Source organism: Flavobacteriales bacterium (genome assembly GCA_016713875.1).
GTDB lineage: Bacteria > Bacteroidota > Bacteroidia > Flavobacteriales_F > PHOS-HE28 > PHOS-HE28.
On sequence record JADJOI010000003.1, the window covers coordinates 2632403 to 2863088 of the forward strand.

At 64.9% G+C, this 230686-nt stretch carries 178 protein-coding genes, 2 tRNA genes, 6 pseudogenes and 1 riboswitch (2 of these 187 cut by a window edge); of the genes and pseudogenes, 86 read left to right on the forward strand and 100 right to left on the reverse strand.

The window, feature by feature from the left end:
* Positions 1 to 87: the beginning of a type III pantothenate kinase gene (locus IPJ87_12685; GenBank protein ID MBK7942710.1), read on the reverse strand. 714 nt of this gene lie to the left of the window's left edge; 87 of the gene's 801 nt are visible here — the first part of the coding sequence; the start codon lies at positions 85 to 87; its stop codon lies off the left edge, out of view.
* Positions 88 to 146: 59 nt separating this feature from the next.
* Between IPJ87_12685 and IPJ87_12690 the strand changes: the two genes are divergently transcribed.
* A tRNA-Phe gene (locus tag IPJ87_12690) sits at positions 147 to 222 on the forward strand.
* A 34-nt stretch (positions 223 to 256) separates the two neighbouring features.
* Here IPJ87_12690 and IPJ87_12695 read toward each other — a convergent pair.
* Positions 257 to 850 (reverse strand): HD domain-containing protein, encoded by a 594-nt coding sequence (locus IPJ87_12695; GenBank protein ID MBK7942711.1) that lies wholly within the window; start codon positions 848 to 850, stop codon positions 257 to 259.
* Positions 851 to 898: 48 nt separating this feature from the next.
* Here IPJ87_12695 and IPJ87_12700 point away from each other — a divergent pair, with 48 nt between their 5' ends.
* A complete protein-coding gene (locus tag IPJ87_12700; GenBank protein ID MBK7942712.1) occupies positions 899 to 1849 on the forward strand; it encodes a HAMP domain-containing histidine kinase in 951 nt (316 codons plus the stop codon).
* Positions 1849 to 3381, forward strand: a complete 1533-nt coding sequence (locus IPJ87_12705; protein MBK7942713.1) for a 2,3-bisphosphoglycerate-independent phosphoglycerate mutase — start codon at positions 1849 to 1851, stop codon at positions 3379 to 3381. Before IPJ87_12700 ends, IPJ87_12705 begins: the two co-directional genes overlap by 1 nt.
* Before the next feature lie 10 nt (positions 3382 to 3391).
* Here the strand turns inward: IPJ87_12705 and IPJ87_12710 are convergent, their stop codons facing one another.
* Positions 3392 to 4486 carry a T9SS type A sorting domain-containing protein gene (locus IPJ87_12710; protein ID MBK7942714.1) on the reverse strand — a complete coding sequence of 365 codons (1095 nt, stop codon included), beginning with the start codon at positions 4484 to 4486 and terminating at the stop codon, positions 3392 to 3394.
* A gap of 278 nt (positions 4487 to 4764) precedes the next feature.
* Positions 4765 to 7458 carry a T9SS type A sorting domain-containing protein gene (locus tag IPJ87_12715; GenBank protein MBK7942715.1) on the reverse strand — a complete coding sequence of 898 codons (2694 nt, stop codon included), beginning with the start codon at positions 7456 to 7458 and terminating at the stop codon, positions 4765 to 4767.
* A gap of 75 nt (positions 7459 to 7533) precedes the next feature.
* Here IPJ87_12715 and IPJ87_12720 point away from each other — a divergent pair, with 75 nt between their 5' ends.
* Positions 7534 to 7710: a hypothetical protein gene (locus tag IPJ87_12720; protein MBK7942716.1), complete on the forward strand. Its 177-nt coding sequence runs from the start codon at positions 7534 to 7536 to the stop codon at positions 7708 to 7710.
* Here the strand turns inward: IPJ87_12720 and IPJ87_12725 are convergent.
* The 3 genes from IPJ87_12725 to IPJ87_12735 form a co-directional block, all read right to left on the reverse strand.
* Complete coding sequence (locus tag IPJ87_12725; protein ID MBK7942717.1) at positions 7707 to 9935, reverse strand: choice-of-anchor L domain-containing protein; 2229 nt, start codon at positions 9933 to 9935, stop codon at positions 7707 to 7709. The two genes, IPJ87_12720 and IPJ87_12725, sit on opposite strands and share 4 nt — an antisense overlap.
* A gap of 1 nt (position 9936) precedes the next feature.
* Complete coding sequence (locus tag IPJ87_12730) at positions 9937 to 12603, reverse strand: choice-of-anchor L domain-containing protein (protein ID MBK7942718.1); 2667 nt, start codon at positions 12601 to 12603, stop codon at positions 9937 to 9939.
* A 108-nt stretch (positions 12604 to 12711) separates the two neighbouring features.
* The gene (locus tag IPJ87_12735) at positions 12712 to 15549 is read right to left on the reverse strand and encodes a choice-of-anchor L domain-containing protein (GenBank protein ID MBK7942719.1); all 2838 of its coding nucleotides are present in this window, start codon (positions 15547 to 15549) and stop codon (positions 12712 to 12714) included.
* A gap of 168 nt (positions 15550 to 15717) precedes the next feature.
* Between IPJ87_12735 and IPJ87_12740 the strand changes: the two genes are divergently transcribed.
* From IPJ87_12740 to IPJ87_12760, 5 genes are all read left to right on the forward strand, one after another.
* The gene (locus tag IPJ87_12740) at positions 15718 to 17097 is read left to right on the forward strand and encodes a dipeptidase (protein MBK7942720.1); all 1380 of its coding nucleotides are present in this window, start codon (positions 15718 to 15720) and stop codon (positions 17095 to 17097) included.
* 29 nt (positions 17098 to 17126) lie between these two features.
* Complete coding sequence (locus tag IPJ87_12745; GenBank protein ID MBK7942721.1) at positions 17127 to 17576, forward strand: LEA type 2 family protein; 450 nt, start codon at positions 17127 to 17129, stop codon at positions 17574 to 17576.
* Positions 17577 to 17750: 174 nt separating this feature from the next.
* Positions 17751 to 19781: a thioredoxin domain-containing protein gene (locus IPJ87_12750; protein MBK7942722.1), complete on the forward strand. Its 2031-nt coding sequence runs from the start codon at positions 17751 to 17753 to the stop codon at positions 19779 to 19781.
* A complete protein-coding gene (locus IPJ87_12755; protein ID MBK7942723.1) occupies positions 19778 to 20674 on the forward strand; it encodes a hypothetical protein in 897 nt (298 codons plus the stop codon). The genes IPJ87_12750 and IPJ87_12755 overlap by 4 nt, the downstream gene beginning before the upstream one ends.
* Complete coding sequence (locus tag IPJ87_12760; GenBank protein ID MBK7942724.1) at positions 20671 to 21186, forward strand: hypothetical protein; 516 nt, start codon at positions 20671 to 20673, stop codon at positions 21184 to 21186. Before IPJ87_12755 ends, IPJ87_12760 begins: the two co-directional genes overlap by 4 nt.
* Positions 21187 to 21191: 5 nt before the next feature.
* Here the strand turns inward: IPJ87_12760 and tsaB are convergent, their stop codons facing one another.
* The 23 genes and pseudogenes from tsaB to IPJ87_12875 form a co-directional block, all read right to left on the reverse strand.
* Positions 21192 to 21875: a tRNA (adenosine(37)-N6)-threonylcarbamoyltransferase complex dimerization subunit type 1 TsaB gene (tsaB, locus tag IPJ87_12765; protein MBK7942725.1), complete on the reverse strand. Its 684-nt coding sequence runs from the start codon at positions 21873 to 21875 to the stop codon at positions 21192 to 21194.
* Between the two features lie 3 nt (positions 21876 to 21878).
* Positions 21879 to 22163 carry a TolC family protein gene (locus IPJ87_12770; GenBank protein ID MBK7942726.1) on the reverse strand — a complete coding sequence of 95 codons (285 nt, stop codon included), beginning with the start codon at positions 22161 to 22163 and terminating at the stop codon, positions 21879 to 21881.
* Complete coding sequence (locus IPJ87_12775; protein MBK7942727.1) at positions 22160 to 23293, reverse strand: TolC family protein; 1134 nt, start codon at positions 23291 to 23293, stop codon at positions 22160 to 22162. The genes IPJ87_12770 and IPJ87_12775 overlap by 4 nt, the downstream gene beginning before the upstream one ends.
* Before the next feature lie 114 nt (positions 23294 to 23407).
* The gene (locus IPJ87_12780; protein ID MBK7942728.1) at positions 23408 to 24637 is read right to left on the reverse strand and encodes an OmpA family protein; all 1230 of its coding nucleotides are present in this window, start codon (positions 24635 to 24637) and stop codon (positions 23408 to 23410) included.
* Between the two features lie 33 nt (positions 24638 to 24670).
* A pseudogene (gene metH / locus IPJ87_12785) lies at positions 24671 to 27350 on the reverse strand (methionine synthase).
* 191 nt (positions 27351 to 27541) lie between these two features.
* Complete coding sequence (locus IPJ87_12790) at positions 27542 to 27934, reverse strand: GxxExxY protein (GenBank protein MBK7942729.1); 393 nt, start codon at positions 27932 to 27934, stop codon at positions 27542 to 27544.
* 43 nt (positions 27935 to 27977) lie between these two features.
* Entirely contained in the window at positions 27978 to 29012 is a 1035-nt protein-coding gene (locus IPJ87_12795; GenBank protein ID MBK7942730.1) for a homocysteine S-methyltransferase family protein, read from the reverse strand.
* A gap of 112 nt (positions 29013 to 29124) precedes the next feature.
* A riboswitch (SAM riboswitch) is annotated at positions 29125 to 29241 on the reverse strand.
* A 36-nt stretch (positions 29242 to 29277) separates the two neighbouring features.
* Positions 29278 to 31360 (reverse strand): annotated as a pseudogene (locus IPJ87_12800) (S9 family peptidase).
* Positions 31361 to 31421: 61 nt separating this feature from the next.
* The gene (locus IPJ87_12805; protein MBK7942731.1) at positions 31422 to 31676 is read right to left on the reverse strand and encodes a hypothetical protein; all 255 of its coding nucleotides are present in this window, start codon (positions 31674 to 31676) and stop codon (positions 31422 to 31424) included.
* Between the two features lie 27 nt (positions 31677 to 31703).
* Complete coding sequence (locus tag IPJ87_12810) at positions 31704 to 32261, reverse strand: DUF420 domain-containing protein (protein ID MBK7942732.1); 558 nt, start codon at positions 32259 to 32261, stop codon at positions 31704 to 31706.
* A gap of 30 nt (positions 32262 to 32291) precedes the next feature.
* Positions 32292 to 32996 carry an SCO family protein gene (locus IPJ87_12815; protein ID MBK7942733.1) on the reverse strand — a complete coding sequence of 235 codons (705 nt, stop codon included), beginning with the start codon at positions 32994 to 32996 and terminating at the stop codon, positions 32292 to 32294.
* Positions 32997 to 33004: 8 nt separating this feature from the next.
* Entirely contained in the window at positions 33005 to 33376 is a 372-nt protein-coding gene (locus IPJ87_12820; GenBank protein ID MBK7942734.1) for a cytochrome C oxidase subunit IV family protein, read from the reverse strand.
* Between the two features lie 18 nt (positions 33377 to 33394).
* Positions 33395 to 34264 (reverse strand): cytochrome c oxidase subunit 3, encoded by an 870-nt coding sequence (locus IPJ87_12825; GenBank protein ID MBK7942735.1) that lies wholly within the window; start codon positions 34262 to 34264, stop codon positions 33395 to 33397.
* Between the two features lie 25 nt (positions 34265 to 34289).
* Positions 34290 to 35018: a cytochrome c oxidase subunit 3 gene (locus IPJ87_12830; protein MBK7942736.1), complete on the reverse strand. Its 729-nt coding sequence runs from the start codon at positions 35016 to 35018 to the stop codon at positions 34290 to 34292.
* Entirely contained in the window at positions 35015 to 36130 is a 1116-nt protein-coding gene (cyoE, locus tag IPJ87_12835; protein ID MBK7942737.1) for a protoheme IX farnesyltransferase, read from the reverse strand. Before cyoE ends, IPJ87_12830 begins: the two co-directional genes overlap by 4 nt.
* A gap of 1428 nt (positions 36131 to 37558) precedes the next feature.
* Positions 37559 to 38677 (reverse strand): undecaprenyl/decaprenyl-phosphate alpha-N-acetylglucosaminyl 1-phosphate transferase, encoded by a 1119-nt coding sequence (locus IPJ87_12840; protein MBK7942738.1) that lies wholly within the window; start codon positions 38675 to 38677, stop codon positions 37559 to 37561.
* Between the two features lie 6 nt (positions 38678 to 38683).
* On the reverse strand, positions 38684 to 40228 hold the full coding sequence (locus IPJ87_12845; GenBank protein ID MBK7942739.1) for a hypothetical protein: 1545 nt from the start codon (positions 40226 to 40228) through the stop codon (positions 38684 to 38686).
* A gap of 77 nt (positions 40229 to 40305) precedes the next feature.
* Positions 40306 to 41784: a DNRLRE domain-containing protein gene (locus tag IPJ87_12850; GenBank protein MBK7942740.1), complete on the reverse strand. Its 1479-nt coding sequence runs from the start codon at positions 41782 to 41784 to the stop codon at positions 40306 to 40308.
* 87 nt (positions 41785 to 41871) lie between these two features.
* Positions 41872 to 42810: a GDP-L-fucose synthase gene (locus IPJ87_12855; protein MBK7942741.1), complete on the reverse strand. Its 939-nt coding sequence runs from the start codon at positions 42808 to 42810 to the stop codon at positions 41872 to 41874.
* Positions 42811 to 42899: 89 nt separating this feature from the next.
* Positions 42900 to 44021, reverse strand: a complete 1122-nt coding sequence (gene gmd / locus IPJ87_12860; protein ID MBK7942742.1) for a GDP-mannose 4,6-dehydratase — start codon at positions 44019 to 44021, stop codon at positions 42900 to 42902.
* A 40-nt stretch (positions 44022 to 44061) separates the two neighbouring features.
* A complete protein-coding gene (gene cysQ / locus IPJ87_12865; GenBank protein ID MBK7942743.1) occupies positions 44062 to 44898 on the reverse strand; it encodes a 3'(2'),5'-bisphosphate nucleotidase CysQ in 837 nt (278 codons plus the stop codon).
* A gap of 82 nt (positions 44899 to 44980) precedes the next feature.
* The gene (locus tag IPJ87_12870) at positions 44981 to 46279 is read right to left on the reverse strand and encodes an amidohydrolase family protein (GenBank protein MBK7942744.1); all 1299 of its coding nucleotides are present in this window, start codon (positions 46277 to 46279) and stop codon (positions 44981 to 44983) included.
* A complete protein-coding gene (locus IPJ87_12875; GenBank protein ID MBK7942745.1) occupies positions 46276 to 49341 on the reverse strand; it encodes an amidohydrolase family protein in 3066 nt (1021 codons plus the stop codon). Before IPJ87_12875 ends, IPJ87_12870 begins: the two co-directional genes overlap by 4 nt.
* A gap of 71 nt (positions 49342 to 49412) precedes the next feature.
* Here IPJ87_12875 and IPJ87_12880 point away from each other — a divergent pair, with 71 nt between their 5' ends.
* The 5 genes from IPJ87_12880 (at position 49413) to IPJ87_12900 (ending at position 53772) form a co-directional block, all read left to right on the forward strand.
* Positions 49413 to 49853, forward strand: a complete 441-nt coding sequence (locus IPJ87_12880; GenBank protein ID MBK7942746.1) for a cytochrome B — start codon at positions 49413 to 49415, stop codon at positions 49851 to 49853.
* 2 nt (positions 49854 to 49855) lie between these two features.
* Positions 49856 to 50200, forward strand: a complete 345-nt coding sequence (locus IPJ87_12885) for a c-type cytochrome (protein ID MBK7942747.1) — start codon at positions 49856 to 49858, stop codon at positions 50198 to 50200.
* Positions 50197 to 51429, forward strand: a complete 1233-nt coding sequence (gene hflX / locus IPJ87_12890) for a GTPase HflX (protein MBK7942748.1) — start codon at positions 50197 to 50199, stop codon at positions 51427 to 51429. The genes IPJ87_12885 and hflX overlap by 4 nt, the downstream gene beginning before the upstream one ends.
* Before the next feature lie 61 nt (positions 51430 to 51490).
* Positions 51491 to 52441: a penicillin-binding protein gene (locus IPJ87_12895; GenBank protein MBK7942749.1), complete on the forward strand. Its 951-nt coding sequence runs from the start codon at positions 51491 to 51493 to the stop codon at positions 52439 to 52441.
* Positions 52438 to 53772 (forward strand): hypothetical protein, encoded by a 1335-nt coding sequence (locus IPJ87_12900; GenBank protein ID MBK7942750.1) that lies wholly within the window; start codon positions 52438 to 52440, stop codon positions 53770 to 53772. The genes IPJ87_12895 and IPJ87_12900 overlap by 4 nt, the downstream gene beginning before the upstream one ends.
* Here IPJ87_12900 and IPJ87_12905 read toward each other — a convergent pair whose 3' ends face one another.
* Complete coding sequence (locus IPJ87_12905) at positions 53773 to 57051, reverse strand: glycoside hydrolase (protein MBK7942751.1); 3279 nt, start codon at positions 57049 to 57051, stop codon at positions 53773 to 53775. It lies immediately after the preceding gene.
* Positions 57052 to 57104: 53 nt separating this feature from the next.
* On the reverse strand, positions 57105 to 58742 hold the full coding sequence (locus IPJ87_12910; protein MBK7942752.1) for a hypothetical protein: 1638 nt from the start codon (positions 58740 to 58742) through the stop codon (positions 57105 to 57107).
* A 194-nt stretch (positions 58743 to 58936) separates the two neighbouring features.
* Between IPJ87_12910 and IPJ87_12915 the strand changes: the two genes are divergently transcribed.
* Genes IPJ87_12915 through IPJ87_12935 form a run of 5 tightly spaced genes read left to right on the forward strand, consistent with a single transcriptional unit; the run spans position 58937 to position 63204 of the window.
* Positions 58937 to 60874: a hypothetical protein gene (locus IPJ87_12915; protein ID MBK7942753.1), complete on the forward strand. Its 1938-nt coding sequence runs from the start codon at positions 58937 to 58939 to the stop codon at positions 60872 to 60874.
* Positions 60871 to 61719 carry an MOSC domain-containing protein gene (locus IPJ87_12920; GenBank protein ID MBK7942754.1) on the forward strand — a complete coding sequence of 283 codons (849 nt, stop codon included), beginning with the start codon at positions 60871 to 60873 and terminating at the stop codon, positions 61717 to 61719. The genes IPJ87_12915 and IPJ87_12920 overlap by 4 nt, the downstream gene beginning before the upstream one ends.
* Complete coding sequence (locus IPJ87_12925) at positions 61716 to 62504, forward strand: queuosine precursor transporter (GenBank protein ID MBK7942755.1); 789 nt, start codon at positions 61716 to 61718, stop codon at positions 62502 to 62504. The genes IPJ87_12920 and IPJ87_12925 overlap by 4 nt, the downstream gene beginning before the upstream one ends.
* The gene (locus tag IPJ87_12930) at positions 62501 to 63028 is read left to right on the forward strand and encodes a GNAT family N-acetyltransferase (protein ID MBK7942756.1); all 528 of its coding nucleotides are present in this window, start codon (positions 62501 to 62503) and stop codon (positions 63026 to 63028) included. Before IPJ87_12925 ends, IPJ87_12930 begins: the two co-directional genes overlap by 4 nt.
* Positions 63025 to 63204, forward strand: a complete 180-nt coding sequence (locus IPJ87_12935) for a hypothetical protein (GenBank protein ID MBK7942757.1) — start codon at positions 63025 to 63027, stop codon at positions 63202 to 63204. The genes IPJ87_12930 and IPJ87_12935 overlap by 4 nt, the downstream gene beginning before the upstream one ends.
* Here IPJ87_12935 and IPJ87_12940 read toward each other — a convergent pair.
* Positions 63201 to 64178 (reverse strand): cytochrome C, encoded by a 978-nt coding sequence (locus tag IPJ87_12940; protein MBK7942758.1) that lies wholly within the window; start codon positions 64176 to 64178, stop codon positions 63201 to 63203. The genes IPJ87_12935 and IPJ87_12940 overlap by 4 nt on opposite strands.
* A gap of 105 nt (positions 64179 to 64283) precedes the next feature.
* On the opposite strand from IPJ87_12940, the gene IPJ87_12945 reads away from it, so the two are divergent.
* Positions 64284 to 65978 carry an NAD(P)H-dependent oxidoreductase subunit E gene (locus tag IPJ87_12945; GenBank protein MBK7942759.1) on the forward strand — a complete coding sequence of 565 codons (1695 nt, stop codon included), beginning with the start codon at positions 64284 to 64286 and terminating at the stop codon, positions 65976 to 65978.
* A gap of 873 nt (positions 65979 to 66851) precedes the next feature.
* Here IPJ87_12945 and IPJ87_12950 read toward each other — a convergent pair.
* On the reverse strand, positions 66852 to 67316 hold the full coding sequence (locus IPJ87_12950) for a DUF998 domain-containing protein (GenBank protein ID MBK7942760.1): 465 nt from the start codon (positions 67314 to 67316) through the stop codon (positions 66852 to 66854).
* Positions 67317 to 67787: 471 nt separating this feature from the next.
* Here IPJ87_12950 and IPJ87_12955 point away from each other — a divergent pair, with 471 nt between their 5' ends.
* On the forward strand, positions 67788 to 68042 hold the full coding sequence (locus IPJ87_12955) for a hypothetical protein (GenBank protein ID MBK7942761.1): 255 nt from the start codon (positions 67788 to 67790) through the stop codon (positions 68040 to 68042).
* 215 nt (positions 68043 to 68257) lie between these two features.
* On the opposite strand, the gene IPJ87_12960 is transcribed toward IPJ87_12955, so the two are convergent.
* Together IPJ87_12960 and IPJ87_12965 are read right to left on the reverse strand one after the other, a co-directional pair.
* Positions 68258 to 68683: a winged helix-turn-helix transcriptional regulator gene (locus IPJ87_12960; protein MBK7942762.1), complete on the reverse strand. Its 426-nt coding sequence runs from the start codon at positions 68681 to 68683 to the stop codon at positions 68258 to 68260.
* A gap of 250 nt (positions 68684 to 68933) precedes the next feature.
* A pseudogene (locus tag IPJ87_12965) lies at positions 68934 to 69155 on the reverse strand (thioredoxin family protein).
* Between the two features lie 171 nt (positions 69156 to 69326).
* On the opposite strand from IPJ87_12965, the gene IPJ87_12970 reads away from it, so the two are divergent.
* Positions 69327 to 69590, forward strand: a complete 264-nt coding sequence (locus IPJ87_12970) for a DUF2024 family protein (GenBank protein MBK7942763.1) — start codon at positions 69327 to 69329, stop codon at positions 69588 to 69590.
* Between the two features lie 163 nt (positions 69591 to 69753).
* Here IPJ87_12970 and IPJ87_12975 read toward each other — a convergent pair whose 3' ends face one another.
* From IPJ87_12975 to IPJ87_12995, 5 genes are all read right to left on the reverse strand, one after another.
* Positions 69754 to 70140: a VOC family protein gene (locus IPJ87_12975; GenBank protein ID MBK7942764.1), complete on the reverse strand. Its 387-nt coding sequence runs from the start codon at positions 70138 to 70140 to the stop codon at positions 69754 to 69756.
* A 22-nt stretch (positions 70141 to 70162) separates the two neighbouring features.
* Positions 70163 to 70564 carry a hypothetical protein gene (locus IPJ87_12980; protein ID MBK7942765.1) on the reverse strand — a complete coding sequence of 134 codons (402 nt, stop codon included), beginning with the start codon at positions 70562 to 70564 and terminating at the stop codon, positions 70163 to 70165.
* 43 nt (positions 70565 to 70607) lie between these two features.
* Positions 70608 to 71081 carry an SRPBCC domain-containing protein gene (locus IPJ87_12985; protein MBK7942766.1) on the reverse strand — a complete coding sequence of 158 codons (474 nt, stop codon included), beginning with the start codon at positions 71079 to 71081 and terminating at the stop codon, positions 70608 to 70610.
* Positions 71082 to 71188: 107 nt separating this feature from the next.
* Entirely contained in the window at positions 71189 to 71989 is an 801-nt protein-coding gene (locus IPJ87_12990) for an RNA polymerase sigma factor (GenBank protein ID MBK7942767.1), read from the reverse strand.
* Between the two features lie 179 nt (positions 71990 to 72168).
* Positions 72169 to 72717, reverse strand: a complete 549-nt coding sequence (locus IPJ87_12995) for a cupin domain-containing protein (protein MBK7942768.1) — start codon at positions 72715 to 72717, stop codon at positions 72169 to 72171.
* Between the two features lie 162 nt (positions 72718 to 72879).
* Between IPJ87_12995 and fdhF the strand changes: the two genes are divergently transcribed.
* From fdhF to IPJ87_13055, 12 genes and pseudogenes are all read left to right on the forward strand, one after another.
* Positions 72880 to 75777, forward strand: coding sequence for a formate dehydrogenase subunit alpha (gene fdhF / locus IPJ87_13000; protein ID MBK7942769.1), 2898 nt, complete (start codon positions 72880 to 72882; stop codon positions 75775 to 75777).
* Positions 75778 to 75941: 164 nt separating this feature from the next.
* Positions 75942 to 76226, forward strand: coding sequence for a hypothetical protein (locus IPJ87_13005; protein ID MBK7942770.1), 285 nt, complete (start codon positions 75942 to 75944; stop codon positions 76224 to 76226).
* Positions 76223 to 76405 carry a hypothetical protein gene (locus tag IPJ87_13010; protein ID MBK7942771.1) on the forward strand — a complete coding sequence of 61 codons (183 nt, stop codon included), beginning with the start codon at positions 76223 to 76225 and terminating at the stop codon, positions 76403 to 76405. Before IPJ87_13005 ends, IPJ87_13010 begins: the two co-directional genes overlap by 4 nt.
* The gene (locus IPJ87_13015; GenBank protein MBK7942772.1) at positions 76402 to 76650 is read left to right on the forward strand and encodes a hypothetical protein; all 249 of its coding nucleotides are present in this window, start codon (positions 76402 to 76404) and stop codon (positions 76648 to 76650) included. Before IPJ87_13010 ends, IPJ87_13015 begins: the two co-directional genes overlap by 4 nt.
* A gap of 97 nt (positions 76651 to 76747) precedes the next feature.
* Positions 76748 to 77686, forward strand: a complete 939-nt coding sequence (locus tag IPJ87_13020) for a leucine-rich repeat domain-containing protein (protein MBK7942773.1) — start codon at positions 76748 to 76750, stop codon at positions 77684 to 77686.
* A 401-nt stretch (positions 77687 to 78087) separates the two neighbouring features.
* Entirely contained in the window at positions 78088 to 79221 is a 1134-nt protein-coding gene (locus tag IPJ87_13025; GenBank protein ID MBK7942774.1) for an ATP-binding protein, read from the forward strand.
* A 327-nt stretch (positions 79222 to 79548) separates the two neighbouring features.
* Positions 79549 to 80382: a KilA-N domain-containing protein gene (locus IPJ87_13030; protein MBK7942775.1), complete on the forward strand. Its 834-nt coding sequence runs from the start codon at positions 79549 to 79551 to the stop codon at positions 80380 to 80382.
* An 18-nt stretch (positions 80383 to 80400) separates the two neighbouring features.
* Entirely contained in the window at positions 80401 to 80580 is a 180-nt protein-coding gene (locus tag IPJ87_13035; protein MBK7942776.1) for a hypothetical protein, read from the forward strand.
* 146 nt (positions 80581 to 80726) lie between these two features.
* A complete protein-coding gene (locus tag IPJ87_13040; protein ID MBK7942777.1) occupies positions 80727 to 82457 on the forward strand; it encodes a hypothetical protein in 1731 nt (576 codons plus the stop codon).
* 32 nt (positions 82458 to 82489) lie between these two features.
* Positions 82490 to 82630: a hypothetical protein gene (locus tag IPJ87_13045; protein ID MBK7942778.1), complete on the forward strand. Its 141-nt coding sequence runs from the start codon at positions 82490 to 82492 to the stop codon at positions 82628 to 82630.
* A gap of 51 nt (positions 82631 to 82681) precedes the next feature.
* Positions 82682 to 83715, forward strand: a pseudogene (locus IPJ87_13050) (IS630 family transposase).
* Positions 83716 to 83966: 251 nt separating this feature from the next.
* Positions 83967 to 84185 (forward strand): hypothetical protein, encoded by a 219-nt coding sequence (locus tag IPJ87_13055; GenBank protein MBK7942779.1) that lies wholly within the window; start codon positions 83967 to 83969, stop codon positions 84183 to 84185.
* A 40-nt stretch (positions 84186 to 84225) separates the two neighbouring features.
* On the opposite strand, the gene IPJ87_13060 is transcribed toward IPJ87_13055, so the two are convergent.
* The 9 genes from IPJ87_13060 to IPJ87_13100 all read right to left on the reverse strand — a co-directional run bounded on the left by IPJ87_13060 (position 84226) and on the right by IPJ87_13100 (position 96260).
* Positions 84226 to 84639 (reverse strand): very short patch repair endonuclease, encoded by a 414-nt coding sequence (locus IPJ87_13060; protein MBK7942780.1) that lies wholly within the window; start codon positions 84637 to 84639, stop codon positions 84226 to 84228.
* The gene (locus IPJ87_13065) at positions 84640 to 85647 is read right to left on the reverse strand and encodes a PD-(D/E)XK motif protein (protein ID MBK7942781.1); all 1008 of its coding nucleotides are present in this window, start codon (positions 85645 to 85647) and stop codon (positions 84640 to 84642) included.
* Positions 85629 to 88289: a Z1 domain-containing protein gene (locus tag IPJ87_13070; GenBank protein ID MBK7942782.1), complete on the reverse strand. Its 2661-nt coding sequence runs from the start codon at positions 88287 to 88289 to the stop codon at positions 85629 to 85631. Before IPJ87_13070 ends, IPJ87_13065 begins: the two co-directional genes overlap by 19 nt.
* A 3-nt stretch (positions 88290 to 88292) precedes the next feature.
* A complete protein-coding gene (locus IPJ87_13075; protein MBK7942783.1) occupies positions 88293 to 89534 on the reverse strand; it encodes an ATP-binding protein in 1242 nt (413 codons plus the stop codon).
* A 111-nt stretch (positions 89535 to 89645) separates the two neighbouring features.
* Complete coding sequence (gene dcm / locus IPJ87_13080) at positions 89646 to 90896, reverse strand: DNA (cytosine-5-)-methyltransferase (protein ID MBK7942784.1); 1251 nt, start codon at positions 90894 to 90896, stop codon at positions 89646 to 89648.
* A gap of 103 nt (positions 90897 to 90999) precedes the next feature.
* A complete protein-coding gene (locus IPJ87_13085) occupies positions 91000 to 91422 on the reverse strand; it encodes a hypothetical protein (protein MBK7942785.1) in 423 nt (140 codons plus the stop codon).
* A gap of 382 nt (positions 91423 to 91804) precedes the next feature.
* Positions 91805 to 93577, reverse strand: coding sequence for a T9SS type A sorting domain-containing protein (locus IPJ87_13090; protein ID MBK7942786.1), 1773 nt, complete (start codon positions 93575 to 93577; stop codon positions 91805 to 91807).
* Positions 93578 to 93867: 290 nt separating this feature from the next.
* Positions 93868 to 94572: a type II site-specific deoxyribonuclease gene (locus tag IPJ87_13095; protein MBK7942787.1), complete on the reverse strand. Its 705-nt coding sequence runs from the start codon at positions 94570 to 94572 to the stop codon at positions 93868 to 93870.
* Positions 94572 to 96260, reverse strand: a complete 1689-nt coding sequence (locus IPJ87_13100; GenBank protein MBK7942788.1) for an Eco57I restriction-modification methylase domain-containing protein — start codon at positions 96258 to 96260, stop codon at positions 94572 to 94574. Before IPJ87_13100 ends, IPJ87_13095 begins: the two co-directional genes overlap by 1 nt.
* Positions 96261 to 96581: 321 nt before the next feature.
* Here IPJ87_13100 and IPJ87_13105 point away from each other — a divergent pair, with 321 nt between their 5' ends.
* Complete coding sequence (locus tag IPJ87_13105; protein ID MBK7942789.1) at positions 96582 to 98306, forward strand: T9SS type A sorting domain-containing protein; 1725 nt, start codon at positions 96582 to 96584, stop codon at positions 98304 to 98306.
* A 128-nt stretch (positions 98307 to 98434) separates the two neighbouring features.
* Here IPJ87_13105 and IPJ87_13110 read toward each other — a convergent pair whose 3' ends face one another.
* The gene (locus IPJ87_13110; protein ID MBK7942790.1) at positions 98435 to 99400 is read right to left on the reverse strand and encodes a T9SS type A sorting domain-containing protein; all 966 of its coding nucleotides are present in this window, start codon (positions 99398 to 99400) and stop codon (positions 98435 to 98437) included.
* Positions 99401 to 99723: 323 nt separating this feature from the next.
* Here IPJ87_13110 and IPJ87_13115 point away from each other — a divergent pair, with 323 nt between their 5' ends.
* The gene (locus tag IPJ87_13115) at positions 99724 to 100101 is read left to right on the forward strand and encodes a hypothetical protein (protein ID MBK7942791.1); all 378 of its coding nucleotides are present in this window, start codon (positions 99724 to 99726) and stop codon (positions 100099 to 100101) included.
* Positions 100102 to 100513: 412 nt separating this feature from the next.
* Here the strand turns inward: IPJ87_13115 and IPJ87_13120 are convergent, their stop codons facing one another.
* Genes IPJ87_13120 through IPJ87_13135 form a run of 4 tightly spaced genes read right to left on the reverse strand, consistent with a single transcriptional unit; the run spans position 100514 to position 104147 of the window.
* Positions 100514 to 101104, reverse strand: a complete 591-nt coding sequence (locus IPJ87_13120; protein ID MBK7942792.1) for a GrpB family protein — start codon at positions 101102 to 101104, stop codon at positions 100514 to 100516.
* Positions 101101 to 101922, reverse strand: coding sequence for a formate dehydrogenase accessory sulfurtransferase FdhD (gene fdhD, locus IPJ87_13125; GenBank protein MBK7942793.1), 822 nt, complete (start codon positions 101920 to 101922; stop codon positions 101101 to 101103). Before fdhD ends, IPJ87_13120 begins: the two co-directional genes overlap by 4 nt.
* 21 nt (positions 101923 to 101943) lie before the next feature.
* Positions 101944 to 102522, reverse strand: a complete 579-nt coding sequence (locus IPJ87_13130; GenBank protein ID MBK7942794.1) for a DNA-3-methyladenine glycosylase I — start codon at positions 102520 to 102522, stop codon at positions 101944 to 101946.
* 47 nt (positions 102523 to 102569) lie between these two features.
* Complete coding sequence (locus IPJ87_13135) at positions 102570 to 104147, reverse strand: hypothetical protein (GenBank protein MBK7942795.1); 1578 nt, start codon at positions 104145 to 104147, stop codon at positions 102570 to 102572.
* A gap of 46 nt (positions 104148 to 104193) precedes the next feature.
* Here IPJ87_13135 and IPJ87_13140 point away from each other — a divergent pair, with 46 nt between their 5' ends.
* A complete protein-coding gene (locus tag IPJ87_13140; GenBank protein ID MBK7942796.1) occupies positions 104194 to 104370 on the forward strand; it encodes a hypothetical protein in 177 nt (58 codons plus the stop codon).
* A 187-nt stretch (positions 104371 to 104557) separates the two neighbouring features.
* On the opposite strand, the gene IPJ87_13145 is transcribed toward IPJ87_13140, so the two are convergent.
* Positions 104558 to 104884 carry a hypothetical protein gene (locus tag IPJ87_13145; GenBank protein ID MBK7942797.1) on the reverse strand — a complete coding sequence of 109 codons (327 nt, stop codon included), beginning with the start codon at positions 104882 to 104884 and terminating at the stop codon, positions 104558 to 104560.
* A gap of 79 nt (positions 104885 to 104963) precedes the next feature.
* Positions 104964 to 105125 (reverse strand): response regulator transcription factor, encoded by a 162-nt coding sequence (locus tag IPJ87_13150; GenBank protein MBK7942798.1) that lies wholly within the window; start codon positions 105123 to 105125, stop codon positions 104964 to 104966.
* Positions 105126 to 105143: 18 nt separating this feature from the next.
* Between IPJ87_13150 and IPJ87_13155 the strand changes: the two genes are divergently transcribed.
* Positions 105144 to 105593, forward strand: coding sequence for a hypothetical protein (locus tag IPJ87_13155; protein ID MBK7942799.1), 450 nt, complete (start codon positions 105144 to 105146; stop codon positions 105591 to 105593).
* Positions 105594 to 106708: 1115 nt separating this feature from the next.
* Here the strand turns inward: IPJ87_13155 and IPJ87_13160 are convergent.
* The 10 genes and pseudogenes from IPJ87_13160 to IPJ87_13205 all read right to left on the reverse strand — a co-directional run bounded on the left by IPJ87_13160 (position 106709) and on the right by IPJ87_13205 (position 116703).
* Positions 106709 to 107598 (reverse strand): annotated as a pseudogene (locus tag IPJ87_13160) (bifunctional molybdenum cofactor biosynthesis protein MoaC/MoaB).
* A gap of 15 nt (positions 107599 to 107613) precedes the next feature.
* The gene (locus tag IPJ87_13165) at positions 107614 to 108102 is read right to left on the reverse strand and encodes a molybdenum cofactor biosynthesis protein MoaE (protein ID MBK7942800.1); all 489 of its coding nucleotides are present in this window, start codon (positions 108100 to 108102) and stop codon (positions 107614 to 107616) included.
* 123 nt (positions 108103 to 108225) lie between these two features.
* Positions 108226 to 108444, reverse strand: a complete 219-nt coding sequence (locus IPJ87_13170; protein ID MBK7942801.1) for a MoaD/ThiS family protein — start codon at positions 108442 to 108444, stop codon at positions 108226 to 108228.
* Positions 108445 to 108454: 10 nt separating this feature from the next.
* Positions 108455 to 109021 carry a molybdenum cofactor guanylyltransferase gene (locus tag IPJ87_13175; protein MBK7942802.1) on the reverse strand — a complete coding sequence of 189 codons (567 nt, stop codon included), beginning with the start codon at positions 109019 to 109021 and terminating at the stop codon, positions 108455 to 108457.
* Complete coding sequence (locus IPJ87_13180; GenBank protein ID MBK7942803.1) at positions 109018 to 110193, reverse strand: molybdopterin molybdotransferase MoeA; 1176 nt, start codon at positions 110191 to 110193, stop codon at positions 109018 to 109020. Before IPJ87_13180 ends, IPJ87_13175 begins: the two co-directional genes overlap by 4 nt.
* The gene (locus tag IPJ87_13185) at positions 110190 to 110915 is read right to left on the reverse strand and encodes a sulfite exporter TauE/SafE family protein (protein MBK7942804.1); all 726 of its coding nucleotides are present in this window, start codon (positions 110913 to 110915) and stop codon (positions 110190 to 110192) included. The genes IPJ87_13180 and IPJ87_13185 overlap by 4 nt, the downstream gene beginning before the upstream one ends.
* Positions 110912 to 111580 (reverse strand): ThiF family adenylyltransferase, encoded by a 669-nt coding sequence (locus tag IPJ87_13190; protein ID MBK7942805.1) that lies wholly within the window; start codon positions 111578 to 111580, stop codon positions 110912 to 110914. The genes IPJ87_13185 and IPJ87_13190 overlap by 4 nt, the downstream gene beginning before the upstream one ends.
* A gap of 86 nt (positions 111581 to 111666) precedes the next feature.
* Positions 111667 to 114480 carry a VCBS repeat-containing protein gene (locus IPJ87_13195; protein ID MBK7942806.1) on the reverse strand — a complete coding sequence of 938 codons (2814 nt, stop codon included), beginning with the start codon at positions 114478 to 114480 and terminating at the stop codon, positions 111667 to 111669.
* A gap of 55 nt (positions 114481 to 114535) precedes the next feature.
* Positions 114536 to 115693: a bifunctional 3-deoxy-7-phosphoheptulonate synthase/chorismate mutase type II gene (locus IPJ87_13200; GenBank protein MBK7942807.1), complete on the reverse strand. Its 1158-nt coding sequence runs from the start codon at positions 115691 to 115693 to the stop codon at positions 114536 to 114538.
* A gap of 59 nt (positions 115694 to 115752) precedes the next feature.
* Complete coding sequence (locus tag IPJ87_13205; protein MBK7942808.1) at positions 115753 to 116703, reverse strand: OmpA family protein; 951 nt, start codon at positions 116701 to 116703, stop codon at positions 115753 to 115755.
* Between the two features lie 98 nt (positions 116704 to 116801).
* On the opposite strand from IPJ87_13205, the gene IPJ87_13210 reads away from it, so the two are divergent.
* Positions 116802 to 117545: a hypothetical protein gene (locus IPJ87_13210; GenBank protein ID MBK7942809.1), complete on the forward strand. Its 744-nt coding sequence runs from the start codon at positions 116802 to 116804 to the stop codon at positions 117543 to 117545.
* Here IPJ87_13210 and IPJ87_13215 read toward each other — a convergent pair.
* Positions 117535 to 119235, reverse strand: coding sequence for an ABC transporter substrate-binding protein (locus IPJ87_13215; GenBank protein ID MBK7942810.1), 1701 nt, complete (start codon positions 119233 to 119235; stop codon positions 117535 to 117537). The two genes, IPJ87_13210 and IPJ87_13215, sit on opposite strands and share 11 nt — an antisense overlap.
* 104 nt (positions 119236 to 119339) lie before the next feature.
* Here IPJ87_13215 and IPJ87_13220 point away from each other — a divergent pair, with 104 nt between their 5' ends.
* Positions 119340 to 122885, forward strand: coding sequence for a hypothetical protein (locus IPJ87_13220; protein ID MBK7942811.1), 3546 nt, complete (start codon positions 119340 to 119342; stop codon positions 122883 to 122885).
* A gap of 14 nt (positions 122886 to 122899) precedes the next feature.
* On the opposite strand, the gene IPJ87_13225 is transcribed toward IPJ87_13220, so the two are convergent.
* The gene (locus IPJ87_13225) at positions 122900 to 123814 is read right to left on the reverse strand and encodes a hypothetical protein (GenBank protein ID MBK7942812.1); all 915 of its coding nucleotides are present in this window, start codon (positions 123812 to 123814) and stop codon (positions 122900 to 122902) included.
* 86 nt (positions 123815 to 123900) lie between these two features.
* On the opposite strand from IPJ87_13225, the gene IPJ87_13230 reads away from it, so the two are divergent.
* Positions 123901 to 124611 (forward strand): ComF family protein, encoded by a 711-nt coding sequence (locus IPJ87_13230; GenBank protein ID MBK7942813.1) that lies wholly within the window; start codon positions 123901 to 123903, stop codon positions 124609 to 124611.
* Positions 124612 to 124616: 5 nt separating this feature from the next.
* Here the strand turns inward: IPJ87_13230 and IPJ87_13235 are convergent, their stop codons facing one another.
* On the reverse strand, positions 124617 to 125573 hold the full coding sequence (locus tag IPJ87_13235; protein MBK7942814.1) for a hypothetical protein: 957 nt from the start codon (positions 125571 to 125573) through the stop codon (positions 124617 to 124619).
* A 447-nt stretch (positions 125574 to 126020) separates the two neighbouring features.
* Positions 126021 to 128111 carry a glycoside hydrolase family 16 protein gene (locus tag IPJ87_13240; GenBank protein MBK7942815.1) on the reverse strand — a complete coding sequence of 697 codons (2091 nt, stop codon included), beginning with the start codon at positions 128109 to 128111 and terminating at the stop codon, positions 126021 to 126023.
* A gap of 61 nt (positions 128112 to 128172) precedes the next feature.
* Between IPJ87_13240 and IPJ87_13245 the strand changes: the two genes are divergently transcribed.
* From IPJ87_13245 to IPJ87_13265, 5 genes are all read left to right on the forward strand, one after another.
* Entirely contained in the window at positions 128173 to 128679 is a 507-nt protein-coding gene (locus IPJ87_13245) for a ComF family protein (protein MBK7942816.1), read from the forward strand.
* Positions 128680 to 128729: 50 nt separating this feature from the next.
* On the forward strand, positions 128730 to 129218 hold the full coding sequence (locus tag IPJ87_13250; GenBank protein ID MBK7942817.1) for a GAF domain-containing protein: 489 nt from the start codon (positions 128730 to 128732) through the stop codon (positions 129216 to 129218).
* A complete protein-coding gene (locus tag IPJ87_13255; protein MBK7942818.1) occupies positions 129215 to 130795 on the forward strand; it encodes an Ig-like domain-containing protein in 1581 nt (526 codons plus the stop codon). The genes IPJ87_13250 and IPJ87_13255 overlap by 4 nt, the downstream gene beginning before the upstream one ends.
* A 338-nt stretch (positions 130796 to 131133) precedes the next feature.
* Positions 131134 to 135738: a gliding motility-associated C-terminal domain-containing protein gene (locus IPJ87_13260; GenBank protein MBK7942819.1), complete on the forward strand. Its 4605-nt coding sequence runs from the start codon at positions 131134 to 131136 to the stop codon at positions 135736 to 135738.
* Positions 135739 to 135857: 119 nt separating this feature from the next.
* Positions 135858 to 140861, forward strand: a complete 5004-nt coding sequence (locus IPJ87_13265; GenBank protein MBK7942820.1) for a gliding motility-associated C-terminal domain-containing protein — start codon at positions 135858 to 135860, stop codon at positions 140859 to 140861.
* Positions 140862 to 140865: 4 nt separating this feature from the next.
* Here IPJ87_13265 and IPJ87_13270 read toward each other — a convergent pair whose 3' ends face one another.
* Positions 140866 to 141645 carry an amidohydrolase gene (locus IPJ87_13270; GenBank protein MBK7942821.1) on the reverse strand — a complete coding sequence of 260 codons (780 nt, stop codon included), beginning with the start codon at positions 141643 to 141645 and terminating at the stop codon, positions 140866 to 140868.
* The gene (locus IPJ87_13275) at positions 141633 to 142775 is read right to left on the reverse strand and encodes a pyridoxal phosphate-dependent aminotransferase (protein MBK7942822.1); all 1143 of its coding nucleotides are present in this window, start codon (positions 142773 to 142775) and stop codon (positions 141633 to 141635) included. Before IPJ87_13275 ends, IPJ87_13270 begins: the two co-directional genes overlap by 13 nt.
* A gap of 66 nt (positions 142776 to 142841) precedes the next feature.
* Between IPJ87_13275 and IPJ87_13280 the strand changes: the two genes are divergently transcribed.
* The 3 genes from IPJ87_13280 (at position 142842) to IPJ87_13290 (ending at position 144214) form a co-directional block, all read left to right on the forward strand.
* Positions 142842 to 143120, forward strand: coding sequence for a hypothetical protein (locus tag IPJ87_13280; GenBank protein MBK7942823.1), 279 nt, complete (start codon positions 142842 to 142844; stop codon positions 143118 to 143120).
* Complete coding sequence (locus tag IPJ87_13285; protein ID MBK7942824.1) at positions 143117 to 143533, forward strand: type II toxin-antitoxin system VapC family toxin; 417 nt, start codon at positions 143117 to 143119, stop codon at positions 143531 to 143533. Before IPJ87_13280 ends, IPJ87_13285 begins: the two co-directional genes overlap by 4 nt.
* 261 nt (positions 143534 to 143794) lie before the next feature.
* A complete protein-coding gene (locus IPJ87_13290; protein ID MBK7942825.1) occupies positions 143795 to 144214 on the forward strand; it encodes a hypothetical protein in 420 nt (139 codons plus the stop codon).
* A 56-nt stretch (positions 144215 to 144270) separates the two neighbouring features.
* Here IPJ87_13290 and IPJ87_13295 read toward each other — a convergent pair whose 3' ends face one another.
* The 4 genes and pseudogenes from IPJ87_13295 to IPJ87_13310 all read right to left on the reverse strand — a co-directional run bounded on the left by IPJ87_13295 (position 144271) and on the right by IPJ87_13310 (position 148243).
* Positions 144271 to 145020 (reverse strand): succinate dehydrogenase/fumarate reductase iron-sulfur subunit, encoded by a 750-nt coding sequence (locus tag IPJ87_13295; GenBank protein MBK7942826.1) that lies wholly within the window; start codon positions 145018 to 145020, stop codon positions 144271 to 144273.
* An 8-nt stretch (positions 145021 to 145028) separates the two neighbouring features.
* Positions 145029 to 147032, reverse strand: coding sequence for a fumarate reductase/succinate dehydrogenase flavoprotein subunit (locus IPJ87_13300; protein ID MBK7942827.1), 2004 nt, complete (start codon positions 147030 to 147032; stop codon positions 145029 to 145031).
* A gap of 27 nt (positions 147033 to 147059) precedes the next feature.
* Complete coding sequence (locus IPJ87_13305) at positions 147060 to 147737, reverse strand: succinate dehydrogenase cytochrome b subunit (GenBank protein MBK7942828.1); 678 nt, start codon at positions 147735 to 147737, stop codon at positions 147060 to 147062.
* Between the two features lie 84 nt (positions 147738 to 147821).
* Positions 147822 to 148243: pseudogene (locus tag IPJ87_13310) on the reverse strand (DUF1801 domain-containing protein).
* A 173-nt stretch (positions 148244 to 148416) separates the two neighbouring features.
* On the opposite strand from IPJ87_13310, the gene IPJ87_13315 reads away from it, so the two are divergent.
* The 4 genes from IPJ87_13315 (at position 148417) to IPJ87_13330 (ending at position 152252) form a co-directional block, all read left to right on the forward strand.
* Positions 148417 to 149583 (forward strand): Fic family protein, encoded by a 1167-nt coding sequence (locus IPJ87_13315; protein MBK7942829.1) that lies wholly within the window; start codon positions 148417 to 148419, stop codon positions 149581 to 149583.
* 106 nt (positions 149584 to 149689) lie between these two features.
* Positions 149690 to 150268: a hypothetical protein gene (locus IPJ87_13320; protein ID MBK7942830.1), complete on the forward strand. Its 579-nt coding sequence runs from the start codon at positions 149690 to 149692 to the stop codon at positions 150266 to 150268.
* A gap of 110 nt (positions 150269 to 150378) precedes the next feature.
* Positions 150379 to 150729: a hypothetical protein gene (locus IPJ87_13325; GenBank protein MBK7942831.1), complete on the forward strand. Its 351-nt coding sequence runs from the start codon at positions 150379 to 150381 to the stop codon at positions 150727 to 150729.
* Positions 150730 to 150947: 218 nt separating this feature from the next.
* On the forward strand, positions 150948 to 152252 hold the full coding sequence (locus IPJ87_13330; protein MBK7942832.1) for an aminopeptidase P family protein: 1305 nt from the start codon (positions 150948 to 150950) through the stop codon (positions 152250 to 152252).
* A 152-nt stretch (positions 152253 to 152404) separates the two neighbouring features.
* Here IPJ87_13330 and IPJ87_13335 read toward each other — a convergent pair whose 3' ends face one another.
* Entirely contained in the window at positions 152405 to 154192 is a 1788-nt protein-coding gene (locus IPJ87_13335) for a T9SS type A sorting domain-containing protein (GenBank protein MBK7942833.1), read from the reverse strand.
* Between the two features lie 288 nt (positions 154193 to 154480).
* Here IPJ87_13335 and IPJ87_13340 point away from each other — a divergent pair, with 288 nt between their 5' ends.
* A complete protein-coding gene (locus IPJ87_13340) occupies positions 154481 to 154813 on the forward strand; it encodes a hypothetical protein (protein MBK7942834.1) in 333 nt (110 codons plus the stop codon).
* A 65-nt stretch (positions 154814 to 154878) separates the two neighbouring features.
* On the opposite strand, the gene IPJ87_13345 is transcribed toward IPJ87_13340, so the two are convergent.
* Both IPJ87_13345 and IPJ87_13350 read right to left on the reverse strand, forming a co-directional pair.
* On the reverse strand, positions 154879 to 155055 hold the full coding sequence (locus tag IPJ87_13345; GenBank protein MBK7942835.1) for a hypothetical protein: 177 nt from the start codon (positions 155053 to 155055) through the stop codon (positions 154879 to 154881).
* Positions 155055 to 155318: a hypothetical protein gene (locus IPJ87_13350; protein ID MBK7942836.1), complete on the reverse strand. Its 264-nt coding sequence runs from the start codon at positions 155316 to 155318 to the stop codon at positions 155055 to 155057. Before IPJ87_13350 ends, IPJ87_13345 begins: the two co-directional genes overlap by 1 nt.
* A 315-nt stretch (positions 155319 to 155633) precedes the next feature.
* Between IPJ87_13350 and IPJ87_13355 the strand changes: the two genes are divergently transcribed.
* The 6 genes from IPJ87_13355 to IPJ87_13380 all read left to right on the forward strand — a co-directional run bounded on the left by IPJ87_13355 (position 155634) and on the right by IPJ87_13380 (position 164043).
* A complete protein-coding gene (locus tag IPJ87_13355; GenBank protein MBK7942837.1) occupies positions 155634 to 156407 on the forward strand; it encodes a response regulator transcription factor in 774 nt (257 codons plus the stop codon).
* A 110-nt stretch (positions 156408 to 156517) separates the two neighbouring features.
* Entirely contained in the window at positions 156518 to 157270 is a 753-nt protein-coding gene (locus tag IPJ87_13360) for a response regulator transcription factor (GenBank protein MBK7942838.1), read from the forward strand.
* On the forward strand, positions 157270 to 160302 hold the full coding sequence (locus IPJ87_13365; protein ID MBK7942839.1) for a histidine kinase: 3033 nt from the start codon (positions 157270 to 157272) through the stop codon (positions 160300 to 160302). Before IPJ87_13360 ends, IPJ87_13365 begins: the two co-directional genes overlap by 1 nt.
* A complete protein-coding gene (locus IPJ87_13370) occupies positions 160302 to 160613 on the forward strand; it encodes a hypothetical protein (protein MBK7942840.1) in 312 nt (103 codons plus the stop codon). The genes IPJ87_13365 and IPJ87_13370 overlap by 1 nt, the downstream gene beginning before the upstream one ends.
* A 157-nt stretch (positions 160614 to 160770) precedes the next feature.
* The gene (locus IPJ87_13375; GenBank protein MBK7942841.1) at positions 160771 to 162330 is read left to right on the forward strand and encodes a hypothetical protein; all 1560 of its coding nucleotides are present in this window, start codon (positions 160771 to 160773) and stop codon (positions 162328 to 162330) included.
* A 120-nt stretch (positions 162331 to 162450) separates the two neighbouring features.
* Complete coding sequence (locus IPJ87_13380) at positions 162451 to 164043, forward strand: T9SS type A sorting domain-containing protein (protein MBK7942842.1); 1593 nt, start codon at positions 162451 to 162453, stop codon at positions 164041 to 164043.
* A gap of 1 nt (position 164044) precedes the next feature.
* Here IPJ87_13380 and thiL read toward each other — a convergent pair whose 3' ends face one another.
* Positions 164045 to 165088, reverse strand: a complete 1044-nt coding sequence (gene thiL / locus IPJ87_13385; protein ID MBK7942843.1) for a thiamine-phosphate kinase — start codon at positions 165086 to 165088, stop codon at positions 164045 to 164047.
* A gap of 139 nt (positions 165089 to 165227) precedes the next feature.
* On the opposite strand from thiL, the gene IPJ87_13390 reads away from it, so the two are divergent.
* From IPJ87_13390 to IPJ87_13455, 14 genes are all read left to right on the forward strand, one after another.
* Entirely contained in the window at positions 165228 to 165554 is a 327-nt protein-coding gene (locus tag IPJ87_13390; protein MBK7942844.1) for an iron-sulfur cluster assembly accessory protein, read from the forward strand.
* 121 nt (positions 165555 to 165675) lie between these two features.
* Positions 165676 to 167124, forward strand: coding sequence for a Fe-S cluster assembly protein SufB (gene sufB / locus IPJ87_13395; GenBank protein MBK7942845.1), 1449 nt, complete (start codon positions 165676 to 165678; stop codon positions 167122 to 167124).
* A 274-nt stretch (positions 167125 to 167398) separates the two neighbouring features.
* On the forward strand, positions 167399 to 168466 hold the full coding sequence (locus IPJ87_13400) for a hypothetical protein (GenBank protein MBK7942846.1): 1068 nt from the start codon (positions 167399 to 167401) through the stop codon (positions 168464 to 168466).
* 10 nt (positions 168467 to 168476) lie between these two features.
* Positions 168477 to 174707, forward strand: a complete 6231-nt coding sequence (locus IPJ87_13405) for a hypothetical protein (protein MBK7942847.1) — start codon at positions 168477 to 168479, stop codon at positions 174705 to 174707.
* A gap of 14 nt (positions 174708 to 174721) precedes the next feature.
* Positions 174722 to 176233, forward strand: a complete 1512-nt coding sequence (locus tag IPJ87_13410) for a T9SS type A sorting domain-containing protein (GenBank protein ID MBK7942848.1) — start codon at positions 174722 to 174724, stop codon at positions 176231 to 176233.
* An 11-nt stretch (positions 176234 to 176244) separates the two neighbouring features.
* Positions 176245 to 176523 (forward strand): hypothetical protein, encoded by a 279-nt coding sequence (locus IPJ87_13415; protein ID MBK7942849.1) that lies wholly within the window; start codon positions 176245 to 176247, stop codon positions 176521 to 176523.
* A 171-nt stretch (positions 176524 to 176694) separates the two neighbouring features.
* On the forward strand, positions 176695 to 177441 hold the full coding sequence (gene sufC / locus IPJ87_13420) for a Fe-S cluster assembly ATPase SufC (GenBank protein MBK7942850.1): 747 nt from the start codon (positions 176695 to 176697) through the stop codon (positions 177439 to 177441).
* Positions 177441 to 178709 (forward strand): Fe-S cluster assembly protein SufD, encoded by a 1269-nt coding sequence (gene sufD / locus IPJ87_13425; GenBank protein MBK7942851.1) that lies wholly within the window; start codon positions 177441 to 177443, stop codon positions 178707 to 178709. The genes sufC and sufD overlap by 1 nt, the downstream gene beginning before the upstream one ends.
* A 101-nt stretch (positions 178710 to 178810) precedes the next feature.
* The gene (locus IPJ87_13430; GenBank protein MBK7942852.1) at positions 178811 to 180085 is read left to right on the forward strand and encodes a cysteine desulfurase; all 1275 of its coding nucleotides are present in this window, start codon (positions 178811 to 178813) and stop codon (positions 180083 to 180085) included.
* Between the two features lie 143 nt (positions 180086 to 180228).
* Positions 180229 to 180477, forward strand: a complete 249-nt coding sequence (locus IPJ87_13435) for a hypothetical protein (GenBank protein MBK7942853.1) — start codon at positions 180229 to 180231, stop codon at positions 180475 to 180477.
* 5 nt (positions 180478 to 180482) lie between these two features.
* Positions 180483 to 180905 (forward strand): SufE family protein, encoded by a 423-nt coding sequence (locus IPJ87_13440; GenBank protein MBK7942854.1) that lies wholly within the window; start codon positions 180483 to 180485, stop codon positions 180903 to 180905.
* Positions 180902 to 181222 (forward strand): SUF system Fe-S cluster assembly protein, encoded by a 321-nt coding sequence (locus IPJ87_13445; GenBank protein MBK7942855.1) that lies wholly within the window; start codon positions 180902 to 180904, stop codon positions 181220 to 181222. The genes IPJ87_13440 and IPJ87_13445 overlap by 4 nt, the downstream gene beginning before the upstream one ends.
* A gap of 183 nt (positions 181223 to 181405) precedes the next feature.
* Entirely contained in the window at positions 181406 to 181918 is a 513-nt protein-coding gene (locus IPJ87_13450; GenBank protein MBK7942856.1) for a DUF2480 family protein, read from the forward strand.
* A 16-nt stretch (positions 181919 to 181934) separates the two neighbouring features.
* The gene (locus IPJ87_13455) at positions 181935 to 184106 is read left to right on the forward strand and encodes a hypothetical protein (protein ID MBK7942857.1); all 2172 of its coding nucleotides are present in this window, start codon (positions 181935 to 181937) and stop codon (positions 184104 to 184106) included.
* Positions 184107 to 184109: 3 nt separating this feature from the next.
* Here IPJ87_13455 and IPJ87_13460 read toward each other — a convergent pair whose 3' ends face one another.
* The gene (locus IPJ87_13460; GenBank protein MBK7942858.1) at positions 184110 to 186011 is read right to left on the reverse strand and encodes an amidophosphoribosyltransferase; all 1902 of its coding nucleotides are present in this window, start codon (positions 186009 to 186011) and stop codon (positions 184110 to 184112) included.
* A gap of 141 nt (positions 186012 to 186152) precedes the next feature.
* Between IPJ87_13460 and IPJ87_13465 the strand changes: the two genes are divergently transcribed.
* Positions 186153 to 190013, forward strand: coding sequence for a gliding motility-associated C-terminal domain-containing protein (locus IPJ87_13465; protein MBK7942859.1), 3861 nt, complete (start codon positions 186153 to 186155; stop codon positions 190011 to 190013).
* Here the strand turns inward: IPJ87_13465 and IPJ87_13470 are convergent.
* Genes IPJ87_13470 through IPJ87_13495 form a run of 6 tightly spaced genes read right to left on the reverse strand, consistent with a single transcriptional unit; the run spans position 190010 to position 197398 of the window.
* Positions 190010 to 191023 (reverse strand): amidohydrolase, encoded by a 1014-nt coding sequence (locus tag IPJ87_13470; protein ID MBK7942860.1) that lies wholly within the window; start codon positions 191021 to 191023, stop codon positions 190010 to 190012. The two genes, IPJ87_13465 and IPJ87_13470, sit on opposite strands and share 4 nt — an antisense overlap.
* An 11-nt stretch (positions 191024 to 191034) precedes the next feature.
* Positions 191035 to 191565, reverse strand: a complete 531-nt coding sequence (locus tag IPJ87_13475; protein MBK7942861.1) for a 3-hydroxyanthranilate 3,4-dioxygenase — start codon at positions 191563 to 191565, stop codon at positions 191035 to 191037.
* A gap of 52 nt (positions 191566 to 191617) precedes the next feature.
* The gene (locus IPJ87_13480; GenBank protein ID MBK7942862.1) at positions 191618 to 192178 is read right to left on the reverse strand and encodes a carboxypeptidase regulatory-like domain-containing protein; all 561 of its coding nucleotides are present in this window, start codon (positions 192176 to 192178) and stop codon (positions 191618 to 191620) included.
* Positions 192179 to 192220: 42 nt separating this feature from the next.
* On the reverse strand, positions 192221 to 193276 hold the full coding sequence (locus IPJ87_13485) for a hypothetical protein (protein ID MBK7942863.1): 1056 nt from the start codon (positions 193274 to 193276) through the stop codon (positions 192221 to 192223).
* 45 nt (positions 193277 to 193321) lie between these two features.
* The gene (locus IPJ87_13490; GenBank protein ID MBK7942864.1) at positions 193322 to 195313 is read right to left on the reverse strand and encodes a T9SS type A sorting domain-containing protein; all 1992 of its coding nucleotides are present in this window, start codon (positions 195311 to 195313) and stop codon (positions 193322 to 193324) included.
* An 18-nt stretch (positions 195314 to 195331) separates the two neighbouring features.
* Positions 195332 to 197398 carry a T9SS type A sorting domain-containing protein gene (locus IPJ87_13495; protein ID MBK7942865.1) on the reverse strand — a complete coding sequence of 689 codons (2067 nt, stop codon included), beginning with the start codon at positions 197396 to 197398 and terminating at the stop codon, positions 195332 to 195334.
* Positions 197399 to 197551: 153 nt separating this feature from the next.
* Between IPJ87_13495 and IPJ87_13500 the strand changes: the two genes are divergently transcribed.
* Complete coding sequence (locus IPJ87_13500) at positions 197552 to 198331, forward strand: SDR family oxidoreductase (protein ID MBK7942866.1); 780 nt, start codon at positions 197552 to 197554, stop codon at positions 198329 to 198331.
* On the opposite strand, the gene IPJ87_13505 is transcribed toward IPJ87_13500, so the two are convergent.
* Positions 198332 to 199051 (reverse strand): response regulator transcription factor, encoded by a 720-nt coding sequence (locus IPJ87_13505; protein MBK7942867.1) that lies wholly within the window; start codon positions 199049 to 199051, stop codon positions 198332 to 198334.
* The gene (locus tag IPJ87_13510; protein MBK7942868.1) at positions 199014 to 200405 is read right to left on the reverse strand and encodes a HAMP domain-containing histidine kinase; all 1392 of its coding nucleotides are present in this window, start codon (positions 200403 to 200405) and stop codon (positions 199014 to 199016) included. Before IPJ87_13510 ends, IPJ87_13505 begins: the two co-directional genes overlap by 38 nt.
* Before the next feature lie 126 nt (positions 200406 to 200531).
* Here IPJ87_13510 and IPJ87_13515 point away from each other — a divergent pair, with 126 nt between their 5' ends.
* Both IPJ87_13515 and IPJ87_13520 read left to right on the forward strand, forming a co-directional pair.
* A complete protein-coding gene (locus tag IPJ87_13515; GenBank protein ID MBK7942869.1) occupies positions 200532 to 200747 on the forward strand; it encodes a hypothetical protein in 216 nt (71 codons plus the stop codon).
* A 107-nt stretch (positions 200748 to 200854) separates the two neighbouring features.
* Complete coding sequence (locus IPJ87_13520; GenBank protein MBK7942870.1) at positions 200855 to 202297, forward strand: aldehyde dehydrogenase; 1443 nt, start codon at positions 200855 to 200857, stop codon at positions 202295 to 202297.
* Here the strand turns inward: IPJ87_13520 and IPJ87_13525 are convergent.
* Together IPJ87_13525 and IPJ87_13530 are read right to left on the reverse strand one after the other, a co-directional pair.
* Positions 202263 to 202430, reverse strand: a complete 168-nt coding sequence (locus IPJ87_13525) for a hypothetical protein (protein MBK7942871.1) — start codon at positions 202428 to 202430, stop codon at positions 202263 to 202265. The genes IPJ87_13520 and IPJ87_13525 overlap by 35 nt on opposite strands.
* Before the next feature lie 69 nt (positions 202431 to 202499).
* Positions 202500 to 203531, reverse strand: a complete 1032-nt coding sequence (locus IPJ87_13530; GenBank protein ID MBK7942872.1) for a hypothetical protein — start codon at positions 203529 to 203531, stop codon at positions 202500 to 202502.
* 67 nt (positions 203532 to 203598) lie between these two features.
* Between IPJ87_13530 and ppk1 the strand changes: the two genes are divergently transcribed.
* Positions 203599 to 206289, forward strand: a complete 2691-nt coding sequence (gene ppk1 / locus IPJ87_13535; protein ID MBK7942873.1) for a polyphosphate kinase 1 — start codon at positions 203599 to 203601, stop codon at positions 206287 to 206289.
* A 4-nt stretch (positions 206290 to 206293) separates the two neighbouring features.
* On the opposite strand, the gene IPJ87_13540 is transcribed toward ppk1, so the two are convergent.
* Complete coding sequence (locus tag IPJ87_13540; GenBank protein ID MBK7942874.1) at positions 206294 to 207118, reverse strand: universal stress protein; 825 nt, start codon at positions 207116 to 207118, stop codon at positions 206294 to 206296.
* Positions 207119 to 208525: 1407 nt separating this feature from the next.
* Positions 208526 to 208599: transfer RNA gene (locus tag IPJ87_13545), tRNA-Ala, on the reverse strand.
* 72 nt (positions 208600 to 208671) lie between these two features.
* Between IPJ87_13545 and IPJ87_13550 the strand changes: the two genes are divergently transcribed.
* Positions 208672 to 209556, forward strand: coding sequence for a fructosamine kinase family protein (locus IPJ87_13550; protein ID MBK7942875.1), 885 nt, complete (start codon positions 208672 to 208674; stop codon positions 209554 to 209556).
* Positions 209557 to 209810: 254 nt separating this feature from the next.
* Positions 209811 to 212780, forward strand: coding sequence for a hypothetical protein (locus IPJ87_13555; protein ID MBK7942876.1), 2970 nt, complete (start codon positions 209811 to 209813; stop codon positions 212778 to 212780).
* A gap of 291 nt (positions 212781 to 213071) precedes the next feature.
* Here the strand turns inward: IPJ87_13555 and IPJ87_13560 are convergent, their stop codons facing one another.
* Positions 213072 to 215024, reverse strand: coding sequence for a PQQ-binding-like beta-propeller repeat protein (locus tag IPJ87_13560; protein ID MBK7942877.1), 1953 nt, complete (start codon positions 215022 to 215024; stop codon positions 213072 to 213074).
* A 938-nt stretch (positions 215025 to 215962) separates the two neighbouring features.
* Positions 215963 to 218158, reverse strand: a complete 2196-nt coding sequence (locus IPJ87_13565; protein ID MBK7942878.1) for a histidine kinase — start codon at positions 218156 to 218158, stop codon at positions 215963 to 215965.
* An 88-nt stretch (positions 218159 to 218246) separates the two neighbouring features.
* On the opposite strand from IPJ87_13565, the gene IPJ87_13570 reads away from it, so the two are divergent.
* The 5 genes from IPJ87_13570 to IPJ87_13590 all read left to right on the forward strand — a co-directional run bounded on the left by IPJ87_13570 (position 218247) and on the right by IPJ87_13590 (position 226101).
* A complete protein-coding gene (locus tag IPJ87_13570) occupies positions 218247 to 219350 on the forward strand; it encodes a hypothetical protein (protein MBK7942879.1) in 1104 nt (367 codons plus the stop codon).
* Entirely contained in the window at positions 219347 to 220120 is a 774-nt protein-coding gene (locus tag IPJ87_13575; GenBank protein ID MBK7942880.1) for a hypothetical protein, read from the forward strand. The genes IPJ87_13570 and IPJ87_13575 overlap by 4 nt, the downstream gene beginning before the upstream one ends.
* A complete protein-coding gene (locus IPJ87_13580; protein MBK7942881.1) occupies positions 220104 to 222953 on the forward strand; it encodes a tetratricopeptide repeat protein in 2850 nt (949 codons plus the stop codon). The genes IPJ87_13575 and IPJ87_13580 overlap by 17 nt, the downstream gene beginning before the upstream one ends.
* Complete coding sequence (locus IPJ87_13585; GenBank protein MBK7942882.1) at positions 222940 to 223566, forward strand: Crp/Fnr family transcriptional regulator; 627 nt, start codon at positions 222940 to 222942, stop codon at positions 223564 to 223566. Before IPJ87_13580 ends, IPJ87_13585 begins: the two co-directional genes overlap by 14 nt.
* Before the next feature lie 123 nt (positions 223567 to 223689).
* A complete protein-coding gene (locus IPJ87_13590; GenBank protein MBK7942883.1) occupies positions 223690 to 226101 on the forward strand; it encodes a TonB-dependent receptor in 2412 nt (803 codons plus the stop codon).
* Positions 226102 to 226165: 64 nt separating this feature from the next.
* Here the strand turns inward: IPJ87_13590 and IPJ87_13595 are convergent, their stop codons facing one another.
* From IPJ87_13595 to IPJ87_13610, 4 genes are all read right to left on the reverse strand, one after another.
* Complete coding sequence (locus tag IPJ87_13595; protein ID MBK7942884.1) at positions 226166 to 226681, reverse strand: hypothetical protein; 516 nt, start codon at positions 226679 to 226681, stop codon at positions 226166 to 226168.
* A 175-nt stretch (positions 226682 to 226856) separates the two neighbouring features.
* A complete protein-coding gene (locus IPJ87_13600; GenBank protein MBK7942885.1) occupies positions 226857 to 227555 on the reverse strand; it encodes a response regulator transcription factor in 699 nt (232 codons plus the stop codon).
* A gap of 3 nt (positions 227556 to 227558) precedes the next feature.
* The gene (locus IPJ87_13605; GenBank protein ID MBK7942886.1) at positions 227559 to 229376 is read right to left on the reverse strand and encodes an ATP-binding protein; all 1818 of its coding nucleotides are present in this window, start codon (positions 229374 to 229376) and stop codon (positions 227559 to 227561) included.
* Positions 229377 to 230686: the 3' portion of a hypothetical protein gene (locus IPJ87_13610; protein MBK7942887.1), read on the reverse strand. It continues 871 nt past the right edge of the window; 1310 of the gene's 2181 nt are visible here — the last part of the coding sequence; the start codon falls outside the window, past its right edge; the stop codon is at positions 229377 to 229379.

A 230686-nucleotide genomic window follows, 5' to 3' on the forward strand; every position in this document is an offset into this window, starting at 1 on the left:
CCGGTCCCCGTGGAACAGGGCGAGCTTCACCCGCGAATTGCCGATGTCGACCACGAGGTCGATGGTGGGTTGGTCCGTGGATCCCATCCTGCTATCTTTGCCGCCCTTGTCCGCCGACCTACAGGCGGAATGCGGACGAAACATAGGGTGCCTTAGCTCAGCTGGTAGAGCAACGGACTGAAAATCCGTGTGTCCCCAGTTCGATTCTGGGAGGCACCACCACCCGGAGGCCGGTCGCAGGACCGGCCTTCGGCGTTCAAGCGGGGTCGTGCGCGGCCAGCCAGCGCCGTAGGGCGGTCAGGTGCTCGGCCTTCAGCGGCTCGCGGTCGCGTTGATTGGTGGCCGTGAAGAAGCGGTGCTCTTCCAGAAAGCGCACCTGGATGCGGTTCCATTCGATCTCGGTGGAGAGCACACCGTAGGCGCGCAGTTCGGCGAAGAGCAACGAGCCGATGCGCTCGAAATCCGAGCGGCCCAGGTAATCCAGGTCCGCGTCGCACAAGATGCGGGACAGGTTATTTTCCGGCCGGTGCAGGATCCGCGTGGCCTGGATCATGGTGCACACGCGCTCCACCTGCACGGTGTCGTAGCCGAATCCGGGCAGGGCGCGGCGTGCGATGGCACAACTGCCGTCCTCGTGCTGAAGGTCCTGCTCGGTGAAGCCCGCATCATGGTACAGAGCGGCCGTCTTCAGCAGCTGCAGGTCCTCCCCTTCCACGCCTTCCTGAGCGGCGATGTCGATCACCGCGGCGTACACATCGAGCGTGTGCTCCAGGCTGTGGTACGTGCGCCGGTCGGGAAGCTCCTCGCGGAGCTTCAGCAGGATGTAGGCTTTGGCGGCCTGGGTATCCATGCGGATGCGGCCAAGATAACGCGCCCTCCGCACCAGTACCTTGGTCCCATGTTCCCGCGAGGCCAACGCCGCACCCTGCTGCTCTTCGGCATCCTGGCGGTGTACATCGTGCTTCAATCGCTGTGGTGGGCCTACCTGCTGGTGCGCAAGGACCAGGAGATGCAGGGCCTGATCGACGCGTTCCACCTGGCCACGGACACCGACAGCGGGCGCGCCGACCGCACCTTCCGCATGGTGGTGGGCGAGGGCGTGGTGTTCCTGGCCCTGCTGATCGCCGCGCTGGTGCTCACCTACCGCGCCATCCGGCGCGACCTGCAGCTGGCCCGCGCCCAGCGCAACTTCCTGCTGGCCGTCACCCACGAGCTGCGCACCCCCATCGCCGGGGCCAAGTTGAACGTGCAGACCCTGCAGCGCCGCACCCTGTCGCCCGAGCAGCGCGAGGCCCTCGCCGCACGCGCCGTCGGCGACCTGGACCGGCTGGCGGCGCTCACCGACAAGGTGCTGTTGGCGGCGCGGGCCGAGGAGACCGACCTGCCCCTGGAGGTGGGCCCGGTGGACGCCGCGGAAGTGCTGCGCCAGGCGGTGGACCAGGCGCGCGGCACCGCCCTCGCCGCGCACACCGTGGAGCTCGACGCCCCGGCGACCCTTACCGTGCAGGCGGAGAACCTGGCCCTGCGGTCGGTGCTGGACAACCTGCTGGAGAACGCCGGCAAGTACACCCCGCCGGGCAGCACGGTGCGCGTGAGCCTGCAGCGGCGCAGCGACGGCGCCGTGCTGGAAGTGGCCGACGAGGGTCCCGGCGTGCCGGAGGAGGAGCGTGAACGCATCTTCCAGCGCCTCTACCGCGGGGGCGACGAGTCCACGCGGCGCACCCAGGGCACCGGCCTCGGCCTCTACATCGCGCGGCGGCTCATGCGGCGCATGGGCGGCACGCTCACGGTCCGCAACGCCCCGCAAGGGGGGGCTATCTTCGCGGCCTCCTTCCCCACCGCCTCCTGATGCCCGCAACCCGCAAGGTCGCCCTGGTCGTGCTCGACGGCTGGGGCATCGGCGCCGGCGACCGCACCGACGCCATCGCCCAGGCCCGCACGCCCCGCTTCCACGAGCTGCTCGCCCACCACCCGCACGCCACCCTGCGCACAGACGGCGAGCATGTGGGCCTGCCCGCCGGCCAGATGGGCAACAGCGAGGTGGGCCACCTCAACATCGGCGCGGGCCGCGTGGTGTACCAGGACCTGCTGCGGGTGGACAAGGCGGTGGAGGACGGCACACTGGCGCAGAACGCCGTGCTGCAGGAGGCCTTCCGCGCCGCGCTGCGGCCCGGGGCCCGGCTGCACTTCATCGGGCTGCTCAGCAAGGGCGGGGTGCACAGCCACCAGGACCACTTGCGCGCGCTCTGCCACGCGGCGGTGCAGGCCGGCGTGCCCGAGGTGTTCGTGCACGCCTTCACCGACGGGCGCGATGCGGACCCGAAGAGCGGCCTGGGCTACCTGCGCGACTTCCTGGCCGGCGTGCAGGGCCTGCCGGTGCACATCGCCTCGGTGGTGGGCCGCTACTACGCCATGGACCGCGACAAGCGCTGGGAACGTGTGAAGCGCGCCTACGACCTGCTGGTGCGCGGCGAGGGCGCGGTGGTGACCGAAGCCGCCGAAGCCTATGCGCGCAGCTACGCCGAAGGCATCACCGACGAGTTCATCGCGCCGCATGCGGTCGCGGGTCCCGACGGGAAACCGCTCGCCACCATCCGCCCCGGCGACGTGGTGATCTGCTTCAACTTCCGCACCGACCGCTGCCGCGAGATCACGCAGGCCCTCACCCAGCAGGCCTTCCCCGAGCAGGGCATGTCGCCGCTGGCCCTGCACTACGTCACGCTCACCGAGTACGACCCCACCTACCGCGACGTGCACGTGGTGCTGGGCAAGGACGAACTGCCCATGACGCTGGGCGAGGCCGTGAGCGCGGCAGGGCTGCGGCAGCTGCGCGCGGCGGAAACGGAGAAGTACCCGCACGTCACCTTCTTCTTCAGCGGAGGACGCGAAGCGCCCTATCCCGGTGAGGAGCGCATCCTGGTGGCCAGCCCCAAGGTGGCCACCTACGACCTGCAGCCCGAGATGAGCGCGCCGGAGCTGGCCGAACGCGTAGCGCAAGCGCTCACGCCCGATGGTCCGGACCTGGTGATCCTCAACTTCGCCAACCCCGACATGGTGGGCCACACGGGCGTGTTCAGCGCGGTGGTGAAGGCGGTGGAGACCACCGACAGCTGCCTGGGCCGCGTGGTGGACGCCGGCCGCGCCGCGGGCTACGGCTTCGTCATCATCGCCGACCACGGCAACGCGGACAAGGCGCTCAACGCCGATGGATCGCCCAACACGGCGCACAGCACCAACCCCGTTCCGGTGGTGGTGGTGGACGACCGGCGCTGGACCGTGCGCGACGGCATCCTGGCCGATGTGGCGCCCACGCTCCTGCAGCTCATGGGCGTGGCCCGGCCGCCGCAGATGACCGGCCGCTCGCTGGTGGAGGCCGGGTGAGGGCCCGCGTTCAGTGCTTGATGAAGCGTGCGGAGCCCCGGCGGCCGTGCTGGTCCTCCACCCGCACCAGGTAACAGCCCGCCGGCCACGCGGCCACCTCCAGCGTCACCGCGCTCCCGGCCCTTGGCGCTTGGCGATGCACCACTTGCCCAAGCGCATCCTGCACCTCTACCGTATAGAGGTTCCCTCCTGTTGACGAGGCCACTTGCACGCGTTCCGCCGCCGGGTTCGGGTGCACCGAGACCCGTACCGGCGAACCGGCTTCCGGAAGACCCGTGCTCACCTGCACGCAGGTGTCCGGCTCCACCGTGTCCAGGTCCAGGTAACCGATGAACTCGTAGGGCAGCTGCGGGTTCTGCGGGGGCAGGATCAGGTACAGGTCGTCCTGGAAGAAGGCCATGTCCCCATGGTCCGAGTACATGTGGCCCCCCAAGGCGCACAGCTGCTGCCCATCATACCGCAGCACCCCGTACAAGGTGGTGTCCCCCACGAAGTGGTACACCCCGCTGATGTACAGCGCGCCCCCGTGCACCTGGATGTCCGATACGCTGCCCTCGAAGTCCACCTGCGGGAAGAACGGATGCCACGCCGTGCCATCCCACACCTGCACGTGATCGCTGTACACATCGGGGTCCGTCCCGTTCAGGAAGAAGCCGCCCGCGTACAGGGAGTCCCCGTAGCCGCAGAGGGTGGACACGAAGTTGCCGCCCACGCCACCGGCCAGGCCCTCCCACTGGTCCACCCCGTCGAAGGACACGATCTTGCGGCTGCCCAGCACCTGGAACACCCCGCCGAAGTAGATGCGGTCCTTCCACAGGGCGGCACCGTACACCGAGGCCGGCAGCGTCCAGGGCGCGTTCGGCAGGGGGCGCAGCGAATCCATGCGCCACTCCCGCACCCCGGGCATGTACTGCCCGTTCACCGTGCTGGCCGTCCCACCCACGAACAGCCGGTCGTTCACCGGCAGGATCGAGAGCGGGCCGTCCACCTCGCCCATGCCGTGCCACTGCCCATTGGCCAGGTATACACCATCGCCCCAGGCCTCCACCCATTGATAGCCCCCGCAATAGGGGCCCAAAAAAAGCGTGTCGTGGAACCAGGCCATCGTGGGTACAGGGCATCCGGTCGACTCCAACGGCAATCCATCACCTCCGCCAAGTCCGGCGATGGACCAGTCTGCGCCATCCCAAGTGGCCAGACCCCGCGCCGGCAAACTGTCTTGACCACAATAGCGGAACGAACCGGCCACGACCAAATCAGTAGAATCGGTTGTCAGTGTAAAGGAACGCGCGAACCAGTTCAAACCTCCATCCAAGGTTATCCACTGCCCTTTACATGGCAAACACAAGAGCAACGACACAAGGCCGACCGCTCGCGGCTTGTTCATTGCTTTACGAATCGAGCCAGCGTAACGCGACCGTTCTTGTCCGCTGCGCGCACCACGTACACACCGGTGGAGAGCCGGGAGACATCGAGCTGGGCACTTCCGTGGGTGCGTGTGGCCTCGGTCCAGCACCGCCTTCCGCCCACATCGAACACCTCAACAGACTCCAGGTCCATGCCACTGGAGAGCCGGATGGTCATGGTCGTCGTGGCCGGGTTCGGCACGATGAGCAAGGGGTTCGAAGAGGACGCGAGAGCTCCATCCGCCACACCCACGGTAAGGTCGTACCGGACCTGCGCCAGGAAACCATCCCGGGTCGAGCCGCTCAGGTCCGGAACGTCATTGAGGTAAGGAGTGTGACCAGCGATCGTCGGCTCGTACAGTGGAAAAACACCAGAGGTGTTGCCGGTCGCACCGGCCACATACACACGGCCATCGAATGCGTCCACGTCGCCCACGATGTCCAGCCCGAAGCCACCGAAATAGCTTGCATGGTACACAGACCCATCCGCATCGAACTGGATCAGGTAGGTGTCGGGGTTGCCATTGACGCCCGGGGTTCCGTCCGCATGCAGGCCTTGAAAGTACCCTCCGCCATCGTTGGCTTGCACAAGCAAATTCTGTAGTCCATTGTGTGTGTTCGTGTTCATGTACACCATCGGACCAAGCGTACTCCAGGTGATGGCCGAGTTCATCCACAAATGACCGGATCCGCCATCCCAATGACTGCCACCGATGTACGAGGACCAAAGCAGATCCGTACCCGGGCTGAATTTGGCCACAAAGCCATCGACATTGTTCCCATAGTTCGGCTGGAAGAACGCAGGAAAACCTGGATCGCATTTCGGGAACCAATTCTCATTGTTCCATGTGCACGGTTGGGAATTGTACGTATGGCTTTCCGTGTATCCTGTCACATAGATGTTCCCCGCGTCATCCACCACCACATCCGTCACCTGGTCGCTGAACTGCCCACCAAAAAATGTGGACCAGAACAAACTCCGATCGGACAGGTCAAAGCCCATGATGAAGCCATCGTTGTACGGACCCTGGTTCTGTCCCGCACCGTTCAATCGATCTTGGAACCAGCCTCCCGCATCGCAGAGCTGAAAATGCGTATTACCACCCTCGCAGTTATTCACAAGTGGGTCGGGATCAAAAGGAGATTGGGTCTCCCCCACCACATAAAGCCGGTTGTTCAATGGATCCACCTCACAACCCCAGACCCACTCATCGCCGGGCCCACCGATGGCGGTACACCACACAAGGTCGGCCTGCGCGCTGAACATGGCAACGAGGCCCGTGTGGTACATCGGTCCATTTTCAGGTCCGCCCCAGAAGAAGAACGCAGGACCACCAATGGTGCCTTCGTAATCAATGCCTTGATAGGAATGTCCAACCACATACGCGTTCCCATTGGAATCAAAGTCCACGTCATTGAGCCATGCTGGCATTCCATTGGAGAACTTGGTCGCATACTCCACAGAACCCGTTGATGCTTCTAGATATGAGACGAAGGCCATCCCCGTACTCTGATAACAGTTGGGATTGGCTTGTAGCGGAACGTTCGGGAAGGAAGAAGGCAAAAGTCCGGCACCAACGAGAGCAATTCTATTGTTGACTTCATCCCAAGAGACTCCCGTCGCACGATCATCCGTCGTACCTCCGATGTAAGTCATCCACGTCCCGGCGACCTCGACCTCATAGTACTGATTGAACCGGCCGACTACTGCATCGTAATCTCCGGCTGGGGTTTGAAAGACACCGTTGCCAACAGGCAGACCGGAAGTTGACTTTGAATACCCGCAGAAATAGAGGTTCCCGCTATCATCATGGTCCAAGCCTGTCACGGCATCATCATGGCTTCCGGACAAAAAGGTACCCCATTCAGGCAGGGCGCCTGGAGTTCCTCCTCCCCCACCGGCCAGGGGATTGAACGGCGTGATCACGAAGATCAGCGGAAGCTGCGCGTTGTACGCCCCGACGGTCACAGAGACCTGCGTGGAGCCTTCGACATGGGCATACTCCGGGATCCACGACACCACGCTCGGCGCCCCTCCGATCATCTGATAAGCCACCGCCTGGTTCAACTTCAGATACCGTTGTCCGAAGTGGATGCGCAGGAACCCATCCACATCCACGTCCAAACTATCCTGACCCTCGAACATCAAGAGGATATCCTGCGGATCACCCCCGGGTTTCACCACGAAGAGGAATTTGGGCCCCCAGCGGTTGCTCAGGATATGGTAGTCGATCTTCTTCCAGACCTCTTCATACACCACGCGCTTGCCTCCTCCCACGCCCGTGATCCCCGTCGGAGTGAACTCCTCGTAGAAATTGTAGTGGCCCGTGATCGTGTCCAACACCACCGGAAGTGGATCGCCCACCTCTTCACCGATGCACGTCATGTCCACACGAACGATCGTATCGAGCCCGACGCCTGATGTATCGGCATAGCGCATGGTCCATACGGTCCGGCTTCCGCGCTGCGCATAGAGCGTTGGATTCGTGCCTACGCTATGGAAGACCGTCTCGTCGCTGAAGTCACCGTTCAGATCATGGACCTGTCCGTTATTCCGCAAGTAGGTCCATTTGGCCGCATAGGATTCTCCGAACAGTTCCTCTGGAACATAGACCTGCGCTTGGCCGAACGTGGTCACCAAGGACACGATGTACGCCAACCACTGCTTCATCGCGTTAATGTTTAGGGATGATCCAATAACGAAGTAAAGTCGATCCGACCGGATTTCAAAGCATGCGAACCTGGTATGTACCGAAGGCGCTGCCCCCCCAGCACCAACCACGTTCCGGTAGTGGTGGTGGACGACCGGCGCTGGACCGTGCGCGACGGCATCCTGGCCGATGTGGCGCCCACGCTCCTGCAGCTCATGGGCGTGGCGCAGCCGCCGCAGATGACCGGCCGCTCGCTGGTGGAGGCGGTCTAGTTGTTCAGGATGGTGAGGTGCCCGGTGAAGGGGCCTTCGCCACCTTCCACCACCACTTCGTAGAAATAGGTGCCATCGGGCACGTTGCGCCCATCCCAGGTGTTGCGGTAGTTGTTGGCCTCGAAGACCACCTGACCCCAGCGGTTGAAGATCCGCACCGTGTTCTGCCGGCTTTGGATGCCCTCGATCTCGAAGCGGTCGTTCTGGCCGTCGCCGTTGGGGCTGAAGACGTTGGGGATGAAGATCTCGCAGTCCACCTCCACATCCAGCGCGAGCGTCGCGGTCTGTCCACAGGCATCGGTGGCGGTCACCGGATAGGTGCCATCCACATCGCCCGGCACCCACACGGTGGTGCCCACGGTGCCATCGGCCCACAGCAGGGTGATGGTACCCGTTCCACCGGAGGCCGCGACCACCAGCACCAGGCTGTCCGTGCATTCGGCCAGCACGTCGTCGCCCAGCAGGCTCAAGGGTTGCGGGTCTGTGATGGTGAAGGACACGCTCGCGGTCACCGTCTGCCCGCAGGCGTTGGTGTACGTGGCGGTGATGGTGGCGGTCTCCGTGCCATCGGCCACCCCATCGTTCAGCGCGTTCAGCGGCAGGTCGAGCTGGTTGGTGCCGTTGGGGATGATGATGGACGCGGGCACGGTGCTGTGGTCGGTGCCGTTCGTGGCCGCGCCGCTCTGGACCAACTGCACGGTGAGGTCGCCGGTGCTGCCCTGCGGGCGCGTCACACGCACCACCGTGGAATCGCAGCCCTCCACCAGGTCGTCGGGGCCTACGATGCTCAACCCGATGGGCGGCGGAGGAGTGAGCGTGATGGTGGCGAAGGCGGTGTCCGGAGCCAGGCCGCAGGTGTCCGTGGCGATCACCGTGATGTCCTGCGTGCCCAGCGCGGTGACGGTGATGGTGGCGCTCGTATCCCCGGTGCTCCACAACAGGTCGTGGAAGCCGAAGCCCCCGGTGACCGTGGCCGTCAGGTCCACGGTCTCGCCGCAGGCCACGGTGGCGCCGCTGGTGGTCACCTGCAGTTCGGGCACGCTCTGGATGAAAAAGGTGTAGGTGACCTCGATCGGCTGGCCATTGCACCCACCGGGCACCAGCAGGGTGATCTCGATGGTCTCATCGCCATCGCCATCCACGGGCACATTGAGCACGAAGGGGATGCTGCCCTGTCCACCGGCGAAGAGCAGCGTGTCGGGCAGCGCGGGGAAGTAGTCCACGCCGGGCGTGGAGGTGCCGCCGTAGCTCAGGTACACCGTATCGGGCTGGCTGATGTCGCCCACCCGCACGAAGTTGAGGGTGACCGGGAAGCAGCTCTCGAAGACGACATCGCCGAACACGCCGGGGCCAGGCTGCAGTGCGGGGATGAAGGGGTTGCTGCTGAAGCTGCCGCCCTCCAGGAACACGCCGCTGTCCAGGGCCGAGTCGAAGGCATCGGCGATGGCGAGCTTGATGTGGTAGGTCTGCCCGCATTGCACGAGGGCCCGTGCGGTGAGCACCACGGTGAAGCCGTCGTACTGCACGGTGAGGCCGCCGGCGTTGTCGAAGTAGAAGCCGCTGTTGCTCTGCCAGTTCGGGTCCACCGCCGCGCAGTTGGACGGGTCGCCGAAGGTCCCGGCCGAGCCGTTGTTCACCGTGTTGATGCCGATGGGCACGGAGGTTCCGGGGACCAGCGCGATGTTCTCGGCGTTGTTGCTGAAGGGCCCGTTGATGCCCGGTCCGCTGAGGAAGAAGCCGAACACATCGTTGAAGGTGGAGCACACGTACTCGTTGTACTCCTCACTGCCGAACACGAAGCGGAACTTCAGGGAATCGCCGGCCGGCACGAAGTCGAACTCCAGCACGGCCTTGTCGTTCACGTTCTGCTGGGAGATGGTCTCCAGGTCGATGTCACCGGTGAAATCCGGTGAGGCCGGGCCCAGGGTGAGGCCATCGTTGTTGTTGGGACCGACCACCTCGGGGACGCTGCCGCTGCACATCACCAGGCCCTGGGCGATGTTCACGTTGGAGTTGGTGCCGTCGAAGCTGCCGATCTGGTCGTTGATCACGTTGCCCGGCTGCCCGTTGAAGGTCACGTTGCTCACGGTGATGCCGCCGCCCAGCAGCACGTTCTGCACCAACTGCTCCGGCGTCTGGGTGTTGTCCACGGTGATCTGCGCCGCCGCCACGGCGGGCAGCAGCAGGGTGGCCAGCAGCAGGCCACGATCGGTTCCTCGCCTCATGTCAGTTCTCCTGGATGGTGCCGCGGATGAGGGTCACGTGACCGTACCCTTCCTGCGGCGGCATGTAATGGCCCTCAGCCTTGTACTTGTACACGTAGACGCCGGTGGGCGCCATGTTGCCGTTCACCTTGCCGTCCCACACCGGCTCTTCGTCCGATGAGGCGAAGATCTGCTCGCCCCAGCGGTCGAAGATGGTCATCTCGTAGGTGGACACCATGTGGCTCACCGGTCCGAAGACCTCGTTGATGCCATCCCCGTCCGGCGTGAACGCGTTGGGGAAGTGGATCTGGGCCGGCGGGATGATGTACACGGAATCGGTGGCGCGGCATCCATTGGCCGTCACGATCTCCAAGTGCACCCAGTGGTCCTCCATGTCGTTGTAGCTGTGCGACACCTCCTGCGTGCTGGCCTTGGTGCCGTCGCCGAGGTTCCAGAAGTAGTAGATGGGTTCGGGATAGGTGGCGGCGTCGAACTGCCAGTCATCGATGCCCTCGTTGGTCACCACGATGTCGGCCAGGGTGGGCTCCACCTCGATCTCCACCTGGGCGCTGTTGAACAGCCCACATTCCTCGTACACGTTCACCACGTAGGTGGTGGCGCTCAGCGGGGTCACCATCACCTCAGGGTCGGTGTGGGCCAGCAGCGGCCACTCGATGCGGTAGATGCCGGATCCACCGGTGATCTGGGCGCTGAGCAGCAGGCTATCGCCGTAGCAGATCACCTGGTCCTCGGTGAGGTCGATCAACAAGGGCTCGGGGTGCGGGATGTAGGTGGCCACCACGGCACTGCCGGTGTAGCCGCACTGGTCGCTGGCCGTGAAGGTGTACACCGCATCCGTGGGCACCGGCACGTCCGTGCTCGTCCCTGTGGCGATCACCGTTCCGTTCGCGTCCTCCCAGATGTAGGTGTATACGCCATTGCCACCGGTGACCGAGGCGATGGAGATGGTGGTGGTGTCGCCCACACAGATCACGGTGGGATCACCGTTGGTGACGATCTCGATCGGTGGCAGCGGCGCCGTCGTGGTGAGCACGCTGTCCTGCGCGATCGACCCGCATCCGTCGGTGACGGTGGCTACGTAGTAGGTGGGTGGTCCGGCGTCCACGTTCACCGTGGCGGTGGAGCCGATCACCGTGGTGCCGGTGGTCCATTCGTAGCTGAAGTTGCCATCACCACCGGCGACGTTCAGCACGCTCAGGTCCGCATCGCCCAGGCAGGGGATCGCGGTGTCCGGGGTCAGCGTCAGGACCATGGGGGCGTACACCGGCACATCCACGGTGATGTCCACGGTGGCCGGCACGATGCTGCATGTGTCGCTGACGGTGAAGGTGTAGGTGGTCGTCACCCCGGGCGAAACGGAGATCGTCGGGGTGGTCTCGCCGGTGCTCCAGCTGTATTGGTAGTTGCCGGACCCTCCGGAGACCACCGGTGCCAGCAGCTCGGTGAGGTTGCAATCGCTCTGGATGTTGCTGGCCTGCACATCCAGCGGTGGTGGCGAATCGATGTAGAAGTGGAACTCGGTCTGGATCTGGATCCCGGCGCACTGGATCAGCTGCTGGATCTGGATGATGATGGATTCGAGGCCGTCGGCGTCCTGCGGGATGGTGAGCAGGAAGGTGATGGCCGTGTCGCCGGGGTAGTAGATGAGCTGGCTGGGGAAGGGCGGGCTGTAGTCCACGCCCGGCGTGGCCGTGCCCAGGATGGCAAGGTTCACCGTGTCCGTGGCGGAACTGTCGCCCATGCGATAGAACGTGAAGTCGACCAGCCCGCAGCCTTCCAGCATGGTGCTGTCGTTCACCAGCACGCCGCTCACCAGGTCCGGGATCACCTGGCCGGTGCTCACGAAACTGCCCGCCTCCAGGAACACCCCGCTGTCGAAGGCGGTGTCGCCCCCGTCAGCGATCGCGATCTTGATGTGGTAGGTCTGGCCGCAGACGACCTCGGCACGGGCGGTCAGCACCACGGTCATGCCGTCGTACTGCACGGTGGTGCCGTTGGCGTTGGAGCTGTAGTAGATGTTGTTGTTCATCCAGTTCGGGTCCAGCGCGGCACAGTTGGAAGCGATGCCATTGGTGCCCACGGTGCCGTTGTTCACGGTGTTGATCGACACCGGTACCTGGGTGCCCGGTACCAAGGCGATGTTGATGGCGTTGTTGGTGAAGGGTCCGGTGATCCCGGGCCCGCTGAGGAAGAAGCCGAAAACATCATTCACGGTCCCACAGACATACTCATCGTACTCCTCGGAGCCGAAGACGTAGTTGAACTTGAGCGAATCGCCAGTGGGGATGAAGTCGAACTCCAGGATGGCGGCGTCGTGTGTGGGCACCCCGCTCAATTGGTCCAGGTCGGGGTCGTTGAACCCGAAGTTGCCTCCACCGGCCGAGCCGCTTCCGATGTTGTTGGGGCCGATGGCGAAGGTGACGTCACCCGAACCCATGATCATGCCGGCGGCCAGGCCCACATTGGAGGAGGTGCCATCGAACTCGCCCGCCTGCGGATGCACCGTGTTGGCCGGCAGGCCATTGAAGGTGAAGTTGCTGGCCGTCACTCCACCGCCCAGGAGCACGTTCTGCACCAGCTGGGCCGGGGTCTGGGTGTTGGTGACCACCAACTGGGCGGCGGTGCCCAAGGGAAGCAGGGCGCACAGAGCGAGAAGGAAGCGGTTCATCGGGGCCATGGCGGGTGGAAAAAGCCTTGAAAAATAAGCCTTGACGACCACATGACTGCCCAGGGACCCGATCCGTTGCCCGAAGGGCATCCGGAAGACGGCGAGGGATCACTCCGAGGCGATGTCCTGGCCGAGCAGGGTCACCGACCCGATGCCCTTGGTGGCCGGGAAGCGCTGGCCCTTGGCTTGGTACTGGTATACGTAAACCCCTGTGGGACAAGGCTGTCCGTTAGCAAATCGGCCATCCCAGGTGCGGCCGAGCTCCTCGGTGGTGAAGACCACGGCCCCCCAGCGGTCGAAGATGGTGTAGGTCACCTCGGTGAGGCCGTAGCCCATCGGGCCCCAAGCGTCGTTGATGCCGTCCCCGTCCGGGGTGAAGGCGTTGGGGAAGAAGAGCTGCGCGGAAGGCTGCATGAACACCGAGTCCACATCCGTGCACCCGGCGGGCGTGGTGGCCGTCACCGTGGCCCAGTACTGGTCGCCGTCGGCGAAGGTGTTCTCCACGGTGGCCCCGAAGGCCTGGGCACCCGTGCTGAAGGTCCAATGGAAGGACTCGGCACCGGGCAGGCACTGGGCCGTGAAGCGGAACTCATCCCCGCCCAGCTCGCTCACGGTGATGTCCACCACGGGGATCTCCACCACCACGGTCACGGCCCCGGAAACGCTGGCCCCGCAGGCATCGGTCACCGTCACCGTCAGCGTGGTGTCGCCTTGGGGGAACACGGTCACCGCAGCGGTGCTGTCGCCCGAGGGCTGCCACAGGAAGGTGTAGTCCCCTCCGCCGCCCGATCCACCGGCGGTCACCGTGGCGCTGCCACCTTCGCAGGCCACGGCCGTGGTGGGCAGCAGCAGCTCCAGGGGCATCGGGGCGTCCACCACCAAGGTGGCGCTGGTCTGTTGGCCACAGTTGTCGGCGACTTCCAAGGTATAGGTGGCATCGCCGGTCACCGGCACGGTGAGGCTTGACCCGGAGCCGATGGTGTTCCCGGCATCATCGGTCCAGGTGTACGTGTACTGACCATCGCCTCCGGTCACCCCGGGGGTCAGGGTCGCCGCATCGCCTAGGCAGGGAACCGTGTAGGGGCCACCGGGGGCGATCGTCAGCGTGGGCATGTTCGGCGGGCTCACCTGCACGGTGGCCGAGCCCGAGCCGCCGCAGGCATCCTGCACGGTGACCACATAGGCCCCGGGCGAACCGGTCGGCACGTTCAGGCTGGTGCCGTTGCCCTGGTTGGTGCCGTTCAGGGTCCAGGCGTAGGTGTACGGACCCACCCCGCCGGCCACGTTCAGCACCTCCAGCAGCACGCTGCCCTGGCAGGGGAGCTCCACATCCGGCGAGGCGGTGACGGCCAGCACGGCCGGGGGCAGCACCGTCACCGTGATGGTGCCTTGCTGAACACCCGCGCAGTTGTCGTTCACGGTCACCGTGTAGGTGCCCGGGGCGGTGGCGTCCACCGGGATGGTGGTGCCCGTGCCCACCGGGTTGCCGTTCAGGGTCCAGCTGTAGGTGAAGGGAGGCGTTCCACCCGCGACGTTCAGCACGCTGAGGTCGGCGGTGCCCTGGCAGTCGAGTGTCACGTCCGGGCTCAAGGTCAGGGTCATGGGCGGGCTGAAGGGGGCTCCGACCACCACGTCTTCCTGCACGCTGCCGCCACAGTTGTCATCCACCGTCAGCACGTAGGTGCCTGGGGCCGTGTTGGGCACGGTGATGGATGTGCCGTTGCCCACGGGCGCTCCGTTGAGCGTCCATTCGTAGGTGAAGGGCGCCGTGCCGCCGGTAAGGCTCAGCACCTCCAGGTCCACCGAGCCGCTGCAGGGTAGGTTCAGGTCCGGGGTCACGGTCAGGTTCATCGGCGGGCTCACCGGCGCGCCTACCACCACCGGCTCCTGTACCACCGCGCCACAGCCGTCGGTCACGGTGGCCACGTAGGTGCCCTGCTGGCCGGGGCCCACGGTGATGGTCTGGTTGGTGCTCACCAGGTTGCCGTTCAGGAACCACTCGTAGGTGTAGGGAGGCGTGCCGCCGTTGACGTTCAGGATGCTGATGTCCACCGAGCCGCTGCATGGGAGGTTCACGTCGGGCGAGGTGTTCACCACGGGCTGGGCGCTGGCAAAGCTGCCGCCCTCCAGGAACACGGCCGAGTCGTACAGGTCGTCACCACCGTCGCCGATGGCCAGCTTGATGTGGTAGGTCTGTCCGCACTGCACCTGGGCACTGGCGGTCAACACGGAGGTCATCCCATCGTAGGTGATGGTGTTGCCGAGGAAATTATCCACGTAGTAGGCGCTGTTGGCCACCCAGTTGGGGTCGGCGGCGGCGCAGTTGAACGGGTCGCATCCGTTCAAGGGATCTCCTGCCGCACCTCCGTTGAGCGTGTTGATCGTCACCGGCACGCTCGTCCCTGGGATCTGGGCCAGATTGACCGCGTTGTTCGAGTAGGGGCCGTTGATGCCCGGGCCGCTGAGGAAGAAGCCGAAGGCGTCGTTGACCAACGCGCACACATACTCAGGATACTCCTCCGAGGCGAACACGAAGCGGAACTCGATGGCGTTGCCGGTGGGCACGAAGTCGAATTCCAGCACGGTGGCATCGCTGATGAGGACTCCGGAAAGCAGGGCCAGATCGGGGTCGGTGCCCGTGAACAGGCCGGCGCTGGCGAAGGTCATGTCGCCCATGCCAGGGGCGTCGTTCACGTTGCCCGTGGCCAGGATGATGCCTGAGGCCAGGCCCAGGTTGGTGCCGTTGGCGGTGAAGGCGCCGCAGCCGGGCTGTCCGCCGGGTGCGCCGAACATGCCATTGTATTGCACGTTGCTGGCCACCACGCCACCGCCCAGCAGATTGCTCTGCACCAGGTTCTGGGGGGTGGGGGTGTTGTTGATCAGCAGCTGGGCGCCGAGGGGCAACGTGGCCAGGCCGATCAGGACGGAGAGGAGGGCGCGGGTCATGGCGTGGGGGTCGTTCGTGGGGCGAAACAAGCGCCGGTCCGGGGGTGAGGGCAGCGGGGCCGAGCAAGTGGCGGGGGTGATCGCGCAGGCGGCGGGCGGCTATCTTGCGGGCCCATTTCCACTGCGAAGGTCCGTAAGGTCCGTTCGTGGGTCAAATACCGAAATGTCGTGAAGGATCTCCTCACCTACGTCGATGCCAACCAGGACCGCTACCTGGCCGAGCTCATGGACCTGCTGCGCATTCCCAGCGTCAGCGCCGACCCCAAGTACAAGGCCGATGTGCAGCGCTGCGCCGAGGCCGTGAAGCAACGCTTGGTGGAGGCCGGGGTCGACCGTGTGGAGGTGTGCCCCACGGCCGGCCATCCCATCGTGTATGGCGAGAAGATCGCGGACCCCGCCAAGCCCACCGTGCTGGTATACGGTCACTACGACGTGCAGCCGCCCGACCCACTGGACCTGTGGACCTCACCGCCCTTCGATCCGGTGATCAAGGACGGGGTCATCTACGCCCGTGGAAGTGCCGACGACAAGGGACAGTTCTACATGCATGTGAAGGCAGTGGAAGCCATGCTGCGCCATGGTGGCCTGCCCTGCAACGTGAAGTTCATGATCGAAGGCGAGGAGGAGGTGGGCAGTGATAACCTCGGCCTCTTCGCGAAGGCCAACAAAGAGCGACTGAAGGCCGATGTGGTGCTCATCAGCGACACGGCCATGATCGCCAAAGATGTGCCCAGCATCAACACCGGCCTGCGCGGGCTCAGCTACCTGGAGGTGGAGGTCACCGGGCCGAACCGCGACCTGCACAGCGGGGTATACGGCGGGGCGGTGGCCAACCCCATCAATGCGCTCTGTGAGATGATCGCCAGCCTGCACGACGCCGACCGGCGCATCACGATCCCGGGCTTCTACGACGCGGTGCGTGAGCTGAGCGCTGCCGAGCGCAAGGCCCTGGCCGAGGCCCCGTTCGATGAGCAGGCATACAAGAAGGACCTGGCCATTGATGCGGTGCGCGGTGAGAAGGGGTACAGCACCGAGGAGCGCAGCAGCATCCGCCCCACGCTCGATGTCAACGGCATCTGGGGCGGCTACATCGGCGAGGGCGCCAAGACGGTGCTGCCGTCCAAGGCCTTCGCCAAGATCAGCATGCGCCTGGTGCCCGACCAGAAGAGCGAAGCGATCACCCGCCTGTTCCAGGAGCACTTCACGCGCATCGCGCCGCCGGGCGTGAAGGTGGTGGTGCGCCCGCACCACGGTGGGGAGGCGGTGGTGACGCCCATCGACTCGGTGGCCTACCGCGCCGCCAGCAAGGCCATGGAGGAGGCGTTCGGCAAGACCCCGATCCCCACGCGCGGCGGCGGCAGCATCCCCATCGTGGCGCTGTTCGAGGCCGAACTGGGCTTGAAGACCGTGCTCTTCGGCTTCGGGCTCGACTCGGACAACATCCATAGCCCGGACGAGCACTACGGCGTGTTCAACTACATGATGGGCATCCGCACGATCCCCCGCTTCTTCCACCACTACGCCGCCCTGATGAACGGCCGCGCGTGAGCCCGGCACGATCGTTGTCGGCCCGGGGCATGGTCCGCTGGAGCGCTGTGCCGATGCTGATGGGCATGTCCTCGCTGACCGGGTGCACCACGTACCGGGAGGTGACGGTGGACGGCGTCGAGAACGTCCGGTTGGCGGGCATGGACGCCCAGGGAATGGCGGTGCGGGTGGAGGTGCGGGTCACGAACCCCAACCGCTATCGCATCCACGTGCACGACCCCGAGCTCGACCTGTACCTGAACGAGACCCGCATCGGCACGGCCGTGCTGGACACGCCCCTGACCGTTCCCGCACGAAGCACCTCCACGCTACGCATCCCCCTGCATGCGCGGGTGGACGGCGGTCCGCTGCTGGTGATGGGGCTGGGCATGCTGCTGGGCGACCGGCCGGTGCTCAGGGCCGAGGGCACCGTGGGCGCCCGGGCCGGCCTGGTGCGGAAGCGCTTCCCGATCAGGCTGGAGGCCCCGCTCCAACGATGAGGCACCGATCCGCACGGCAGGCTGTGGACGAGGTGCGCGGCGGGCGGCGCCCGGGCGCCCCTGCACCGGCCTTACTTTGAACCCATGACGCACCAGCTTCTCATCCCCTGCTGCGCGGCCCTGCTTCTGTCCGCCGGAGGGTGCGGAAGCGGTGGCACCGACGACCCCGGATCCATGAACGACAGCACCGCACATCGCCACACGAACCGCCTGATCCACGAGTCGAGCCCCTACCTGCTGCAGCACGCGCACAACCCGGTCGACTGGTACCCCTGGGGGCAGGAGGCCTTCGATTCGGCGCGCGCACAGAACAAGCTCGTGCTGATCAGCGTGGGCTACAGCAGCTGCCACTGGTGCCACGTGATGGAGCGCGAGAGCTTCGAGAACGACAGCATCGCCGACCTGATGAACGAGCGTTTCATCTGCATCAAGGTGGACCGCGAGGAGCGCCCCGATGTGGACCAGGTGTACATGGGTGCCGTGCAGCTGATGACCGGACGGGGCGGCTGGCCACTGAACTGCTTCGCGCTGCCCGATGGGCGACCGGTGTACGGGGGCACCTACTTCGCCCCGACGCAGTGGCGCCAGCTGCTGCAGGACCTGGGCACCACCTGGGCGCAGGAGCCCGACCGGGTGCGCAGCTACGCCGACCGCCTCCAGCAGGGCATCGCCGAGCTCGACCTCGTGGTGCTCAATGAGGACCCGGCGCCGTTCTCCCGCAAGGAGCTCGACCGCTTCGTGGAGGTGTGGGAGAAGCAGTTCGACAACGAGCATGGCGGGCCCGACCGTGCGCCGAAGTTCCCCATGCCGAACAACTACCACTTCCTGCTGCAACAGGCGTGGTTGACCAACGACCCCGCGTTGAAGGCCCACGTGAAGCTCACGCTGGACCGCATGGCACGCGGGGGCCTCTTCGACCAGGTGGGCGGCGGCTTCGCACGCTACAGCACCGACGTGCTCTGGAAGGTGCCGCACTTCGAAAAGATGCTGTACGACAATGCGCAGCTCGTGAGCCTCTACTGCCAGGCGTGGAGGGCCTATGGCGATCCGGAGCACCGCCGCGTGGTGGAGCGGACGCTGGCGTTCCTGGAGCGTGAGATGCGTTCCCCGGAAGGGGCCTGCTACAGCGCGCTCGACGCCGACAGCGAGGGCGAGGAGGGCCGCTTCTACGTGTGGACCGACGAGGAGCTGCGCACCGCCCTCGGCGCCGACCACGAGCTGGCCGTGAAGCTCTACGCCGTGGGCGGGGACGGGCTCTGGGAGCACGGCCGCAACATCCTGCTGCGACCGGTGGACGACAGCACCTTCGCGCAGCGCAACGGCATCGATCCCGCAACACTGCGCACACGCATCGATGCGATCAACGCGCGGCTGCTCGAGGTGCGTGCCCGCCGTGAACGGCCCGGGCTCGACGACAAGGCGCTGGTGAGCTGGAACGCGCTCACCGTGCAGGCCTATGCCGATGCCTACGAAGCGTTCGGCACCCCGGCCTACCTGGAGCAGGCGAAGCGCACCATGGCCCTGCTGCTCGGCCCATGCCGTCGCGCCGACGGCGGCCTGTGGCACAGCTACAAGAACGGCAAGGCCACCATCAACGGCTACCTGGAGGACTACTGCTTCACCATCGAGGCGCTGCTGGCGCTGTACGGCGTCACCTTCGACGAGGCGCATGTCCGCGAGGCGGAGAAGCTCGCGGAGTACGCCATCGCCCACTTCCACGACAGCACCAGCGCCATGTTCCACTTCACCAGCGACCTGGACCCGCCGCTGGTGGCGCGCCGCAAGGAGGTGAACGACAACGTGATCCCCGCCTCCAACAGCAGCATGGCCAAGGGGCTCTTCCTGCTCGGCCACCTGCTCGACCGCCCGCGCTACCTCGCCCTCAGCGAGCAGATGCTGCAGAACGTGAAGGGGCAGATGGACAGCTATCCGGGGGGATACAGCAATTGGGCCCTGCTGATGCAGGCGCACGTGTTCCCGTTCCACGAGATCGCCATCACCGGATCCGAGGCCGCGGCCCTGCGGCTCGGTTTCGGCCGGCACTATGTGCCGAACGCGGTCTTCCTGGGCACCACTGCCGGATCGGCGCTGCCCCTGCTGGAAGGCAAGCTGATGGACGGAACGTCCACCATTTACGTGTGCCAGAACAAGACCTGCCGGATGCCGGTGGGCACGGTGGAGGAGGCCCTGCGGCAGCTGCGATGAGGTGGCTCCGGTCCTTCGCGATCCTGCTGCCGATCACCACGGCGGCCCAGATGCTACGCGTGGTCCCTTCGGAGCGCGAGGCCGAGCATCCCTCCTGGGACCCGGCCTTCATCGCACGCAACGGCATCACGGCCATCACCGGGGTGCCTTCGGTGAAGCCGGACGGCAGGCCCATGCGCGAACTGCCCGAGCGACTGCTCCATCGGTTCGACGAGGAGGGAAGGCTGGCGTACAGCAACAGCACACGCGGTCGCCCGGGTAGCGGCCTCGACACCACCTCGGTGGCCTGGACCTACGATGCCGTCGGACGAGCCGTGGCCCAACTGCGCACGGACCTCGCCGGCCACTACCTGCTGGAGATCGCGCTGGACAGCCTCGGACGGCCCGTGAGCGAAACGTATGTGCGCGTGGCCAACACCGGACCCGACCGCTACCGGTTCCAGCCGGGCGAGCGCACGGTGATCAGCGATGAGCGGTACGCCTACCGCACCGAGAGCGACACCGCCTGGGTACGGGAGTACCGCAACAACCTCGGCCTGCCCTACCGCGAGCAACGCCACGCCTACGATCAATGGGGCTACCTGCGGAGCATCGAGGACCGCTACCTGGTGAGCGGTCGGCGTTCGCGCGTGAGCTTCCGCTACGACGAGAAGGGCCGGCTGGCGGAACGCATCGTGCGACCCGATCTTCGGGAGGCCCGCAGCACCATGGAGACCTACCGGTATGACCCCGCCGGGAACCTCACCACGCGGGAGGTGTACCACGATGACCGTCATGTGCGCCATGAGGAGTACCTGTACGAGGAGCACACGATGTTCCTGAAGGCGCGGCTCACCAAGGACATGGCCACCGGCCAGATCCATGTGGTCCGCTATCATACCGAACGAAGATGACACGGCACACCGCTTCCCTCCTGTTGGCGTTCACGTTGATGTTCGGTGCGGGAAGCGTTCGTGCGCAACAGGCGCTCGTGCGCTGGGCATACGGACCTCTGGCCCGTCCGGGTGATGCGGCCTTCGTGGTCGAGGGCGGCGCCATCCACACGGCGAGCGGCCCCTTCGGTACCCGCGGTCCATGCGTCTACCTCGTCGAGGGCGACCGGGTGTTCCGCAGCGCCGACGGCAACTGGTCGCGCGGCGATTGCGCCTACCGTCTGGACGGCCACGGGCTGGTGCATGCCTCGGGGCCGCTGTGCGCGCGGGGCACCTGTGCCCTGGTGGCCGATGGGCCCGCCGTGTTCCGCAGCGATGGCGCCTTCTGCAGCAAGGCGGAGGCGGCCTTCCGTATCGAGGGCAACGCGGTGTTCCTGGCGGACGGGGCCTTCGCACGCAAGGGCGACGCCATCCTGATCATCGAAGGGGAACTGAGCCCCGCTGCGCTGCTCGTGATCCTTGCCGCATTGTGACGCGCTCAGGTGCGCGGCTTCGTCACACCCGCCTCCTTGCCGTACAGCGGGACCAGGTAGGCCGGGTCATCCACAGCACCGGCACGGAGACGCTGCGCGGCCAGGCCCAGCACTGCGCGCGCCCACGGACGTACCCCGGGCACATGCACCACACCCGCCGTCGCGGCCCAAAACGCCGATGCTTTGTCCGCGCCGTCGCCGAAGACCAGCGCTGCTCCCAGGCCCGCCGCCCATTCGGCATCCAGCACGCGGGGCTCCGGCGCGGTCAGGGGCCGACCGTCCGAAGCGAAGGCCGCTGTGAACACCTCCATCCGCCGGGCGTCGATCATGGGGTGGCGCACCGCTTCGGTCTCCTGTGCGGTGCCCGTGGCATGAAGGGCGGCGGTCAACACCTCCAAGGTGCCCACACCGATGAGCGGGCAGCCCAGGGCATGGGCGTAGCCCTTGGCGGCACTGAGCCCGATGCGAAGACCGGTGTAACTGCCCGGCCCGATGCCCACGGCCACGGCATCCAACGCGGCGAAGCCCACCCCTGCTTCCTGCATCACCTCCTCCGCAAGAACATGCAGGCGTTCGGCATGAATGAATCCTTCGCCCTCCTCGTTGCGTTCGGCCAGCAGGGCACCGTCGCGGCCCAAGGCCACCGAGCACAGCCAGGTGGAGGTCTCGATGGCGAGCACCAGGGCCATGGCTCAGAGCGTGAGGGGCAGGCCCTGCAGGATGTCCAGGAGCTTCACGGCGAGCACGTAGGAGTACTTGGCGGTGATGCGGTCGGCGGTGGCGCGCTGCAGATCGTTGCGGGCGGTGTTCAGCTCGAGCGCGTTGGTAGCACCCTGCTCATAGCGCGCCTCGGCGAAGCGCAGGTTCTCCTCGGCGGCCTCCACGCTGCGTTGGGCGGCCTGGTACTGGGTGTAGGCCGCGCGCTGTGCCAGGATCGCGTCCTGCACGTCGCGGCGCCGGCGGTCGCGCACGTTCACCACCTCCAGCTCCGCCCGCTCCTGCTGGATGCGCGCCTGGCTGACGGCCAGCTCGGTGCGGCGGTTGTTGAAGATGGGCAGCGAAAGGGTGAGGCCGAGCGATTCGTTGAGGTTGTCGTCCAGCTGCTTGCCGAAGGGCCGCACCTGGGTCTCGAAGTCCACGTTGGGGATGAACACGGCCTCATTGCTCTCTGTGAAGCCGATCTGCTCCGGAGGGCCGACGATGGGGTCGCCAATGGCCTCGAAGTTGCGCCCGGAGTAACCGGTGCCGGCCGAGGCGTTGAACGAGAGCACCGGATAGCTGCCGGCCCGGGCGATGCCACGCCGCGCTCGGCGCTCGAGGCGCGCAGTTCCGCCTGTCGGTAGAGCGGGTCCTGGGCCAGGACCACGGCGAGCACGGTCTCCACATCGGCGGTGGGCTCGGCCACGCTCATCGCGGAGAGGGCCGGGCTGGTCACGGAGAACCCGCGCAATTCGTCCGAGGTGAGCTGCAGGGTCTGCGCCAGCTGGAGCAACGCCTGTTCGCGGCGGTTGCGCAGATCCACGAGCGTGAACTCCTGCTGGGCCTGCTGCGACCGGAGGTTGATCAGTTCGGACCGCGCGTTCCGCCCGGCATCGACCAGGGCCTGCATGCGCTCGGTCTGCTGGCTGGTGCTGGCCAGCTGGGCCTCGGCCGCCCGGATGCGCTCCTCGGCGCTCAGCACCTCGATGAACTGCTGCGCCACGGTGCTGCGCACATCGTTGCGCACGGCATCGCCCGCCTCCTGCGCCGCCTCCAGGTCGAGCCCGGCACGGCGCCGCTCGTTGTGCAACCGAAGCCCGTTGAACACGGTGAGATCGCTGCTCAGGAAGAAGTTGTTGGTGCGCACCCGGTCGGTGGCGAAGGTGTTGGTGAAGCGGTCGATCACCCGGCCGTAGTTGTATCCGTGGGTGGCCCCTCCGTTCAGGTCGGGAAAGAAGCTCCAGAACGACTGTTCCCGTGTGCGGTCGGCGAGCTCGGTGTCCAGCAGAGCGCCGCGCAGGGTGAGGTTCCGCTCCTCGGCACGCGCGACGCATTGCTCAAGGGTCCAAGCGGATTGGGCGTGCACCAAGTGCACGACCAGCAGAAGCAACGGGGCGATGGATCGCATGTCCGCCGCCCGGCTGCATCGGAACAGCGGGCGGTACGGACAAAAATACCCGGGGGTGACGGGGGAAGAGGGACGAACGGATGAACGGTGATGGACGGGGGCGAGCGGTGGGGCTCAGTTGCCCACCACCTTCACCTCCACGCGGCGATTGGCCTCGCTCTCCTCCTTGGTCTTCGGCTCGGGGAAGAGCATGCGCGAGTTGCCCAGGCCGACGTAGGTCACCCGTTCAGGCTCCACGTCGTTCACCATCAGGAAGTCGTAGATCGAACGGGCGCGTGCGGCACTGAGGTCGATGAACTCCTTCTTGTTCTTGAAGGTGGGGCCGTTCACATGGCCCTCCACCTCGATGCGCACCCGCGGGTTCTCCTGCAGGAAGCGCAACAGCAACAGCAGAGAGGCTTCCGACGACCGCAGCACCTTGTCCTCATTGCCTACGAAGCGGATGTCCTCCAGCACCACATGCTCGCCCGGGGCGATCGGCGTCAACTTCAGGTCCACGGTGAGCGTGGGCTCCATGCTGCCCTTCACCTTCACCGAGGTGAACATGTAGCCCTCGCGCACGCAGCCGATCTTCAGGTTGCGGTACATGTCCATCTCATAGCTGTACGTGCTGCGGCCCTTGGCCTCCACCACCTTGTCGAACACCATGCCGTCGATGGTGAGGTTCGCATCCACGGGCTTGCCGCTCCGCGCGTCGGTGACGTTGATGACCAGTTGCTGCTTCTGCGTGGTCGGCTCCTCGTCCACCGGCTTCGGGGGCGGATCGTAGTGGAAATGGATGGTGTAGCCGGCGAGCGGCCGGTCCTGATAGTCCACCACCAGGTAGAAGAGGTCGCCCTCCTTCACCTCGATGGCACGGCTGTAGCTGGCGCCCACCCCGGAACGCACGAAGTCGTCCGCAGCGTCCTTGCTCAGGCCGCAGCGGCTGCCAAGGGCGGGGTCGTTGCGGCTGATGTTCGACCGCACCGGCTGCACCACCCGGCTCGGGATCTTGTCGCAGATGCCCGGGATGGCGCCCTCGAAAAGCAGGAAATCGATGTCGTCCGCGGGGTTGTCCGGGATGATGTCGAAGGTGAGCGTGGTGGTCACCGGGCTCCGGAACTTGTACCACGTGCTGTGGTGCTCGCGCTCGAGCCACTGCAGGTGGTCCACCGGGTTCTCCTTGATCTCCAGCTTGTTGCCGAAGCCGCGCACGGCGTCGGGCTGATGGTACACCGAATCGGCGATGGGGATGGCCCCGGTGCAGTCCCCGTTCGCCTGCGTCAGGCGCGAGGCTTCCTGGCCCTGCAGCGCGATCGCGGCGAGGCCCCAGGACAACAGGAACAGGATGCGGATGGGTCGCACGGGACCTGCATACGCAGGGTGCCCCCCGAAGGTTCAATAGGCCAGGTTGCTCCCCAGCCACTTCTCCATCCACTCCACCGGCCGCCCCTTCCGCCGTGCCAGGTCCTCCACCTGGTCCCTGGCCACGCGCCCCACGCCGAAGTACCTGGCCTGCGGATGTGCGAAGTACCAGCCGCTCACCGCGGCCGCCGGGCTCATGGCCAGACTCTCAGTGAGGGTGATGCCCGTGTGCTTCGTGGCATCGAGCAGGCGGAAGAGCTCGGGCTTCTCGGTGTGGTCGGGGCAGGCGGGGTAACCCGGTGCCGGACGGATGCCTTGGTACTCCTCCTTGATCAACTGCTCATTGCTGAGGCGCACGGTCTCGTAGCCCCAGAGCTCCTGGCGCACCACCTCGTGCAGCTTCTCGGCGAAAGCCTCGGCCAGGCGGTCGGCCAAGGCCTTGAGCAGGATGGCGCTGTAGTCGTCGTGCGCGGCCTCGAAGCGCTTCACCCGTTCGTCCACCCCGTGGCCCGCGCTCACCGCGAAGCCGCCGAGGAAGTCGGGCGTGCCGGCCGGGGCGATGAAGTCGGCGAGGGCGAGGCAGGGCACGCCGGGCGCTTTCTTGCTCTGCTGGCGGAGCGTGTGCACCCGACCGATGGCCTTGGTGCGGGCGGGATCGCCGTAGAGGGTGATGTCGTCATGGTCGATGGTGTTGGCCGGCCAGATCGCTGCGACACCGTGCGCCTGGATCCACTGCTCCTTCACGATGCGGTCCAGCATGTTCTTCGCATCGTTGTATAGCTGTGTGGCCTGCTTGCCCACCACCTCGTCCTCGAGGATGCGCGGGAACTTGCCGGCCAGCTCCCAGGCCATGAAGAAGGGCGTCCAGTCGATGTAGGGCGCCAGCTCGGCCAGCGGGTAGTTGCGGTAGGTGAAGATGCCGGTGCTCTTCGGAACCACGGGAGGCTCAGCAGCGAAGTCGATGACGAACTTCTTGGCGCGCGCTTCTTCCAGCGGCACGTACTCCTTCTCGCGCTGACTGCCCTCGTATTGCGAGCGCACCTTGGCGTATTCGTCCTTTACTTCACTCTCGAAACGTGCGCGTTCGTTGTCGCTGAGCAGGTTGCTCACCACGGGCACACTGCGGCTGGCGTCGATCACGTGCACCACGGGCTTGCTGTAGTGCGGCGCGATCTTCACGGCGGTGTGCACACGACTGGTGGTGGCACCTCCGATCAGCAGCGGGGTCTCAAAACCTTCGCGCTCCATCTCCTTCGCCACGTGCACCATCTCGTCCAGCGAGGGCGTGATCAACCCGCTCAGGCCGATGATGTCCACCTTCATTTCGCAGGCGGTCTTCAGGATGGTGGCGCTCTGCACCATCACGCCGAGGTCGATCACCTGCCAGCCGTTGCAGGCCAGGATCACGCCCACGATGTTCTTGCCGATGTCGTGCACATCGCCCTTCACCGTGGCGAGCAGCACCTTCTTCGCGCCTTCCTTCTGCGTGCCGATCACCTGCGCGGCCTTCTTCTCCGCAAGGAACGGCTCGAGGTACGCCACGGCGCGTTTCATCACGCGGGCGCTCTTCACCACTTGGGGCAGGAACATCTTCCCGCTGCCGAAGAGGTCGCCCACCACGTTCATGCCGGCCATCAGAGGACTCTCGATCACCAGCACCGGGTCCACGTATTTCACGCGCGCTTCCTCGGTATCGGCTTCGATGAACTCGGTGACGCCATGCACCAGGGCGTGCTTCAAGCGTTCCTCCACGGAACCTTCGCGCCAGGCGGCCTGTGCAGCCACGGCTTCGGCTGAAGGCGCGCCCTTGAACTGCTCCGCGAAGGCCACCATGCGCTCGGTGGCATCGGGGCGACGCGCGAGCAACACATCCTCCACGTGCTCCAAGAGGTCCTTCGGGATGTCGTCGTACACACCGATCTGGCCGGCGTTCACGATGCCCATGTCGAGCCCCGCTTTGATCGCGTGATAAAGGAAGGCCGTGTGGATGGCCTCGCGGACGGGCTCGTTGCCACGGAAGCTGAAGCTCACGTTGCTCACGCCGCCGCTGGTGAGCGCACCGGGCAAGTTCTGCTTGATCCAGCGCACACCTTCGATGAAGTCGATGGCGTAACGATCATGCTCGGCCATGCCGGTGGCCACGGTGAGGATGTTCGCGTCGATGATGATGTCGTGCGGCGCAAAACCGGCCTTCTGCGTCAGCAGGTCGTAGCTGCGCTGCGCGATGGCGATGCGGCGCTCGTAGTTGTCGGCCTGGCCCTGCTCATCGAAGCACATCACCACGGTGGCGGCGCCCAGGCGACGGATGATCTTGGCCTGCCGCAGGAACTCCGCCTCCCCTTCCTTCAGGCTGATGCTGTTGGCGATGCCCTTGCCTTGTAGGCATTTCAGGCCCGCCTCCACCACACTGAACTTCGACGAGTCGATCATCACCGGCACACGCGCGATGTCGGGCTCGGCGGCGATGAGGTTGATGAACTTGCGCATGGCCTCCACGCCATCGATCATGCCCTCATCGAGGTTCACGTCGATGACTTGCGCCGTTCTCCACCTGCTGGCGGGCCACGCTCACGGCCTCGTCGTAGTTGCCGTTCTTGATCAGCTTGCGGAAGGCCGCACTGCCCGTGACGTTCGTGCGCTCGCCGATGTTGACGAAGTTGGAACCCGGGAAGATGCGGAGGGGCTCTAGGCCGGAGTAGGTGGGGATGCTCATTTCAATGCAGGTTCACCACAGAGGCACAGAGGGCACAGAGGAATGCAGAATCTCCGGTGCACGTTTCACCACAGAGACACAGAGAGCACGGAGGAATGCGATGGGAGAAAATGGAAACGGGCATGCGGGACCGGCGGAATAGCAGTCCTGCTTCTCTGTGTTCTCTGTGTCTCTGTGGTGAAGCATTCATGCTATTCTCCTTCGTCCAGATATCCGTTCATGACGCGCTCGAGCCCTTCAATGAGCTTGGTCGTATTGAAGTTGATGAGCAGGCCGAGCTTCTTGTTGGTCAGCTTCAAATACGTGAGCAGCTGGGCTGTATGGATGGGATGGAGCTCTTCAACAGCCTTGATCTCTACGATGACCCGATCTTCAACCAGCAGATCGATGCGCAAATCATTCGCCAGCCGCTCCCCACGATAAACTATGGGCACGGCGACCTGTTCTTGCACTCGCAGCCCCATGCTCTTCAGTTCGGCCAACAAGCAGACTTGATACACGCTTTCAAGAAGACCCGGCCCCAAAGCGCGATGCACGGCGATGGCCGCCTTGATGACGAGGCTCGATACTTCGTTATGCGTCATCCTCTGACTTCTCTGTGCCCTCTGTGCCTCTGTGGTGAAGCATTCATGCCAGCACCGGTGTTGCACGAGGCGCATGCTTCCCCGCCTCCTTCGCCAGCGCCGCGATATGCTCCGGCGTGGTCCCGCAGCACCCGCCCACCACGTTCACCCAGCCGTTGGCCATGAACTCCCCCACGAGGCGCGCGGTGACCTCGGGCGTTTCGCGGTACTCGCCCATCTGATCGGGCAGGCCGGCGTTGGGGTAGATGCTCACGCGGCAGGGGCTCTGCTCGGCGATCACCTCCGTGTAGGGCCGCATCTGGGCCGCGCCCAGCGCGCAGTTGAGGCCCATGCTGAAGAGCGGCACATGCTGCATGCTGATGAGGAAGGCCTCGATGGTCTGGCCGCTGAGGGTGCGCCCGCTGGCATCGGTGATGGTGACGCTGCACATGAGCGGCACGCGGGTGCCCCGCTCCTCGAACACCTCGTCGATGGCGTAGAAGGCGGCCTTGGCGTTGAGCGTGTCGAAGATGGTCTCCACCAGCAGGATGTCCACACCGCCGTCGAGCAGGGCCTCCACCTGCTCCTTGTAGGCGCTCACAAGCTGGTCGAAGGTGACGGCGCGGTAGCCGGGGTCGTTCACGTCGGGGCTGAGCGAGGCGGTCTTGTTCATGGGCCCGATGGCGCCGGCCACGAAGCGCGGCTTGCTCGGGTCCATCGCGGTGTACTTGGCACAGGCTTCCCTGGCCAAGCGTGCCGAAGCGAGGTTTATCTCGCGCGCCAAGTGGCTGCACTCGTGCTCGGCTTGCGCGATGCTGGTGGCGCTGAAGGTGTTCGTCTCCACAATGTCGGCGCCGGTCTCCAGGTATTGCTCGTGGATGGTGCGGATGGCATCGGGGCGCGAGAGCGAGAGCAGTTCGTTGTTGCCCTTGAGCAGGATCTTGTGGTCCTCCATGCCTTTGGGATGGAAGTCCTCCTCGGTGAGGCCGAGGCGTTGGATCATGGTGCCCATGGCCCCGTCGAGGACGAGGATGCGCTTGTCCGCCGCAGCCAGCAAGGCGGAGGCGGGTTCTTGGGCGAGTTGTTCGATCGTCTTCATGCGTTCAACATTTGCCTGCCATCGTCCGCATCGGGCCCCCGGCAGAAATGAAAAAACCCCACCCGGATCCACCGGATGAGGTCATTGCACGCGCGTGCAGCTACCTGTTCCCGGCTCATCTTTTCCCGCCTTGCGGCGGAACTGGATTTGGCACCTTCCTCCCGGTGGGACCAAGGAGGTGGTTGTCAAGGCTTCACAGGGCCAGTCCCTCTGCCTTTCTGGATAAGCGATGGAAAGAACGCGGGGCGAAGATAGTGTGTGGACCTTACCGCCCCCCACCGATGAGCTTCTCCAACCACCCGAACACCTCGGTATGCCACTGCATGGAGTTCTGCGGCTTCAGCACCCAGTGGTTCTCATCGGGGAAGCGCAGGTACTTGCTCTCAATGCCCTTGGCCTGGCAGGCGGTGAAGCTGCCGATGCCCTGGGTGAGCGGCACGCGGAAGTCCTTGTCGCCGTGGATGACGAGCATGGGCACGCGCCACTTCTCCGCATGGAGCAGCGGGTTGAAGGTCTCGTAGTTGGCGGGCTTGGTGAACACGCTGCCGCCGTTCTCCCAGTCGGTGAACCACAGCTCCTCGGTGCTGTAGCCCATGGCGCGCGTGTCGAAGATGCCGCAGTGCGACACCAGCGCCTTGAAGGGTTGGTTCCACACCCCGGCGATCCAGTTGATCATGAATCCGCCGTAGCTCGCACCCAGCGCCGCCACGTTGCCGCCATCGAGGAAGGGGTACTTGCCGAGCGCGAAGGCCAGGCCCTTCTGCAGGTCCTCCAGCGGACGGTCGCCCCAGTGCTCGTTGATCGCATCAGTGAAGGCCTGGCCGTAGCCGGTGCTGCCGTGGAAGTCGATCATCACCACCGCGAAGCCCTGCCCCGCGTAGGTCTGCGGGTTCCAGCGGTAGCTCCAGCCATCGCCGAAGCTGCCCTGTGGACCGCCGTGGATGAGGAAGGCCACGGGGTACTTGTTGCCTTCCGTGTAGTTCGTGGGCTTCAGCACGTAACCGTAGACCGTCTCGTTGTTCCAGCCGGGGAAGCTGAACTGCTCGTAGGCGCCGAAGGCCTTGTCCTTGAGCGAAGCGTTCACCTGCGTGAGCACCACAGCGCCCTGGTCGATGAACTTGGCCTTGGGCACGCTGGTGTAGAGCTGCGCCGGGCCGCTGAGCCCGCTCTTCTGGAACACGAAGCCCTTGGGCGTTTCCGCGAAGGCGTCGAGGTGGCCGTCGGTGCTCAGGGGCGTGACCGCGTTGGTGGTGATGTCGATGCGGAAGAGGCGATGCTTGCCGAGGTCATCAGCGGTGACGAGCAGGCTCTTGCCATCGCGGCTCCAGGCGAGGCCGCTGGCGCTCCGATCCCATGCGGCGGCCACATCGGTGACAGCGCCGGTGGCGATGTCCATCACCTTCAGTTGAAAGCGGTCGGCCTCGTAGCCTGGGCGCTTCATGGCCTTATAGGCGAGCTTGGTGCCATCGGGCGAGATCACCGGCTGCGCGTCCCAAGCGGGGTTGCCGGCGGTGAGGTTCTTCGGAGCGCCGCCGGTCACCGGCGCGCTGTAGAGGTCGAAGTTGGTGCTCCATGGCTCGGTCCTCCCGGCCGCGCGGGCACTGAAGTACACGGTGCGGCCGTCCTTGGCGATCACGAAGTCCTCACTGCCGCCGAAGGGCATGGTGGGGCAGTCGCCATCGAAGCCGGTCATGAGCGGCACGGGTTGAGCGTTGGGTTCCTTCAGGGACAGGTAGTAGAGGTGGTTGCGCGTGCCATCCTTCCACGTGTCCCAGTGGCGCATGAACACACGGTCGTACACGTGGCCGCTGGCCTTCACGCCCTCCTGGGCCTTCAGGCGTTCCTGCGTGCAGGCGATGGCGTCGTCGCAGTCCGGGTACACGGCCAACGCCACCACCAGACCGGAGCCATCGGGGGCCACGCGGTAGGCCTGCACGTCCAGGGGCAGCGCGGTGATCGGCTCGGCGGCCGCGCCCTTGGGCGTCGGCCTTCCACACCTGGGTGATGCCACCATCCCCGCGAGCGCTCAGAAAGTAGAACCCCGATCGGTCGCCCGACCACTGCACATCGCCGGCGCCGCCTTCACCCACAGGCACCTTCACCTCCGGCCTCTTCGGATCCCGCAGGTCCTTCATCCACAGCGCGCTCACCCCACGGTTCGCCTCCATGTCGGTGGCGCGTACGGAAAAGAGGGCGGCGCTGCCTTCCGGGTCCACGGCCAGCCCGCTGATGCGGTCGAGCATCAGCATATCGGCGTAGGTGAAGGGGGTCTTCTGCTGGGCGTGGGCGAGCAGTAGGGTGGCACTTGCGACAAGCGTGGCGCCGAGGCGGAGTGTGCGATACGTCATGGTCATGAACGAACGGGCGCCGATCGGGCGCCCCGCGAAGTTCGTCAGCCGGATGATCGGTTCACCCCTGCGCGGCGGCGAACTCCTTGAAGAAGCCCACGATGCGCTTGCGGAACAGCAGGAAGAGCAGCAGGTAGGGCACAGCCATCAGGTAGAGGATGCCCAGGTTGAGCCCCCGCCCCACCGACTGTTCGCCTCCGAAGGGCTGCTGCTGGCCTTCCACGGTGGCCTTGCACATGGCGCACCCCTGCGCCCACACCTCGGCGGGCAACAGCAGCAGCGCAAGCAACAGCACGGGCCAGGCGCGGCGGAGCATGGGGCAAAGGTAGGGGCTGCTCAAGCCTCAGTAATACGGGCTGATCATCAGGTACACCACCACGCCGGTGACGCTCACGTAGAACCACACGGGCCACACCCGCCTGGCGAGGCGGCGGTGCTCGGGGTACTGCGCCGACAGGGCGCGGTAGGAGGTGAACAGGATGAAGGGCAGGCTGATGCCGGCCAGCACGATATGGCTGAACAGGATCACGTAGTACAGCACCTTCACCGCACCGGTGCCCCCGAAGGCCGTGTCGCCGGCGAAGAGGTGGTGGATGATGTAGCTCACCAGGAAGAGGACGCTGAGGGCCATGGCGCCCATCATGGCCGCGCGGTGGGCGGCCCAGCGGCCGGCCTTGGCGGTGAAAAGGCCCGTCAGCAGCAGCACGCTCACCAGGCTGTTGAGCACGGCGTTGATGCGGGCGAACACGTGCACGTCGAGGCCCTCGGGCGCTGGTACTTGCACGCGGTTGAGCACCACCACGGCCGTGAAGACGATGGCCGAGAAGGCCCAGATGAGGCGTTTGGCGGGGCGCTCCTCCAGGCGGAGGCTGCGGGCGGGATGGGCTTCGCGGGGGGGCATGCGGGGTGAACGCTCAGCGGGAAGCGGGGTTCACGAGCCACGCTCGGCGGCCTCGCGCCGGCGCACCTTCTCCTCCTTCAGCAGCATCTTGATGTCGCCGGCCAGGCGCCCCACCTCGGCCGTTTTGGTGCCGTCGTAGTAGCCGCGGATGTGGCGGTCCTTATCCACCAGCACGAACATCTCCGAGTGCAGGAAGCCGTCGGGCGCCATCACGTCCTCGCGGGCGGCCAGGAAGTAGCCCTCGCTGCCCAGCAGGTACAGGTCCGCCTTGGGGCCGGTGAGGAACTTCCAGCGGGCGGTGTCGGCCTGGTGGCGGCGGGCGTAGGCGTTGAGCACCTCGGCCGTGTCGTTCTCCGGGTCCACCGTATGGCTCAGGAAGACCACGTCGTCGAAGGCGTCGTCGTCGAGCTTCAGTTGCAACTGCTGCATCTGGCGCGTCATGCGCGGGCAGATGGTGGTGCAGCGGGTGAAGAAGAAGTCGACCACCAGGATGCGGCCCTCCACGTCGCGGTCGCTGAAGGGACGGCCGAACTGGTCGGTGAAGGCGAAGGGCGGCACGGTGAAGTAGGTGGTGTCGCCGGGGGCGTTCACCTCCTTGGGGCCGTAGTAGGGCAGGAAGGCGTAGCGGTGCTTCGCCAGGCCCAGGGGCGGTGCGAAGAAGAGGAACAGGAGCAGGATGAAGAGCGGGATGCCGCCCAGGACGGCGATCTTCTTCCAGCGTGGCGCGGGGCGCATCCCTCGGCTCAGAGGAACTCCGTCCACAGGTGGTGGACGTAGTTCGACTCCCATATCGCGATCCAGAGGAGATACAGGATGAACAACGCGTAGGGCACCAGGATGATCGCGCGGATGTTGCGGCGCTCATCGCCCAAGTGCATGAAGACGGCCACGATGTAACCGGCCTTCACCAGGGTGAGCACCACGTACAGCAGCTTGATCATGTGCCAGGCCGAAGCATCGAACCACTCCTTCCAGTAGGCGCCCACCGCCACTTCGATGGTGGTGATCACGGCCAGCAGACCGGTCACCGCCCAGATCTTGCGTCGGATCCGACGGCCCTCCTCCTCACCGTGATGGGCGTCCAGGCTGTACTCGATGATGTCGTCGCGTTCCATGACGGCGGGTCCGGTTGATCAGAGGAGGTAGAAGAAGGTGAAGACGAACACCCACACCAGGTCCACGAAGTGCCAGTAGAGGCCGGCCTTCTCGACCATCTCGTAGTGGCCGCGGCGGTGGAACACCCCGCGCATCACCATCAGCAGCACGATGAGGTTGATGACCACGCCGCTGAAGACGTGGAAGCCGTGAAAGCCGGTGATGAAGAAGAAGAAGTTGGCATACTGCGGGGGGCCGTACTCGTTGCGGGTCATGTTGGCCCCATCGATGTAGGCCACGCGTTCGTTCCACAGGGCCAGGGCCTCGGCGCCCTCCACATGGGCGTGGTCGCCTTCGGCGGGCTTCAGATAGTGGCCGGGCATGGCCTTCACCAAGTGGAAGCCGGCGGCGTTGGCCGGGTCGTGCGTATCGTGGTCGTCGTTATGCACCCAGTACTTGCTGCCATCGGCCGCGGTGATGTAGCCGCCGCCGCCGTGGATGAAGTGGCTCCACTCCCACGCCTGGCTGCCCACGAAGAAGGCGCCGCCGATCACCGTCAGGAAGAGCCACTTGATGACGCCCTTCTTGTCCATGCGATGGCCGGCCTCCACGGCCAGCACCATGGTGACGGAGCTGAAGATGAGGATGGCCGTCATCAGGGCCACGTAGATCAGCGGGAAGTCGCCGTGGATGAAGGGCAGGGCGCGGAAGACCTCCTCGCCGATGGGCCAGCTGTCCGTGGTGGCGTGGCGGGCGAAGCCGTAAGCCACCAGCAGGCCGGAGAAGGTGAGGGCGTCGGACACCAGGAAGAACCACATCATCATCTTCCCGTAGCTGATGCTGAACGGGGAGCGCCCGCCGCCCCAGAGGACGTCGTTGCTCAGTGCCTTGGTCGCTTCTCCTGCCATGGGTTCCGTTTGTCCGGCCGCAAACCTAGTGAACGAAGGTCAAGAACAAAAAGAGGTAGACCCACAGCAGCCCCAGGAAGTGCCAGTACATGGTGCCGGCCCACAGGCCGGCGTGGTCGGCCCGGGTGTAGGCGCCGCGGGCGGCCAGCACCAGCATCACCACGAGGCTCACCAGACCCAGCGCCAGATGGGCCAGGTGGGCGGCGGTGAGGGCGTAGATGTAGGAGCTGGCCGTGTTCTTCTGCTCGTCCAGCTCGGCGTTCACGGGGCTGCGGCGCTGGGTGTCGTCAGGCCGGTAGAACTTGCCGTCCTCCAGCACGAGCGCCTGGCCCTGGTGGCGGATGGTCCATTCCTGGCCATAGGTGCCCGTGTTCTGCAGCACCTTGCCCACCACGAAGTTGCCCCGGTCCACCAGCTGGCCCCAGCCCTGGAACTGGCTGATGGCGAAGCCGATGCCGAAGGCCAGGGTGAAGGCGATGAGCAACGGCACGCCGGCCACCTCGCCGCGGCGCACGCGGGTGAGGGCCATCTGGATGAAGAGGCTGCTGACGGCGATGCACCCGGTGCTCACCAGGAAGGCGTCGGGCAGGCGGATGTCCACCCAGTAGCCGCCGCTCATGCTCACCACGTAGGCGCTGGTGAGCCCCGCGAAGAACATCACGATGGTGAAGAGCAGGAGCCAGGTGAGGAGCTTGCGGGCCTTGAGCTTGCGCGGAAGGTCCTCGATGGCCGGGGAGTAGGCGAAGGTGGTCATGAGCGGTCCAGCACGTAGGCGAGCTGCACCGCCGGGAGGTAGAGGAAGCTGGCGAACATCAGGCGCCGTGCATGGCGCGTGTCGCCGGTGCGGTAGAGCATCCAGGCGGGGACGAGCATCACCCCGCCGGCCAGAACGGCCACGGCCAGGGCCACGGTCCCCACCCGATCGAACACCCAGGGCAGCATACCGACAGGGATAACGAACAGGGTGTACAAAAGGATCAGGAAGGCACTGGAGCGGTCGCGCTCCCCGCTGGGCAGCAGGCGGAAGCCGGCGCGGGCGTAGTCCTCGTGCAGCACCCAGGCGATGGCCCAGAAGTGGGGGAACTGCCACATGAACTGGCCAGCGAAGAGCAGGCCCGGGGTGAGGCCGAACTGGCCGGTGGCGGCCACATGGCCCAGCATGGGCGGAAAGGCGCCGGGGAAGGCCCCGACGAACACGGCCCAGGGACTGAGGCGCTTCATCGGGGTGTAGAGGGCCACGTACAGGAAGAGGCTCAACAGCCCGAGTATCGCGGTGAGCACCCCGAAGACGGCCCACAACATCCACAGACCGGCGATGCCCGCCGCAGTGGCCAGCAGCAAGGCGGTGGTGATGCTCATGCTGCCGCGCACCAGGGGCCGCTCGGCCGTGCGGTGCATCAGCGCATCGGTGTTCAGCTCCCACACCTGGTTGAAGGCGTTGCTGGCGCCGGTGACCAGGGTGCCGGCGAGCAGCAGCACCAGCAGGCCGCCCAGATCGAGCGCACCGGCCGGGCTGCCCATCCAATAGCCGAGGCCGGCGGAGAAGACCACCAGGCTGGCCAAGCGCAACTTGAAGAGGGCGGCCGCATCGCGCAACAGACCCGCGGGGGCGGTGACGGCGGTGGCGGAGGAGCGCTGCACGGGGAGGTGGGGATGTTCCGGAGCGGCGCAAAGGTAGCCCTTCGCAGGGCTCGCCGGTTCAGGGCCGGCCGGTGCGCAGCTGCTGGTCGGTGTAACGGTCCCGGAAGGTGGCCGCCAGGCCCACGCGCACCCAGTGCTGCACCTGCGGGTCGCCCACCCCGGGCACCAAGGAGCGGAACACGTAGGCGGCCTCCAGTTGCAGCCCGGCCCGCTCGCTGAGGACATAGGCGCCGCGCAGTTCGTTGTGCAGCAGGTTCGCCTGCACGGGCGCCGCCAGGTAGAAGCCGTAGTTCTGCAGGCGGCCCTGGGCATCGCGCACCGGGCGGTCCTTCTCCGGGCGGTACAGGTCGCTGCCCCACGAGTAGAGGCCGGTGTCCAGGCCCATCACCGCGAAGCTGAGGTGCTCGCGCAGGCTCCAACGCCCGCGGCGCCAGTCCACGATGGCGAGCGACTCATGGAAGTTGCTGCCGTAGGGATGCGCCAGCGGTTGGTTGAAGTGGGCGTGGTTCTGTCGCGTGTCGCTGTGGGTGTACATGAAGGGCCGCACGTAGTTGAACTCCAGCCGCACATCGAGCCCCTTCACCTTGAACGCATCATAGGACATCCAGCCCAGCTGGAAGCCCTGCTTGTTGGCGAACCAGCCGTCGCCGCCACGCACCTCGCGCAGCAGGAACTCGTCCAGCACCAGCTGGCTGTAGAAGAGGCTCTGCCAGCCCACTTTGATGTGGAGGGCGAAGCCCAGGATGGCGTTGTCCGGCGAGCCCAGCCCGAACTCGATGGGGCGGTAGAAGATCACCGGGTTCCAGTAGTTGAAGTCGAAGCCGCGCGGGTAGTCGGGGTCGTTGTCCTGCCAGATCACCGCCTCGAAGAGCCCGAAGTTGATCCGCGGGGTCACGTTGTAGCTGAGGTAGTGCATGCTGGTGGCCTTGCGCTGGAAGCGCCGGGGCACACCGTCGGCGCCGCGGATGTCGTCCATCAGCGCGTAGAGGTTCACGTAGCGCACCTTCCAGAAGGTGGTGGCGATGCGCAGGTAGGGGTAGCTGGTGGCGTTGTCCGACAGCATCAGCGACCGGTGGCCCTCGCCCCAGAAGTTGCGGCCTCGCCCCACGGTGATGTTGAAGTAGGAGGAGGTGGTCCAGTTGAGGTGGGCGTTCCAATCGTAGTGGAGGTAGTTGGGTGCGGAGCCGTACGCATAGCCCTCGGAGGGCGCCACGCCGGAAGCCTGCACCAGCGTGTCGAGGTGGGCGGGGAAGCGCTCCATCCAGCCCATGCCGTCGGCGTGCAGGGTCAGGGAGGGGTGCAGGTCCACCTCGGCCCAGCCGCCGGCGCCCAGGCGGTAGGCCGGATCGGTGGTGCGGGCGCTGGAGAGGCCGCCGAGCAGGTCCACGAGCGGGGCGCCGCGGAAGCGGCCGCTGTCGCCCCGGGCCCAGCGGTCCAGGAAGGGCAGCGCGCCGGGGTGGGGCAGCGTGTCGGCCCCGGGCACGGCGGCGATGTCGGCGCGCAGGTAGGGCCGCACGGCGGTGTGGTGGCCGCGCTTCCAGCGGTGCAGCCCGGCGGCGTAGGGGGCCTCCAGGGTGCGGCTCAGCGGGAAGAGGCCCGGCTGGGCGTGCACAAGGCCGGCCCACAGCAGCAGGCCCAACAGCAGCAGCGGCCTCATGGGGTGGTGCGCTTCTGCGGCAGGGCGAAGGGCAGCAGCGCGAGCACCACGGCGGTACTGCCCAGCACCATCAGGCCCACGTTGGGGTGCCACTTGCGGGTGAGCAGGCTGAGCCCGATGATGATGAGGGCGTAGGCGTACAGGGCGAAGGTGGTGCGGCGGTGGCCCAGCCCCATGTCCATCAGGCGGTGGTGGATGTGGTTGCGGTCGGCGGCCAGGGGCGACACGCCGCGGGCGGTGCGCACGATGAAGATGCGCAGGGTGTCCACCAGCGGGTAGGCGATCACGGCCATGGTGAAGATGGGCGTGGGGATCTGCCGCAGGGCCAGCGGCAGGCGGCTGGTGTCGTGGTCCACCACTTTCATGGCCAGCACGGCGATGATGGCGCCGATGATCAGCGAGCCGCTGTCGCCCATGAAGATGCGCGCGGGGTGGAAGTTGAAGACCAGGAAGCCCACCAGCGCGCCGGCCAGCACGAAGGCCAGCAGGCTGAGGGCGACGTCGCCGGCCATGTACAGCCACACGCCGTAGACCGTGGCGGCGATGAGGCCGATGCCGCCCGCCAGGCCGTCCACCCCGTCGATCAGGTTGAAGGCGTTCACCAGCACCACGTAGGTGAAGAAGCTCAGCGCGATGCTCAGCGCCGTCGGCAGCTCGTACACACCGAACAGGCCGTGCATGTCGGTGATGCGGATGTCCGCCGTGATCACCAGGATGTAGCCCACGATCATGTGGCCCACCAGCTTCTTCACAGGGCTGAAGCCGATGATGTCGTCCTTGACGCCGATGAAGAAGAGCAGCACCATGGCGGCCAGCACGAACTTGAAGTCCTTGTAGGCCTGCCCCATGGCCAGGTAGAGGGCCTTGTAGCCCTCGCCGTCCTCACTGATGAGGGCCGCCTGGGGGAACCAGAGGGCGTAGGAGAAGATGACGGCGGCGAAGATGATGATGCCGCCGATGGTGGGCACGCTGCGGTGGTGCACCTTGCGGGCATCGCCGGGCTCGTCCACCAGGTGCTTCAGGCGGGCCACCTTGATCAGGCTGGGCATGGTGAAGAGCACCACGATGAAGGACGTCACCGCGCCGAGGATCAGGATATAGCCGTGCTCCTTCATCCGCGGTCAAAAGTCGTAATAGCGGTTGAACAGGGCCATGCGGAAGGCGGCGTAGAGGTAGCCGGTGTTCTGCTGGTCGGGCGCCGGGCTCAGGTCGCGCATCCAGTAGCCGATGGTGAACCGCATGTTGCTCATCTGGTTGATGAGGTAGCTGGCGTTCAGGTCCAGGTAGGTCAGCTGGCGCACGACCGGTCCCTCCACGACCTCCACGGGGGCGTCGGGCAGCAGCAGGTCGTTGCCGTAGTTGGCGCCCAGGCTGTCGGGCCCATTGGTGCGGTAGGTGGCCAGGTTCAGCTTGGCCTGCAGCAGCACCTTGCCACGGATGCGGTGGTCCAGGATCACGACGGCCTCGTCGAAGTTCGCGCCGTAGGGGTGCGCCAGGGGCTGCTGGGTGTGGGTGTGCGCCGTCAGGGCGTCGCGCTGCATGTACAGGAAGGGCTGCGCGCTGTTGTACTCGGCCTGCAGGTGCATGTCCAGGCCGAAGAGGTTGAACCAGCGGAAGCCGGCCTGCCAGCCGTAGCGCCCGGGCCTGTCAGTGACGCCCTGGCCGTACACGTAGAGCTTGTCGGTGAGCTTCACGCGCAGGTCCAGGCCCAGCACCTGCTTGTGGTCGCCGTCGAAGCCGTTCACCAGGGTGTTGACGCCGATCACGGGGTTCAGCACCAGCGCGTTGAAGGGCCGCACGCCGGCGCTGTCGATGCGCTTGAAGATGGAAGCCTCGAAGAGGCCCACGGTCACCCGGCCCAGGTCGAGGCTCAGGTGGGTGAAGGTGGCGCGCTTCCACAGGAAGAGGCTTTCGCTGCTCTCGCCGGTGGGCAGGCGCTTCAGCATGTTCAGCTGGGCGTAGATGGTGCTGTACTGCAGGCGGTCCTGCCAGCCCAGGTGGCTCAGCTTCAGAAAGGGATAGGTGGGGCTGGCGTCGCTCAGCAGCATGCTGCGGTAGCCGTGGCCCACCTGGTGGCGCCCCTGCCCCAGTTGCACGTTCAGCCAGCGGCGCGGCGTCCAGCTCACGTGGCCCATGGCCCAAGCGTAGTCGTAGGCGCGGCCGTTGAAGGGCTTCACGCGGCCCTGGCCGGGCACCACGCCCACTTCGCGCGTCCAGTTCCACAGGTATTGCGGATACAAGGCCTGGTTCTCGAAGAAGGCGGTCTGGAAGGAGAAGCGCGGGCCCAGGTCACCGGCGACCCAGAAGCCGCGGGTGTTCTGGTAGAAGCGGGTGGTGTCGGCGAAGCGGGTGTTGTCGCGGAAGTCCTGGCCGATCTGCAGGTCGAGCATCAGGTCGGCGTGCAGGCGCACGCCCTTTGGCCGCACCTGCAGCAGGTGGCGACGGAAGAGCACCTCGGTGAGCCAGTAGTAGCGGCGCGTGCTGTCCGCGCGGAAGCCCATCACGCCGGTGAGGTCGGCGCGGCTCTGGATCACGGGCTTCAGGCCGGTGTGGATGCGGGCGGTGCGGCAGGCCGCGTTGCGCTCCACGTCCAGGTAGATGTCGCGCTGCAGGGGGATGTCGTTCTGCTGCGCGGCGGCACCGCTGCAAGCCAGCCAAACGGACAAGGTCCACCAACGAACGGTACGGGTCAACATGGGCGAGCGGCCCGGCAAGATAACCGGCACCGCCCAGCCCGACGGCCTCAACGCGCGATCAGCAAGCGCTGCACGAGTCGCGCTCCGTCCGCGGTGGTCACCTGCACGAGGTAGGGCCCCGGAGGCAGGGCGCTCAGCTCCACGGTGGCCTGGCTGCGGGCCGGGCGTTGCACCAGGCACAAGCGCCCGGTGGCATCGAACAGCGCCAACCGATCGATCACGTCAGTGCCTGCATCCACGACGCACCGGTCGTTGGCCGGGTTCGGAGCAAGGTGCACTGGCGCAGGTCGGTGCTCCGCCGGCACTCCGGTCGGGAACGTGTGGCACACGCGAAGCCGCGGCCACCGGGTCTGGTCCGGGTGTTCGCTGGAGCAGAAGTTCAGGCTGCGGTAATGGGTCTCGTCCTGCTGGCGAAGAAGAAAGCCGAAGCTGTTCGCCGGGTCGTCGATCATGTCCTGCACGAGGGCGCTCACATCGATGTTCAGGTAGTTGAGCCAGGGATCCGAAGTGCCCGGCAGGGCCACCTGGTTCATGGTGGTCACCGTGGGCTGGATGTTCCACGTCACGGTGGCTTCGCTCCAGGGCGTGGTCACCCGCTGCAGCCAGGCATCGTTGGGTCCGCTCAGGTCCGAATGCTGGCCCAGGCCACCGGGCTGGTCCCACGCGTAGAGGTCAAGCCATGCGCCTGTGAGCACGGTCCCGGGCGGGATCTGGACACCGTTGAACCCGAAGAGCGCACGCACGTTGCCGGGGACCCCGTTGAAGGTCCACGCGCTCGCCGCCAACTGCGGGGTGAGCCCGTAGTTCACGTTCACCTCGGAGATCAGCCCATGCAGCAGCGCGTCCTGGATGTGGCCCACGTAGGTGATGCAGGTCTCCGTCAGCGTTTCCGGCAGGTAGGTCACCTCCAACTTCGGCCTGCGCAGGGGATCGGCGTGCTCGCTCGTGGCGAAGTTCAGGCGGCGGTAGTAGGTCTCGTCCTGCAGCCGGATCAAGAAGCCGTGGCTGTTGACCGGGTCATCCACCATGGTCTGCACAAGGGCGGTGACGTCGATGAGGAGATGGTCGTGCAGCGGGTCGGATGTGCCCGGAAGGGCGATCTGCCCGGCGGTGACGGACGCGGGCGCGGTGTTCCATGTGACCGTGGCCTCATCCCAGGGGGTGGTGATGCGGCGGATCCAGGCCTCGTTGGGGCCGCTGAGGTCCGAGTGTTGCCCGAAGCCGGCGGGCGAATCGTAGGCATACAGCGAGAGCCGTGCATCCAGCACCAGGGCGCCCTGCGGGATGGACGACAGGTCGAACCGGAGGGCGGCCCGGACCACGCCTGGCACCCCGAGGAAGGTCCACGCCATCGCCGGGACCTGATCCACCTGGCCCCAGTTGTTGTTCGCCTCCGTCACCAGGCCATGCAGGGCGGCGTCCTGCCCACTGGTCGCGTCGGGTTGCAGCACAAGGGTGATCTGCGCCTCGAGGGCTCCGGCCGACAGGATGGGTGCGAAGAGGAGCGCCAGGGAGCGCATGGGCACGGCTTTCCCACAAAGCTCGGCCACGTGGGCGGGAAAAGCAAAGCCCCGGCGGACCGGGGCCTTGAGGATGCGGATGGAGCGGACGGCTCACACCTTCGCCAGCTCGCTCTTGGCGAACTCGGCGTACACGGCGGTGATGCCCTCGCGCAGCCCGATGCGGTGCTTCCAGCCCAGGTTGTGCAGGCGGGTCACGTCCATCAGCTTGCGCGGCGTGCCGTCGGGCTTCTCGGTGTTCCACTTCAGCTCGCCGGTGTAGCCCACCACCTCCTTGATCATCTCGGCCAGCGCCTTGATCGTGAGGTCCTCGCCCGTGCCGATGTTGAGGAAGAGCTCCTCATCGTAGTTCTTCATCAGGAAATAGCACGCGTCGGCGAGGTCGTCCACGTGCAGGAACTCCCGCATGGGCGAACCGGTGCCCCACACCTCCACGCTCGGCGAGCGGGTCACCTTGGCGGTGTGGAACTTGCGGATGAGCGCGGGCAGCACGTGGCTGTTGTTGAGGTCGTAGTTGTCGTTGGGCCCGTAGAGGTTGGTGGGCATCGCGCTGATGTAGTTGCACCCGTACTGGCGGCGATAGCTCTCGGCCAGCTTGATGCCCGCGATCTTGGCGATGGCGTAGGGCTCGTTGGTCTGCTCGAGCAGGCCGGTGAGCAGGCTCTCCTCCTTCAACGGCTGGGGGGCCATCTTGGGGTAGATGCACGAGGAGCCCAGGAAGAGCAGCTTCTTCACCCCGTTCTCGTGCGCGGCGTGGATGATGTTGCTCTCGATCATCAGGTTCTCGTACAGGAACTGGGCGCGGTACACGTTGTTGGCGTGGATGCCCCCCACCTTGGCGGCGGCCAGGTACACGTACGCGGGCTTCTCCTGGGCGAAGAAGTCGCGCACGGCCTGCTGCTCCTTCAGGTCGAGCTCCTTGCTGGTGCGCACCACGATGCTGGCATGGCCCTCGGCCTGCAGCTTGCGCACGATGGCGCTGCCCACCATGCCGCGGTGGCCGGCCACGTAGACTTTGTCTTGCTTGTTCATGGTTCGTTGCGTGTTAGCGCGTTGACGTGTTCCGTGTTGACGCGGGTGCAACCCGCAACACGGAACACGTCAACACGCAACGGATCCGATCATTCCTGTTCGTGCAGGATCTTGTGGCCGCCCTTCTTCAGGTACACGTCGCGCTTGAAGAGCTCCACGTCGCTCGCCACCATCTCCTTCACCAGGGCCTTCAGGTCGTATTTGTGCTTCCAGCCGAGCACGCGCTTGGCCTTGGCGGGATCGCCTTCCAGGTGGTCCACCTCGGCCGGGCGGTAGTAGCGCGGGTCGATGGCCACGAGCACCTTGCCGGTCTTCTTGTCGATGCCCTGCTCCTTCACACCCTTTCCCTTCCAATCCAGCTTGATGCCCACTTCGGCGAAGGCCAGGTCGATGAAGTGGCGCACGGTGTAGGTCTTGCCGGTGGCCAGCACGTAATCGTCGGGCTTGTTGTGCTGAAGCATCAACCACATGCCTTCGACATAATCCTTGGCGTGGCCCCAGTCGCGCTTGGCGTCGAGGTTGCCGAGGTACAGGGTCTTCTGAAGGCCGAGCTTGATCTTGGCCACGGCACGGGTGATCTTGCGGGTCACGAAGGTCTCGCCGCGCAACGGGCTCTCGTGGTTGAAGAGGATGCCGTTGCACGCGAAGATGTTGTAGCTCTCGCGGTAGTTCTTGGTGATCCAGAAGCCGTAGAGCTTGGCCACGCCATAGGGGCTCTTCGGGTAGAAGGGCGTCTCCTCGTTCTGGGCACGGGGCAGCACGCCGCCGTACAGCTCGGAGGTGGAGGCCTGGTAGAATTTGGTCTTCTTCTCAAGGCCCAGGATGCGGATGGCCTCCAGGAAACGGAGCGTGCCGATGCCGTCGGCGTTGGCCGTGTACTCGGGCATCTCGAAGCTCACCGCCACATGGCTCATGGCGGCCAGGTTGTAGATCTCATCGGGCTGGATCTCCTTCACCAGGCGCAGGCAATTGACACTATCGGTGAGGTCGCCGTAGTGCAGGTGGAAGGGACGGCCCTTCTCGTGCATGTCGTGGTACAGGTGGTCGATGCGGTCGGTGTTGAAGAGCGAGCTGCGCCGCTTGACGCCGTGCACCTCGTAGCCCTTGTTCAACAGCAGTTCGCTCAGGTACGCGCCGTCCTGACCGGTGACACCGGTGATGAGGGCGACCTTCCTCTTCTTTCCGCTCGACTTCGTGCTTTTCTTGGCCATGGGGTCGGGGCGACGTTCGATCGCCCGTGGTTTTGGTTGTTCAGTGGACGATGAACCAGTTGTTCACCAGGGATTCCTTGTTGTAGCGCAGGGGGCCACCGGTGGTGATGTCGTCCACGGTGCGGCCGGCCTCGTGGGCGATGGCGTGACCGGCGGCGCTGTCCCACTCCATGGTGGGGGCGTAGCGCGGATAGGCGTCGGCGCTGCCTTCGGCCACCAGGGCGATCTTCAGCGCGCTGCCCATGCTGGTGAGGGCCACCTCGCCGTGCTGCGTGCGCATGCGGTCGATGTAGGCCTCGGTCTCGGGGCTCGCATGGCTGCGGCTGGCCACGATGGTGAAGGGGCGCTGGGGCATGGGCAGGGGCAGGCGCTCGGCCTGTGCGGCGAGTTCATACGGGGATGAGCTGCCGCGGGTTGCCGCCTGTTGCAACCGATGGGCGCCTCCGCCGGGCCAGGCGAAGTACAACAGGTCCTTCACCGGCACGTAGAGCACCCCGGCGATGGGCCGCGCGGCGCCCAGGCTGCCCGCCGGAAGCCCGTCGCGCTCCATGAGGGCGATGTTGACGGTGAACTCGCCGTTGCGCTTGATGAACTCCTTGGTGCCGTCGAGCGGGTCCACGAGCCAGTAGCGGTGCCAGCGCTGGCGCTCCTCCACGGGCAGCTCGCTCCCCTCCTCGCTGAGCACGGGCAGCGCCGTGGGGGCCAGCGCGGCCACGATGGAGCGGTGCGCGCGGCGGTCGGCCTCGGTGAGGGGCGAACGGTCGTCCTTGAGCTCCACGGCGATGGTGTCGGCGTACACCTCGAGGATCGCGCGGCCGGCCTCGAAGGCGGCGGCGATCGCCGGACCGAGCAGGTCACCGGGGGCCGTGTGCTGCATCGGGGGCCAAAGGTAGCCGCGCCCGAAGCGGGTGTTCCGCGGCGGCGGGCCCTTCCATCAACAGCGCGTGTGCACGACGGGCTCAGGGCCGCGTGATGCGCCTGCGGTACATCTCGTGGAGCTCCTCCTGCACATTGTCCAGGGTGATGGCGCGCCCATCGATGAAGGCGTGGCGCACGGCGTTGGTGCGCATGTCGAGCGCGTCACCGGCCGATAGGAAGAGGGTGGCGCTCTTGCCCACGGCGAGGCTGCCGTAGCGGGCATCGATGCCGAGCACCTGGGCGGCGGCGAGCGTGGCGCAGCGGACGGCCTCCTCGGGCGGAAGGCCGTGGGCGCGGGCGGTGCCGGCCACGAAGGGCAGGTTGCGCGCGCCCATGCGCTCCATGTCGCCGGTGTAGCTCAGGCAGAAGGGGACGCCGCGTTCGTGCAGCAGGGCGGGCAGGCGGAAGGGCAGGTCCACGTCGTCGTCGTTGCGCAGCGGCAGGCTGTGCAGGCGGCGCAGCACCACGGCCACGCGCTTGTCGCGCAGCAGGTCGGCCACGCGCCAGGCATCGTAGCCACCCACGAGCACGGTGCGCTTCACGCCCAAACGGTCGGCGAAGAGCACGGCCTCCTGGATGTCCTGCGCCTGCTCGGCCTGCACGAAGAGGGTGACCTCCCCGGTGAACAGACCGGCCAGCGCCTGGACGCGGACATCGGCGGGTGCGGCCTCGGGCCGGCGGGCGCGGGCGGCGGCCTCGGTGAAGAGCGTCTCCAGTTCGCGCAGGCGGCGTTGACGTTCCTCGGCCTTCTCGCGCACCACGGGTCCGGGCTCGGCCCACCAGCCGTGGCGGGTGAAGGCACCGGGCCAGTTGAGGTGCACCCCGTTGTCCTGGGCGATGAGGGCGTCGCGGCGGTCCCAGGCATCGAGCTGCACCACGCTGCTGCGCCCGCTGACCACACCGCCGCGCGGTACCACCTGGGCGATGAGCACGCCGTTGCGCCGCACGGTGGGGATGATGCGCGAGTCCACGTTGTAGGCGGTGGAGGCGCGCACCTCGGGGGTGAGGTCGCCGGCCTCATCCTCATCGATGGTGGCGTGCACCTGATCGATCTCGGCCAGGCCGAGCGTGGCATCGGGCAGGATGAAGCCCGGATAGAGATGGCCGCCCGCGGCATCGATCACCGTGTCGTAGCGCGCCGCCGGGGCCGTGGGCCCCACGTGATCGATCAGGCCGTTACGGAAGCCGACGAAGCCGCCGGCGATCAGCCGACCATCGCCGGTATGCACCTGTGCGTCGCGGATGAGCACGCTGCGGGCCTGGGGCGGAGCGGGTGCCGGCCGCTGGGCCTGGGCCAGGCAAGCGGCCAGGGCCGCGAAAAGGGTCGTCGCGGTCCTCATGGTTCCTCGCCGATGGTCTCACAATGCCAGTGCCCGTCCTTCCGGGGCGCCGGGCTCTCCGTGCGGGCCCCGAGGCGTTGCGCGGCGAGCACCTTGCCTGTCAACCGGTCGCGTTCGGCACGCAGGGCCGTGCGCAGCCGCTCGTCCCGCGCACGTTCGTACAGGGGACGGCCGTCCACCAGGGTCATCTCGGCGCGGGCGTCGATGCTCAGCGGGTGCGCGCTCCACAGCACGAGGTCGGCGTCCTTGCCGGGTTCCACGGAGCCCATGCGGTGGTCCAGCCGCAGCATGCGGGCGGGGTTGAACGTCACCATCTTCAGCGCCTCCTCCTCGGGCACACCGCCGTACTTCACGGCCTTGGCGGCCTCCTGGTTGAGGCGACGGCCCATCTCCGCATCGTCGCTGTTGATGCCGGTGAGCACGCCGGCCTGCCAGAGCAGCGCCGCGTTGTAGGGAATGGCCTCGTACACCTCCCACTTGTAGGCCCACCAGTCGCTGAAGGTGCTGGCGGCCACGCCATGCTCGCGCATGCGCGCGGCCATCTTGTAGCCCTCGAGGATGTGCGTGAAGGTGTTCACCGTGAAGCCGAGGCTGTCGGCCAGGTCCATCAGCATCTCGATCTCGCTCTGCACATAGCTGTGGCAGCTGATGAAGCGTTCGCCGCGGAGGATCTCGCCGAGGGCCTCCAGTTCCAGGTCGCGGCGCGGTGCGGCGACGGTCGTGTTCCTCTTCCGTCGGGACCCGGCCTTGGCGGTCGCGGCGGCGTGGGCATCATGCAGCACGCGGTGGTCGCGTGCGCGGAGGAAGGCATCGAGCATGAGCTGCTCCACGCCCATGCGGGTGCGCGGGTAGCGCTTGCCGTTGGGCGAGGTGCTCTGCTTGACGTTCTCACCCAGCGCGAACTTGATGAAACCCTGCGCCCTATCGATGGGGAACGCATCGGCCGGAAGGCCCCAACGCAGCTTCACCAGAGCGCTCTGGCCCCCGATGGGGTTGGCGGATCCGTGCAGCAGCTGCGCGGCGGTGACGCCCCCGGCGAGCTGGCGGTAGATGTCCACATCGTCCGCGTCGATCACGTCGGTCATGCGCACCTCGGCACTGATGGCCTGCCCCCCTTCGTTGACGCCGCGCCGGAGCGCGATGTGCGAGTGCTCGTCCACGATGCCCGGGGTGAGGTGCAGGCCTCTGGCGTCCACCTCGCGTACCACGGGCCGGCTTCGTCCGGTGAGGACGGTGTAGGGATCGAGGGCCGTGCCGACGGCGGCCACGCGGCCCTGATGCACCAGGACGTCCGCATTGCGCAGGACGCCCTGGGCCGTGTTGGTCCACACCGTGGCGCCCTTGAAGAGCAGGGTGACGGAGTCGGGCACCAGCGTATCGCCATAGGCGGAGAAGGGCGCCCATACGTCGCCGGGTGCGCTGGCGAGGAGGCTGTCAAGGGCCGACCGGCGGGCGGCGGGTTCCTTCACGGGCCCGGCATCGATGCGACGCACAGCGCTCCACGGGGCCCAGGTGTCGCCGGGGATCACCCCCTGGCCGTCCCAGATGGCGCCGTCGGCGTGCACGGTGCCGTTGAGGCGCACATCGCCTGCGCGGCCGATCGCCTTGGCATCGAAGCGCAGGCCGATGCGTTCGCCGGTGTGCGTGAGGTCGGTGGCGTACTTCACGGTGTCACCGGCGGCACCGCGCAACACCGCCTTGCGGTCGCGCCACCGCCCGCCGGAGACCTCCAGACGCAGGGTGCGGCCATCGATGTTGAGGTCGTAGGTGCCGCGCACATCGGCCAGGCCGCGGTCGGTGTGCACGAAGCGTTCACCGGCGACCCAGGTCTCCTGCACGCTATTGTCCTCGGCCAGCAGGTGGTCCGTGGTGATCAGCAGGTTGGCCAGAGCCCCCGTGGCGAGGACGCCCAGGCGGTCCTCCAGGCCGAGGTAGGCCGCGGGCACGGTGGTGCAGGCGGCGATGGCGGCGCTGCTGTCGAGGCCGCAGCGCACCAGGCGGCGCAGCGCGGGCCACCAGTCCTCCGGCTCCTTCAGCCCCTGGCGGGTGAAGGCGAAGCGCACCCCGGCCTCGTGCAGGATGCGGGGTCCGTGGGGCGCGAGCTCCCAGTGCTTGAGCCGGGCGATGGGCACCTCGGTGGCATCGTGCGGATCGCGGACATCGGGCGCATCGGGCTGCACCACGGGCAGGATGAGGTCGAGGCCGGCGGCGGCCACCTCGGGCCAGCGCGCGTACTCATCCCCTCCGCCCCTGACGATGGCGCGGAAGCCGTGCTCACGGCCGAGGGCGGCGATGCGCAGGACGTCGTCGCGATCGCGGGCCTCGAAGACCCAGGGCAGGCGTTGCTGCGCGGCGAGGGCCTCCAGTTCGGCATCGCGCAGGTCGGCGGCGCCCCCATCGGCGTACCACCGCGCATCCAGCAGGGTCTGGCGGAAGAGGGCGATGGAGCCGGTGAGCGAGGACGGGTAGGGATCGGTGGAGCTGCCCTTCTGGAAGGAGAAGTGGGCCGAAGCGTCGGTCACGAGCACATCGAGCTGCGGGGAGCGGCCTGCAGGGAGCACCACGGCGCCGGTGCCGCGCACGATGCCATCGGCCTGGTGCACCCACACGGCCGTGACGCCCTGCGCGCGAAGGCGGGCGGCCTGCTCGGCATCGGGCGCGTAGCGGGTGGCCGCGCGCTGGGTGGCCCGGACGGCCGGGTTCCAGTGGTGGGCTCCGGCGGGCGTGCGGGCGGGGGCCGGTGCCTCCTTGGGCATGCCGAGGTCGCCGTACGGCTCCACAAACCCGGGCCACACGTGCGCCCCGTGCAGGTCGTGCACCACGGCGTCCTTCGGCACGCTGACGCCCTGGCCCACGGCGGTGATGCGGTCGCCGCTCACCACCACGGTGGCATCGTACAGGGTCCGGCCCGGCGCGGGATGCACGGTGGCGTGGACGAAGGCGTGCACCGGCACGTTGCGGTCGTGCGGGCCGTTCACCGGGGCGGTCACCTGGGCCAGGACCGATCGGTGGCCGGCCAAGGCACCGAGCAGGCCGAAGGCAAGGAGCAGGAGGGACCGCATGGCCGGCGAAAATAGGGGCCGGGCGCCGCGGTCGCGGAGGCGGCTACATTTGCGGCCAGCAGAGCATCCGCATGGAAACGAACATCCTGGGCTTCTTCCACAGCCTGTTGCGCTACGGCGTACTGGCCTTCGTGGCCGCAGCGGGCCTCGCGGCGCTCAACGGTCTGTCGCGCGGACGGCCCATCCTGGTCTACGAACGCACGCTGGCGATGGTGGCCGTGGTGTTCTGCCACGTGCAGCTGCTGCTGGGCCTCATCCTCTACTTCATGCGGTTCAAGGCCTTCGGCATGATGCAGCCCGCGCACCAGCGCTTCTGGAAGATGGAGCACATCGGCACCATGGTGATCGCCATCGTGCTGGTGACGGTGGGGCGGGCGATGAGCAAGCGGGCCAAGGAGGAGCCGCGCAAACAGCGGCTGATCGCCATCTTCTTCCTGATCGCCCTGGTGCTGATGCTGTGGGCGACGCCCTGGCCGTTCAAGGAGGTGGGGCGCGATCTGGGCTGGCTATGAGGATGCGCCTTCTTCCCATGCCGGTGATCCTGCTGCTGGCCTGCACGGCGGGCGGTTCCACCGAGGATCCCGTGGCGGCCACCACGTTTCCGGATGGTACCCCGAACGGCACGGCCCTGTTCCAGATGCACTGCACGCTGTGCCACGGCAAGGACGGCCGGCTGGGGCTGAGCGGTGCGAAGGACCTCACCCTCTCGGTGCTCACGCGCGACGAGGTGACCACGGTGGTGGCGGGGGGCAAGGGCATGATGGTGGGGTACCGCAACGTGCTGAAGCCCGGTGAACTGGACGCCGTGGTGGACCATGTGATGGCGCTGCGTGCGGCCACCCCTTCGGCGCGGCCATGATCGAGACCACGCGGGCGAAGGCCGAGACCGCCGTGCTGGTGGGCCTGGTGACCGATGAGCAGGACGCCGACCGGGTGAAGGAATACCTCGACGAGCTGGAGTTCCTGGCCACCACGGCGGAGATCCGCACGGTGAAGCGCTTCACGCAGAAGCTGCACCGGCCCGACGGGCGCACCTACGTGGGCAGCGGCAAGCTGGCGGAAGTGAAGGCGTGGATCGAGGCGAACGATGCGCACAGCGTGATCTTCGATGATGAGCTGACCCCGGCGCAGCAGCGCAACCTCGAGAAGGAGCTCGGACGCCCGGTGCTCGACCGCCCGCGGTTGATCCTGGACATCTTCGCCTGGAGGGCCCGCACGGCGCACGCTCGCACGCAGGTGGAGCTGGCGCAGTACGAGTACATGCTGCCGCGCCTCACCAAGCTGTGGACCCACCTGGAGCGGCAGCGCGGCGGCACGGGGACACGTGGCGGGGCGGGCGAGAAGGAGATCGAGACCGACCGCCGGATCGTGCGCGACCGCATCGCGCTGCTGAAGGCCCAGCTGCGCGACATCGACCGGCAGAAGGCCACCCAGCGCGGCAACCGGGGCAAGCTGGTGCGCGTGGCCCTGGTGGGCTACACCAACGTGGGCAAGAGCACGTTGATGAACCTGCTGAGCAAGAGCGACGTCTTCGCCGAGGACAAGCTCTTCGCCACGCTGGACACCACGGTGCGCAAGGTGGTGCTCGGCAACCTGCCCTTCCTGCTGAGCGACACGGTGGGCTTCATCCGCAAGCTGCCGCACCAGCTGATCGAGAGCTTCAAGAGCACGCTGGACGAGACGCGCGAAGCCGACCTGCTGTTGCATGTGGTGGACGTGAGCCATCACGACTTCGAGCAGCAGTACGCCACGGTGAAGCAGACGCTGAACGAGATCGGCGCCGGCGACAAGCCGGTGATCGTGGTGCTGAACAAGATCGACGCGTACCGTCCGGCCCCGCACGATCCGGACGACCTGGCGCCCAAGCGCCGCGACCAGTTCTCGCTGGAGGAGCTGCAACGCACGTGGATGTCCAGCATGGACGGTGCGGAGTGCATCTTCATCAGCGCCGCGCGGCGGACGAACATCGATGCGCTGCGTCGACTGCTGTACGACCGGGTGAAGGCCCTGCACATCGCGCGCTATCCGTACGAGAGCGACCTGTTGTTCAAGGACGCCTACCTGGAGGGCCGCGTGGAGGAGGAGTGACCGGCAGGGCGGTGCCCGGGCGCATACGCCCCGGCGCGCCGCCCGCGTTGCACAAGGACCGATGGCGAGGAAGCGCGGCAAGGGAAAGCGGAAGGCGCCGGGGATCGGCGCGGTCCTCCTGCTGATCGCGCTGGCGGCGGTGGGCGGCCTCGTGCTGTTGGTCGCGCTGGTCTCCTTCAACGTGTTCGGCCGTCTGCCCAGCCAGGCCGAACTGGCAGCGATCGAGCACGAGGAGGCCACGCTGGTGTTCGCCGAGGACGGCACCCTGATCGGCAAGCTCTTCGCCGAGGACCGCACGAACATCCGGTACGAGGACCTGCCACAGCACCTGATCGATGCGCTGGTGAGCACGGAGGATTCACGCTTCTTCGAGCATCAGGGCGTGGACGGCACGAGCTACGTGCGCGTGTTCTTCCGCACCATATTGGGCGGCGACCGCAGCGGCGGCGGGGGCAGCACCATCAGCCAGCAGATCATCAAGAACCTGTACGGCCGCGAGCGGCATGGCCTGCTCACCGTGCCGGTGAACAAGATCAAGGAGGCGCTGGTGGCGCAGCGGTTGGAGCGCGTGTACGACAAGCGCGGCGTGCTGGTGCTCTACCTGAACAGCGTGCCCTTCGGCGAGAACCTCTACGGCATCGAGTCGGCCGCGCGGCGCTTCTTCGGCCGGTCGACGGCGCGGCTGGGCGTGGAGGAGGCCGCGGTGCTGGTGGGCATGCTGAAGGCGAACACGGCGTACAACCCGCGGCTGCATCCCGACCGGGCGCGCGAGCGCCGTAACACGGTGCTGTCCCTCATGGAGAAGCACGGGCACCTGGACGCCCGCGCGGCCGACAGCCTGCAGGCCCTGCCCCTGCGGCTGCGCTACACCGGCCTCGACGCGTACGATGTCTACGGCTACTTCGTGGCCCGCGTGGCCGAGGAGGCGGAGGCGCTGCTGCGCGAACAGGCGGCGCCCAAGCCCGCACGCGACCGGAAGAAGCGCAAGCAGGCCGCTCCCCGCCGGCGGTGATCCCCGACCTGCGCAAGGACGGCCTGCGCATCCACACCACGCTCGATCCGGAGCTCCAGCACCTGGCCGTGGAGGCGTCGCGGACGCACCTGGCCCGCATGCAGCCGAAGCTCGATGCGGAGCTCAAGGCGGCGAAGGCGCGCACGGCGTGGGAGCGCACCAAGGGGAAGAAGGCCGACCGCGCCTGGAAGGCCGATGCCACGGCACCTCGCGAGCTGTACGACCACAAGGGGGTGCGGGTGGACACCATCGGCCACCGCGACAGCCTTTGGCACTACCACCGGCTGCTGAACGCCGCGGTGCTGATGATGGAACCGGGTACGGGCAACGTGCGTGCCTGGGTCGGTGGCGGCCACCACCGCTACCTGCCCTACGACCTGGTGGAGGCGCGTCGCTCCATCGCCAGCGCGATCAAGCCGGTGATCTACGCCGCCGCGCTGGAGGCCGGCCACGCACCCTGCACATCCCTGAGCAACGCCCCGCGCACCTACGCGGCGTACGACGACTGGGCGCCGAGCAACTTCGATGGCGACACCACGGGCGGCGAGGTCGCGCTGTGGGCGGCGCTGGCACGCAGCATGAACCTGCCCACGGTGGACCTCTACTTCCGGCTGGACCAGGACTCGCTGCGCGACGTGGTGCGCGCGCTGGGCCTCCCGGGCGTGCAGGTGCAGCATCCGGCGGTGTGCCTGGGCGCATCGGACCTGAGCCTGCTGGACATGGTGCCGGCGTACGCGGCCTTCGCCGCGCGCGGCCAGCGGCCAGCGCCCCGGATGATCACGCGCATCACCGACGCGGACGGCAAGGTGCTGTATGAAGCGCCCCGGCCCCGCAGCCATCGGGCGCTCACCACCGGGACGGCCGATGCGATGAACGCCATGCTGCGCCGGGCGGTGGACCAGGGCACGGGCACGGCGCTGCGCACACGCCACGGTGTCGGCGGCGCGGTGGCCGGCAAGACGGGCACTTCACAGGACCAGCGCGATGCCTGGTTCTTCGGCTACACGCCCGGGCTGGTGGTGGGCACCTGGGTGGGTGCGCGCGACCCGGCCGTCCACTTCCGCGGAGCGCTCGGCACCGGTTCGCAACTGGCCCTCCCCATCGCCGGCCAGGTGTTCCATGGCATCGAGGCGAGCGCCGAGCTCCGCCGTCGATACATGCGTCCCTTCACCGCGCCGGACTCCGCGCTGTACAGGCTGGATTGCCCGGCCCGGCACGAGCCCGGCTGGCTCGAGCGGCTCTTCGAGGGCCCGGACGAGGATCCGACGGACACCAGCGAGCAGCCGGGCTTTCTGCAGCGCCTCTTCCGCGACCGCGAGGGCGACCGCTGATCAGGGCAGCTGCGCCACGCGCACCGCGGTGGGCACACTGCCGCCGATGTTCACCAGGATCGGGTCGCGGTCGTTCGTACCTCCGGCATACTTCACCACGCCGTCCATGTTCACGTCCTCGCGCAGGTAGCCCGGGATCGTGGCGGTGGGCACCGCACCGCCGATCGCGGCCAGGATGGGATCGCGGTCGTTGGCGGCACCCGCGTACTTCACCTGCCCGTTGAAGGTGACATCACCCGCCCACAGCGCCATGGTACCGCCAAGGTTCTTGCGCGCGTCAGTGCCGAAGGTGGCCGTGGCTGGGGCGGTGAGGTCGACGGCGAGCGGTGCGCCGCTCAGGGTGAAGGCCGATGTTGTCATCGCGCCGAGGTGATTGCGATGGCGCACGGCGATGCGGTAGTTGCCCGTGGCGGCGGTGAACGAGAGCGCCGACACGCCGTCCGCGGCCACCACATCCCCGTCGCGCTGGAGCAGGCCGCAGCGCGTGGCGATCACCGTGGCGGGCGTGGTGGCATCGCGCAGTTCCACCACCACCCAGTCCACCACCGCGTTGGCGCCGCTGGTCTGCAGCACGGTCGGTGTGGTGGTCTCCCCTCCCCCGCCGACATGCGCATAGCTCAGCGCCGTGTACGGTTCGGTGAGCGGAAGAAGCCCGGCGGCGCGCAGGTCATCGCGCATCAGTTGGCCGCCGGAGGACCAGGGTCCTTCGAGCACCACACGCAGGGCCAGCTGCACGGCGGGGCTGTTGGGGGTGAGGCGGAAGGTGCGCAGCTCCTGCGGCGCGAAGGCGGCGGTGAGCGTGCCGTTCACCGGTGGGGCGGTGCCCGTGTTCGTTTCGATGTGGGTGGCGGTCTGCGCCGCGCCGAGGCCCCAGGTGGAGGCGATGTCGGTGCTCTGCGCCGCGTTGCTCACATTCCACAGGCGGGCGATGATGCCGCTGGCGATGCCCTCCTCGGCGGGCTTCAAGGCCCACAGCAGCACATCGGGATCGCTGAAGGTGAAAGCGCCGAAGGTGGTGGCGGGGTACGATCCTCCGGTGCCGGTGCAGGGGCCCACCACGAAGGGGTTCTGGTGCTCCAGGGCGAAGCGCATGGCGGCGACCTGGTCGTAGGCGCCCTCATGCGGCCGCAGGCTGAAGCCGTAGTGGAAGAGCGTGTCGCCATGCTGGTCGGGGATGCCCGGGCCGCTGCCCTGGAAGTTGCCGCCCGCGGTGAAGCGCAGCTGGCTGCTGCCGCTGTCGAAGGTGCCGGTGGTGCTGTTGCCCAGCTTCATGAAGGCCGGGCCGCTGGTGCTCACCGTGAGGCCGTACGTCGCGTTGCTGATGTCGGCGAAGTGGCCGAGGGTGAGCTGGTCGTAGCGCGCGTTCTGTGTGGCGTAGTGGCCGCCCGCGCTGCTCGGCTTGGCGGTGAGGATGGCGCCCAGTTCCTCGTGCAGCACCGTGGCGTTCACGATCTGCACCCCGTAGGCCCAGTCGAGCGTGCTGCTGAAGTTGTCGGTGATGCGGTCCTCCACGTCCACCCGGTGCAGGTCCTTGTACAGGGTGACGCGCACATCGTGGCCCAGGGGGACGACCCCTTCGGTCTGCACCGTGGCGCTGATGGGGCCGTTGTTCACCAGGTACTTGATGCCGCCGGGGGCGGTGTAGGCGCCGAGGTCGTTCATGATGCGTCCGTTCACCGTGCCGGCGTAGCTGCGGTTGGCGAGCTTGTCGCGCAGGCTGGTGATCACCCCTTCGCCGCTCATGCTGATGCGGAAGCGGTCGCTCTCGAAGAGGTGGATGTCCAGCGTGGCCGTGTTGGGCACCACAGGCGGATCGCCCGGCTGCACGGTGTACACCTTGTAGCCCGCGGCGGGCACGTCGGTGGCCAGGATGCGCACGAAGGTGGCGCCGTCCTTCACGATCACCTGCGAGGGGATCACCGTGGCGGTGGTGCGGTCCACCACCTGCACGGGTTGCGGGCCGGCGTAGGGCAGATCGGCCACATCGGTGCGCAGGTGTCCCAGCGGGTTCACCACCACGAAGCGCAGTTCGCCCCCCGCATCGATCTGCGCGCCGAGGGAGGCGAGCGCGTTGGTGAGCAGCTGGGTGCCGTAGCCGGTGACCTGCGCCTCCAGCCCTCGCTGCCACAGGGCCCGGTCGTTGGCGGACACCACGCCGCCACCACCGAGGTTGTGCTCCCAGTAGAGGCTGATGGCGGTGTGGGCTTGTTCGCGCTGCGCGGCCATGTTCGACCACACGGCCGGATCGTGGCGGGCGGCCAATGTGGCCACGGCCTCGGCGCTCCGCAGACGCTCGATGCCGCGGCGCATGCGGCCGGTGACCTCCGCGATGCTCGCGCAGTCGAGGTCCCACTCGTTGCCGAAGCTCAACGACTGGCTGGGTAAGGTGCCGCCGTAGGTGGCCTCGATGTCCTGGAAGAAGTCCTTCATGTTGCTCACGTGGCACTGCGTGGTGGCGTTGCTGCGGGCCTGGGCCACGGTGGGGAAGCTGCTGTCGAGCGTGAGGGTGTTGTCCCATCCGCGGCCGAAGGCCCCGGCCACGGTGTAGGGGTAGTTGTGCGGGAAGGCCACGCTGTTGAGCTTGTCCAGGCATTGGTCCACGGCGGTGTTGGGCACGAAGGCCTCGGCATAGCCGCCCAGCCCCTGGTTGTAGGTGAGGCTGTACCACTTCATCAGCACGCTGGAGCCATCGAGGCCGGTGTAGCGGTAGAGCTCATGCTGGCGCTGGCCCAGACCGGTGACCTGCGTGGCACAGCCGCACACGCCTTTCCAGCTGTAGCGGGCGCCCATCCCGTTCCACAGCGAGGCCAGGCCCAGGGGCTGGGTCTGGTTCTCCATGCTGATGGCCATGGGGATGTCGATGCCGTACTGCCGTTGCAGGCGTCCCGCGTAGTAGCCGCTGCGGATCACGCCTTCAGTGGTGTTGCCGCCGTGGGTGCACACCAGGCCGTTCAGGGGCACGGTCATCTGGCCGCTTTGCAGCTGCGCGATCAGGCGGTCGAACTGCGCGGCCGGGCGGTTGCGCTTGTAGATCTCCACCCAGTACCAGCCGTCGCAGTTCCACTTGTTCCGATAGGGGGCGGGGTTGTTGGCGGTGGCGTCGTTGAGATCGAGGTAGTGGTCGATCATCTGCGGGATCCACTGCTCGTAGTCCGCCACGGTGCCGCTCCACAGGTAATCGGTGTGGTCGTCCGGGGCCAGGTAGATGCGGTTGGTCTGGGCGTCGGCGAGGACCGGGACGAACAGGACGGGCAGCAGAAAGCGGGCACGGCGCAGCATGGCGCGGGGGGTTGGTCCGGTCAAGTTACCGGATCGCCGGGACCTGTCGCGCCTCAGCGTCGGCGGTCCATGCCGGGCACCGAGGCCGGTGCGCGCTCCTGCTTCGCCGGCGGCGGCTCCTTCACCTGTGCGCCTTCACGGTACTCGATGGACCGGGTGACGCGGCCGTCGGTGTCGAGGAACTCCATGGTGCCGTGCAGGCGGCCCTGCACATAGCTCATGCGCTGCACCAGCCGGCCGCGGTGGTCGTACACCTCGCAGCGGCCATGCGGGTCGCCGTTCAGCAGCTCCTGCTCGCGCAGCTTCACCCCGGCATCATCGAAGTAGCTCCAGCGGCCGGTGGGCATGCCGTTCAGGTAGGTGCCCTCGCTGATGGGCAGACCGCCGGTGTTGTAGGCCACCCAGCGACCGCCCCGCTTGCCGGCCGCGTAGTAACCCTCTTCCTTCAGCTTGCCGTTCTCGTACCAGAACTTCCATGCGCCGTCCTTCAGGTCATCCTTCCAGCTGCCTTCATACTCCTGCTGACCGTCGGGGTACCAGCCTTTCCACAGGCCGCTGATGCGCCCGGCCGTGAAGCCGCCCTGGTCCTTCATCCGTCCGTTCTCGAACCAGCTCGTCCACTGGCCTTCGCTGAGCCCGTTCACGTAAGGGCCCTCTTGCAGCTTCTGTCCGCTCTCGTACCAGGTGGTCCACACGCCCTGCTTCACCCCGCCCACAAAGCCGCCCTTCTTCCAGAACTGGCCGCCCTCGTAGAAGTAGACCCAGTCCCCCTCCTCGCGGTCGTTGGCGTAGGTGCCGGTGCTGCTGAGCTGGCCGTTGGGATACCAGTACTTCCAGAGCCCCTGCCGCTGGTCCGCCGCGAAGCCGCCCTGCATGTCGGGCTGTCCGGTGGTGGTCGTCCACACCCAAAGGCTGTCCTTGAGCCCATCGCGGTAGTGCCCGGTGATGTGGGCCTGGCCGCTGCGGAACAGCAGTGTGAAGGGGCCGTGCAAGCGGCCCCGCTCGTAGTGCTCCTCCTTCTCCAGCTTGCCATCGCTGAAGGAGTAGGACCAGGCGCCGTGCTTCACGCCGCCGAGATAGGCGCCGATGGCCTTGGGGTTGCCGGCGGGATACTGCTCCCTGTAGCTGCCGCTGGGCACACCGCCCACGTAGCTCGTCTCCGTCTGCAGGGCGCCACTGGCATACCAGGTGCGCAGGGTGCCGGTGCCGTCCTTCACGGTGCGCTCGCCGGCCTTGTCCCAGGCATCGAGCAGCAGGCAGATGGTGTCGGCGCACTGTTCACGCATGTAGGGACGGCCGTCGGTGTACCAGTACTCCCAGAGGCCCTGTTTCCGTCCGCGTTGATAGGCGCCGCGCTCCATGAGGGTGCCGCTGCGGTAGTAGCTCTGCATCAGGCTGTCCTGTTCGCCGCGGCGGAACCAGCCGTCGTGCTGCACCTGAGCATTGTCGTAGAAGAGGCGCACATGCCCGTCGCGCTCGCCGCCCTTGAACTCGGCCTCCTCGAACAGCCGGCCCTGCGGGTCCCAGAAGCGCCACAGCCCCCACTCGCGCCCGTTGACGAACAGGCCTTCGCTGCGCTTCACGGTGCGGGTGCTGTCCCAGTGGTCCACGAAAGGTTGCACGGATTGGGCGCGGAGGGCACCGGAAGCCAGCAGGAGCAGGAGGAAGCAGTGGCGCAGGTGGACGGGCATGGCCTCAAAAGTACCCGGCGGCGCAGGCACCTTGGAGGAAGGAACGACGGATCATCCACGATCCGCATGGGGCGCGAACGGATCTCCGCCCCGCGGTGTTCCCCCGGCGGCCATGATGGGCCACCAAGGACCGCCTTGAGATGGATGACGGAGCACAGCGCCGAGGGACAAAGGACCCGGCTACCTTGCGGGCCATGAAGCACAAGCGGGGTCGGAGCCTCGTGGTCCTTGCCGGCCTGGCGGGGCTGGTGCTGCTGCTGGCGGGCTGGTCCACGGAGCTGGAGCCTCGCGGGCACCACAACCGGCTGGAGGGCCTGTTGTTCCGCTCGGCGGACACGGACCTGGTGGTGCTGTACAGCACCTACTTCGCCACGGCGGGCCGCTGCGCGGGCTGCCACGGCCACGATGTGAACGGGGTGGCCAGCGTGGACGGCAGCGGCCGCGATGTGAACGTGGCCGACGACTGGCGGAGCACCATGATGGCCAACAGCGCGCGCGATCCCTTCTTCCGCGCCAAGCTGGAGCACGAGGTGCTGGTGAACCCCGGCCACCAGGGGGCGATCGAGGGCAAGTGCCTGAGCTGCCATGCGCCGCTGGGCTTCCACGAGCAGCGCATGCTGGGCGGCGCGCCCTTCACCGCGGCCACGCTGGACACCAGCACGATCGGCCTGGACGGCGTGAGCTGTGCGGCCTGTCACCAACAGGACCCGGACAGTGCGGGCCGCTTCTTCAGCGGCGACCTGCGCTTCAGCATCGACACGGTGTACGGGCCTTATCAGGAGGACGAGATCAATCCGGCGATCATGGAGTTCTTCGTCGGCTTCCGGCCCACCTACGGGGAGCACATCGTGGACGGCCGCACCTGCGCGGGCTGCCACACGCTGATCACCGAGACGGCGGACCTGCAGGGCAACCTCACGGGCGACCGGTTCGTGGAGCAGGCCACCTGGCACGAGTGGCTCAACTCGGCTTACAATGGCACGGCCGCCAACTGCCGCAGCTGCCACCTGCCGCGCATCCAGGACAGCATCGTCCTGGCCTCGGACTACTCCTTCCTGCCGGGGCATACGCCCTTCGGCCTTCACCACCTGGCCGGCGGCAACGTGTACATGCTGGAGCTGATGAAGCAGCACCGCCAGCAACTGGGCATCCCGGCCACCGATGTACAGTTCGACAGCACCATCGCCCGCACGCTCGACAACCTGCGACACCGCTCGGTGGAGCTGGACGTGCAGCTTCAGGACCGCAACGCGGACACCGCCTGGATCGATGTGACGCTGCTGAACCTCACCGGTCACAAGTTCCCCAGCGGCTATCCGAGCCGGCGCGCCTTCGTGGAGGTCGACGTGCTGGACAGCGATGGCGACACGCTCTTCCACAGCGGGCGCTTCGACGCGGCCTGGGAGGTGGAGGGCCACGACGCCGACCTGGAACCGCACCACGATGTGATCCGCAGCGCGGACCAGGCGCAGATCTACGAGCTGGTGATGGGCGACGTGAACGACGATGTGACCACGGTGCTGGAGCGCGCCAAGAGCCCGCTGAAGGACAACCGCCTTGTGCCCGTGGGTTTCAGCACCACGCACCCGGTGTACGACACCACGCGCATCGCCGGCGTGCCGCCGACCGATGCGGACTTCAACCACGATGCCCTGGGCCTGGAGGGCAGCGGCTCGGACCGCGTGCACTATCACGTGCCGCTCGGCGGCTACGAGGGACCGATCCAGGTGCAGGTGCGGGTGTGGTACCAGCCCGTGCCGCCGCGGTGGAACGCCGAGATGTTCGCCTTCACCGGTGCACGCATCGACAGCTTCCGCACCATGGTGGACGCGATGGACGGCAGCCCCACGCTGGTGACGGCGGACAGCCTCTTCGTGGGCGCGCTCGGCATCGGGGAGCTCGATGGCCCGCCGATGCTCGTGCATCCCAACCCCGCGCCGGACGGCCGGGTGACGGTGATCGGCCGCGCCGAGGTGATGGAGGTGTACGATGCAGCGGGACACCGGGCCGCGGTGCAGGTGCAGCGACACGGCGACCGCAGCGTAGTGCAGCTGCCTTCGGCGCCGGGCACCTACCTTGTGGTGCTGCGCCACCACGGCGTCGACCGGGTGGAGCGCGTGGTGCGACCATGACCGCTCCCTTCCTCGCCTCGCTGCACTGCTATCCGGTGAAGTCGCTCGGGGGCTTCGCGATGCGGGAGGCCCGGCTCACCGACCGAGGGTTGCAGCATGACCGGCGCTGGATGCTGGTGGATGCCACCGGCCGCTTCCTCACCCAGCGCGAACTACCGTCCATGGCCTGCCTGCACACTGCACCGGCAGGGGAAGGCTTCGCGGTGACCGACCTCCGGAACGGGGAGCGGCTGATGCTGCCCTGGACCCTGGACGAAGGGCCCGACCCCTGGGTACAGATATGGGACGCGCGCGTACGCGCGCGCGAGGCACCATCGTCCTGGTCGGTGTGGTTCAGCGATCGGCTGGGGAGCGCCGTGCGCCTGGTGCACATGCCGGATGATGCGCAACGCCGGGTGGACGAGCGCTACGCCCAAGGCCTCACCTCCTTGAGCGACGGCTTCCCGTACATGATCCTCTCGCAGGCCTCCGTGGACGCGTTGAACGAACGAGGCACCGCATGGGCACACGAACACACGGGCACGTGGGCACCGGTTCCCATGGAGCGCTTCCGTCCGAACCTGGTGATCGGCGGCGGCACGGCGCACCAGGAGGATCGCTGGCGCGAGGTGCGGATCGGCGAGGTGCGGTTCACCCTGGTGAAGCCCTGCGCCCGCTGCATCATCATCACCACCGACCAGCGCACCGGCGAGCGCGGCAAGGAGCCGCTTCGCACGCTGGCCTCCTACCGCACGGTGGACAGCAAGGTGCACTTCGGCATGAACGCCGTCGCCGATGTGGAGGGCAACGTACGCTTGGGTGATGGCATCACCGTGTTGGCCGAAGCCTCGACGATCGTCCCATGATCCACTCCATCCTGGCCGACAAGGCCACGCGGCTTTACCTCTTCCTCGGCGGATCCTTCGTGGCCAACGCGCTCATCGCCGAGATGATCGGCGTGAAGCTCTTCCAGCTGGAGACATTGCTAGGCCTCACCAAGGCCGACTTCACGCTGCTCGGTCAGGCGCACCTGAGCTTCGTGCTGAGCGTGGGTGTGCTGCCGTGGCCCATCGTCTTCATCATGACCGACGTGGTGAACGACTACTATGGTGTGCGGGGCGTGCGCTTCCTCACGCTGCTCACCACGGGCCTCATCGCCTTCGCCTTCGGGGTGATGTACTTCGCCATCCGCATGCCCGCGGAGCAGGGCTGGTGGATCGGCAGCAGCGCAGCGCAGGGGGTGCCCGACATGCAGGCGGCCTTCACGGCCATCTTCGGGCAGGGCATGAACATCATCCTCGGCTCGCTGACCGCCTTCGTGGTGGGGCAGCTGGTGGACGCCTTCGTCTTCCGTCGCATCAAACGGATCACCGGCGACCGGCGGATCTGGCTGCGCGCCACCGGCAGCACGCTGGTGAGCCAGTTGGTGGACAGTGTGGTGGTGACCTACGTGGCGTTCTGGGTCCTCAAGGACATGAGCTTCCCGATGGCCACCGCGCTGGTGCTCACCGCGTACACCTATAAGCTCGTCGTAGCGGTGCTCAGTACGCCGCTGGTCTACCTCGTGCACGCCGGTGTCGAGCGTTATCTTGGCGCGGAGCGGGCGGTGGCGATGCGCGCGGCCGCGCTCCGCACGCACGAGGTCCCATGAGCGATTCGGTGATCATCGAGCCGGTGAGCAAGGCGGACGACGCCGGTTTCCACAGGCTTGTGAGCCGTGAGCAGGACCGGCTGCGCCCCTACTTCCCGGTGACGGTGGGCCGCTGCGCGGATGTGGGCGCCACGCGGCGCTACCTCAAGGAACTGGTGGCCTCAGCGAAGGAGGGCTCCTACTTCTGTTTCGTGCTTCGCGACTATGAGGGCTCCGATCCCATCGGCGCCATCTTCCTCAAGCAGTTCGACCGCATGGTGGGCCGCTGTGAGGTGGCCTACTTCATCGACGACGCGCACGGTGGACAGGGCTACGGCACCCTCGGGGTGATGTGGGCGGTGGACCACGCCTTCAGCCGGTTGGGCATGAGCAAGGTGGTGGCCCGCATCGCGCCGGACAACGTCGCCAGCATCCGGGTCGCCGAGCACTGCGGCTTCCAGCGCGAAGGCCTCCTTCGGCGCGAGTTCCGCACCGGAATGGGCGAGCTGGTGGACCTGCTCTACTACGGCAACCTGCGCCCATGACCCGCCGACGACCATCCCGGCGAACACCGGCCTCGGTGGACCGATCGACGAAACGCGCCGCGCAGAAGGCGGCCGGTGCCTTCGATGGTCGCTTTCGTCCGCGCGTGGTGCGCAGCCGGAAGACCTACTCGCGCAAGCCCAAGCACCGCGACCGCGGCATGGGCTCCGAACCTTAGGGCGCGGGAGTCCACTTCTCCACCCGGCCGGCCACGGGCGGGAGCGCGGCGAGGTGGTCGTAGATGGCCCCCAGGTCCTCCTCGGTCATGGTGGCGTACATCGTCCAGGGCATCACCGTCTGGAAGTCGCCGGGTGCGACCGTGGCAGGCGCGTAGGCCGAGTCCGCATATTGCTTGAAGCGGGCGATGAACATGGCCTTGTCCCACGCACCGATGCCGTCCGTGGGGTGCGGAGTGATGTTCGGCGAGCGCAGCACCGAGCCGTCGGGGAAGGCGAAGGTGAAGCCCCCGGCGAAGGGCTGGCCCACCCGCTCTCCCTTCACCGTGTTGGTGTGGCACTCGATGCAGGCGGCCGCGTTGGTGACGTACTCGCCGTACCGGGCACCGGTGGGCGCCGGCCGGTCCATCGGCTGTGCGGGCTGCGGCACCGTGCGCATGATCAGGTTCACCGGGAAGTCGATCGTGCTCTCCGGCCAGGGCGGCGTGCTCACCGGGTCGATGGACCGCAGGTAGGCGATGATGCTGTGTACATCCTCAGTGGCCAGCCGATTGTAGTTCGGGAAGGGCATCACGGGGAAGAACGGATGGCCGTCCTTGCTCACCCCGCTGGTGATGGCGCGGTACAGCTCACCGTCCGTCCAGTCCTTGAGGGCGAAGGGGGTGATGTTGCGGGCGAAGAACTCACCGGGGAACTGCATGGTGCGGTCGAACTTGTCTCCGCCCGCGCCCAGGGTGCCCGGCTTGGGCGGACCGGCGAAGAGGCTCCAATCGCGCTGGGCGTGGCAGTCCATGCACACGCAGACGCTGTTGGCCAGGTAGCGCCCCCGTTCGATGCGTTCGGGCGTCAGCTCCACCTTCAGGTCCGTGGGCGCGTCCACATCGGGCAGTGCCTTGGTGAGGTACAGGAGGCCTGCACCGACGACCACGGCCAGGAGCACGAGCAAAGCGCCGAGTATCTTGATGAGCCGTTTCATGGTGTCCTGGTTTGGTGGGGCGAATGTGGGAAAAGCGCATCCGTGACGCAACCCGATCGCCGCACCCGTTCATCGGACCTGCATCGCCTGCTACCTTCGGAGCGCATGTCCAAGAACATCTCCTCCCTCTCCGGCCGCGATGGCAGGGAACTCGATGACGCCCTCTGGGACCGGCTGCAGCAGGCCGCCGACCGCATGGGCACACCGTCCACCGAAGCGCTCACCGCCATTGCGGACGACTACCTGATCGGCGAAGCGGTCACCTATGGCACCAGCACCTTCTACGATTTCCTGAAGCCGGAGAACAAGGGCATCAAGGCCTACGTGTGCAACGGCAGCGCCTGCCTGGTGGCGGGCACGCAGGACAAGGTGCACCATGCACTGGAGCGGCACTTCAAGCCGGAGGAGATCGGGCACATGTGCTGCCTGGGGCGCTGCCATGAGAACAGCGCCTTCCACATCGGTGGTCGCAACTACAGCGGTGGCAGCATCGACCAGGTGGACGCCCTCGTGAAGGAGGTGCGGGACCATGCGCCGATGCAGGTGCCCGCCCATGGGGCACACCATGTGGGGACCACCATGGAGCGGCCGATCCTGACGGCGCCGATGCCGCCGCTGGCAACCTTCTACGCGCTGTGGGAGCGTGTGTTGAAGAGCGACCCGGCCGATGTGCTGCAGGAGATCAAGACCGCCGTGATCCGCGGCCGGGGCGGTGCGGGCTTCCCCATGGGGTTCAAGCTGGAGGCCTGCCGCAACGCGGGGGACAGCACCGGAAACGGCACGCCGCGCAAGTACATCGTGTGCAACGCCGACGAGGGCGATCCCGCCGCCTTCAGCGACCGCTACCTCTTGGAGCAGCGTCCGCACCTCGTGCTGCTGGGCATGATGATCGCCGGTCACTGTGTGGGCGCCGACACCGGCGTGCTGTACATCCGGGCCGAGTATCCCGAAGCCATCGCGGCGGTGAAGGCCGCGGTGCACGAGCTGGAGGCGAACGGATGGATCGGGACGGACATCAAGGGCAGCGGGCGCAGCTGGCGCTTCAAGGTGATCAAGGCCGCGGGTGCTTATGTGTGCGGGGAGGAGACGGCCCTGCTCAACAGCATCGAGGGCAAGCGCGGTGAGGTGCGCACGCGTCCGCCCTACCCGGCCCAGCAGGGCCTCTTCAACCGGCCCACGGTGGTGAACAACGTGGAGACGCTCGCCTGCGTGCCCTGGGTGGTGGAGCATGGCGGTGCGGCCTTCGCACGGCTCGGCACCGAAAAGAGCAACGGCAGCAAGCTCGTGTGCCTCGACAGCGGCTTCAACCGTCCGGGACTGTATGAAGTGGAGTGCGGCACCCCGCTGTCCCGTGTGGTGGATGAACTTGGCGGGGGCTTCGCACGCCCCACGAAGGCGCTGCACATCGGCGGTCCGCTGGGGGGCATCGTGCCCATGGAGAAGATCAGTGCCTTGTCCATCGACTTCGAGAGCTTCCAGAAGGAAGGCTTTCTCCTGGGACATGCGAGCGTGCTGAGCATCCCGTTGGACTTCCCGATGCTCGACTACCTGGAGCACCTCTTCGCCTTCACGGCGATGGAGAGCTGTGGCAAGTGCTTCCCCTGCCGCATCGGATCCACGCGAGGCAAGGAGCTCATCCAAGGCGTACGCGACGGGCGCCGGATCGACCGCGCGCTCTTCAACGACCTCATCGAGACCATGGAGATCGGTTCGCTGTGCGCGCTCGGTGGTGGGCTTCCGCTCGGTGTGCGCAACGCGCTCCAGTACTTCGCTGACGAGCTCCGCCCCGCCTTCACCTGATCGAGGGCAGCGCTGAGGTGAGCGCAGCTCCAATGCACGACGCGCCGCGATGCGGCGCGCCGGAAATGGCGAAGGGCCCGGAGACCGGGCCCTTCGAGCGTTCGGAGCTGAGCTCCTTACTTCTTCTTCGCGGCCTTCTTGGTGGCCTTCTTCGTGGCCTTCTTCGGAGCGGCCTTCTTGGTCGCCTTCTTCGTGGCCTTCTTCGTGGCCTTCTTTGCTGCCTTCTTTGCCATGACGGTTAAGGGTTTGAGACAAACGTATCACCTTGAACGGGTTCGTGCATCAATAGGTTGCGAACATGTACCAACCAAATGATGTTGATAACGGTGAACGTCGATCAGCGATCAGCACATCGCATCGGGATCATGCATGCATGCGCTCCTTCGTTGCGATCACGTGCACGCCTTGCTGCACGCGGCGTTCAGCACATCGCTCAGAAATCATCGAGGAACGCTCCGGTCATCGGCGAACACATCACGAGCATCATCATCAAGCCATGGTGATGTCGCGCGATCACGACCGTCACTACGATCGATGATCGATCCATCACGGCAGGAACCACCTCACAGCATGAGGTCATCGCTACGCGGAACTGACCCGGATCACGCATCCATGCACCGCCCTTGAGAACGGCCAGGCTAGCCCGAGCACGCGCATCGCATCAACCATCCATTCATGGACGATACCGTCGTACCGACCCAGGGCACAGGCCGCACGACGCGCAGCGCGCTCATCTTCCACCGAGGGCTCTCACCTCACGTCGGCGCGAGCTGCGCCCTCCCTTGGACGGTCCGGATGGACGGCTTACTCGCAGAAGGCGATGGGCGCAAAGAAGGATGAAGACGATGACCGCACCCTCCACGATCCGCTGGTTCAATCCCAGCAGTCCTCCAGCGGTGCGAAGAAGAGGATGGCCACGCCCATGAGCGCGACACAGCCACAGATGAGCGCGGTCCTCGACAGCGTCGCCCGATCAGGACGCTCCCGAGTCGCCATACCGATCAGCAACAGGGCCAGCGGCGTCAAGAGGTAGGTCAACGTTCCTGCTGCGAAGTGGAGCACATGGGACGGCGAAGGATCGACCTGCGCAGGATCGCATCCAAGGTCGCAGGGAAGGAACGCCACAGCCACGGTGCCCAACGCATAGAACAACCCGATGGCAGCGGATCTGATCCGGCCTGCAGGAGGCAGCCGCCATGCACCCGCCAGAGTGGATCCGAAGACCGTGAAGAATACACCGCCGGGAAGCACGCCTCCGAAGCGCAGCACATCGGACCAGGGTGTGCCGGAAGCGTACGTCTCGCTGATGAACTGCCGGAGATGGCTGTATCCCGGCAGAGACCACGCGCCAGTACCTGATCGACCAGGGTATCGGGCCGGAACGCATCACATGCAAGGGGTACGGCGAGCGCCAGCTGGTGAACCCCTGTGCGGATGGTGTGGAATGTTCCGAATTGGAACATCAGATGAACCGTCGTACGGAGTTCATCATCACCGATTGCAAGGATTGCATGAGCACGGTGAGGGCCGGGGGTAAGTGACCCCTCCGGCCCGAAAGGGCCAGTGCGGCCTATCCTGTGGTCCAAAGGACCGCATGGTTGATGTGTTCGCTTGTACCGGTACCCTGAGCCCCAGCGAGAAGGGCGGGCTCAAGGAGGCGGTACGGTGGAGCACAGCGCTGCCGATCACGCGACGCAATGCCTGAGCACGTGTGGATCCCGGCCCGCGATCGATCCAACTCATCCCAGTGTCTTTCCGGTGCAGGGCTCCTCACCGGCGAGAACGCGGTGCGGCACCGATGATCGCCGGATGAAGATCTCCCGTGCGTCGATCAAGGCGGTCGCAAGACTCGGGGCCATCTCGTTCGCCTGCCACAACCCTGAGCCCACCCCCGTTGAGCAAGCCTGGTTCGCTGGACGTGTGGAATATGCCTGCTCGTACAGCAGCGCCACCCTGAACACGGACTCACTGGCGTCGCGGAAGTGGCGCACCGGAGCGATGACCTTCAGCGGTTCCGACTACTGCAGCCGGTACATCGGGCCGCATACCTCCTCGTACTACTAGTTCGGTGCCAGGGGCCGTTGCGTCGCCTTCGAGCCGGGCGCCACGCCGTATTGCGAGGACTACACCTCCTCTACTGATCCCGTGATCCCGGTCGAGCGAGTACCCTCCACGGACACGGTCCGCGATCGGCCTGCGCGTTCGCATGGCCAAGATCCCTGTGTGTATAGGGTTGTCCGGCAAAGCGATGTCGGGCATCGCATGAGGCAGCTTGATCGCTAAGCGACCACTAACTCATGCTCCGGACAGTCCGTGCGCAGATCCTTGGTCGCCAGCGATATTTCCATCAGAGCGCAGCGATGGGTGTTGCGCCGATCACCGCGGTAGTGCGAGCATGTCCAGCACATGCGTTGCACATCGACAGAGCCATCGGTCAAGAGCTGTTGAAGAACGGTCATGAGCCCAAGGAGCAGGGCTTCCCTTTCGGGCTCGCGCATGACCGCGATGGAACGATCAAGACCGGCGGATGCGCTTATCGCCAGGTGGACCTTGCGGCCCTGAGCGGATAGGATGAGCGAATGGCTGCGGGCATCATGAGTTTCCGCACTTCGCTTCAGCAGTCCGCGATCCACCAGGGTTTTAACGCAAGCGCTCATCGTAGGTCGGCTCACCTGGAGGTCTTGTGCGAGTCGCGCCACGCCCATGCGCTCGCCACTATGCGCTGCCAAGTGACTGAGCACCTTGGCCTACAGCGGACTGGGATCGCCTTCGCCCGCCCGTTTCCAGCGGCCCGCCCGCGCCACTTCACCGATGCGTTCGAGCACCTGTGCGATGTGGCTGTCCAGTGGTGTCGGGCGGCGTTGGGCCATTGTTCAGTGTGTGAAAGTAGGGTACACAAGAAGACCCGGCTTGCTGACCGGGTCTTCCATTGCGTTGGTGCTGGCCGTAGCCCATTACATCGGCCATGCTCGCGCCGAAGTTGATGGGCAGCACATCGCTGCCGAGCTTCAAGGCGGGCACGCTCTTCACGCCTGCTGCCTCGGCGATGCGGTTGCGCTGCTGGCCCAAGTGGACGATCTCCACATCATAATTGGAGCGGTCAACGATCTCGGTGATCCGGTTCTCGGCGTTGACGCATACGGGGCATCCCGCGTGGTAGAAGACTGCTTTGTTCATGGTTGGATGGCGTTTGGTTGCCGGGGCATTTATTGTTTGGTATCCTAACCATATTCGCACCCGGAACGAATCGCATCGCCATGGCCCGGATCCCCACCCTTGCCCCTTCTCCTCTGCCTGTCGCTGACGGCGTACCCGCAGATTAAGATCTCCACACCAACCACCAACAAGATGGAAGTAGCCGTTTGGGACACCTATGTAATGAAGAAGGATGGCACCGTGATGCACTTCGACATCCTTGCACCCAGCAGCCAGCGCGACACCGCAGTGATCCACAACTACGGGCGTGAGTACCTGCGCACCAAAGGCCAGGAGGGCCAGGCGCTCACCACCAAGGAGTGCCGCTTCTGCCACGTGGAGTCCATGCGACCCAAGTGGGCCGAGCAGATCAAGAAGCAGGGCTACTTCATCATCGAGATGGAGGGGTGCGAGTGAGCGGGGCTAGCTGCTGTGCGCGGTCCGAGCTTCCCCGGACTACTTCGCCATGTCTACGGCAGGCAGGCCCGCATCTTGTTCCCCTTCGCCTGGTGTGTGACTTCCGACCGACCGCGCGCTTCCTTCAGCTGCAGCGAACCTGTGCCCACACGGGCACGTTCCGCTACAGCTGCATCCCCACGCTCCACCAGTTCCCCGCGTAATCCTTGAACGACGCGCGCCGATCCGGGTCGCCATCGCGCTGCTTGGGAGCTTCCACCGCTTCGCAACCGAGCGAAAGAGCTTTCGCGTAGGCGGCATCCACATCGGCCACGTACACATGCATCACGATCGGCACAGCAGGGAACTTCTCCGAAGCCTGGCCAAGCATGATCACCGTATCGTCGAGCATCACCTCGGCATGCATGATGGTACCATCGGGCATGTCGTAGCGGCGCAGCTCCTTCGCATCGAACAGCGCCTTCATCAGGTCGATGAACCGACCGGCCTGTGGAACGATGAAATAGGGTGAGGCGGAATTGTATCCGGCGGGTTTGAAGGGCTTGCTCATGGTGTTACGAAAGTAGGAGGGCTCACTTGTGCCGCATCCTGTTCCCCTTCGCCTCGTGCGTGAGCTCGCACAGGCCGAGCGCTTCCATCAGCGGCGGCAGGTACACACCGAAGCGTCCGCGCAGTCCTTTCTTCAAGCCGTACCAACCGCCCACAGGGTTCACCGGCGAACGGCCCCAGGCTTCCACGGTGCCCTCCTTCGCGGGCTTCTGCTCATCGGCGCCGCCAAGGTCCATCCAGTCCCCGTGCTTCCTCAGCATGGCGTGCAGGTCGCTGATGCACCGGATGTCATACAGCAGCACGGTCTTGCCGACGGTGCACACGAGGACCTCTTTGCCGTCCTTCTCCTCCACATGCATCGTGTACTCGGAGGTGTTCGGAGGCGTCTTCAGTTTCCAGGGGTTGTCCTTTGTTCGCTTTTCCATGTTCGTGCGGGTGGATGGTGAATGGTCGATGTTGACCGGGAGATCAGTTGCTCTTGCTCTGGATCAGTTCGGCCTCCTGCTTCAGGTCGGCCGCGAAGCGGTCGAAGCTATCGTCGAAGCTCGGGATGTACTTGGCGTATAACGGGAACATCAGACCACCGATGCGTTCGTGCATGGTGAAGGTCACCGTGCCGTCGCCGTTGTCCTTCAGCGTGAAGGTGCGCCGGCCCTTGCCATCGCCCCACACGAGCTTCCTCTCCGGCTCGAACTCCATCACCTTGAGCTTGAAGCTGCGTTTGGCATCGAGGGTGCTCTTCAGCATGATCCATTCGCCCAGGGCGATGGTGCCCTGGATGGAGGTGACCGTGCGGTTCCAACGCGGATGGTCAGTGGCGTTCGTGAGCAGCGCCCAGATGATGGCCTCGTCGGCCTTGATCACCGTGCTCACTGTGGTCTCGCGGTGGAAGGTCGTCTTCGTGGAGTGGGCGGTCTGTCCGATAGCGGGAGCGGTGGTCATGTGTGGGAGGGGGTTAAGAGGGGGTTCATGCCTCTTGGACGATCCAGGCGACAGGAACGATAGGACCCGGGTGAACGGAGATCAGAAGCCACCTTCCGCCAAGGGGTTCAGCTCCCCTCGGGGTACCCCTCCATCACCTTCCGATCGAACTCCAGATGATGCAACTGCAGCTCAGCCGCGGCTGAGGTGAACGGATCGAGCTCCTTCATCACCTTCATGCGCAGATCGAAGAGGTGCTCCTTGTCAGCCTTCTTCGCATCGCGCACCATCTGGATCTTCACGGCCTCTTCCTGCGCGTTCTGTTTCGGGTTGAAGATGCCATTGAGCTCCGTGCACTGGTGGCAGGCGCCTTCCTTGTTGATCAGCGCGCAACGCCGATCGAACACATCGATCATTTTGCCGCGGCCGCTGTGCAACCAGTACTTCACCATGGCCTCGGTGTTCTCCATGATGGCAGCGATCTCCTTCACGCTGAACCCGTGGACTTCCTTCAACATGACGGCCAATTGCTGTTCCAGCGGCAGCGATCGGCTCACGCAGGTGAAGCAGAGGGCGATGTGCTCGCGGATCTCGAACTGGGCCTGCGGCGAGGTCTTGTGGATCGTCATGGCCTCGCGGAAGAACTCGGGGTCGTTCAGGGCGGCCTCCTTGCAGATGTCGCCCACGTCCTCGGGCCATCGTTTCAAGGCACGCAGATGATCCCGCGCGATGTTCTGAGCGATGGCGAAGACCCAGGTCTTCACGCTGCTGTCGCCCCTGAAGCCCTCCAGGCTCCGCTGCGCCTTGATCCAGGTCTCCTGCACGATGTCCTCGGCGTCCTGCCTGCTCGCCGTCACCCGCAGGATGTAGGCCCTCAGCGCGCCACGGTTCCGCTCGAACTCGGCGGTGAGGGTGGCGATGTCCAGCATGCGGCCAAAGCTATCGGACCGGGTGCTATGCTCGTCCCTCGGAGACCCCGGGCAACGGTCCGCGGCCTACCGTCCTCGTCCTTCACCCTGGCCCCAACGCGTCCGCCAGGCTTCGGTGTGTCCGATGTTCGGAAGTAGCGATCCGAGACTCTCCGGAACGACCGTCCGGCGGACGTGCGTCAGCGCAGCCTCTCCGGCAGCGGCCACCGTTCGTGGGCGCCCGTGAGCCGCGCAATGAACGCGAATGTGCCAAACAGCGCATCCTGCAACCAGAAGGGCAGGCCTGCGAGGCGATACTCCCTTCGCATCTTCCACAAGGCATGGAAGACGGGCAGCAACGGGGCCTTCTTCCAATCGCCGCCGTTCTCCATCGCGTCCTCTCCCATCGACTGCAGCATCCACTCGATGTTCAGGGCGGGCTGGTACCAGAACTCGGCCTCCACCCGTTCGGTGCTGCTCGCATTGCGGAAGTTGTGCGCCTCACCCGCACGGACCACCGCACTTTCGCCGGGCCCCATGGTGACTTCCTTCTTACCGATGGTGACGATCAGCTTCCCGCTCAGCACCTTGAAGCCTTCGTCCTGGCCGATGTGGATGTGCGCACCGGGGCCTTTGTTGCCGGGACCAAGGCTCAAGGTAGCCTCGCTGCGTTGGCCGTTCGTTCGTTCGCGGGCATCGTTGAAGTGGATGCGCTCGCCGATGGCGTGGAGATCGATGGGGCGTTTCATATTCGGTGCGTTGCTGGCAGGCCGGTGTTGCGTGGCTTCTCCTTGAATTGACGGAACGAAGTCGACGAATCCCGGTCAGCCACAGTGACATTGAACGGGAAGAGGGCCGGCCGGGGTATCGGTCCGTGGCCTCACTATCTTCGTCCTTCACGTCTTTCCGCCATGAACCAGCCCCAGGCCAAGCACTCCGGCTCCCCCGCCCCCGTCGCCAAGACGCAGTCCGCCCCCGCCACCTCCAACAAGGCGGCCACGGAGGTGGATATCGCCTACATCGACGGTGTCGCCTACCCGATCCACAAGGGCGAGACGATGCTGGCCTTCCTCAAGCGGCACAAGGGGCCGAATCCGGTGCCCACGCTGTGCGATGCCCCCAACCTGGAGCCCTTCGGCAGCTGCCGCGTGTGTTCCGTGGAAGTGGCGCTACAGGAGGACGGCCCCAGCAAGGTGATGGCCAGCTGCCACACCCCCGTGGGCAAGGGCATGTACATCACGGTGAACAGCCCGCGCATGGAGCGGCTGCGCAAGAACATCGTGGAGCTGGTGCTCACCGACTACGACACCGAGCGGCTGAAGACGGAGGACCATGGGAAGAACGAGCTCTACAACGTCGTCCAGCAGATCGGTTTCGACATCGACAGCGTGCGCTACCCGAAGGGGAAGAACCACTTGGACACACCGCAGGACACGAGCCATCCCTATATGGTGAGCGACCTCAGCGCGTGCATCAGCTGCTACCGCTGCGTGCGTGCGTGCGATGAGGTGCAGGGCGAGTTCGTGCTCACCATGGCCGGCCGTGGTTTCGACAACCACATCGTGAAAGGCACCAACGAGAGCTTCAAAGACAGCGATTGCGTGAGCTGCGGCGCCTGTGCGCAGGCCTGCCCCACCAGCGCCATCACCGATGTGTTCCGCGCCAAGGAGACCAAAGCCGACAGCGTGGTGCGCACCGTGTGTACGTACTGCGGCGTGGGCTGCAACCTGGAGGTGAAGGTGACCCACCTACGCCAAGGCTCCGGCGGGCAAGAGGTCAAGAAAGTTGTGGCGGGCATCACCGCGCCGTACGATGCAGAGGCGAACCAAGGGCACACCTGCCTCAAAGGCCGCTATGCTTTCAAGTTCTACGACCACCCCGAGCGGCTCCGCTCACCGCTGATCAAGCGCAACGGTGTGTTCGAGGAAGTGAGCTGGGACGAGGCCTACGACTTCATCGTGGACGGTTTCATCCGGATCAGTGAGGAGTACGGCCCCGATGCGCTCGGCGGCGTGAGCAGCTCGCGCTGCCCCAACGAGGAGAACTACCTATTGCAGAAGTTCATCCGCGCGCAGATCGGCACCAACAACATCGACAGCTGCGCGCGGGTATGCCACAGCCCCACGGCCCTCGGCATGCAGAAGACCTTCGGCACCGGCGCGGCCACCAACAGCATCGATGACCTGCGCGACACGCACACCATCATGGTGATCGGGGCCAACCCCACCGATGCGCACCCTGTGACCGGCGCCAAGATCAAGCAGCAGATCATGAAGGGGAAGACCCTGGTCGTGATCGACCCGCGCCGCACCGAGCTGGCCCGTTATGCGCACTACCACCTGCAGCTGAAGCCCGGCACCAACGTGGCCCTGCTGAACATGTTCATGCATACCATCGCGAGCGAGGGACTGGTGAAGCAGGACTTCATCGACACGCGCACCGAGGGCTGGGACGATTTCAAGAAGGAGCTGCTCTCGGTGGACATCGCCGCCATGGAGCGTGAGACCGGCGTGGACCGCAAGCTCGTGCGTGAGGCCGCGATGGCTTACGCGAAGAGCCCCGCCGCCATGAGCTTCCACGGCCTGGGCGTCACCGAGCACTTCCAGGGCACCTTCACCGTGATGCAGATCGCCGACATCGCCATGATGACCGGCAACATCGGTCGCCGCGGCGTGGGCGTGAACCCGCTGCGCGGACAGAACAACGTGCAGGGCGCGGCCGACATGGGCTGCCAGCCGCACCAGGGCGCCGGCTACTTCGCGGTGGACGATCCGCAGTACGCGCAGCTCTACAACGAGTTCTACGGCACGGAGATCCCCAATGTGATCGGCAAGAAGATCCCGCAGATGTACGACGCCATGCTCGCCGGAACCATGAAAGCGTTCTGGGTGGTGGGCGAGGACATGGGCCAGACGGACCCCAACACGATGCACGTGCGCAAGGCCCTCGGCGAGCTGGAGCTCTTCGTGGTGCAGGAGCTCTTCATGACCGAGACCGCCAAGATGGCCCACGTAGTGCTACCCGGCGCCAGCTTCCTGGAGAAGAGCGGCACCTTCACCAACGGCGAGCGCCGCATCCAGCGCGTGAACGCTGTGGTGGACCCCATCGAGGGCACCAAGAGCGACGGCCAGATCACCTGCGACATCATGGAGCGCTATGCGCAGAAGACCGGCAAGCGCAGTGGCAACGCCAACACCGACTACCACCCCAAGTGGGTGCTGGAGGAGATCAGCCGCATCGTGCCCTTCTTCGCCGGGGTGAAGTGGGACGAGCTGGGCGAGAACGGCAAGCAATGGCCCGTGAAGCCCGACGGCACCGACACCAAGATCCTGCACACCGACAGCTTCAAGCGCGGGCTCGGCCACTTCTACTTCAACGCGTGGGAGAAGAGCCCCGAGGTGCGCACCAACGAGAAGGACTACCCCTACATCATCACCACCAACCGCGAGCTGGAGCACTACAACTGCGGCGCCATGACGCGGCGCACCGGCAACGGCGAGATCCTCACCGAGGACGTGCTGCTGATCAACCCCGCCGACGCCCAGCAGAACGGCATCGTCGATGGCGACATGGTCTGCGTGGAAAGCCCGCGCGGCAAGGTGGACATCAAGGCGCGCATCACCGACGAGGTGAAGCCCGGCATCCTCAGCAGCACCTTCCACTTCCCGGAGATCATGCTCAACATCATTACCTCCAGTGTGAGTGATAGCCTTGCCATGTGTCCTGAATACAAGGTGGTAACCTGTCGCATCCGCAAGGCGAAAAAGGCGCACTTGCGGAAGGCGGGGGAGGTGGTGCAGAAGGCTTGATCGATGCGCATCAACATCGATACCTCGGTATTCGGAGGTTGCTTCGAGAGAGAGTTCCAGGAGTGGTCTGTTGGATTGTTCGACCAGATCCGAGCGGGTCGGTACAAGGCGGTCACTCGAACATCAGCGAACACGAATTGAAGCTGGCGCCCGACCATGTACGCATGCTGCTCAAGGAGATGAAGCGGGAACAGCTTGAGCGGATCGACCTATCGGATGAGGCTGAGGCACTGGCTGCGGCGTACATCAAGGAGCGCATAGTCGGAAAGAGTTCGGAATTGGATACCCAGCATATTGCCATCGCGACCCTTGCCCAGGTGGACCTGCTGGTCAGCTGGAACTTCAAGCACATTGTGAACTACAACCGCATCAGGCTATACAACGCTGTAAATTTGAAGCTCGGCTACCGGATGCTCGAGATCCGCAGCCCAAGAGATCTTACGCCATGAAACCCGCGACCCCGAAAAAGGAGCGTTACGATGCCGTGAAGATGGTGCGCGAGATCCGCGAGGCCATGTACCGCGAACGCCATGACCCTGACTTCGATCCGGCCGAGTTCAAACGCATCAAGGCCAAGTGGACCAAGCTGCTCGAGGAACAACTGAAGGCGAAGAAGAAGGCGGCATGACTCAACCCTTCAATTCCGCCGACGCGCAACAGAATGGCATCCTCGACGGCGACATGGTCTGCGTCGAGAGTCCTAGAGGGAAGGTGGATATCAAGGCGCGCATCACCGACGAGGTGAAGCCTGCCGGCCGGCAGGCAGGCCCGGCATCCTCAGCAGCACCTTCCACTTCCCGGAGATCATGCTCAACATCATCACCCGCTCAACCATGCGTTGCTTCGCAGTTCATTGGTTTCGCTGCAGTGTGAGCGATTCACTGGCGATGTGTCCGGAGTACAAGGTGGTGACGTGTAGGATCAGGAAGGCAAGGAAGACGCATATGAGACAAGCGGGAAAAGTGACCATATGAAGACTGTGGCCCGGCTGTCACTTCTGTTCTTGGCCGGTTGGATGGTGGCCACTTCTACGACGGCTCAAACACAACAAGAGCCGCCCAAGTACGCTGGCTTCTGCCCAACATATACGTTCGAGGGAGCCTTGAATGATGGTGCCGGAAATTCGTATCCGATACACCTTGAGCTGCTTTGTCTTCTCGATTCAACACTTGTAGGGCACTACTACTACAAACCCGAGAACGGACAACTGAAACTGGGCGGTCAGCTCCTTGGCGACTCGACGTTCACGCTCGGTGAATGGAACGAGAAGTCCGAGCTGACCGGAATGTTCCGTGGTCACGTCCATCGCTCATTCACGAGTTTGACCGGCTCTTGGGAGAACCCGGATAGAAGCCGCACACTTTCGTTCGACCTGCACCGCTCAATGACCTCCTACTCGGACTATCTGGCAAAGTGGAGGTCATACCCAGACTACGTGGACCTCCACTCCGCCTTATCGACGAAAAGCACCGTGTATCAACTCCACTTGAGGAGTATGGGATTCACAACCCTTCCGGATAGCCTCGCACGGCTGGACCGCCTTCTTTCATTGAGCCTCCTTGACAACAAGTTCGATACTCTCCCTAGCGTCGTGACCCGATTGTTAACGCTGGAAGACCTTTCCCTCGCCGGCAACGAAGGGATCTACCTCGGGACGGACATCGCAAGACTTGGGAACCTGCGCATGCTGATCTTGACCTTCAACGAACTCACATCGCTCGAGCCTGCCATTGGAGAGTTGAACAACCTGTTGTACCTGGACGCAAGTCACAACGCGCTAACAAGCGTTCCGCCGGAGTTTGAGAACCTAAAGCAACTGCAGATCCTTGACCTGTCTTTCAATCCCATCTCGAAAGCAGCGCAAAATCGGATCCGCAACATGCTTCCCAATTGCCTTGTGAAATTCTGACCGGGCGTTTTTACGGCCATTGCATCCTCAGCAGCACCTTCCACTTCCCGGAGATCATGCTGAGTGTGAACACCCGCTCAACCATGCGTTGATCCGCAGTTCATTGGTTTCGCGAGCGTGAGCGACTCACTAGCGATGTGCCCGGAGTACCTTGCTCCGCCGATGCAGCCGCCGCAGCCAAAGCTGCTTTGGCGCAGGAGGCAGCGGCTTCGCGAAGGCGCAGCAAGGTGGTGACGTGCAGGATCCGCAAGGCGAAGAAGGCACATCTGCGCAAGGCCGGTGAAGTAGTTGCGAAGGCTTGACCGAAAGCAGCGTGCCTGCTGGTCGGGAACTCGCGCATGCCCGGTGGAAGCTCCCGGCCCATACGTGAATATCCGCGATCATATTGCTAAATTTCACCCATGATCGCGCGCAAGGAATACGAGGCCGCCGTGCGGAAGGCCCTTCGGCGCAGCCCCGTGGTCATGTTGCTGGGCCCGCGCCAGTGCGGCAAAACGACACTGGCCCGGCAGCTGCTGCACGCCGAGGCACCCACCTTCTTCGATCTGGAGGACCCCGCCGAAGCACGCGCGCTGGCGAGCCCGATGACCGCCTTGCAGGGGCTTGGCGGACTGGTGGTGCTCGACGAAGCCCAACGCCAGCCCGGCCTCTTTCCCGTGCTTCGTGTGCTGGCCGACCGGCCACGCAACAAGGCTCGTTTCCTGGTGCTCGGCAGCGCATCGCCCGAGCTGGGAAGGCAGGCCGCCGAATCGCTCGCGGGTCGCGTCGAGGTGATCGATGTGCGTGGTTTTTCGCTGGGCGAGGTGGGCGCTGCGGCCATGGACAAATTGTGGTCGCGCGGCGGCTTCCCCCGCGCCTTCCTCGCACGCAGCGATGCCGATAGCCTGAGCTGGCGCAAGCAGTTCATCCGCACCTTCCTCGAACGTGACCTCGCTGCCCTCGGCTTCGGCATGTCGCCGCGCATCATGGAGCGCTTCTGGTCCATGATCGCCCATCACCACGGCCAGATCTGGAACGCCTCCCAGGTGGCCGCATCGCTCGGCGTGGCGCCCAACACCGCCAGCAGCTACCTCGACGCGCTCGAACAGACCTTCATGATCCGCCGCCTGCAACCCTGGTTCACCAACCTGGGCAAGCGCGTGGTGAAGAGCCCCAAGATCTATCTCCGCGACAGCGGCGTGCTGCATGCCTTGCTCGGGCTGGGCTCATCAAAAGCGCTGCTCACCCACCCCAAGCTCGGAGCGTCTTGGGAAGGATTCGTCCTGGAGGAAGTGCTCGCGCATTTCCGCCCGCAACAGGCCTGGTTCTATGGCGTGCATGCAGGCTCGGAGCTCGATCTCTTCTTCACGCACAAGGGCAGGGCGCTCGGCTTCGAGATCAAACGCGAGGACGCCCCGCGCATGACCAAGAGCATGCACGTGGCCCTCGCCGACCTCGGCCTGCAAAAGCTCTACGTGATCTATCCGGGATCGCGCAGGTACAGCCTCGCGCCCAAGGTGGAATGCGTGCCTTTGGGCATGCTACTGGACCTTTGAATGAAGCACCTTCCACTTCCCGGAGATCATGCTCAACATCATCACCAGTAGCTTGAGCGATTCACTGGTCCGCCGTACGGCGGATGCCCGGAGTACAAGGTGGTGATCCCGCTGAGGCGGAACAGGCTGTGCAGGATCAGGAAGGCGCGGAAGACGCATCTCCGGAATGCAGATGAGGAGCCCGGAGGGCGGGTCGCGAAAGCGTAGTCCGTTGTTGGGATCGAGGTGAACAGAAGGCGACATCGCATCGGTGTGCGCGGTCGCCGAAGTGTTCAGTGCTTATGTTGAGCATCGCGGCTTGACGGCATTTCCGTCGGGCTGGGCCGTATGAAGAATAGGACCATCACCGTGAAGGGCACCGAGGTAACGGTGACCACCCGCCACGAGCAGGATTACATCTCCCTCACCGATATGGTGAAGAACTTCGAGGGAGCCGGTGCGCTCATCGAGCAATGGCTGAAGAACAAGGACACGGTGCTTTTCCTCGGGGTGTGGGAGCAGCTCAACAACCCCGGTTTTAATTCCCTCGAATTCGAGGGGATTAGAAACGAGTCCGGCCGCAACAGCTTTTTCTTGAGCGCCAAGAAATGGGTGGACCGTACGGGGGGCATCGGGCTGGAAGCAAAGGCCGGTCGCTACGGCGGCACCTTCGCCCACAAGGACATCGCCTTCGAATTCGGGTCCTGGCTCAGTCCAGAGTTCAAGCTGTACCTCATCACAGAGTTCCAGCGCCTGAAGGAAGCGGAGGCCGGTGCGCGATCGCTTGAATGGAACCTGCAACGCACACTCGCCAAGGTGAATTATCGCATCCACACCGATGCCATCAAGGAGCACCTGCTGCCTCCGGTACTGAGCAAGGAACAGATGACCCGCGTGTACAGCAGCGAAGCGGACCTGCTGAACATGGCGCTCTTCGGCATGACCGCCGCCGAGTGGCGCAGCGCCAACCCGAAGCTGCCCGGCAACATGCGCGACCACGCCACATTGGAGCAGCTCGTGGTGCTGTCGAACATGGAGAGCATCAATGCGCTGCTCATCCGCCAGGGCCTGCTCGCACATGAGCGCCTCCGCCAACTGAACGGTGCGGCCATCACGCAAATGAAGTCGCTCATGACCGGGGCTGTCAGGAAGGCATTGGGCGGAAAAGGCAAGCGGACATAGGCGCGCATCACCGATGAGGTGAAGCCGGGGATCCTCAGCAGCACCTTCCACTTTCCGGAGATCATGCTCAACATCATCACCAGCAGCGTGAGCGACTCACTGGCGATGTGCCCCGAGTACAAGGTGGTGAGCTGTCGCATCCGCAAGGCGAAAAAGGCGCACATGCGGAAGGCGGGGGAGGTGATCGAGAAAGTCTAGGCATGGCTCTTCGTGGAAGCATCGCTGCGATACTGAGCATCGGATGGTGCGATGGAGTTGCGCAGTCTGGTATCTGGACTTGGGTCAGTGGTGATACGATACATCAACTCGAACCTGTGATGGGAACTCCGGGAATCCCGGATAGCTTGAATCGTCCCCTCGGCAGCTACGAAGGCGCGCGCTGGACAGGAAAGGATGGAACGTTCTGGTATTGGGAGTCGGGGTACATGTCTTCCATAAACGGTACAGGCTGGGGTGCAGAGCTCTGGCGTTACTACCCGGAACTGGAGGAATGGGCCTGGGTGAAAGGTCCAAACGTTCCCAATTACACGGGCCACTATGGCGTGCAAGGTGTTGAATCCCCGGACAACCTGCCGCCTGCTCGTGGCTTCGGGGCCGCTGCCTGGACGGATACGACGGGGAACCTTTGGCTCTTCGGTGGCACGGCGTACATCGACGATTGGGTATACTACGCTGACCTATGGCGCTTCAACCCAATTACGGAGAACTGGACATGGATGAATGGCACCCAGCAGTCCGGTCAGGCACCAGCTTATGGTATCCAAGGCATTCCTGCCCCAACCAATCATCCGGGTTCACGAAACGAAATGATAGCTACGTGGACGGATCATGAGAACAATCTCTGGTTGTTCGGAGGACAGGCGTTCAACAGCGGGTCAGTAATCGCGGCAGATCTATGGCGGTACTCCATTCAGGAGAACAAGTGGACATGGATGAAAGGGCCATCTTCATTCGGGTCACTAGGGAACTACGGGGTTCAAGGAGTTGAAGAGCCCTTGAACGAGCCGGGGGCTCGGTGGGCGGCCACTACTTGGACCGACAAGGCGGGTGACCTTTGGCTGTTCGGCGGAAGACGGACAAACAACTGGTACGACAATTTGAACGATCTATGGCGATTTCGGATCTCCACGAACAGCTGGACATGGATGAATGGCGCACCGGGTACTGTGTCGGATACCGGAGCCATGGGTGACTTGTGTGAGGAGGACATTCAGTTCTCCCCATCGGGTCGCTTCGAATGCTCTGCTCACTGGACGGACAACCATGGTGACTTGTGGCTTTGGGGCGGCAGAACCGGTGCGTTGGTCCAGAGCGAATCATTCCTGAACGACCTGTGGAAATATGATGTGGGGTCCAATTCTTGGGCGTTAATCGGTCCAGAGCAACCGGCCGATGCCGTTGGGCACTTCGGAGCTAAAGGCGTCCCAAACCCGTGCAACAGGCCTTATGGAGCTATGGGTAACATGGGTTGGTACCGAGCAGAGACGAATGCGATCTATCTGTTCGGTGGACAGCAGTTCAGGCCAGAGCTACCCAGTAGCGCGGCGATAAGGAGCCTCATGTGGCGCATGGAGCTGGACACCAACTGCGTCATTTACGAGTGTCCGTATCTGTGTGATGGACTTACCGTGAACGTGACCGTCTTCCATGGAAGTTCAAGCCCGACCAATGGCAGCGCGACCGTCAGTGTGGAAGATGGCTACTCGCCGTATGTCGCGATCCTCGATGGAGAGGAGGTGCAGCAATGGGACACCCTATTGGGCCTTGCCCCAGGTTCGCATGAATTGATCATCACGGATGCGTTCGGGTGCCCAGGGTCGGCGAGTTTCACGGTGACCGCAGTGATCGATGGCGATGACGACGGCTTCGTTGTTCATCAGGACGGGCCAATGCTGGCCATCGATGTGCTCTACGCTCCGATGCGTCTGACACTGTTCGATGCGATCGGCCGCTTGGTAATGGACCGTCTATTTGAAGTAGGCAGAACCACGGTGGACATCTCCAGGATCGCACAGGGAATCTATTGCCTCAGGAAAGACAGGGAGCGTCCGGCTCTGAAGCTCTTTATTCAGTAGGCTTCCTCAGCAGCACTTTCCACTTCCTGGAGATGATGCTCAACCTCATCACCAGCAGCGTAAGCGACTCACTGGCCATGTGCCCCGAGTACAAGGTGGTGAGCTGCAGGATCAGGAAGGCGCGGAAAACGCATCTGCGCAAGGAAGGCGAGGTGGTGGCGGGGGCTTACTGAGACGGTGACAAAGAAGCGGTCGATCGGCACGATCTGTGGATCGAGCTTGACATGAAGCGAACAGATGCGCGAAGCCTCAGCGATGAGGCGCTGAACGAACGATTGCGGCAGGCGGTGCGCTGCCGCTTGCAAGGTTGCGGGCTGAAAGAGTCTTCCGCGCTGTGCAGCCTTGGGCTGACGGCGGCCAATGATGCTTGGCAACGCTATCAGCGCGGGGGATGGAGAGCCGTTGAGGTATGCCGCAGCGGGCGGCCGCAAGGCAGCGGTCATGATCCTGACGCAAGAGCAGCAGAAGCAGACACTTCGGCTGATCGCTGACAAGATGCCCGATCAATTGAAGTTGCCCTATGCGCTGTGGTCACGCAAGGCCATCGCGCTGTTGATCAAAGAACGCTTCGGCGTAGTGCTGCCCGAACGCACGATGACCGACTACTTGAGCCGTTGGGGCTTCAGCGCACAGAAGCCGATGCGCCGCGCAGCAGAACAGCGGCCCGAACTGGTGCGCAAGTGGCGTGAAGAGGTCTATCCGGCGATCAAGCGCAGGGCCGGTGGAGGGCGCGGACATCCATTGGGGGGATGAGACCGGCCTGCGCAATGATGATGTGCGTGGACGGAGCTTCGCCAAGCGTGGCAAGACGCCGGTGGTGCGTGTGCTGAACAAGCGCTTCGGCCGTTCGATCATCTCCACCATCACCAATCGCGGCCAGATGCGGTGGATGGTCTTCAAGGGCGCCCTTGATGCGGAGATCTTCCAGGATTTCCTCGCACGTTTGATCAAAGGGGCAAAGCGCAAGGTGTTCCTCATCCTGGACAACCTGCCGGTGCATCATGCCAAAGTCCTGCGCCCATGGCTGGAAAAGCACAAGGAGCGCATCGAACTGTTCTTCATGCCGGGCTACTCACCCGAACTCAACCCCGTGGAGGTGGCCAATGCCGACCTGAAGAAGAACGTGACCAGCGCTCCGCCGCCGCGCACCGAGGAGCAACTCGTTGAGAACATCTTGGCCCATTACCGAAGCGTGTCCAAGAAGCCCAAGCACATCAAAAGCTACTTCGGTCACCCCGATGTTCGATATGCCGCATGAAACCGGATCTTCACCACCGGCTCAGTAGGTCATTAGGGCGTGCCCCCGCCTCAAATGCAGGCGGGGTCGCGTGATCCGCTATAGCCGGACTTGTCAGGGCCAGCACCCACGGCGCTGCGGTGGCTTCCTTCGGTCGCCTCCTCGTTGCACGTGGCTGCAAGGCCCTTCCGGCGCCGGGCTGCCGCTGCGCCCGCTCACGCGGAAGCCAGCGAGAACAAAGAGTGCGATCTTTGACCGAGAACATGGATACAATGAAATCCATTATCCAAAGCCCAATGACCGGGAATGAGATGCTCCTGCGCTCTGAACCGCGCATGCTGACCGTCCATGGCCTTGAAGTCGAGATCACGTACTGGTTCTACCGCGATACCGACGGCAAGCAGTACACGGAGACAGAAACGGACGACATGAACTTCACTCAGATCAGGGAGCAGCTCTGGCTGCGGCATGGGGTGCATACCCGAAGCTGACAACCATTACATGGGTTCGAAGTTGAGATGCGAATGTTGGTCAGGCATCAAGTGCCTTGATCACTCTACGCAGTGTGCGAGATTGTCCTAGCCGGGAGAGTTCATGCTCCCAGATGCGAAGTACACGCCAGCCCTTTGCACGTAGCGCACGGTTCACGCGACGGTCACGGACCTTGTTGGTATCCAGTTTCGTTGCCCAGAACTTTCCATTGCCTTTCGGTCGCGTGGCGTGCTTCGGGCATCCATGCCAGAAGCAGCCATCCACGAAGACCGCGAGCTTCTGCTTTGGAAAGACGAAATCCGGGCGGCCGGTGATCGCATAGTGTCGACGCCAACCCGTAATGCCATGCGCTCGGAACAACCTAGCGAGCGCGACTTCCGTGTCCTTGTTGCCTTTGCCCCGGATGCGGGACATCACCTCGGAACGCTTGGCCTTGGTGAAGACGTCGGTCACCTATTGAAGTAGTGCTTGGGCTTCTGATGGAACGGATAGTGCTTTCCCCGAGAAGCCACTGAGATCAATTGTGTAGCTCACTTCATTTACGCCGCTTGGAATTCCGTTCGCGAATGAATCGGCTGTGATCTTGGGAAAATCGTCGGAGACTTCATAGAGCTTGGCATCCACAATGCGCAGCAACAGTAAGCGGTATTCGCTTTCGTAGATCCTGGAATATCCAGACCTGGCCAGCATACTCTCAAAGCGCATCTGGGAGTCAGGGTCCGCTCCAAGTGTTGTCAAGCAGGCATTGACCAAGTCCGGCAGATTAAGTGGTGAGCTTCCATCCTCCCGGACTCGAAGGCCAAAGAGCCAGAGATTGTCTGTGCCAGCCTCAAGCTGATCGATACTATTGATACGGAACAGAGGGCCGCGAACAATAGTGCTACTCTTCACTTCGATCGCGTGCCCAGCCCATTCGAAATCACGTCGCGCTCCAATAGGCCCTCGCCATCTCTTCATCGCTGTGCCTATGCCCACGGCCGGGAACATCCAATGGAGCAGGAACCAGAGTTCTGCGAAAAGGCCAAGCTGTTCCTCCCGACTCATCATACTACGCGGCGCTTGGCTCCAAAATCGCCTCCACTTGCCCAATACCCTGGTCACGGCGGTTGCTGGGTCCGTCGACTGAAGTGCGGCTGCAAGGTCCATTGCGATCAGGTCGAACAGTGGATGACCAGTCGCATCGAGACACTCGATGATGAGATATGCACTAGTCTGTGAGCCTTCCGTAAGCTGCTCGGTGCGAACAGATAACCCGCGGCTTTTTGCATCGGTAAGGGTTTCCTCCCCATCGCGCAGTGCGATCAACAGACACCGCATTCCGGTTCTGCTGATGCCGCCGATAAGCCTCTCGCTTAGATCAGGCGCAACGGGAAGCACACGCCATTGGTCGCGAACCGACTTTGACGCCTCAAGCCGCTCCCAGAAACTTGGGGCTAGACCGGCTATTCGGCGGCTCTCCATGCTACTGTTCCCGTGACATACTCACCATCAACAATCGGCGGGTGCTGCGATGATGGAAACGACAGCGCAAGACCGATCAAGTCGCAAGCTGCTGCTGAGTTGGGCTCGTCAAATAGCGGCCTACGATTTCCTTCAGCCGATGTGAGGTTGTATCCCGAATGCTTGCTTATCGGATAGAGTAGAAGAAGACCGTCAGAAGAAGGCCGCATAGACCGGGCAGCGACATTGATGCCGATCGAACTTGCACGTGCGGCTTCTTCTGCCTGTGTTATCTGTTCAAGTGTAAGCCCAAGAAGCTCTTCCCGTGGCTCGGTAACTACACCTATTGAGTACAAGTCGCTCTTGAGCCGAGTTCTGGATATCTGGTTAATGGGCTTTCCCAATCCCCAATCCACCACTCCCAAAGTGTTCTCGAGCCGCTGCCTTCCTTGGATGGAAACCGTCCAATGTGTCAGCTCGCTTCTTTCCAGTTGTCGTTCGATGTAAGCCGCCAACAACGTAGTGGAAATGGAACGCGCCATCCCATCTACACGGAAGCGACGAATGAAGTCAATAAGCGCGTCACACGACACACGTCTACTGTCGCTCCAGAGAGGACCTTCCGCAGCCCACTTGCTGGGTTTTCCGGCCTCATGCAGGAACTCTCTTACCAAGGCCAGGTTGTCCTCAGAAAGCGACCTCAGATCCTGGGGACGATTGAAAGGAAAGCGGACCGTCTGGACGACTTCGGCCGCGTAAGTCTGGGAAATTGTAACAGCGGTGCTGTGCCGCTGCTTGGCGCGACTTGTCACAAGCATTGCCGGATGGCTTCTAATCCTCATGCCCAACTCAAGCGGAGTGAGCCGCTGCCTCTCGTAGATGGCGATGTCCTCTCTCAACTGATGTTCAACAGCAGCAAGATCATGGAACCAGCTGCTCAGCTCAGGGGTCGTGTGAATTCTCGTGAGATCCGCATAGCCGCTGCGGTATCCGAACCATCTACCCATCTGCATGAGCGTGTCATACATGTTGGTGGTTCGTGCGAAGTAGCTCGTGAGTAGTCCCTCCAAGGTCAGCCCTCGGGCAAGCTTGTTGCCTCCAACAGCAATGGCCTTCAATGTTGGGTCGGCAACGTAGTCGAGTACATCCCCGCGCTCGCTATTCACCTCTCGCACCCGCGTATCTGGATCCAGCACATTCAGAAAAGCAGTGACATGCTCAATGAGCGATTCAAATGGGGTGTCTTCCGCGCCGTTGATCGCGCGGGTCACTGGCTGGAATTCAGCTTCCCAACGGCGCTTGAACTGCGGAAGGATATGGCTGCGTTGATACCTCCATTCATTTCGTAGTTCGCGGAGGTAATTTCTTACCTGCTCGGCAAGTATCCGATGGTCATCTCTCAGATGGCTGGTGTGTATCAGCATCGTTGCGGCCTTCTCACCGGCACCACGCTGTCTTCGTGCCGCGCCCGCCAAAACGAAGTTCATCATCGCATCCGCCAATGACGATGGGAATTGACCGGCATCAAGAGCTGGAATGTCCTGGTCTGGGATCATTCGAACAACATCGAGGCCGGCCTTTTCACTTTCAGTTGCACTATCGAAGCGACCGAAGAACTCCTCAACTCCAAAGTAGCCAGGCCGCTTCTGCAAGGCAATAAAGAAGTCCTTTGGATACAGATCAGCACCGTAGTCCGGATGTGCGACGTTGTCGTGCGGGATCAGGATATTGGCAAACGGGGTTGCCGTGTATGCCACGTAACTCTTCCGCGAGAACTGGTTGAGCACTTGGCGGATGAGCTTATTGATCGTTGTGGGATCCTCATACTCGTCATCCGCACCTGGCGGCTGACTAAGCCTATCACCCCTGGTATCAACACTGGCATTGTCCGCTTCATCATCGATGAGCAACAATGGCAATTCCTGGTGCACTGAAGTTGGGGCCGTCCCGAGCCACCTCAATATTTTCCGAAGCACAGGGCCATTCTTCTTAACGACTAAGAGCACCGGCTGGGAGCCCTGCAGTGCGGCTGCTGAAGCACGCCCCGGGTCGAAATCACCTTCCAAGTCTTCGCTTGTGAACTCATGCCAATGCTTCCCCATCGGCGGGAAGGGTACGGCACCCGAGCGATTGTCGGGGTAGCCGACAAGCTCTCGTTTCAACCGGATCTGCGTTTGCCTACGAAGACCTTTGTCCAATCCGGAGAGGACGATCACCAAACGATAGCCCACGTCCACCGCCTTGGCAATGAGCGCTGTGAAATTTGCTGTCTTACCGCTTTGCACGTAGCCAAGGACAAGACCTCGGATGTCAAACTCCGGCTCTGTTGGATTGCCCAGTTGTGGCAGTATCCGGTCGGTCTCCTCATCCAAGCCCGAGACAGCCGCAGAAGTCCAATCGGTCATTAGCAGGTGCGACCGAAGCGTGGTCCAGTAGTACCAATTGCTTCTCTCGGCGGTATTCAGCCATTCCCCACGGTTGAGGTCTGCGGAGATCATCGGGGCTGACCGCAGGTAGCGCACGCGTTCGCTTGCCAATTGCTCCGTCACGAACTGTCGCAGCGCCTCTGGGATGGCGGGATTGGACAACACTTGGTCCTCGGGCATCCCGGTATCTATCATCACCCTGGCGATCCGGAGCGCGTTGGTTTCCTCGGTGGTCATAGGTCAGGTCTTCTTACGCAGTCTGGCGAACACCTCCTTCAACAGTAGCTGCTCACGTTTGCTCGCAACTGATAACAGCTTCTCAAAGGCTTCGTCTAAGGTGAACAGCCTCTCGATGTTGTTGGCAGCATTGGACTTTGACTTTCCGTTCTGTTCCGGAGCCGGAACATCAGACTTAGGCGATGGCATCGGCTTGCCACCAGGTTTGGTACCACCGCCTTTGCGGTATTCAGTATCAGCTGCCCGCAACACAGGAGCCAGTGCCTTGACAAGGTCGCCACGGATCGATGCGGGCAGCTGCACCCTCATCTTCGCTACATTGATCTTGAATGCTTCATCAAGCTTGGGATCGAACCGGAGCGCAATCCGCGCAAGCTTGGAGTGCTCATCCAGTGTACGAAGGTCCGACCAACCGCCGCTCTGAATAAGCCGATCGGACCGATAGATATAGAATCCCTGTTGCCTGTTCCACTTGTTCGGTCCAGAAGCGCGTTCGTGGGCATCGGTGCTGCTGAACCGGTGTTGATGGGGAAGAACGTATGGATCAAAGATGACCTTACCGGTTGCATCATTGTACTCCACCGGTATCGAACAGCGATCCAGGCGCTGCGTCTTTTCCTTTCTACAAAACGGATCCCACGGCTCCAGAGGGTTTCCATTCAGAGATATGCGAACTCTGGGCTTGGCGGCCTCGCCCGATAGAAATCGATGAAACACCATGGATAGGTGAGTTTCGATCTCGCTGCACATCTGCGCCAGTTGCTTTCTGGCTGACTCACCATACGGATGTTTGTACCCAAGTATTCTGTCAAGCTCATCCCATCTTACGACAGTTCGGAAGCCCTCCTTGAACTTGTCCTTGGTTGTCCAAGGCAACTCGCTCTGTGCTATTGGCAGTATTTCCCAACGATTGGTCTTCCCAATATGCGCAAGGTCCCAACTATAGCTGGTAATCGACCCTGCTCCTTTCGTCTGGCTGCTGACAGTGAGTCTCCGGCATTGGCTCATGGAGGCTGTCTTCATGCCCAAACCGAACTTCCCCAAATCATCCTCTGAGTAGTCCCGCTCAGAACCATATCTCATGGCCTCCTTTAATATCGCCGGGCTCATTCCCGAACCGTTGTCGGCGATCGAGACCCAGGAACTGTCACCATCCCATTCGGCTTGGATGTCGACCTGATTGGCACCGGCTTCGATGCAGTTATCCACCAAGTCCGCCACAGCCGTGGCAAACTCGTAGCCCATGTCGCGCAGGGAGCCTATGAGCCGCCGTGCCGAGGGAATTGATTGTTCTGGTTTCGACATGACTATGGATCACCGGTGTGGGGGCTAGGCCACGTCGAAACTGACGGCGGCCTACTTCTTCGACAACATCTTGCTGATTGCCGAAGCTATACTTTGAGCCATTAGTGGCGGCACCGCATTGCCTACTTGCTTGAAGGCTGCAGTTCTTGGATTCGACTCCTTGATGCCCTCGAAGTAGTAGTCGTCGGGGAAGGATTGAATGCGTGCTGCTTCGCGCACGGAGAGTGACCTGTTCTGCGATTCGTCGGGATGGATGTAGTGGTGCCCATCACGGTTGATGTGGGCCACTACCGTGTGTGCATACTCCTCGTTCGCCGCCACGACCTTGAACCTGTCAAGGAAGCTCGAGGTGTTCTTGTGAGTGCGCAGTGATACCGGCAGGTCCGTGTATCGCAGCCGCTCCTTCCCCTTATTCCAGCGGTCAACAGCGATCTTGTAAATGGTCCTGTCTTGCTTCGTGTGTGGCCGGGCAAAATGCAGGGTCACAACATCAAGCCCGTTCCTTATTGCTGACCGCTTCAGGTACTCAGTGGTTTCGGTGGCGTACCGTCCTGCTTTGATGGAGCCTTGTCCGGGCAGGATGGCCGGCAGATCGCTCAGCAGCTGCTCGACCCGATACGGCGAATTGCGTTGCTCGAAAGTCGGCATGCCTTCGATGCCAAGGTCCTTCCGCCAGCCGATGATGAGAATACGCCTGCGATTCTGAAGTACCCCGAATTCGCGTGCATTCAACGTGTCGTGCTCGAGACTGTAGCCTATCCGCTTGAAATTGGCTTTCATGTCCCTCAAGTACTTGCCACCCTCAGCCGATTCCAGTCCCAACACATTCTCAAAGACGAAGACCCTGGGTTGGTACTTCTTCAAGAACTGTCCGTAGTACTTGTAGAGGTAGTTCCGCTTGTCACCACGCATGCCATTCGCATCGCGTGCCCGTCCAACAACGGAATAGGCCTGGCAGGGTGGTCTACCAACGATGGCATCGACAGCGGCGCCCTTGTTCAGAGCATCGATTGACTTGAAGATACGCTTGATCGACTTGTCATCGATCATTTCATTGATCACCGAGGCAAGCAGCTGTGGCGGAACAGATGCGTACAGCCGATTGCGATCAATGTCGCCACGCAAGTAGGCCTCATACAACGAGGTCTTCCTGTTGGCTTTGAGGTGGTGGTAGGCTATTCGCGTCCGTAGGGTATTGCACGCGGCTCGATCCATTTCCACATGCGCCACCGGCGTGAATCCTGCACGAACGAACCCCTCCGACAAGCCGCCGGCACCAGCGAAGAGGTCTATGAAGCGCATGGTCGCGAAGTTCTCAACTTCTCCTATCGAAGTCGGCCGCTGGTGATCAGGAGTTTTCCACCTTCAATACGAGCGTTACTAGACTGGTCGAGTTCTCGTCCCCCTACTCTGTCATGGGTGTAGAAACCAACCCTGTGCTGTCACCCATTCGAGCCATGATCCCGGCCTTGCAAGCTTCGTAGCAGTAGAGTTCGTCATCTTCCAACCTCCCCGCGTCAAACCGTCGCCAAGCCTCTTCTGCCAGCGGTGCAAGTACCAAGGGCCAACCACTGCGCACATAGTATGGCGCAATCAAGCGTGGCTCGATCAAACGGAACCGGTCGGGGCCATCATCCTCGTAGCTGATCTCCTCGCCGTGAAAGGTGGCCTCATCCGGGTTCAACCCACCATACAGGTAAGAGATCGCGTGCCATGCCTTCATGAACTCATCCAACGGCATGTCCGCGAGCGGCCGGTCCAGTGCAGGAATGAGCCATTGCAGTGCTTCCCGCTCGTCGCTTGGAATGAAGATGATCGAGGTCTCCATGGTTGACGGCTTTTCTGTCGGTGTCCGTTGCACATAATAGGCACATGACGGCCGGGTCCAACTTCTGTTGACAATGATCTCCCAACCCCTTCCCCATCGCAAAGCCGTATGCTCGAGCGCCTCTTCGGTTCTTCCAACAGCGCAACTCCGATTCCCGATTCGTGGACCGGGACTGGCCGGGGCAAGATGCTCGTGGTCATCCCCCTATGCACGGCGCTCACCTCCTGATCACGGTGCGCTTGAAAGCCTCACTGTAGCGCGATTCGGACTTGCGGTTCTTGTTGTGCATGAACTTGCCTTTCATGGCTCACGCTATTGCGTAAACCCATTTCAGGACGGGTCAGAGCCAGGCCAGCCCCGACCGGCAACCCGCACCTGGCCCTTACTCCGTCTTCACGACCTTCTTGCTTCTCGTCCCGTCCTTGAACAGGGCATCAACGAAATACAGCCCGGCGGGGTAAGCGGACAGGTCGATGGTGGTGAGCGATCGGCCGGGCGCCGAGACGATCAGCGCACCCAGCGCGTTGCGGACATGGATCCTATCAGGCGCGATCGCGCTATGGACCTGGATCATGCCCTCGCTCGGATTGGGCGAGATGATCATGTCGGCAGCAACGGTACTTTCTTCGATAGCTGTGCTGAGGCCGCAGCCATCGATCGAGAACGCGGCAGCCGTTGTGGACTGCACGGTGGTCATCCCATCATCGATGGTGAACCGCAGGTAGCAATCGTTCGATGAGACCGCAGGGATCTGCCATTGGTGGGTTCCCGAATTGGGTGCGTCGGACACGATGCTGGTGAACGGACCGAAGGGGCCCGCTATGGAGAGTTCGATATCGACCGTCGCCGTTCCCGGGGAAGGGACCATGCTGGTCCAATGGATGAATTCGGCGGATCCGGGAACAAAGCACTGCCCTCCGTTGGGATCGACCGGTGCGATGGACAGCTGGGTCGCTGGTGTGGATTGCAGGTAAACGCGCAGCCGGTTCCCTCCGCCTGGGCTCGCCCAATAGACGATGTCCGAGTAGCCGTTGTGGTCAAGGTCGGCCACCTTCAAGACATAGCCGGTCGTTTCCGGGATGGGGAGCGTTGCGGCCTGCATCCAGCTACCTGCGCCATCGCCCTCATAAATGGTGATCAGGTTGCTCTTGTACGTCACCACATCAACATGGCCATCCTGGCCCATGTCGCCCAACGCGACCAGAAGTCCGCTCTGCGAGGTGGTTGGAAGGCCCGTGGAGATGTTCACCCATGAACTGGTGGACGGGTCATAGGAGTAAACACGAACGTACTGGCCCAGCGTGATGGCGATATCATCAGCGCCGTCGTGGTTCACATCGGCCACGGCCATCTCGAAATTGAAATCGCCCCATGCGCCGGAGTAGGGCAGGCCATTCTGCATGGGGGCGAAAGCACCGCTCCCGGTGTTCCTCCAGACCTGGTATGGCTGGGTATTGAAGGCGGTATTGTTCACGATGAAGTCGGGCCTGCCATCGCCATCGAAGTCCCCGAAGAGCAGGTCCTCACTTGAATTGTCGAAGCCGGCAGCGGATCCCCCCAACGATGTCCAGGTACCATTCCCGTTGTTCTTGTAGATCCAAGAGCCATCGCAGCAGCCGAAGGAGTTCGCCCCCAGATCGAGCAGCCCGTCGTTGTCCACGTCCGCCAGGTCACACCCGAACAAGCCCCAACTCTGTCCCTGCTCCGCCAGACCGTCGTCCCATGGTGTCCAGTTCGATCCTGTTCCATCCCCGAGCACCACTTCCAGGAACTGATCGCCGAAGTCGGTGGTGCCATAGGCGTGGTGAACACCATAGGCCACATCCATGTCCCCGTCATTGTTCACATCTCCTAGGGCCACACCTCCGTAGCCATGCACGCCCGACATGGTCTTGGTCCAGGCCGTGCCGTTGCCATTGTTCTTGAACACCATGATGCCCATCTCGTTGGCAACGACACCTCCCCAATGGTCGCCGACGGAGATGATGTCCACGTCACCATCCGCATCAATATCACCCAGGGCAAAGACGGTGTTCCCGCTCTCATACACGTCCGCCAGCCCGGTGAGCACCTGTGTATAGGTGTATTGGGCCTTGGAATGGGCCGCGGCCATCGTGATCGCGATGAACAGGAGTGCTGATGCCTTCATGGTCATGGGATCAGTAGGATTTCGTGCAATGTATCGAGGTCATCGCCGTCCGTGGAGATGGAATGATCCAGGGCCATGGCTTCGAAGCCACCCTCCGGCGCTCCATCAACCATGAAGATGGTCTCTTTCACGCGCTTGGCATTGCTTACCAGAAGTAGTGTAGAGTGCTCCGAAGCTACATGAACGGCTCTAACACGCTCCGTGCTTCAGGCCGTCGCAGATTCTTCTCCTCCCAACTCCGCCTTGGTCTGTCCGCTGCCCGCGAGGGCTTGCGAAGCGATCGCGGCCGGCCTTCCTCACGCCAACACCTCCCCAACCCGTCCCGGTATCGCCGCATCGAACTTGGCCCAACTCAGATCGGCATCCGGTTCGCGCACACCGTTCACGCCTTGCAACGGGTTCACTACGGCGTACCACGCGGCGTTGTAGAGGCGCTTCATGAGCAGGCGGCGCAACCAGATGGAGGCGCGTTGTTGGTAAGTGGCGCCCACAAACGCATCGTCCACAGGGAAGTGTGGTTGCTTGAGGCTCTTGCCGCCGCCGCGCGACTTGTCATCATCCTGCATGAAGAAGACGAAGCCCAACCAGGGCGGCCGCGTGCCGATGAGGCCTTGCTCCGCCGCTTCGAGCAGATCCGTCGCGTTGCCGAGGGATTCCTCGGTGCGGTTGTTCATGTTGTTGCCGTAGCTGCCCAGGATGCTCTTGAACTCCACGGCCGCTACGAGCACGCCTTGGTGTACCACCACCACATCCCACTTCTTCTGCGGGCGGTAGAAGCCGGGGATCTGCAGGTTGCCACCACCACAATGCACGCTCTCGGGCGGCATACCCGCATCGATGAAGATCCCGCGCACCAGTTCGGAGAGCGGATCGAGATGACGACCGGAGGTGACACCTGCACGCAAGCCCAGGTCCTTGTTGCCGCCTTCGCGGGCCTTCTTCTCAGCTTTGGAGCGCAGTTTCCACAGCGCCAGCACTTCCTTGCGCGGATCCTTCTTCATCACTTGAAACCGGGCAGTGCGTTCAGTCCGTAAGCCTGCAACGCAGCACGCGTGGCGCCCGCGCGGTCGCGATCACGGAAGGCCTGGCGCAGCGCATCCCGTTGTTCATCGCTGAGGCTTTCGGGCGCGGGCACGCGGATCATGCGCAGGTACTGCGACTGGAAGCGCATGGTGCCGTTGCGCATCTTCACGCCATAGGCGCGCACGAAGAGCTCGGCCACTTCGGAGAGCAGCAGGCCGCCGAGTACTTCGAGGTCCCAGCCCGTACTGGTGATCCAGTAGAGGTTGTGATGCGGGTAGTGCTGCGCATCGAGTACCGGTGAGATGGTGCTGCTCATGTCCTGCAGCACCAGCTTGGGCCGTTCGCGCAAGCCCGCATGCACCTTGTCGATGGTGGCGTACCAACGGTCGGGGCGCTTCTGGGCCACGTGGCGCTTCTTTAGTGCTGGCGCATGTCGTGCGAAATAGGCGCTCAGCTTGGGGTGCGGTGACAAGTCCACCAGTTGGCCGTTCGCGTCCCAAGGGTTCACGAGGTAGTTGCCCTTCCATTGCACACGGCCCGTGGTGATGTCTGCCGAGGTGAGTAGCGGAAGGAGACGCTCAGCTTCCGCACAGTTCGCATCCTCGGTGATGAAGACCTCATCAGCACCAGTGGCGATGCCGATGCCCACTTTGGTGCCGGTGGCCGCATCTTCCAAGGGATGGAAGCGCTCGGCCATGTCCTCCAGAAACGTCAGCACTTCGGGTGAGCCACTGGGCCAGATCTCTTCGGTGCGGAACCAATCGGGCAGCACGCAGGCAGAGAACATCGGGTCGCGCACAGCACCGGGTGTGTCGTGCTCGAACCAGCTTGTTAATCGTGCGCCACCGAGCTCATTCAATTCGGCTTGTGCGTATGCATACAGCACGCGCCCTTGCACGCCGTTGCGGATCATGGTGATCGCAGGATACGCGGACACCGGCGCTGCGAAGGCATCCACACCGTGCATCTCGAACATGGCGTCCACCGCATAGTGCTCGCTGATGAGCTTGCGCAGTTTGCGTCCGTAGGCGTTGTGCTGCCAGCGGTCGGCCACGATGAAGCAGAGACGACCACCGGGTTTCAGCGAGCGCAACCCCTTCTCGATGAAGCCGACGAAGATGTCGGTGCCCATGGTCATGGTGCTCCACAGGCGCATGTAGGTGTTGCGCCGCTCCTCGGGGATCTCTTGTGCCCGGATATAGGGTGGGTTGCCGACCACAAGATCGAAGTCCGCGCCATCGGCAGCGAGCAGGTAGTCGGCGTGGCGGATCCAATGCGCGACGATCTCGTCCACGTTGGTCCAGCCTTCTGCCACTAGCAACTCGGTAATGCGTTCGCGTGCGGCTTGCACGTTGTGGCCTTGCAGTTCGTAGGCGCGGATGGCGTTGCGTGCATCGTGTATGGCGTGACCGTGCGCACGCAGTGAATCCGACAGGCGTTTCACGATGCGTTGCAAGAAGGCACCATCACCGCAGGAGGGCTCCAGCAGGCGCAGCTTCGACAGGTCGCATTCCGCGCGGTAATCGCTGAGGTCGAGCATGAGGTCCACCACCCATGCCTTGGTGAACACGGCCCCGTGGTTGTCGCCCTCCGCGATGGGCGGGTGTGCCGGGACAAGCTCCAAAAGCTCGCTCTGGTCGAGTAGGGATAATTGTGCTACGGACATTCTCGCCGATGACGAGGAGATCTTCAACCTCCGAAGATCAAAGTAACGCCGTCGAGTTCATTGTCAGCGTGTCTGTGGAAAACCGACCATGATCCAACAAACCACACACGGCCTCCTCCTCCCACCCCCGCAGTGGTCTGCGCGCTGCCCGCGAGGGCTTGCGAAGCGATAGCGGACGACCCTGCCGTAGGAACGCACAAGCCCCAGTGCCAGACAGGGGCTATCTCCCGCGCATCATTTACAGGGACCCCGGCAAGGTTCACCATAGCTGCGCACAGCATCCCGTCGATGTCTACGTTTGTCATTCAACCACACAACCGCATGAAGCTGCTTACCCTGCCCAATACCATCGTTCTGCTCTTGTTACTGGCCAGCGGCGCGGCCCATGCACAAGCGCCTACTTGGGCATGGGGCGTTACGCTCGGCGATGCCGATGATGATGAGGTGAACGCGATCGCCTCGGATGCGTCAGGGAATGTGTACGCCGTTGGCACTTTCGAGGGCACTGTGGACTTCGATCCCGGACCGGGCACTTCGTCGTTCACCTCGAACGGCGTGGATGCCTTCATGCTGAAGCTGGACGATACTGGCGCTTTGGTTTGGGCCAAGAGGATCTCAGGCAACGTTCATCAGTGGGCGCAGTGCGTCGCGGTGGATCCCGCAGGCAACGTGTATGTGGCGGGCCAAGTGGGCATCGGACCCATCGATATGGACCCGGGTCCGGGCACGTTCTATTTGGGTTCGGCAGGTAGTTATGACCTCTTCGTGTTGAAGCTCGACAACGCGGGCGACTTCCTTTGGGCCAAGACCATGGGTGGCATCGGCAGTGAGCTGCCGACCGAAATGACCACAGATGCAAGCGGACATGTATACGTGTGTGGCCGCTATACCTCGGCTAACGCAGACTTCGATCCCGGCCCGGCAACGCATATGCTCGTTTCGAACGGTGGGTGGGATGCGTTCGTGTTGGAATTGGACACCGATGGCAACTTCGTCTGGGCGAACGGCGTGGGATCGGATGTGGCGGGCTATATTGAGGAAGCACTCAGCCTTGCGGTGGACGATGACGGCAACGTGTTCGTCACCGGCGTGTTCGCCGATACGGTGGATTTCGATCCGGGTCCTGCGGTGGTTGAGATCGTAGCCGTTGAGCACATGGACATGTTCGTGACCAAGTACAACACCGATGGTGACTTGGTGTGGGCCAGATCGATCGGCGGACCGTACACCCAACAGGGAGGTGCGATCGCGATCGATGCCGATGCGAACATCCTGATCACCGGCGGCTTCTCCAGCGGAACGGATTTCGATCCCAATGCGGGTGTTGTCATCGCCAACGCATGGCTCAGCGATCTGTTCGTGCTGAAGCTGGACAGCGCCACCAACTTCCAATGGGTGCGCACCGTGGGCGAAACGGCCAACCAACACACGTATGGTGATGCGCTTCGCACCGACGCGTACGGGAACATTTTCCTCGCATGCGACTTCACGGGATCCATGGATGCCGATCCGGGACCCGGAACCCTTAACCTGAATTCGGCGGGCGGAAGTGATGTACTGATGATGAAGCTGGATGCTGCGGGTTCAATGCAGTGGATCAGCACCATGCAGGGTTCCGCCGCAGACAAGCCCAGCTCGATGGTCTTGGGCAACACCGGCTCCTTGTATGTGGCGGTCAATTACAACAGCCCGGACCTTGCCTTCGGTGGCATCATGGTGAACAATGCGGGCGGTTCATCCGGAACCCCCGACATGTTGATCGCACGGCTGGACAGCACCGACCTGGCCACGGGACTGGTGGTGATGGATCCCACGCATCCGGAGGTGATGGCCTATCCCGATCCATTCACCGATCAACTCGTGGTGGGCGGTTGCAACACACGCGACGAACTGCGCCTGCTCGACATGTCAGGACGCTGCGTTCTGCATGAGCGCGCGCTGGGAACGAGCACCACGCTCCACACGGCTCTGCTGAAGTCGGGGGTGTACGTTCTGGAACTTGGGCGTGGTACCACAGTGCTGCGATCGAAGGTGGTGAAGGAGTGAGGCGATGGCCGGGCCTGAAATCGCGGTGGTCGCTCGGCTTCATTCCGTTGCACGTTGCGCGCACGCCGGGGAGGTGAACGCTCAGCCCGTGTTTCCAAGTCTTCCAACCCGCAGTGGCGGCAGGATCCTCACGGCCGCACGAACCGCTGCGTGAATTCCGCGTCGCCGCGCCGCGCGTGCAACACGTACACGCCCGCTGGCAGCGTTGCGATGGAGTGTTGCCATGCACCAGCCTGCGATGCGTCGTGGTGCACGGTGCGCCCACTGGCGTCCACGATCCTGAGGTCGATGGGCGTGCCGCTCGCCGGCCACTGCAGCGTGAGCCACGTTCCGTCCACGACCAGTTGCGCTCCGGACGTGAGCAGCTCCGGCGCAACACCGGTCACCGCGAAGCGCGGCGTGAAGCGGTACATCGTATTTACATCCGGGAACCCGAGAAGGGCATCGAAATCGAAGTTCGCCGTGCTGTCCACCGTGATGGCAGCAGGCTGCCCTTCCACCCAGATCTTCTCGTAACAGGTGGAGAAGGAGATCGGCGAATGGAAGATGCCGCAGTTGGGCCCGCTGGTATTGGTGAAGAGCGTGCCGCCGCCGCTGTTGGGGCCGATGTGCACGGTGATGATGCCCGTGGCCTGCTCCAGGCGGATCTGCCAGCTGGCGAAGTTCATCGCCGGTCCGTTGCTCAGGTGCCAGCGGTGCCACTCCACCGTGAGGGTGCGAGCGCCGCTGGGTCCGCTCACCGCGTACCGCACCTCGGTGTTCTGATCATGCACCTCAAGCGTGGTGAAGAGACCATCCACGATCATCAGGTCGTTGTTGTGGTCCACGCGCACGAAACCGAAGTCCCCCACATGCAACGGGTGGTCATCGTCCAGGGTGATGGGCACACCGAAAAGGTGGAACACCTCACCGTCCAGTTCGTTGATGCGGTCGAAGCCGTCGGTGTCGAACGTGCACGTAGCTACCAGGTCCAGCGGCTGGTAGGGGATCGAGGTCTCCTCGAACGCATAGCTCACCTGTGCGCTGAGGTGGCCGGGCAAGAGAGCGTACAGGACGGTGAGGGTGTGGAGCGCGGTGTTGCAACGTGTTCTCATGCCCGGAGGATCGTGTTGGTGTTGATCCACCGGCAAGGTGATGGCCCCTGCTTGCGGTCCGTCCCCTATCGTGGGCAATGGTTGGGAAGGGGTTGTGAGGTGCGATCACCGCATCGCCCCGTGCCGGGTCCGCTGCTTCAGCGCGCCCATGGAGCCCGGGACCGGCGCACGGCGATGGACCTGTCAACCCCGCCGGTCCATGATCACCGGCCCGATCTGGCCCAGCCCTTGTGTTAACCCTGCGTTAACTGCGCATGAAGTTCTGCCCCGATGGTCGGAAGATGCTCAACCACGTTCGACCTTCGAGGGGCCGAACCCATCCCATGAGCACGACCCCGACCACTTTGCAAGCCCCGGCAGGCACGCTGCGCACCACCGGTCACCACCTGAGCCGCACGGGGACCTTGCATGTCCTTCGCGTCGGCAGGATGGTGCAGGAGCTTCCCCCGGGGATGGTCTTCACCGGCAGCGCGTTCTCGCGGGGAGGTCTGGCACGTGCGCTGCGGATCACCTTCGTCCCGACGGGTGCGTTGCCACCGGCCACGTTCGACGAGTCCACGGGGACCATCCACCTGCACTATGCCGACCGCGACCATCCGGAGGTGCGGGCGCTGCTGCAGAGCCGCCGGTCCCGTCTGTGCTACTTCTGGCGCAGCGCGGACGGTCTGCGGAGCCGGGCCTGGTTGTTGATCTCGGGCTAGGGGAGCCGCGTACCCACCGCGCCCCACCACGGCTGGATCTCGTAGCGGAGCCGACCCGCCTTCACGAAGGGACCCTGCCGCAGGTAGCCCTCGGCCTCTTCGCGGGTCTTGCAATCGTAGAGCAGTACCCCCCCGACATCCCGCCTCGTTCTTATCGAAAGGGCCGGCCATCACGATCAGTCTCCGGGCGGCCTGGGCATCCTGGTGCGCCAGATGCTCCTTCTGCAGGGTCGCGGCGGTGAGGCTGTCCAGCGCGGGCCCATCGCCAGTGGTGGACAGCACGAACCAGCACTTCAGCATCCCGCGATGCGGGACAGGTCGTGGTAGGTACTGTCCGCGATGGTGACATCGAAGATGCGTTGCGACCGGGCGGCCAGCGCCGTGCACAGCAGCAGCACTGCCGTGAAGGTCCTCATGACGAACGGTCGGCCTCGGAATGGGCGCGGCGCAGGATGTCCTGGATGAACGGGGTCTTCATCCGCGTATAGGACTCGCGGTCCGCGGGATGCTCGCTCGCGAGCCTATGCTTCAGCGCTTCGTAGTTGCGTGCGCAGAGCGGATGCCTGCGGAGGAAGTCGCGGAAGATCAAGCGATCGGCGGTGGCTTCATCGGGCTCCACCATATGCACGTGGAAGGTGCGCTGTCCCTGGGCGTCGCGTTTGATGAACCAGGCATAGAACGGCGCGCGTTCACCCATGCTGGGGCGCCAGATGAACTCGTAGCCAAGCTCCTGCATGATGGGCACCACCTCACGACGTACCTGGTCCAGGCTGGTCACCTCCACCTGGATGTCGATGATGGGCTTGGCGCTGAGGCCGGGTACCGCGGTACTGCCGATGTGGGCGATGCGCCGGATGATCGCGGGTGGCAGGTGGCGACCGAGGAGCTCCTCTTCGTCCGCATAGCGTGCCGGCCAGGCGGGATCATAGGGCATCACGGCGATGTGCTCCCGGCTGAGCTCCGCGATGCGTTCCGGGGAGATGTTGGCCCCCCCGCTGTTCATGGCTCCGCATAGGAATTGAATCGGCCGTCCCGCAGAAATCCCACGAGCGACAGACCGTTGGCACGGGCCAGCGCCACCGCCAGGGAGCTCGGGGCACCCACGGCGGCCATCAGCGGGATGCCGGCCACCACGCACTTCTGGACGAGCTCGAAGCCCGCGCGGCCGCTCACGAGCAGTTGGCAGCGGTCCAGCGCGATGCTGTCGCGCAGCGCGGCCCCGATCACCTTGTCCACCGCGTTGTGCCGCCCGACGTCCTCACGGAGCAGCAGCAGTGTGCCTGCGCGGTCGAACAGCGCGGCGGCATGGATGCCCCCCGTGTGCCGGAACACGGTCTGGGCGGCCCGCATACGGTCCGGCAGCGCGGTGAGCATGGCCGGATCGACCGGTCCCCACGGGGTGATCGCCCGTCCGCATTGGGCCTGCACGGCCTCGATGCTGCTCTTGCCGCACACTCCGCAGCTGCTGGTGGTGTAGAAGTTGCGCTGCCAGCGCGCGGGGTCCACCACTGAATCGGGACGCAGCTCGGCACGCACCACATTGCCGCGTTCCTCCGCCTTCACATCCTCGCAGTAGGCCACGCGCACCAGGTCGGCCGGAGCCGCGATCAGTCCTTCGGTGAAGAGGAAGCCCAGGGCCAGCTCCGCGTCGTGCCCGGGGGTGCGCATGGTCACGCTCAGTCGGATCTCGCGGCGGTCGTCCAGCGGTCCATGACCCAGCCGGATCTCCAGCGGCTCCTCGGTCACGAGGATGTCCTCTGCCGGGGCGGCCGTGCCGTTCTCAACGCGGGTCAGGTGAACGGGGGCGGCCAGGGGGCGCATGCGGAGCGAACGCAAGGTAGGCTAGCCCCGCGCCTTCCGGAAGCAGCTGTCCAGGTGATCATCCACCATGCCGATGGCCTGCATGTAGGCGTAGACGATGGTGGTGCCCACGAAGGAGAACCCCGCCTTCTTCAGGTCCTTGCTCAGGGCGTCGGAAACGGACGTGCTCGCAGGCACCTGGGCGCTCGTGGCCCAACGGTTCACGACGGTCCGGTGGTCCACATGTTTCCAGAGGAACCCGTCGAACGGACCCTGGCCGCCTTCCATGATGCGCAGCCAGGCCTGCGCGTTCTTGATCGCGCTCTCCACCTTGGCGCGGTTGCGGATGATGCCCTCATCGGCGAGCAGCCGCTCGACATCCTTGGTGCCGTAGCGCGCGATGCGCTCCACGTTCCAGTCGTCGAAGGCCCTGCGGTAGCCCTCGCTGCGGTGCAGGATGGTCTTCCAACTGAGCCCGGCCTGGGCGCCATCCAGCACCAGTTTCGCATAGAGCCTGCGGTCGTCGTGCTCGGGAACGCCCCACACGGTATCGTGGTAGATGATCATGCGTTCGTCGGTGCCGGGCCAGGGGCAGCGGACGGGGGGTATCGTGGTCTTCATGATGGGCCCTGCGAAGGTGCGGACCGCAGGACGGATCCCGACACGGTTCAGTTCTGGCCGTAGGCGATCTCGAGCCACTTGGTCCCGTTCCAGATGAAGGTGATGGTGTCATCGAGGTCCAGCGAACGGCTGATGCCCCCGCCGACCGCCATGTTCGGCCCATCGAGGAAGGAGATGCCGTTGCCACCGGCGGCGGAGCATTCCGCAATGAGCACCTGCCCGGGTGTGAGCCCGCTGCCCAGGATCCTCTGCCGCACACCGGGAGCACCGGTGGATATGAGCCTCAGGTAGCTCAGATCCCCCGGGTTGATGACCAGGCCGTTCGAGGTGATGACGAACGGTGCTGCGAACGGAATGGTGGCGATGGCCCCGTTCACATGCAGCCTCGTTGCCGGAGCGGTGGTACCGACCCCCACCCGGCCGGACGCATCGATCCGCACACGCTCACCGCCGCCGTTCACGAGCTGGATGTTGCGGCTCACCGAGTTGTGGCCGATCTCCAGGCCCACGTCGTTGATCTCGAACGCACCCGTGTACCCACTGGTGCTGTCGGCGCGGAACTCAAATCCGCCGTTGGTGTGGTCGAAGCGGACACGTCCACCGGGTACGTTCACATCCATCCCGTTCGCATTGCCGCCCACGGCGTTCGTGCGTCCGTAGAGCGAGAGGGCCGCACCTTGAGCACCGCTGCCGCTCTGTGGTCCCGGGAACAGGTAGTCCGTGTTGCTCCTGTAGAGCAGGGCACCATTATCAGCGCTGGGTCCGTTCCGGAGCAGCACACGACCGGCCACTTCGAGGCGTTCGGTCGGCGCGGCGGTGCCCAGACCGATGTTCCCGTTCGCCAGCGCACGCATCCGTTCGGTGCTGGAGGTCCGGAACACAAGATCCTCACCATCCGTGGTCCCGATGAAGTTCGTCGCCGGGTTCGTCCCGGCATTCCCGAGGAGACCCCACGCCGTGGCCGTTGCCGGAGCCAGGGCCTGCCAGCTTGCCGTGCCCAGCGCGTCGCTGACCAGCATCCGACCGGCTGCCTGGTTCCCATCCACCATCCTCATGTGGCCGACCACATGAAGACGCTCAGGAGACCCCACGCAGTGGCCGATGCCGAAGTCGCCGTTCGGCTCCACCCGGAAGGCCTCTGTGCCGACCACACAGCCCCCGAGGTCGCCACCCATGTGCAGACCGAAGTCCCCATTGGCCAGCATGCCCATGGATGCGCTGTTCGTGGTGATGCTGTTCTGGAAGGTGATGTTCGCTGCGGAACCGGCCTGGACCGCCTCCAACCGCAGGCTGGGAGCGATGCTGTCGAGCGACGGCTCGAAGCGCACGTGCAGCATGGATGAAGGAGCCGATGTTCCCACCCCGGTATTCCCGTTCTTAAGGATCACCAGCGCGTCGGAGCGCTCGGCCGCATCAACGCCGAAGTCGTTGTTGGCATCGATCGCGTTACCCACCACGAACAGCCGGTCCGTGCTGTCGGCCGAACCGAATCCGCCTGCGCCGCCGGCCGACGGGATGTAGTTCGTAGCACCGATGCCAAGTACGGTCTCGCCGAAAGAGGGTGCGGTGTTGCTGATCCCCGCAGCGGTGCTGAGAGCACCTGATGCGACCGAAAAAAACCCCATCGAGGTGGCGTAGAGCCCGCTTGCTGTCGCGTGAAAGCCCAGGGCCGTGGTGCCGTCGTTCGATGCCAGCGTATTGCTGCCCGTGGCGGACGAACCGCTGCCGGTCGCAGAGGACGAGATCCCGAGTGCCAAAGCGTTGCTCCCAGATGCGATCGAGCTGCTACCGAAAGCCGCGGATTGGATGCCGGAAGCCCGCGTTCCGAAGCCGGTCGCGAAGGAATGAGCGCCCACGTCCGCATCATTCCAGGATGTGAGGCTGGTGAAACCCGCTCGGAAAGCTCCTTTGCGTGGGTTCCAGACAAGACGGGTCGCGGTGCCATCGGGCACCAGCGCCCCTGAACCGACGGAACCGCCAGAGCTCACCAAGCCGTCAGTACCCGGAATGGTCACCGCTCCGGCATCGGCCGTGATCACGCGTCCTGCACCGCCCCCCCGAAGTCGTAAGCTTGATCCAGCGCTCCACCGCCCAGGGGGATCCAGGCGGTCCCATTGTAGAAGTTGAACTCACCGGTCGTGGTGTTGAACACAGGCAGGCTGGTGGCTGGCGATGCGATGGCATTTCGCTCTGCGGTGGTCAGTCGTGGGATGAGCAGCCCGCCTTTCGATACCATCCCGCTCACATCGATGTCCAACAAGGCACTGGCGGATGAAGAAGCCCCTGTGCCGTTGATGCCGATGTTCTGGGCCGTTACCGAAGCGACGGAGGCGGAGAGCACGAGCACGGCCGACAGACGCATGACGTGGATCGTTGGTCCACCAAAGCTCCGGCCATGCGGGATCCCGCGAAATAGAACCTTCGTTGACGATCCGGTCTGCTCAGCGGCCGAAATACCGGTTCACCGCTTCGGTCCGGTTGGTCACATGCATCTTCTTGTAGATGCGGTGGATGCTTTGCTTCACCGTGCCCTCGCTGACACCGAAGAGGTCGGCGATCTCCTTGTACAGGGATCCGCTCGCGAGCAGTTCCAGGACCGCCATGTGCGCTTCATCGAGTTCATGCCGTTCGCCGGCAACCACTGGGGGCGGGAACGCGTGTACACCTACGCCGAAATGCTGGGCCACATCGGCAGCGTGCACAGCGTTGAAAAGCTCACCGATGACCCGCACAGCACGGTGACGGAACCCTTCTGCGGCAGCTGCGACCGCCTGCGCATCACCGCGGAGGGGAGGATGCGCAATTGCCTCTTCGCCCGGGAGGAGACGGACCTGCTCTCGGCCCTGTGCCGCGGCCAGGACAGCGCACCCTTGGTCGAGGCGAACGTGCTGGCGAAGCACGCGATGCTCGGTGGCCTGCCGCCCTTCAAGCCCGAGAAGCAGGAGGAGGTGCTGCACGACCTGAGCGAGCGGCCCATGGTGGCGATCGGGGGCTGGATCATGCGTCCTTGCGACCATGTCCACATGAACACATGGTCGCATGACCACACGCGCTACAGCTCCTGCTCGTAGTAGATCTTGTAGAACTTCCGTCCCTGTTCGTCCACACCACGTTCGATCTTGTTGCGGTCGCCGTGGATGTAGATGTGGAAGTTCTTGTCCAGTTTCAGCACGCTCTTGAACACGCGGGCCTGCTTCTTCACCGCATCGGGGCTGATCGAGAAGCGTTCCTCCAGTTCCACGGCGCGCTCCTCCTGGAAGCGGTCGCCGAATCGCTCGAAGGAGCCGATCACCTCCTCGCTCTGGAACACTTCGCGCGCGAAGCTCCCCCGATCGAACTCGGTGTTGTCCTTGAAGTACTGCACGGACCGGTTGAGCAGGTCGATCTGATCGGCCCTGGGGATCTCGTAGTCCTGGGGCAGCTGCTCGGTGATGAAGGAGCGCGTCATCTCCAGGAGGTTGTTGGTGCTGTTCACATGGTCCTGCCTGGTGCGGAGCCCGGCGAAGGCCTGCTGCCAGAAGCCGTTGCGCGGATCGTCATCGATCACCAGCACGGTATGTTCACCCGGAGTAAAGAGCACCAGCAGGGCTTGGTCCGGCCGTCGGCCGCCCAGTCCGCGCTTGAGCCGCATGCCGATGTTGGCGCCGCTCGCCTTGCTTTCGAGGAAGATCTCCTTGTCATCGTATTTGAGGATGCCCACGGCATCGTGCACGCCGCCGGCCAGTTCCACGGCATGGAAGCGCACCACGAACAGGTCGCCGCCGCGCACCTCATGTTCGGCCGCGGTGTCGATGAGGAGCTTGGCGATGGCCCGGGACACACCGACCAGGTCCTTGCCCTTTTCCGCCTTGGCGCACAGGGCCTGTAGGGCATTGGCGGCCTTTTTGTCCTCGGCGCTGAAGGTGTGCGTGGCGGCCACCGAGGCGAAGGGCTTCAGGAAAAGCCTGCGCAGGAACTCCTGCTCCTCGGGCCCCTGGAGCACCGCGCTCACATCGGTGAGCACGCTGGGCGACCCGTCAGTGCCCACCCGGTGGATCACCAGTTCCTCCACCATCGCCTCCCTGGCGTTGATCATGCGTTGCGCGCCCGGCCTGGTGGCGAAGGCGAGGGGTCGAAGGTATCGGAGGATGACCGCACCGGCCGAAAGCGGAACGGGCCACTGACCGTGCCTGAACGCATGCTCGTGCACCTTGATCACATGCGGAACGAACGGGCAAAGGGCGTCCATCGTCTCTTGCGCGCCCCGCGTTGAGCCGGGTAACGTGATCACCAGCGTGCGTCCGATCATGCCAGCGATGCCCCGGCCCATCATGGCCCAGGGCATCCGGTCCTGGCCATAGCTGCGCGCGGCCTCCATGATCCCGGGCACCTCGCGGTCCAGGATGGGTACGATGGCCTCGGGCGTGCGGTCGCGTGGTGGAAGGCCCGCACCGCCCGTGGTGAGAATGAGGTTGATGCCTTCGTTGGCCCACGCCTTCACCCGCATGGCGATCTGCTCCGGTCCGTCGGGGACGCACGGCATTTCCGGCCAGCTCAACCCCCAGATGCCGAAGGCGCTCCGCAATGGCGATACCGGCCTTGTCCTCCTTCTTCCCGGCGCTCACGCCGTCACTGATCACCAGCACAGCGGCCTTCACCGGCATGTCAAAGCGGTCCTTCCGATCGCTCTTGCCGCCCTTCTTCTCCAGCAGCCGGATGCCCGTGATCATCACGCCCTTGTCGATGGGCTTGAGCATGTCGTAGATGGTGAGCGCGGCCACACTGGCACCGTGCATGGCCTCCACCTCCACGCCGGTGCGGTAGATGGTGCGCACCCGCATGGTGACGACGATCTCCTGCCCGCCAACAGTGAAGGTGCGCTCCGCATGTTCGATGGGCAGCGGATGGCAGTCGGGGATCGGCTCGTGTGTCCTCTTCACCCCGAAGAGGGCCGCCACCCGGGCGCTCTCCAGCACATCACCCTTGGGCACACGCTTTTCCAGAACTGCGACGATCGTCGCAGGATCGCTCACGGTCACCAGGACCGTGGCCGTGGCCTCGCGCAGGGTGGTGGGGCTTGTGGGTGATGTCGATCATGGAACGGGGCCTGTGCTAGAGATCCGTAGGTGGGCCCTGTGGTTCGACGCTACGGTCGACCTTCCAAACATGCGTGGCATCGGACAGGATCTCCTTCCCGAAGATCGGCAGGTCGGCCTTGACGCGGTCCACCACCCAGGCCACAGCATCGCGTGCAGCTACGCGATGAGGCGCACTGGCGAAGACCATGAAACAGAGCTCGCCGGCCTTGAGGGTGCCCAGGCTGTGGTGCACGTGCAGGCAGGTCATCGAGGGCCACATCGCAAAGGCCTCCTCGCGGATCACGGACATGTGCTCCAAGGCCATCTCGCGGTAGGCGCTGTGCTCGATCGCTTCCACCGTGCGCCCTTTGATGGCATCCGCCCGCACCTGGCCCAGGAAGATCCCATGGGCGCCGATGTCGGTGCGCGTGGCATGTTCGGCGATGCTCGTGCCGACGAAGGCCGGGTCGATCGGCCCCTCCACGAAGATGTCGCGCAAGCAATGGGGGTTCTGCTCGGTCATGCGTTCTTGGAAAGCACCTCGGATGGACTCAGATGGACACGGATATCGAAGGTGGTGGACCCCTTGCCAGTGCTCAAGTCATCTGTGTCGATCCGTGTCCAACCGTGGTTCACACTTCCTGGATCATCCCCCGGCGAACGGAGGCAGCACCGCGATCTCTTCGTCCCCCGTGAGCTTGCGATCACCTGGCACGATCTCCCGGTCCACGGTGATCGCATAGCTCAGCGCGGCGAGGCCTTCGATGCGTTCGGCCAGGTGGACCTTCAGCTCGCCGGTGCCGGCCGCGGACAGCTCGAGCGTGCGCGCACCCGCACGTTCCGCGATCAGTCCGAAGAGCAGCACCTCGATGGGCTCAAAGATCGCCCGGCGAGTTGATGTTGCGGAACAGGTCGGCCGGCCAGCCCTCCCGTCCCAGGCTCACCTCCACGGGAGCCACACGCACGCGGCGCATGGCATGGGCGAGCTTCAGGTCGCCGGCGTCCACGGCCTGTACGAACGGCGACAGGCAACGCAGATGGTAGGCCGCGGCCAAAGGCTCCGCACCACCGGCATGCACGGGAACGGCCGCGTCCACCGAGGCATCACAATGGGCCTTCAGGCGGAGGATGAGGCGGTCGTTCACGGCGGGCATATCGCAGGCCAGCGCGATGATGCGACCATAGCGGCTGCGCTCCAGCGCCGTGATCAGGCCGCCCAACGGACCCAGGCCCGGGCGCAGGTCGCCCACGGTGGTGGCATGGGGATGTGCGTGGCGGGTGACATCCCCGATGATGAGCAGTTCGCGGGCGTGCGGACGCAGCAGCTCGACCGCGCGGTCCAGGAGCGTCAACCCGTCCAGCTCGATCAAGGCCTTGTCCGTACCCATTCGGCGGCTGCGACCACCGGCCAGCACCACCCCGGTCCAGGCGCGGTCGTTCATGGCAGCGGACGGATCACACGCACGCGGACGCCAGCATCCAGCCGGGCCTGCGCAGCTTCCAAGTGACAGAGGACCGTGTCACCGATCAGGCCGCCGAGGAGATGCGAGCCTTCATCCGGCAGCAGCTCCACCCGGCCATCGGTCACGCGGGCCGCCCGGAACTCGTCGCGTTCGCCCTTGCGTTCCAGCGGTGCGGCCAACGGAAGAAGGTCCACGTCCGGACCGGGATCCCGGGCACCCTGAAGGGCGCGGAGCACGCTGCGCACATACACCATGAAGAGCACGAGCACCGCGCGGGGATTGCCCGGCAATCCGATCAGTGGAGTACCGCCCAAGGTGGCGAACAACATCGGCTTGCCCGGTTTCTGACGCACGCCATGGAACATGATCGTGCCACCCTCCCGCTCCAGCACGGGCCGGAGCAGGTCGTGCTCGCCGACGGAGGCACCTCCGGTGGTCAGCACCAGGTCGGCTGTGACACACGCACTTCGCAGCGTCCCGCTCAACCGATCGGCATCGTCGTCCACCACGAGGGGTGGCACCGTCAAGCTCACCCCGACCTCCTGGAGAGCGGCCTGAAGCATCAATTCGTTGCTGCTGTGGATGCGCCCTTCGGCAGCGCCCCCCTCGGTGATGAACTCAGCGCCCGTGCGGATCACCGCCACCCGGGGCCTCCGGGTCACGGCCACGGACCGTATCCCGGACGAGGCCAACAGGCCGATGGCCGCAGGGTCCAGGCGGTCGCCAGCGCGCAGGAGACGGTCGCCCGTGCGATAGCCTTCGGCCTTGCGGCGGATGTGGGCGCCGGCATGTGGCGCTTCACCGGTCACACGCATCAGGCCATCCTTCTCGGTGCAGCGTTCCTGCATCACCACGGCCATCGCACCCACCGGGACCTGGGCCCCGGTGAAGATGCGCGCGCATTCGTCAGCGCCGACCGGGTGGGGCAACACCTCGCCGGCGGCCACCGCGCCGATGCGCCTCCACGGACCGGGGCCGGCGCCCACGGCGTAGCCATCCACCGCGCTCATGTCGAACCGCGGAAAGGCATCGGAGGCCCGGACATCCGCGCCCAGGAAGCGGCCCACGGCGTCGGAGAGCGGAACGACCTCCGTAGGCAGCACACGCACCTGCTGCATCAGGATGGCCCGGGCCTGTTGCACATCGATCATGGTAGGAGCAGCTTGGAGGAGGCGATGAGGAGCACGACACCCAGCACCTGGCGCAACCGGATGTCCGGAAGCCCGCGGGCGCCGAGGGTGCTGCCGATCAGCGCACCGGCGAGTGCCGCGAAGAGCCATCCGATGTGCAGACCGGCCGGCGGGCCGGGCGCATGAAGTCCAATGAGCCCGGCGGCGCTGTTCACCAGGATGAAGGGCGCGCTGACGGCGGCAATGCGGTGCGCGTCGCTCCAGCGCAGCAGCAGCAGGGCGGGGCTGAGCAGTACGCCGCCACCGATCCCGACCAGGCCCGAGATCAGCCCGATGCCTGTCCCCAGGACCGGCGCACCCACTGGATGCACAGGGCGCGTGGCCGCGGCCGGCGCACCGAACAGGCCCAACAGGCGCAAGGCCGCCAATAGAAGGCACGCCGCCAGCAGGCCTTCATAGGTCTCCGCCTCCAGGCTGATCCGCGCACCGAGGTAGGCCATGGGCACGGACAACAGCGCGAACGGCAGAAAAAGCCGCCAGGCGAAATGGCCGGCGCGCGCGTACTGTACGGTGGCCACGGCGCTCACCAGCAGGTTGAGCCAGAGCGCGGCGGGGCGCATCTCCTCGGGTGGCTGGCCCATCAACGCCATCAACGCCGGATGACCGCTGGCGCCTCCGTGGCCCACGGACGCAAACAGCAGGGCGATGAGGGCGATGCCAAGGGCGGCTGGCATGGCGGTCAGGTGATGTCGGGAGGGGCGTACCGGCTCCATCGGCCACCGGCGTACAGCTCAAGCACGCCGTTCTCCACGGGGCGGCCGGCCATCAGGTCACCCGCTCGCTGCTGCATCCGGGCTCCCGTGGCCTCCAGCACATCAAGCGGCACACTGCGCATGTCGCACTCGTCCTGGCCGGGCCCTGGTCCTCCACCGAACACGTGTGCACGGGTGATCGACGGATCGCCTGAGCCATCGGGTGCATGCAACAGCAACACCTGGCCTTCGTTCTGATGCACGGCTCCGCTCACCAGCGGGATGCACAACTTCGAGCAGACCTGATCGATCATGGCCCGTACATGCACGTCGTCGGTACAGTCGGCCACGATGGTGTGCGCCTCCACCAGCACCGGGAGCGTAGAGGCGTCGGCGAAGGCGTCCACCACCTCGATCACGGTCCCTGGCATCGCCTGGCGCAACCATGCAGCGGCCACCGCCACCTTGGGTCGGCCCACATCCACCGGTGCGAAGAGCGGCTGACGCTCCAGGTCGCGGGGCTCCACGCGGTCGCCGTCCACCAAGGTGAGGAGGCGGAGGGGCAACCGGGCACAGCGCTCGAGCAGGGCGTTGCCCAAACCGCCGACACCGAGGACCAGAAGAGAGGAACGCAGCGGGGCTGTGCTGGCGCGCATGCCGCCAAAGTACAGCGTTGGGGCCGGTAGCGAACGAACGAGCCCCCGGCTGTGCCGGGGGCTCGTTCGTTCGCGCGTCATGACGATCAGCGCACCGTCAGCCGCGTGACCTGCTGGCGGTCCGCCGAAGCCAGGCGCACGAGATATGGGCCGGAGGCCAGGTCGCTGACATCGAAGGTGAGGCGTCCGCCTAGGCCCGCACCGCCGACGGTGCGCACCACACGGCCGCTGAGGTCGGACAGTTCCACGGTGACACGGCCTTCGCTCGCCGGGAAGACCACGGTCACCGACTCATCGGCCGGGTTGGGCATCAGCTGAAGGGTGGCGTCGGCGACGTTCTCCTCCAGACCGACGGAGCTCACGGTGACGATCGCCTCGGTGCGCGGGCTGGCGCACTCCACACCGAAGGCCTCCACCTGCCAGTCGTAGAAGAAGTAGTAGTACTGCAGGGCGTTCTGCCCTCCGACGTTCGTGCCGGTGATGGCGCCGAGCGTGCCCAGGGCGTAAGGGTACTGGGGATTGCTGCCGAGGCCATCACGCCACATGTTCGGGGTACCCACACAGCGCAAGGCGTAGTTGCCCGGGCCAGGCACTTCGAGCCCCAGGGTCACCACCTGGGTCCCGGTGGGGATGTTCGGCGTGGCGCTGGCCACGGTGCTGTTGTCGCTCATGTCGATCACCGAGATGGTGCGCACACCGGCCGTGTTGGAGTACACCTTCACGCTGTTGATGGTGAAGCGCTCGTACGCGTCGAAGAGCAGGTAGAACCCGTCGTTCTGGTGGTACTGACCGCTGGTGGTGTTGTCCACCCGACCGCCGCTGGCCGTTCCACCTCCGAAGGTGTTCAGGTCCTCGGCCCAGAAGCCGGTGGTGCTGTTCACGAAAGGCGTGGTCCACATGTTGCCTGTGCCCAAAGCGGTGCCGCCGGTAGGCAGGTCGTACCAGGTGATCGCGGCGCCTGTGGCACTGATGTCAGCAGTGCCCGGCCCCAGGATCGTGGCGCCGGTCGTGGCCGGTGCGTCAGGGGTATCGATGACCTCCAGGTCGACCGGGGCGGATGTGAAGTTCCCGCACAGGCCTGCCACGGTGACGGTGATCGGACCATCGATGGTGGCCTGCACGGTCTGCGTGGTGGCCCCGTTGCTCCACGTGTAGCCGTTCGCCGGCGAACAGGTCAGTTCCACCGAGCCGCCCTCGCAAAAGGTCGTCTCGCCGTTCACCGTCACCGTCGGGGTCTCGTCGGGGTTCTCGGTCACGGTGACCGAGGCCTGGCTCCAGCAGCCGGTACCGTCATCGATCGTCACCGTGTAGGTGCCGCCGGTGTTGACATCGATGCTCTGGGTGGTGGCGGTGGTGCTCCACGTGTACTGGAAGCCGGGGTTCGCCGAGAGGGTCAATGGGGTGCCGCCGGCGCACACGACCAGGTCCCCACCAGCGGTGATCTCGGCCACGGGAGCAATGCAGATGCCTTCGAGCAAGGTGATCGCCTGATCGGCATCGATGTCGGTGTAGCTGTCGACCTCTCCGCTGGGCCACTGCACCACCAGGCTGTCCACTTCGGTGATGGCGCCGAGGCCGAAGTGCAGGGTGGCGCTGTTCACCACGCCGTAGCTCTCGCCGCTGCGCACCTCGCGGACCTGGATGCCCCACGGGCCCCAGATCTTCACCTTGGCACCGATGGCCTCCTTGTTGCTCTGCACGCCCACCAGATCGATGTCGAGCCAGTGGTTGCCGTTCGGCGTGTTCATCCAGAGCCGGTCGGGGAAGCTAGGGTCGCCGTCCACGTAGGCATCGCCGTAGCTGGCGTACACATCCGTGAACCCGTCCTCATTGAGGTCGCCGAACGCGAAGCTCAGCATGTTCTTGCCGGCCGGGAACATGGTGGGGACCTCCGAGAACGTGCCATCGCCATTGCCCTTGAAGTAGTAGTCCGCGGAACCGGTCATGATGTCCAGCCAGCCGTCGTTGTCCAGATCGCGGAACAGGCCCTGCAGGAAGAAGCCGGTGTAATTCTCCAGGCCGCTGCCAGCGGTGACGTTCACGTAGTTGTTCGTGCCATCGTTCTCGAACAGCATCAGGGTGGTGCTGTGCGTGGTGCTGAAGGCATCGAGATCGCCGTCGTTGTCGTAGTCACCGAAGTCGGTGGTCCACACCTGTTCGCGGTTCTGCAGGCCATGGACGACGGCCATATCGGTGTAGTTGTTGTTGCCGTCGTTCACGAAGAGGCGGTCCCAGCGGCGCGGGTCGGTCGGGCTGTTCACCCCTTGGCGGCAGTGGCTGATGTGCAGGTCGATGTCGCCGTCGTCATCGAAGTCGGTGAACAGACTGGCATAGTTGCCGCTCATGTCCGAAGCGGGCGTGGTGTTCCAGTTGATGAAGTTGGCGTCGTACAGCAGGTTGCCCGAACCATCGTTGATCCAGATGTTGTTCGGACCCACGTCGTTGCAGGCGTACAGGTCCGCCCACCCATCGCCGTTCATGTCGGCGATGCTCACACCTTGGTGGAAGATGGTGGGACCGTTCAGGTCCACCAGCTGGGATACACCGCGTGAGGTGATGCGCAGGTAGCGGGTGACGGACACGCCGCTCATGATGTCCTTGTGTCCGCTGCGGTCCATGTCGGCGATGGCCCAGCCCCATTGGTTGCTGCCGTCCACCACGCCGTAGTCGATCGTGGTGAAGGAGTGGTCGGGGTTCTGGTACAGGATGTACACGTGCTTGCTCATGTCGAGCTGCACGATGTCGTCCAGCCCGTCGAAGTCCATGTCCACCACCGCCATGCACCCACCGCTGCTCGCGCTGTGCGACAGGTTGGTCGACTGGTTGGTGAACACGGGCTGCGCAACAAGCCCGGTCGCGGACAACAGAAGCGCTGCCGCGGAAGCGTAACGGTGGAACATGGGATGGTTCGGGGTTGGGTGGTTCGGTCCTTGCAGAACGTCCAAAGCTAGGCGGCTAGGCCACACCGGACAACTGATCATCGCCAGGTCCTTTGGATCCTGCCTCCGGTTCGAGCGCGCGCTCCCACGCCTCCGTTTGCCGGCGGATGCTCTCCTGGTGGACGGCGTTCATGAAGGCCTCCACGAAACCCGCACTGAGGCCGGACCGGCGGCCCAGGTCGTGCTGTGCGGCCATGATGCGCTCCCAGCGCTCGGGCTGGAGGATGGCAACGTTCCGTTCCTGCTTGTACATGCCGATCCGCTCGGCGATGTCCAAGCGCTCAGCGAGCTTTTGGGCGATATCCGCATCCAGTTGGTCGATCTGATCGCGTAGTTCGTCCAACAGATCCCGAAGACGTGGATCCGGTGCGGCCTCCCGGTGGACAAGCGCACCGAGCAGGGTACCCAAGGCCGCGGGCGTCACCTGCTGGTCCCCATCGCTAAGGGCATGCGCAGGATCGGGATGCGCTTCCACCATCAACCCGCTGAAATTGAGGTCCAGTGCCTGTTGGGCCACATCAGCTAGGCGGTCGGGCCGGCCGGCGATGTGGCTGGGATCGCACAGCATGGGCAGTCCCGGGCAGGCGGCCATCAGGCGGATGGGGAACTCCCACATCGGGGTGTTGCGGAAGGGTGTATGGCCCGACCAGCTGAAGCCGCGGTGCACGGCGGCCATGCGGCGGATGCCGGCACGGTGCAGCCTCTCCAGCGCACCCACCCACAAGGGCAGGTCCGGGTTGATGGGGTTCTTCACCAGCACGGGTACATCCACGCCGGCGAGGGCGTCGGCGATGGCCTGCACGCTGAAGGGGTTCGGTGTGGTCCGGGCGCCGATCCACAGCAGGTCGATCCCGGCGTTGAGCGCGGCCTCCACATGGTCTGGTGTGGCCACCTCCGTGGCCACCAGCAACCCGGTGGCATCGGCGGCCGAACGCAGCCAACGCAGTGCTGGTTCACCGGCGCCTTCGAAGGCACCGGGCCGGGTGCGGGGCTTCCACACCCCCGCCCGCAGCACGCGCACGCCGGGGGCATGCCCTCGGATGCCCTCGGCCACGGCCATCACCTGCTCGGGGCTTTCGGCGCTGCACGGTCCCGCGATGTGAAGTGGACGCACCAGGTCCAGGCCCCATTGGTCCAGGGGAAGCGGGTCCAGTTCAGGCGTCAGGCGGCTCATGCGGCAAAAGTAGACCGCCAAGGCCGGGACATTGTTCGCCGCATGGACCGGAGGCCCGGTCAGTCCTTGACCATGTTGTACAGCGCGCTGAGGTCGGGCGTGAGGATCACTTCGATGCGGCGGTTCTTCGACTTGTCGGCTGGATCCACGGGAACATACTCGCTGCGCCCCGCCGCTGTGATGCGCCGCGCTTCGATGGCGCTGGCCTCCTGTAGGATGCGCACCACGCTGGTGGCCCGCTCCACGCTGAGCTCCCAGTTGTCCTTGTACGTACTGCCGGGCAGGATCTTGTCCGTATCGGTGTGGCCTTCCACCAGGATGCTGATGTCACGGTCGGCCTCGATGGCCTTGGCCAGCTTCACCAAGGCTTCGCGCCCTTGCTTGTCCACCGTGGCGCTGCCGCTGGGGAACAGCAGCTTGTTCTCCAGGCTCACGTGGATCCGCCCATCGCGCTGCTCCACGGTGAGGCCCTTGCCCTCGAACCCGGTGAGTGCGCGGCTCACGCGGTCCTTGAGGTCGCGCATGGCGGCGTCCTTGCGGTCCAGTTCAACCTGTAGTTCGGACAGCCGCGCCTCGCGCTCGGCCAGGCGTTTGCTGCTGCGGGCGATGGAATCCTCCTTGTTCTGCAGGTCCAGGCGCAAGGCCTCCAGGTCGGTGAGCAGCTTGCGGTTCTCGCTGCGGTCGCCGGCCAGCAGCTTGTTGTACTTGTCCAACAGCTCGTCGTTCAGCGCGTTGATCTTGTCGTACTGCTGCTGCATCTTCCGCAGGGAGGTGCCCAGGGTGGTGGTATCCTGTTCCAGCAGCTTCACACGGCGTTTCAGGTCGCTCATCTCGCTGGCCTGTGCGTCCAGGGTGGCCTGTGCGTCGCGCGCCTTCGCCAGCGCCGCCTCGGACTCCGAGCGCATCGCATCCATGGAGGTCTGCAGTTCCTCGTACTTGCGTTGTGGCACGCAGGCGGTGAACAACAGGGCGATGAACAAGGCGCACGGGGCGATGGAACGGAGCTTCATGATGTTACCTTTCGGTTCGCACAAAGGTCCCGACCCCGGTGCGCGCCACCGACCGTTGCGCAACCTTTTTTGTGAACACGCCGTTCATCGATCGAGTCATGGCCCAATCCCAGCTGCCCAAGGACTGGATCCTGATCCCGACGATCGACCGGGAGCTGAAGCACTACACCCTGTTGGCCTACCTGCAGTGGGTCCGGAAGCGGTTCGCCGAACGCAAACTGTATCCCTATCTGCTGGACGTGGCCGACCACCTGAACGGCCTGCTGGAATTGCAGAAGCGCGCGGAGGACCTTCGGGCCACCATGCCGCGTGACATCACCGGGCTTGACCCGCGCACGGGCACCGTGGCCTATGCTCCGTTGCCCGAGCCGACGGGGGCGCTGGGGGTGATCGATGAGGTGATCGACGATGCCGTTCCGGAGCTGCGCGACCACCTGGCCCAAGGCAGCGATCTGCGGGAGCGCATCCGCGAGCACATCCAGTTCGGGCCGGTGGGCGTGCTTCCGCTCGATCCGCGCGCGGGCTACCTGCTCCTGCGCCAGGGCCGTGAGGCGCGCATCTACACCTACTCGGTCTCGTTGCTCCGCGACGCGGATGTCGACCTGCATTGGCGCAGCGTGGTGACGCACTTCGTGGGCAGCCGCCCGCTGGGCTTGCACACCACCTACGAAGTGATCCGCGCGGAGCTGATCGCCCATCGACCGCAACTGCCGGTGCCGGCCACCTTCGGGTTCGAGTGCGACTGGGAGGTGCCGCATATCGAGACCTACCTGCCGCTGGCCAAGCAGCTGGTGCACCGCTTCATCGCGGCGACCCGCTCGACGGACCGGTTCACCGGGTGACGCCCGGGTCGGACCACACGCGGCCCAGGTCGCGCAGGTCCATGGCGTTCAGGGGCATGTCGCGCACATCGGGGCGCAGCAAGCGGATGGTGCGTTCGTGGTAGAGCGGGGTCACCGGCGCATCGGCCATGGCCGTGTTCTCCGCCTCGGCGAAGAGCTTCATGCGCCGGGCGTCGTCCACGGTGCGCTGCGCCTCGGCGAACAGCGAATCGAAGCGCGGATCGGCGTAGCGCGTGGTGTTCAGGTAGGTGGGCAGGGCGGTATCGGCCTGGGCGTTCTTGCCATAGAGCAGGGAGAGGAAGTTCTCGGCGTCCGGCAGGTCGGCCACCCAGCCCTCGCGCCAGAAGCGTGCGCGGCCCCGCTCGATGGACGAGTAGTGCTGGTCCATGGGCAGCACCGACAGGATGAGAGGCACGCCCAGATGGCGTTGCAGCATGTCCTGCACGGCCTCAGCGACCTGGATGTAGCCGAAACCCGGGCTCGCGTTCAGGACCACCTGCGGGAATCCCTTCCCGCCGGGAAAGCCCGCCTCCGCCAGCAGCGCCCGTGCCGCTTCGGGGTCGAACCGATGACCGTCGACGGCGGAATACGGATACCCGGACAGACCAGGCGCCACCAGGCCATGCTCCGCGGGCACGGCCAATCCGCCCAGCACGCTGTCCACCAGGAAATGCCGATCGATCGCCAGGCTGAAGGCCCGGCGCACCCGAAGATCGACAAAGGGGTCCGCCTTCAGGTTGAAGCCGTAGAACTGCACGGCGGAACCCGGAACGGACTGGAGCACGAAGCGCTTGCGACCGGAGGCCTCCATGGAATCCTTGATGATGCCCAGCCGCTCCACCGGGAGTTCGGTGAGGCAGGACAGGCGGCCGGCCAGGAACGCCTCGAGCTCCTTGTTCTTGTCCGGGTCGAGGGTGATGCGCACCGCGTCCAGGAAAGGCAGCGGGTTGCCGTGCTCGTCGCGGTCCCAATGGTCGGGGTCGCGCTCCAGGACGAAGGCCTCGGCGGGTGAATAGGTGCGCAGCTTGAACGGCCCGGTGCCGATGGCGTGCGCGATCAGGTCATCACCATAGGACTCGACCAGCTGCCTGGGGTAGATCCAGCAGCCCTGATGGGCCAGCACCTGCAGAAAGCCCGCGTTGGGGTGTGCCAGCTTGATGCGGAAGGTATGGGGGTCGACCACCTCGAGGCCGGCGATGGGCGCCTCCCGATCGCCACCGGCGGCGGTGTTGGCATAGTGGGTATTGGCCCCCAGGACCTTGTCCTGGAAGAGCCAGAACATCCGGTTCTCCGGGTCGGCCGTGCAGAGGGCGCGGAAACAGTACAGCACATCCTCGGCGTCCACGAGCCGGACATCCTCGGAGGTCAACGCCGCATCGGGGTGGAAGCGCACGTCCTTGCGCAGATACAGGGTGAAGGTGGTGGCGTCGGCATCCACCTCCCAGCGTTCGGCCAGGCAGGGCAGCACCTTCAGGTCCACGGGGTCGAACCGCACCAGGCCCTGGTAGATCTGCGCCGCGATGCGGTGCTCGGCCGCTTGGGAGATATGGAGCGGGAAGATGTTGCGCACCCCGCCGGCCTCGTTCATGTTGAAGACCCCGCCGTACCGCTTACCGCCTTGCACGCGCCGCAGGCCATCCCCTCCGTCGCCGCCGCAGGCGATCAGCAAAGCCAGGGCCGCGGTGCACAACAGCCATGGGTTCCGTGCGTTCTCCAAGGTCACCGGCCAAATGTACCCGGCCCCCCGGCGGAAGCTCGGAGGCCGCCGGTCCGCTCATCAACGATCGGATCTTGATGGGCACCGGATGCGTGGACCGGCTGGGTAATTTTCCGCCCTTGGGGCGCAACCCTTCCTCCTCCGCACCACGTCCGGCCCGGCCCCGGATGACCGTGCTCCTGCCCCTTCTCCTGGTGCTGGTGCCGGCGTACCAGGTCCTGGCCCAGGGTCCTGGCGATAACCGGCGTGCTCGCCGGATCGTGCTCACCGGCGACACCATCGCGCTGGACACCCTGAGCATCGCCCCGGGCAGCCTGTCGCTGTGGCGGGACGGAAGCCCGTTGCCCGATCACATCTTTACCCTCGATCCGTACAGCGCACGGCTGTGGGTGAACGACGGCGCGGTGGGCGACACGCTCATCGCCCGGTACCGGGTGTGGCCGCTGCTCTTCGCGGCGGAGCGCCGCCACAAGGACCGGCTCCGGCTGCTGAGCGAGGACCCCGACCGGCGCGACCCGTTCAAGTACGAGGCCCCGTCGCAGCGCGAGGACCTCTTCGGCAACGCCGGCCTGAACAAGAGCGGCAGCATCTCCCGCGGCATCCTGTTCGGCAACAACCAGGACCTGTCGGTGAACTCGTCGCTGAACCTGGAGCTCAGCGGCCGCATCACGGACCGCATCCAGGTGCAGGCCTCGATCACCGACAACAACATCCCCATCCAGGCCGAAGGCAACACCTTGGAGCTGCAGGATTTCGACCAGGTGTTCATCAAGCTCTTCGAGGAGAACTGGGAGCTCATCGCGGGGGACTTCGTGCTGCAGCGCCCGAACAGCCACTTCCTGACCTACTTGAAGAAATCGAAAGGCCTCTCCTTCAACACCCGGAGCAAAGGCGCGAAGGCCGTCAACGCCTTGGGCACCTCGGTGGCCATCTCCAAGGGCAAGTTCGCGCGGAACGTGATCCAGGGCGTCGAGGGCGTACAGGGCCCATATCGGCTGCGCGGCGATGCCGGCGAGACCTTCATCATCATCCTGTCCGGCACCGAACGCGTGTTCATCGATGGCCAGTTGCTGGTGCGCGGCCAAGAGAACGACTACGTCATCGACTACAACACCGCCGAGCTCACCTTCACCGCGCGGCGCCTGATCACCAAGGACCGCCGCATCACCGTGGAGTTCCAATACTCCGACCGCAACTACATGCGCACGCTGGTGCGCCTGGACGACTCCTGGACGCGCGGTCGCACCACCCTGCGCCTCAACGTGTTCAGCGAACAGGACCACAAGGGGCAGCCGCTGCAGCAGGACCTCACGGATGAGGAGCAACGGGCGCTCGCTGAAGCAGGGGACGATCCGCTGGCCGCCGTGGTGCCCGGTGTGGACACCGTGGCCTTCGTCGCCGACCAGGTGCTGTACAAGGCGGTGGACTCCCTGGGCTACAGCCCGGTGTACGTGTACAGCACCTCGCCTGACAGCGCGCGCTACCGCATCACCTTCTCCACCGTGGGCGCGGGGCTGGGCGATTATGTGCAGCAGGAGTTCACCCCTAACGGCCGGGTGTACCGCTGGGTGGCGCCGGACACGGTGGGCGGCGTTATCGTCAGGCGCGGCGACCACGCCCCGGTGCGCGTGCTGGTCCCTCCACGATCGCAACAGGTGGTGACCCTGGGCGCGGACCACAGCACGGCCGGCGGGTTGCGGCTGAGCACCGAACTGGCCTACGGTCGATACGACCGCAACACCTTCAGCGACCGCGATGCGGTCGACGACCAGGCCTTCGCTGCGCGGGTGAAGGCGGACCAGGCGATCCCCCTGCGGGCCGCTGACAGCACATGGGCGCTGGAACTGGGCCTGGAGACGGAGGCCCTCACCGCCTCCTTCACCCCGGTGGAACGATACCGCGCGGTGGAGTTCGAGCGCAACTGGAACGCCCTGGGCCGGCCGCTGGACGGCGACCAACTGCTGGCCGGCTTGGGCGTGGGGTTCCGGGCGGGCAAGGCCGGAAGGCTGCGCTACGTGATCAACACCTTTCAGGTGCGCGACCGGTATGCCGGTTGGCGCCACGACCTGATCAGCGACCTGCACCCCGGGCGCTTCGACCTCACCGGTACCGCCAGCCTGCTGACCACCACCGACCCGGTGCGCACCGAGTTCCTGCGGCACAAGGCCCGCCTGGCCCGTCGCTTGCGCTGGTTCACCGTAGGCATGCAGGACGAGCATGAACGCAACCGCTTCCGGGCGGACACGGGCACCGCGCTGCTGGCCGGCAGTTACCAATTCTACGACTGGGAGGCCTTCATCCAGAGCCGCGACACGGCCCGGACCACCTTCCGCGTGGGCGGTGGCCAGCGCTACGACCAGGGCCTTCGGAACGGCGGGCTGGCCCGCAGCACCGTGGCCACCGCAGGCACGGCCACCCTGGGCGTGGGCCGCGATGCGCGACACCGCCTGGCCACCACCTTCACCTACCGGCAGCTGCGCATCGTGGACAGCACCCTCACCGCGCAACGGCCCGAGGACACCTACCTGATGCGCATCGACCACGACCTCACCCTGGGCAAGGGCGTGGCGGTGTGGGACCTGTTCTATGAACTGGGTTCGGGGCTGGAGCAGCAGCGCGAGTTCCTCTACGTGGAGGTGCCCGCCGGACAAGGCCTGTACATCTGGAACGACTACAACGGCAACGGCCTCAAAGAGCTCAACGAATTCGAACAGGCCAACTTCGGCTACGAGGCCAACTACGCGCGGGTGTTCGTGCCCAGCAACACCTACTCGCGCACCTTCAGCAACCAGCTGAGCGCCTCGCTGGACCTGCGGCCCGCGGTGGCCTGGGGCGGGCGCAAGAGGATGCGGGGCTTCCTGGCGCGCTTCTCGGACCTGGCCTCCTTCCGCAGCGACCGCAAGACCAGCACGGCCGACCTGGGGCAGGCGCTCGACCCCTTCCGCATCGACCCGGCGGACACGCTGCTGACGGCCTTCACCAGTTCGCTGCGCAACACGCTCTTCTACGACCGCACGAGCCCCAAGTGGAGCGTGGACCACACCTTCCAGAGCGACCGCACCAAGACGCTGCTGCTGAACGGGTTCGAATCACGCCTGCGCGAACTGAACCAGGTGCGCCTGCGCTGGAACGCCACCCAGCAATGGACCGCCGACCTGGAGGCGGAGGCGGGCCGGGTGGCCAACGCCTCCGACCTGCTCAGCGGTCGCACCTACAGCATCCGGCAGTACACCACGCGGCCCCGCATCACCTGGCGGCCCAACACCGACCTGCGCGCGGCCTTGAGCTACCGCTACACGGACAAGCTGAACCGCGAGGAGCTGGGCGGCGAGGCCGCCACCGTGCAGAACCTGGGGCTGGAAGCCCGCTGGAACACGGCCGGCAAAGGCAGCATCCAGTTGAACCTGGACCTTGTGGACATCCGGTACGATGGCGATCCCAACACCAGCCTGGGCAACGAGATGCTGGGCGGCCTGAAGGTGGGCACCAACTGGACCTGGAGCCTCAGCATCCAGCGGCGGCTGAACCAGAACCTGCAGGTGGACATCACCTACAACGGCCGCAAGAGCGAGAACACCCCCACCGTGCACGTGGGCGGCGCGCAGATCCGCGCCTTCTTCTGACGAGCGATCGTCGCCTACTTCAGGTCGAAGGTGGCACGGCCCACCTTGCCGCCGCCTTCGTACACCTCCACGATGTACTGGCCGGTGCGCATCTCGCCGCTTGCGGTCCAGAACATGCAGGCATCCACCGGCACGCCCTGGTAGTTCACCTCGCGTTTCACGCTGAACTCGCCCTCCACGCCATCGAACTGGAAGCGGTTGTTGGACTCGCTGGCCGGCAGCACGTGCCCGTCCGGACTGATGATGCGCATGTAGAGCGTCTTATCCCCCGCACGGGCCACGCGGTTCTCCCCGAGGGTGAAGCAGCACTTCACCATCTCGGCCTTTTTGGCCCGGTCGGTGTCCGTCTGCTTGCCGTTGTTGCGCAGCATCACCGCACCGGCGCTGATGGTGGTGGCCGTCAGCACCGAGCCTTTGGCGATGAGCGCCTGTTGTTCGGCGGTCTGTTGCTCCAACGCGTCCTTCTGGCCCTTCACGGTGCCGAGCTCCTGCGTCAGGTTGGCCTTGTCGGCGGTGAGCTGCAGGTTCACCTGGTTCAGCGAGTCGATGGTGGCCACATAACCCTTCATGATCTTGCGCAGCGTGGCCGCCTCCTTCTGGGCCTTGGCCAGGCTGTAGTTGCCCTTCTTCACCTGATCGAGCAGGTTCTCGATCTGCTGCTTCTGGGCGTCCATCTCCACGCGCAGCTGCTCGTTCTCGGTCTCCAGCGTATCGTACTGGGCCAGCATGTCCTCCAGCATGCGCGTCACGTTCTCCTTCTCACTGGTCACCTTCACCACCTCGCCCTGGGTGGCCTCCTCCTGACGCTTGCTCTGCATCAACAGGTAGAGCATCACCACGTTGCTGATGAGAAGGAGCACCACCAGCGCCAGCAGGGCGACGTTGGAACGGGGCTTGGTCGGCTGGGGGGTGTTTCCGGTCTGGTCCATGGGGGTTCGGGCTCGGGCCGCTAAATTACCCCCGTGCATCGTGGCCTTCAGGGCATTCGATGGCAATTATCAACACGTCGACCGGGATGGGCCCACAAGCGACGACGGGGATCGGACAGTGGCTGCTCGACGCTGCGGAGCTCTTCCTTCCCCGCCGCTGCAGCGCCTGCGACCGCCCGTTGATGACGCATGAAAAGGCCGTATGCCTTCCCTGCGTGCTGGACCTGCCGCGCACCGGCATGCACCTGCAGGCGGACAATCGTGTGGAACGGCTGTTCCACGGCAAGGTGGTGGTGGAGGCCGCCGCGGCCCTGCTGCAGTTCAATCGTCGCGGCCGCACCCAGCGCATGCTGCACCGCTTGAAGTACCAGGGCGACAGGGCCGTGGGGCTGGAACTGGGCCGGTGGATGGCCGAAGCCCTGCGCGCCAGCCCCCGCTTCGCCACGGTGGACCACGTGCTGGCCGTGCCGCTGCACCCCCACCGGCTCCGCGAGCGCGGCTATAACCAGAGCCAGGTGCTCGTGGACGGCTTCCAAGAGCTGTGGCCCCTGCGCACGCCGGACCAGGGACTGATGCGCGTGGTGCGTACGAGCACCCAGACGCGCAAAGGCCGCTGGGAGCGCTGGACCAACGTGAAGGAGGCCTTTGAGCTGGGTGAAACGCGTTCGCTGGCCGGTGCCCATGTGCTGATGGTGGACGATGTGATCACCACCGGCGCCACCCTCGAGGGCTGCATCCGCGCCCTGTTGCGGGTGCCCGACCTGCGGGTGAGCGTGTGCACGGCGGCGACGGCGTAACTGACTCACCATTCAGGCCGGATACGAATCGAAGTTACTGGAGTAACGAACCGAAAACAAACGCAAACTGCGACATACGGCCATAACCAGGCCATTTTCGCACCAAGGCGGTCAATTGAATTCGAGAAGGTTCCGCAAATCCATGCGTTCACTACAAAACCAATTGTTACCGTGACAATCAGAAGTATCACTTGATGATTTCCACGAAAGAGCAGTGCACCTACTACAGCTATTAACCAAGACGCATATAAAACAATATCACACCAGCTCAATCTCCACCACCAATATTCCGGGCGCAACCTTCCGCTATACTGTTTGCTATTTAGGTAGGCCTGCTGCATAGAAGGTACATATCCGAAAATCCCCTTTGCCAAGTCCGTCTCAACGCCAAATATACCGAGGCCATCACCAGGAGCGTTTAAGAATAGCTGGCGTCGAGTAGCCATCAAAGATCCTATTATATGCAACCGTAAATATTTACCATCCAAGATTGTTCGCAGTATTATCGCATCACACTCATCCCGTAGATGTTCAAAACCACCCAGTTTCTGCACCGGTCCCTTTTCGCTCCACACAAAGTCATACCCGTGACCTGGTAACGAATCTTTAAATGCACAAAGTTTATACTGAACGTTCACACACTCCTCGTCCAGAAAAGGTTTCAGCACCCCGTTCTCAGACATTGCACCTACTGCAAATATTGAGCGGGACTTTGCCATCGAAGATCCCATGGTCAACAAGGTCAATATCGAAAGGCACATCAACAATAATATCCGCACGCGGTGCTCCCGATGTACGATGCCACCCGATATCGGTAAACTACAGACCAACAGGAAAAGACCGATAATCACGCTATACAAAGGGTGTGACAAATGCATGCAACACGAAACCAAATTGACAAAAAATACAAACACCAGTTCCCATTTTTCAACCGCTTCCATTGCAACAATCACCCACGTCACTAGAAGTAATGGAGTGAATATATCCGGCATTATCATAGACGCCGTCCAGCTCGCAGTGCTGCCAAATGTGACGACCGCGCATGCGATCAAATGTACTCGTGGCGAATATACACTAATGCAATGACTTCCCATTCTATAGAGCGCATAACTCACTAGTGCGCTCTGGGTCAGGATAACAGGCCAAAGAGAGAATCCTCCTAGACTCATTAAGTACAACCATACACCGTAAGCAATAGGCCTATCGAACGGAGTCTCCCAATTAAATCCTGATGTAAGATAGGTTGCGGTATCTGAATAGACCAAAGGAAAACCATTCCATATCGCTATCGAAGACAATATGAATCCGCCAAAGATAACAATGAAAGACGTCCTCACCATTGGGGAAAGTCCGGAGCGCGCGCCTATTTCTTTCCTTTGGCTTGACCTGGCCATTCTCACCATCTCATATCACTTGATTTGAATCTTAGTAATTCTTTCAACTCCATCAACAAATACATGTACGGCGTATATACCTGGCCCCCAGTTACTGCAATTTACCTCCGGGGAAGAACTAAGGTCACCAACATGACTCCATTTAATGGTTCCCAAAGCATCCTGAATCAAGACTCCGCTAATTCGGGCAACCACATCAATATCAGCAACTGCACTAATGGTGAACCCAGTAGTGGCTGGCACAGGGGTGAGCTCTACCTCTAATTCGTCTGGTATATAGGGCGTTGATTCGTCACACGCTCCGACTTGACAATTATCCCGAATAGTATACCGCGCTTCACTTACACCACATGGATTCTGGGCCTGGACAACCACCTCATAACAGTAGTCCCCATGATCCTTCAAACAAAAGCGAGACTCACCAGACCACGGCCACGAATGCCAATGCTCTTGACAGGTGAGCGGGGGAAGTGTGCATGAATAACCATAAATCTCACCCCCCGGAACCACCTCCGGACGCATTGGCAGAAAAACACGCGTTTGTTCTTCATCGTATATGAAAACTCGGTACGGCCGCGGTACTGAATTAAGGACTGAATAAACCGGCGGGTTATTACTTCCAACAACGTATTCGTTATAATACGCAATTGGCGGATAGAAGCTCGTATAACTGGATATCGTGCTCGGCTGAATTGGCTCTGCGTTCCAAATCTCCGGTTCAATGCACCAATAACCACTACCATCATCATCGCAGTCCATATCCAAATGATAATCTGATAAACTAATGGTTGGCAATCCACCATACAGTGGTATTCCCTTTTGAGTAGAACCACACGGATTTTCATTGTCCACGACAGTCAGAACAACTGTTGAAGCTTCGTAGTATGCGTCAAACTGAATCCGGGCACTAGAGTTATCGGTTGCAACGAACGAATATCCCGGACCTGACACGGACCACTGAATTGGATCGCCATGAACTCCAGTAAGGTTATAGGTTACCTGCTGACCAATTGAGCAGAATGCATCGGATGAAGCAGCTATGGCTAGCGTATTGGCCAATCCACAAACATTAGTTAACTCTGGCTCAATTTGATTCATATTCTGGAATACACGAATGTAATCAATATCCATATCAAACGAAAATCCCGTAGGATAGCTGTTCTCGGGCCCACAGAAACCACCATCAGACATGCCTAGTGAGGCCAATACATTTAATTCCGAATCGTCGGCAGGAAAACAACCTCGCGTATAAGGACCATTCAGAATACAATCATCGTTATCTGTGATTTCATCCCATCTACAACGCCTATGAATTTCAACTCCATCGAAAAACCAAATCACAAAATTTTCTGACCATTCAACCCCATATGTATGAAAACTCCCTGAAATATCGGGAACGGAAGCATCATAAGTATCATGTTGGGTCGGATTATCTTCATTGCGATGTATCGAGCACTTCATTACAGTATATTCACCCCCGCAGAATTCGAATACATCGATTTCGTTTCCACCATCTCCAAAAAGCCAAAACGAAGGAATAGCACCTTGAGGCAAATTCAATTTACATCTAATCTCAAATTTACCCTGATTGAAAGTGAATGGTTGTTTGGAGAATAGAATACCCGATTTCCACAAACTCGGTTGTCCGTACCATGTATTGAATTCCTTAGTAGCGCGAATCGTGGCGACACCATCGTTCACGAAGATTTGCTCGTCCCGATAAATAACTCCATGAGCTGCTCGGCAAGCTTCGCATGCATCACTGCCGTCAGAGGAGAAGGGCTGCCAAGTGGTCCATTTATCTGTATTCAGACTGTTTCCACGAAAATCGTCCTCAAAGACGAGAACCCAATCATTCGTATAATCACATAAATTCTCGTTATTCGCCCATAGAATTTGAGAGTAACACGATTGAAAAAACAGTAAGAGTGCAAAGCAAATAAAGAACAGGCGATGTAAAATTGTATTTACATTTTTTGTTCTAAAAATCTGATTCGGCCAAAGCCGTATATTTCGGGTTGTCATGCTATCAAGTAATCTCGCCGGTCCAAATACCCATTGCGCTAGGAGACCGAGCGAACGTTTAAGCCGTTGGGTGCCTCTCATGTAACTCGCGTTAGTCGATGACTACGCTGGTGACAAGTATAGTACTTTCCACGGCAAGGTGGTGGAGGAGGCCGCCGCGGCCCTGCTGCAGTTCAACCGTCTAGGCCGCACCCAGCGCATGCTGCACCGCTTGAAGTACCAGGGCGACCGAGCCGTGGGGCTGGAACTGGGCCGGTGGATGGCCGAAGCCCTGCGCGCCAGCCCCCGCTTCGCCACGGTGGACCACGTGCTGGCCGTGCCGCTGCACCCCCACCGGCTCCGCGAGCGCGGCTACAACCAGAGCCAGGTGCTGGTCGACGGCTTCCGCGAGCTGTGGCCCCTGCGCATGCCCGACCAGGGATTGATGCGCGTGATGCGCACCACCACCCAGACCCGCAAAGGCCGCTGGGAGCGCTGGACCAACGTGAAGGAGGCCTTCGAGCTGGGTGAAACGCGTTCGCTGGCCGGTGCCCATGTGCTGATGGTGGACGATGTGATCACCACCGGCGCCACCCTCGAGGGCTGCATCCGCGCCCTGTTGCGGGTGCCCGACCTGCGGGTGAGCGTGTGCACGGCGGCGACGGCGTGATGGGGTCATCACCTCACCCCACCGATACCTTTGCCCCCCTTCCGCCCCCCATGGAGACCACGCTTTCGCTGCCGGCCACCACCGACCGTGTGGCGTTATATGCCGCGCTGATGCCCCAATTGCGCGCGCTGCTGGCCGAGGAGCGCGACCCCATCGCGGCCATGGCCAACGTGAGCGCCGCCCTGCACCAGGCTTTCGGCTGGCATTGGGTGGGCTTTTACCGCGTGATGGGGGCCGAGCTCGTGCTGGGCCCGTTCCAGGGGCCTGTGGCCTGCATGCGGATCGGCTTCGGCAAGGGCGTGTGCGGCGCGGCATGGGAGCAGGAGCGCACCCTGGTGGTGCCCGACGTGGAGCTTTTCCCCGGGCACATCGCCTGCAGTCCCCTAAGCCGGTCGGAGATCGTGGTGCCCCTGCGCGACCGCCACGGGCACATGGCCGCCGTGCTCGACATCGACAGCAACGCCCTCAACGACTTCAGCGCGGTGGACGCCCACGCGCTGGCGCAGGTGGGCGCCCTGCTGGAACCCCTGTTCGAATGAGCCGGCGCACGGCGACGGCCCTGTTGGTGACGCTGACGGCCTGCGCCCAGGTGCGCGACCCCACTGGCGGTCCCAAGGACGAGATCCCTCCGCAGCTCGTGGACGCCTCGCCGCCGAGCGGCTCCACCGGCTTCATGGGCGGGACCATCGTCCTGCGGTTCGACGAGCGGATCGACCTGCGCAAGGTGCGCGAGAACCTGGTGGTGTCACCACCGCTGGACATCCCGCCGGAGGTGACGCGCACGGGTCCCCGCGAGGTGCGGATCGACCTGCCCGGCCCGCTGCTGCCGAACACCACCTATGTGATCAATCTGGGCCAGGCCGTGGTGGACCTCACCGAGGGCAACGCCGCCGAGGAGCTCGTACACGTGCTGAGCACCGGTGATGCGGTGGACAGCTTGGATCTGACCGGTCTGGTGCGCCACGCCTACACCGGTGCGCCGGAGAAGGCCGTGCAGGTGCTGCTGTATCCCGAAGGCGACACCGCCGCCTTCACCACCGGCCGCCCACGCTACATCGCCCGCAGCAATGCGGAGGGCCGTTTCCGGCTGCGCTACCTGGCCGGCGGCCGGTACGCGCTGCGCGCCCTGCGCGACATGAACGGCAACCTGCGCTACGACCTGCCCGGGGAGGAGATCGCCTTCGACCCTGCGGTGGTGGTGCTGCCGGGCGACAGCGCCCCGCACGCGCTGGAGCTGTATCGCGAGCCCGGTCTCCAGGCCCAGGTGATGGACGACCGGGTGCTGCCGGAAGGCGCGCTGCAGCTGGTCTTCAGCAAGCCCGTGGACAGCCTGCGCCTCCGCACCCTCGCGGTCGGACAGGAAGGCGGTCCGCGACCCGATTGGCTGCTGGAATGGGGCGGTGGGCGGGATACGGTGCTCGCCTGGCCCTCGGACACCACCCTGCTGCACGGGGTGCGGGTGATCCTGCGGCCGGACAGCGCCCCGGCGGACACGGTGACCTACCGCCGGCCGCCGCGCCTCACGTTCAACCTGATGCTGCGGGCCGGCGGGGCAGGGCCGAAGGGGGTGCCCCTGCGGGCCTCCCGGCCCATCGATCGGGTGGATCCCGACCGCGTGGTGGCCACCGGGCCGGGTGCCGACAGCATCCGGTTCGTGGTGGAACGCGATACGGCCGACCGGCGGTTGTTGTGGATCCGGCCGTTGTCCGGATCTCGGGGCTCCATCCTGCTGAAGCCCAAGGCGATACACGACCTTTACGGCGGGTGGAACGACAGCATCACGGTGGCCCTGTCGGCCCCCGACCCGGCCACGCTGGGGAGCTTGAAGCTCACCTTCGAGGGGGACCCAGGGGTGGCCCTGATCGCCCTGCTGCAGGATGGCCAAGGGCGGGCCGTGCGCCGGCAGCCGCTGCAAGCGGGCGTCCGCAGCGTGCAGTGGGCCAGCCTTCCGCCCGGGAGCTACAGCATCCGGGTGGTGCGGGACGGCAACGGCAACGGCCGCTGGGACCCTGGGCGGTGGCGCACCGGCCTGCTTCCTGAGCCGGTGCTGACGCATCCGGAGCCGGTGAACGTGCGTGCCGGCTGGGACCTGGAGGTGAACTGGAGCCTGCCCTAAGGGTGGTGCGAAGTACCTCGAACGGATGGCGTGCTTAGGTATCGTTCGTTCAGGCCAGGCGCCGCGAAGCGAGGATACTGGAGCGAAGTATCCGGCTGAGCGGCAACGAAGGTTGGACGAACGAGAGCAAGCACAGTGCGGGAGGTCCGTGGGTCGGCGCTGCCGCCGGAACGGGGTGCTTCGTACCACCCCCAAGGAGTTCTTTTGACGCTGGCAACGTCCGGGGCATCCTTCGCGTCATGTAGTCGGTCCACGAGCGGCTGTGCACGACCGGTTCCCGATCCCCGCGGTACCTTTCAGCACCGATCGACCTTTGTGACCGAACGAACCTGACGACCATGATGCGATCCTTTCTGCGCGCGCTGCCCGTGATGGCGGTGCTCAGCCTGGGCCAGGCCCACGGCCAGGGTGTGGTGCCCACGATGGGCAAGGAGTTCTGGCTCGGCTTCATGCAGAACTACCAGGGCAACCCCACGCAGAGCCTGGACATCTTCATCAGCTCGCCTGTGGCCACGGTCGGCGTGGTGACCATGCCGCTCGTGGGGTGGTCGCAGGCCTTCAACGTCGTGCCAAACGTCACCACCACGGTGACCATCCCGATCCCCACGGCGATGCACTACCAGTCGGACATCATCGACAACAAGTCGGTGCTGGTGCAGACGCAGGACACCGTGGCGGTCTTCGCCATCAACTTCGAGCAGTACACGGCGGACGGCACCACGGTGTACCCCGTGCAATCCCTGGGCACGGAGTACCGCATCCACGCCTACGGCGGGCTGTCGGGGGTGGCCGGGCTGGCCTCCGAGTTCCTGATCGTGTCCACCCAGGATGATACCGAGGTGGAGATCACGACCACAGTGAACACCGAGGGCGGGCACGTGGCCGGGGTGCCTTGGACAGTGCAGCTGGATTCAGGGCAGACCTACCAGGTGAAGGCCGCCGGCACGAATTTCACGGACGATTTCACGGGCTCGACGATCATCGGCACAGCGCAGAGCGGAAGTTGCAGGCCCTTCTCGGTCTTCAGCGGGTCGGTGTGCACCAACATCCCCCAGGGCTGTTATGCCTGCGACCACGTATGCGAGCAGAACCTGCCGCGGAACGTGTGGGGCCGCAAGTACTTCTCGGTCCCCTATTCCACCACCACGGGGTACACGTACCGGATCCTGGCCGACCAGAACGGGACGGCGGTGACCGTGAACGGCGGCCCGCCCATCAACCTGAACGCCGGACAGTTCACGGAGGTGAACGCCTTCGGGCAGGCGGCCTGCTTCGAGGGCAACGTGCCCTTCAGCGTGGCGCAGCTCATGGAGGGCATCACGTGCAGCAACAATGGCGACCCCGCGCTGCTGATCCTCAACGCCGAGGAGCAGCAGATCGACAACATCACCTTCAGCACGGTGTCGTCCACGGTGATCACGAACCACTACCTGAACATCATCACCGAGACGGCGAACATCAACCAGGTGTCGCTGGACGGTGTGTTGGTGCCGGCGGCCAGCTTCACGGCGTATCCCGCCTGCCCCACTTCGGCCTACGCGAGCGTGCCCCTCTCACAGGGCAGCCATACCCTCACCTGCCCCGGCGGTCTATCGGCGTATGTGTACGGCATGGGCAGCGCGGAGAGCTATGCGTACTCGGTGGGTTCCTTCACCCCCTTGCCGCCGATCAACATCGACTCGGTGTTCTGCGGGGTGGACAGCACGGGCACGCTCACCCTGGCCCCGCCCAACCCGCTCTTCAACCCGTTCTGGACGGTGATCTCGGACCCCACGGACACCCTGCACTACGGCTTCTCCTACACCTTCACCCCACCCGGCAGCGACGTGTACGTGGTCACCGGTTATGAGAACCTGAGCCAGTGCGAGGAGCAGTACTTCTTCAGCGTGGAGGTGGACACACCACCGCTGCTGACCCCTTCGGCGAATGGCGTGCCTTCTCCCGCCTCCATCACCATCTGCGAGTATGAAACGGTGCAGTTGAACGTGGATGTGGACCCGCCGGGCACCTACCTCTACAACTGGTGGCCCGATCCGCAGTTGAACGATGGCTCCCTGCAGAACCCGATCGCCACCCCCACGCAGAGCGGCTGGTTCTACGTGAGCGTAAGCACCCTGAACGGATGTGCGGTGAGCCTGGACAGCGTGTACATCGACGTCATCCAGGGAGACATCCTCCTGTACGAGGCCAGCACGGCCGTGGACGCCCTGTGCCAGGGCGATTCGTCGCAGCTCGATCTGCAGGTGCATCAGATCATCGCCGAGGACCCCTTCGACATGGTCTTCACCGCGATGTGGAGCTCGATCCAGGGCGGCACCATCAGCAATGCGTGCGGCTCGGTGTTCGGCGATGCGCTTTACTTCGACGGGGTGAACCCCCGCCAGGCCACCACGAGCGCCATGAACGTGATCAACGGCGGCAGCGTGAGCTTCGCCATCAAGATCGGTGCGGCCGCCCCGCCCTGCGATGACGCGGACCCCGGGGAGGACGTGGTTCTGGAGTACTCGACGAACGGCGGGGGTGCATGGACGGTGATGACCACCCTGTGGGAATACCTGTACCCGAACTTCACCACGGTGAGCGCGCCGATACCCCCGGCCGCGCAAACGGGCGCCACCCTGTTCCGCTGGCGGCAGTTGAACAGCAGTGGACCGGGTAACGACAACTGGAGCCTGGACAATGTGGCCATCGGCGCCCAGAGCACCACCGGCCTCACCATCAACTGGTCGCCCGCGGCCACGCTCAGCGCAGCGAACATCACCAACCCCATGTCGTACCCCACGACCACGGGCTGGTACTATGTGCAAAGCACCCTTACCGGTACCCAGTGCAGCTACCAGGATTCGGTGTACATCGAGGTGGGCGCGCCGTTCAGCATCGCCATGACACCGGACACCGCGATCTGCGACCTGGGCGGCATCCAGCTGGACGCCGCACCCAGCTCGGGCACGAACCACACCTGGACGTGGACGCCGAACAACGGCACGCTGTCGGCCACGTTCGTGCAGTCGCCGATCGCCACGCCGGCCAGCACCACGGAGTACTTCGTGACGGTGACCACGGGCCAGGGCTGTGTGGCCACGGACAGTGTGACCATCACGGTGAACCAGCTCCTGGGCCTCACCATCACCACACCGGACGACGACCTCTGCCAGGGGGAGAGCACCCTGCTGGACGCCACGATCGCGGGCAACACCACGAACCTGGTGTACAGCTGGACTCCGGCGGGATCGCTGAACGACGCCGCGATCCAGGACCCGACGGCCACGCCGCTGACCACCACGACGTATGTGCTGGCCGTCACCGACACCATCAGCGGCTGCGTGCTCACGGAGGACATCGACATCACGGTGAGCACGGCCTACGTGGTGACCGCCACCGCGGACACCTCGTTGTGCGACCCGGTCGGCTTCATCCTGGACGTGCAGCACAACGTACCGGGCGGAACCATCAGCTGGACGCCAACGAACCAGTTGGTGGGCGCCAATACGGCCAACCCGGTGATCACCTTCGATTCCACGGCGCAGTACATCGTGGTGGTTCAGGACGCCCTGGGCTGTTCTGCGCGCGACACGGTGAACATCAACGTGCCCTTCGACGACCTCACCTTCATCTCAGACTCGTCCTTGTGCGCCGGACAGAGCATGGTGATCGACGCGGGCTATCCGGGAAGCACGTATGCCTGGAGCACCAACGCCACCACACAGACCATCACGGTGTCCACGGCCGGAGCGTACACCGTGGTGATCACCGATACGCTGGGCTGTCAGGCCACCTTCACCACGAACGTGACGGTGGACCCCCTGCCGGTGATCGTGCTGGGACCGGACACCTCGCTCTGCATCGGCCAGAACTGGACGCTGGACGCCGGCAACCCCGGCAGCCAATTCCTCTGGAACACCACGGCCATCACCCAGGCCATCACGGTGACCACGGATGACCAGTATTGGGTGGAAGTGACGGATGGGAACGATTGCGTGAACAGGGACAGCATCAACGTGGTGTTCGACCCGCTGCCGGTGATCGACCTGCGCGACACCACCGTGTGCATCAGCGAAACGATCACCCTGGACGCCGGGAACCCGGGCAGCAGCTACCTCTGGAGCACGAACGAGACCACCCAGAGCATCCAGGTGGACAGTGTGAGCGCGACCTACTCGGTGGTGGTGACCACTCCGACGTGGTGCGTCGATTCCGCTGATGCGGTGATCGACATCGTCGCCTTCCCCATCGTGGACCTCGGCCCGGATACGGCGCTGTGCGACACCGACACCATGGAACTGAACGCGGGCAACCCGGGTCAGGCCTTCATCTGGAGCAACGGGGCCACCACGCAGACCACCTTCGTCACCACCACGCAGGACGTGTGGGTGGACGTCTTCAATGGGTACTGCACCACCCGCGACACCGTGGAGGTGGTCTTCAACCCGCTGCCGAACATCATCACGGAGGAGGAGCAGATCATCTGCCTGGACTACTGGCCGAAGAAGACCCTGTTGGACGCCGGGAACCCCGGTTGCACCTATCTGTGGAGCACCGATGAGGAGACCCAGACCATCGAAGTGAACACGTACGGCTGGTACATCGTGGACATCACGACCCCACTGAACTGCACCATCACCGACTCGATCGAGGTGGTGGAATACTGTCCGCCACAGTGTTTCGTACCGAACAGCTTCACACCGGACGGCGACGGGGTGAACGACCTCTTCATGCCGAGCGGGTACAACATCGCCACCATGGAGATGAAGATCTTCGACCGCTGGGGCGAGGAGGTCTTCGCGGGCAAGGATGCGGAGGTGGGTTGGGACGGCAAGCGTAATGGCACCGAGGTCCAGGACGGGGTGTACGTGTGGAAGCTGAAGTACCGCTTCATCGAGGATGTGAACGGCATGATCGGAGCGGAAAAAGAGAGCGTGGGCCATGTGACGCTGATCCGCTGACGGTCGACGATCATCACTGCGAAGGGCCGGGGTTCTCCCGGCCCTTCGTCTTTACAGGGCGGGAACCTTGGGCAGGGGATCGCGTATGCACGGCGCGAACCACCCCGCTCTTCGGTGGCATGACCTCCCTGAACCCCATCCTGCGCATCGGTCCGACACTGCTCGGAGCCCTGTCCATCCTATGGATGGGCAGCGCCTCGGCCCAGGTGAACGGCCCGATGCCGACCCTCGGCACGGAGCTGTGGACCGGCTTCATGCAGAACGCCTACGGCGCCCAGGAGACCCGGTTGTACATCAGTGCCCCTACCGCGACCAGTGGCACGGTGAGCATTCCGCAGACCGGCTGGAGCCTGGCCTTCAGTGTTCCGGCCAACGGCGTGGTCCTGGTGAACGTGCCCACCACCGCCGAACACGTCGGTTCCGAGTCCGTGACCGGCAAGGGGGTACGCATCGTCGCCGCCGCTCCGGTGGCCGTTACGGCCGTCAGTTACCAGAGCTACACCCACGATGGTGCCCAGGTGCTCCCGGTGGAGGCCTTGGGCACGGACTACTTCGTGGAGGCCTACCGCGGGCTCCCGGGCTTCAACGAGTTCTACAAGAGCGAACTGCTCATCGTGGCCACCACCGATGACACGGAGGTGGAGATCACCCCTAGCGTGAACACGGCCGGCGGGCGTCCCCCCGGTGTCCCCTTCACGGTGACGCTGGATCAGGGACAGACCTACCAGGTGCAATCGGCCCTTTCATCGCTCGACCTCACCGGCACCCGCGTGCGCGCCACAGCGGCGAGCGGGCCCTGCCGACCCTTCGCGGTGCTGAGCGGCAGCATGTGCGCCAACGTGCCCGTGGGCTGTCCGGCCTGCGACCACCTGGTGGAGCAGATGATCCCGCTGGAGCGCTGGGGCACCGAGTTCCACACCTTCCTCCCGAGCGGCATCGCCAATGCGACGGTGCGGGTGCTCGCCGGCCAAAACGGCACGAGCGTCACCGTGAACGGGGGTGCGCCCATCCCGCTCAGCGCGGGCCAATCACACCAGATCAACGGACTGGCGGGCACCGCCTGCATCAACGCCACGGCACCGGTCTCGGTGGTCGTCATTTACGAAGGGTACAACTGCGCCAACGCCGGTGACCCGTCGATGGTGGTGATCGAGCCGGATGACCGCACCACCACCTCTACCACGTTCAGCACGGTGAGCTCGCCGCAGATCACCGGCCACCGGGTGGAGCTGGTGGTGCCCACCGCCGTGGTGGGCCAGGTGGCCATCGATGGCACCGCGGTCCCTGCGGCCGGCTTCACGGCCTTCGCCACGTGCCCCACCTGGTCGCATGCCAGCCGCACGATCACCGCAGGCACGCACCGCGTCACCGCTCCGCAGGGCATTCATGTGTACGCCACCGGTTTCGGCACGGGCGAGAGCTACGCGTTCAACGCCAACGCCACGGTGGTTCCGGTGGTGGTGCAGGACTCACTGCTGTGCGTGAACGGCCCGGTGACGCTCACCTCGCCGGAGCCCATGGACAACCCGCAATGGGAGGCCGCCAGCGCACCGGGATTGGTCCTCGCCAACGGGCTGAGCTACACCTTCACCCCCACCACGAACGATACCTATACGGTATCGGGAACTGCCCCAGGCTCCACCTGTCCGCTGGACTTCACCTTCCATGTGGGCATCCAGGTACCCGTGAACGTGGTGGCCACCGCCAACGGAGCCAACGCCACGACCATCTGCCAATATCAGCCCGTGCAGCTCGGCGCACAGCCCAACCTGGACCCCAACGCCTACACGCTCAGCTGGACCCCGGCCGCCTTGGTGAGCAACCCTGCCATCCCCGATCCGGTGGCCTACCCGATGACCACCACGTGGTTCAAGCTGAACGTGACCAGTCCGCTGGGCTGTGGAAGCGCGACGGACAGCGTGCTCGTGCAGGTGACGCCGAACACCGTGCACAGTGTGGAGGCCACCACGGCCGACAGCATCATCTGCCTCGGCGAAGCGGTACAACTGGGCACGCGCACGCAGCGGGTGATCGGGTTCGATCCGTTGGATAATGGTACATCGTCGCTGTGGGCCCAGGTCCAGGGCGGTAGTGTGAGCGGCACCTGTGGCGCGGTCAACGGCAACGCGCTGCTGTTCAATGCCGCAGGCGCTCGCCAGGCCCGCACCAATGCGCTCAACGTTCCGCAAGGTGGCAGTCTGATCTTCAGTCTGATGATCTCCGCCGGCACCGCGCCCTGCGACGGCGCTGAGCCGGGCGAGGACGTGGTGGTGGAGTACAGCCTGAACGGCGTGGCCTGGACGGTGTTCCACACGCTGAACGAGTCGCAGTATCCGGCCTTCACCCCGATCACGCTCGCCATCCCGCCCGCCGCCTGGTCGGCCGCCACGCACTTCCGCTGGCGCCAGCTGGCCAACAGCGGGGCCGCGCAGGACGTGTGGGCGCTTGACAACATCACCCTGACCCGCGTGGACAACACGGGGGTGCCGCTGATCTGGTCGCCCGGCGCCACGCTCAACGACCCAACTAGTGCGAGCCCCATGGCCACGCCGCTGGCCGACACCTGGTACACCGTGCAGGCCACCAGCGGGACGGGCTGCACCTTCAGCGATCCCGTGTTCGTGCAGGTGGCCCCGGCCTTCAGCATCAACGCCGGCAACGACGTGCTCCTGTGCGGAAGCGGTCAGGCCCAGCTTCAGGCCACCGCCAGTTCGGGCCAGGGCATTCAATGGAGCTGGACCCCGAACAATGGCAGCCTGAACAACAACAGCATCTCCGGGCCTGTCGCCAGCCCAACGGCCACGACGACCTATACGGCATCGGCCACCAACAACATCGGGTGCACGGCGAACGATGCGGTGACGGTCACGGTGGGTCCGCAGTTGGGCCTCGTTCTCAGCGCGAGCGACCTCACGCTCTGCCAGGGCGAGAGCAGCCAACTGAACGCTGTCATCCAGGGCACCGGCACCCTGCAGCTCGTGTGGAACAACGCCGGCAGCCTCAGCAGCGCCACGTCACCCACGCCAGTGGCCACCCCGAGCACCACCACCACCTACACGGCGACCCTTACCGACACACAGACCGGCTGCAGCACGCAGGCCTCGATCACCATCGCCGTGACCACGGCCTACACCATCGCCGCCACGGAGGACACCACGCTGTGCAATGCGCTCGGGTTCCAGCTCGATGTGCAGCACAACGTGCCCGCACCGTTCAGCATCGCCTGGACCCCCGCCTTCCTGCTCAACTCCGGGAACATCGCCTCCCCGACGGTGATGGCGGACACCACCATGCTCTTCCAGGTGACCATCACCGATGCGAACGGGTGTTCCGTGACGGACTCCGTGCGCATCATCGATGCGTTCGACAGCATGGTGAACCCGGTGAACATCGCGGGCTGTGCCGGGCAAAGCCTGGTGCTCGACGCCGGCTTCCCTGGAAGCAGCTACGACTGGACGCATGGTCCGACGACGCAGACGGTGACGGTGAACGCGACAGGCACCTACGTGGTGGAGATCACCGACGCGCAGGGCTGCCAGACCACCAAGACCTTCAACGTACTGCTGAACGCGCTGCCCACGCTCGACCTGGGTCCGGATAGCCTGCTCTGCGGCGTCACATCCTATCTGATCCAAGCCAACAGCCCTGGCAATACGGTGGTGTGGGGGAATGGAAGCACCGGCCAGCAGTTCCTGGCCACCGGGAACGGCACCTACACCGCCACCGCGACAAGTCCCCAGGGCTGCGTGAGCACGGATGCGGTCACGCTCAACTTCGCACCGATGCCCGTGGACCAGCTGCAGGACGTCACCGCATGCGCCACCACCCCGGTGACGCTGAACGCGGGCAATGCCGGCAGCAGTTACCTGTGGAGCACCAGCGCGACGGGCCAGTCGATCACGGTGACCGCAAGCGGGCCATACAGCGTGGTGGTGACGAACCCCCAGGGCTGTAGCGGGACCTTTGATGCCCTGGTCACGCTGGTGGCCCCACCAGTGGTCGACCTGGGTCCGGACACCACCGTATGCACCGGCACGGGCATGGTCCTGGATGCCGGGAACCCCGGCAGCACCTACCTGTGGAGCACCGGAGCCATCGGGCAGTCCATTGTTCCGATGCAAAGCGGCATCTACGGGGTCATCGTCACCAACACGGCCTGCCAGGCATCGGACAGCGTGACGCTCACCGTGCTATCCGGGCCGGTGGATGCACTGGTCGATGTCACGGAGTGCACCGGGGAAGCCGTGTTGCTCGATGCGGGCAACCCTGGTTCCACCTACGCCTGGAGCACCAGCGCCATCACGCGAACGATCGCGCCCACTGCGGCCGGTACCTACACAGTGCTCGTGACGACGCCTCAGGGTTGCAGCGCGTCGTTCAGCGCGGAGGTGACCTTCGTGCCCTGGCCCGTGGTGGACCTCGGTCCGGACACGGCGCTCTGCCAAGGGGACGTATTGACGCTCGATGCCGGGAACCCGGGGACGACGTACGCCTGGAGCACGGGGGCGGTCACGCGCACCATCGATGTGGTCCAGAACGGCACCTACAGCGTCACGGTGGACAATGGCCATTGCAGCGCGAGCGACGCGGTGGTGGCCGGGTTCAATCCGCGGCCAAGCAGCCTGCCCGTGCACCAGATCTTCACCTGCCTCGACGAGGAGCCGCACTTCGTGGTGATCGATGCCGGCAATCCGGGTTCCAGCTTCGGTTGGAGCTCCGGGCAGACCTCGCAGATCATCCTGGCCGGCGCCTACGGCTGGTACTTCGTGGACATCACCAACACGTTCAACTGCGGGCTGCGCGATTCAGTGAAGGTGAATGAGTTCTGCCCCGCAAGCATCTATGTGCCCAACACCTTCACCCCCAATGCCGACGGCATCAACGACAGTTGGGGCCCGGTGGGTAAGAACGTGGCCACCCTGGAGCTCATCGTGTTCGACCGCTGGGGCGGGGTGCTCTGGCAGACCAATGATCCAACGGACCAATGGGATGGCACGGCGCATGGCGCCGAGGTGCCCAACGAGGTCTACGTATGGAAGATGCGGTACCGTTTCGTGGACGATGAGCAGGGGGGTGTGGGGATGGAGCAGGAGCGCATGGGCCACGTGACCATCATCCGCTAGCGGCTCACAGGCGCAGTTCGAAGTCATCGGCCTCCATCGCCACGGGGAACCTGGCGCGGAAGTCCTCAAGGCCCGCACGGTCGAGCGTGGTCGTCAGGACCCCTTCCAAGGACGGCTCCACGGCGGCCAGCGCGGCACCGCGGGGATCGATCACCACGCTGTCCCCGCTGTAGTGGATGCCCTTTCCGTCCATGCCCACCCGGTTGACCCCGGCCACATAGCACTGGTTCTCGATGGCGCGTGCGATGAGCAGCTGGCTCCAGGGGAAGCGGCGGGCCTCGGGCCAGTTCGCCACGTAAAGGGCCGCATCATAGTCTCCGCGGTTCCTGGCGAACACCGGAAAGCGCAGGTCGAAACAGATCTGCAGGAGGATGCGCCAGCCGCGCCATTCGACCACCACCCGTTCCTTGCCTGCACTGTAGTGCTCCGTTTCGTTGGCGAACCGGAAGAGATGGCGCTTATCGTAGGTGGCGACCTGTCCCTCCGGTGTCACGAACAGCCCGCGGTTGAAGCAGTTTCCCGCCTCCTGGATGATCACGCTGCCATAAAGGGCTGCGTCCAAGGCATTGGTCTGTTCACGCATCCAACGAACCGTGGCGCCGTCCATGGTCTCGGCCAGCTCCGCGCTGCGCATGCTGAAGCCGGTGGTGAACATCTCGGGCAGCACGATGAGGTCGGTCACGCCGCGGAGCGGGGCCATGACCTCCTGGAACTGGGAACGGTTGGCTGCCGCATCCTCCCAGTGGAGCATGCGTTGCACGAGGGTGATCTTCAGATCTCGCATAGCTTGTCGATGGCCTCGTCCAGGGTCTCATCCCGCTTGGCGAAGCAGAAGCGGAGGATCCGCTGGCCCGGCGGCGGTTCCTTGTAGAAGGGAGAAAGGGGGATGGCGGCCACTCCGAACTCACGCGTCAACCGCTTGGCGAACTCCGTGTCCGGTTCATCGCTGATGGCGCTGTAGTCGGCGAGCTGGAAGTAGCTGCCCTCGCAGGCCAGGGGCTCGAAGCGCGAAGCGTGCAGGCCGATGAGGAAACGGTCGCGCTTGGCCTCATAGAACGACGATACCCCTTCGTAGTGGACGGGGTCCTTCAGGTACGCGGCCAGGGCGTGCTGTACGGGCGTGCTGGCGCTGAACACGTTGAACTGGTGCACCTTGCGGAACTCGGCCATCAGCGCCTTCGGGGCCAGCACGTAGCCCATCTTCCAGCCGGTGGCGTGGAACACCTTGCCGAAGCTGAACACCACGAAGGCCCGCTCGCGCAGCTCGGGGTAACGCACCACCGAGGCATGTGCCTCGTTCTCGTACACCAGGTGCTCGTACACCTCGTCGCTCAGGAGAAGGATGTCGGTGCCCCGCAGCATGCCGGCGATGCGGCGCATGTCGGCATCGCGCAGGATGGTGCCCGCCGGGTTGTGCGGCGTGTTGATCATGAGCATGCGCGTGCGGGGCGTGATCGCCGCCTGCACCGCATCGGCATCGAACCGCATGTCGCTGCCCAGCCGCACATGCACCGCCCTGCCGCCGAACAGCTCCACCGCAGGCGCGTAGCAGTCGTAGGCCGGATCCACGATGATCACCTCATCGCCGGGGTGCACCACAGCACCCAGCGCGGTGAAGATGGCCTGTGTGCCGCCGGCCGTCACGGCCACCTCGGTCTCCGGATCGTACTGAAAGCCGTACAGCCGCTGCACCTTGGCGGCGATCGCCTCACGCAGGGCGGGCACGCCGGGCATGGGCGCGTACTGGTTGTGGCCGTCGCGCATGGCCTTCTCCACCAGCTCGATCAGCGTCTCGTCGATGGGGAAATCGGGGAAGCCCTGGCTGAGGTTGATGGCGCCGCACTCCTGCGCGAGCTTGCTCATCACCGTGAAGATGGTGGTGCCGACGTGGGGGAGCTTGGAGGTGATCCGCACGCCCCGAAACTACTGCGCGCTTCGTGTATGTACGCCAATTGGCACCGTATGTATATTTGATGCACGATGAAGACCAAGGTCACGCTCAGCCTGAACAAGCGGACAGTGGCGCTGTTGCGAAAAGCGGGTGCGCGCAGAGCTCAACCGATGAGCGCCATCGTGGATGAACTGGTGGAGGCGTTGGATCGGACGGAGGCTGGCAAGGATGAGGTCCCCGCCTGGCTGAGCGAGATGGGAACCTGGCTTTCCGGAAAGATCACGGAGAAGGACCTTGAGGATGATCCCCGGCTGGCCTACGCATACGGTTACAAGCCCAAGGTGAAGCGGACAAGGAAGCGGGCATGAAGCTGTTCGTTGACACCAACGTGCTCTTCGACCTTTTCGAGGCAGAGCGCCCCAACCACAAGGCCTCGCTCCTGCTGTTCGCCCGCTGCACCGCCGGGCGGGTGAGGATCTCCATCGCCCCGGTTTCTGTGATGACGTTGCTGTATTCGCTCCGCAAGTATGGCCTGCGGATGGACATGGTCGTCTCCAGGCTGAATGCCTTGCTACCGCATCTTGACATCGCGCACATCGGGCTGCCCGAGCTGCTGGCCGGGATCAACAGCGGCTGGAGGGACCTGGAGGATGCCATCCAGTTCCAGGCTGCGCTGAACGCCGGGGACGTGGATGCCATTGTAAGCAACGACCGCGATTTCAAGCAGCAGGATATGATCCCGGTGTTCACCCCGGTGCAAGCACTAAAGCAGGTGAAGTGATCCGGCCCTACTGGGATCGATGGCGCCACACTCCGTTGCCAGTCTGAGCATCACGGCGAACATGGTGGTGCCCACATGGGGCAGTTTGCTCTGGATCGCCATGCGCGACGAAACTAAGCTGCGTCCATGTTGTCTCCTATCCGACAACTCTTCTCTGAATGCACCGCCTAGCTTTGGCAAAAGACCGATATACCCCAACTCCGCTACCTCCTCCTCTGCTTCGGGCTAGCGGCGTTCAGCCCACATTCTTCCGCGCAGACCGTGGAAGAGTTGCGCTGTGACACGGCCACGCTCCATGCCCTCTTCATTGCATCGGTGAAGGAGACACGCAACAAGCTGTATGGCGATATGGGACCGAACCTGGTCAGGGCCACCGCCCTGCCGGCCAGGTCAGGAACGGAACAGGACAGCTGCATCAGGGAGTGCGTGACGTTCCTCGAATGGCCACAAGCCTGGACCGATGCACTGGGGCTCACCACCGTCCCGATCTACAGCGCTGTGGACCAACGCGTCTTCCTCAGGCGCCCCGTCTTCACCTCGGCCAAGATCTGTGCCGTGCCCTATTCCATCACCCCGACCGAATGGGGCGGTTGGAGCGGCTTCCTGGAATTCCGGAAGCGTGGGCAGCACTGGCGCTTCAAGCGCGAGAGGACCACGGGCGTGAGCTGTGGTTCTTTCTAGCTCAAGCGAAAGGGCCATCGATGACCGCCCTTCGTGCATTTTCCTGAACGAATGCACTACTCCTTCGTCACCGTGGCCGCCAGGTACTCCCTGTTCAGCCGAGCGATGTGTTCCAGGCTGATCTGTTTGGGGCATTCCACCTCGCAGGCACCGGTGTTGCTGCAGTTGCCGAAACCTTCCTTGTCCATCTGCTCCACCATGGCCAGTGCGCGGCGCTTGGCCTCGGGACGGCCCTGGGGTAGCAGGGAGAGCTGGCTCACCTTCGCTGCCACGAACAGCATGGCGCTGCCGTTGGGGCAGGTGGCCACGCAGGCGCCGCAGCCGATGCACGTCGCGGCGTCGAAGGCCTTGTCGGCATCGTCCTTCGGGATGGGCAGCGCGTTGCCGTCCACCAGGTTGCCGCTGGTGTTGATGCTGACGAAGCCGCCGGCCGCCTGGATGCGGTCGAAGGCGCCGCGATCGGTGGCGAGGTCCTTGATCACCGGGAACGGCTGTGCGCGCCAGGGTTCCACATGGATGGTGTCGCCATCCTTGAAGCGGCGCATGTGCAGCTGGCAGGTGGTGATGCCGCGTGCCGGGCCGTGGGCCTCGCCATTGATGAAGAGGCTGCACATGCCACAGATGCCCTCGCGGCAATCGTGGTCGAAGGCGATCGGGTCCTTGTCCTCGCGCACGAGCTGATCGTTCAACACGTCGAGCATCTCCAGGAACGACATGTCCGGGGAAACGTCGTTCACGGGGTAGGTCTCCATCCGACCCTTGTCGTTCGGACCGGACTGCCTCCAGATCTTGAGGGTGAGCTTCATGTTGCCCATCACTTGTAGCTGCGTTGCGTCAATTTCACTTCCTCGAACGAGAGCGCTTCCTTGTGCAGGTTGGCCTTTCCGGCTTCGCCGGTCCACTCCCAAGCGGCCACATAGGCGTAGTTGGCATCATCGCGCAGGGCCTCCCCTTCCGGTGTCTGGTACTCCTCGCGGAAGTGACCACCGCAGCTTTCGTTGCGGTTCAAGGCGTCCATGCACATCAGCTCGCCCAGCTCCAGGAAGTCGGCCACGCGGCCGGCCTTCTCCAGTTCCTGGTTGAACGCGTTCGCCTTTCCGGTCACCCGCACATCCTTCCAGAACTCCTCGCGGATCTGGCGGATCTCGGCGATCGCCTCCTTCAGGCCCTTCTCGTTGCGTGCCATGCCGCACTTGTCCCACATCACCTTGCCCAGGCGGCGGTGGAAGTCGTCCACGGGCTTCGTGCCCTTGTTGTTGAGCAGGTGGTCGATCCGGCCCTTGATCTCCTTCTCGGCGGCCTCGAACTCGGGGCGCTTGGTGTCGATGGGACCGGTCCGGATATCATCGGCCAGGTAATCGCCCACGGTGTAGGGGATCACGAAGTAGCCGTCAGCCAACCCTTGCATCAGCGCGGAAGCTCCGAGGCGGTTCGCACCATGGTCGCTGAAGTTGGCCTCGCCCAGCGCGAAAAGACCGGGGACCGTGGTCTGCAGGTTGTAGTCCACCCACAGGCCGCCCATGGTGTAGTGCACGGCAGGGTAGATCTTCATCGCATGGTCGTAGGGGTTCTCGCCGACGATGTTCTCGTACATGTCGAAGAGGTTCCCGTACTTCTCGCTCACTACGGCGCGGCCCAGCTCGGTGATCTTCTCCTTGCTCGGCTTCTCGATCTTCTGGATGTTCGCCTGCTGCTTGCCGTAACGCTCGATGGCCGCACCGAAGTCCAGGTACACGGCCTCGCCGGTCTGGTTCACCCCGAAGCCCGCATCGCAACGCTCCTTCGCGGCGCGGCTGGCCACGTCACGCGGCACCAGGTTGCCGAAGGCCGGATAGCGGCGCTCCAGGTAGTAGTCGCGGTCCGCCTCGGGGATGTCGCTGCCCTTCTTCTTCCCTTCGCGGATGGCCTTGGCGTCCTCCAGCTTGGCAGGCACCCAGATGCGGCCATCGTTCCGGAGCGACTCGCTCATCAGCGTGAGCTTGCTCTGGTGCGTACCGCTCACCGGGATGCACGTGGGGTGGATCTGCGTGTAGCAGGGGTTGCCGAAGAAGGCCCCGCGCTTGTGCGCCTTCCAAGCGGCGGTGACGTTGCAACCCATGGCGTTCGTGCTCAGGAAGAACACGTTGCCGTAGCCGCCGGTGCAGATCAGCACGGCGTGTGCGCCGTGGCGTTCGATCTCACCGGTCACCAGGTTGCGGGCGATGATACCGCGCGCCTTGCCGTCGACCACGACCACATCGAGCATCTCGTGGCGGTCGAACATCTGCACCGCGCCCTTGCCCACCTGGCGCATGAGCGCGCTGTAGGCACCGAGCAGCAGCTGCTGGCCGGTCTGCCCGCGGGCGTAGAAGGTGCGGCTCACCTGCACACCACCGAAGGAGCGGTTGTCCAGCAGTCCGCCGTAGTCGCGGGCGAAGGGCACGCCCTGGGCCACGCACTGGTCGATGATGTTCGCGCTGACCTCGGCCAGGCGGTACACGTTCGCTTCACGGGCGCGGTAGTCGCCACCCTTCACGGTGTCGTAGAACAGCCGATAGGTGCTGTCCCCGTCGTTCATGTAGTTCTTGGCGGCGTTGATGCCCCCCTGCGCGGCGATGCTGTGGGCGCGGCGCGCGCTGTCCTGGAAGCAGAAGGCCTTCACGTTGTAGCCCATCTCCGCCAGCGAGGCGGCCGCGGCACCACCGGCCAGGCCCGTGCCCACCACGATGATGTCGATGCGGCGCTTGTTGGCCGGTGCCACGATGCGGATGTGCCCCTTGTGGTCGGTCCACTTCTTGTCGATAGGACCGGGGGGGATCTTGCTGTCGAGGGTGCTCATGGAATGCGATGAGGTCGTGGGAACGGATCAACCGGGGAACGCGAACATCCACACAGGGATGAGGGCGAACAGGACGGGGATGACCACGCCGAAGAAGACCCCTACGTTCTTGGTGATCGGGGTGTAGTGCGGGTGGTTCAGCCCGAGTGTCTGGAAGGCGCTCTGGAAGCCGTGCAGGAGGTGGAAGGCGAGCACGGCCATGGAGGCGACGTACAGCACCACGTACACGGGCTCCCGATAGGCCTCGGCCACCACGGTGAACAGGTCGGTGTTGCCCTCGCTGTCCAGCGGCAGACCGCCCCAGTGCATGCGGTACCAGAAGTGCTTCATGTGCAGCACGATGAAGACCAGCAGCAGGCTGCCCAGCAGGGCCATCTGTCCGCTGTACCAGGTGCGGTTGGCCGCGGCGTTCTCCTTCACATAGCGAACGGGGCGGGCCTTGCGGTTCTGCACCGCCAGCAGGATGCCATCGAAGGCGTGGAACAGGATGCTGAAGTACAGCAGGTAGCTCACGACCTTGATCACCGGGAAGGTGGTCATGAACTTGGCGTAGGCATTGAACTTGAGGCGGCCCTCCGGACTGGCGTCCAGCAACTGCAGGTTGCCGGCCAGGTGGATCACCAGGAACAGGCAAAGGAAAAGGCCCGTGAGGGCCATCCAGTATTTCTTCGTGAGGGAGGAGCCGAGGAGGGCGGAGCGTGCCATGGTGTCCAGTGAACAGCGAACGGTGTGGTCGCGTTCGCGGCGGCGAAGGTAGGCGGCCTAGCCGAAATCCTAAGCTGCTGAGGATCAGGTCTCCGGATAGGCCTTCCGCGTGGCGGCGATCGACTTCTTGATCATGCTCCGAAGCACCTTCAGCTCGATGTCGGCCAGGCGCTTCACGTATACACAGGCTTTCGCGGCCCTGTGCTTGCCCAGCTTGGCCAACGTGGCCGGGTCCTGGGCTTCCGGCCGAGGTAGATGACCAGCTCGATCTTCCGTGGGCTGAAGGCCGCCAGGGGTGCACTGCCGGAATGGCCGCTGGCGTAGGTGTAGTGGTAGGTGCCGAAGCCGATGATGGACGGTCCGTACATGTGCGGCTCCTCGCCGGTGAGCTCCTGCATCAGGGCCATGAGCACGCGACTGTCATCGCGCATCTCCTCCTTGGGGTGGGTATCGATGAAGGCGGAGGCGCTGGCGGCGGTGCGGTGGGTCTTGTTGGGGGTGGGCATGGAGGCGAAGTTAATGCTGCCGAAACGCTTGATTGCCAGTTGCTTTGGCAGCTTTGAAGGTCTTACTTGGCAAGAAGCGTGACCCAAATAATGTCACACTCTATGACATCCATTATGTACCATAATTAATTGATATACAGTATACCGGACAATAATGAGCTATTTTTGACACCATGCGCGACCTTACTAGGGAATACCCCCAAATGACCTTCCGGCGGCAATGGGACGTGACCCCGGACATGAAGTTCCTGCTTGGCCAGTGCGAAGCGTTCGTGAAGGCCATCAAGCATACGCCACTGCTACCCGAAGACTATCGCCGACTGCTCCAGGTCTCCATGATCAAAGGGGCGCAAGCGACTACCGCCATTGAGGGCAATACGCTCAGCGAAGAAGAGGTGAAGCAGGTGGCCTCGGGATCGAAACTGCCGCCAAGCAAAGGCTACCTCGAACAGGAAGTGAGGAACATCATCGATGCGTTCAACGAACTGCTGAAGGAGGTGGTGTACGACGATCGCGTACAGCTCATTGACCGGGAGCTACTGCTCCGCTTCCATCGGCTCGTGGGGAAGGACCTCGGTGAGCACTTCGCCGCCATTCCGGGGCGTTTCCGAGAGAACCAAGTGGTGGTGGGCACCTACCGCTGTCCCGCACCGGGGCATGTGGAGGACCTGGTGAGCAACCTCTGCACCTGGATGCGGCAAGAGTTCCACTTCGGCCAGAGCGAACAGCAATTCTGGGAAGTGGTGCTACAAGCGATCGTGGCACACGTGTACGTGGAATGGATCCATCCCTTCGGTGATGGCCATGGGCGCACCGGCCGACTGGTGGAGTTCTACATCATGCTGCGCGGCGGCAACCCGAACATCGCCTCGCACATCCTGAGCAACCACTATAACCAGACGCGCACTGAATACTACCGCCAGTTGCAGGTCGCTGGCACCGAGCGCTCGCTCACCAAGTTCATCGAATACGCATTGCTCGGCCTGCGCGATGGATTGGAACAAACGCTGGGCACCATACAGAAAAGCCAGTTCGACATCACCTGGCAGAAGATGGTGTACGACGAGTTCGACAAGGTGAAAGAGTGGCAGGACCCGATGTTCAAGCGTCGCCGTCGTCTTGCGCTCGACTTCCCAAAGGACCGCACGCTGAAGCTGGAGGAGATCCCGCACATCAACACCACACTCGCCATGCTCTACGCCAAGATGTCGCCGCGCACCATACAGCGCGACCTGAGCGAACTGGTGATCATGGAACTGGTGGCGAAGGATGGCGATGGGTACCGTGCGCGGGTGGAGCGGTTGAGGATGTATGTGCCGCATAGTAAGAGGAGGCAATAATGAATGAGAGTGTAACATTCGAAGCGATACACGGGAACAGGTGGGAGATGTACATTTTCCGTGAGCAGTGCGAGATGCTTGAGGGAGGAACACAACACAAGTAAGAATGACCAATACCACCAACGCAAAGGCCCTTGTCAGGGAATACGGCCAAATCGTCGACGACACTCATGGTGCATGTTTGGACTTCGGCGCCGCCCGAATATCCTACCTCGCGCAATTGAACACTATGAACGTCACGCGGGTGCCGGGTGCCCGAGTTCACTTTGGGAATGAAGATCCGAACGTGCTCGAAAGAGAGGGTAGCTGGGCCAGCGCAACGGCACATAGTGTTTTAGCCACAGAACTCATCGCAAGAAATCAACCTGGAGCGGCCAATGAGACGCTGTCAGGCAACATGTGCTTGGTCTACATCTATCAGATGTGGGAGGATGAATACCGCGAGCGCATTGCGCAGGAACTTGGATACACCACTAAGAACGAACTCAAGGTGCCCGTGATGGGAGACATTCGACAATACCGTATGTCCATCGTCCACAACAAAGGCATCGCCATTACCGCTTGCGACAATTGCCAAGTACTGAAGTGGTTCACAGCACGCTCACGTATTTCGATTACTGCCGATATGCTTTGGCACGCGAAGCTTGAAATCACCAAGGCATTGAGCGCTCTTACCGGCCTATAGCCATTGCTTGAAGCGTTGCGGAGAAAGTTCACCTTCGCTTTAGCAGCGAAGAGAAGGCGATGCACGACGTACCCTTGTATCTACTCGTTCGGTCAGCACCACACGCCACCATGGAACCCATCCCCTACTTCTTCGAATCGATAGACCGCAATGCAATCCTGGTTCGCCCCAAGCAGCCCTACTACGACTGGTCACGCACCGCCTTCGCTGATGGCAAGGGCGCCAGCGAGCGGGACGAATGCAACATCTATCTGATCCGGGAGATGGGCAGTAACGCGGATGTGGAGCGTTGGGTCAAGAAACACTTCGACGAGCTATTCGTGAACGAACTGAACGATTGGTGTACGGACGAGGAGCGCTGGCCCAAGGACAGGACCTACAAGATGTTCGCGGCATGGTTCGAGGTGGAAGTGCATTCCATGGTGCTCGATCTGGAGGAAGGTCCGGTGACCAAGGAGTAGGTTACAGATCAAGGTCTGGGCATTTCGCGTTAGGGACAGAAGTGGAAAGCCCGGAGCCGTCTTCGGCGAGGACTTGGAACGCATGGCCCGACGGCGAGTCTTCGAGCCGGAACGCCCTAATACTAGACACAAGTCTCAAGTTCCAAGTCACAAGGCCGCTACACCTTGTTGCGTGAGCCTGCTCCTTGTGTCTTGAGTCTTGATCCTACCTTCGCCCTATGCGTTACACCCCGCTCTCAGCATCAACCTACCGCGAGCACCGCGCCCGCTTCCGCCAGCACCTGGAGAAAGGCGGCCTGGCCATCTTCCACAGCAACGATATCATGCCCACGAGCGCCGATGGGCACATGCCGTTCAAGCAGGCCAGCGACATCTTCTACCTCAGCGGAATGGACCAGGAGGAGACGATCCTGCTGCTCTTCCCCGATGCGGTGGACCCGAAGGACCGCGAGATCCTCTTCGTGCGCGAAACGAGCGAGCTGATCGCGATCTGGGAAGGCGCCAAATTCTCGCAGAAGGAAGCGAGCGAGTTGAGCGGCATCGCGACCGTACTGTGGACCACAAGCTACGAGGCGACGATCAAGCGCTTGGTGCCGCAGTGCGAGCACCTGGTCCTGAACAGCAACGAGCACCTGCGCCAGGGGAACGAGGTGGAGACGCGCGAGGAGCGCAAGAACAAGGAGACGCGCGCGCAATTCCCGCTGCACAGCGTGAAGCGCAGCGCACCGATCATGCACCGCATCCGCAGCCGCAAGACGAAGGAGGAAGTGGCGCAGATCCAGCGTGCGATCGCGATCACGGGCAAGGCCTTCGAGCGCGTGTGCGGTTTCGTGAAACCCGGTGTGAAGGAGTATGAGATCGAGGCGGAGATCACGCACGAGTTCGTTCGCAACGGTTCGCGCGGGCATGCCTACACGCCCATCATCGCCAGCGGCTACAACGCCTGCGTGCTGCACTACATCACCAATGACATGGTGTGCAATGATGGCGATGTGATCCTGATGGACTTCGGCTGTGAGTACGGCGGCTACGCGAGCGACCTGACGCGTTGCATTCCCGTGAACGGCCGCTTCACCGACCGCCAGCGCGCGGTGTACAACGCGGTGCTGCGGGTGAAGAACGAGGCCACCCAACTGCTGCGCCCCGGCACCCTGCTGGCCGACTACCACAAGGAAGTGGGGAAGATCATGGAGCGCGAGCTGATCGGCCTGGGCCTGCTCGACAAGACCGACGTGGCCAAGCAGGATCCCGAGCGGCCGTTGTACAAGAAGTACTTCATGCACGGCACAAGTCACTTCCTGGGCCTCGACGTGCACGACGTCGGCCTCTGGAACGAAATGATCCAGCCGGACATGGTCTTCACCGTGGAGCCGGGCATCTACATCCGCGAGGAGAAGCTGGGCATCCGCTTGGAGAACGACATCCTCGTGACCCGCGATAACCCGATCGACCTCTTCGCAGAGATCCCCGTGGAGGCGGAGGCGGTGGAGGAGCTGATGAGCCGGAAGAAGGCGTTCGCGTAGGCTTCGGACCTGGATCAAGCGGATGCTTCGTGCGCATTGTGCGGGGACTCCCCATGACGAGGGCGATCCAGCCTCCACCGGGTGTGGGAGCAGGAAGCAAGCAGCAGCCCCGGACCGAGGTCCGGGGCTGCCTGCGATCGCTGCATGCGCGCCTACTGCTTCACGAACCGGCCCGTGTGCCGGGCGCGAGGGGTCGTGACCACGCAGGTATATACTCCTGCTGCGAGGGATCCAATGCCGATCCGTTCCGAGCCGGAGGTGACGCGCTGCTCCTGCGCGATGCGTCCGAACGCATCATGGATGGTGAGGCGGGCGCCGATCAGTTCGGGGGATGCCCGTAATTCCACCATGGAGCCCGCCGGCACTGGAAAAAGCTCCAGGTCGTGCTGCACCGGAGGCGCCTCGGCCAGACCCACGGTGGAGGCCAGGCAGGGCACATCGGTGGCGAGACCATCGCAGAACCCGTTCGCCGAGGCGAAGGCCCGGATGCTGTCCACCCGGGCCTGAAGGGCCTCCACGCTGCTGAACAGCCCCCCCGGGCTGGCACCGGCATGGATGAAGGCCAGCACGATGCGATGAACGGCGCCCGGTTGCAGGGTGATAGGGCCCATGGATCCCATGCCGCGGCGATCGAACGGGGCATTGCCGGCCGTCACTTCATTCCAGGCCGGCTGTGGTACACCGTCCGTGCCCAGCCCCAAGGGGTCGGAATCACCCGGATAGACGAAGCGGGCGGGGATGGTGCCCCCATACCCATTGCCACCATAGGTCAACGGCAGGCCATCCCTCCAGAACCCGCGCATCAAGTTGTGGTATTCCGCACAGGTCGTGGGGTCCCCGGTCGCACCACCGGAGTTCTCGAAGCGCATGAAGTGACCCAGGCCGTGGCGTTCGTTGTCGATGATCCCGTCCCCGGACCCGAACCCATTGAACGCCACCAGGGCGGAGTCCTGCACGTGGTCCGTTCCGTCGGGATCGCAGTGCAACCCGCAGAGGACCGAGACACCGAAGGCCGGCGGTTGAGGGCCGTAGCCCAGGTGGCCATTGCACGGCTCATCAAGAGCATCCCCGTTGTACACATACCAGAGGCTTCGCCCTACGTCACAGCCCAGATAGTCGTCATCCGCACAACCCAGATCAAGGTCCGTGAAGAGCCCCAGGTGGAAGTCGGAGAGCGTGAGCGTGCCGCGGTTGATGATGCGATACTGCACGAACACGGTATTGGCCAGCGCCGCATCGGGACCGGAATAGGCGAATGCCGTGGTCTGCACTTCCACACCCACAGGCAGGCACCCGGATTCCGTATGAGGGGCCAGCTTCTCGTTGAAGATGAAGTACAGGGCCCCATCGCCGGGGCTGCAGGGTGCATCGCAGTCGGACAGGGCATAGGCCCCGTCGCCATTGGCATCCAGGAAGGGTGCCAAGACGTAGGCCTGGCCGGCCTGCACATCACCATGGGCGGGCCAATCGGTGAAGTCCTGGGGGATCTGGTAGCCGGGGTACACGACGGCCTCGTCGCATCCGGGATCGTTCACGCATGCGCAGTAGGCCTGATACAGACCGACATCGGCCGAGGTCACTTTCCATACCCGGTCGTACTGGGCGGACACGGTCGAGGTGATGCTGGCCGACCCATCCGTGGTCAACGGACCCGGGAACCAATCCGAACCGACCTGACCGAAGCGAACAGCGGCACCCCGTAGCTGGTTGCCCGCGTCGTACCCGCCCATCCAGAGGTGGGCGGCAAAGAGGGCGTGCACACCGCTGCCCGCGGGCACTTCAAAGTTCGGTTGGCCGATCCCAGGGGACAGCCCGATCATGCCGTCGGCGTGGAAGCGGGCGTGGATGTTGTTGACGTCGAGCACGGCGAAGCCCTGGCCAAGGATCACCTCCGGCAGAAAGGCCAGCGCAGCGCAACAGAGTGAATGAGGGGTTCTCATGCGCAAGGTGCCACGGATGGTACCGCAGCTCCACCTAAACTACCGCCGGGTCCGCGCGGCCGTCGTGCCCTACAAGGAACGGTCGGCGGGGCCGAACGAATGACCAGCGTGATATACCGGTCCGGCAGGGACGGAACGATCACGGGACGCTCCCTCTGGACCGGGATCACAGATACAAGCATAGGCACACCATGCGCCAGGCACACTGCCCGTGAACGTTCGAATGGAGGAGGCGTCCGGCGGGACGGATGCGGTGAAGGCGCTGATGAATGCGAAGAAGGTGGTGGCGTGAGCGCTCCGGCTTCGGCCCAGCAACGCATCGTCCGTATCCTCGGCCGCACGCTGCAGGTGCTGCACGTGGTGCTCCTGCTGTTCCTCGTGTACCAGATCGTGGCAGCCCATACCGTGCCTTCCCAAAGTGAGTGGCTCACTGCCGATGCATTTGTGCCCGGTATGATCCTCGGGATCCTGCTCTACGCCTTCTGCTTCCTGGTCACGCAATGGGTGATCATGTTCGCTCGCCACCGCCTGGCCGCGCTGAGGTTGGTCCCCATCGCCGCGCCGACGCTCGCTCCTTACGCGCTGCTCCTGCTGGAGTCCATCCGCACGATGGGAACCTGAGCGCGGCACGTTACCGGCGTCATCCGGTCCGGCCTGCGCCGACCGGCGAATCAATGGCTGAACGATCAGCCGCCCTCCTCGGGTGCCGAGGGCAGCAGGATGAAGACGACCTCGACCGGTCCACCGATCGTGGTGTCGCTCTGGAAGGGGACATGGGCCATACCGTTGCGATCGATGCGCAACACATTGCCCACGATGGTGAGGGCCCGGTAGACGGGGATGAGGGCGGGAACGGCGGGCATCAGACGGCGCGTCGCAGGTGGATCGGCCTCACCGTGCTGACGTCGCCATCAAGCACCATCAGGAAGTACTCCTCGCCGTCCAGGTCGGTGATGCGCACCCGGGTGACGGGACCACTGACATCGCCCGTCTTCACGATGCGACCGCTGGGGTCCACGATGTCGAACAGGGCGTCCTGGGAAGCGGGATCATAGTCGAACATCAGCAGGCGCTCGAGCTGGTCGATGCGCACGCGGATCTCGTGGGGGGCGGTGTGCTGGGCCATGGGCCGGTTCTTCGCGCCGTTGTACGCCACGACCGGCCAATGGGTTCCCGAAGAGCGCCGGAGGGCCGGCCCGCCACCCGGCGGACCGACCCTCCACACCAAAACCTGACATGAGCACTGCGCGGTTCAACTGCCCTGGTCCGAGAAGATCCAGAGCCTGCTGTTGGAGTTCGTGGAAGCCATGGCAACAAGGGGTTTGCGTTCGATCGGGACCCCAACCTACAGCGCTCCTCGCCCGATCGACAGCCCGAACCGGGCAACGGTGGCCACGGAGTGGAGAACGGTCGCTCCGGTGGCACCGCTATTTTCGCCGTCATGGGGTCGCGGCAGGTGCGGGCATTGATCGTGGACGACGAGGAGCCGGCCCGGGAGAACCTCCGGTTGATGCTCGAGGACCTCTGCCCGGAGGTGGTGGTGGCGGGAACGGCCGATGGACCGGCGAAGGCGCGCGAACGCATCGCGGAGCTGGACCCCGACCTGCTCTTCCTGGACATCCGCATGCCCAGCGGCACGGAGGGTCTCGACCTACTGGCCGAGCTCCGCGACCTGCGTGCGCTCGTCATCTTCGTCACCGCCTTCAAGGACTACGCGCTGCAGGCCTTCCACACCCATGCGGTGGACTACCTGTTGAAGCCGATCGACCCCGATGAGCTGCGCACGGCGATGATGAAGGCCCTCGCGCGGGTGCGCGAGCAGCATGAACGACCGGCAGAGGCCCAGGCATACCGCGAGCGGTTGAACGACGCAGTGCGTGAGGCCGCCCTGCCCGCAGGCCGGATCGTGATCGACCACGCCAAAGGCTTCAAGCTCTTCGACCCACGCACCATCAGCCACCTGGAGGCCGAGGGCAACTGCACGCAGCTGCACTTCAGCGATGGCACGCGCTACCTGGACACCCGCACCCTGCGCGTGTACGAGCAGCTGTTGGACCCGGCCCAGTTCCTGCGTGTGCACCGTTCACACATCGTGAACCTGGAGCACCTGCGCGAGTACCTGCGCGACGACGGCCATTGGGCCGTGCTCCGCGACGGACGACGGGTGCCGATCGCACGCGAGCGCGTGGCCGAGTTCCTCGACCGGGTCCGCTGACGGTCCACACGACCGGGATGACGGTCCGCTCGATCGCACGCACCGGTCAGGCGAAAGGCCCGAAAGCCACCGCGGACCGCCCTAGCTTGAGCCCACCAAACCCATCGGCCATGCGTGTACTGATCGTGGACGACGAACCCGACGCCCGGGAGAACCTGCGGATGATGCTGGAGGAGCACTGCCCCGATCTGATCGTGGTGGGCTCGGCCGGAAGCGCCCAGGAGGCGCGCGAGCTGATCGCGATGGAACATCCTCAGGCGCTGTTCCTGGACATCAAGATGCCGGGTGAGGATGGTTTCGCCCTGCTTCGCTCCCTGCAAGGCCAGGAGCTGCCAGTGGTCTTCACCACCGCTTACGACGAATATGCGCTGCAGGCCTTCAGGGAGAACGCCCTCGACTACCTGGAGAAACCGATCGACGTGGAGGAGCTCAAGCGGGCGTCTTCGAAGCTTCGTCGAATGACGTCGGATCCCACGGCCGCACCGCAACAGACCGGGGCCATCGCGGCGTTGCTGCTCGACCCCGCATCACCCTTGAGCAAGCGCATGGCCGTGCCCGGACGCGATGGGCTCACCCTGCTGAAACACGAGGATATCCTCTACCTGGAAGCCAGCGACAGCTACACCACCATCCATACCCGCGACGGCAAGCGGCAGATCAGCAGCAAGCACATCCGGGTGTTCGAGAACAACCTCGACCCGAAGCGCTTCTTCCGCGTCCACAAATCGTACATCATCAACCTGGAGCACCTGCGCGCCTTCAGCCGCGGTGAGGGCAACATGGCCGTGCTGGACAACGGGGCGATGATCCCCGTATCGCGCCGCAAGATGCCTGACTTCCTCGCCCTGATCCCCACCTTCTGATGCGGTGCACGGGCTGGCTGCTTGGCCTGCTGCTCGGGTCCGCGGGCCTGCTGAAGGCGCAGCAGTTCGGGTTCATCCATTACACCACGCGGGACGGCCTCGCCCAGAGCCAGGTGCGCACGATCGCACAGGACGGGCAGGGCTTCCTGTGGATCGGTACGCTGGGCGGGGTCAGCCGCTTCGATGGCAGCGGTTTCCGCAACCACGCGCTGCGTCAAGGGTTGCCGGACGCGCAGGTCAACGCCCTGTTGCCCCGTTCGGACGGTTCGATGTGGTGCGGCACCGGTGGAGGGCTCGTCAGCTTCCGGAACGGGATGGAGGTGGCCCCCATCCCGCTGCCCGGCCTGGATCGACCACGCATCACCGCCCTGGCCACTGACGCGAATGGGCGTGTGCTCATCGGCGTGGAGGATGTTGGGGTCCTGGTACACAAGGACGGACTGATCAGTGTGCTTGAGGGATTCCCCACCGACACCGCAGGCACGGTACGTTCACTCCTCTGCCTGGCGGACGGCACCGTATACATCGGCCTGCGCAACGGTCTCCTGCGCTGCGCCGATGGCCGGTGTTCGGCCGTGACCCTGGGAAGCGAGGACCGCTCCAACGTGAGCAGCATGGCCGTGGGCACCGATGGCACCTTGTGGGTGGCCACCTTCGGCCAGGGGGTCTTCGCACTGCGTCCGAACGGCACCGTGGAGGAGATCGATGAGACCGACGGCCTGTTGCAGAACAACGTGCGCAGCGTGACGGTCGATCGACAGGGCCGCGTGTGGCTGGCCAGCAAGTTCGGCGTCAACATCATCGACGGCGGACGCATCCGTGCGCTCACGGTGAACCAAGGGATGCCGAACGACAACATCTGGTGCGTATCGGTGGATGACCACGGCGACCTGTGGTTGGGGACGGACGGGGCGGGCATCCTGCGATGGACCGGCGACCGCTTTGTCACCTACACCCAACGCGATGGCCTGTGCAGCGATCAGGTGATGTGCCTGGTGGCCGATAGCGCGAACGACCTGTGGCTGGGCACCTACGGCAACGGCATCTGCCGGATGGACGGCATGGCGTTGGTGAGCACCCTGGACGGCCTGCCGAACAACACGGTCTGGACCGGACTGCGCCGCCGGGACAACAGCCTGTGGTTCGGCACCAGTGACGGATTGTGCAGGCTGCGCAATGGTGTGGTGGTGCCGTTGCCGGATAGCTTGTCGCTGCGTGATGAGCGTGTGGTGGCCCTGCACGAGGATGCAGATGGCACGCTGTGGTGCGGCGCACGCGAAGGGCTCTTCTCGATCCGCGAGGGCCGGCTGCAACGTGAACCCGGCCCGCCTGGCACACAGCTACGTTCGATCCGGGACCTGCATCGCGACCGCGAAGGACGGCTGTGGGCGGCCCATGAGGTCGGAGTGGCCCGTTGGAGCACGAACGGATGGACCACCTGGACCGCAGGCCAGGAGCTTCCCACAGGCGCGGTGTACAGCCTGGCGGAGGACCACAGCGGACGCGTCTGGGCCGGTACCGCCGACGGGCTGGTGTGCTTCACCGGATCGGGTCCCCGTGTGCTCCGGCTCGCCGCGGACTTCGGGTCCAACTACATCGACCTGGTGCGGGTCTCGGCCGACGGGCGGCTCTGGGTGGGCACCAACAATGGCCTTTTCCAGGTCGGACCGGACAGTCTGCTCAACAACGGGAGCGGGGTGACGCACTACACCACCAGTGATGGGCTCCTCAGCCTGGAGTGCAACCTGAACGCATCGCACCTCGACACCAAGGGGCGGTTGCTCTTCGGCACTTCACGCGGCCTGGTGGTGCACCTGCCGGCTGTCGAGCACACCCCGACGGCGGAGGTCATCCCGCTCCACATCACCGGGCTGCGCTGGTTCCTTCGCCCTTCCGGCTGGGAGGGCCGGTCCGCAGGGACCGACACGCTTACAGGACTTCCCACAGGACTCCTGCTCCCCTACGAACGCAACCACCTCACGTTCGATTATGCCGGCATCAGCCTGAGCGCGCCAGAGCAGGTGGTCTACCGCTATCGTCTACTGGGCCATGACAATGACTGGTTGCCGGAAACGGACGTGCGCTCTGCGAGCTTCAGCAATCTACCGCATGGGCACTACGTGTTCCAGGTGATGGCCAAGGGGCGCAATGGCCTGTGGAGCGCGCCGAAGGAATATGCCTTCGATGTACAACCCCCGTTCTGGGCCCGTTGGTGGTTCTTCGCGCTCACCGGGGCCGTGGTGATCGGTTCGGTGGGCGGTGTGGCCCGGTACCGGTCATTGCAGCGCCGTCGCCAGGAACGCACCCGCCAGTTGATGCTGCGCTCGCGGATGCTCCAACTTGAACAGCAGGCGCTGAACGCGAACATGAACCGGCACTTCATCTTCAACGCCCTCAACAGCATCCAGTATCACATCAACAAGCAGGACCGGGCCACGGCCAACCGCTACCTCACGAGCTTCGCCAAGCTCATCCGCAAGAACCTGGACGCCAGCCAGAGCGATACCACCAGTCTGGCCGAGGAGCTCGAACGGCTGGAGCTGTATCTCGTTCTGGAGCACATGCGCTTCAAGGACCGGTTCCGCTATGTGCTGACGGTGGAGCCCGGGGTGGACACGCTCCACGTTCGGCTGCCGGCCATGATGTTGCAGCCCTACGTGGAGAACAGCATCTGGCACGGCATCCTGCCCACCGAGCGCCAGGGCCAGGTCACCATCCGGGTTTCGCCGGGCGGGCCCGGCCGTGTACGGGTCACGATCGCGGACGACGGGCTGGGCATCGAGCAGAGCAAGGCCCGCAAACAGGACGGGGACCACATCTCCAGGGGGATCGAGATCACCAAGGGGCGGGCCGATGTGCTGCGGAACCTGCAGGTGACCGACATCCGGATCACGGGACCCGAGCAGGTGCAGGGGCCTGATGGTAAGGTCCACGGCACCCAGGTCACGATCGACCTGCCCGGCAACGGTCCATCACCCCGTCCCGAAACCGATTTGCGATCGGGTCCTGGGCACCCTATCTTTGGAACCTGATGGTCCGGAACCTCATCGCCTGCCTGTTGATGGTCGTTGCGCTCGCCGCGTGCACCAAGGAGCAGGTCATGCCCACGGGCCAACTCACCCAGGGCGAGGACAAGCGCATGCAGGAGGAGCCGAGCGGCAGCATGGCCGGAGCCGCTGCGGCGGGAAAAGGAGAGCCTGAAGGTCAGGGCGCCATCGTTCGGTCCGGTGATCTGGACGAACAGGGTGGCGGAGGGGATGACGGCGACATCTCCGATGACGGGGATGAGGATGCCGATGGCGAGCGGAACAAGAAGAAGAACAACGGAACGACCGGCAACTGACCGTTCGGACCGCGAATGATCGACGCCCTGGCCTGGTCCAGGGCGTTGTCGTTCCGGGCCGATACTGCCGGTGCCCGAAGCAGGCAGGCCGTTCCTCGCGGCCGGGCACCCTGGGCGATGGATGCCCTCTAGCTTTCCATTGTTCACCCCCATCACCATGTCCAGGAAAGCATCCGATCAGGTCCACCGGCTGATCCGCTCCATGGACGCGGCCGAGAAGCGGTACTTCAAGCTCTATGCGGGGCGGCACCTGATCCAGGGGCAGAGCAACCATCTGCTCCTGTTCAGCGCCATCGCCGCGATGGAGGAATACGATGAGGAGGCGCTCTTGCGGCGATTCAAGGGGCGCGGGTTCACTGCGCGCTTCGCCATCGCCAAGCAGCGCCTGCACAACACCATCCTGGAGAGCCTCTCGGCCTATCACGCCCATTCCTCCGTGGACGCCAGGCTCCGCCGCCGCATGCACGAGGTGGAGGTCCTTTACCAGCGTGCGCTGTACGTGGATGCTGAACGGCACCTGGCAGGTGTGGAGCGCCTTGCCGCCAAGCATGAGAAGTTCCACGTCCTCGCCGAGGTCCACGTGTGGCAGCGCCGCCTGCTTGAGCGGACGCACTACCAAGGCGTGACCGCGGCCACGCTCGATGACCAGCGCCAGCGGGCCGCACGGCTGCTTGCACGGATGACGGAGCTCGACGCGCTGTGGGACCTGAAAAGCGAAGTGTATCTGACGCTTTATGGGGAAGGTCAGGCCCGGAGCACGGCGCAAGTGGAGCGGGTGCGGGCGATCATGGCGCGTCCGGGCCGTCCGCTGGTGGATGCCCATGGCTCGGCCCAGGCACGCTACCTGCACCACCATCTGGAGGCCGTGGCCGGCTTCGCCACCGGCGACCTTGAGGCCAGCCGCGCACACCTCCTTGCGAACCGGGACCTGCTCGAGGCCGAGCGGCACACCTTTATCGACGAACCCTGCCGTTTGCTGGCGGTCTTGAGCAACCTGGCGTACGTCTGCACGCGCATCGGACGCTTCGACGAGGCAAATGAGCACCTCCGCGCCTATCGCCTGGCCCCCGCCGCCTGGCGCATGCCGGAGACCGAGGATCTGGAGATGAAGCTCTTCGCCACGGGAACCTCCCTGGAGCTCAGCATCCATTGCGCCAGCGGGGAGTTCGAGCACGCACTCGCGATGGTTCCCACCGTGGAGCGCGGTCTGGAGCGGCACGGTGAGGCGCTGGGGGCGTTGCGGCGCGCCGGGTGCATGTTCCAGGTGGCCGTCGCCCACTTCGGAGGAGGCCGCCCGACGGAGGCCCTGCGGTGGTGCCATCGCCTGCTGAACGAGACCCACCAGGACCAAGGTGGCATCGTGTCCTATGCGCGGTTGCTCGAGCTGATGCTCCGGCTGGAGACCGATGACAAGGAGCTGCTTCCCTATGCCCTGCGGAACACGGAGCGTTACCTGAAAGGCCGTGCACGCACCCATCGGTTCGAACAGGTCTTCCTACGCCTGGTCCGCGACCTGCTCAAGCCGTTGGAACCACGTCACCAACGCGCGGCCTTCCAGCGCTTTCACGACGATCTCGCGCAGCTCGCAGGCGAGCCGTTGGAACAGCCTGCCTTCGAGCATCTGGACCCGTTGACCTGGGCGGAGAGCCATCTGACGGGGAAGGCCTATGGTGGGCTCGTGCGGGAGCGCGCACGGGAGAAGAACAAGGCGGCCTGATGCCGGAGCGCCACCGGCGCATCCGCCCTTGCTCCAGATCCGCGAGCCTGGGCGTACGGGTCCCATATGCATGGGCAACCTTCATACAGGCTTGCCGGTCATCCAATGGATCCCGTACCCATGAGAGCACCGTCCATCCTCGGCCTCCAGGCCGCACTCCTCGCCCTATCCGCATCGGCCCAACAGCCGGACTGGCTCGTGAGCTGGCCGGTGAACTGGAACCTGAACCCGAGCATGCCCCGGCACGTGCTCGCCTCCTCACCCGGCGGTCAACTGATGACCGCGCGCCTCGATGGAGCGGTGCAGAGCTTCGGCATGGACGTGTTCGGCAGTGTGGTGGTGCATGGGCTGGACCCCGGCATCGGGCAGCCGCTCTGGTCCTGTGGGCTGTTCCCCAACGCCACGGCTGACCGCGGCGCGGTCGATGACGGGGGCAACGTGTACGTGGCGGGGCGGTTCATGGATGATATGGCTTTGTGTGATGGGTCCATCCTCGGGCATACGGGAACCGGTCTTGATGTGGACCTCTTCCTGATGAAGTTCGACCCCTCCGGCATGCTGATCTGGAAGCGGAACATCTCGGTCGACCAGCCGGACGCCACCATGATGGCCGCCCTGGCGATCGACCCGAACGGCGACCTCTGGTACGCCACCAGCGATTTCATCCTGACCCGCATCAACCGGGTGGACGCTGCGGGCAACGATGCGGAGCAGCGCCTGATCGACGGGGGCAAGACCATCGGCGGCATGAGCTTCGACCCGTGGGGCGGCCTGTATGTGAGCGGGGGTACCGACAACGGCGGGTTCGCGTTCGGTGGCCTCACCCCGACATTGCCCATCAACGAGCCCTACCTCATGTTCCTGTGCCGCTTCAAGCCCGATGGCGCTGGTGACTGGGTGCAGTTCGCACACGATGTCACCTTCCAGTTCCCCGTGGTGGAGGCCGATGCCTTCGGGCACGCCTATGTCGCCGGCAGCATCCTGGACGCAACCGTTTGGGGCGGTCTTCCGGTGAACGGTGCCGAATGGGTCTCGGCGATGTTCCTGGCCAAAGCGGACAGTACCGGCCAGTTCCTCTGGACCGTGGAGAGCGATACGGCAGGCGGTCCCATCACCGGCGACGTGGAAGCCGGTGTGCGTGGCTGTCTGGCCGTGGACGGCGCTGGTAACCCATACCTCACAGGGTCCGTGCGCGGACAGGTGGACTGGGGCAATGGCGTGGTGAGCGATGCCATCAGCCTGGGCCTGCATGCACAGACCATCGTGGCCTTCGACGCCAACGGCCTTCCGCAATGGGTCGCCAACAGTCAGTCCACGGGAACACTGACCACGCAAACGATCACTGGCACCACGAACGGCACCCTCTACTTCAGCGACCATACGCACGATGTGTTCGGTTTTCCGCCCCACCAAGCGGGATCAAGTGGCGCACAGTCCTGCATCCTGGGCCGCATCAGCAACACATCCACCGGTGTACCGGATCTGAACGGGACCAGGGAGATCACCGCACACCCCTCGCCCTTCACCGACGCGTTCGCCCTTTCACCAAAGCCCAGCGGGCAAAGCGTGGTGCGTGTCTTCGATGCGAACGGCCGCCTGGTGCACAACGGATCCTACCGCACGGGCCTGGGGCAGGATTGGCCGGCAGGACTTTACGCCGTGGAGGTACGCAGCGGTGCAGGGCGCAGCGTGGTGCGCGTGGTGAAGGAGTGAGCTAGTCCTTCTTCAAAAAGGCATCCCAGCCCTGGGCCGTGAGCTCGTGCTCTCCACCCTGCTTGTCCACCAGGCGATAGCCGCTGGTGGCATCGGTCATGTGTCCCACCACGGTGAGGTTCGGGTTGCCCTTGATGGCCTCGAAGTCGGCCTGGCGGATGGTGAAGAGCAGCTCGTAGTCCTCGCCGCCGCTGAGCGCGCACAAGGTGGGATCGAGGTTGAAGTCGCGGGCCGTGTTGTAGGTCGCCGGGTCGATCGGCAGCTTCTCATCGTAGATGCGGACGCCCACCCCGGAGCTCCGGGCGATGTGCAGGGCCTCGCTCGCCAGCCCGTCGCTGATATCGATCATGGCCGTGGGTTTCACGCCGAGCTGCTTGAGCAGTGCGACGATGTCCTTGCGGGCCTCGGGCTTCAATTGGCGCTCCAGGATGTAGTCATGGCCGGCGAGATCGGGTTGGGCACCGGTCTCCGTGAACACCGCCTTCTCCCGCTCCAGCACCTGCAAGCCCATGTAGGCGCCGCCGAGATCGCCGCTCACCACCAGCAGGTCGTGCTCGCCGGCACCGCTACGGTACACCAGTTCTTCAGGAAGTGCGGCGCCGATGGCCGTCACCGCGATCACCAGTCCGCTTCGGCTGCTGGAGGTGTCGCCGCCCACCAGGTCAACGCCGTACTGCCGGCAAGCCATCAGCATGCCTTCATACAGCTCATCAACAGCCTCCACCGGGAAGCGGTTGCTAAGCGCCAGCGCCACGGTCACCTGCCTCGGCTCCGCGTTCATGGCATACACGTCGCTCAGGTTCACCACGATGGCCTTGTAGCCTAAGTGCTTCAGCGGCATGTAGGCCAGATCGAAGTGCACCCCCTCCACCAGCATGTCGGTGGTCACCACTTGATGCAGCCCTGATGGGTCGATCACCGCAGCATCATCGCCGATACCCTTCACGGACGAAGGCTGCGTGAGCTGCACCCGGGAGGCCAGGCGGTCGATGAGGCCGAATTCGCCCAGGGCGGAGAGCTCGGTGCGGGTGGTGGTGTCGCTCATGGGTGCGGTACGGGCCCCAAAAGTACCCGCGAACCTGCGGTGCCGTCGGAATGTTCCCTTTGGGCCCTTTGCCAAGCGCAAAGGCCGATCTACCTTTGCTCTGCAACTTGTTTAGACTCAATCTAAATAAGACTCAATCATGATCAAGGTCTCCGAACCCGCCAAGGCCGAAGTCACCAAGCTCCTCAGCATGGAAGGCCGCGGCCCCAACCACTTCGTGCGCGTGGGCGTGAAGGGCGGTGGCTGCAGCGGCCTGATGTACGATCTGATCTTCGATGACCAGATGAAGGAGGGCGACAAGGTCTTCGAGGACAACGGCGTGAAGGTGGTGGTGGATAAGAAGAGCCTCCTCTACCTGTTGGGCACCACCCTCGATTTCAGCGGTGGCCTCAACGGCAAGGGCTTCCAATTCGTGAACCCCAACGCCAGCCGGACCTGTGGGTGCGGGGAGAGTTTCTCGATCTGAGTTCACCACAGAGGCACAGAGAGCACAGAGGAAATCCAAATGACAAAGTCCACACGAGCAGCACGATCGAATAGGGAATTCGCATTCTCTGTGTCCTCCGTGCCTCTGTGGTGAATCATTCATGGCACAGGACACCGACGATATCCTCCGCGAGGTCACCGAAAAGGAATACGCCTACGGTTTCGTCACGGACATCGAGAGCGAGAAGGCGCCCAAGGGCCTGAACGAGGACATCGTGCGCTTCATCAGCGCGAAGAAGAACGAGCCGGAGTGGATGCTGGAGTGGAGGCTCGAAGCCTACCGCCTGTGGCTGAAGATGGAGGAACCCGAATGGGCGCATGTGCACTACCCCAAGATCGACTACCAGAACGCTTACTACTACAGCGCGCCGAAGAAGAAGCCGCAGCTCAACAGCCTCGACGAGGCCGACCCCGAGCTGGTGAAGACCTTCGAGAAGCTGGGCATTTCGCTCGAAGAGCAGAAGCGGTTGGTGGGCGTGGCGGTGGATGTGGTGTTCGATAGCGTGAGCGTGAAGACCACCTTCCGCGAAACACTGAAGGAGAAGGGCATCATCTTCTGCAGCTTCAGCGATGCTGTGCAGGAGCACCCCGACCTGATCAAGAAGTACCTCGGCAGTGTGGTGCCGCGTACAGACAACTACTTCGCTGCGCTCAACAGCGCGGTCTTCAGCGACGGCAGCTTTTGCTACATCCCGCCGGGCGTGCGCTGTCCCATGGAGCTCAGCACCTACTTCCGCATCAACGAGGCCATGACCGGCCAGTTCGAGCGCACCTTGCTGATCGCCGATGAGGGCGCGTACGTGAGCTACCTCGAAGGCTGCACCGCACCGATCCGCGACGAGCACCAACTGCACGCCGCCGTGGTGGAACTGGTGGCCTTGAAGGACGCGGAGATCAAGTACAGCACCGTCCAGAACTGGTACCCCGGCGACAAGGAGGGCAAGGGCGGCATCTACAACTTCGTCACCAAGCGCGGCCTCTGCCTGGGCGAGCGCAGCAAGATCAGCTGGACGCAGGTGGAGACCGGCAGCGCCATCACCTGGAAGTATCCCAGCTGCGTGCTGAAGGGCGACAATAGCATCGGCGAGTTCTACAGCGTGGCAGTGACCAACAACCGCCAGCAGGCCGACACCGGCACCAAGATGGTCCACATCGGCAAGGGCACGAAAAGCACGATCATCAGCAAGGGCATCAGCGCCGGCCTCAGCAACAACAGCTACAGGGGCCTGGTGAAGATCGGCCGGGGCGCGAAGGGCGCGCGCAACTTCAGCCAGTGCGATTCACTGCTGCTCGGCGACCGCTGTGGTGCGCACACCTTCCCTTACATCGAAAGCGAGAACCAGAGCGCGATGGTGGAGCACGAGGCCACCACGAGCAAGATCGGCGAGGACCAGATCTTCTACCTCAACCAGCGGGGCATCGAGACGGAGAAGGCGGTCTCGCTGATAGTAAACGGCTATTGCAAGGAAGTCCTGAATCAGCTTCCCATGGAGTTCGCGGTCGAAGCGCAGAAGCTCTTGGCGGTAAGCCTTGAAGGATCTGTAGGATAGGGAGTTGGGCGTGCCCCCGTCCCAAATGCGGCCGGGGTCGCGTGCTGCGCTGTAGTTGCCTTGGTTCAGCGGGTATGGCTGCGGCTCCGGTGGCTTCCTTCGGTCGCCTCCTCGCTCGCGCCATGCCTGCGCTTCACCTTCGGCAAGCTGCCGCTTCGCCGGCTCACGCTGGTTCGACAAGAAGTTATCAACCGGATTTGGTATTCCGGAAGGGGGGGGGTATCTCTGCGTGCTGTTGGCTTGTGCGGTTAACGATGGTATCCATTGTAGTGCCATGAAGATTGACGGATTGGTGGTATGGGGCTGCTTGCTGCTGGCGGGGCAGGTGCAGGCACAGGTGGTGAATGATTCGTGCCCTAGTGCGCAGGATCTGGATCTCATCATTTTCAGCCCATCATGCTATGTCTCAGGTTCTCCTGCGCAATTGGTGGTTGATTCCACGGATCTCGCTGTTCCCAATTTCCCTTACCCGTCCCATCCTGGACCGTGTTTCGGTTATTCGGCGGTACCAAATGTGCCCGCCAACGATCGTTGGTACAGGTTCTTGCTATCCAGCAACCATTCTGTGGACTACACATGCACGGCACAGGATTCTCTTCAGTTGAGTTGGTGGCAGGGCTACGACTGCGCATATCTGATACCGCTGGATTGCTCCACCTTGCTTCCAGGCGAGACGATACAACGGTCACGTCCTGGCGCGTATCATCCGGGTATCGACACCCTCTACTTGCAGGTAGCGAGCACATCGGTAAGTTCCAGTGCGCGATATGAGTTGTGTTACAGGGAGGAATGGGGAACGGGCCCGATCACCTATGGTACTACCACGCCAACGCCTGTCCTTTGCTTGGATCATGCGATGAACATCGTCTCCGCCAGTGATGCGTTCACTGCCGATGGACAGGTGCAGGTGACCGTAGTAGCTGGGAATGGGGCATTCAACATCCTATGGGACGATGGCAATACTGACTTTCTGCGCGTTGGCCTGTTGACCGGAAGCTATCCCTACGTGATCGGTGATGCCAACAACTGCCAACTGCACGATACCGCTTTCGTGCAATTCAATGGTTCCACTGGGCTGTCGTCCAATTCATTGAGTGAAGTGGTGGATCTCGCTTGGGATGATGGCTGGCTGTACTGCACTGTTCGAGACCAAGCGTTAGCTGGACGGGTTGTACTGATGGACGCGCTGGGAAGGGTCTTGTTCAGCTCGAACATCACTGTTGGAAGACAGCGCTTGCTCTCTTCTGGATCCATCTCCTCCCCGCTCTGTCTGTTGATCATTACCAAACCGGATGGATCGTTACGGATGGTCCATAGAACTCTCGTTCCAATCACTCCTTGATCCACACCACATGAACGCCTTCCCCAAGAAACTCATCACAGTGGCCTTGTTTTGTAGCATCGCACCTGCGATCCAAGCTCAGCCCGGTGACACCAGTTTCTTTGCCTTCGATCGTTTTGGCAGGCGGTTCACAGCGGACCAGTTGATCATGGCGGACCCGACCCTGTCCTTTATGGGTGGTGGTGGCTGCACCACAGCGGGCATTTTCAACCTTGACTTTTCACAAGATCCCGGATTCACGCCAGCCCGGCAGGCTGTTGCGTGCCAAGTGTTCTCCGATCTATCGGCGCTATTGGTCGCTGCGGACGACCCGTACACCAACGCCCCTAACCCAGGAGCATTCGTGAACATCCAGTTCAGGGATTTCACCGCGCTCCTTCCGCCACCACCACCGAATGCACTTGCTGCGGCATCGGCGTACTTCAGTTGGTTGGATACCCCGCAAGACGAACCAAACCTTCACAGTATCCACGACGACTACAGGCCGGTCTCGTTGATGAACGGTGTATTGGATGGGCAAGTTTGGAACACCATCAATGGTGGGTTTGACGCATGGTTCTGCACGCGTCGATTCAAAGTCATCAACACCCCTCAGGCCCTTGCTCACGGCTTCGTGGTCGTGAACTGGAACGCGCCCAACCCATGGTTCCTGGGCCCAACCCTTCCTGTGCCAGTCGGGCAGTATGACCTCTACACGGTGCTGGCGCACGAGGCCATGCACATGCTGGGCTTTGCTTCTGGGATGGACGCGAACCTCGATTGCGTCTTTGGCGGCTCAGAATACGTATTCCGGTTCGACACTCATGTATCGCAGAGCGGTTCTGATCTTGTGATCGACCCGGTGCTTTGTGATGGCACCTCGTGGACGAGTAATCTCTCCGGCTCCTTCAATACGACCCCTGGCAACTGCACGACGGAGGTAGTCGGAACCCCGATCTACGCACCTGCCACCTTTGAACCTGGAAGCAGCCTGAGCCACTTCGATGGCACGTGCAATGGCGGTGTGCCCTTCCTGATGCATCCGAACGTGAACAATCCAGCTGGGCAGTCGAGGATACCTCTCCAACCGGAGGTCGATGTGCTTTGCGCGATCGATTACCGCACGAACGTGCAATATGGCGTTTCGGGTTCAGGATGGGATGGCACGGTGGATACTCGCGCGCCATGCGGATCACGATTGGCTGGGGTTGATGACATTTGGATCGATCACATTACGCGCGACTACTACAAGATCCCACAAGGCGGGACCATCACGATCGACAACTTCCTCGACAATGATGAGGACATGGCAACCGGGTCCGGCGAGCCGTTGGGGTTCGACTGCTTGGAGGCGATCGAAGGAGGCACGATCACAGCGCAGTTCAACTTCCCGGACCCGAATCCGCGCTTCACCTTCGTTGCGGATCCAGGATTCGTTGGCTGGGGCCGGGCGAGCTATCGGCCGAAGAACTTTGTTGACGGGCGCACTGGCAACATCACGCATGTGTTCATTCACATTTGGCCAGCGTCTGCCTGTGATGTGGCGGATTGCAACATTGTGAATGGTGGCGGTTTTGAGAGCGTTGCATTCAGAAATGGAAATATCGCACCTCACGATTCTTACAACCAGGGTGCTGATAACTCCCCAGATCTGTTTGCGTTTGAACCCAATGGGTTCCCCCTTTCCACGATCGGGCTACGACCACCTGGTTGGTACAATTTTAATAGCCTGACATTCCCCATTCCAGCATTTGGACATTGCGTAAACCCTGCGGAGGCATATCCCCCTTCATGGAACGGTGCGCCGACCAACATTCGTTATGGCGAAGTGGTATGCAACACACTGCCAGGCAACTTGGGCCGCGAGGGCATGTTGTTCGAACTGTGCAAACCTTTGGTGCCCGGCTATACATATTCCTTGGAGTACCAAGCGAAGAATGGTGGGTCTTGTTCTGGTGATTGGCAGTTCTACGGTTTCCAGGATCGACCGTGCAATCCGACACAGGGCGTCACCTCATTCACACTGCCAAACCCATGCGGCGGAGCGCCAGCTCCAACGCTGATACCACATCCGCCAGCTCCTGTTTCAACGACTTGGGGGTTGGTCATCGAGAATTTCACATACGGCGCAGCCTTTCAGTCCAACTTCTTGGTGGCAAGGTCTCCGGTCACCACATCCACTTCCTTTTTAGCCATCGACGATTTGGTCATTCGTCCCCAGATAACCGCCGACGCCACGATCCTTCCCTCCTGCATCGGCCAAGCCACAGGCTCTATTGCGCTCGATATCCACTACTACCCCGGCAGCTATTCGATTCTGTGGAACAATGGCGCCACCACCGGCACAAACAGCAACTTGGCCGCAGGCACTTACACCGTTACGATCACGGACACTGAATTGGGTTGCGCTTCGTTCACAGAGACCTTCACCGTCGGCTCCGCTCCCTGCGGCGACCCTTTCACCCTCACCAAGACCGTGGCGCCCATGCCCACCTACGCCTACGCGCCGGTCTTTTTCACCATCGAGGCGTGCAACACAACGGCCAACGCGGAGGCCGTCACGCTCACTGAACAGTTCCCGGCAGGCTTCGTCATGACGGGGTCCACCCCATCGTTGAGCTGGCCGAACGTCTCTGTCACGCTGCCGGCTGGCGGTTGCGAGACGTATGTGATCAACGGCTACTTCACCACCATAGGTCCCGATCAGAACTGCGTGACCTTGGATCCCGTGGGTACTGGCGATGACGTACAAGCCTGTGTGCAAACAGATATCCTGGAAGGTTGTCCTATGATAGTTTATGGCAACGGGGGTTGCGATCCGGGCAGCGTGGTGGATATGTGCTTGGGGGTGCATACCGTGATACCCACCGTTACTCAGGTCAGCTACTACATCATCTACCCGGATCACCTCGTACCTCCCCCTCCCGGTGCGCTGACCTCCCCCACGATCACCAGCGCACTGCCGATCCTCAGCGCGAACATCGGCTCACCACAAACCACTGGTGGCTGGCCTCCGGGTTACTTGGCCGTACTCGTCACAGTCGACTTTACTGTACCGATCGATATCGCCCCGCCGACCTATGAGTTCTTCTGCATCGATTTCACGGTCGGCACAGGCGGCGTGCCACCCGGCATCAATGCAGATTGGACATGGGCAAGCACGACAACGGTGGGCGGCGGGCTAGGATGGAACAATGTCACTATCACTACGAATGGTACGCCCGTGGAGCTTTGGACCCAAGCTTACCTGATCCAGTATAATGGCTGCCCGGGTCTTCTCATGCCTGACGCTTCCTTTACCATTGACCAGGTCCTCTGCACGGGGGAAGTGAGCGTGACCGGCGCCCTCACCGATCCTGCAGCCGTGCATAGCTGGACCTGGGGCGACAACCGCACTACGCCTATCAACGGTGCGCCCACCTACACCTACAACTACTTCTCAACCATCACCGACAACCAAGGCTGGCCGGTGAACCCGCCGATCGTCCCTGCCCCACCTGGCACCTACACCATCACCCATACAGTGGTTCTGAACGGAGTAGCTGCATCAAGTACGCAACAAGTAACCGTGGAACCCTGCTGCCAAGCCAACACGGTGATCCCCGACGGCTCGCTGGCCAGCACGGTGGGCACTGTCTTCTCCGGAACGGTCGACATTCAAGGTCAGTTCTTCGTGGACGACGATGTGCTCTTCCAGAACTGCCAAGTGTTCATGGAACCCGGCGCAGAGATCATCGTGCAGGGCGGCTGGACCCTCGACATCGAGAACAGTTCCTTCACGGCCTGCAACGGCGTGATGTGGAAGTCGATCACGGCGGAGAATGGTTCAACGGTGCGGATCCGTGGCTCATACATGGACGATGCGGAAAGCACGGTCGCCGCGTTGGACGGCTCGGTGATCTGGGTGGATGAGACCCAGTTCCACAACAACCGTGTGGGCATCGGCATACCGGATGTAGGCGGCACTTACAACAACGTGGCCTGCTGGGTGAGCAACAGCACCTTTTACAGCGCGGGCCCCATGCCACAGCCGTATCAAGGGCAGGCCTCGGCGGTCGGCAGCCAGGGCTTCGCAGCGGTGGATGTCCACAATACCTCGCTGGACTTCACCGGCGGCAACAACCTGATCCACAGCCTGAGCAACGGCATCGTGGGCCACAGCAGCGACCTGACCGTGGCCGAGTGCCAGATGCTGAACATCCAGCCGGATGCCACCTACGCGTACACCGGTAACGGATCGGGCATCTACGCGAACGGCCTCTTGGGTTGGAACACCTTGAAGCAACAAGGCTATGGCATGAACAGCAGCCTGCCCAGCTTCAACGGTTGCCGCTGGGGTATCTACACCGAATACATGAACGTGCGCAGCACGGACAACCGTATGATGGATATGGGCACCGCATACCGCGTGGACCGCAGCGGGTACCGCGAAGTGGATATCCTGGAGAACCAGGTACACACCCGCTACAATGGCATCGAACTACGGGCCAACGACGGTGCGGCGCATATCTTGGTCGAAGGCAACGACATCACTTTCGGCAATGACCCGAGTTGTACGGCATGCAAAGGCTGGACAGCCATCCGAGTGACCGAGGGGAACTACGTGGCCCCCGACTCGCGCATCCAGAACAACACCATCCACTTCCTGCCGCAATACGCCTCTCGCTTCGGCATCGGCCTTTTCGCGGCGGACCGCTGGATCGTGGCGGAGAACGACCTGAGCCTGGTCAACAACGCATTCAACAGGACCGGCATCTGGCTGAACGGCTGCCGGGCCACGGAGGTGAGCTGCAATACGGTGAGCAGCAGTGACAATGCCTACCCGGTGGATGCGCAGGCCGCCATCCGCAACGTGATGGGCCGCGAGCCGCTGATCAGCTGCAACGAGATGGACCGCACGGCCAACGGCATCCTGTTCAACGGCGTGGCCTACAACACCGATGTGCGTGGCAACCAATTCCACAACCACAACTGGCCGCTACACCTGGACGCAACGGCCATCATCGATGCACAAACCTTGAAGGGAAACCTCTGGGACCCAAGCGCCATAACGCCGGTATGGGGGGCGTGGTATGAGGTGAGTAATTGGCAGGCGATAAACTACCAGTTCCTCTACAACCCTGCGCTCATTGGAATCGGCACTACGACCCCACCATCATGGTCGCCTCCAAGTTGGTTCGCCTACGATCCGGGTCCGAACTACGATTGCGCGGACCACCACGGAATGCACTATTGCAGCCAGTTCGGTGGCGAACGTTGCAAGGACTGCATCCGCGAATTGGACGAGAAGATCGCCAGTGACAGCTTGGAGAACAACCCCTACACCGAAGAGACTAAATGGATGCTCTCAGCTGATCTTTACAAGAAGCTGGACGACAGTCCCGCCCTCCTAGACAGCCTGCCCGAACTGGATGCCTTCTACACCGCGCTGCAAGGCAGCACCACGGCGGCTTTCAAAGCGATCGCGGACGACCATCTCGCGTTATACGACCTGGACAGCAGCGTGGTGGCCCAACTGCAAGCCAACCAGGTGCAGATCGATGCGTTGATGAGCCTTGTGAAGGACGGCATGGAGCAACTGGGCGACAGCACGCTCACGCCGGCGCAACGGCAAGGCATCCTTGTTGGCCTGAGCGGTTACCGGCAGAGCATCAACAGCCTAGCCGCCTGGAACGCCTCCGCCTTGCAACTGGCCAGCACCACGAAAGTGCTGACCGCCGAAGGGGTGAAGACGGCGAACGCCAGCATCACCACCTCGGAATTGATCGAAACCAACGAGAAGGCGGTGAACGAAGTGTACCTCGCCACCGTCGGCAAGGATGTGGACAGTTTCACGACCACCCAAGCCGATGACCTGTTCGCGATCGCGAACCAATGCCCCATGGTGGGAGGCAATGCGGTGTTCAAGGCGCGATCGCTGTATTGGCTCATTGACGACAGCTACGACTTCGATGACCAAGCACTCTGTCTCCAACACGGTATCATCGTGAAGAGCCTGGCCACTCTGCCGATCAATGCGGTCACCGTGGTGCCTAACCCCGCCGTTGACGAGGCCACCTTGGTGCTCGACCATGAACTGGACGAGCCCGGAAGCTTCGTTGTGTACGATGCCGTGGGAGCCGTGGTGATGCGTCAGGTTGTCCCGATCGAGATGCCCCGATTGGCGTTCAGCACAGCCTCGCTGGCACCAGCCTTGTACCACTATCAGGTGCGTGGGCCATCGGGCATCATTGGTGTCGGAAAGCTCACGATCGTTCGATGATGTTCTTCCACAACTTGAAGCGCCGCGTGAATACCAGGAAGGCCGTTCATGCGGCGCTTTCGTTTTCAGTTCTTTTCGACCCGGCCACCAGCGCGGGACAAGGCTTAACGAACTTGTGGAACGGTGGATACGCCAGCTGGGCGCCCCCACCTTCAGGTGGCGTGGACCTCAATTTCCAAAGTGGAAGTTTGTTGATCACGACTGTGTCACGGGATGCCGATTTTCAACGCACTTCAAGCAATATGTCTGGCCCCGATGGCACCTTGCTCTTTAGCACAAATGGGCGGATGGTTGCTAATTCTCTGGGCGCCGTTGTGCTGAACGGCGATGGACTGAATCCTGGCAACTACGCTGACAACAGCCCATACGGTCTGCTGATCTCCCAAGGTGTACTCCTGCTGCCCAGACCAGACCATCCAGACATCTACTATCTGCTCCACATGACCATCGACAATAGCGTGGACATCAATGCGGAGCACCTGCTTCTCACGACCGTTGACATGAGTCTGGATGGGGGCTTGGGTGCTGTGGTGAGCAAGAACGTTTCGATCCTCGACGATGAGATCAGCCTGGGGCACTTGACAGCGGTACGGCATGCGAACGGCCGCGATTGGTGGGCCTTCTGCCGTAAGTTGAACACCAATACCTTCTATCGCTACTTGATCACCCCAGCAGGCATCAACTTGGACGGCACCCAGTCCATTGGCGATCTCAGTATCTGGGCTACTGGGCAAGTATGTTTCTCGCCCGATGGCAGCAAATTCGCCTATTACTGGCGGGATATTGGTCTGGAGTTGTTTGAGTTCGACCGATGCACGGGGTTGTTCTCAGCCCCGTCATCGGTCACCTACACAGATGGCGAATTAGGAGTAGGAGCCGCCTTTTCACCGAACGGTCGGTTCCTGTACATCACCGATGTGTTCAACGTGTACCAGTACGATACCGAGGCACCGGATCTGGCTGCGTCGGAATTACAAATTGCCGAATGGGACAGCACCTATTCCCCGATGCCGCCTTTCGCCACGTTGTTCGATATCGCCCAACTGGCGCCCGATGGCAAGATCTACATCGGCACGGGCAACAGCACGGACAAGCTGCATGTGATCCACTCGCCGGATTCAGCGGGGTTGGCCTGCAACATCGAACAGCATGGCATCGCCCTTCCGCGCTACTTCAGCAACTCGCTACCCAACCACCCCAACTACCACTTGGGGCCAGTGGATGGCAGCGTGTGCGATAGTTTGGGGATCAACAATGGTATGGCAGAGGCTGCTTTGCAGGAATCATTGCGGGCCTTTCCCAACCCAAGCGCTGGTGCGTTCACATTGAACTATCCATCCATTGGCCAGGTCGGGCTGTTGGAAGTACACGACCTATCAGGCCGCATGATACTCCAAGAGAGAATAGCACCCTGGAGCCAAATGCATGCGATCGAACTCGGTCACGGATCGGAAGGGTTGTACAATTGTCGAATAAGCTGGGGCGTGCGTTCGGCATCAACCCGCATTATGATCGTTGAGCCATGAACCCACGCTTGATGCTCTTCCTGCTGATGCTTTGCCCGTTGACGGCCTTTGCACAAGCTCCCATCACGACGAATACTGACAGCTCGGCGACCGCGCTCGAATGGAACGCGCCCACACGGGCCGTCCTGCTGGCCAACAAGCCCGAGCGCTTCACCCAGGCGGTGTGGCTGGAGATGATGCGGAAGCCGCTGAACAGGAGCTTGTACCCCTTGCGGGTAACGCGGGAGATGCTGGATACACTGGATACGAAAGCGTTGGATATGCGCTTCCGATATGAGATGACCCCATAGGTGGCGCACATTGTGCCCATGGACAAGCGCTGCGTTGAGCGTAAGTCTTGGCGTTGGGCCAATTGAACCGCCGGGTAGTTCGGCTTGTTCTTCGATCACCTTGGCTGCTCACCTACAACAGCCTACCTTTGCGCCACATTCCCAGTTTAGAATCGTTCTAAACAAGACCGCATGCTTAAGATAATCAACCTCCACGCCAACATCGACGGCAAGGAGATCCTCAAAGGCCTCAACCTGGAAGTGAAGGCCGGCGAAGTGCACGCCATCATGGGCCCCAACGGATCGGGCAAGAGCACCCTCGCGAACGTCCTCGCTGGACGAGAGGAATATGAAGTGACCGGAGGCTCCGTGACCTACCTCGGTGAGGACCTGCAGGAACTGGCACCGGAGGAGCGCGCCTGGAAAGGCATCTTCCTCGCCTTCCAATACCCGGTGGAGATCCCCGGCGTGAGCAACATGACCTTCCTGCGCACGGCCCTGAACGAGACGCGCAAGGCCAACGGCCTGGAGGAGCTCGGCGGCAAGGACTTCCTGGCCCTGGTGCGCGAACGCGCCAAGTTCGTGGAGATGGACGCCGACCTTATGAACCGCAACCTCAACGTGGGCTTCAGCGGCGGCGAGAAGAAGCGCAACGAGATCTTCCAGATGGCGATGCTCGAACCCAAGCTCGGCATCCTCGACGAGACCGATAGCGGCCTCGACATCGACGCGCTGCGCATCGTGGCCGGCGGTGTGAACAAGCTGCGCTCCAAGGACAACGCCTTCGTGGTGGTGACGCACTACCAACGCCTGCTGGACTACATCGTGCCCGACGTGGTACATGTGATGGCGGATGGCCGCATCATCAAGAGCGGTCCGAAGGAGCTGGCACTGGAGCTGGAGGAAAAGGGCTATGACTGGGTGAAGGAGCACGCGTGATGAGCACGATGACCGCCACCGACCCCAAGGCTACCGTGCTTCCACTGCTCGAGGGAAGCACCTGGCCCGGAGCGCCCGAAGCCCTCGCTCTGGTGCACGCACTGCCTGTGCCCACCAGCAAGACCGAAGCGTGGAAGTACACCCGCGTGGCCAAGCTGTTCAATCAACCGTACACCACGCCGAAGGGTGATGCGACCGTCACACTTCCGGATCGCCTTCCGTTCGACACCACTCGCGTCGTCTTCGTGAACGGCCACTTCCGCGCGGACCTGAGCGATGACCTCAAAGGCCAGAAGGGACTGGTGATCGACAGCCTGAAGCACCACCTGGCGCACGGTCCGGTGAAGGCCCATTACGGACAGGTCGCGCCGATCAGCGATCGCCTCTTCACGGCGATGAACACCGCTGCCCCCACCGACGGCCTGATCATCCTCGCCACGAAAGGCACGAAGACGAGCAAGCCGCTCCACGTGCTCCACATCACCACCGATGGCGGTCAGCTGATCCAGCCGCGCGATCTGTTCATGCTGCACGAAGGCGCGAATGTGGAGGTGATCATTGAGCACATCGCGCAGGGGAATGCCTCCACCTCCCTCATCAACGGCATCCGCGAAAGCGTGATCGGCGAAAACGCGAACCTCACGATCCACCTGCTGCAGAACGAAGCTAATGGTCCTTCACACATCGGTCTCGATGGCGTGACGATCGGCACGAAAGGTCATTTCAGCATCAGCACCACGACACTGGATGGCGCGCTGATCCGCAATGAGGTGAAGGTGTCGCTGGCCGGTCCGGAGGCGCACGCCGAACTGAACGGCGTGTACCTGCTCAACGGCACCACGCACTGCGACAACCACACGTACATCGGTCATGATGTTCCGGACTGTACCAGCGACGAGCTCTACAAGGGCATCGTGGCCGGCAAAGGCACCAGCGTGTTCAACGGCAAGGTGTACGTGAAGCAGGACGCCCAGCGCACCCGCGCCTATCAGAGCAACGCGAACATCCTGCAAGGCGATGACGCCCGCGTCTTCACCAAGCCCGAGCTGGAGATCTACGCCGACGACGTGAAGTGCAGCCACGGATGCACGATCGGTCGCCTGGACGAGAAGGGCCTGTTCTACCTGCGTTCGCGCGGCGTGAGTGAGGCTGAAGCGCGGCGCATGTTGTCGCATGCATTCATGACGGACGTGCTGGAGCGGATCACGAACGAGGATTGGCGGAAGCATCTCGCTTACTTGATCGACGCAAAACTGGAAACGCTTTAATGCTTCACAACAGAGGCACAGAGGACACAGAGAAAGACAAATGAAGAATCCGCTTTCGCATTCCTCTGTGCTCTCTGTGCCTCTGTGGTGAACCGCATTCCATGAGCACCTCACCCCCCCCTGCGGTGAAACGCGCCTTCGACGTCGTAGAGATCCGTGCGCAGTTCCCGATCCTGAAGGAACTGGTGCATGGCAAGCCGCTGGTGTACTTCGACAACGCCGCGACCAGCCAGAAGCCGCGCCGCGTGATCAAGGCCGAGAGCGCGTACTACGCCACGATCAACGCCAACGTGCACCGCGGTGTGCACACATTGAGCACGAAGGCCACCGAGGCCCAGGAGGCTTCTCGGGATATCATCCGCAGGCACATCAACGCCAAGCATGTCCACGAGGTGATCTTCACCAGCGGCACAACGGCAAGCTTGAACCTCGCTGCGTTCAGCCTGGGGCAGTTGCTACTGAACTCGCCTTCGCGAAGCGCTTCGGCGAGCGAGGAAAAGCCCGAAGTACTGATCAGTGGGATGGAGCACCACAGCAACATCGTGCCCTGGCAGCTGGCTTGCGAGCGGCATGGCGCCACGCTGAAGGTGATCCCGATCACGGACAGCGGAGAATTGGACCTGAAGCAAGTGCCGTTCTCCGAGAAGACCCGCATACTTGCGATCAGCCATGTGAGCAACACACTGGGCACGATCAACCCCGTGAAGGAGCTGATCGCCGATGCGAAAAAGCGCGGCATCATCACCGTGGTGGATGGCGCGCAAGCGATCGCGCATCTGGACGTGGATGTGCAAGACCTCGGCTGCGACCTCTACGCGTTCAGCGGGCACAAGGCCTATGGTCCCACAGGCACGGGTGTGCTCTACGGCCGCGAGGAGCTGCTGGAGCGCATGCCCCCTTGGCAGGGTGGCGGCGAGATGATCGACGTGGTCACCTTCGAGAAGACGACCTACGCCAAGCTGCCCTTCAAGTTCGAGGCGGGCACGCCGCACATCGCGGGCATCATCGGGCTAGGCGAGGCGATCCGCTGGATGGAGGACTACGACAAGATCGCCATGGCCGCGCATGAGCACCTGTTGTTGGAGCATGCGACCAAGGAGCTGCTCACCATCGATGGCCTGCGCATCATCGGCACAGCCACAGAGAAGGTGGGCGTGATCAGCTTCGTCATCGAGGGCGTTCACCACTACGACCTCGGCACCCTGCTCGACCAGCAGGGCATCGCCGTGCGCACGGGCCACCACTGCACACAGCCGCTGATGGAGCGCTTCGGTGTGAGCGGAACGACGCGGGCGAGCTTCGCCTGCTTCAATACGATCACCGAGGTGGATGCGCTGGTGGCTGGGGTGAAGAAAGGAGTGAAGATGCTGCGATGAAGAGTGTTCTATTCATAGCGTGCGCAAGCTTGCTGCTTATTGGCTGCGCTCAGTCAGACACAGCTCGAACTACAGCTTCGGCGAACTTTCCAGATTCCGTTTGGGTGACTCGTGCCTCACAGGATAGCAGCATTCAGGCAACGGTGTACTACTGGCGGGATTCCCAAGCAAACTTCCTGGCTGCTGAGCGATGGTGTCTTGGTTTCGAGAAGAACGGCACCAAGTGGTTCATCGACTACGACCTGGGGGAAGGGAAGGGTTCATACGAGGGTGGGGTGTTCGACATGGAATGGCTTGATCGCAATCGCGTTATTATCCATCGGCGCATTGATGATCGTGATGCCAACGTTGTCTTCGATCTGTCGTCAAACAAGTTCAGCCCGGCTGAATGACCGACATGTCTTCCATCGCCCAAGACCAACAAGAAGTGGTGGACGAGTTCGCCATGTTCTCGGACTGGCAGGACCGCTACGAGCACCTGATCGAGCTGGGCAAGGACCTGCCGCTGATCGCGCCGGAGCACAAGACCGACGACAACCTGGTGCGCGGCTGCCAGAGCCGGGTATGGCTGAGCGCGGAACACAAGGACGGCCTCGTCCACTTCACTGCCGACAGCGACGCCATGATCACCAAGGGCATTGTGGCGCTACTGGTACGCGTTTACAACGACCGCACGCCGCAGGAGATCCTCGGCGCCTCCACGGAGTTCATCGACCAGATCGGCCTGCGCGCGCACCTGAGCCCGAACCGTGCGAACGGGTTGAGCGCGATGATCGATCAGATGAAACGCTACGCCCTCGCATACTCTTCCAAGTCATGACTCCCGAAGAAAAGCAGCACCTGGAGGACCGCGTCATCGACATGCTCAAGAGCGTGTATGACCCGGAGATCCCGGTCGATATCTACGAGCTTGGCCTGATCTACGAGGTGAACATCAGTGACGAAGCGCACGTGGGCATCAAGATGACCTTGACCAGCCCCGCCTGCCCCGTGGCCGAAAGCCTGCCCAACGAGGTGGAGCAGAAAGTGGCCGGTGTGCAGGGGGTCAGTGGCGCGAAGGTGGAGATCACCTTCGAGCCGCCGTGGGACCGGACGATGATGAGCGAGGCGGCGCAATTGGAACTGGGGTTCATGTGAGGTCGGCCGCAAAGGCGCAAAGACGCAAGGAATTACAGTCGCAGTTGACGCAGATGGCACAGATAAAAGCGAATGGGGCTGACAGGTTGGCCACAACCTGGCTACAGGGCACCTGTAGCGTCGACCCATCGGGTCGACCTACCAGCCTTACCCTTGGTCATTGACCGCAATTGGGATCAGGCCATGTCAGACCCCATCATCAACAAAGTCGCCTCCTCCGGCATCATCACCCTCGATCTGGAGGAGCTGTACCCGGCCGGCGAGCGCATGGTCTTCGACCTGAAGCCGCTGCTGTGGCAGGAGATCGCGTTGAAAGAGGAGGACCTGCGCGCCTTCTGCAAAGAGCACGACTGGTCGCAGTACATGGACAAGTTCGTGAGCGTGCATTGTTCCGCCGACGCGATCATCCCGACGTGGGCGTACATGCTCGTAGCAACCCACCTGCAGCCCTTCGCGGTCTTCGTCTCGCAGGGCGATGCCGACCAGCTGGAACGCGCCGTGTTCACCCGCTTCGTGCAGCAGTTGGATGTGGAGCCCTACCGCAATGCCCGCGTGGTGGTGAAGGGCTGTAGCAAGTTGCCCGTGCCGCTGAACGCCTACGTGGAGTTGAGCGCCAAGCTGCTTCCCGTGGTGAAGAGCCTGATGTTCGGCGAGCCGTGCAGTACCGTGCCGCTATACAAGGCGCCGAAGGCCTAGGCACTACCTTCGGGACATGCGGACGTTCCTCCTGGTCACCGTCGTCTTCCTGGAGTTCGCGGCGCACGCGCAAGGGGTTCCCCGCAACGCGCAGGGCACACCGGTGACCGGGGGCGCGGCGCCGACCACCGCATCCGCGGACACCACCGGGATCCGCAGCGAGCACGGCTGGTACCTGACACCGCACGGCACCCTGCGCGTGCTGGTGCTCTTCGCCGAGGTGGTGTACGACAAGGATCCGGGACGCGACCCGCAGCCCGACGGGGCGGCGCACTGGCCGAAGGGCCGGCTGCCACTGTGGAAGGACGACGTGTTCGATCCGCATGCGCGCCCGGTGCCCCAGGCGATGGTGACGCGCTACTACCACGACATCAGCCTGGGCCGGTACACGGTGCTGGGCGACCACGTGGACCAGCTGCTGCGCCTTCGCCAGAGCGAGCACGGCGAGCTGCGCAACGCCAACGACCTGAGCAAGGCCGCCGTGGCCGAGGCCAACAAGCTGGGCGCCCTGCGCACGGCGCACCGCCTGTCGGTGGCGGACTTCGACCTCTGGAAGGACGGCCGGATCCCCGGAGCCGCAAAAGAGGCCGGTCCGGACAGCCCGCACAGCTACGACCACGTGATGCTGATCCTGCGCAACAGCGGGCTGACGCACGGCCAGGGCAGCACCGACCCGGGCAGCAGCGGCGCCTTGTACGGCGTCGAAAGCGACACCCAGAGCCGCTTCGGCGGCATGAACGCCCTGCCCTTCGAGATCCTGAAGCACGAGTTCAACCACCTGCTGCTGGGCGGTAACAACTTCCACAGCGGCGGGGGTAACGCTGCGCATTTCCAGAGCCACTTCATCGCCCTTCAGGGTGGCCACAGCATGATGGGCGCGGCCAGCAGTGCGCTGCTCACGTGCAGTGGCTGGGACCGCGACCGGCTGGGCTGGCGGGCCGATGACGCTCCGCACCGCATCAACGCACGCACGCCGGACGGGCGGTGGGCCGACGGTGATCTGGACCCGGGGGTCGGGGACACGGGCGTGTTCGTGCTACGCGACTTCGTGACCAGCGGCGATGCGCTCCGCATCCGGCTGCCCTACCTGCCCGAAGGTGTCCACCCGCAATGGCTCTGGCTGGAGAACCACCTCGGCCACGCCCGCAACGGCAGCCCCACGGACCGCTTCCACTGGGAGGCGGACAACCGCTGCATCGCACCGGTGGAGCCCGGCCTGTTCGCCATGGTGCAGGTGGCGCATGAGGTGCGCGCGGGCAAGGACATCTACCAGGGCCACGCCGACTACCTGCGCGCGGTGCCCGCCACCGGCCTCTTCGACCTGGAGCTGCGCGGCGATACGCTGCTCACGGACTGTCCCTTCAATGGAGGCCGGAGCATGCCCTTCTTCGCGAACAGCCGTGCGGCGAACCCCCTGAGCGGCGGCCACGAGCTGGAGCTGCCTGTGTATGACCGCGATGGCGACGGCCGGCTCGACCGCCGCGAGCATTACATCCCCGGCACACGCGTCGTGGACGGCCGCGTGACCGCAGAGGCCGTGTTCTTCGGCCGCCCCGAGCAGGCCTTCCGGATGAACGGGAACCGTGCGCTCGGCCTGGCCACCAACCCCGGTACCGCCAATCTGATGACCCTGGTGAGCGCGGGCGGCAAGGCGCTCCACAAGGGGGGTGCCCCGGACGCACGGCTGGTGGTGCTGAACGGCCTTCGCGTGGAGCTGCTGACCCAGGCTGCGGACGGCGCGGCCACGGTGCGCGTGCGCACCGATGACAACGTGGTGGACCGGGAGGTGCGCTGGTGCGCCGACAGCATCGTCCTGCCACCGCTCCGCGGCCGCGGCGGTGCGGGCCTCACCGTGGAGGCGGGCGCCCGCCTGTTGCTCGACCGCGCAGGCACGCCCACGCGCGTGGACCGTCCCGAGGAGGCCGATGGCCGCATCTGGTTCAGCGCGCCGACGCGCTTCGTGGTGACCCCGGGAGCGACACTGCTGGTGCGCTCCTCCGCGTCGCTGGAGCTCCTGCGGGCCAGTGAACTGCACGTGCTCCCCGGTGCCACGCTCCGCTTGGAACCGGGCGCCCGGGTGCAGCTGGACCGCAGCTCGCGCATCGTGCTTCATGGCGACGCCGTGCTCGACCTGCCCGCGGAAGAACGCCAGCGCCTGGAAAAGCGCGGTCGGGTCGAACGCCGGTGACGCTCAGTAGGCGCGCACGTTCTTGCCCTGCCGCCAGTTGATGAAGGCCCGGAGGGCCACGCGATCGCCGCCCGGTGTGGGGTAGTCGCCCGTGAAATACCAATCGCCCAGATGTCCCGGACAGGCCGCGTGCAGGCCCTCGATGGTCTGGAAGAGGATGCGCACCTCGGCGTTGATCCCGGGCGGGGTGAGCAGCTCGGTGATCTTGGCGCTGATGCGGTCGGCGGTGAAGGGGCGATAAATGTCCTTCACGTGGTTCACCATGCCGCCCAGCGGCTTGTCCACGTCGGCCATGCAGCGCTCGTACACATCGTCGATGATGTTCTCCTGCTTGGTCTCCTTCAGCAGGGCGATGGCCGCCTGGAAGGCCACCAGGTCGCCGAGCTTGGCCATGTCGATGCCGTAGCAATCGGGGTAGCGGATCTGCGGGGCGCTGCTGGCCACCACGATGCGCCGGGGCCCGAGGCGGTCCAGCATGCGCAGGATGCTCTGCCGCAGGGTGGTGCCGCGCACGATGCTGTCATCGAGCACCACCAGGCTGTCCACACCCGGACGCACGGTGCCGTAGGTGATGTCGTACACGTGCGCCACAAGGTCGTCGCGGGCGTCGTCGCCCGTGATGAAGGTGCGCAGCTTGGCGTCCTTGATGGCCACCTTCTCCATGCGGGGGCGCAGGGCGAGGATGCGGGCCAGCGCGTCGGGGTCGGGTGTGGGGCCGAGCTCCAGTATGCGGCGGGCCTTGATGCGGTCCAGTTCGTCCTCCAGGCCGCGCACCATGCCGAAGCACGCCACCTCGGCCGTGTTGGGGATGAAGGAGAGCACGGTATGCTCCAGGTCGTGGTCCACGGCCTCCAGGATGGCCGGGCAGAGGGAGCGGCCCAGGGCGATGCGCTCGCGGTACACGTCGCGGTCGCTGCCGCGGCTGAAGTAGATGCGTTCGAAGGAACAGGAACGCTTTTCGCGCGGTTCGCGCACCAGGTGCTCCCCGTAGCTGCCGTCCTTGCGGATGATGAGCGCATGGCCGGGGGTGAGCTCGTGCACGGCCTCGGTGGGCACGTGGAAGGCCGTCTGGATGGCGGGGCGTTCGCTGGCCACCACCACCACGTCCGCGTCCGCGTACCAGAAGGCGGGCCGGATGCCATTGGGGTCGCGCAGCACGAAGGCATCGCCGTGGCCGATCATGCCGGCCAGGGCATATCCGCCATCGAAGTCGAGCGCACTGTTCACCAGGATCTGCCGCACATCAAGTTTCTCGGCGACCACCTGTGTGATCTGCCGGTCGTTGTAGCCCAGCTGGCGGTGGATCTGCGCGAGCCGGTCGTTCTCCACGTCCAGGAAGTGACCGATCTTCTCCAGCACCGTCATGGTGTCGCTGCGCTCCTTGGGGTGCTGGCCGATGCTGACGAGCAGGTTGAACAGCTCGTCCACATTGGTCATGTTGAAGTTGCCGGCCACCACCAGGTTGCGCGTGATCCAGTTGTTGAGGCGCCGGCGGGGGTGGCAGTTCTCCAGGCTGTCGCGGCCGAAGGTGGCGTAGCGCAGGTGGCCCAGCAGCACCTCGCCCATGAAGGGCACATGGGCCTTCAGCCATTCGGTGTCATCGGGCCTGGCTCCCGGCAGCCGCAGGGCATCCTCATGGCCCTTCTGGATCCGGCCGAAGATCTTCTGGATGGCCTGCTTGTCGGTGCTGCGCTCACGGTCGATGTAGGCCGTGCCTGGCAGGGGGTCCAGCTTGATGGAGGCCACGCCCGCCCCGTCCTGGCCACGGTTGTGCTGTTTCTCCATGAGGAGGAACATGCGCTGGAGGCCATAGAAGGCGGTGCCGTGGCGTTCGGCGTAGTGGGCCAGCGGCTTGCGGAGGCGGATGAGCGCGATGCCGCACTCGTGCTGGAGGACGTCGCTCATCGGCGGCGGGCCGGCCGGGAGAGGGACCGGAGCGCAAAGGTACGCCGACCCGTCCGGCCGTTTCCCCGTCCATCGCCTCCCCTGCCCGTTCCAAGCAACTTCCGGGGCCCCGGGCCTGTCTACCCAGCGTAATTTCGGAACGTGCACCGCCCCTCCCGGTCCATCGGTCTGGCCCTCGGCCTGTTGCTCGCCTGCGGCGTGTGGGGTTCCAATGGGGTCACCTTCACGGAGAACCGCGGCCAGTGGCCGTCGCAGGTGCTCTTCCGGGCCCACATCCCCGGCGGCGCGCTCTTCGTGGAGCGCGGGGCCCTCACCTTCGTGCTGGCGGAAGGGGGGGAACAGCACCGGCATGGCCATGCGGAGGAGGGTCATGCGCACAAGGCCCTCCCCTACCGCGAGCACGCCTACCGGGTGACCTTCGAGGGTGCGACGGGCGGTGTGGGCGAGGGAGTGCGGCCGCTGGGGCATCGCGAGAACCACTTCATCGGCAACGACCCCGCGCAGTGGGGCGCGGATTGCGGGGTGTACCCCGAGGTGTGGGTCAAGGACCTCTACCCCGGCATCGACCTGCGGGTGGACGGCCGCAACGGGCTGAAGTACGACCTGCTGGTATCCCCCGGCTCGGACCCGGACCTCATCCGCATGCGGTACCAGGGGCAGGACGGGCTGGCGATCGAGCAGGGGCGACTGGTGGTGCGTACCAGCGCCGGCACGGTGGTGGAAGAGGCGCCCATCGCCTTCGGGCCCAGCGGGGCCATCGCCTGCCGCTACCGCTTGAAGGGCGACCGGTTGGGCTTCGAGCTGCCGGACGGCCACGACGACCATGGTCTCCTGGTGATCGACCCCACGCTCACCTTCGCGAGCTACTCGGGCAGCACGGCGGACAACTTCGGGTTCACCGCCACCTACGATGCATCGGGCAACCTGTATGGAGGAGGCATCGTGTTCGGCTTCGGGTACCCGGTGACGTTGGGGGCCCTACAGCCAGGGTTGGCGGGCGGCACCATCGACGTGGGCATCAGCAAGTGGGACGCCACCGGAAGCACGCTGCTGTGGAGCACCTATCTGGGCGGGATCCAGAACGAATCGCCGCATAGCCTTGTGGTGAACGATGCGGGTGAGCTGTTCGTTCTGGGAAGCACGGGATCGAGCGACTTCCCCACCACGGCGGGTTGCTTCGACAACAGCTTCGGCGGAGGCCCCTCGCTGAACTTCACCATCGGCTACGGATACAACCACTTCTTCGGCGTGGACGCCTTCGTGGCGCGGTTGAGCGCGGCCGGCAATGCGCTGCTGGGCTCCACTTACGTGGGTGGGGCCGGGGCCGACGGCATCAACAACGACGGCGCGCTGGCCTACAACTATGGCGATTCGTTCCGGGGCGAGATCGCCCTGGACCCCAACGGGAACCCGGTGGTGGCCACCAGCACGGAGACCGCGGGGATGCCGGTGACGCCGGGTGCGCCGCAGCCAGGCTTCGGGGGCGGCACGCAGGACGGCTACGTGTTCCGGTTGAACGCCGGCCTGACCACCCTGCTCTGGGCCACTTACGTGGGCGGCACCGGTGACGACAGTGCGTTCGGCGTGCAGTTCGACAGCAATGGCGAGGTGTTCGTCACCGGGGGCACCACCAGCACCGACCTGCCGATGGCCGGCACGCCCTACGACGGCAGCCACAACGGCAGCGTGGACGGCTACATCATGCGATACAGCGCCACGGGCAACGCCCTGCTGGGCTCCACGTACCTGGGCACAGCGGCGTACGACCAGAGCTATTTCGTGCAGCTGGACACGGATGACGAGGTGTATGTCGTGGGGCAGACGCGCGGCAACTATCCGGTGACCCCGGGAAAGTATGCCAACCCGGGCAGCAGCCAGTTCATCCACAAGTTCAACCACGCGCTCAGCGGGTCGCTGTGGAGCACGCGCATCGGCAATGGCAGCGGCACGGAGGACATCGCGCCCTCGGCCTTCCTGGTGAGCGACTGCGGGCAGATCTACTTCTCCGGTTGGGGGGGCGCGGTGAACAACAACGGGGTTCCGAACACGAGCACCACCACCGGGCTGCCCACCACGTCAGGCGCGTTCCAGACCAGTACGGACGGCAGCGACTTCCACCTGATGGTGCTGGAGCCCGATGCCATCGGCCTGAACTACGCCACCTTTTTCGGAGGCAACCTCAGTTCGGAGCATGTGGACGGAGGCACCAGCCGCTTCGACAAGAACGGGAACGTGTACCAGGCGGTATGCGCCGGCTGCGGCGGCAACAGCGACTTCCCCACCACGCCGGGCGCCTGGAGCAACACGAACAACAACCCCAACTGCAACCTCGGGGTGTTCAAGTTCGCCTTGTCGCAGACCCTGGCGGTGATCGCCATCGATGGGCCGCAGTTCGTGTGCCACCCCGGGCAGGTGCAGTTCGACAACCTGAGCAACGGCGGCAACACGTACACCTGGTCCTTCGGTGACGGTGCCACGAGCACCGACTTCGAACCCTCGCACACCTATGGCGCTCCAGGCACCTACACGGTGATGATGGTGCTGGAGGACAGCCTGGACTGCACTCCGCCGGACACGGCCTATGTGACCATCGAGGTGGTTGACCCCCTCGATGCGGCGGTGGACAGTGTGCCTCCTGTGTGCGCGGGTGCCAGCGTGCAGCTGCAGGCCAGCGGCGGCACCAGCTACGTGTGGAGCCCCGGCACCGGCCTCAACAGCACCACGGTGCCCGACCCGGTGTGCACCCCGGTGGTCACGACCACCTATCAGGTGCTGGTGACCGACCAGTGCGGCACCGACACGGCCTTCGTGGAGGTCGAAGTGGACGACCCGGCCGGCTTCGCGGGGCCCGACGCGGTGATGTGCGTGGGCGATGCGGTGACGATCAGCGCCAGCGGGGGCGCCACCTACAGCTGGAGCCCGGCCAACTTCGTGAACGACCCCACGAGCGCCACACCTCTGGCCTCTCCGCCGGACACCACGCTCTTCACCATCACCATCGTGACGGCCGATGGCTGCGTGGGCGTCGACTCGGTCCTGGTGACGGTGCAGTTCACTCCACCCGATCCGATCTCTGCGGACACCGTCGTGTGCGAGGGTGGCAGCGTGCAGCTGCAAGTGAGCGGGGGCGACAGCTACGCGTGGATCCCAGCGCCCGGCCTTACAACGCTCAGTGTTCCCGATCCCGTGGTGACCCCGCCGGTGACCACGGACTATGTGGTGCTGGTGAGCAACACCTGCGGCACCACGCCGGACACGGTGACCGTGCTGGTGGTGGTGCCGATGGCCGATGCGTGGCCGGACACGCTCGTGTGCCCCAACGCGCCGGTCCCCCTCTTCGCCAGCGGAGGGGTGACCTACGTATGGAGCCCGTCGCAGGGCCTGGACAACGACACCAGCGCCACGCCCATCGCCACGGTGGGCACACCCACGGTGTTCTCGGTGATCAGCACGGACGCCTACGGCTGCAGTGACACGGCGCAGGTGCGGATCGATCTGCTGCCCCAACCCGTGGTGAACGCGGGCCCCGATGTGTCGATCGACTACGGGGACGCCACCACCTTGTTCGCCGTCGGTGAGGGGGTGTTCCTCTGGAGCCCTGAGCTCTTCGTGGAGGGGACCAACGGTGCGTTGCTCACGGTGCGCCCGGAGACCAGCACGCTGTACACCGTGCAGATGACGGACAGCAACGGCTGCCTGGCCACGGACCAGGTGCTGGTGATCATCGACGGCTCGCTGTACGTGCCGAACACCTTCACCCCCAACGAGGACGGCATCAACGACACCTTCTTCGCGCTGGGTAAGGAGATCGACACCTTCCGGATGATGGTGTTCAACCGGTGGGGTGAGATGATCTTCGAGACGGACGTGCTGACGGGCCGCTGGGACGGGACGTACAACGGCGTAGGCTCACCGATCGACACCTACGTCTGGCGCGTGGACTACACGGAGCTGAACGGCGAGGACCACATCCTTTACGGGCACGTGAACCTGGTGCGCTAGCTGCCCGGCACGAACCGCTGTCGGGGCAGGTCGAGCCAGCTCAGGGCGGCACCGCTCAACAACATCTCCTTGCGCGCATCGTCCCAGGGCATGCTGCGGATCATGGACCCGGGCTCGAGCTCACCGAGCGGGAAGGGATAGTCCGTGCCCAGGGCCACGCGTTCCGCGCCCAGCATGTCCACCACGAGCTTCAGGATCGCCGGATCGTGCACCAGGGCGTCGATCCAGAAGCGACCGAGGTAGGCCTTGGGCGGAACCTGGTTGTCCACGGCGCACAGGTCGGGGCGCACCTCGAAGCCGTGCTGGATGCGTCCGAGCGTGGCTGGAAAGCTGCCGCCGCCATGCGCAAAGGCCACGCGCAGCCGAGGTAGCCGCTCCAACAGCCCGCTGAAGATCATGGAGGTGATGGCGAGGGTGGTCTCCGCGGGCATGCCCACCAGCCAGGGCAGCCAGTATTTGTCCATGCGTTCCTTGCCCAGCATGTCCCATGGGTGAACGAACACGGCCATGCCGAGGGCCTCACACGCCTGGAAGATCTCGAGGAATCGCGGGTCGCCCAGGTTGATCCCTTCGACATGCGTGCCGATCTGGATCCCGCTGAGGCCGATGGCCCGGCAGCGCTCCAGTTCCTGCACGGCCAGCGCGGTGTCCTGCATGGGCACGGTGCCCAGGCCCACGAAGCGGTGCGGCCAGCGGTCCACGATGCCGGCGATGTGGTCATTGAGGAAGCGCGAGAGCTCCAGGGCGTCCTGCGGCCGGGCCCAGTAGCTGAACATCACCGGCACGGTGCTCAGCACCTGGGCATGCACGCGGTGACCGCCGCACTCGTCCAGCCGCACCAAGGGGTCCCAGCAATTGGCCTGCACCTCGCGGAAGAACTTGTCATCCATCATCATGCGTGCGCAGCCCGGGCGATGATGATCCAGGTGGATGAAGCCCTTGTAGCCGAAGCGGGCCCCGAAATCCGGGATGTGCTCCGGCAGGATGTGCGTGTGGACGTCGATGGCCAGCAGCTCGGCCATCAGGAGAAGCGCGGATCGGTGGCCATCACATGACCGCAGTTCCGGCAGGTGCGCAGGTCCTCGCTCGCGTAGAACTCCCTGAAGCGCGGCAGGAAGTCCACCTCGATGTTGTGCAGTACGAAGCGGTACTCATGCAACAGGGTGTTGCACTTCTCGCAGTACCACTGCAATCCGTCCTCCAGTTCCCGGTCATCGCGCTTGCATTCGATCACCAGGCCCACGGTATTGGGACCTCGACGGGGCTGGTGCGGCACGTTCGCGGGCAGCAGGAACATCTCGCCTTCCCGGATGGGGATGGTGACGGCCTTTCCGTCCTCCTGGATGCCCACCTCGATGTCGCCCTCCACCTGGTAGAAGAGCTCCTCGGTCTGGTTGAAATGGTAATCCTTGCGCGCGTTGGGGCCGCCGACGATCATGACGATGTAGTCACCGGCGTCCGCATAGAGATTCTTGTTACCGACCGGCGGCTTGAGCAGCGCTCGGTTGTCGGCGATCCATTGCTTGAGGTTGAACGGTCGGCGGACGGCCATGGCGGTGGTTTGTTCCGCCGCAAGTTAGGACCGCCCGGGGGGATGGCCCCGATCAGCGTTCGCGCTTCTCGACCCGACCGGCCATCAACAGCAAGGCGCCGTTGGTGCGCTGCATGCCCATGGTCCATTCGGGGTCCTGGGCGAACACTCCGGCACGTTCATCGTAGCGGATGCGGGCAAAGGGGAAATCGAGCTCGTCGGTGCTCACCCCGTTGTACTTCGCCTCGGCCAGCATGCCGATGTCCATCACCAGGGGTTCGAAGAACAGGTCATCGGGGGCTTTGGGGAAGTGCGTATCGATCTGCACCCGCTTGGGCACGAAGCCGGCCTTGCGGAACTCGATGCTGAAGCTGCGGTTCAACGCCAGGCCCAGGGCGAACTTGCCGCTCTTGTCGGTGGTGATCGCACCGACACGCTCATTGTCGCGATAGGTGATCACTTCGCAGCCCTCCAGCTTGTTCTCGCCATCGGTGATGCGGCCCGTGATGGGCAGCACCACCTCATCCTGGCCGGACTGCGCGGTCGCCGATCCGGTGGACAACAGGGCGGAAAGCAGGAACACGACCGCGTGGGTCCGGTGCGGTCGGCGGATGCGGAAAAGGACAGGGGTCATGGGCCCCTGATACGCGCACCGTGTCCCTGCGGTTGCGGACGGTCAGCGCACCACGCGATGCACCACCGGGGGTCGGCCCTCGCGCTCCAAACGCACCAGCAAGGCCCCTCGGGCAGCATCACCCAGCGCTATCCGCGTGTTGGCGCCACCAGGCGCCCAACTGCGGTGCAGGTGTCGACCGACAGCGTCCAGCACGGTGACCCAGGCGCCCTGGGCCGTCCCGATCAGCAGATCCTCCCGGTCCATCCACGCGGCATTGGTGTCCTGTTGCGGACCGTCGATGCCCGTGCAAAGCTCCACGAACAGCTCCACGAAGTTGGTGCTCAGCTCCAGGCAGGCCCCGTCGCTGGTCAGGTCGCGAATGGACAGGCCGCTCTCCAGGCCGAACAGGGATCCATCCCAGCTTACGGCGTGGATCCGATAGGGCGCATCGCGCAGGGTATCGGCCTCCAGCACACCCCCTGGAAGCTCGGCGATGATGTTGTCGCTCTCATCGCACAACACCAGGATCACCGGTGCAGTGCCCTGCGAGAAGCTCACGAAGGTGAACGGATCGGAGAACCCGTCCTTGCAGATGGTGACGGCGGTGTCCCCCAGGTCCGTCTTCACGATGTTGCCGTCGCAGAGCAGCGGCGGCATGGCCGCGCTGAGGCAGATGCCGAAAGTGCCCGCCGCGCCGAAGTCGGTGTTGGTGAAGACCCGGATGCGGTAGTTCGTACCGGGCGTGGTGGGGACGGCGAACTCGAAGAGCGGCCAGACACCGCAGACGAACGCACTGGCCAGGCAGCTGTCCGGCATCACCTCGCTGCCCCAGTCGGTCATGGTGCCGGGCAGCAGGCGCAGGAACACCTCGCTATGGATGTCGCTGTTGAAGCTGTACCACACATCCGGAAAGGAGAGGCCGTTGCCATCGCAGACGGGCAGATCACCGCCCCAGGTGGCCTGCCCATTGTCGCCCGGTACGGCGAGCAGCGGACACTCCAGCAGATCGTTGATGGGCAGCGGCTGCGGAAAGGCGCAGCTATCGTTCGCGGGGATCTGGGCGGCCAGCGGCAGCACGAGGGCAGCGGCGGCAAGCAGGGTCAGGATGCGGGCCATGGGACGGGATAGGACCCGCCAAGGTAGCTTGGATCCGACAACGGACTACCGGACCGTGATCCGGCGCTGCCAACTGCCGTTGGTCGTCTCGCAGCGCAGGACGTAGCCGCCGGGCGCGACTCCGGACAGATCCACCCGGCTCACCTCGCCAGTGGCCAGGCTCCGCTGACCGGACAGCATGACCCGACCCATCAGGTCGGTCAGGCTGAGACGCACCGGGCCTGTGGGACCGGACCAGCGCACATCGACGAACCCCTGGGCGGGATCCGGATACACCGTGATCGGGTCCTCGACCACCGTGGCATCCACCGCCGTGGTGATGTCCGCGCCGATGCAGAGCAGGAAGTCGCCGCCGGGCCCGATGTCCGAGTTGGACATCACCCGCACATAGTGGGGCTGGTTGGGCGTGGTGTTCACCGTGACCGCGCCCGTCGGGGAGAGCACACAGGCCACCTCGGCACCACCACACCCCTCGTACACGGCCAGGGCCGCATTGCTCATGGTGAGGTTCTCCAACGTGATCTGCACCTGGGTGTTCACGCCCGGCTCGAAGATGTACCACACGTCCTGATAGCCGTTCTGCGAGAGAGCGCATGTGGGATCGTTGAAGGACAAGGTCGCGCCAGTGGTATATCCGTCGGTGGAACTGGCCGGGCAGTCCTGCAGCGGCAGTACCGCGATGTAGGCCGCGCTGGCACACTCATCGTTGGACGGGGGCGCCGGACAGGCGGTGGCCGACACGGTGAGGACATAATCACCGGTGGAGCCCGATCCGAAGCTCCCCACGGGGATGTAGTAGGTGCCCGGAGCAAGGCCCACGAAGACCATTTCGACATTGGTGTCCACGCAGGTGAAATCCGCCTGTGCCGTGAACAGGATCTGGTCGGCCGGGCAGGTCGTGGTGAGCGCCGGGTACACCTCGTCGAAGGCGGGCGTGGAACCGCAGTACGTGATGGTCACGTTGGCGCAATCGCCCAGGGTGAAGGCATGCCACACCTTGGGGACCCCATCGTTGAGCAAGCTCGTGGTGGCGGCATCGGCAAGCGTCGTGGCGCCCGTGTTGTTCCCCGTGAACGTGATCGTGCCTCCCGAGGCCAGCGGGTCGGCCGTGACCGTGGCACAGAGGTCGTTCGCCGGGGCCGTTCCACCGCCCTGCACACAGATGGTGAAGGTGGGGCCGGACGGCTGCCCGCCGTACCAATCATAGACGCGCACGAAGTAGGTGTTCCCGACGGTCAGGTTGCTGAGCAGCACGGTCTCCGTGGCGCCCAGTGCGCCCTGGTCGGAGCAGGCGATGTTCGTGGTGGCTCCGCAGCTGCCCTCCAGCACATCGATCACGGCGTTGAAGCCCAGGGAGGGCTCCACCACGACCGAATGCTCGGTGGTCGTGGCCTCGAAACTGAACCACACATCATCGTTGGCATCGCCGGTGAACCCACCGCATACGATCGCCGGAAGCGAGCCGGTGGCACCCAGGGTGGTACCATTGACCGGCGTGCAACCGGCATCGGGCACCAGAACGATCGCCCCACTGCACTCATCGTTGGCCGGAGGCGGGGTGGTGCAGGTCTGCCCCGTGAAGGTCAAGGTGTACGGGCCGGTGGAACCCGGTTCGTTGATCACGGGGAAATAGTACGTGCCCGCCGGCAGGTTCGGGAAGACGATGGTGAGGTTGCCATCACCGCAGGTGACGAACTCGAACACGCCCGTGTTCACGATGTTGGTGATAGGGCAGCCGATCACCAGGTTGATGAACGAATTGGGGAACGCAGGCGTGGTCCCGCACAGGTCCACCGTAACGTCCATGCACTGGCTCAGGCTGAAGGCCTCCCACACCTGGGCCGCCCCGAACCCCACCTCATCGGTGGAGCCCGAGCTGTCGCCGTTGCGCACCGCGGGCACGCCAGGCGAGAGGGCCACCACGGTGGCGCCCGTGCACAGGTCGTTCACCGGCGCGCCACCACCCTGGGCGGACAAGTGCGGGGCGTGTGCCAGCAGAAGGGCGGACAGGGCCGCGGGAGCGATGCGGTGGAGCATAGGACTCAGGTTAAGCGGTCAATGGATCACGAAACGCTGTTCGGTGCGGGCCACTGGCGTGGTGGCGCGCAGGGTATAGGCGCCGGGGGCCAGTCGTTCGAGCTGCAGGCTGTGCGAGCTGCCTTGGGCGATGCGGGCCCGCTCGGCGTGCACGGCGCGGCCGGCCATGTCCAGCACCTCTAGGGTGAAGGCCGCCTCCGTGCCCGGGTTCCGTACGTTCAGCACGCCCGCCGTCGGGTTCGGGAACAGCCCCAACGCCGCGGTCTCCGATGCGCTCAGGCCGGTGTTGATGCAGTTGACACCGTCCACCGTGATGCTGTAGGGTCCGATGGCATTGTTGTTGGCGTCGAGCACCACGGGCAGCAGGTAGGTGCCGGCGGCCAGCTGGTAGAAATAGTAGGTGAGGTTCTGGTCGCCGCAGGCCGTATCGTTGAAGGTGCTGAAGTACACCACCGAGTCAGCCGGGCAGCTGGTGGCCAGGAAACCGAAGGCGTTCGTCCAAGCGGGGTTCAGTCCGCAATAGCTCACCGTCACATCCATGCAGCTATCGGTGCTGAAGGCGTGCCACACCACCGGGGCCAGGCTGAAGGGGCTGCCGCTCTCCCAGTCGCCCGTGGAGGTGGCACCCGTGTTGTCACCGGTGAAGGTGAGCGGGGCACCGGGCTCCAGGGCCTCGGGCACCGCGGTGGCGCAGTTGTCGTTCGGCGGGGTGTTGCTGCCCGCGCAGGCCACGGCGGTCACCTGCAGGCTGTAAGGGCCGATCGCGTTGTTGTTCGCATCGCGCACCACCGGCAGCAGGTAGGTGCCTGCGGCCAGCTCCTCGAAGATGTAGGTCAGGTTCCCGTCACCGCAGGCAGTGGTGTTGAAGGTGCTGAACAGCACGATGGAGTCGGCGGGGCAGCCGGTGGCCAGAAAGCCGAAGGCATTGGTCCAGGCAGGGTTCAGGCCGCAATAGCTCACCGTCACCGTGGCGCATTCCACCGTGGTGAACTTGTGCCACACCACGGGAGCCCCGGCGAAGGGGCTCGTCTGCACGAAGTCCGCCGTGGGCGTGGCGTTCGTATTGTCCCCCGTGAAGGTGAGGGTGTCATCCACGTTCAGGGCCACCGCGATGGCGTCCGCGCAGAAATCGAAGAAGGCCGGAGGCGTGGAGCACTCGGTGGCCAGCACATCGATGCTGTAGATGCCCACCGCATTGTTGTTGGCATCCAGCAGCACCGGGATATGGTAGGTGCCCGCAGCAAGGTCGGCGTACACATAGGTCCGGTTGCCGTCCGCGCAGGTGGTGTCGTTGAACGTGCTGAAGTAGACCAGCGAGTCGGCGGGGCAATCGGTGGCCAGGAAGCCGAAGCTGTTCTCCCACACGGGGCTCTGTCCGCAATAGCGCACTTCCACGGTGGCGCAGGTGGTGGTGGTGAAGGCGTGCCACACCACCGGGGCTCCAGCGAAGGGCGAACCCTGGGTGAAGTCGTTGGTGGCCGTGGCGTTGGTGTTGTCACCGGTGAAGGTGAGGGTGTCGCCCACGGCGAGGGCATCGGCGGTCACCTGGGCGCACTGGTCGTTGGGCGGGGCCTGCGAACCGCCACAGGCCTCGGCCGACACATTGATCACATACGGACCGAAGGCGCTCCCTGTGGCCGTCCATACCGGATAGAGGTAGGTGCCGGCCGGCAGGTTGTTGAAGCTCATGGTCGGGTTGCCGTCCCCGCAGCTGGTGTACTCGTAGAGCTGGGTCACCACCAGAGCGTTCGTGGCCGGGCACGTGGTGGCCAGCACGTTCCAGAAGTCCACGAACACAGAGGGCGAGCCGCAGTAGTCGATGGTGATGTCCGCACAGGCCGTGGTGGTGAAGGCATGCCACATCACCGGGATGCCGAAGCTCTCCAGCACCGAACCGGGGGCGAAATCGCCGGTGATGGTGGCGTTGGAATTGTCGCCGGTCCAGCTCAGCGTGCCCCCGATGGCGAGCGGGTCGGCGACCACCTGTGAGCAATCATCCACCCCTTGGGCGGTGCTGCGGGTGAGGCCCAGAAGGGCGACGGCGGCGATGCAGGTGCTACGGAGCAGGGCGGAGTGAAAGGTCATGCGCAGGGGTTCGATGGGTTCACATGGATGGACCGGCAAAGATGTTCCGCCCGGATGAAGCTGATGTGAATTGGGGCAGCCGGTTATCAACAGGGGGCGGCGCATGGCACAAGGCTCCGGCTACCTTTGGCCGCACCCCGATCCCTGCCCGGAATGTCCACCGACCCGCTCCAAGGTCAACGTGCGCTGGTCTGCGGCGCCACGCAGGGCATCGGCCGTGCGGTGGCCATGGCGCTCGCCGGCGAGGGCGCGCGCGTCACCGCGCTGGCGCGCAAGGCCGAGGCGCTGGCCCAGGTGGTGGCGGCCCTGCCGGGTGAAGGACATCGGGCCCTGCCGGCCGACCTCTCGGAGACGGCCTCGTTGGAGCAGGCGGTGGGCAAGGCCTTGGCCGACGGACCCTTCACCATCCTGGTGAACAATGCGGGGGGGCCGCCCCCGGGTCCGGCGCATCGTGCGGCGGTGCCCGAGTTCGAGCAGGCCTTCCGGCTGCACCTCTTCGCCTTCCACAGCCTGGTGCGGCTGGTCCTTCCCGGCATGCGCGAGGCGGGCCACGGGCGCATCGTCAACATCATCAGCACCAGTGTGAAGCAGCCCTTGCCCGACCTGGGGGTGAGCAATACGGTGCGGGCGTCGGTGGCCAACTGGGCCAAGACGCTGGCCAACGAGCTGGGCCCGTGGAACATCACCGTGAACAACGTGCTTCCCGGGGCCACCGCCACCGAGCGGTTGGAGGCGATCATCCGGGCCAAGGCCGAGCGCACCGGGGCGAGCGAAGAGGAGGTGGCCGCGCACATGCGCGCAGAGGTGCCCCTGCGCCGCTTCGCCCGTCCGGAAGAGGTGGCGGCGGCGGTGGCCTTCCTGGCCGGACCGGGCGGTTCTTACATCTCGGGCATCAACCTGCCGGTGGACGGCGGGCGCACGGCCTGCCTCTGATCAGGCCTGTTCCCGTGCGGCCAGGCGGAAGCCCTGGCCGTGGATGTTGATGATCTCCACCTCCGGATCCTCGCGCAGGTGCTTGCGCAACTTGGCGATGTACACGTCCATGCTGCGGCCGTTGAAGTAATTGTCGTCGCCCCAGATCTCGCGCAGGGCCTGGCGACGCTCGAGCAGGCCATTGCGGTGCAGGCAGAGCAGGCGCAGCAGCTCGCTCTCCTTGGTGGTGAGCTTGCGTTCCTCCTCACCGCGCCGGAGCAGCTGCTTGCGCACGTCGAAGGTGTAGCTGCCGATGGTGTGGTGCTGCGGCTGCTCGGTGCCCAGGCCGAGGCCGGCGCTGCGCCGCAGCACGGCCTGCACACGCAGCACCAGCTCCTCCATGCTGAACGGTTTGGTGAGGTAGTCATCCGCCCCGGCCTGGAACCCCTGGATGGTGTCCTGCTTCATGCTCTTGGCGGTGAGGAAGATGATGGGCACCTGGGTGTCGGACCGGCGGATCTCGCGCGCCAGGGTGAAGCCGTCCTTCACCGGCATCATCACGTCCAGCAGCAGCAGGTCGTACCGTTCCCGGGCCTCGGTGGAAGAGCGGAAGGCCTTGAGGCCGGCCTCGCCATCGGCGCGCAGGTCCACTTCGAATCCCTTTACGCGCAGGTACTCGGCCAGGAGCGTGCCGAGGTTGGGGTCATCCTCGACCACCAGGAGCTTGGGTGTCGGAGCCATGTTCAAAGGGAAGGGTGATGGTGAAGGTGCTGCCCTGGCCGGGTTCGCTGGCCACCTGGATGCGGCCGCCATGGCGCTGCAGCACGGCGTGCACGTAGCTGAGGCCCAGGCCGAAGCCCTTCACGTTGTGGATGTTGCCGGTGGGCACGCGGTAGAGCTTGTCGAAGATGCGTCGCTGTTCCCCGCGCGGGATCCCGATGCCGTTGTCCTGCACCTCCACCTCGATGCCGTGGTGGTCGCTGCGGGTGCGCACTTGGATGCGGGGTTCGCGGGCGGCGTACTTGATGCCGTTGTCGATCAGGTTCTGCAGCACGTTGGTCAGGTGGATGCGGTCGCCCTGCAGGCGGTGCAGCGCCGCGCCGAACGCCACCTCGATGCCTCCGCCGCGCCGTTCGGCCTGGATGCGCATGTTGCGCACCACATCGTCGATCAGCGCGTGCAGGTCCAGGTCCACCGGGCGCAGACGCATCTGGCCGCTGTCCTGCAGGGCGCTCTGCAGCACGTTCTCCACGAGCACACCGAGGCGCTTGTTCTCCTCGCGGATCATGTTCACGAAGGTGCGCGTCTGCTGCTCGGTGTGCGGCATGGAGGGGTCGTTGAGCGCCTCACAGGCCAGGGCGATGGTGCTGATCGGGGTCTTCAGCTCGTGGGTGAGGTTGTTCACCAGGTCGTTCTTGATGTCGCTGATCCGTTTCTGGCGATGCACGGTGCGCAGGGTGATGACGAAGACGGCCACGATCACCAGCAGGAAGGTGGCGGACAGCAGCAGCATGGGACGGATGGCGGCGCGCACCACGCGCTCCTGGCCGGGCACCAGCACATGCAGTTTCAACCGTGTGCCCGGAGCACCGCTGCGGAAGAGCGGAACGGTGTGGGGAGAGGCCGCGAGCGCGGCGGTGTCGGCGCCGGGCGAGGCCATCACCACAGCACCGGCCGGATCGAGGATGGCGTAGTGGGTGGGGCCCGCGATGCCTCGGAGCCGGAGCTCCTCGCCCAGGAGCGAGTCGAGCACCGGCGCGGGCACGCACTCCTCCACCGGGCGCGCCTCGCCCGGTGCGATGAGGCCGCGCAGCATGTCGGCCACCACATCGTCCGATCCGGCGGGCTCGCCGATCATCGCCAGGCTGTCGGTGGACCGCAGGCGGTCCAGCCCCTCGCTCGCGCGCAGGCGGTCCATCGCCTCGCGGCGCTCCAGGCGTTCGCCCACGGCGATCAGGGCGTCATCGAGGCTGCGGCCCAGCTGCACGTCCTTCAGGTCCATCGACTCACCGATCCACCGCACCTGGATCACCACCAGGCCGACGAGCGCGAGGGTGATGGTCAGCGCGAGCCCCAGGATCGACCGCTCGTTCACGGTCCGAAACTACCCGGGCCCTCCGCGCGCCGGCGAGGCACTTAACGTTCTTTAACGGCGATCAACGTGTCGTTAACGTTCGACGGGGCGTTCACCGTGTACGTTCGCAGCATCGAACGCCGCCCCATGCGTCGCACCACCGCCACCCAGCTCTTCTGCCTCGGGCTCGCCATCGCCGGCGTCACATGGGCCCAGGCCGCGTCGCCCTTCCGCTACCCCGCGCAGCGCAAGCCCGCCGCTCCGGCGACCACCACCACGGGAAGCGTGGTGCGCCCGGTCCCGGCCGTGGAACACCTGGCCTGCCTGCCGTCCACCGCATTCACGAAGCTTGTCATCGAGTAGGTTCGTTCAATGACAGCGCAACAAGGGGCTGGAAGGCTTCCACATCGTGGGGGCCTTTCGGCTTTTCAGGGGGCAAGGGGGCGGCCCCTGTACCTTCGGCGCGAGCCATGGAGACCATCCTGAACCACATTGGCGGCCGCTTCACGGCCGCACACAGCGGCGCCACCCTGCCGGTGCACGCACCGGCCACGGGCGAGGTGTTCGCCGCCGCCCCGGACAGCGATGCCCGCGACGTGGACGATGCGGTGGCGGCCGCGCAGACCGCGCTGCCCGCCTGGTGGGCATTGGGGCGCGAAGGGCGCAGCAACGCCCTGCTGCGCGTGGCGGCGCGCGTGGAGCGCGACCTGGAACGCTTCGCACAGGCCGAATCGCGGGACAACGGCAAACCGGTCCATCTGGCGCGCGAAGTGGACATCCCGCGTGCGGTGGCCAACCTGCGCTTCTTCGCCACGGCGATCCTGCATCAGCAGAGCGAGGCCCACCTGATGGACGAGGTGGCGCTGAACTACACCGACCGGCAGCCCGTGGGCGTGGCCGGTTGCATCAGTCCCTGGAACCTGCCGTTGTACCTCTTCACGTGGAAGGTGGCCCCGGCCCTGGCCGCGGGATGCACCGTGGTGGCCAAGCCCTCGGAGGTGACGCCCCTCACCGCGCACCTGCTGGCGGAAGCCTGCGCGGCGGAGGAGCTGCCCCCGGGGGTGCTGAACATCGTGCATGGCCTGGGCGCCAAGGTGGGCGCGGCCATCAGTGCGCATCCGGGCATTCCGGCCATCTCGTTCACGGGCGGCACACGCACCGGCGCCGAGATCGCCCGCACCGCGGCACCCCTGTTCAAGAAGCTCAGCCTGGAGCTGGGCGGCAAGAACCCGGTGCTGGTGTTCGACGACTGCGACTTCGAACGCACGCTCGACACCACCGTGCGCTCCTCCTTCCGCAACCAGGGGCAGATCTGCCTGTGCGGCTCGCGCATCCTGGTGGCGCGCGGCCTCTACGACCGGTTCAAGGCGGCCTTCGTGGCACGCACCGAGGCCCTGCGGGTGGGCGATCCCGCGGATCCGGCGACGGACCTGGGGGCCCTGGTGTCCGCTCCGCACCTGGAGAAAGTGCTCGGCCACGTGGACCTGGCGCGGGCCGAGGGCGGCACCGTGCTGTGCGGCGGAGAGCGTGTGCAGCTGCCCGGTGCGCTCGCCGGCGGCTGGTACATGCGCCCCACGGTGATCGAAGGGCTGGGTCCGCAATGCCGCACCAACCAGGAGGAGATCTTCGGGCCCGTGGTGACGCTGCAGCCCTTCGACACCGAGGCGGAGGCCCTGGCCCTGGCCAACGCCACGCCCTACGGGCTGGCCGGCGTGGTGTGGACGCGGGACGTGCAGCGGGCGCACCGCGTGGCGCGCGGCATCCAGGCGGGCATCGTGTGGGTGAACTGCTGGATGGTGCGCGACCTGCGCACGCCCTTCGGAGGCACCAAGCAGAGCGGTGTGGGGCGCGAGGGCGGCTGGGAGGCGCTGCGCTTCTTCACCGAGGCACGGAACGTGTGCGTGCGCTGGTGATCGCCGAGCCGTCCCGGGACCGGTCCTTCATGCCGTTGGTGAAGAACCAGCCGAAGCGGCGGTCGAACCAGGCCTCGAAGCGCTCCAGCGCGTGGAACAGGGTGGCGAGCATCGATCGTGCGGTGTTGCTCATGGATAACACCGAAGGCGGGCAGGAATTGTGCCAGGGGACCGTGCGGCACCGCGAACGGTGCGAACGTGTTCAGGAACGGGCCTCCACCCAGACCAGGGTCCGGTCGGCGTCCAGCGCCCATCGGTCGGCGGTGAGGCCCCCAGTGGCGCGCATGGCCATTTCCAGCAGACCGGCGCCGGCGGGATCCCCGCCCTGCAGGGCGGCGCGGTAGCGGCGTTTGAGGTGGAAGGCCGAACCGCCGCGCACCCCGCCCACGATCGCCTCCAAGCGCTCGGCCTCCCCGGGCGGGACCTCCGAACCCACCAGCACGCTCCATCCGCCCGCTCCCTGGCGGTGCACGGACAGCAGCACGGGCCCGCTGCGGTGATCAGCGCTGTCGTCGATGTACTGGGTGGCGGCCAGCAGGCAGGCGTGCAGGGGCTCTCCGCCCAGACCGGTCTCCTGCACCAGGCCCAGCAGCGCGTTCAGCAAGGCCGGCGCCGGCTCGCCGAGCATGGCGGCCACCACCCGATGCGCCTCCTGCGCATGGCAGGCATCGGCCACCCGGTCGAAGGACCATGGTGCCGCATCGCCAAGGAGCACCTGGAGCATGAAGCGGTGCACGCCGGCTTCCAGGGGTTCCAGGGCATGGCCGAGGTCGCGGCCGCTACGGCGCGCCATCTCGATGAGGCCCAGGCCGGCACCGCCTTTGGCCGATGCGGCATTGGCCTGCAGCCCGCGCAGAAAGAGGTCCTTGAGCGTGTCGGCATCCTTGCCGAGCACGCCGTGGAGCGCCGAGCGCAACGCAGGCAGGTCGGCATCGGCCACCGGGTTGCAGGTGATCACCTGCTGCCCCGAAGGGACCGCGCCGAAGAGGAAGCTGCTCCGCAGCTGCATACCGTCGGCCGGCGGTCGATGGCGGATGATGTTCTGGAAGGCCTCCACCAGCACGAAGGCCAGGCGCGCCCGGGCGCCCTTGGACAGGCCCTGACGTTCGGCCACGGCCTCGGCCAGCTCGATCAGACGTGCGGTCTGTGCGTCGCGGAAGGGATCGCCGAGCAGGAGGGCAAAAGTGCCGCTGGACAAGGCCTTGTACAGGCTGAACGCATGAGGGACCTCCATCGGCCGAAGCGTTCAAAGATAGCCGCGTGCCCGGACGAGCCTCGGAGCGCGGATAACTTGCGCCCCCATGCGGCCGGACGAACGCAAGGATGTGCTGGAACAGGCCCGGCTGCACGTGCGGCGCCACTTCAGCAAGCACATCGGCGCGCGCTTCACCTTCCACGACCTCGACCACACGCTGGCGGTGACGCGCACGGCGTTGGAGATCGGGCGGGCGCACCGCCTGCCCGAAGCGGACCTGTGGACCCTGGAGCTGGCGGCGCTGTTCCACGACGCGGGCTATGCGCAGGCCTATGCGGGCCACGAGCGCGTAAGCGCACGGCTGGCGGCGGCCTTCCTGAAGGAACAGGGCGTGCCGGCCGCTCAGGTGCGCCGGGTGGTGGCGTTGATCGCGGCCACCCGCGTGGGCGCCCGGCCGCGCAGCCTCCTGCAGCGCATCCTGCGCGATGCCGACAGCGCCAAGGCTGGGCAGGTGGACTTCGAGGAGCACAGCGAGCGGTTGAAGCAGGAGCTGCAGGCGGTGACCGCACGGTCCGTGAAGCGCGGCGAATGGGAACGTGAGAATCTGGCCTACCTGGAAGGTCACCGCTTCCACACGCCCTATGCCGAGCGGCGCTTCGGAGCGCAAAAGCGCATGAACCTCGGCCTGGCGCGCCAGCGCGTGCACCAGGGCCGGCTGCCCGCACCGCGGGTGCTGCACGATCCGTACTTCGACCGGGACCTCAGCTGGCTGGCCTTCAACGACCGGGTGCTGCAGGAGGCCAGCGACCCACGTGTGCCGTTGTTGGAGCGCATCAAGTTCCTGGCGATCTACAGCAGCAACCTGGACGAGTTCTACCGCGTGCGGGTGGCCTCGCTGCGATCGCTGGCCAAGCTGGGCCGGCGCGACCGCACGGCGCTGGGCGTGGCCACCGAAGCACTGATCGCCCGCATCAACCGAACGGCCCTTCGCCAGCAGAAACAGTTCGGCCGCCTCTACCGGCGCACCCTGCTGCCCGCCCTGGGGAGGCACGGCATCCGGCTGCTGCAGGAGGACCGGCTGGACAAGCGCCAGCAGGCCTTCGCCCGCGCGTTCTTCAGCACCCGCGTGACACCGCTGCTGCACACCGCCGAGGTGCGCGACGGCAACGCGCTCTTCATCGAGGACCGCAAGCTGTACCTGGTGTGCCGGCTACGGCCCGTGGGCAAGGGCAAACGCCGCGAACGGCTCGTGCTGGTGAACGTGCCCAGCGATGCGGTGGGCCGCTTCATCACGCTCCCGGCCGCGCGTGGACGCACCGCCCTGATCTTCTTGGACGATGTGATGCGCCTGGGCCTGCGCGACCATTTCGCCGGTCATGAGCTGGTGGACAGCTACGCCATCAAGCTGAGCCGCGACGCGGAGCTCTACCTGGAGGAGGAGTTCGGCGAACGTGTGGTGGACAAGGTGTGGCGCAGCCTGCGCAAACGGTCCACCGGCGTGCCCAGCCGCTTTCTGTACGACGAGCGCATGCCACCGGCGCTGCGCAAGGCGATGCGCTCGCTGCTGGGCTTGAAGGGACCCGACCTGGTGGCCGGCGGGCGCTACCACAACTTCAGCGACCTCATGGGCCTGCCCGTGGAGGGCCATGCGGCGCTGCGCGATCCGCAGCGTGCGCCCCTCCCCCGCCCCGGGGCCGCTGCCCGTCGACGGCTCTTCGACCGCATCGCGCAACGCGACCTGCTGCTGCACTTCCCCTACCACGACTTCGGGGTGGTGGTGGACTGGCTGCGGCAGGCCGCCCGCGACCGGCAGGTGCGCAGCATCGCCCTCACGCTCTACCGCGTGGCCGAACGATCCCAGGTGTGCGAGGCGCTCATCGAGGCGCTGCGCGCGGGCAAGCAGGTCACCGTGTTCGTGGAGGTGCAGGCGCGCTTCGACGAACGCACCAACCTGCACTGGGGCGAACAGCTGGAGGCCGCCGGCGCGCGCGTGCTCTACAGCTACGAGGGGCTGAAGGTGCACGGCAAGCTGGGCCTCATCGAACGGCGCGAAGGCCGCGTGCTGAAGCGCTACGCCTACCTGGGCACCGGCAACTTCCACGAGCGCACCGCGCGGCTCTACGCGGATTGTGCGCTGTTGACGGCCGACACCGAGCTGTGCCGCGAGGTGAGCGAAGTGTTCCGGCACCTGGAGGACCGGCGTCATGTGCCCCAGCTGCGGCAGCTCCTGATGGCGCCCGCCGGGCTGCGCAGCGGCCTGGAGGCCCTCATCGACCGCGAGATCGAACAGGCGCGTTCGGGCAAGCCCTCCGGCATCCTGTTGAAGCTGAACAGCCTGGAGGACCGGGCGATGATCGGCAAGCTGTACGACGCCTCCCGCGCCGGGGTGCCCGTCCGCCTCATCGTGCGCGGCATCTGCTGCCTGGTGCCGGGCGTGGCAGGCACCAGCGACCGCATCGCGGCCATCAGCATCGTGGACCGCTACCTGGAGCATGCACGGGCCTATGTGTTCCACGCCCAGGGCCGACACGTGCTGTACCTGGCCAGCGCCGACCTGATGGAGCGCAACCTGGACCGCCGCGTGGAGGTGGCCTTCCCCCTGCGCGACCCCGAAGCGAAGGCCGAGGTGCTGCGCATGCTGGACCTGCAATGGGCGGACAGCATGAAGGCGCGCGTGATCGACGCGCAGCAGGAGAACCGGTACCGCAAGCCCCCGCGCGGGACCAAGGCCGTGCGGGCGCAGGAGGACTTCCGCGCTTGGCTGGCCACCGCCGATCGGCCCCGGGGTGCTCGGTAGGTGCCTACACCGGCAATTGCGACGGCACGATCACCGCGGGGGTGCGGAGGCGGCGGAGCACCTGTTCGGCCCGGCTGCCCCACACGGCATCGCCCAGGCTGTCGTGCCCTTCGGTGGCCATGGCCACCAGGTCCACGGCGAGGCGGTCGGTGGCGGCCACGATGGCATCCACCACATCGCCGTCGGCGTGCTGGTGGACGAAGGTGGCCCGGCCGTTGAGGCGGTCGTGGAGGTCGGCCGGTAGGGTGGCCTCGCCCACCGTCAGGGTGTGCACCTCCACCCGGCCCACGCCGCAGCGCTGCAGCAGGTCGTGCAGGGCGATGCCGGCGGTGCGGGCCAGGGCCGGCGGTCCCACGGGCAACAGCACGCGGTGCAGGGCCACGCGCCCCTTGTCGGGCAGCACGAAGCCGGGCACCCCTGCGGGCAGCACCAAGGCGGGCACGCGGGACTTGCGCATCAGCCCCTCGGCCACGGAGGCCTTCAGCAGACGTTCGGTGCCGGTGCGCTGGCCGGTGCCCAGCACGAGCCACTGGGCGGGATGCCGGATGAGGTGGTCCAGGCAGGCGGCCACTGGATCGCCCTCGGCACTGATCACCTTGCGCACCGCGAGGCGCAGGGCGCTGAGGCCCTCCTCGTCCTCGGGGTGCCGCAGCAGGCCCCACTCCACCAACGCCTGGCGCACGCCGGGCAGGTCGCTGCGGTGGGCCTCACCGTCGGTGACGTGCAGGATGGTGAGCTTGCCGGGGGCCGCCACGGCCAGGCGCAACGCGTGCCGGAAGGCGGTGGCCCCGGCCTCGGTCAGGTCCGTGGGGTGGAAGATGTGCGTCATCGGCGGAGGGCTCTGCAAGATGGGACGCAGAAGCGGATGGAACGTTGCCGATGGACAGGATGAGCCGTTCCCGAACGGAAAAGGCGGCCCATGGGACCGCCTTGTGTGGAGAATACCGGAGCCGGACCGGTGACCTTCCCGCACGCCGTGCGGGACGCTCTGACCACGGAGCAGTGATCCCCAGAAGGCCAAGGTCCGCGAACGGAAAAGGCGGCCCTTGGGACCGCCTTGTGTGGAGAATACCGGAGCCGGACCGGTGACCTTCCCGCACGCCGTGCGGGACGCTCTGACCACGGAGCAGTGATCCCCAGAAGGCCAAGGTCCGCGAACGGAAAAGGCGGCCCGAGGGACCGCCTTGTGTGGAGAATACCGGAGCCGGACCGGTGACCTTCCCGCACGCCATGCGGGACGCTCTGACCACGGAGCAGTGATCCCCAGAAGGCCAAGGCCCGTGAACGGAAAAGGCGGCCCGAGGGACCGCCTTGTGCGGAGAATACCGGAGTCGGACCGGTGACCTTCCCGCACGCCATGCGGGACGCTCTGACCACGGAGCAGTGATCCCCAGAAGGCCAAGGTCCGCGAACGGAAAAGGCGGCCCTTGGGACCGCCTTGTGTGGAGAATACCGGAGCCGGACCGGTGACCTTCCCGCACGCCGTGCGGGACGCTCTGACCACGGAGCAGTGATCCCCAGAAGGCCAAGGCCCGTGAACGGAAAAGGCGGCCCTTGGGACCGCCTTGTGTGGAGAATACCGGAGCCGGACCGGTGACCTTCCCGCACGCCATGCGGGACGCTCTGACCACGGAGCAGTGATCCCCAGAAGGCCAAGGTCCGCGAACGGAAAAGGCGGCCCTTGGGACCGCCTTGTGTGGAGAATACCGGAGCCGGACCGGTGACCTTCCCGCACGCCATGCGGGACGCTCTGACCACGGAGCAGTGATCCCCAGAAGGCCAAGGCCCGCGAACGGAAAAGGCGGCCCTTGGGACCCCCGCGAACGGAAAAGGCGGCCCGAGGGACCGCCTTGTGTGGAGAATACCGGAGCCGGACCGGTGACCTTCCCGCACGCCATGCGGGACGCTCTGACCACGGAGCAGTGATCCCCAGAAGGCCAAGGCCCGCGAACGGAAAAGGCGGCCCGAGGGACCGCCTTGTGTGGAGAATACCGGAGCCGGACCGGTGACCTTCCCGCACGCCATGCGGGACGCTCTGACCACGGAGCAGTGATCCCCAGAAGGCCAAGGTCCGCGAACGGAAAAGGCGGCCCGAGGGACCGCCTTGTGTGGAGAATACCGGAGTCGGACCGGTGACCTTCCCGCACGCCATGCGGGACGCTCTGACCACGGAGCAGTGATCCCCAGAAGGCCAAGGCCCGCGAACGGAAAAGGCGGCCCGAGGGACCGCCTTGTGTGGAGAATACCGGAGTCGAACCGGTGACCTCTTGCATGCCATGCAAGCGCTCTGGCCAGCTGAGCTAATTCCCCAAAATGACACCCGTTCCTGCGAACGGGACGCAAATGTAACACACGCGGTCGGACCTCAGCACACCTTTGCGCATGCCCCTTTCCGGCTCCCTGATCGAGCGGCTGTGCGAGCGGCTGAGCCGCCAGGTGGGGGAATACGTGGACATCGAGCACAGCGAGCCGGTGGGCGGCGGCAGCATCTGCGCGGCCTACCGGCTGCACAGCACCGCCGGGCGATGGTTCGTGAAGGTGCTCGACGCCGAAAAGCACCCCGACCTGTTCGCCGGCGAGGCGGACGGGCTGCAGCGGCTGGCAAGGGCCGGCGCCCTGCGCGTGCCGAAGGTGGTGGGCCTCGGCGAGGACCATGACGAGGCCTACCTGCTGCTGGAGCACATCGACACGGGGCCGCGCCGTGCGGCGTTCTGGGAGGCGCTGGGCCGCGGGCTGGCCGCGCTGCACGGCCACAGCGCGCCCCGCTTCGGCCTGGAGCGCGACAACCACATCGGCCTGCTGCCCCAAGTGAACACGCGCGAAGCGGACTGGCCCGGCTTCCTGGTGCGCCACCGGCTGGAGCCGCTGGTGCGGCAGGCGCGCGACCGCCGTCGGCTGGACCCGGCCACCGTGCAGCGCTTCGACCGGCTGTACCCGCGCCTGGAGGGGCTCTTCCCCGCCGAGCCGCCTGCCCTGCTGCACGGCGACCTGTGGAACGGCAACGTGCTGTGCGCGTCCGATGGCGCGCAGGTGCTGATCGACCCGGCCGTGCACTACGGGCACCGCGAGATGGACCTGGCCATGGCGCGGCTCTTCGGCGGCTTCGAGGAGGCCTTCTTCGCCGCCTACCAGGCGGAATATCCGCTGGAGCCCGGCTGGGAGGAGCGTGTTCCGCTCTGCCAGCTCTACCCGCTGCTGGTGCACGTCCTGCTCTTCGACGGTGGCTATGCGGCGCAGGTGCAGACGGCGCTGCGGCGGTTCACGTGAGGGGCCGGACACGCCCTGCGGCATCGGGTGTTCGACAGGAGACACTATCGTACCAGCTGTTCTTGTCCGCCTCGGGTAGACTGCTACGCATCCCTCTGGGCTGCTCACAGTGACAGTGCTGGCGGTGCGGGGCGCGCTGCGGATCCTGTGCACCGTCGCGCCCCCCGGCCCCCTGATCATGCGTCCGGTCCATCCGATCGGCTAACTTGGACGATCGGAGATCGCTGCTCGTCGACAACGAACGATCATTCATCATGAAGCACTGGACCCTCCTCCTCTTCCTCCTTGCGCTTCACCAGCAGGCCGCCGCGCAGGCCGGCGCGGTGGACCTCAGCTTCAACCCGACGGACGCTGGTCATGGGTTCGGGGACGGTCCCACCTACACCGTGGGCGCGGTGCTGCCGCTACCGGGTGGCGGCGCGGTGATCGCCGGGAACTTCACGCTGGTGGACGGTGTGGCGCGCACGGGCATCGCGCGGTTGCAGGCGGATGGTACGCTGGACCCCGCGTTCGATCCCGGGGCTGGCATCCAGTTCAGCATCTACGGCCGCAAACTGCTGCGGCTGCAACCCGATGGGAAGATCCTCGTCGCTGGCATCTTCAGTTCGGTGAACGGCACCCCGCGCAATAGCATCGCACGCCTAAACTCGGATGGAAGCCTGGACACCAGCTTCGATCCGGGCGCAGGGCTCAACGGCGAGCCCCGCGATATGGAGCTGCAAGCCGATGGCAAGGTGTTGGTGATCGGCGGCTTCACCACCTATGCCGACGTGGCCCGCGAAGGCCTGGTGCGGATCCACCCGGATGGCAGCCTGGACACGGGCTTCACCTTGGGAAGTGGATTTCAGCAGCTCTTATGGACCTCGGGGCGCGGAGGCCTGGAAGTGCGTCCGGATGGACGCATCCTGGTGGGCGGCTCCTTCAGCGGATACGGAGGCCACTCCTCGCCACATGTGGTGCAGCTGCTGCCCACCGGCGCGCCCGACCCCGGCTTCGTGGCCAGTATGGCCGGGGTACCGGCGCAGCACCTGTTGTTACTGCCTGACGGCAAAGTGGTGGTGAACGGCGGTCGACGCCTCAACGCGGATGGCAGCCACGATCCCACCTTCTCCATCGGCGTGGGATTCAGTGCGATGTATGGTCCTGGCGAGATGAGGGATATGGTGCGTCAACCGGACGGGCGGCTGGTGGCGGTGGGCTGCTTCGACCACTTCAACGGCACCGTGCGTCGCAACATCGTGCGGCTGTTGCCCGATGGAGGAGTGGACAGCAGCTTCGATCCCGGATTGGAGATCCTGGGCTGGACGTGCTTGGAAGCGGTGGCCGTGCAGGCCGATGGCCGTATTTGGGCCGGAGGTGAAGTGCCCTCGCTTTCGCAGAAGCCTTCTTCCGGCCTTGCGCGTTTGATGCCGGACGGCACGCCGGACCATGACTTCAACCCGGGCACCGGGGTGATGGGTTCGGTGCGGTGCATGGTGCAACGGCCCGATGGCCGCCTGGTCGCCGGGGGATCCTTCACGTACATCAACGGCATCCCGACCACTAACCTGGTGGGCCTGCTGCCCGATGGGACAGTGGACCCGTCCTTCCAAGCCGATCCTGATCCGGACCAGTACGTGGAGTGCCTGGCGCTGCAAGCCGACGGCAAGGTGTTGGTGGGCGGGTCCTTCACCACCTTCGAAGGGCTGTCGGCCCGCGGTTTGGTGCGCCTGAACAGCGACGGTAGCATGGACACCGGGTTCAACGCCGGGTTCACGGGCTACCAAGGGGTGAGTTCCGTGGCGGTGCAGCCGGACGGACGAATCCTGGTGAGCCGCAGCCATGGCAACTTGCCCATGGTGAGGCTCATGCCTGACGGGACCCCGGACCCGAGCTTCACCGCGCCCGCGTTCACCGCCCAAGCCATCCTGGTCATGCCCGATGGGCGCATCCTGGTGGGTGGATTCAACGTTGGTGGCGCATACGACAAGGCCATCCAGCGGTTGATGGCGGACGGTACGCCCGACCCCAGCTTCGCACCACCCACTCCGGCGTTCGGTGCTTCGTTGTTGGCCGCGCCCATCGTGTATACCCTGCATTTGGAAGCGAACGGGCACATCCTGGCGGGCGGAAGCTTCACCCGCTTCAACAACGTACCCCGTCAGGGGCTCGTGCGGTTGACGCCCAGCGGTACGCTGGACCTGGGGTTCGTGCCTTCAACCACCAGCTGGGTCGTGTCCGCCATGCAGGTACAGGCCGACGGTCGTATCCTGGTGGTCAGTGGAACCACCTTGCAGCGGTTGCTGGCCACCGGGATCGTCGACCCGAGCTTCGCACCAAGCGTGTTCAGTGTGCAAGGCAACTACGTGGACCCCAGCAGTGGTCTCGTGCGCTCGCTCCTGTTGCGCCCTGATGGGCGGGTGGTGGTCGGCGGCACCTTCACGGCCGTGAACGGCACCGGCCGCAACCGGCTGGCACGTTTGCTGGGCAACGGTACCGCGGAGGTGCGCGTATCCCCGCGTGCATGGTTGGGCGGCGCCTATGACGGAGGCACGGACCTGCACCGCGACGACCTGCGGCAGCAGGGGCTTCTGCCCCTTGGCGAACCGTACACCATACTGGGCTATTCGCACACCAGCGGCGGCGGTGGCGAGCTGATCGCACCGGGGGTTCTGGCCATCACCGGCGACAAGGCCGTGGTGGACTGGGTGGTGGCCGAACTGCGCGATCCGCTTGCCCCGCATCAAGTGCTGGCCAGCCGCAGCGCTTTATTGTTGCGTGATGGTCATGTGGTGGACGTGGACGGGCTGAGCCCTGTGCACTTCGCCGCGGCCCCTGGCACCTACCACGTGGCGCTGCGCCACCGCAACCACCTGGGCGTGATGGCCGCCACCCCGCTGCTGCTCGGCGCGGAACCGGTGACGTTGGACCTCCGCGCCAGCACCACGGCCACGTACGGCGTCGAAGCTCGGCGTCCGTGCGGGACGTGGCGATGCCTTTGGCCGGGCGATGTCACCGGCGACGGGCTGGTGAAGTACGCCGGCAGCGGCAACGATCGCGATCCCGTGCTGAGCACCATCGGCGGCCTGGTGCCGACCTCGGTGCTGAGCGGGGTGTACCTGCGTGCGGACGTGAACCTGGACGGCGCGGTGAAGTATACCGGCGGTGGCAACGATCGCGACGAGGTGCTGCAGACCATCGGCGGGGCCGTGCCCACCGCGGTGCGCCCTGCGCAGCTCCCGTAGATCGGCCGACCGGACCGAGCGCTGCCCATCCGGCCGGAAGCCCTTCACCCCGTTGCCCGCGGCCAGGTACACCACGAAGCGGAAACCTCCCCGTACCCCTCCTTGTGCGGAGCAGCGAGCGATCGCTGCTCAGGAGGGGACTTGATCTCGTCCGCCGAGGGGAGACTGCCGCGCGGGCGAAGGCCCGCTCGCAGTGATGGTGCGGAGGGGTGAGGTACAAGTACCGGTCATTTCCAACCCGTCATCGCGGGCCGGGCTCTGCCGGCGAAGCGATCGCCCCCTCCCCGCCCCTTACGGCCTGTAGCCCTTCACCCCGTCGCCCTCGGCCAGGTAGACCGCGTTGGTGAAGCCGTCCACCTCGTAGCGGGGCTCCTTTTCGGTGCCGAGGGAGACGCTGCCGGCCTCGCTGCCGTTGCTGCGGCGCAGGGCCTTCAGGACGTTCGCGCCTTTGCCTTCAGTGGTCATCACGAAGTGCAGCTCGGCGGTGGTGGTGCTGGCGGTGAAGCGGGCGTTGGCCTCCTGGAAGAAGCGTGCGGCGGCTCCCACGGCGGCGTTGGCGCCTTCTCCATAGACCTGGCTGACGGCTGCCGTGACATCGCGCGCAGCCGCACTGCCCGCATCCGTCACCTGGATGCTCTGGCTGACCGCACCGAACGCCGCGCTGGTGTAGCTGTACGCTGCAGCGGCATAGATGGCCCGCACAGCGCTGGCGTATTTCAGCCCACGCACCAGGCCGGTCTCGCGCGGGGCGGGCAGATAGGTGCGGTACACGAGCGTACCGTCCGTGCGCAGCAGCGCCAGGTTCTGGTCGCTGCTCAGCACCAGGCCATCGGCGGAGCCCTCCAGTGCGGTGGGCTTCTCCCTGCCTTCGAAGGTCACGGGAGCCGAGCCCAGTGCGCGCGCCGTTCCGCCCGCTTCGGCCACGCTGTACAACAGCCCATCCTTGGTGTTGAACACGAAGGTGGCGCCCTCGTGTACGGCCACCAGGCCGGCACCGCCTTGCAGCGGCTGTTCCAGGCGGCTGAGGCCGGTGGCCCGGTCGATCAGGTCCACCTCCTGTTCGGTGGCCACCAGCACATCGCCGCCGAGCAGGCGCACGCTGCGCACCACGCCGTCCAGCTTCACGGGCTTCTTCCACCGCTCGGTGCCGCTGGCGTCCACCAGGGTCACCACACCGTCGCCGCTGCCGCTGGTGAGCAGGGTGCCGTCCTCCAGTTCCACCGCACCGGCCAGGATGCCCTTCACGCTGATGCCCTTGCCGTTCTTGCCCCATTTGCCGGCGCCGGTGGCGTAGTCCAGCAGGTCCACACTGCGGGTGTCGCCGGCGCCCACCAGCAGGCCCTGCTTCAGGGGCACCAGCGTACCGAGCTTCTGTTGCATCTGCAGGGGCGCGCTCCACGCGTAGCTGCCATCGTCGATGCGGAAGGCGTTCACGAAGGTCTTGTGGGTCACCGTCACGGTCTTCTTGCCCTGGCTGTCGGTGCTCTCCTTGCGCTGTTCGGTCTGCATGCCCATGAAGCCGAGGCCGGGCGCATGGGGGGTGGTGATGAAGACGCCGGTGAGGCCGGGCACGTTGATGTTGGCGCCACCCTTGTCCAGCAGGGCGGCCAGGCCGCTCATCTTCTCGAAGGCGGGGTCGGGGCTCCTCTTCCACAGCTCGGCGCCGGTGCGCGCGTCCAGCTTGTAGGCGAAGAAGAGGGTGCTGAGCAGGATGGCATCGGGGCCGGCGCTGTTGCAGGCGGTGAGGCGGCTGAAGCGGTCGTCCTTGGTCCAGCGCACGGCGCCGGTGCCCATGTCCACGCAGGCCATGGCGGCGGTCTTGTCCGGCTTCTGGCCCACCACCACGATGGCGTTGTTCTCATACAGGAAGTACGTGCTGGTGACATTGCTGATGCCGGCGGCATCGCTGCTGAAGGCCACCGTGCCGCTGAAGGGTTCAAGCACGAAGAGGGCTTCGGGACGGCCTTGGGGGGCCACGGCGATGAAGGGGCTGCGCTCCACCTCGCGATAGCCGCCCTCGGGCGCTGCGGCGAGCTCCTTCACGGTCCAGGCCACGGCGCCGGTGGCGGGATCCACGCCCTTGAGGCCTTCGGCGGTGGCCACCACAAGGGCGCCGGCGCTGGTGGTGCGCATCCAGAGCACGGCGCCTGTGGCGGCGGTCCAGGCCGGGCTCAGCTGGGCGGAGGCCGCGGCGGTGAGCGTGAGGAGGAACAAGCTTGCGGTGGAGCGGAACGTGTGCAGCATGGCCGATGGGTTGAGCGGGGGTTTGGCAAAGGTCGTGCCTGGGGGCGGTGAACGCGGAGCGGGGCGAAGGCTCACGCAGAGGCGCAGAGGGCGCGGAGCGGTCCTCGGAGCATGTGGTCACATGGATCCCAAGCCCCCTCCTGAGCAGCGATCGCTCGCTGCGGGTGCATAAGCAGGGGTACGGGGTGGTTCCGATCCGCATGCGATCCCGGCATGCCTGAGTTGCCACCTCCCCCAACTTTGTCCGCCATAGCACAGCGACGGCGGACCCCTCCTTGTTCGGCGCGTGGAGCGTTCCACGCGCAGGAGGGGGGTTCATCCGATCAAGTCCCCTCCTGAGCAGCGATCGCTCGCTGCGGGTGCATAAGCAGGGGTACGGGGTGGTTTCGATCCGCATGCGATCCCGGCATGCCTGAGTTGCCACCTCCCCCAACTTTGTCCGCCATAGCACAGCGACGGCGGACCCCTCCTTGTTCGGCGCGTGGAGCGTTCCACGCGCAGGAGGGGGGTTCATCCGATCAAGTCCCCTCCTGAGCAGCGATCGCTCGCTGCGGGTGCACAAGGAGGGGCGCGGGGAGGTTTCGATCCGATGAAGATCCGGGCATGCCTGAGCTGATACCTCCCCCAACTTTGTCCGCCATAGCACAGCGACGGCGGACCCCTCCTTGCCCGGCGCGTGGAGCGTTCCACGCGCAGGAGGGGGGTTCATCCGATCAAGTCCCCTCCTGAGCAGCGATCGCTCGCTGCGGGTGCACAAGGAGGGGCACGGGGAGGTTTCGATCCGATGAAGATCCAGGAATGCCTGAGTTGCCACCTCCCCCAAACCCCTCCTTGTTCGGCGCGTGGAGCGTTCCACGCGCAGGAGGGGGGTTCATTGCGTCAGGCCCCTGCTTGCCCGGCGCATGGCGCGCCCCACGCGCAGGAGGGCGTTCACGGCGCTAAACGTCCCTGAGCAACGGCATCTCCACCTCCACGCGGGTGCCGGTGGGCCGGTCCACATAGCGGAAGCCGGCGTGCCCGCCGTGCTGTTTCTGCACCAGGTCCAGGCGGCTGCGGGTGATGGCCGTGCCCAGCGAGGTCTTCTTCGTGGGCTGCTCGGTGTGCTGCGCCTTGGGGGCGTTGCGGCCCACGCCATCGTCCTCGATGATCCACAGCAACTGGGTGCCGCGCGGTTCCACCGCCAGGGTGATGTGGCCCTTGCCCTCCATGTGCGTGACGCCGTGCCAGATGGCGTTCTCCACGAAGGGCTGCACCACCAGCGGAGGCACCTGCACCTCCTGCGGGTCGATGTCGGGATGCACGCGGATGGTGAAGTCGAACTTCTCCTGTAGGCGTCGGCGCTCCAGGTCCATGTAGCCGCGCAGGGTCTCCAGGTCGTCGTGCAGGGGCACGGTGGCGTGGCGGCTGTTCTCCAGCACGCTGCGCATCACGCGGGCGAAGCGGGTGAGGTAGCTGGAGGCGTCGTCGGGCTCGTTGCGCTGGATGAAGGCGTTGATGGAGTTGAGGGCGTTGAAGATGAAGTGGGGGTTCATCTGGCTGCGCAGGGCCTGGGTCTCCAGGTGGGCGGCCTCCTTCTCGAAGCGTTCGCGGCGGCGCTTGCGGTCGAGCCGGTAGAGGAGCACGCCGCCGCCGATGAGCACAAGCGCCACCAGGCCGAGCAGCCGCATGCGATCGTGGGCCTGGGCGGCCTCCAGGCGGGCCACCTGGGCGCCGAGGCGCTCGCGTTCGATCGCCGCCGCGCTGGCGATGCTGTCGGCCACGATGCGTTCGCGCATGTCCGTCTCGATCTGCCGTTTCAGCAGGCCCAGGCGGAACTGCTGCCGGTCCAGCGAGTCGGCGCTGGCCAGGTGAAGCTCATGCATGGCCAGGGCGTTGCGGGTGTCGCCGCGCCGCTTGTGCACGTCGTAGAGCAGCAGGCTGGCGCGGGCCACGAGCGCGAGGTCGCCACGCTCACGCGCGGTGCGCAGGGCCGCCTCTCCGCTCCGCAGCGCCTGGTCCGTTCGTCCGGTGGCCAGAGCCACTTCCCCGTGCTCCACACCCGCATCGATGCCGCTGAGCCCGGCGGTGCGCACCAGGGCCTCACTCGCAGACAAGTAGGCCAGGGCGCTGTCCATGCGCCCCAAGGCGCGATGGGCGCGGCCCAGATCGAGCAGCAGCTCGGCGCGCCGCGGGGTGAGGCCGCCGAGCGCCGCGGGGTCGAGGGCGTACGGACCGGCGCCTCCGGCCAGCCGCAGCCCTTCCTCCAGCGGGGCCAGCGCTTCGCGGGCGGCACCACGCTGCAGGTGGAAGCGACCGAGGCGATCGCGGAACCGGGCGATGTCCGCCGGATTGCCGCGGGCCTCGGCCTTGGCCGCACCGGCATCGATGAGCTCGCGCAGCGGGGCCTCCTGGGCGGTGAGCGCGTAGGTGGTGATGAGCAGGTCGATGGCGCCGATGGCGCCGGCCGCATCGCCCAGCGTGTCGAAGGCGGCATGCGCCGAGCGGGCCTTGTCGAAGGCGGCGGTGAGCCCCACGCGGGCCATGGCGCGGGCGATGCCCAATTCGGCATAGGCGGCATCGCGGCCATCGCCCAGTGCGCGGTCGATGGCCACGATGCGCTCACCGGTGCGGATGGCGCCGCGCAGCTCGCCGCGGTCGATCAGCAGCGCCATCTCCTCGTGCAACAGGCGGCGAAGGCCCAGGCTGTCGCGGGCGGTGAGGGCCCGGGCGGCGGCGCGCTCCAACACGGCACGCGCACTGTCCATCCGCCCCGCAGAGCTCCACTGCTGGGCGAGCAGGGCCTGCAGTTCCACCTGCCGTGGGCGCAGCGTGGGATGGGCGTCCGCCGCGTCGATCGCGGCCTCGAAGGCGGCCACGGCCTGGCGCGAGCGTCCGGCCCGGCGATGGATGGTGGCCTCCAGCACGGCCAGTTCGCACAGCAGGCTGTCCGCGGTGCGCACGGCGTCGCCCGTCGCGGAGGAGCGCGCCAGCTGCAGGTCCGTGCGCAGCGATGCCGCCCCCCGCAGGGTCTGTTCGTCATCGGGGCCCTGGTGCAGCACGCGGAGGCGCGCGCGCAGTTCGCGGCCTGGATCGTCCTGCGCGAACGCCGCTACCCGGATGAGCAGAACAAGGGCGACGAGGACGTGGCGGGCCATGGCGGCACGAAGATCGATGGGGATGGGCCACGCCGCACGCCCCCGCTCCATCATTCGGCGGTGCCGTAGTTTAGGCTCCTCCTCCGCCATGCGCTTCCGCCCCCTCCTGCCGCTGCTCGCCCTCCTCGGCGCTCCCGGCGCGGCCTTGTCCCAGCAGACCGTGGTGCGCACGGACGGCAGCCAGCTGCACGGCCAGGTGCAACGCGTGGCCCCGGACCGCATCGAGCTGCTCGTCACCAGCGGCCTGCGCAAGGGCCCCAGTTCGGTGCCGTGCAGCGAGGTGCTGTGCGTGGTGGACGGTGCGCTCACCGTGCACACCCGCCCCTGCGGGGAGGCGCTCTCTGCGTTCGCCCAGGGCGGCGCGGCGTGCAATGCCCTGGTGCGCGCGGACCAGCAGGTGCTGAAGGGCACCATCGTGCGGTGGGACGACGACCGCCTGACGATCCGCACGGCGGCGGGCGATGTGAACGTGCCGCGCAGCGAACTGGCCGGGGTGCTCTCCCCCGGGCTGGTGGAGTTCACGGCGCCGGCCGACCGGCTGAAGGGGCTGCTGGCCGATGCCGGGGTGGTGAGCGCGATCAACGATGCCTCGCGCTGCCCGCCGGCGGCCGAACCGCGCACGGTGCGGTATTCCGAGAAGTGGATCGCACCGCGCTTCGAGCGCACGGTGAGCGAGAGCGGCAAGGCCGAGCTCGACTTCGTCTACTTCAAGGACGTGGCCCTGGAGAAGACGCGCCGCCTCAGCGGCTACATCGCCCAGATCACCAACAAGGAGCTCTCGGCCATCGTGAAGGACAAGGCGGTGGAGCAGGCCATCGGGCTGTTCGAGCGGCCGGACAACCTGGTGCATGTGAGCAACGTGGCCTCGGGCAGCTCCAAGGCCCACCCCGCGCACAAGTACCTCAGCACCCACCTGCGCTACCTGAAGTACGATGCCGTCACCATCGAGTGGGCCGACATCCAGTACGTGAGCGATTTCGAGCTGCAGCCGGACGGCAGCTACACCGCCGTGGTCTCCCTGCAGCAGCGCTTCCAGGGCATGGTGGACGGGCAGGTGTACTACAGCGACATCACCAACAAGAACATCCAGATCAAGCTGCGCACCTACGAGAAGGTGGTGGAGGGCCGCACCGAGCGGCTCTGGGACGTGTTCCTGGGCGACATCGGGGTGGTGAGCACCATGGCCGAATGATGCGCCGCCTCACCCTGCCCGCCCTCCTGCTGGCGCTCGCCCCGGCCGCCGCGCAAACACCCGACCAGCAGTACGAGCTGTGCGTGAAGCAGTTCAACGAGTTCCGCGACCGCTTCAACGGCCGCTACGCCGGCGCCGTGCCCGAAGGGGTGGCCGCGCCCGACCGGCGCACCCTGCTGCACAGCCTGATGGCCTCGACCCTCGACGAGGGCACGCGCGAAGCCTTCGTGAACGACGTGCTGGCCCGCGGGGCCGCTTCGGAACTGGAGCTGGACGGCACCCCCTGGCTGGCCCATGTGGTCTGCCACACCTGGAGCAGCGGCGACACCGCCGCGGTGGGCTTCTGGCTGGTGCGCGAGCAGGTGGGCGCCGCCCGCAAGTGGTCCATCCTGGGCACGGACCTGGCGCGCGTCGCACCGGGCACGCAGCTCTATATCGATTCCAAGAGCCACGAGTACGGCTTCATCGACCTGCTGCGCATCGATGACGAAGGCCGTCCCGGCGTGTACCCCTACATCGGCCCGCCGGGCATCTCGGCGCTCTTCGAGCTGCAGGAGGCCCTCTTGCGGGGCGGGCTCCGCATCCTGGCCATCGAGCGGGTGACGATGCATCTGCTACAGGTGCCGGGCTGGACGCTGCAGGTGGAGTACCGGCCACCACCGCTCCGCGCCAGGGACTTCACGCCGAGCGGCTGGAACGTGGTGCGCGCCGAGCGCATGAGCGACGGCGACAAACTTCAGTACCTCTGGAAGCATGTGCTGGGCCTGTGACCGCGCGATGCGCCTGCTGGTGATCGCGGTGCTCATCGCCGGCACCACACCGGCGCGCGCGATCACCGGTGATACGCTCTCCCTGCAGGACAAGGGCCTGATCAACGCGCACGCGGAGAGCCTCTTCAAGCGGTTCATCGCCCTGCTGGACAACGTGGCCGGCATGGACGCTGCGGACGATGAGAGCGCCTTGCTCGTGCAACAGTTGATCGGCAACGCGTGCGAACCGGGCCGCGACCGCATGTTCCTGGGCACGCAGGTGCGCATCGAGGACAACGTGGACCCGGCCAACGATGCCCGCACCGCCGGCCGCGACCGCCCGCTCACCGAGTACATGAACGACCTGTTGCTCTACTTCCAGAGCACGGACCCCCTGGGCACCGCGGTGGAGGCCCGCCTACTGAAGAAACGTGAACCGGCCATCACCGACCAGGCCTTCACGCAGGTGCTCTATGAACTGCGTTTTCTGGGGCGCAACAGCTCCAGCTCACGCACCTATGAACGCCACCTGCGCGTGCTGGAGCTCGTGGCCGAGCGGCGGCCGGGCGGCGGATGGGACGTGGCGATCGCGGCGGACAACTTCTTCGCGCAGGGCTCGGCCTTCGCCGAGGCGTTGCTGGAGCAGGACATCGACTCGCTGGCGCGCGCCGGACGCGGCGACCTCGCCGACCTGAGCCGCGCCCTGGCCGAGTACCGCGGCTCCTTCGACCAGGCCCTGCGCCGCGATGAAGAGGAACGCACCCAACGGCGGAAGGCCTACGCGGAGGCGGTTTCCGCCGGGCGCGGCTTCCTGGACCGGGGCGACCACGAGAACGCGATGAACCTCTTCGAGCAGGCCCGCACGCTGGACCCGCTCGCCGTGGAGCCCCTGGTGCTGCTCAACGAGGTGAAGCGTGCCGCCGAGCGCAAGCGCCTGAAGGACGAGGCCGAGGTGGCCGCCGCCATCGAGGAGGGTGGAGCGCTCACCGCCCTGCGCTGTTACGAGCGGGCCATCGCCGCCTTCGAGCGGGCGGACCGCGTGAAGCCCGGCGACGCCACGGTGAAGGCCCGCATCGACGGCCTCCGCGCCCTCACCGCCAAGCAGGCCGAGCGCGAGAAGCTCTTCCGCATGGGCGAGCTGGACAAGGCGCTGGCCGAGGTGCAGGCCGCCCGCACCGGTGCGGGGCGCAGCGACGATCCCGACCTGACCCTGCTGCACGCGCGCATTCTCATCGCCCGCAAACAATCCGGCCAGGCGCTGCAGCTCCTCGGCGCCCTGTTGGAGCGCATGCCCGACCATGTGCCCGCACGCGACCTGCGGGCCTCGCTGCTGGAGCGGAGCGCCGTGCCCGCCGACCGGCAGACCGCCGCCGGCGACCTCTACACGCTGCGGCTGAAGGACCGCTGGCAGCCCGGCTACGACCATCGCCTGGCCCTGCTGCTGTGCCAGGACCAGGGCAAGTGCACCGAAGCCATCGCCCTGCTCCAGGAGACCCGCGCACGCTGGCCCTTCGACCTGGAGACGCGCTACCAGCAGGGCGTCATCCACCTGATGGCCGCGCGGCCGCGCGAAGCGCTGGACCGCCTGGCCGAGGCGCTCGCCATCGATGAGGGCTGCGCGCGCTGCCACGTGGAGAAGGGCCTGGCCCTGTTCGACCTCGACAGCATCGCCGCTGGCGAGCGCAGCCTGGACCGCGGCCGATCGATCGGGGTGGACGAGCCCCAGCGCCAGGTGCTGCACCAACGCGCCGACCATCACCTGGAGAAGGCGCACGAATTGCAGGCGCTCAACGCCTACGCCGAAGCGGACCGCCATTTCCGGGTGGCCTGTGCGCTGCGCGACGACCAGCCGGACCTGCGCCTGGAGAAGGCCCGCAACCTCATGCGCATCGATCGCTTCGCGGAGGCCATCCACGACCTCGACGTGTACATCGCCCGCTCCGTGACCCCGTTCGTCGGCATCCTGGAACGCGGGAACTGTCAGCTGGGCCTGGGCGAACACGCGAAGGCCATGGCCGACTTCGATGTGATCCTGCGCAACAACGTGGAGCGCATGAAGCACCCGGCGATGCTGGGCAAGGCACGCGCGTACTACGCCATGGGCGATGCGGCCAATGCCGAGAGCCTGCTGAAGGCCGTGCTGAAGGAGGAGCGGCGCAACGCCGAGGTGCTGTCCATGCTGTCGCGCATCGCCCGCACCTCGGGCCGGCTTTCGGAGGCGAAGGACCTGGGCGAGCAGGCCGTGGATGCCGACAAGGACAACGCGTCCCTGCATTTCGAGCTGGGGCTGGTGTATCAGGCCCTGCGTAGCGACGAGGCCGCGGTGAAGTGCTTCGACCGCTCCATCCAGCTAGGCATGGACAAGGCCGAGGCGAAGAAGCAGATGGGCCGCGCGGCGATGCTCGCGGGCAACCTCAAGGAGGCCGTGCCGCAGTTCGACGAGAGCCTGCGCATCCGCGACGATGTGGAGGCCGCCCGCTGGCGGGCCGAGTGTCTGCGCCGCACCGGCGATGCCCGCCAGGCCCTCGAGCAGCTCAACCTGGTGGTCGAGAAGAACCCCGCCCTGAAGAACGATGTCACCATCCTCGCGGACCTGGCCTACCTCTACGTGCTGAACGACATGCTGCCGCTCGCCCGCGACCACATCGACCGCGCGCAGGCCGCCGACCCGCTGTACCGCTATACGCAGCTGGTGAAAGCCTGCTACCTGCACCGCACGGGGCAGACCGAGGATGCGGCCACGCTGGTGCGCAGCCTGGTGAACGGCGGCGAGGTGAAGGAGGAGGACCTGCGCAGGATGGATGTGCTCAAGGAGGTATTGTCCTCCAAAGCCTACCGCAGTGGCAGCCGCTGAACCGACCTTCGACCGCGCCGCGCTCGAGGCGGCACGCACCCAGCTCCGTTCGTTCACCCAGCGCATCGTGCGGGTGGACGATGCGGTCATGGACCGGCTGATGAGCGCGCTGGTGCCCGCCACCCTGGCGAAGGGCTCCGTGCTGCTGCAGGACGGGGAGGTCTGTGAGCATGTCTGGTTCATCGGCCAGGGGCTCGTGCGCGCCTACTTCCTGAAGGACGGCGAGGAGGTGACCCAGCAGTTCTTCTTCGAGGGGAGCTACACCACCGACTACGAGAGCTTCCTCACCCAGCGGCCCACCCGGCTGCACCTGCAGGCGTTGGAGCCCACCCTGCTGCTGGCCCTGAACAGGGAGGCCATGCAGCGCCTGTACGCGGCCGACCCCGGCGCCGAGCGCATGGGGCGGCGCATCGCCGAGGAGATCTTCCTGGCCGTCTCGCGCCGCAACCGGTCCTTCCTACTGGAGAGCGCCGAACAACGCTACCTCGACCTCTTGCGCGAGCGCCCCAAGGTGATGCAGCGCGTGCCGCAACGCCACATCGCCTCCTACCTGGGGGTGAAGCCCGAGAGCCTCAGCCGCATCCGCGCACGCGTGGCCCGCACGGGCCGCTGATCGTCCTTCGGTCCGGACGTTCATCCGGGGGATCCGACCGCTCCTCCAGCCCGTGTATTCTTAACCGAGGTCAACGCGTCGCACGGCCGTCACCGACCTCCTTTGCACCCGAACCGCCCCGCCATGCACCCGCTCATCGTCCTTCCCCTGCTCCTGTCGATCCTTGTTCCCGCCTTGCACAATGCCGCTCACGCACAGGCCACGCAGACCGTCCGCGGTCGCGTGCTGGACCAGGAGAGCGGCTACCCGCTGTTCATGGCCAACGTGGTGGTGGCCGGAAGCCAGCCCACCCTGGGCACCAACACCGATGAGGAAGGCCGCTTCACCCTGGCCGCCGTGCCCCTGGGGCGCGCGGTGCTGCAGGTGGCCGCCATGGGCTATCAGCCGTTGACCACCGCCCCGCTGCTGGTGGTGGCCGGCAAGGAGCTGGTGCTCGACCTGGAACTGACCCCCAGCGTGGAACAGCTGCAGGAGGTCACCATCCGCGCCGCGGACCAGGACCGCACAGCGCTCAACAACGAGATGGCGGTGCTGAGCGCGCGCACCTTCGACTCGGAGCTGAGCCAGCGCTTCGCGGGCAGCCGGGGCGATCCCGCGCGCATGGCCACCAACTTCGCCGGGGTGAGCGGGGCCAACGACGGCCGCAACGACATCATCATCCGCGGCAACTCGCCGGCCGGGCTGCTCTGGCGGCTGGAAGGGGTGGACATCCCGAGCCCCAACCACTTCAGCTCCTTCGGCAGCACCGGTGGCCCGGTGAGCATCCTCAACAACAACGTGCTGGCCAAGAGCGACTTCATGACGAGCGCCTTCCCGGCGAGCTACGGCAATGCCCTCAGCGGCGCGTTCGACCTCTTCATGCGCAGCGGCAACGATGAGCAGCACGAGTTCCTCGGGCAGCTCGGCTTCAACGGCTTCGAGCTGGGCGCCGAGGGGCCCATCAGCCGCCGCTCGCGGGCAAGCTACCTGGTGAACTACCGCTACAGCACCTTGCAGGCCTTCCAGGCCATCGGCCTCGACTTCGGCACCGGCAGCGCCGTGCCCAAGTACCAGGACGTGAGCTTCAAGCTGGACCTGCCGACGGCCAAGGCCGGTCGCTTCACCCTGTTCGGCCTCGGTGGCATCAGCGGGGTGGACCTGCTGGGGCGCGAGACCGACCTCAGCGAGGCCAACGAGAACGAGCTGTACGGCTCGGCGGAGCGCGACATCTACAACCGGTCGCGCACCGGGGTGGTCGGGGCCTCGCACACGTACTTCTTCGACCCCAACACGAGCTACCGCCTGGTGGTGGCCGCCACCCATCAACTGGAGGAGAACACCGCCGACTCGCTCACCTGGGGCGATGCCACGAACGGCTATCCCCTATTGGACACCGATCCGGTGTACGAACAACGCGGCGAGCAGAACACCGTCCAGATGCACTTCGTGCTCCGCCGCCGCTTCGGGGCTCGGGACAACGTGCACGTCGGCGTGCTGGCCAACCGCTCGTCCGCCGCGTTCGGCGAACGCTACTTCGCGCAGACCCCGCTCGGCGGGCGCTGGCTGCAGTACAAGGATGGCGACGCGTCGAGCACGTTGTACCAGGCGTACGCCACCTGGAAGCACAGCTTCACGGACCGGCTGTCCACCACCGTCGGGCTGCACGGCCAGCTGTTCGACCTCAACGGCAGCACGGCGGTGGAACCGCGCTTCGGGCTGAACTACCGGGCCGGCGAGCGGGGCACCTTCGGCCTGGGCTATGGACTGCACGGCCAGACCCAGACCCTGCCCGTGTACTACACCACGGAGCGCGATGGCACCGACGGCGGCAACAAGGGGCTGGACCTGACGCGCAGCCACCATGCCGTGGCCAGCTACGAGCATCGTTTCGGTCAGTTCATTCGGCTGCGGAGCGAAGCATACTACCAGTACATCTTCGGCGTCCCGGTGGAGTCCGTGCCCAGCACCTTCAGCCTGTTGAACACCGGCGCCGACTTCGGCACGCCGGACGCCACGCAGCTGGTGAACAAGGGCCTGGGCCGCAACTACGGCGTGGAGCTCACCGCCGAACGGGTGTACGACCAGGGCTTCTACGCACTGGTGACGGCCTCGCTGTTCCGCAGCGGATACACCGGCAGCGACGGGGTGTGGCGTTCGTCGGCCTTCGACGGCAACTATGTGTTCAACGCGCTGGCCGGCAAGGAATGGAAGCTGGGCAAGGGCAACAGCCACATCGTGGTGGACCTGAAGGCGACCTATGCCGGTGGGCGGCGCTACACGCCGATCGACCTGGACGCCTCCATCGCTGCGGGCGAGCAGGTGCTGATCGAGGAGCGTACGAACAGCGAGCGTTACCTCGATTACTTCCGCACCGACCTGAAACTGATGTACCGCCGTTCGGGCCGGAAGGCCACCCACGAGGCGGGCATCGACCTGCAGAACGTCACCGGCCGGCGCAACATCCACACGCAGTACTATGATGACCGCACGGGGCGGATCGCTACGGAGTACCAGCTGGGCTTATTCCCGATCCCGATGTACCGGGTGCTGTTCTGATCCATCGCCACGCAACGCGAAAGGGCGCCCGAAGGCGCCCTTTTCCGCTTGTCAGCGATCCGGTTCATCGGGCGCTCGTGGCCTCGGCGTGCAGGTCCGTCACCGACAGGTCCCGTTCGATGTGGAGGATGATCGGCACGATGGTCCCGTCGTTCTCGGTGAAGGCGATGGCACCTACCGGACCCGTATAGCACAGCTGCATCTCGTCGGGCTGGCGCTCCAGCTCCAGGTCGAAGGCCACACGCACCGTGCGGGCGAACAGGCCGCTGGCCTCGGGCACCCCGTGGGTGTCGATGCTCACTTCCTTGGTGATGTGGCCGGGGCTTTCGAGCGTCAGCGTCACGCGCTCGTTCACCGGGATGTGGAAGCTGTAAGCGCCGTTGCGGCCCAGCACCACGTCCATGGTCTCGTGGCCGTCGCTCACGGTCATGCGCACCGGGTGCAGGTCCTGGTCGGGCATGCGCACATCGCCGGTGAAGGTGACGAAGGTCTGTGCGCCGGCGGCGATGCTCAGGGTGATGCAGGCGGCGATGAGGGTGGCCTGGATCAGGGTGCGGCGGATGTGGGGCTGGAGGGTCATGGCTTGGTCGTTTTGGGGTTTTCCGTGTCGTTGGTGGGTCAAAGCAAGCCCCGGGGGCAGGGGGTGCGTGAGCCCCGGCGAGCAGGTGGCGGGGGTCGGGGCGTAAGTGGCGGGTAGGGGTGGCGCAGCGGGCGAGCGGTCCGCACGGCACAGCTGTCCTGAGCGGGGCGCGCGTTCAGCCTTCGCCCGGGTCGCCGATGCGCAGGCGCGCCTTCAAGGCATCGCGGTGCGTGCGCCCCACGGGCACGCGGTGGGGCCCCACCAGCACCTGTCCGTCGTGCAGCGCGGTCACGCGATCGATGTTCACCAGGTAGGACCGGTGCACGCGGGCGAAGGTCTGCGGGCCCAGTCGCTCGAGCATGTGGGCCAGGGTGGCCACGAGCACATGCCGGCGCTCGGCGGTATGCAGGATCACGTAGTTGTCATCGGCTTCGGCAAAGAGCACCTCGCCGACGGGAAGGCGCAACAGGCGGCCCTTGTCGCGCACGAAGAGGTCCGCGGCCCCGGTGTGGGCGTTCCGCGTAAGGGCCACGGCCAGTTGGGCGCGCACATCCTCCTCATCGAACGGCTTGCGGATGAAGCCCGCCGGTCGCGTCCGGCCCATGTGGGCGAGGGTCTCGGCGTCGGTGTGCGAGGTGACGTACAGGAAGGGGATGCCCCGTTGTTGCAGCCGTTCGGCCACCGCGAAGCCATCGGGGCCTTCGCCCAGGCGGATGTCCAGCATCACCAGATCGGGCGCGGCCGTGTTCAGCATGTGCAGGGCCTCGGCGGCATCGCGGGCGCGTCCGTTGACGGCATGCCCCAGTTCGCCGAGCATGCTGGCCAGGTCCTCGGCGATGAAGGGTTCGTCCTCCACGATCAACACGTGCAGCATGGGCTATCGGCTTCGGGACGGCAGGTGAAGGCGCAGCTGCACGGTGGTGCCCGGTCCGCTGCGCACGTGTTGTTCGGCCTTCAGCTTCTCGGCGAAGGTGCGCACGAGCACCAGTCCAGAGCCATCGCCGCCCGCAGGGAGGGGATCGGGCAGGCCCACACCGTTATCGGCGACGTAGAGGACCAGGGCGCCCTGCTCCTCATGCAAGCTCACGGTGATGCGACCGGGGCGCCCAGCGGGGAAGGCATGCTTGAGCGCATTGGTGATGAGCTCGTTGATGACCAGGCCGAGCGGGATGGCCGTGTCCACGTCGAGCCACAGGGGTTCCACGTCCAGGTGGAGCGTCACGCGGTGCTCCTCCACGGCATGGCTGCGTCGCAGGCCCTGCGCGAGGCGTTCCACGTAGGGCGCCATCTCGATGCCCTGCACCCCGTCGTGCTGGTAGAGGTCCTGGTGGATGAGGCTCATGCTGCGGATGCGATCGAGGCCGTCGCGCACGGCCATGCGGGCGGCGGGGTCCTTGATGGCACGGAGCTGCACGCGCAGCAGGCCGCTCACGATCTGCAGGTTGTTCTTCACCCGGTGATGGATCTCGCGCACCAGGAGGCTCTTGGCGTGCAGGGCCTCCTCCACGATGCGCGTGCGGTCGGCCAGGGCGATCCGGTGGCGGCGTTCGCGGCGCAGCACGGACCACAGGGCCAGCACGATGACGGCCAGCAGCAGCACGGCGGCGGCGATGAGGATGAGCTGTGCGCGCTGGCGGGCGATCACGGCTCCGCGGTGCTCGAGCTCGGCCTTGGAGAGCGCATCGCTGGCGCGCCGTTCGAGGGCCAGGATGGCGGCGGCATCGGACCGCTCGTCCAACGTGTCCTTCCACTGGATGTGCTGACGGAGCTGGGCCAGCGCGCTGTCGGGTCGCCCGTGGGCGGCTTCCAGGTCGGCGAGCGCCTCATGCACCTTGGCGCGCTCCAGCACAAAGCCACCGGACGTGGCGAGCGATAGGGCCCGGCGCAGCAGGCTGTCGGCCTCGGCGTGCTGGCCATGTGCGAGGGACCATCGGCCCGAGCGGAGCAGCAGGCGGATGAGGATCAGGGGTGCGGGAGTGCGTGCCGAGGCGGTGTCGGCGGAACGAAAGAGATCCACGGCTTGTTCGGTGCGGCCGGACCGGAGGATCGCGCCGGCCTCGTCGAGCCTGACCTCGCGGGCATGGTGGGCCATGCCGTAGCGTTCGAGGGCCGCGGCCGATCGCTGGTAGTAGAGCGCGGCGCTGTCGTGCCGTCCCATCACCTGGAGGACCTGGGCCAGCTCCCCCTCCACCCGGGCGGCCCATTCGCGCTCACCACCCTGCTCCAGATCGGCAAGGGCGCGTTCGAACGCGGAACGCGCCTCGCTCCAGTGCCGGGCATCGGCCAGGATGCCGGCGATGTTGGCCTGCACCATGCCGGCCTCCCCGACAAGGCCTTCGGCGCGGTATGCGGCCAGCGAGCGCTGGAAGTGCGGCAGCGCCTGCAGTCCGTTCCCGCGCACATAGAGCGCCTGGCCGAGCATGGCCTGCGCCTGAGCGCGCTGCCGTGCGGAACCAACGGCTTCGGCAAGTGCGGCGAAGGCCTCGGCGTGCGCGGAGGCCCGGGCGGGCGTGTGGAACACCTCGGCGTGGAAGAGCGCGCGCAGGACGGGCAGCCGCGAACTGTCCTGCGGAAGGCCGACGAGCACACGCTCCAGGCTGTCCACCTGCGCGGAAAGCGAGGTGGCCAGCACCAGGGCGACCAACAGCGGACGGAAGCGCCCTCCTGTGCGGATGGCCCGCCACATCCCGGGCATCTACGGCAGCTGTTCGGTGCGGGTGCCGGTGGGCAGCGGCGGCCCGATGGTCGTCAGGATCGGGTCGCGGTCATTGCCCGCTCCGGTGTATTTGACCACCCCGTCCATGGTGCCGTCCTCGGACCAGTACCCGCTGACGGTGGCGGTGGGCACGATGCCGCCGATGCGTACCAGGATGGCATCGCGGTCATTGGCACCGCCGGTGTACTTCACCGTGTTGTCGAAGCGGGTGTTGTTGGGCCAGAGCACCGCGGTGCCGTTCACGTCGTTCCGCGCATCGGTGCCGAACACGGGGGTGCCCGGCAGCGTGAGGTCGATGGTGAGCGGTGTGTTGCCCAGGACCACCGGTGCCGCGGTCATCACGCCCAAGTGGTTGCGGTGGCGGAGCGCCACATGGTAGTTGCCCGGGAAGCGACAGAAGCCGACAGGCGCCACGCCGTCCACCCCCACCACATCGCCATCGCGCTGCAACAGAGCGGCCCTGCTGGCGAGCACCTGGGTGGGGTCCACCGCATCGCGCAGCTCCACCAGCACCCAGTCCACGATGGCGCTGGAGAGCGTCCAGCCCAGCACCAGCGGGGTGGTGACGGCGGGCTGCTCGAGGGTGAAGCCCATGGCCGTGTAGGGTTCGCTCAGCGGGAGAAGGCCCAGCACACGGAGCTGGTCGGACATGGGCAGGAAGTCGGCGGGGGTGTGCACCGCGCCGAGGATGGCCTTGAGGCGGACGAAGACGCCTGCGCAGTCGGGCTTCTCGAACTGGGCGGTGAACGCATCGGTGGACCCCGCCGACACGAGCAGCAGGGTGTTGGCCCCCGGATCCGCATCGAAGGTGCCCAGGAAGATGCCGGTGACGTGGATGCGGCCATCGGTGCCGACGGCCACGCCGCGGCCGACGTCATTCTGCGCGCCGCCCAGGTTGAACCCTTGGAGGAAGTTCCCTGCGGCGGAATAGCTGGCCACGAACACGTCGCCGGCCCCGTTGGAGGCGATGGTGGTCACCCCCGGGCCGGGGTCCAGGTCGAGCGGGTTCCCGGTGGTGTTGCCGAAGGTGCCGGTGACATGGACGGCCCCCTGCGCGTCCACGTCCACGTCGAAGCCTTCGTTGAGGAAGCTCTTGAGCATGAAGGCCCAGGCGAAGGTGCCGTCACCGTTCAGCTTGGCCACGAAGGCGGGTTCGCTGAAGTCGCCGGCGAGGGGGAAGCTGCCGGCCCCGGGGTCGAAGTCGGTGCTGCTGCTGATCCGGCCGGTGAGCACGGGACCGCCGTCCGGGCCCACATCCACGGCCTGCGCGCGTTCGCTGCCCGTACCAC

Excerpts from the sequence above, each read along its gene's own strand:
- IPJ87_13005 (MBK7942770.1), top strand. The coding sequence starts at position 75,942 with ATGCTGCTCAAGGAGATGAAGCGGGAACAGCTTGAGCGGATCGACCTA.
- IPJ87_13485 (MBK7942863.1), bottom strand. The coding sequence starts at position 193,276 with ATGGCCCGCATCCTGACCCTGCTTGCCGCCGCTGCCCTCGTGCTGCCG.
- IPJ87_12820 (MBK7942734.1), bottom strand. The coding sequence starts at position 33,376 with ATGGAACGCGACGACATCATCGAGTACAGCCTGGACGCCCATCACGGT.
- IPJ87_13030 (MBK7942775.1), top strand. The coding sequence starts at position 79,549 with ATGAAGAATAGGACCATCACCGTGAAGGGCACCGAGGTAACGGTGACC.
- IPJ87_12920 (MBK7942754.1), top strand. The coding sequence starts at position 60,871 with ATGACCGCTCCCTTCCTCGCCTCGCTGCACTGCTATCCGGTGAAGTCG.
- IPJ87_12805 (MBK7942731.1), bottom strand. The coding sequence starts at position 31,676 with ATGCTCCGCCGCGCCTGGCCCGTGCTGTTGCTTGCGCTGCTGCTGTTG.
- IPJ87_13230 (MBK7942813.1), top strand. The coding sequence starts at position 123,901 with ATGGGCCCACAAGCGACGACGGGGATCGGACAGTGGCTGCTCGACGCT.
- IPJ87_13375 (MBK7942841.1), top strand. The coding sequence starts at position 160,771 with ATGTCCAGGAAAGCATCCGATCAGGTCCACCGGCTGATCCGCTCCATG.
- IPJ87_13570 (MBK7942879.1), top strand. The coding sequence starts at position 218,247 with ATGCGCTTCCGCCCCCTCCTGCCGCTGCTCGCCCTCCTCGGCGCTCCC.
- IPJ87_13580 (MBK7942881.1), top strand. The coding sequence starts at position 220,104 with ATGTGCTGGGCCTGTGACCGCGCGATGCGCCTGCTGGTGATCGCGGTG.
- IPJ87_13250 (MBK7942817.1), top strand. The coding sequence starts at position 128,730 with ATGGAGACCACGCTTTCGCTGCCGGCCACCACCGACCGTGTGGCGTTA.
- IPJ87_12960 (MBK7942762.1), bottom strand. The coding sequence starts at position 68,683 with ATGGGCGTGGCGCGACTCGCACAAGACCTCCAGGTGAGCCGACCTACG.
- IPJ87_12855 (MBK7942741.1), bottom strand. The coding sequence starts at position 42,810 with ATGAACAAGCAAGACAAAGTCTACGTGGCCGGCCACCGCGGCATGGTG.
- IPJ87_13400 (MBK7942846.1), top strand. The coding sequence starts at position 167,399 with ATGAAGATTGACGGATTGGTGGTATGGGGCTGCTTGCTGCTGGCGGGG.
- IPJ87_13020 (MBK7942773.1), top strand. The coding sequence starts at position 76,748 with ATGAAGACTGTGGCCCGGCTGTCACTTCTGTTCTTGGCCGGTTGGATG.
- IPJ87_13240 (MBK7942815.1), bottom strand. The coding sequence starts at position 128,111 with ATGAGAGGCACCCAACGGCTTAAACGTTCGCTCGGTCTCCTAGCGCAA.
- IPJ87_12885 (MBK7942747.1), top strand. The coding sequence starts at position 49,856 with ATGCGCCTTCTTCCCATGCCGGTGATCCTGCTGCTGGCCTGCACGGCG.
- IPJ87_12910 (MBK7942752.1), bottom strand. The coding sequence starts at position 58,742 with ATGCCCGTCCACCTGCGCCACTGCTTCCTCCTGCTCCTGCTGGCTTCC.
- IPJ87_13220 (MBK7942811.1), top strand. The coding sequence starts at position 119,340 with ATGGGCACCGGATGCGTGGACCGGCTGGGTAATTTTCCGCCCTTGGGG.
- IPJ87_13130 (MBK7942794.1), bottom strand. The coding sequence starts at position 102,522 with ATGAAGACCACGATACCCCCCGTCCGCTGCCCCTGGCCCGGCACCGAC.
- IPJ87_13175 (MBK7942802.1), bottom strand. The coding sequence starts at position 109,021 with ATGAACGACCGCGCCTGGACCGGGGTGGTGCTGGCCGGTGGTCGCAGC.
- dcm (MBK7942784.1), bottom strand. The coding sequence starts at position 90,896 with ATGCGCTTCATAGACCTCTTCGCTGGTGCCGGCGGCTTGTCGGAGGGG.
- fdhF (MBK7942769.1), top strand. The coding sequence starts at position 72,880 with ATGAACCAGCCCCAGGCCAAGCACTCCGGCTCCCCCGCCCCCGTCGCC.
- IPJ87_13085 (MBK7942785.1), bottom strand. The coding sequence starts at position 91,422 with ATGGAGACCTCGATCATCTTCATTCCAAGCGACGAGCGGGAAGCACTG.
- IPJ87_12700 (MBK7942712.1), top strand. The coding sequence starts at position 899 with ATGTTCCCGCGAGGCCAACGCCGCACCCTGCTGCTCTTCGGCATCCTG.
- IPJ87_12915 (MBK7942753.1), top strand. The coding sequence starts at position 58,937 with ATGAAGCACAAGCGGGGTCGGAGCCTCGTGGTCCTTGCCGGCCTGGCG.
- IPJ87_12815 (MBK7942733.1), bottom strand. The coding sequence starts at position 32,996 with ATGCGCCCCGCGCCACGCTGGAAGAAGATCGCCGTCCTGGGCGGCATC.
- IPJ87_13330 (MBK7942832.1), top strand. The coding sequence starts at position 150,948 with ATGCGTTACACCCCGCTCTCAGCATCAACCTACCGCGAGCACCGCGCC.
- IPJ87_12745 (MBK7942721.1), top strand. The coding sequence starts at position 17,127 with ATGGTCCGCTGGAGCGCTGTGCCGATGCTGATGGGCATGTCCTCGCTG.
- IPJ87_13480 (MBK7942862.1), bottom strand. The coding sequence starts at position 192,178 with ATGACCCCTGTCCTTTTCCGCATCCGCCGACCGCACCGGACCCACGCG.
- IPJ87_13025 (MBK7942774.1), top strand. The coding sequence starts at position 78,088 with ATGATCGCGCGCAAGGAATACGAGGCCGCCGTGCGGAAGGCCCTTCGG.
- IPJ87_13525 (MBK7942871.1), bottom strand. The coding sequence starts at position 202,430 with ATGAGCAACACCGCACGATCGATGCTCGCCACCCTGTTCCACGCGCTG.
- IPJ87_12905 (MBK7942751.1), bottom strand. The coding sequence starts at position 57,051 with ATGCTGCGCCGTGCCCGCTTTCTGCTGCCCGTCCTGTTCGTCCCGGTC.
- IPJ87_12995 (MBK7942768.1), bottom strand. The coding sequence starts at position 72,717 with ATGAAACGCCCCATCGATCTCCACGCCATCGGCGAGCGCATCCACTTC.
- IPJ87_12955 (MBK7942761.1), top strand. The coding sequence starts at position 67,788 with ATGAAGATCTCCCGTGCGTCGATCAAGGCGGTCGCAAGACTCGGGGCC.
- IPJ87_13015 (MBK7942772.1), top strand. The coding sequence starts at position 76,402 with ATGACTCAACCCTTCAATTCCGCCGACGCGCAACAGAATGGCATCCTC.
- IPJ87_13090 (MBK7942786.1), bottom strand. The coding sequence starts at position 93,577 with ATGACCATGAAGGCATCAGCACTCCTGTTCATCGCGATCACGATGGCC.
- IPJ87_13265 (MBK7942820.1), top strand. The coding sequence starts at position 135,858 with ATGACCTCCCTGAACCCCATCCTGCGCATCGGTCCGACACTGCTCGGA.
- IPJ87_13165 (MBK7942800.1), bottom strand. The coding sequence starts at position 108,102 with ATGACCGAGCAGAACCCCCATTGCTTGCGCGACATCTTCGTGGAGGGG.
- IPJ87_12720 (MBK7942716.1), top strand. The coding sequence starts at position 7,534 with ATGTACCGAAGGCGCTGCCCCCCCAGCACCAACCACGTTCCGGTAGTG.
- IPJ87_13505 (MBK7942867.1), bottom strand. The coding sequence starts at position 199,051 with ATGGCTCCGACACCCAAGCTCCTGGTGGTCGAGGATGACCCCAACCTC.
- IPJ87_13605 (MBK7942886.1), bottom strand. The coding sequence starts at position 229,376 with ATGCCCGGGATGTGGCGGGCCATCCGCACAGGAGGGCGCTTCCGTCCG.
- IPJ87_12840 (MBK7942738.1), bottom strand. The coding sequence starts at position 38,677 with ATGAAGGAGCACGGCTATATCCTGATCCTCGGCGCGGTGACGTCCTTC.
- IPJ87_13490 (MBK7942864.1), bottom strand. The coding sequence starts at position 195,313 with ATGCTCCACCGCATCGCTCCCGCGGCCCTGTCCGCCCTTCTGCTGGCA.
- IPJ87_13045 (MBK7942778.1), top strand. The coding sequence starts at position 82,490 with ATGATGCTCAACCTCATCACCAGCAGCGTAAGCGACTCACTGGCCATG.
- IPJ87_13100 (MBK7942788.1), bottom strand. The coding sequence starts at position 96,260 with ATGTCCGTAGCACAATTATCCCTACTCGACCAGAGCGAGCTTTTGGAG.
- IPJ87_13280 (MBK7942823.1), top strand. The coding sequence starts at position 142,842 with ATGAAGACCAAGGTCACGCTCAGCCTGAACAAGCGGACAGTGGCGCTG.
- IPJ87_13460 (MBK7942858.1), bottom strand. The coding sequence starts at position 186,011 with ATGAGCGACGTCCTCCAGCACGAGTGCGGCATCGCGCTCATCCGCCTC.
- IPJ87_12945 (MBK7942759.1), top strand. The coding sequence starts at position 64,284 with ATGTCCAAGAACATCTCCTCCCTCTCCGGCCGCGATGGCAGGGAACTC.
- IPJ87_13430 (MBK7942852.1), top strand. The coding sequence starts at position 178,811 with ATGAGCACCTCACCCCCCCCTGCGGTGAAACGCGCCTTCGACGTCGTA.
- IPJ87_12705 (MBK7942713.1), top strand. The coding sequence starts at position 1,849 with ATGCCCGCAACCCGCAAGGTCGCCCTGGTCGTGCTCGACGGCTGGGGC.
- IPJ87_12710 (MBK7942714.1), bottom strand. The coding sequence starts at position 4,486 with ATGGCCTGGTTCCACGACACGCTTTTTTTGGGCCCCTATTGCGGGGGC.
- IPJ87_13500 (MBK7942866.1), top strand. The coding sequence starts at position 197,552 with ATGTCCACCGACCCGCTCCAAGGTCAACGTGCGCTGGTCTGCGGCGCC.
- IPJ87_13200 (MBK7942807.1), bottom strand. The coding sequence starts at position 115,693 with ATGAGCCGCCTGACGCCTGAACTGGACCCGCTTCCCCTGGACCAATGG.
- hflX (MBK7942748.1), top strand. The coding sequence starts at position 50,197 with ATGATCGAGACCACGCGGGCGAAGGCCGAGACCGCCGTGCTGGTGGGC.
- IPJ87_13455 (MBK7942857.1), top strand. The coding sequence starts at position 181,935 with ATGCGGACGTTCCTCCTGGTCACCGTCGTCTTCCTGGAGTTCGCGGCG.
- IPJ87_13540 (MBK7942874.1), bottom strand. The coding sequence starts at position 207,118 with ATGACGCACATCTTCCACCCCACGGACCTGACCGAGGCCGGGGCCACC.
- IPJ87_12930 (MBK7942756.1), top strand. The coding sequence starts at position 62,501 with ATGAGCGATTCGGTGATCATCGAGCCGGTGAGCAAGGCGGACGACGCC.
- IPJ87_13325 (MBK7942831.1), top strand. The coding sequence starts at position 150,379 with ATGGAACCCATCCCCTACTTCTTCGAATCGATAGACCGCAATGCAATC.
- IPJ87_12795 (MBK7942730.1), bottom strand. The coding sequence starts at position 29,012 with ATGAAGACGATCGAACAACTCGCCCAAGAACCCGCCTCCGCCTTGCTG.
- IPJ87_13475 (MBK7942861.1), bottom strand. The coding sequence starts at position 191,565 with ATGGCCGTCCGCCGACCGTTCAACCTCAAGCAATGGATCGCCGACAAC.
- IPJ87_12975 (MBK7942764.1), bottom strand. The coding sequence starts at position 70,140 with ATGAGCAAGCCCTTCAAACCCGCCGGATACAATTCCGCCTCACCCTAT.
- IPJ87_12970 (MBK7942763.1), top strand. The coding sequence starts at position 69,327 with ATGGAAGTAGCCGTTTGGGACACCTATGTAATGAAGAAGGATGGCACC.
- IPJ87_13560 (MBK7942877.1), bottom strand. The coding sequence starts at position 215,024 with ATGCTGCACACGTTCCGCTCCACCGCAAGCTTGTTCCTCCTCACGCTC.
- IPJ87_13070 (MBK7942782.1), bottom strand. The coding sequence starts at position 88,289 with ATGACCACCGAGGAAACCAACGCGCTCCGGATCGCCAGGGTGATGATA.
- IPJ87_13300 (MBK7942827.1), bottom strand. The coding sequence starts at position 147,032 with ATGAGCACCCTCGACAGCAAGATCCCCCCCGGTCCTATCGACAAGAAG.
- IPJ87_12735 (MBK7942719.1), bottom strand. The coding sequence starts at position 15,549 with ATGACCCGCGCCCTCCTCTCCGTCCTGATCGGCCTGGCCACGTTGCCC.
- IPJ87_13205 (MBK7942808.1), bottom strand. The coding sequence starts at position 116,703 with ATGAAGCTCCGTTCCATCGCCCCGTGCGCCTTGTTCATCGCCCTGTTG.
- IPJ87_12830 (MBK7942736.1), bottom strand. The coding sequence starts at position 35,018 with ATGACCACCTTCGCCTACTCCCCGGCCATCGAGGACCTTCCGCGCAAG.
- IPJ87_12695 (MBK7942711.1), bottom strand. The coding sequence starts at position 850 with ATGGATACCCAGGCCGCCAAAGCCTACATCCTGCTGAAGCTCCGCGAG.
- IPJ87_13110 (MBK7942790.1), bottom strand. The coding sequence starts at position 99,400 with ATGAGAACACGTTGCAACACCGCGCTCCACACCCTCACCGTCCTGTAC.
- IPJ87_13145 (MBK7942797.1), bottom strand. The coding sequence starts at position 104,884 with ATGCGTCTGTCGGCCGTGCTCGTGCTCTCCGCCTCCGTCGCTTCGGTA.
- IPJ87_12790 (MBK7942729.1), bottom strand. The coding sequence starts at position 27,934 with ATGACGCATAACGAAGTATCGAGCCTCGTCATCAAGGCGGCCATCGCC.
- IPJ87_13295 (MBK7942826.1), bottom strand. The coding sequence starts at position 145,020 with ATGAAGCTCACCCTCAAGATCTGGAGGCAGTCCGGTCCGAACGACAAG.
- IPJ87_12935 (MBK7942757.1), top strand. The coding sequence starts at position 63,025 with ATGACCCGCCGACGACCATCCCGGCGAACACCGGCCTCGGTGGACCGA.
- IPJ87_13415 (MBK7942849.1), top strand. The coding sequence starts at position 176,245 with ATGCTCTTCCTGCTGATGCTTTGCCCGTTGACGGCCTTTGCACAAGCT.
- IPJ87_13105 (MBK7942789.1), top strand. The coding sequence starts at position 96,582 with ATGAAGCTGCTTACCCTGCCCAATACCATCGTTCTGCTCTTGTTACTG.
- IPJ87_13190 (MBK7942805.1), bottom strand. The coding sequence starts at position 111,580 with ATGCGCGCCAGCACAGCCCCGCTGCGTTCCTCTCTTCTGGTCCTCGGT.
- IPJ87_12775 (MBK7942727.1), bottom strand. The coding sequence starts at position 23,293 with ATGCGATCCATCGCCCCGTTGCTTCTGCTGGTCGTGCACTTGGTGCAC.
- IPJ87_13530 (MBK7942872.1), bottom strand. The coding sequence starts at position 203,531 with ATGGAGGTCCCTCATGCGTTCAGCCTGTACAAGGCCTTGTCCAGCGGC.
- IPJ87_13600 (MBK7942885.1), bottom strand. The coding sequence starts at position 227,555 with ATGCTGCACGTGTTGATCGTGGAGGACGAACCCTTCATCGCCGAGGAC.
- IPJ87_13515 (MBK7942869.1), top strand. The coding sequence starts at position 200,532 with ATGCGTCGCACCACCGCCACCCAGCTCTTCTGCCTCGGGCTCGCCATC.
- IPJ87_13370 (MBK7942840.1), top strand. The coding sequence starts at position 160,302 with ATGGTCCGGAACCTCATCGCCTGCCTGTTGATGGTCGTTGCGCTCGCC.
- gmd (MBK7942742.1), bottom strand. The coding sequence starts at position 44,021 with ATGGCCAAGAAAAGCACGAAGTCGAGCGGAAAGAAGAGGAAGGTCGCC.
- IPJ87_13260 (MBK7942819.1), top strand. The coding sequence starts at position 131,134 with ATGATGCGATCCTTTCTGCGCGCGCTGCCCGTGATGGCGGTGCTCAGC.
- IPJ87_13390 (MBK7942844.1), top strand. The coding sequence starts at position 165,228 with ATGATCAAGGTCTCCGAACCCGCCAAGGCCGAAGTCACCAAGCTCCTC.
- IPJ87_13335 (MBK7942833.1), bottom strand. The coding sequence starts at position 154,192 with ATGAGAACCCCTCATTCACTCTGTTGCGCTGCGCTGGCCTTTCTGCCG.
- IPJ87_12880 (MBK7942746.1), top strand. The coding sequence starts at position 49,413 with ATGGAAACGAACATCCTGGGCTTCTTCCACAGCCTGTTGCGCTACGGC.
- cysQ (MBK7942743.1), bottom strand. The coding sequence starts at position 44,898 with ATGCAGCACACGGCCCCCGGTGACCTGCTCGGTCCGGCGATCGCCGCC.
- IPJ87_13150 (MBK7942798.1), bottom strand. The coding sequence starts at position 105,125 with ATGGCGGTCCTGGAACTGCTCGCGAGCGGATCCCTGTACAAGGAGATC.
- IPJ87_13120 (MBK7942792.1), bottom strand. The coding sequence starts at position 101,104 with ATGAACAGCGGGGGGGCCAACATCTCCCCGGAACGCATCGCGGAGCTC.
- IPJ87_13350 (MBK7942836.1), bottom strand. The coding sequence starts at position 155,318 with ATGGCCCAGCACACCGCCCCCCACGAGATCCGCGTGCGCATCGACCAG.
- sufD (MBK7942851.1), top strand. The coding sequence starts at position 177,441 with ATGAGCACGATGACCGCCACCGACCCCAAGGCTACCGTGCTTCCACTG.
- IPJ87_12875 (MBK7942745.1), bottom strand. The coding sequence starts at position 49,341 with ATGCGGTCCCTCCTGCTCCTTGCCTTCGGCCTGCTCGGTGCCTTGGCC.
- IPJ87_12895 (MBK7942749.1), top strand. The coding sequence starts at position 51,491 with ATGGCGAGGAAGCGCGGCAAGGGAAAGCGGAAGGCGCCGGGGATCGGC.
- fdhD (MBK7942793.1), bottom strand. The coding sequence starts at position 101,922 with ATGCGCCCCCTGGCCGCCCCCGTTCACCTGACCCGCGTTGAGAACGGC.
- IPJ87_13315 (MBK7942829.1), top strand. The coding sequence starts at position 148,417 with ATGCGCGACCTTACTAGGGAATACCCCCAAATGACCTTCCGGCGGCAA.
- IPJ87_13305 (MBK7942828.1), bottom strand. The coding sequence starts at position 147,737 with ATGGCACGCTCCGCCCTCCTCGGCTCCTCCCTCACGAAGAAATACTGG.
- IPJ87_13155 (MBK7942799.1), top strand. The coding sequence starts at position 105,144 with ATGCCGTTCGCCGGCAACCACTGGGGGCGGGAACGCGTGTACACCTAC.
- ppk1 (MBK7942873.1), top strand. The coding sequence starts at position 203,599 with ATGCGGCCGGACGAACGCAAGGATGTGCTGGAACAGGCCCGGCTGCAC.
- IPJ87_13135 (MBK7942795.1), bottom strand. The coding sequence starts at position 104,147 with ATGGGGTTTTTTTCGGTCGCATCAGGTGCTCTCAGCACCGCTGCGGGG.
- IPJ87_13360 (MBK7942838.1), top strand. The coding sequence starts at position 156,518 with ATGCGTGTACTGATCGTGGACGACGAACCCGACGCCCGGGAGAACCTG.
- IPJ87_13405 (MBK7942847.1), top strand. The coding sequence starts at position 168,477 with ATGAACGCCTTCCCCAAGAAACTCATCACAGTGGCCTTGTTTTGTAGC.
- IPJ87_13075 (MBK7942783.1), bottom strand. The coding sequence starts at position 89,534 with ATGGGCTACGAGTTTGCCACGGCTGTGGCGGACTTGGTGGATAACTGC.
- sufC (MBK7942850.1), top strand. The coding sequence starts at position 176,695 with ATGCTTAAGATAATCAACCTCCACGCCAACATCGACGGCAAGGAGATC.
- thiL (MBK7942843.1), bottom strand. The coding sequence starts at position 165,088 with ATGAGCGACACCACCACCCGCACCGAGCTCTCCGCCCTGGGCGAATTC.
- IPJ87_13270 (MBK7942821.1), bottom strand. The coding sequence starts at position 141,645 with ATGCGAGATCTGAAGATCACCCTCGTGCAACGCATGCTCCACTGGGAG.
- IPJ87_13495 (MBK7942865.1), bottom strand. The coding sequence starts at position 197,398 with ATGACCTTTCACTCCGCCCTGCTCCGTAGCACCTGCATCGCCGCCGTC.
- IPJ87_13595 (MBK7942884.1), bottom strand. The coding sequence starts at position 226,681 with ATGACCCTCCAGCCCCACATCCGCCGCACCCTGATCCAGGCCACCCTC.
- IPJ87_13590 (MBK7942883.1), top strand. The coding sequence starts at position 223,690 with ATGCACCCGCTCATCGTCCTTCCCCTGCTCCTGTCGATCCTTGTTCCC.
- IPJ87_12760 (MBK7942724.1), top strand. The coding sequence starts at position 20,671 with ATGACACGGCACACCGCTTCCCTCCTGTTGGCGTTCACGTTGATGTTC.
- IPJ87_13010 (MBK7942771.1), top strand. The coding sequence starts at position 76,223 with ATGAAACCCGCGACCCCGAAAAAGGAGCGTTACGATGCCGTGAAGATG.
- IPJ87_13115 (MBK7942791.1), top strand. The coding sequence starts at position 99,724 with ATGAGCACGACCCCGACCACTTTGCAAGCCCCGGCAGGCACGCTGCGC.
- sufB (MBK7942845.1), top strand. The coding sequence starts at position 165,676 with ATGGCACAGGACACCGACGATATCCTCCGCGAGGTCACCGAAAAGGAA.
- IPJ87_13320 (MBK7942830.1), top strand. The coding sequence starts at position 149,690 with ATGACCAATACCACCAACGCAAAGGCCCTTGTCAGGGAATACGGCCAA.
- IPJ87_12980 (MBK7942765.1), bottom strand. The coding sequence starts at position 70,564 with ATGGAAAAGCGAACAAAGGACAACCCCTGGAAACTGAAGACGCCTCCG.
- IPJ87_13440 (MBK7942854.1), top strand. The coding sequence starts at position 180,483 with ATGTCTTCCATCGCCCAAGACCAACAAGAAGTGGTGGACGAGTTCGCC.
- IPJ87_13550 (MBK7942875.1), top strand. The coding sequence starts at position 208,672 with ATGCCCCTTTCCGGCTCCCTGATCGAGCGGCTGTGCGAGCGGCTGAGC.
- IPJ87_13445 (MBK7942855.1), top strand. The coding sequence starts at position 180,902 with ATGACTCCCGAAGAAAAGCAGCACCTGGAGGACCGCGTCATCGACATG.
- IPJ87_13575 (MBK7942880.1), top strand. The coding sequence starts at position 219,347 with ATGATGCGCCGCCTCACCCTGCCCGCCCTCCTGCTGGCGCTCGCCCCG.
- IPJ87_12730 (MBK7942718.1), bottom strand. The coding sequence starts at position 12,603 with ATGAACCGCTTCCTTCTCGCTCTGTGCGCCCTGCTTCCCTTGGGCACC.
- IPJ87_13195 (MBK7942806.1), bottom strand. The coding sequence starts at position 114,480 with ATGTTCCACCGTTACGCTTCCGCGGCAGCGCTTCTGTTGTCCGCGACC.
- IPJ87_13095 (MBK7942787.1), bottom strand. The coding sequence starts at position 94,572 with ATGAAGAAGGATCCGCGCAAGGAAGTGCTGGCGCTGTGGAAACTGCGC.
- IPJ87_12715 (MBK7942715.1), bottom strand. The coding sequence starts at position 7,458 with ATGAAGCAGTGGTTGGCGTACATCGTGTCCTTGGTGACCACGTTCGGC.
- IPJ87_12925 (MBK7942755.1), top strand. The coding sequence starts at position 61,716 with ATGATCCACTCCATCCTGGCCGACAAGGCCACGCGGCTTTACCTCTTC.
- IPJ87_13345 (MBK7942835.1), bottom strand. The coding sequence starts at position 155,055 with ATGCCCGCCGTTCCCGCCCTCATCCCCGTCTACCGGGCCCTCACCATC.
- IPJ87_12825 (MBK7942735.1), bottom strand. The coding sequence starts at position 34,264 with ATGGCAGGAGAAGCGACCAAGGCACTGAGCAACGACGTCCTCTGGGGC.
- IPJ87_13255 (MBK7942818.1), top strand. The coding sequence starts at position 129,215 with ATGAGCCGGCGCACGGCGACGGCCCTGTTGGTGACGCTGACGGCCTGC.
- IPJ87_12870 (MBK7942744.1), bottom strand. The coding sequence starts at position 46,279 with ATGAGGACCGCGACGACCCTTTTCGCGGCCCTGGCCGCTTGCCTGGCC.
- IPJ87_12940 (MBK7942758.1), bottom strand. The coding sequence starts at position 64,178 with ATGAAACGGCTCATCAAGATACTCGGCGCTTTGCTCGTGCTCCTGGCC.
- IPJ87_13565 (MBK7942878.1), bottom strand. The coding sequence starts at position 218,158 with ATGGCCCGCCACGTCCTCGTCGCCCTTGTTCTGCTCATCCGGGTAGCG.
- IPJ87_13365 (MBK7942839.1), top strand. The coding sequence starts at position 157,270 with ATGCGGTGCACGGGCTGGCTGCTTGGCCTGCTGCTCGGGTCCGCGGGC.
- IPJ87_12750 (MBK7942722.1), top strand. The coding sequence starts at position 17,751 with ATGAACGACAGCACCGCACATCGCCACACGAACCGCCTGATCCACGAG.
- tsaB (MBK7942725.1), bottom strand. The coding sequence starts at position 21,875 with ATGGCCCTGGTGCTCGCCATCGAGACCTCCACCTGGCTGTGCTCGGTG.
- IPJ87_12810 (MBK7942732.1), bottom strand. The coding sequence starts at position 32,261 with ATGCCCCCCCGCGAAGCCCATCCCGCCCGCAGCCTCCGCCTGGAGGAG.
- IPJ87_13450 (MBK7942856.1), top strand. The coding sequence starts at position 181,406 with ATGTCAGACCCCATCATCAACAAAGTCGCCTCCTCCGGCATCATCACC.
- IPJ87_13380 (MBK7942842.1), top strand. The coding sequence starts at position 162,451 with ATGAGAGCACCGTCCATCCTCGGCCTCCAGGCCGCACTCCTCGCCCTA.
- IPJ87_13225 (MBK7942812.1), bottom strand. The coding sequence starts at position 123,814 with ATGGACCAGACCGGAAACACCCCCCAGCCGACCAAGCCCCGTTCCAAC.
- IPJ87_13520 (MBK7942870.1), top strand. The coding sequence starts at position 200,855 with ATGGAGACCATCCTGAACCACATTGGCGGCCGCTTCACGGCCGCACAC.
- IPJ87_12985 (MBK7942766.1), bottom strand. The coding sequence starts at position 71,081 with ATGACCACCGCTCCCGCTATCGGACAGACCGCCCACTCCACGAAGACG.
- IPJ87_12990 (MBK7942767.1), bottom strand. The coding sequence starts at position 71,989 with ATGCTGGACATCGCCACCCTCACCGCCGAGTTCGAGCGGAACCGTGGC.
- IPJ87_13285 (MBK7942824.1), top strand. The coding sequence starts at position 143,117 with ATGAAGCTGTTCGTTGACACCAACGTGCTCTTCGACCTTTTCGAGGCA.
- cyoE (MBK7942737.1), bottom strand. The coding sequence starts at position 36,130 with ATGTCCTCAGCGAGCGGGCCGGGCTGCAACTGGAGGCCGCCTACGTGT.
- IPJ87_13180 (MBK7942803.1), bottom strand. The coding sequence starts at position 110,193 with ATGATCGATGTGCAACAGGCCCGGGCCATCCTGATGCAGCAGGTGCGT.
- IPJ87_12725 (MBK7942717.1), bottom strand. The coding sequence starts at position 9,935 with ATGAGGCGAGGAACCGATCGTGGCCTGCTGCTGGCCACCCTGCTGCTG.
- IPJ87_13355 (MBK7942837.1), top strand. The coding sequence starts at position 155,634 with ATGGGGTCGCGGCAGGTGCGGGCATTGATCGTGGACGACGAGGAGCCG.
- IPJ87_12755 (MBK7942723.1), top strand. The coding sequence starts at position 19,778 with ATGAGGTGGCTCCGGTCCTTCGCGATCCTGCTGCCGATCACCACGGCG.
- IPJ87_13555 (MBK7942876.1), top strand. The coding sequence starts at position 209,811 with ATGAAGCACTGGACCCTCCTCCTCTTCCTCCTTGCGCTTCACCAGCAG.
- IPJ87_13210 (MBK7942809.1), top strand. The coding sequence starts at position 116,802 with ATGGCCCAATCCCAGCTGCCCAAGGACTGGATCCTGATCCCGACGATC.
- IPJ87_13055 (MBK7942779.1), top strand. The coding sequence starts at position 83,967 with ATGAAATCCATTATCCAAAGCCCAATGACCGGGAATGAGATGCTCCTG.
- IPJ87_13065 (MBK7942781.1), bottom strand. The coding sequence starts at position 85,647 with ATGGAGAGCCGCCGAATAGCCGGTCTAGCCCCAAGTTTCTGGGAGCGG.